The organism is Rhodococcus sp. MTM3W5.2 (assembly GCF_001984015.1).
GTDB classification, from domain to species: Bacteria; Actinomycetota; Actinomycetes; order Mycobacteriales; family Mycobacteriaceae; genus Rhodococcus_G; species Rhodococcus_G oryzae.
On the sequence record NZ_CP019572.1, the window covers coordinates 2,695,272 to 2,925,957 of the forward strand.

Below are 230,686 nucleotides of genomic sequence, written 5' to 3' on the forward strand. Positions count from 1 at the left end.
AGGACTCGGCGACCGGCTACTGCGGCGCGGTGGTCGGCATGGAGAAGACTTACGACGGCGACTACGTGCGCCTCGAGGACTCCCGACGCCAGACGCGACTGTTCGCCATGCGTGAGGCCGCCTTCCTGATCGACGGCAAGCCGGTGACCCTGGTGCGGCCGACCGCTGCGAAGAAGCCGGCCGCGGCGACCCGGTCCGCGTCCGGATCGACCCGGGTGGAGGGGCTGAAGGCCCGCACCGCGCTGCCGAGCCGGATCTGGGTGGAGGGCATCCACGACGCCGCGCTGGTGGAGCGGGTCTGGGGCCATGATCTGCGGGTCGAGGGCGTCGTGGTCGAGCACCTGGAGGGGCTCGACAATCTCGCCGACCGCCTGGCCGAGTTCCGGCCAGGACCGGGACGGCGGGTCGGCGTGCTCGCCGACCATCTGGTCGAGGGCTCGAAGGAGTCCCGGATGACGCAGAACGTCGGGCCGCACGTGCTGGTCACCGGTCATCCGTACATCGACGTCTGGGAGGCGGTGCGGCCCAAGGCGGTCGGCATCGCGGCGTGGCCGAAGATCCCGCGCGGGCAGGACTGGAAGACGGGAATCTGCCGCGAGCTGGGCTGGGGGACCCCACAGGACGGGTGGCGCCGCGTCTACGGCTCCGTGTCCAGCTTCCGCGACCTGGAGTCGCCGCTGATCGGCGCGGTCGAGCGGCTGGTCGACTTCGTCACCGCCACGGACTGATCCCAGTGGTCGTTTCCCGGGCCGCACTCGCGGGGAACTCTGGTTAGATGGTGTTGTGGCAGCACTTGTCTGGCTGATAGCAGGAGTCTTGCTGGCCGCGGCCGAGGCATTGTCGGGGGATTTCTTCCTGCTGATGTTGGCCGGCGGCGCCTTTGCCACGGCCGGGGTCAGCGCGGTGACCGACTGGCCGGTGTGGGTCGACGCCGTGGTGTTCGGCGTGGTGTCGCTCGCACTCGTCCTCGGGGTGCGGCCCGCATTGCTGCGCCGCTTCGCGAAGCCGCCGCTGGTACCCACCAACGTCGAGGCACTGGCCGGTAAGCATGCGCTGGTCCTCGAGGAGGTTGCCGAGCACGCGGGCCAGATCAAGCTCGCGGGCGAGGTGTGGACCGCCCGCCCGCTCGACAGCTCCGAGGTGTATCCGCCAGGAACGACCGTGACCGTGATGGAGATTGACGGCGCGACCGCCGTCGTATGGAGGGGACCGTAAATGGCCGCATTGATCGTTCTGGCCGTGATCGTGCTGCTGGTGGTGATCGTGGTGGCGAAGTCGGTCGCCCTGGTCCCGCAGGCGGAGGCGGCCGTCATCGAGCGGCTCGGCCGCTACGCGAGGACGGTGTCCGGCCAGCTCACCTTCCTGGTGCCGTTCGTGGACAAGATCCGGGCCAAGGTCGACCTGCGTGAGCGGGTGGTGTCCTTCCCGCCGCAGCCGGTGATCACCCAGGACAACCTGACGCTGAACATCGACACCGTCGTCTACTTCCAGGTGACCAACCCGCAGGCAGCGGTGTACGAGATCAACAACTACATCGTCGGCGTGGAACAGCTGACCACCACGACGCTGCGCAACGTGGTCGGCGGCATGACGCTCGAGGAGACGCTGACCTCGCGCGATTCGATCAACGGGCAGCTCCGCGGGGTGCTGGACGAGGCCACCGGCCGCTGGGGCTGCGCGTCGCCCGCGTCGAGCTCAAGAGCATCGACCCGCCGCCGTCGATCCAGGAGTCGATGGAGAAGCAGATGAAGGCGGACCGCGAGAAGCGGGCGATGATCCTCACCGCCGAGGGTCACCGCGAATCCGCCATCAAGACCGCTGAGGGCGACAAGCAGTCGCGGATCCTCGCGGCGGAGGGTGCCAAGCAGGCGTCGATCCTCAGCGCGGAGGGCGAGCGGCAGTCCCGCATCCTGCGTGCGCAGGGTGAGCGGGCCGCGAAGTACCTGCAGGCGCAGGGTCAGGCGAAGGCGATCGAGAAGGTCTTCGCGGCCATCAAGGCAGGCAAGCCGACACCGGAACTGCTTGCGTACCAGTATCTTCAGACCCTGCCGCAGATGGCACAGGGCGACGCGAACAAGGTGTGGCTGGTGCCGAGCGACTTCGGGGATGCGCTGAAGGGTTTCGCGCGGACCCTCGGGGCGCCAGGGGAGGACGGGGTGTTCCGCTACGAGCCGAGCCAGGTCCAGGAGGACCTGCCCAAGCCGGAGGATGACTCGGCGGAGGTCGCCGACTGGTTCGAGATGAAGGCGGACCCGACCGTCGCGCGCGCGGTCGCGGCGGCGGAAGCCGTTGCGCGCCAACCCGTCGACACCTCACTGGTGCCAGAGCATCAGCTCGAGCCCCATCGGCACGAGTCGGGCGAGCTGCCCGCGGGCCCCTCGGATCCGGGTGGGCAGCTGCCGCCGGGATAGCCGGAAGCGGTCGCTCAGGTCGGCGTGTGTGCGGGTCGACCGACGACCGATTCGACGACGCTGAGGACGGCCGCCGCGAGACGCTCGGTCTGGCCGTCGCGGACGTAGTGGAGCACCATGTCGGGGTTGATGGTGGCCAGCAGGACCGGGGCCAGTGCCTCGGCGTCGAGATCCGGTCGAGCCTCCGCGAGCAGACCGGCGATGTGTCCGTACCAGAATCCGTGAATTGCCTCGGTGTGCGGGTCGGCGGTGGCGTTGTCGTAGGCGATCATCAGCTCGACGTTGTCCGCGACCAGTCGGAACATCGCGTCGAAGTACGCGATCAGTCTGTCGGCTGCGGGCGCGCCGGGTCCCAGCGGCGGCTCGCCGCTGACGACCGCGTCACGCAGGTTGTGCGCGCGCTCGAGGACAAGGGCCTTCATCAGCCCGGCGCGGCTGCCGAACCGATGGAAGACGGTTCCCTTACCGACGCCTGCCGCCGCGGCGATCTGCTCGATCGAGACGTTCTCGGCGCCGAACTCGCTCAGGAGCGCGTCGGTCGCGTCGAGGATCGCGCGGCGATTCCGGACGGCGTCGCTGCGCTCCCGCGTTGATCCGCTACCCACCCGTGTACCTCCGTTGACAAGTTGACCGTCGGTCCATAACGTGACCCTCGTCCGGTAACTGGACCGGCAGTCAAATTAGGGAGTGTCGATGCGGGCAATAGTAATGACATCGGTCGGTGGACCCGAGGTCCTCGTCGAGCGGGACGTGCCCGCACCGCAGCCTGGGGTCGGCGAGGTGGTGATCCGAGCCGAGGCGATCGGGGTCCATTTCGCCGAAACGCAGCTCCGCTCAGGGACCTTCCCGTCGCCTGCGGTCCCTCCGTTCGTCTTCGGGGGCGAGGCGGCGGGGACGGTCGTCGAGGTGGGCGCGGGCGTCGACGGGGGCATGATCGGTGCGCGGGTGATCGCGACGACCGATGGCACCGGCGCCTACGCCGAGCGGGTGGTGGCCGCGGCCGCCGCGACCGTCCGCGTCCCCGACGGGCTGTCGTTGCCGGACGCCGTCGCGGTGGCGGTGCCGGGTGCGGTCGCGTTGACCCTGCTGCGTGCCGCTGACCTGCGGGCGGTGAAGTGGTGCTCGTGGAAGCCGCCGCGACGGGAGTCGGCGCGTACCTGACCCAGTTGGCCGGGGAGTTCGGCGCGGCGCGCATCCTCGCCACCGCAGGGGCAGCTGACAAGCGCGACCGGGCGCGCTCGTTCGGCGCCGACGACGTGTTCGATCACGCCGACCCGGATTGGCCGAGCCGCGTGCGCGAAGTCCTTGGCGATGCGACCATCGACGTCGCGTTCGAGTCGATCGGCGGCGAGTCCGCGGCGCAGCTCCTGGATCTGATGACCCCGCTGGAGGGTCGAATGCTGTTCTACGGGTTGCTGAGTGGTCGGCCGGCGGCCATCGGGTCCACAGACCTGTTGCCGCGAGGGCTCACCCTCACCGGCTGCGGCGGGCCGGCCTGGCTGGGGCGGGTCGCGGCGGCCAGGGCCGAGATCCTCGAGCGTGCGGCCGCCGGAACCGTCACGCCCGTGGTCGACTCGATCCTTCTGCTCGGCGACGCCGCGCTGGCACACGAGAAGATCGAGAAGCGGGCCGCCACGGGGAAGATGATCCTGGCGCCGCGGTCAGGTGCGTCATCGTCTAACTGATGAGCGCCTTCGCGACCCCGCACACCGCCACCGACCACAGCACGCTGGTGAAGGTGCCGATGATGAACTGTTCGGACGCATGGGGTTCGCGCAGTTCCGGGTAGCGCGCCAGGCCCTTGACCGCGAGCACGATCGCGAGGCCCTCGGGCCAGCCGGCCAGGATCGCCACCGCGACGGCGCTGCGCTCGAGCACGCCGATGATCCGGCCGCCACGCAGCGGGCCCTCGCCTGCGACGCGAGGGGCGAGCGTGACCGTGTCGGGCGTCGGTCCCGCGTCTTCCTGGCGCTTGGCGATGCGAAATGCCGCGCGTACCAACGGCGCTCCACCGGTGGCCGCGGCCAGCACGGCGAGTACCAGGGTCGCGCCGAGCGCGAATCCCGTGACGGGCCGGGTCGCGGTGGCGGCGAGCGCGGCGCCGCCGAGGGCGAGCGTCGCGATGGTCGGGCTGATCCACAGCCGGATCCGGCCGCTCGCGAGCACCACGGGGGAGACCGCGGCGAGGCCGAGCAGGATCAGAGCGAGCGTGGTCATCGGGCCGCCTTCTGAAGAAGTCGCAGCGCGAGGGTGCGTCCGGCGCACTCCGCCTGCCACCCGGCCACGGCCAATCGTTGCGAGATGGCCTGCTTGCTGATGCCGAGCCGCTCCGCGGCCTCAGCCTGGGTGAGTCCCTCCCGCATCGCGGCCACCGCGTCCCTGCCCGGCTCGGACCGCCTCGAGACGAGCACCGACACCAGCATGAGGGCGGTTTCCGCATCGGCGGCTGAGGTGGCGTCGGGCCCGGTGACGGCGACCGAGCCGGGCAGGTTCTTGGCTCGGTCGACGGCGTCCCTGGCGGCCTCGAAGGCCTGCCCGCGTCCTGCCCTGGTACTGGCGGGCAGGGGGATCTCGACGGGGCCAACGCCGATCCCGACGCTCCAGTGCCCGCGTGCCGCCAATTCGAGTGCGAGGTCGACGACCACCTCGGCCCGCTCCGCCACCGCCTGTACCTCGTCGCCCGCGGTGCGCTCGAAGGGGCGCAGCAGCGGTGCGTCGGCGAATTCGCGCAGGATCGGATCGACGCGGTCGAGGTCGCGGCGGCTGCCACGCTGGTCGACCGTCATGACGAACATTCGTCAAGGCTAGGAACTGGATCCTATGAAGTCAAGGTTCATCGCTTGATTTACGTCGATCTAGCTTACGGCCTTGACCTCGGTGCTGTCGGTCCTGGTCGGCACGCCCATTCGGGCATCCAGGACCAGGCCGATGACGCCGATTACGATGCAGACCGCGGAAAAGGCGAGCAGTGCCGGGTTGGTGTCGCCACCGAGGGCGTTGCCGAGCACCACGACACCGATGGTGCCGGGCAGCACCCCGCCAGGGTGGCGAGCATGTAGGGCAGGAGCCGGACCGACGACACGCCGCTGCAGTAGTTGATGACCGAGAACGGAACCGCGGCGATCAGTCGCAGCGAACCCACGGCCAGCCAGCCCCGCCGTGCGAGCCGGTCGTCGATCGCCTGGATCGCCGGGTGCGTCATCCGCGAGGCGAACGCGTCGCGTCCGACGGCGCGCACGAGCAACAGGGCGAGCACGGCGCTGACGGTGGTCGCGGCGACGGCGATCAGGATTCCGGTCGCCGCCCCGAACAACACCCCGGCACTGAGCGTGAAGACGGTGCGGGGGACCGGGGCAACCGTGACGAGGGCGTGCACGGCGAAGAACACAAGCGGGAAAGCGGGGCCGACGGACCGCGCCCACTCCCGAACCTGCTCGATAGACGGATGCGGCAGGATCAGCGCGGCGACCAGCAGCGCCGCCGCGACCAGCAGCCCGGCGATCAGCTTCGGATCACGAAGGCGCCTGGTCACGTTCGCCAAGAGTACTCGGCGCGGGGCGGCGGCAGGTGACAGTCGCGACCCCGCACTCCCGGCCGTCGGCGTCGGTGCAGGTGACCCGGCTCACCACGACCCGGCGTCCGGCGCGAAGCACCTCGGCCTCGAAGACGACAGGGCGGTCGAGCGGCACGGTCCGGAAGAAGTTGATCCGCAGGGAACTGGTGTCCATGGCGCCCGCCGACCCGGCCGCGGCCGCGTTGCCCGCGAGGTCGTACGCGCAGGCCTGCACGCCGCCGTGCATCACACCGAGCGCGTTGGCGAGCGACCGGTTCGGCGGCACGGTCAGCCGCGCGCCGCGGTCGGTCCGTTCGAGGGTGCCGCCGATCGTCTCCAGCGGCGTCATCGTCGGCCCGGACCCGTCGGCGGGTGCGAGCGGGCGTTCGTCGCGGGATTGCTGGACGCCGTCGACGAAGTTGCCCCAGGCGGTGCCGGTGGCGACCAGTTCGCCTGCGGTGTCGAACACCCGAACCGAACTCATCGCGCCGTCCTCGCCGCGGGTCTCGAGCCTGCCCTCGGCGGTCAGCTGCGGCCCTGTCCATCCGGTCGGCCGGACGAAGTCGACGGACAGGTCGGCGCTGACCAGCCCGGCCCGGTCGCCGCGCCGCTCGTACATGGTGAAACCGAGGCAGTCGTCGAGCAGCACCCCGAGCGCAGCGGTCCTGCCGTGTGGCTCGGGCGCGCCCAGGTCCATCGTCATCCGGTTCACCGCGCCGTCGCGGGTGGCCGGACTGACCCGGAACAGGGCCTGTGGCGTCTTCCGCTCGGCGCCCGTCCGGACATTCGCAATGCTCATTGCGTGGAGGTTACCGAAGGGTAGGTGATCCAGGCGATAGTGGCCGAAAGGGTGCGGCTAGCATCACAGAAACAATGACTGTGTCCGAATATGGAGAGGAAGCAGACACCGTGTCACAAGCTCCTGTGTCACACGCTTCACAGGCCGAGGACGCTGCGCGCGACTACGCGAAGTGGCAGAAGGCTGTGGCCGCGGTGCTGGCGAAGGCCCGCAAGGTCGATGTGGCTGACATGCCCGCCGAACCCGAGCGGCTGCTCGACACCACCACCTACGACGGTGTGACCGTCGCGCCCCTGTACACCCGGCGCGACGAGACCCCCGAAACCACCCTCCCGGGTGTGTTCCCCTTCGTTCGAGGTCGCGACGCTCACCGTGACGTGAACCGCGGCTGGCTCGTCAGCGCCAGTTTCGGTGCGGGCGAAGCGGATCCGAAGGCGGCCAACCAGACGATCCTGGACGGGCTCGAGAACGGCATCAGCGCGATCTGGCTCAGCGCGGGCGGCACCGACCTGCCCGCCGCGACCGTCGCGCAGGCCCTGGACGGGGTGCTGCTCGACCTCGCGCCGCTGACCCTCGACGCGGGCGCCGAGACGGTCACCGCCGCGGAGGCAGTGCTCACCCTGCTGGACGAGCGCGCCGCCGCGGGCGACGGTGTCTCGGATCGCTCCGCGGTCACCGTCAGCTTCGGTGCCGCACCGCTGACCAGTGGCTTCTCCGGTCGCGGCGACATCGACCTGGCCACCGCGGTCGCGCTCGCGCAGACCGCGGCCGGTCGGGCCGAGACGGTCCGCGCCATCACCGTCGACGGCACCGCGTTCCACAACGCGGGCTCGAGCGACGCCGAGGAACTGGGCGCGGCCATCGCGGCCGGGCTGGAGTACCTGCGCGCGCTCACGGGCGCGGGCATCACGATCTCGGCCGCCCTCGGTCAGGTCGAGTTCCGGTTCTCCGCAACCGACGACCAGTTCCAGACCATCGCGAAGTTCCGCGCGGCGCGCCGGCTGTGGGCCCGCATCGCACAGGTCTGCGGCGCCTCCGAGTTCGGCGGTGCTCCGCAGCACGCCGTCACCTCGGCCGCGATGATGTCCCAGCGTGATCCGTGGGTGAACATGCTCCGTACCACTCTCGCCGCGTTCGGTGCCGGTGTCGGCGGTGCCGACGCGGTGACCGTGCTGCCCTTCGACGCGGCGGTGCCCGAGGGCACGCTGGAGACGTCGAAGTCGTTCGGTGCCCGCATCGCCCGCAACACCCAGCTGCTGCTGCTCGAGGAGTCCCACATCGGTCGGGTGCTCGATCCCGGCGCAGGCTCCTGGTATGTCGAGGACCTCACCGTGGCCATCGCGGCGAAGGCGTGGGAGTTCTTCCAGCAGATCGAGGCCGACGGTGGCTACGCGGCGGCGCTCGAGTCGGGCCTGATCGCCGACCGGGTCGCGGCCACCCGCACCGCCCGCGAGTCCGACATCGCCCACCGCAAGACCTCGTTGACCGGTGTCAACGAGTTCCCGAACCTCGACGAGAAGCCGCTGCCGGTCGATTCCGAGTCGCCGTTGGCCGATGTCGCCCGCTATGCGGCGGCCTTCGAGGCCCTGCGGGACCGCTCGGACCGGTACCTGGCGGACAACGGTTCCCGGCCGAAGGTGTTCCTCGCCGCGCTCGGCCCGGTGGCCGAGCACAACGGCCGCACCACCTTCGCCTCGAACCTGCTCGCGTCCGGCGGCATCGAGGCCGTGAACCCGGGCACCCTCGACCTCGCGACCGTGGCGGGCATCGTGCGCGAGGCGGACACCGCCGTGGCGGTGCTCTGCGGCACCGACAAGCGGTACGTCGCCGACGGTGTGCCTGCGGTGGACGCGCTGCGCGCGGCGGGCATCACCACGGTGCTGCTGGCCGGTCCGGAGAAGACCTTTGCCGAGGCGGAAGGCCAGGACCGTCCCGACGGATTCCTCACCGCCCGTATTGATGCGGTGTCGGCGCTGTCCGACCTGCTCGACACCTTGGGAGTGAAATGACCACCCGCGAGGTCAAGCACGTGATCGGCAGCTTTGCCGACGTGCCGCTGACGGACCCCGACTTCCCGGCCCCGCAGGCGCCGACCGCCGACGAGGCGACCGCTCACATCGCGGAGGCCGCGGCGGCGAATCACTACACCGCCGATCAGGTGGTCTGGTCGACCCCGAGGGCATCGACGTCAAGCCGGTCTACACCCAGGCCGATCGAGACGCGGCGCAGGCGCAGGGCTACCCGCTCGACAGCTTCCCCGGTGCGGCCCCGTTCCTGCGCGGGCCCTACCCGACGATGTACGTCAACCAGCCGTGGACCATCCGCCAGTACGCCGGATTCTCCACCGCCGCCGAGTCGAACGCCTTCTACCGGCGCAACCTCGCGTCCGGGCAGAAGGGTCTGTCCGTCGCCTTCGATCTGGCGACCCACCGCGGCTACGACTCCGACCACCCGCGCGTCCAGGGTGACGTCGGAATGGCCGGTGTGGCAATCGATTCCATCCTCGACATGCGTCAGCTCTTCGATGGCATCGACCTGTCCCAGGTGTCGGTGTCGATGACCATGAACGGCGCGGTGCTGCCGATCCTCGCGCTCTACGTCGCCGCGGCGGCCGAGCAGGGCGTCACGCCGGACAAGCTGGCCGGAACCATTCAGAACGACATTCTGAAAGAGTTCATGGTCCGCAACACCTACATCTACCCGCCCAAGCCGTCCATGCGGATCATCTCCGACATCTTCGCGTACACCAGTGCCGAGATGCCGAAGTACAACTCGATCTCCATCTCCGGCTATCACATTCAGGAAGCCGGGGCGACGGCCGACCTGGAGCTGGCCTACACGCTTGCCGACGGTGTCGAGTACATCCGTGCCGGGCTCGACGCGGGCATGGACATCGATGCCTTCGCGCCGCGACTGTCCTTCTTCTGGGCAATCGGCATGAACTTCTTCATGGAGGTCGCGAAGCTGCGGGCCGGCCGACTGCTGTGGGCCGAACTGGTGGCCAAGTTCGATCCCAAGAGCAGCAAGTCGCTCTCGCTCCGCACCCACTCGCAGACCTCGGGCTGGTCGCTCACCGCGCAGGACGTGTTCAACAACGTGCCGCGCACCTGCATCGAGGCGATGGCCGCGACCCAGGGGCACACCCAGTCGCTGCACACCAACGCGCTCGACGAGGCCATCGCGCTGCCGACCGACTTCTCGGCCCGCATCGCCCGCAACACCCAGCTGCTGCTGCAGCAGGAGTCGGGCACGACGCGGCCGATCGACCCGTGGGGCGGCTCGCACTATGTCGAGTGGCTGACCAACGAACTCGCGAACCGCGCCCGCGCGCACATCGCCGAGGTCGAGGCGGCAGGCGGCATGGCGCAGGCCATCGGCGAGGGCATCCCGAAGCTGCGCATCGAGGAGGCCGCCGCCCGCACCCAGGCCCGCATCGACTCCGGCCGGCAGCCGCTGGTCGGCGTCAACAAGTACGTGCCGGACGAGGCCGACAGCATCGAGGTGCTCAAGGTCGAGAACTCGAAGGTGCGCGCCGAGCAGCTCGCCAAGCTCGAGCGCTTGCGGGCGGAGCGGGACGAGGACGCGACGCAGGCCGCGCTCGCCGAGCTCACCAGGGCCGCCGCCTCCACCGAGGGCGGCATGGAGAACAACCTGCTGGCCCTCGCCGTCGTCGCGGCCCGCGCCATGGCGACGGTCGGCGAGATCTCAGACGCGCTGGAGAAGGTGTACGGGCGTCACCAGGCCGAGATCCGGACCATCAGTGGTGTGTACCGGGACGAGGCCGGAAAGGCGGAGAACATCGCCACCGCAACGGAACTCGTTGAGAAGTTCGCCGACTCGGAGGGCCGTCGCCCCCGCATCCTGGTCGCCAAGATGGGCCAGGACGGACACGACCGAGGCCAGAAGGTGATCGCCACGGCGTTCGCGGACCTCGGCTTCGACGTCGACGTGGGACCGCTGTTCCAGACCCCCGACGAGGTGGCCAACCAGGCCGCCGACGCCGACGTGCACGTGGTCGGTGTCTCCTCCCTGGCTGCCGGACACCTGACCCTGGTGCCCGCGCTCCGGGAGGCGCTCGCCGCGGTGGGACGGCCCGACATCATGGTCGTGGTCGGCGGCGTCATCCCGCCAGGCGATTTCGACGAGCTGTACCAGGCAGGCGCGGCCGCGATCTTCCCGCCGGGAACGGTGATCGCGGATGCGGCCACCGGCCTGCTGGAGAAGCTGGCCGCTCAGTTGGGGCACGATCTGAGTGCCAGCTGACAGGCCCGCCCTCGATCTGACGGCCCTCGGCGACGCCGTGCTCGCGAACAAGCGCGCACAGCTCGCGAAGGCCATCACCCTGGTCGAATCGACCAGGGCGGACCACCGGGAGCAGGCGCAGCAGCTGCTGCTGCGCCTGCTCCCGCACGCGGGCGGCGCGATCCGCGTCGGCATCACCGGCGTCCCAGGGGTGGGCAAGTCGACCACCATCGAGGCGCTCGGCATGCACCTGCTCGAGCTCGGTCACAAGGTGGCGGTGCTGGCGGTCGACCCGTCCTCGACCCGCACCGGCGGTTCGATCCTGGGCGACAAGACCCGGATGCAGAACCTGTCGGTGGAGCCGAACGCCTACATCCGGCCGTCCCCGACCTCCGGCACGCTCGGCGGCGTGGCCAAGGCGACCCGCGAGACGATCGTGCTGCTCGAGGCCGCCGGGTACGACGTGATCCTGGTCGAGACCGTCGGCGTCGGCCAGTCCGAGGTGACCGTGGCGAACATGGTCGACACCTTCACCTTCCTCACGCTCGCCAGGACCGGCGACCAGCTCCAGGGCATCAAGAAGGGCGTGCTGGAGCTGGCCGACATCGTCACGGTGAACAAGGCGGACGGCAAGCACGCGATCGAGGCGAAGGCCGCGGCGCGCGAGCTTGCCGGGGCGCTGCGGTTGATCTACCCGCACGACGCGCTCTGGAAGCCGCCGGTGCTGACCATGAGCGCGCTGGAGAACGATGGCGTGGACAAGTTCTGGGACACCGTGCTCCGGCACCGCAAGGTGCTCGGCGACGCGGGGGAGCTCGAGGCCAAGCGGCACCAGCAGCAGGTGGACTGGACCTGGTCGATGGTGCACGACCAGCTGTTGCGCCGGCTCGAGACCGCCCCGGAGGTCAAGGCGATCCGGCACGACGTCGAGCAGCAGGTGCGGGAGGGCTCGCTGACGGCGGCGCTGGCCGCGCACCAGATCCTGGACGCGTTCGACAGGTAGGCGCTTCGCGCCCGTGCGTGGTTAACGAGTCTCTGGACTCGTGAACCGCGCACGGGCGGCGAAGCCGCCCACGCGCTCGATGAGGTGGTCGAAGAACGCGGCCGGGTCGGTGCTGACGGCGATGTCCGCGTTCGGCTCGCGACCCCACATGCCGGCCCAGTCGGCGACGGTGGTGCCGCGGGTGAGGGTGCCCTCGAGTTCGACGTCGACGGTCGCCGGGCGGGTGACGGCCAGGTCGGGATCCAGCGCGAGGGCCGCGGCGAACGGGTCGTGCATGTGCGCGAGGAAGCCCTGGCCGTGGTCGCGGTGGAACTCGAGGTAGAACCGCACCGCATCCGACAGGTGCCGCACGATGGGATTGGACGTGCGCGAGCGGGTTCCGGGCGGGTCCTGTTCGGTGATGAGCTCGGCGGGTTCGCTCCCGGCCACCTGGGCGAGCAGGCGGAGATGCTCCGGTCGCATCTCGATCGTTTCGGTGACGTCGAGGGGGCAGATCAGCGGCCGGCGGTCGGCGGGGACCACCGAGAAGGCCGCGAAGACCTCTTGCGCGGCCTCCGGGTCGACGAAGATGTTCCACTCGCAGGTCGGGGTGGTGTTCCCTGGATGGTTGAACACCCCGCCCATCACGACGAGACGCTTGAGCAGATGGGGGAGCTCGGGCTCGAGCCGCAGCGCAAGGGCGAGGTTGGTGAGCGGCCCGGTGACCAGCCCGGTCACCGTGCCAGGGCGCTCGCGCGCGATCTCGACCCAGGCGCGGGCCGAGCTGCGATCCGACGGCCCGCGGGGCGAGTGCGGCAGCTCCGCGTACCCGATGCCCTGTGGCCCGTGGGTGTCCTCGGTGGTCCGCAGCGGGATTCGCAGCGGTGTGGGTGAGCCGACGGTGACCTCGATGTCGGTCCGACCGCACAGGTCCAGCCATGCCAGGTTGTTCGCGGCGACCTGTGCGACGGGCACGTTGCCGCCGGTGCTGGCGATCGCGAGGATCTCCGCCTCGGGGCTTGCGAGCAGGTAGAGCAGCGCCAGCGAGTCGTCGATGCCGGTGTCGACGTCGACGATCAAGGGAACGGTGGAAGGCACGGTCATCTCAGGCCCCCACGACGGCGGAGGGCCTGTGGTGCACGGGGAAGTTCACCGAGCGCGCGATGAAGCACTTCTCGTGCGCGGCCGAATGCAACTCCGTCAGTTTCGGGAGCATGTCGGCCGCCGTCACCGTGACCTCCGGCCGCAGCACGACCTCCGCGAACTGTCCTGCCCCGCTTGGCTCCTCGGTCATCGTCCCGGTCGGGCGGTCGAGGTAGTCGGTCACCACGACGCCCGCGAGGGCGGCGAGGTTCAGGAACCAGAGCATGTGGCACTGCGACAGGGCGGCGACCAGCAGTTCCTCCGGGTTCCACCGCGTCGGGTCGCCCCGGAACGCGGGATCCGAGCTGCCCGACAGGTCCGGCTTGCCGTCCGCGGTCACCAGATGCTCGCGGCCGTAGGCGCGCGGGTCGGTCGTGCCCGTGCCGTGGTTGCCGGTCCAGGTGACGGTCAGTTCGTAGTGGTGCTCGCGCACGGGGCGGATCCTCTCGGAGCGGTGGTCGGCTGGTCCGGTACTTCGCTGGTCCGGTCAGATCCAGTGCGGCGCATCCACGCCCCAGTCGTGGGCCGGATACGGATACTGGTCGTACTCGGCGAGCGGCGGCCGGGCCGCGGTCGTCGCGCCGTGGGTGACCACGGTCGACGGGCCGGGAAGCCGTGGCGTCGGGGGTGTTTCGATCCGGCCGGGAGCCTCGAGTAGCCAGTGGGCGGTGCGGGCCAGGGCCACCGAGACGGTCCAGCCGATGCCGTCCCCGGTGCGCATCGCGAGCGCATCGATGACCCCGGCCGCGAGCAGGTACCCGCTGCCGTGGTCGAGCGCCTGCACCGGCAGCGCGCCCGGATGGTCGTCGCCCTCGATCAGCGCGATCCCGGTGGCGGCCTGGACTATCGAGTCGAAGCCGCGGCGGTCCGCCCACGGTCCCTCCGATCCCCAGGCGCTGACGCTTCCGCGGATCAGCCCTGGCCGGTCCTCGTCGAGCCCGAACCGGTCGAGGGCGCCGGGGCGGTACCCGGTGAGCAGGACGTCCGCGGTGTCCAGCAGGTCGCGCATGACGGCCGCGCCCTCCGTGCTGCCGAGATCCAGCAGCGCGGACCGTTTCCCCTGCCCGGTGTCCCGGTGTTGCCAGTCGATCTCGTGCAGGTGCGGGGGGTCGACCCGCAGCACCTGGGCGCCGAGCAGCGCCAGCGCGCGGCCGGCGACGGGCCCGGCCAGCACCCTGGTGAGGTCGAGAACCCGGACCCCGGCCAGCGGGCGGTGTGGATCGGTGGGCGGAGCGCCGCGGTCGCCCGCGGTGTCCGCGGCATCGGAGGTCATCCGGACCAGCGGGCCGTCGCCGGCCTGTGGGCCCGCGCGCCATTCCGCCTCGGTGCGCACGGCGGCCGCGATGGCACCCGCCTCGGCCGCGCGGTCCTCGACCTCGTGTTTCGCGAGTTCGCCGATCCGTGCGGAGACCAGGCCCGGGTCGGCGTCGTCCGGAAGGTCAAGGGCGCGCAACAGTCTCGCGTGGTGATGCGGGTAGTTCGCGTGGGTGCGGACCCAACCGTCGGCGGCGGCGAAGAACCCCGACAGCGGGGCGAACCCGGAGACGGGCGCGCCGTCGATCCGCATCGCCTTGTCTCCCGCGAACGAGGCCGCGATCCGCTCGGGGTCCAGCGTGCGGTCCTGCGGGGGCAGGCCGCCCGCGAGGAGCAACCGGTTCACCGCCGAGACGAGGGCGGCGACCGAGCCGAAGGCGAGCGCGGGCACCGGCAACCGGGCGGTGAGGTAACCGGTGTCGGGTGCGCAGTCGATCGTGGCGGTCCCCGCGGGCAGCAGGCGGCACTCGCGTTCGTAGTCGCGCCGAAGGTCGTCCGCAGGCCCCATGGGGCAACGGTACCGAAGACTACGATGGCGCGATGATCCGCGCAGCCGCAGCAACTCTGAGTCGACCGGCCCTCGCTGCGCTCGGCGGTTTCGCCGCGGTGTCCGCCGTGCACCTGATCGCGCAGCTCGCCGGCGCCGACGGGATCGCCAACGTGAGCCAGTGGTTCCTGATGCCGCTGCTGGCGCTCGTCCTGCTGCTGGCGGCGCCTGCTCCGCGGCAGAGGTCGGTCACGCTGACGCTGATCGCCCTCGGATTCTCCTGGCTCGGCGACACGGCGCCCGACCTGACCGGCGGCGACGCGGCGTTCCTGGTGATGATCGGGTTCTTCCTGCTCGCCCAGCTCGCCTACATCGCCGCATTCTGGCCGTACCGCGGCGCGGTGCGCCGATCGGCGGTGCTCGGCTACGCCGTGGCGGTGGCGGGCCTGTTCGCGGCGTGTGCGTCCGGCGCGGGCGCGCTGCTGGTCCCCGCGCTGATCTACGGGGTCTGTCTCGGCGCCATGGCCGCGCTGTCCACCGGTGTGGGGGCCGTCGCGGCGGTCGGCGGCGCGCTGTTCCTCGTCTCGGACTCGATGATCGCCCTCGGCGCCTTCGCGGACTGGTTCGACCCGCCCGCGTCCGGCCTCCTGATCATGTCGACCTACATCGCCGGGCAGCTGCTCCTCACGGCGGGCGTGCTGGCGGCCGCACGCGCGACCGCGAGCACTCCCGTCGTGACTAGTTCCGCCGGGCGCTGATCTCGATGCCCGCGGTGCGCAACCGGTCCACGAGCGCGTCGCCGATCGCCGTCGCGGGCGTCAGCACGCCCGCCGCGTCGGGCAGTGCATCCCTGTCGAGCGCGAGGGCGAGCGCCGATTCGCCGAGCATCACCGCGGTCGCGGCGTAGCCCGGGTCACCCTTCGCCCGCACCCGGGCGACGTAGCGGGCGCCGGTGCTGGTGGTGGTGTACGTGTCGGTCGTGAAATGGCCTGCGGCCCGGGCCTTCTCGCTCGGTCCCTCGCCGGGCTTGGGGAGCACCCGGTCGAGGACGTACCGGGTGGGGCCGAAGGCGAGGCCGGCCATCAGTGCGCCGAGGCCGGCGGACACCCCCGCCGCGAAGACGGGCGAGAGCACCGACTGCCCGACGCTCATCACCTCGCGGTACCGGAACGCGCGGCCGTACTCCCACTTGCGCAGCGCATTGCTCCGGCGCACGACCCTGGTGTTGGTCGAGCCCATCACGAACGGCGCGGTGCGGCCGCCGAGGCCGGGCGCGATGTCCGCTCCCTTCAGCATCTCGACGTCGGACTGGCGGCCGAGGTCGGGCTCGGCGGTGAGGTCCGGGCTCAGCGAGTACGGGTTCACCGCGATGCGGCGCGCGGACTTGTCGGCCTTGACGGTGTCGACGAGGTTGCGCATCGAGTCGATGGTGCCGCCGCTGACGCCGCCACGCAGCGAGCTGACGACCATCGTGGTGTCGGTGAGGTCGCCCTCGCCGTCGGCCGCGACCTGCTTGTGCAGGACGTGCACTCCGATGTCGGAGGGGATGGAGTCGAACCCGCAGGAATGCACGATCCGGGCCCCGGAGGCCACCGCGACATCGTGGTACCTGTCGATGCTCTCGCGGCCGAACAGCACCTCGCCGCTCAGATCGACGTAGTCGGTGCCCGCCTCGGCGCAGGCCCTGACCAGGTCGATGCCGTACTTGGCGTACGGGCCGACGGTGGTGATCACGACGTGGGCGGACTCGGCGAGCGCGGTCAGGGAGGCGGGATCGTCCGCGTTCGCGACGATGATCGGCCACTGCGCCGCGGCGGGGCCGAGTTCGGCCCGCACCGTCTCCAGCTTGGCCGCGGATCGCCCGGCGAGACCGATCCGCGCGCCGCGCGGGGCGCTCCTGGCCAGGTACTGCGCGGTGAGCTTGCCGACGAATCCGGTGGCGCCGTAGACGACGATGTCGAGATCGCGAGTGCGGGTCATGCATCAGAACCCTACGCGGATCACCGCGTTCGCGGCCGCCCCGCTACCAGCTCCACGTGTGCACCGGCTCGCCCGAGTGCATCCGTTCCAGGTACTCGCACAGCATGGACCTCAGGGCGCTGTCGCGCGACTGACCGGCACGTTCCCGCGCGGCCACGCACTCGCGCTGCCACACCGATCCGCTCCTGGCCGCGCGAGCGCGGCCCTCGATCACGCCCAGGTACTTGTCGCGGAGGCCGGCGTCGACCCCCAATTCCTCGAGTCCCGCGTCCGCCATCGGCAGCAGTGTGCGCTGCACCAGGTCTTGCGGACTCACCGCGCCGTTCCCCGGCCACTGCATCACGGAGTCGAATCCGTTCCTCGCGCCGACCCGAAGGTTCTCCTCCGCGGCGGCGAACGGCATCTGGGTCCACAGCGGTCGGTCGGAGCGGGCGAGCGAGCGAAGCGTGCCGTAGTAGAACGCGGCATCGGCGAGGGTGTCGACGATGGTCGGGCCAGCGGGCAGCACGCGGTTCTCCAGGCGCAGCGGCATCCGGGCGTCGGTGGGGTCGTAGACCGGTCGATTCCACCGGTAGATGGTTCCGTTGTGCATCGTGAGCTCGGCGAGTTCGGGGGTGCCGCCGCCCGCGACCACCGCGACGGGGTCCTCGGGCGTGCACGCCGGCAGGAGCGCGGGGAAGTAGCGCGAGTTCTCCTCGAACAGGTCGAAGATCGACGTTATCCAGCGCTCACCGAACCACACCCGCGGGCGGACGCCCTGATTCCTGAGCTCCGGTGGCCGGGAGTCGATGGCCTGCTCGAACAACGGGATCCGGGTTTCGTTCCAGAGCGCGCGCCCGGCGAAGAACGGCGAGTTGGCGGCGAGCACCACCTGGATCCCGACCAGGATCTGGGCGGCGTTCCAGTGCGCGGCATAGGTGGCGGGGGAGACCTGCAGATGCAGTTGGACCGAGGTGCACGCGGCCTCCGGGAGGATGGTGTGGGCGACGGTGGTCAGGCGTTCGGCGCTGGAGCGGCCTGGCAGCGGCACCCCCGCGATGCTCAGCTCGAAGTCCTCGCCCCTCGCGGCGAGGATCTGCTGCTCCAGGACGGTGTACCTGGTGTCGGCCGACATCCACTTTTGCTCGAAATGACCCTCACGCAGGGTGGGCAGGATGCCGATCATCGCGAGCCGGCCGCCGGACTCGCGGGCGCGGGCATCCGCGAGGTCGAGCGAGGCACGCAGGTCGTCCTCGAGTGCGGCGAGATTCGCGCCCGCCAGGGGCCTCGGCTCGACATTGATCTCGATGTTGAACTGTGCGAGCTCGGACTGATACTTCGGGCCCGCGAGGTCGGCGAGCACCGCGGCGTTCACCATGGCGGGGTCGCAGTTCTCGTCGACCAGGTTCAGCTCGATCTCCATGCCCATCTTCGGGCTGGGGATCTCGGCGTCGGCGTTCTCGAGGAGGGTGGCCAGGGCATCGAGACAGGCCTGCACCTTCTCGCGGAAGTCCTGCCGGTCCCGGCGCGAGAACTTCAGCCGTGTCACCTCGTGGCCCATGGGTACTCCTCGGCCGGTGCTGACGTCCCGGACTCAGTATCCCCGCTTTGGGCCCCGCGTCGTAGCGGCGCGCTGGGCGTAGCGACTGCTTGCAGGTCGCTCGAAAGTGGCTGCCGTCACCAGGGGGACGGCTTGTAGTCCTTGAGGAAGCAGCCGTACAGGTCGACGCCCTGTTCGCCCTGCACGATCGGGTCGTACACCCGGGCCGCGCCGTCGACCAGGTCGAGCGGGGCGTGGAAGCCCTCGTCGGCGAGGCGGACCTTGGTGTAGTGCGGGCGTTCGTCGGTGATCCAACCGGTGTCGACGGCGGTCATCAGGATGCCGTCCTCATCGAGCATCTCCTTGGCGCTGGTGCGGGTCAGCATGTTCAGCGCTGCCTTGGCCATGTTGGTGTGCGGATGCCCGGCACCCTTGTACGCGCGGCTGAACTGGCCCTCCATCGCGGAGACGTTGACCACGTACTTGCGGCGTGCGGCCGCGGCGGCCATCGCGGGGCGCAGCCGGGACACCAGGATGAACGGCGCCACCGAGTTGCACAGCTGCACCTCGAGCAGCTCGATCGGATCGACCTCCGCGACGGTCTGGACCCAGCTGTTGGTGTGCGCGAGGTCGGGCACCAGGCCGCCCGCGTCGATCGCGATGCCCTGCTCGATGCGTTCGAGGGAGGCGGAACCGGCAACCAGCGCGAGCTCGCTGACCTGGTGGATCACCGACTCCGGCGTCGGCAGCGAACTGGCAAGCGAGGCCGGGTGCGCGTCGCTGGTCTTGCCGAAGGTCAGCACGTCCGGCAGTTCGCCTGCGGGCAGCGGGCCGGACTCGGCCTCCGCGAGCGCGGAGTAGGCGCCGGGGGAGCGTCGGACGGTCTGAGCCGCGTTGTTGATGAGGATGTCCAACGGACCCTGCTCGGCCACCGAGTCGGCGAGCGAGACGACCTGCGCGGGATCGCGCAGGTCGATGCCGACCACCCGCAGCCGGTGGATCCAGTCGCCGCTGTCCTCCATCGCCTTGAAGCGGCGGATCGCGTCGTTGGGGAAGCGGGTGGTGATGGTGAGGTGGGCGCCGTCGCGCAGCAGCCGCAGCGCGATGTACATGCCGATCTTGGCCCGGCCGCCGGTGAGCAGCGCCCGCCTGCCGGTCAGGTCCGTGCTGGCGTCGCGCTTGGCGTGGCTGCTGGCCGCGCACTCGGGGCAGAGCTGGTGGTAGAACGCGTCGACGACCGTGTAGCGCTGCTTGCAGATGTAGCAGGGCCGCGGGCGGATCAGGGTGCCCGCGCTCGCGCCCGGGGCGTTCGAGGTGAGCAGCACGCCCGCGGTCTCGTCGTCGATGCGCTCGGGCGAACCGGTGGCGGTCGAGGCCACGACCTGGCGGTCGGCCTCGGAGACGGCGTCGCGCGCCTCCACCCGTCGGCGCCGCTTGAGCTGCTTGAACATCTTGCCGCTGGCCCGCTGGAGGACCATCGAATCCGGGTGGTCGGCGTCGAGGCTGCCGGCCTCGGACAGCACGCGCAGGCAGATCTCCAGGTCGGCGGGATCGATGCCCGTCATTGGTTGTGCCATCGGTAGGTCGCTCAGTTCTGATCTCGAAGTGCCGGTCGACGTCGGATTCTACCGAGTCCGGGGATGCGCCGAGACCATCGCAGTTTCCGCCGATACAGGTGGTGACATCGCTCACAAGCCCGAGGAGGATTTCGGTATCGGGGGATTCGTCGGCAGTCGATGCCGATCACCGAAAGGCCGAGATCATGAATGAGATGAATGGTTCCACGGATCCGCCCCGGTTCCCGATGGCAGTGACCGACGACATGGCCAGTCCGAACTCGCTGCTGCACGTCGAGTCGGTGGTACCCGTCGAGGCCCCGGTGCAGAAGGACGGACCGTTCCTGCCGGAACTGACGGAGGTCGATCTCCTCGTCCGCGCGGCGGACGCCCGTCGTGAGTTCAACGTCGGAGGTTCCGGTGTCACCGTCGCGGTGCTGGACACCGGATTACGCACCACACACGTGGATTTCGCCGGCCGGGTGGTGCCGGGGCGCAATTTCACCCGCGACAACGGCGGCGACCCCGCGGATGTCTCGGACGGTCACGGCCATGGCACGAACGTGGCGGGAATCGTGTGCGCGGCGCGGATCCACACCGGCATCGCCCCGAACGCACGCATCGTCCCGGTCAAGGTCCTGGACGACAGCGGAGGCGGGAGCTTCACGGACATTCGAGACGGACTGGACTGGGTGCTCGAGCGGCGGTCGTCGCTGGGCATCTCGGCCGTCTGCATGGCGCTCGGCGCCTCGGACAACAGGACGACCGACACCGACATGCCGGGCGACGGCATCGGCGCCCTGCTCCAGGAACTGACCGACGAGGGCGTCTGCTGTTGTGTGTCGGCGGGTAACGACTACTACGCGCACGGCGGCTTGCAGGGGATGAGCTATCCGGCGATCTTCCGGCAGACGATCAGTGTCGGGTCGGTCTACGACGCCGACGAGGGCAGCTTCCGCTACCGGGATGGGGCGAAGGCGTTCGAGACGGCGGCCGACCGCATGACGCCGTTCTCGCAGCGGCTGCACCGCAAGATCGGCGGGCCGTGCGCGACGGACATCTTCGCGCCGGGGTCGCCGGTGACATCGGCCGGCATCCTCAACGACACCGGCGAGTCGCTCCAGTTCGGGACGAGCCAGGCGACACCGATCGCGACCGGCGTGGTCCTGCTGTTGCAGTCCTTCTACCTGCGGACCAGGGGCGAACTGCCCTCGGTCGCCGACGTGAAGCGGTGGCTGGTTCGCGGCGCCACCGTCATCTACGACGGCGACGACGAGCACGACAACGTCGGGCACACCGGGCTGTCCTTCCCGAGGGTCAGCGCGGTCGGTTCGCTGCTCGCCTGTGCGAAGGACCTGGCGATGCGCGAACTGACGGCCGCCGAGCACGCCAGGGCGGAGGCGGCCACGGGCCGACGATGATGTCGGACAAGATAATTCGGAGAAACGAAAAAGGCCCCGGATCGTGATCCGGGGCCTTGCTCGTCTGTCTCAACTCAGAGTGCGCGAGGGGGACTTGAACCCCCACGTCCATTAGTAGGACACTAGCACCTCAAGCTAGCGCGTCTGCCATTCCGCCACTCGCGCATGCACACCTTGTTGTTTGCCCGCCGTGTTCTGCGTGCTGGGAAAGATTAGCTGATGCAGCGCCCCACACCAAAATCAGCGCGTCTGCGCTGCTAGGAGGGGGTGCTCGGTGGTAGGAAAGTGGGGTGTCAGACATCAAGATCAACTCCGATCGCGGCCGCGCCGAGGCCGAAGTCGTCGAACTGGTCAGCGCGCTGATCCGATTCGACACCTCCAACACCGGTGAGCTCGCCACCACCAAGGGGGAGCGCGAGTGTGCCCAGTGGGTGGCCGCCCGGCTCGAGGAGGTGGGCTACGAGACCGAGTACGTCGAATCCGGCGCGCCCGGCCGCGGGAACGTCTTCGCCAGGCTGCGGGGCGCCGACCCGTCCCGTGGCGCGCTGCTGATCCACGGTCACCTCGACGTCGTGCCCGCCGAGCCCGCGGACTGGAGCGTGCACCCGTTCTCCGGGGCGGTCGAGGACGGCTATGTCTGGGGCCGCGGGGCGATCGACATGAAGGACATGGTCGGGATGACCCTCGCGCTGGCGCGCCAGTTCAAGGCGGAGGGCACCGTGCCGCCGCGGGATCTGGTGTTCGCGTTCCTCGCCGACGAGGAGGCGGGCGGCAAGTATGGGTCGCAGTGGCTGGTCGAACATCGCCCGGACCTGTTCGACGGGGTCACCGAGGCGGTCGGTGAGGTCGGTGGCTTCTCGCTGAGCGTGCCGCGCCCCGATGGCAGTGAGGCCCGGCTGTACCTGGTGGAGACGGCGGAGAAGGGGCTTGGCTGGATGCGGCTGACGGCCAAGGCCCGCGCCGGTCATGGGTCCTTCCTGCACGAGGACAACGCCGTCACGATCCTGGCCGAGGCGGTCGCGCGGCTGGGCAGGCACACCTTCCCGCTGGTGGTGCCCGACTCGGTCGCCGAGTTCCTCGGCGCGGTGAGCGCGGAGACGGGGGTCGAGTTCGACCCGACCTCACCGGACATCGACGGCACGCTCGAGAAGCTCGGGACGATCTCGCGGATCATCGGGGCGACGCTGCGTGACACCGCGAACCCGACCATGCTCAGCGCCGGGTACAAGGCGAACGTGATCCCGCAGACCGCCGAGGCCGTGGTCGACTGCCGCGTGCTCCCCGGCAGGCAGGCCGCCTTCGAGCGGGAGGTGGACGAGCTGATCGGGCCGGACGTCACCCGCGAATGGATCACCAAGCTGGACTCCTACGAGACCACCTTCGACGGGCACCTGGTGGACGCGATGAACGCCGCGATCCTCGCACACGACGAGAACGGCAGGACGGTGCCGTACATGCTGTCCGGTGGCACGGACGCGAAGGCGTTCGCGAAGCTGGGGATCCGCTGCTTCGGGTTCGCGCCGCTGCAGTTGCCGCCGGAGCTCGACTTCACCGCCCTCTTCCACGGCGTCGACGAGCGGGTGCCCGTCGACGCGCTCGAGTTCGGTACCCGAGTTCTCGAGCATTTTCTCCATAATTGCTAGTGCCAGCAATCCTTCGAGTGATCGCTCCGGTTCCGCCCCTCACCCGCTGAAAGGTCTCACCATGGCTTCCTCGCACAATCCCTACGACGCGCTTCCCGAGCTCCCGTCGTTCACGCTGACCTCGACGGACATCGAGGACGGCCAGGTCCTGGCCAACGCCCAGGTGAGCGGGATCTTCGGGGCCGGCGGCCAGGACATCTCCCCGCAGCTGTCGTGGTCTGGGTTCCCCGCGGAGACGAAGAGCTTCGCGGTCACGGTGTTCGATCCGGACGCCCCCACCGCCTCCGGCTTCTGGCACTGGGCCGTCGCGAACATCCCGGTGACGGTGACGTCGCTGGCGTCCGGGGCCGGCACCGCCGACGGGTCCGGACTGCCCGAGGGCGCGGTGCAACTGCTCAACGACGGCGGCCTGTACGGGTACCTCGGTGCCGCGCCGCCGGCCGGGCACGGCCCGCACCGGTACATCGTCGCGGTGCACGCGGTCGGGGCGGAGAAGCTGGATGTGGACGCGACGGTCAGCCCGGCCCGCCTGGGATTCAACCTCTACAGTCACGCGATCGCGCGCGCAACGCTGACCGGGACATACGAGCAGTAGCAAACCGATCGGTGCGCGGGGCCCTCGAAGCGGTCGGTTGGGGCCCAGCGCATCGGTGAGGGAATTGGAGCGGGGAGCGAGCATGGAGATGCGGGTCTACGGGGAGCCGTACGAGACCGCCAAGGGCGCCACGATCATCACCGTCGCCCGGCTCGGCGGCCGCCGCTTCGGCCCGCGCGACGTCGCGGCGGTGCCCATCGGCGTGTTCGTCATCCACGACGGGAAGGCCTCCTGGACGACCGCCGTCGACGAGACCCGATTAGCGCTGATGGCCGTGTCCATCGGCCTGGCGTCGGCGGTCATAGCGACGCTGGCCGTTCTCCGCCGTCCGCCCTGGCCCGATCTTTCGCGACCCTGACGTCTGCCGGTCAGCCGCCGTGGCCGAGGGGTTGAACGCGACGCGGTACCAGTTGCCCGTAGCGGGATCCTGCGTGCACGGGACGATGACGATGGCGCGCGACGTCTGTTCGAGAAGCGCGACCTTGCTGCACAGATATTGGGCCGACTCGCCGGAAAACTCCGACCGGTAGAGCGGTCCGAACTCCGATGGCCGCGCGCTCGCGGTTGCGGTGCCGAGCGTGGCCCCGAGGAAGACGGGTGCCGCCAGCAGTCCGAGAATCGTTGTGCGCGACTGGTCTGCCTCTTCTGCACGGGTGCTCCTCCGTTGACGTGACGAACGGTCCTGCTTGTTCCGTCGCCGGTGGATGCAGGAGTGTAACGGCGATTGCTTACGATCGACCCGAGGAGAAATTCGCGTACCTCGACCCCACGGTGTGCAGTTGATGCCCTCAATGCACGGCGTTTGTTCTGGCGCCGTATGCAGCGCGTTTTCGCGTAGGACCCACCTCGTGGCGTTCGTGATGAACTCACCGGCATGGCTGGTGATGTGATCGTGTAACCGTGTAACCGTGTCACCGCGGCGGACGGTCGGTGGCTGCCCGTGACGAGCCCGATGGTCCGGTCACCCACCCGGACAGGGTGATGGCCACGAGGTCGGGGTGAGGTGTCTCCGCGGCCGGCAGCGGGGCGATGCCGAGCCCGTGTCCTACGAGGACCCGTATCGTCTCGAACCCGCTGATCTCGAACGCAACGTGTGGCGTGAACCCTGCTCGGGCGCACCACGAGTCGAGGCGTTGCCGTAGCTGGTAAGGCGGCGGGCTGGCGATGAAGTGCTCTTTGGCGAGTGCTGCGAGGTCCACCTGGCTGCGTCTGGCCAGCGGGTGGGTACGGGCGACGTGGAGCAGGATGGTCGCCAACCCGGAGGCCGGAGAGAGGTGGACCGTGCGTGCCACCGCGAGCGCGCCGACCAACTGGGATATCGGCCAGAGTTCGAATCAACCCGGCCGCCGAGTCCTGCCATGGTTGTTTCAACCGTGCCATCTGGACTGATAGGTCACGGGGGTTCGCTATCGCGGCCCGTTGGGTATGAAGACCGCTGTAGAACCGCTCGCGGTTCAGTCAGAAACTGAGTAGTGGACCACTCGTGCGCTTTGGACGGGGGGAGCGAACTATTGATGTGTGAACCGTCCTGGGTATCGTGCCGCTCCTACTGCAGCCGAAGCACGGGTAGCGGGATCCGAAACGAAAGGGAGTCATTCAATGATCAAAACCCACACGGTCGTCGCGGGAGATACCCTGTCGGCGATTGCGAAACGATTCTATGGGCAGGCGGCGCTTTTCGATCTTATCGCCGCCGCCAGCGGGGTTCGCGATCCCGATTTGATACAAATCGGGATGGTACTGATCATCCCCGAAGTGAGCCGCAAGCACACGGTGGTGGACGGCGAAACTCTGTCTGGCTTGGCGGGGCATTTCTATCACCCGCAGAATTCTCACCTGTTCCCGTTGATCGCCGCGGCGAACGGAATTAGCGATCCCGACGAAATCCAAACCGGCCAGGTACTGATCATCCCCGGCATTGTGTACAAGGTCGTTTCCGGCGACACCCTATCCAAGCTCGCCAAGCGCTTCTACGGTGACGAGACTCTGTTCCCGCTGATCGCCGACGCGAACGAGATCGCGAACCCCGACGTTATTCGCGTCGGCCAAGAACTGATCATTCCCCGACGAGCTAGGAGATAGGCATGGCAGCCGAATATCATACGGTCGTCGCAGGCGAGACCCTGTCGGGGATCGTCAAGAAAAGTACGGCGATCTGAAATTCCTCCAGAAGATTGTCGACATCAACGACATCGCGGACCCGAACCTAATCTTCGTCGACCAGGAGATCATGCTCCCCCGCGGTCCAACCTCAGCTGACCGCGGGCCACACCGGATGTCAATTCGGGCACTCCTGACGTTCTCGTGGGTCAATTCCGGCGCCCCGGCAGCGTCGGATGGGAACCGATGCGACCTGCGGGTACACGACGAGACACGCCGTGTGACATGAGGGACGGATGTGCCCTGTGGGGCTTGGATGGGAGCGACGCGGGTGGGGTCGTCGGAGAACTCCCGCGGTGCTTTCGGGTGATGGTGCGGGCGTTGCCGGCCGATGTGCGGGCGCGGGTGCCGCGGAGCGGGCCAATCACGAGGGTTCGGCGGCCACAGCGGAATCGGGTGAAGACGACCTGCCGGGTTGACGATGCCGAAGACCGTGGTCGAGCACGCAGGTTTTTGCACGGCGTACGGGGTGGAGTCCACCCGGGCGCCGCGGTGAGGCCACGGCACCCGGGCGCTCCGATGGGTGACCGGGAGGACGAGGTGTTCGTGAAGTCCGTGAATCCGCTGCCGCAGTACGATATCGGCGGCACCGACCTGGGCGTCCCGTTCCGTACGCCCACGGTCGTATCGGATTCGTCCTCGGCGACACGTTCGCCGGGGCCGCGCGACCGGGATCCGAGATGGGTGCTGGTAGGTCCGCACCGGGCGACGACGGCACGGATCAGGCCGGCCGGCCCCGGGCCAGCCCACCACGAACGCCTGCAGACGCGTCACCCCTGGGGACCCTCCGCAGGGAACGTGTGCGGGGACACCGCCGAGTAGGCGAGCCCGGTCGGCGCACGAGGCCACCGGCGCGAGGCGCAGGAAGCGGCAGCGATGGGACACCCCGGCAGACCGAGTCGGGCCACGCACGTTGTCCACCAACCTAGTTCATCCACCACACGAGGCACAGATGTCAAGGTTTCGGCAACCCAACCCGGACGGAGTGACTCCCCGGACGCGGCACACCGATGCCTGGTCCTCGTTGATGATTGTCCTGGCGCTTCTCGTCATCGGGCTGGTGTTGATCGCGGTGTATGCGTTCGCGACCTCGGGAACCCATCTCAGCTATGCATCGGTCGGGATGCTCGTCGCGGCGGCCGCGCTGGCAGCGGGCGCGCTGATCGGGTTCGTCCTCGGGGTGCCCAAGGCGGTGTCCTCCGGAGAAACTCGTCTGCGGGCATCCGATCGCGGCGCGGGAGACGCGGCGGCGGTGCAGGCAGCCGATGGTGGGGCGGGGCTGTTCCCGGCCGGGATGTGAGTTTCCTGCCCAGTTCGAATCTCGCGGAAATCAGTGATTGGTTGACGAAGCTTTTGCTCGGTGCCGGGCTGGTGGGGCTGACCAAGCTTGGTCCCCCCTCGGGTTTTTGGTGCAAACGGTCGCTTCCGGGCTCACGGAGCCCTCCCCGACCGGCACCGTCAGCGGGGCTGCGATGGTGGTGGCGGGTGCCATCCTGTGCTTTTATCTTGTGCTCGGGGTCCTCGTCGGGTATATCGTCACCTCGTTGGGATACACCGGGCGACTCAACCGCGGCAGTCGGTGACAACCACGAGGGGCCCGCTCCCGCAACCCCTGCTAGCGCAGTTGGAACCCGCTGAGTTTTGTTGCTGACATCGCCAGCAACCGCTAATCCGCCTTCGCGCAGCGACGTTGTGAACTCTTGCTGTTTGCGAGTGGCGCGCGCCATGAACTCATCGGCGTTTCACCATCTTTGATTCGACTCGGGTGGACAGTTCGAGGAAGTCCGATCGAATGGCTGCCGCTTGCCAACACCGTGGTTGGCTCGCCCACCACTGTCATCCCGGCTCAGGTCGCGATCCCGCAATCGGATTGGGTGTATATCCGTTCGATTGTTCCCACCTTGTCGGAATCGGGGACGTACTCTGCGACTCGATCCGCGCAATCGACTCTCGGGTCACGCAGGTTGTAGCCGATCTGTTCGGTGATTCGATCGGGGAACCGGTGGCCGGAATGGTCCACGAGAAATAGTCAAGTCCTGTGGATCGAGGGTCGTCAGGCGACGTCGGACGTTGCTGTGTGCCGGGGTCGATACCCTGCCGCGGCGTGTGCAGTGACCGCGATGATCGTTCTGTGCCCGCGTAGTCCCCTACAACGGCTCGAACCCTGCGCTACGCGGGTGCGCGGATCAGAGGAGTCGGGAGGTCAGCACGGGTTGCTCATTCGCTGCGGTGAGGGGGACAAGTTCGGACACGGAGTCGGAGGCGGCGCCGACATAGGCCGTCATCGGCGCGGCAGTGCTCCGGCCGATCCGGCATGCCACTGCCGTCGCCTTGATGGAGATGTAGTCGATCTGCGACCCGTAGGCGACGGGTTTGCCCAGGATGGTCACGTCTCCCACGACGAATCCCTTGTCCGCTGGGATCTCGTAGACGGCCCGCACCGGATGTGTCTCGTCGCCGCGCAGGTAGGTCCAGTACGACTTGGGGTCGGAACCGTCTGGGGTTTTCCATCCGGCGACCGAAAGGTCGTGGAAGTTGAGGCCGACGGGGTTGGCGAGGGCTAGGTCCGCCTTCATCCGGGCCACCGAGTTGATCACGCCGCCGATGTGCGGGTCGCTGTTGCGTTGCGGGGCGCCGTAGGCGCCGCACTCGATCAGCTCCTGCTCCCCGGTCAGGACCCTGCCGTCGATCTGGCGGACGATGCTGGCCGCCGCGCACAGCTCGATCTCCGCGGCCAACGTGTTGGCGGCCTGAACCAGGTGCATGGCGCCGTTGGTGGTGTCGGTGTTCCAGCGGTTGCGCCGGATGTAGCGGCCGGCGGCGTCGAACAGATCTTCCTTCTCGACCTCGCCGCTGACGTGCTCGTGGTAGAGGGCCACCACGGTGGCGGGGTCGTCCTGGGCGAGAACGTCCAAGTACTCGGGTCCTTCGCAGGTGAAGGTCACCCGGGTCACCTTGCCTCCGGTGCGGGTCACGCTCCATTCGCAGTATTCGTCTGCAGGTCACGGGAGCCGTCCGCGGCGATCCATCGCTGGCGATCGGAGGTGGCCCGAATCATCACCTGCCGCGGAAAGCCGATCCAGCTCACGTCCTGGTGGATGGCGTCGGTGTCGGTCTTGGTCAGGTTATAGAACTGTGCCCGGGGCTGTCGTTGGCCTTCTCCTCGGGATTTCCCCCGGATCGCCCGGTCGGTGACATCGGCGAGGAAGTTGCTCCAGTGCTTGCGTCCGGTGGGGCTGAGGTCCGTGACGTTGCCGGGAGGGTTGAAGACGTCGAGGGTCATCGGATTATCCTTCGTCGAGGGTCATTTGGGGCGAACTGTTCCGTCGGGCTGCATTTCGAGCAGCGCGGCGTCGGCGGGGATGCTGGTGTGGGGGAGGGTGAGGGTGACCTCGGCGAGCTTGGTGGCACGGAATTCGCGTCGCCGGGGCTCGGCCAGTCGGACGTAGTCGTCGACCCGGTCGGGTTGGGTGGCCAGCCGGTGCACGACGGTCATGTACATCTCGATCCGGGAGGCGAATTCGTCGCGCCACGCGATCTCGTGCAGCGTCCAGTTGGCGGCGAACTCGTGTTCGGGCGAGTTCGCAGGCAGGTCCCTCGCCGCGGCGACAATGGCGTCGGCGATGACGTCGGACAGGCCGCCGTCGGCAGCGGGGGTGGTGGCTGTGGTGGTGGGGCAGTGCTCGAGGAGGGCGGCGCGGCGCGGGCTGTATAAGGGGTTGGCAAAATCCATCATCAGCACGCAGGCGGCGAATCGTGGGGTGATGAGGTTGCCGGTAGTCAGTTGCACGATGAGGTCGAGGTCCTCGAAGGCGGGCTCGGGGACCGCGAAGGAGAAGAAGCTATCGCCCTCATGCACGAAATCACCCTCCACGAGCGCAAAGTCGTACCTGTCGACGCATCGCAGGTAGTGCTTGCCTGCCATCTCAGGCAGCACGAACTCGGCGGGGATCTCCAGGAGGTCGAGAAGGGCTTCGCTGTTGAGCCAGAACGTCAGCGGCGGTGCGAACAGCTCGGCCGGCCGCAGGCGCCGGTACTCGACCGGGCTGGTGGCCAGGTTCACGGTGGTTGTGGTGCACAGCAGCTGCCGGATCAACCAGTCAGGGTGCTCGATAGTGCCGGACCGGGTCTCGGCCGCCAGCCGGGCCTCGGTCCAGCGGGCCACCGCCGACCGCACCGTCAGTTCGAGATCCTCGGCGCCGGTCAGCGGCGGCGTCCGGTACAGAGGGTGGTTGCGTAGCGGATCGTCCTGCGTCAGCAGCAGGGCGGAGTTCTGCGACATCGACAGAGCCCATGGAACTCGGTCCATCGTAGGCGCGGTGCACGTCGGGGTCATGGGCTTTACCGAACATTTGTCCCCAATTCTCGGCGTGCTTCGGATGTCCGACTCCCGGAGCGGATTCAGCCCAAGCAGTCGGGGTTCTGGGGGCAGGCGTTGGGGGTCTGAAATCGAGTAGTCCGATACTCGTGCCGGGATCGACACCCGAGACGCACCCTTATGGGTGGAACTGCGCGGCGACGTCTCGCCCCACGAGCGCCGGCTGTGCCGCGCAGCGGCTCTCGAGAGGGAGAAGAACTGTGAATGCGGGCCCGATGGAAGGCTGTTCGATGCACAGGGCATCGTCGCCGGTCGTACGGTGCGCCCCCGATTCTCGTCACGCCCGAAAGCCCCGGCCATGACGGACTCTGACCCACGGACACGTCGAATACATCAAGGTGGGATAGGTCGAGCACGTTGGGGTTCATCCCGAACACGGATGTCGTGCTGGCGGGTCCCTACTTCGGCCCGAGCGGGACGAGATCCAGCGCTGTCGGCGCCGGATCGGGACATTCGGACGACACGAAGGCCGTTGGTCGGAGAGATACCGGATCTCCGAATCGACCGGGCCGCGAGGACGACATGACGACGGTTTTGCTCACGAGGCACGAGGACATCAACCTGCCCGCCGTCTCTCCCGACCCGGAGTTGAACGCCGTCGGCATCGAGCGGGCGGAGGCGCTAGCCCACGCCGTCGGGGCCGCACGGGCCGACGCGGTGTTCACGTCGTCGTTCCTTCGCACGAAGCAGATAGCCGCGCCGCTGGCCACCCGTATTCGAGTGCAGCCGCGCCAGGTTCTGCCGCCGGCGAAGTTTGCGCGGCAGGTCCGCGCGGGTGCTCTCGGTGAGGTCGTTCTGGTGGTGGGCCACAGCAACACCGTTCTCGAGATGATCGCAGAATTCGGCGCCGCACCGATTCGCCCAAGGCGGCGTGAAGGCACCGTTCGTATTCGCTGGCCCCGGCGAGGTCCTGCCGAAGAGCTACAGATAGAGCGATACGTAAGTGGACAACGTGACGGAAGGGCAGCGGACGCGGCGTACCAGGCGATGCCGATCAAGCAGCCTGCCGCGTAGACCGTTCACCAATAGGAATCAACCGTTTCGGTCGAGAAGAGGAGACCCATTATGGCTGTTACTCGATGGCCGAATTTGGTCACCGGACCGCTGGGAAGCAGGATGGCGAAATTCCTGGAGTCCTACCCCAAGACGGACGAGATATACATAACTAGCGGAATGGACGGAGACCACGGCTCGGTTCCACACCACTACGGTCTCTCGTACAACGGATCGCCGACAGCAGCACTCGACATCGGCGCCGGCGAGGTCTGTGCCGGCTCGCCGAAGTTGCGGGACTTCGCAAAAATGGCTGTACGACAACTACGCCGGCTCCACCGTCGAGTTGATCCACTCGACACCGTTCGCAGGCGCCCGCACTTACGAGGATTGAAGCAAGCGCATCCCCGGGCGGGCGTCATGTCTGTGCGGTGGTGGACGAATTGGGCCTCGGTCGGGCTGTGTGCCTTGACGCTAGTTGGGTGCGGGGCTGATGGTGGCGGCGAGTCGCTGTATCCGGCCCGCGAGGGGACCTCCGCTTCGGGTGACCGAGTAGCTCCGGGAACCCGCGAAGAAGCCTCCAAGTCGCCCGGTCTGGCGGCGCCACAAGGAGTACAGCCCAGGCCCCGCCCGGGCCGAGTGGTTCTTTCGCCGCTCAAGTTCGGGGCAGGAGCCAACGCACCCTCCATAGATGACATCCGAGCAAAACTCACGGCTCAGCTGGTCCAAGCTTGCGGCGGCGAACTGTGCGTCGATGTCGTGAGCGAGGTCGTTGCCAATGATCTCCCCGGTTTCACGTGTCACGTCGTAGCCATTGTGCCCGAACCAGGGGAGGGCGTGATGATCGATCGCGGATCAACAGTCGTCATTCAGGTCGGCGGAACAGATTGTGAAGGCCCGAGCCTGCCCTCCTCGAAGGCGCAGCCCAGTTCTCATGGCTCTACAGGCTTCTCGACTTCGGGGGGCGCCAGCGCCTCACCTACCCGGCTAAGTCCCCGATGACGGACTCTGGAGGTGAGCCAGCAGAGCGGTCGAGGGAATCCCCGTTCGAGGGTGTGGGGCGCCTGGTCGGGATCGCGACGGAGGTCGTCGCGCCCGCCACACTGATCACCGCGCTATTGTTCTACTTCGGTGATCGACGCATCTACTGGTACTTCGACTATTTCGGTGTGAGTTCGACTGTCCTCGAATTCTCGAATCGCGACTACTTCATGCGCAGCGTGGACGGCCTCTACCTGCCTGCGGGCGTGGTGGGGGTCCTCGGCCTAGCACTGATGTGGGGCTTCGTCGCCCTGCCTCGGTCTGTGCGGGCGGGTGCCGGATCAGCGTGGCTCGCGCTGCTGGCCGCCGGTGCCGGGTTGTTGTTGGTGCTCAACGGGATAAGTGACCTGTTCTGGGACACGTGGCTCAACCGCGGGTTGACGGTGGCGCCAGCGTCCATCATCGTCGGCGTCCTGCTCCTCTGGTATGCGATCTACCAGCGTCGACAGCGCTTGAGCGGTGCTGGATCCGCCCGCCGGTCGGAGGCCGCGGCCGTGGCCGAATGGGCTGTGATCTTTCTCGTCGTCGGCTTGAGCCTGTTCTGGGCCGTCGACAACTATGCGGCAGCGGTGGGACGAGAACGCGCGGCGATCTTCGCGAGCCGGCTGGGATCGGCACCGAGGGTCGTCGTCTACAGCGACAAGCAGATCGATCTGGATCCAAACGGAACGACGGAGATACACTGCCCTGCAGGTGACCTCGCCTATCCGTACCGCTACGTGGGTCTGGTGCTCATCCTTAAGGCCGGGAGCAACTATGCACTGGTGCCCGCGTCCTGGACCGAGGACACAGGCACAGCCGTTGTCCTGTCCGCGGATGCGACTGATGCACTGCGTCTCGAGTTTCTTATGCCGGGCGCCGCGAGCATGGCCGATAGGTGCTGAGATAACGGGCTACGGCTGCTCGCCTCGGTACCAGCAAGCTATGTTCCATTCCTAGCGTGAGTCCGGGTGGGTTTCACCATGATGTTGACTAGAGTCGTCCGTTCAGGCGTTGCGGCAAACTGCCTTACGCCGGTTGTCATGAGGGAAAATACACCACCTGGTTGCAGAAGACCGAGTCCGGCTCGTTGATGAAATTTGCCGCCGCGACCACTAACGTCCTGGTCTTCACATCTGCATCGCCGTACTCGTATCGACATATGGACTCAAGCGTATCGCCGGCAGCGTGGCGGCGACGATTCAGTCTGGGCACGATGAGCACTTGGCCGGGAGTCGGTGTGCTGTTCGGTCGCAGGTGGTTCGCCAGTTCGATTAGTATCGCGAGGTGTTCGTCGCCGTACCATCTGGCGGCGAGTCCAATGAGTGTCTCGTTTGCGACAACGGTGTGGTGTCCGACATTGACGAGATCTGGGATGTGAAGCCAAGCGCCTTGATGTATCTCACGCTGGGCCACGCCATTGACTATTTCCCAGATTAACTGCGTGTTGCTGTCGTCATTTGCGTAGTAGTGCTTGGTGATCCGCTTTCGCACGGCCGCGGAATCGGCTGTGGTCATGAGATGCCTGTATGTGACGTACGGGATCAGCAGCTGTTGTCCGACGCCGATCACGTCCGGATCGTCGAGGTGGTTCTGGCATGCGATCACAGGATACAGGTTGCTGTCGCCATACTCGCGCTGGGCGATCCCGAAGAGGGTGTCGCCAGGTTGAACCTCATACTTCTTCATCTCTTCCGAATTCCTTTCTGGAATAGTTGCTGCCGTATCGATCCGTGAGACTTCACTGGTACGGAGTAGTTAGTAGACATTTGTCTTCGCGATTACCCTTTCCTCCGCAGTCATTTCGCGGTTTCGGATTCTTCCTTTCGCGCTGCCTCGGGAAGGGCCAGCGAACTGTCATTGAGTGACAATTTCTACTCGTCCGAATGACCCGTGGGATTAGGTGCTGTGCCATCAAACTACGATTCCGTTGTCTTCGACATCTAAATGCCGATACATCTTGTGCTGGCAGCATGATTGTGCCGGTGCCGGGCAACAGCGAGTACTACGCGTATGGAGATCGCAGCGTGCCGGTGCGAGCGCGACCACCGGCGGTTCGAGCGGCTTCTCGACCCCGTGCGCGAGCGTCAGTTCGCTGAACGGTGTGATGCTCCAGTTGCGCCCCAGCCACACCGTCTCGAACTGCGCGGCTATTGTCGGAGTCTGGGCCCGGTTCACCATTACGACGAGCTGCCGACCGGATTTCGTGACCGCCATGAACCACCGCAAGTTCACCGATGTCGAATGAACTGGATCTGAGTCACGTCGGTGAGGTGTGGAGCGATCCCCTCCTGCTCCTCGAACGGGTCCAGTTCCGCGAGGGCCCCAAACGAGAGCCCGGCTCGCCGCTCGATCGAGCTGATCGACCGCTGCGCGGTCTCGTGTGCACCGTATACGAACTCTTCCTCGCTGAGAAAGTCGCGCTGAGACATCGTGTAGCCGGTGGCGCACAACTCGCCGGTCTCATCGTGGACGAAGGCGATGATCTTCCAGAACTCGACCGGGACCTGGACTCCGAACATCGTTGGGTCGTCGTCGTGGAGGAAGGGACCGGTGAACACTGAGATCTTCATGTCGTCCCTTCGCGCGTTCTGCAGCGCGTAGTCCTCGAGATCTAGCCAAATCCCGGCGTTGAACGGCTGCATCTGTGGCACGGCGTTCGTGACGTGCATCGAGTCGGCGTTGCCACGTGACGCCGCTGTGTCGGAGCCCCAGACGGGGTCCTCGCGACGTGTCATGTGACCTCGCGCAAACTTGGGCGGGTTTCCGTAACACTCGGCCTTGATCTGGGCGTCCATCGGGATGCGGGGATCGGTGCGCCAACCGACTCGCGCGAACTTCTTGGGACGGTTGCCGTCGATGTTGACGGCGCTGAATCGGCACAGCCGCCGGGTAGCGCTCATGAGCGCCGAGTAGTGCTCGTACTTCAGCACCTGCTCGTGGTGACCGGCGAGCGCGAATGTCAAGACGTCGTCGGCGTCGGTTGTGATCGTGGGCTGTGGTATCGCGAGATCGTCGCCGAGGAACGTCGCCTGGTACCCCTTTCTGTCGACGTACTCCTCTGGGGCTGACTCGACGAATACCTCGCCGTCCGTGCTCGAGCCGTCGTCCACGCCGACGCTGATCGCGCGATCTACGGTGCAGTTGCCATCGTCGACCGTCTGGTGCGGGTTTCCGATGTCGACGGTGATCGACAAGGGCACGTGATAGGTCAGTATTGCCGACGGCCGATCGGTGCGCGGAGTCTGAGGCTCCGCCTGCCGCACGTCCTGTCTCGCGCCTGAAGGTCGACGTCTTGTTGTCCGCCCACTTTGCACGTCGTTGAGCCGCTGCGCGACGACCCTGCTCGAGACCGCGAAGTTGGTCTCGAGGAACCGGCCGGCGAAGTGCAGGCCGACCGCGTCCCCGGTGGCGAGTGAGAGCACGACCGATCCTGAGTTTCCGCCGAGCGTCGAGCAGTCGTGACGGAGTGTGCCGGTGACCGGCTCGAGAATCTGGCCCGGCGCGAGTCGTTTCTTGTTGTAGACGTTGCCGAAGATCCGGTCCATCAGATCGATGTCGGGAATCCGGCTGTCGCGTGCTGGATACCCGATCACGGCCACGAAGTCGTCAGGCTGCGAGGTCTCCGCGAGTGCGAGTGGTGTCGCCGGCGACTGGCGACCGAGCTGTTCGACGCGCAGGAACGCGACATCAGGGCCGTCCGACTCCTCGATGTGCAGGATTTGTCGGAGTTCGAATGTCAGGCTGTCCTCGCGTTCGATCTCCTCGAGGAGATCGATGGAGGCGCGCATCGTGTGTCCGTCCAGGCCCTGCCGGAAGATGAACCTCGTTCCACTCCGGCGACCGAACTCAGCAGCAACGTGCCGGTTGGTCACGATGGTCTCAGGGGCGACAAGCCAACCCGTCCCGACCCACGCGAGGCTGTGGCCCTTCACTTCGATCCTGCCCACGGCCTTGGCCGCATGCACGAGATGCGGGCGTGCCGCCGTGAGCCGTGACTTCCATATGGTGCTGGCGGCGTCGTCGAATGTCAGTTGCGCCTCGTCCCGCTTGATCGCCAGCACTGGACGACCGGTGCGCATGACGATTGTCTCGGCCTGGAGTTCGCCGCCCGGTAGCTCGGGCGTGGGTCCCTCCCCACGGCCGAGCGTGAGCAACTCGCTGTCCAGATCGTGGTCGCGATGTCGCATAGCAGCATTGGCTGCGGTGAGGCGGGTTAGGGTGTCCATCGGTTACCCCCTTGTTGGTTGCCGTTCATCGGATGCTCGGTAGTTCTGCGCGCGGCTTCGCAAACGGGAACAGCAGACCCTCGATCCGTCTGATTCCTAATGCGAGCTGCAACGACAGCCGTGTGGTCGCCCTCGAGGAGGCGGCATCTATCAGGTCGACGATCAACCCGCAGCGGTCTGCTGTCTCGATCAGCGCGGTCAGGTCGCTTGGCGTGAGCGTGGCACGGAGTGTCGGCTCGAGCACACGTGCGGTCAGGTCCACGGGCCAGAACACCGATCGCCGTTCGAGGTCCTCGACAAGGTCGAGCCATGAGGTCCGGTCGAGCGGCGCGACGATCGTTCTGATCGCTCCGTACAGGAAGGAGAGTGTGGTCGGAGCGGCCCGCAATTCGTTCGCGCCGCCGAGGTTGAGGTACTTCCTTGCAAGTGTCGCTCGAAAGTGGTTGATCGTCTTGGTGTCTGGCCTTCGGGTCGCATACTGGTCCGTCGTCTCGGCGACGCGATCGGCCAGCGCGCTGTCGCCGGCAGCGGTGGCGATCGAGGCGATGTGCGACAACCGGAATTGGTCGCACGAGGACGTCTGGAATGTCGTGGCAAAGTGGTCGAGATGATCTCGTGACGCAGCGGCCTGGCATACCACGATGTCGTCCACACGGGCCAAATCGAGTCTGGGCGGGATCTCACCCCGGACCTGGTCGATGATTCTGGTGTGAGCCGGGAAATCTCCGGCGACGGCGGCGAGGGCGGCGCCGTAGCGTCGAACCTCCGCCCAGCTGGACTCGAGCCTATTCAGTGTCGCGTCTGAGAACAGGGGTCGTTCGCCACGCTCGACCATGGAGATCGCCAGCGCGATGTACCAGGGATGCTCGTGGGTCGGATTGCTCGAGGGAGTCGACAGAGCGGCGGAATGGTCGGCAGCGAAGTATCGGTCGAACGCGCTGAGCACTCGTGAAGACTCGGTCATGAACTCGAAGTCGCCGCGGTCGAACAGGAGCGCCCAACGCGAGTCCGGGATCGCCGCACCGGTGTCGTCATCAAGCAGTTCGAGCTGAGCTTCCTCGTATCCAGCCGAGCCGATGTCCGATGAGGCGAGCCGCTTCTCGAGTCGAGCGCCTCGAGTGAGTCGTTGCTGGGAGGCTTCGAGCGATGCCACCTCTTCCTCGGTGAGTTGGTCGTGGCGCCCGGCGAATGACTTGACCGTCGCGCGTGCCTGCACGGGCCAGTACTCGAGGTCCTCACCGAGCCTGCGCGCAACGTCATCCGCCTGTGGTTCGGTCATGTCTTCCGGGATGTTGTTGAGGAATCCCCGGTGGTAGATCTCCTCGATCTCGGCCACGTCGGAGGGCACCGATGCAGGCCGAGTGGCGTAATATTCCGCTGCCTCGTGATGGATCGCCTTGGTGTCGACCTCGGTGCTGTGCTCGAGTCCGGGCACGAGCAGTCGGCGCACGTCTGCGCGATGCACCACCGTGTCGGGTCCGACACGGGTGACGAGCCAGACGTGTTCGGAGAGTTCGGTGAACGCTTCCTGTGCGTCAGCGGGGGTGGTCACGTCGAGGGGACTGGACAGGTGCGGACGAGCACCTTGAGGATGAGCTCGGGCGTGACTCGCCGGAGCACGACTCCAGGGTAGGCCAGGGCCCGCACTCTGGGCGTCTTGATCCGGTTCAGGATTCGCTGGTACACGAACCGCAGTCCCACCTCGCCGGACGGTGCGTTACGGCGAGCCTTCTCGCCGTCTTCGAGGAGCTGCTCGACCTCGGCTGGATCATTGGTCGTCACGAAGCGGTGGATCAGCTTGAGGACGAGTGGGTTACCCCCGAACAACGGCGGAAAGCGCCTCGCCAGCCCAGGCTCGACGCCGAGCACGGTGAGCAGCTCGACTGCCCTGTCAGTGACGAGATCTTCGAGCGGCCACTCGTACTGGACGTTGAACATCGCCGCGACCTCGTCAGGGGGGAGGTGCGGGGCGTCCGGGATCACGGCGCGCCCGCACACAACGAGGTGGATTTGCTGCAGCTGAACCGTGTTTCGCAGCTCGACGACCCACTGGAGCACGTCTCGAACGGGTGTGACGCCCCGAATCGCCACCTCCTCGAAAGTGTCGAGAACGATCGTCACCGCCGCCGTACGCCGCGGCCACCCCGACAGCAGCGAGGCGAGGTCACGAAGCGCGGCGGACGACGTGCCTGCACCGATGTCGATGTTCAGATTCTCCTGCCCGCCGAGCATCGATCGCGATCGTTCTCGGAACTCGGCCAGCATCTGGTCGAGAGCCGACTCGGCCAAGCCGAGTTGACGGGTGAACTCGAACGTCAGATCGAGCGGCGTCGCGTCGATGAGCGTCGCACGATCGAAGTCGAGGTAGATCAGTGGGGGCGCGCCGGGCTTGCGACGCTGATCGGACACGAATTTCGAGACGAGCGCCGACTTTCCCACGCCGCCGGGTCCCACGAGAATGAAACTGGGCACCCAGTCTCGGGCGGTCGCGAGCACGCTCGTGCGGTATTCGAGTAGGGCTGCGTACTCACGTTCGCGACCAACGAGGGGGTTCGGTATCACCGCCTGCAGTGCATTGTGGGCCGCAGTCAGTGCGATCTGACGACGGACCCGTCGTTCCAGGTGGCCCGCTTTCGCTCCGACGCCGGGCAGAGCCTCAAGGAACATGACAACCCTGAACAGGCAGTCGAGGTCGACCGCGACGCTCGGAGCGGTGGGCACACCTGCGGTCGGAGGCCCAGCGGGCGGGAGCAGCGGGCCCAGATCGGCGCCGCGAAGCCCGTCGCGGAGGTATCTGGCGAACAGGTCGTTCGGCTGCACGTCGATCGAATCGAGCAGCGTTGTGACGTCAGGTCGTGTGGCCATCGCTTGCAGCACGTGTTGCCGGGCTTGGGTCCGCATTGACCAGTGACGGTAGCTGCTGCCAGCGACCTCGACTTCGTCGCAGACGGCGGCGAGGCCATCGATCATGTCAACCTGATGGTCGTCGAGGAGTGAGTCGGCTCCGAATACCGCGAGCGGGTCGAAGTCAGTCGATATCGCCGCGGTCAGTGTGATGCGGTCGTCGAGCGCGTCGAGTCTCCGCGCGTCGGCCGGCTTCATTGGAGCGCCTCGATCGCGGTGTTCAGAACTCTGTCGACCTTGTCCGCGACGTAGTCGCTGAGCGACGTGATGTCAGTTCCGCTGGTGAGTTCGATCAGCTTGGCGAAGCGTTCGACTTCGGCCGCGGAGTGCTCGATGCCGCCGTCCGTCAGGCGCAGTCGCACGTAGGACACGATGTCCGCGGTCTGCGGCGGCACGATGTCCTCGTCGTCGACGAGTCCGGTCGGAAATCCGCTGGGGAAGTCGGTCATGCCGAGCAGCACGATGCGAAGATTCTTGAATTTGGGCGATTGCTTGTACATCTCGGAGAGGAAGTCGCGCACGCTCCCGGCCGGGATCGTGTGCTCTCTCTTCTGGAGATCATCGATAACCAGCCAGACGATGCGGTCGCGGTGGGCTTCCTCGACGCGAGTTCCGAAGGCTGCGACCAGTTTTTCGAGCCACGCGCCGCGGCTGGAATTGATGTCAGCCTCCGTGGGCAGGTCGGCGGCGTCCACACCGAGACGGCCGAGGAGCATTTCGGCTGTCTTTGTCGCATCGGCGTGGAGCTCGAGCACCTGCACACACGTGATGACGTGCTCTCGCTCGGGCAGACACGCCCGCATGATCTCAAGCGTGAAGCTGACACCCTTGCTCGCGGTGAACGGTTTCACGCGCACGAGTGACTGCGAGGTGCGGCGGACCCACTCCTGACACTTCGATCGTCCGAGGATCGGCCGGCTGTCGTCCGCCACCCGGAACGCCTGCACGTATCTCGCGTCGAGCAGGTTAGCACCCGCGGCGCGGACGGATTCACGAATCGCGATCGCCGAGATGCCGGTGTTGACGACGGGTTCGCCGTGTGCGCCTTGGTGGAGTCCGACCAAGGCGTAGTTGCCGTCGAGGAGCAATCCCCCGACGATCCGGCCACGGCATTCGCAGTGTGGTCGATACGCTCCTTGTTGGGTGGATCGCGGAAGCCCGTGAACTCGCCGGCCGTTTGCCGTTGCTGAACGCCCATTGGATGCTGGAACAGGTGGATCGTGCCAGCGGCCGGCTCGACGGCGCGCTCGAGGTCGTAGTATCCGCGCTCGGCCCCGGGGAACCGGCAACGACGATGACCGCATAGTCGAGGAACCCGCGCAGGTCGACGTTGCCCGCGGGCAAGACGAGTTCTGCGATCCCCTTCCCAATGGTGATCTCAGCGGGGTGGGGCGGTTTCGATGCCACCAACCAGGATTCGGGGACCTTGTACTCGGGGGTCGCCTTCCGGCCAGTCGTGTAGTCGAAGCGCACACAAAGTTGGCGCTCGGAGCCCGGCTTCGGCGCACTGGCTTGATCGTCAAGGAGACTGGCGACGACGTGGAACGCCGTCAGGACGGTGCTCGGCCCTACGAGGAAACCCGTGCCGGTCACTGCTTCGGGGTTGCCGTTGTTCGAGACCTCGACTCTGCAGAGCCTCGCTCTGGCGCGCATGCCTCCCTTCTCGACCACGGCCGCGTCTGGGAATCCCAGCGCCACGCTGATCAGCGCCTGCAGGTTGGTGACGGCTGCCGACTTGTCGGGAAAGAACCCGTCGTGGATTAGGCGTTCGCCGAGCTGGGTGAACCAACCCCCCTCGTCAGCTAGTCGGAGAGCCCGTTCGAACGCGATCTGATCGCTGGTGGCACCTAGGCTGACGGCGATAAACGGACGCGGCTTGGACTCCGCCGACCTAGGAACCACCGCCCGAACCTCGTCGTAGACGCGCCCGAAGTCGCTCCGCGTATGAGCGATCCGCGACGCGAGGTCCCGGAAGTCGGGACGCGACGGTGCCGGCTTAGTGGGCTGGCTCATGGCACGAACCCCGAGATCTCGGATCTCACTGCATCCATCGCGTGCGCGTAGTTCGCCCGAAGCCAATCACCCGCGAAGTGGAGCCCGGCGATGTCGAGGTTGTGGTCGAACGAAAGCACGCACGACCCGCTGTTCCCGCCGAGCGACGTCGCATCATGGGTGAACACCCAGTGCTTGGGACTGTTGGGCACCGCCGCCGATGATGTCAGGACGAGTCCGGGGCTCAGATATCGCACGCCATACTTCATGTCGTAGATCTCACGCAGCCGGCGGACGACGTCCATCCGGCGTCTACCCTCTCCGTCGCTGGGGAGCAGGGTCGGCAGCGCGGGGTACCCGACCACGAACAGCTTGGCGGCACCTACGGCAATCGCCTGGTCGGACAGCCTGAGAGCAGGCGGCAGTCCTACGCCCTCAGCGTTCGTTTGCTCGACTCGTAGGAGTGCAAGGTCCAGGTGCGCGAGGTCGATCCGGCCGTCGATCGGATCCGGACCGCTGAAAACGACATCGGCAATCCGGAAGCTCCGCGTCGCGTCGGTTCCCGACGGCGAGAAATTGACGACCGGCTCGCCGATCAGGACCCATCCGGATGGGTGCGAACGACTCGGGGTGGGGAAGGCGAGCGCCTCGAGCACGTGCCGGTTGGTCATGATGAGTCCGGCTCCGACGACGAATCCGGTTCCGGCGTGCATCCCTGGTGTCGTGTCGATCCGGCCGACCGAACGTTGCATCTCGGCGAACGTGGGATGAAGCACGACGGCACCCTGCCATTCGCCGAGTTCCGGGTCGCTCGGGTCGACCCCGTCGTCACTCAGACGCAGCGCCGGTCGCCCCTCGAGCTGCACAAGCGCCTCGAGCGCAGTCAGTGCGCCAGGCTCATTCGGGATTGGCGCACCCTCCCGCAGGCGTTCAAGCACGACCTCGCTGTCTCGGAGCAGTTGGTCGTGGAGAGGCGTCAAGGCCTCGCGGTTTGTCCCCTCAGCGTTTGCCCGAACGCGCGCAACCCGCGCTTCGAGCGCCCCCAACCTCACATCGGAGTCGGCACGCAACGACTCGCGGGCGGCCTCGGGAGTGACGTCGACGGCCGCTTCGAGCGCGCTACGGCGGCCGGCGACGAGCACGACCGGATCGAGCGATGGGATGCGGTCAGCGCGGAGCGACGGCTGCACCGACGTGAATGTCGGTCGATTGCCTAGTATCGGCGCCCGCACGCCGAGTTCCGCTTCAAGTTGCGGACTGATCGCCTGCCGGATCATCCCCGATTCGGCGTCGACGTCGTCCGATGGGTCGACACCGACCCGAGCGTCTTCGAACACCAGCGAACTGAGCTCGAGCTGGAACTGAGGCTGCGAGGCCACGACCGCCAATTTGCTCGCCTCGACCGGCCCCCACGCATCGTTGAGTAAGCCCATCATGTTGGACGCGGCACCTCCTGGTGCGACCTCGGGCGCGGGTGCGATCGGGCCCTCGAGCGTCCGATGCAGCAGTGCCTCGGCATCGATTATGCCGGCACCGAAATCGATCTTCTCCCATCCCTCGGGGGCGCGCGCGGATTCGATCAGCACATCACGGAAGAGTGCCTGGACTGACATCTGCCGCCGGGTCGCCGCCTCCATCACCTTCTGCCGGCTGTGGTGCGACAGCCACAGCGCGGCCACGCCGGCGGTGATCGCCACCGCGAACGACGTGCCCTGGCCGCCTCCAACATTTGTGCCGCCCGGCTCGGCGATCGCCTTCCATACTTTCTCGCCGGGCGCGGTGATGTCGACCGCGTAACCGTGACACGACCCGCGCCACGTGCCGTCGTCGACATTGCTCCCGGCAACGGCGATGACCTCGTCGTATCGGGCTGGATAGACGACGAGGTTGACGCAGTTCCCCGCCGCGGCGAGCACGATCATGTCGGATCCGATCGCCTGCTTGATGGCCTTCTTCACGGCGCGGCTCGGGGTCCCGCCAAGGCTCATCGTCACGATGTGACATCCACGCAGGCGAGCGTGGTCGATTGCTTTGGCGACAGCTCCGCCGTTGAAAGTCAGGATCACCGATTCGATGCAGCGGATCGGCACCAGGGTTGCCTCCGGCGCGGGACCGAGCAGGTGACCATTCGGTCCACTCGTCATGACGCTTGCGGTCCCGGTCCCGTGACCAGGATTGCCGCCGCCCGAGAGCGGATCGGTCGGATCCGACGTGCCCGTCAGCACGTTGAAGCCGTCGGTGATTGCGACGTCGGACAACTCCGTGTGCTGGGTCACTCCAGTGTCGGGCTGCGCGATCCGGATGCCAGCGCCCCTGGCCGAGCTGAAATTCCACGCGCGCAACACGCCCGCGCGATCAAGCGCCCACTTGCGGTCAGCGGGAGGGTCACCAGCCACGAAGCACCTGCCGTGGAACAGGTCTTTGAGCACGCCCTCGGACACGGCATCCGGCGGAATCGGCTCCTGATAGAACTCGCTGCCGAGGTCGGGCTCCGTGGTGACCGCTCCCAACCGCGCCTGCAACTCGTGCGCGATCGAGAACAGCGAGCGATTGTCGACCGTGCGTTCGAGCCCGGGGAACTGAAGTATGTAGAACTCACCGAACTCGACGTCGGTGCTCGGTTCGGCGCACAACAGGAAGAACTGGAAATCGTCGATACCGATCACCGATCGGATCTCCGCGACCTTGGTTGCGACGTCGACCTCGGAGGCGTACTCGATCACGAATCGCAGCGTCCTCGAATCGAGCCCAGTGACCTCGGCGTCGCGATCGCGATGATCGGCGAGGGCTCTTAGTAAGTCAATGCCAACCATGGGGCCACCCGGGTGTCGAGTGAACATCGCGTCCACGGAGATGGCGACCTGCAGACAGTGGTTCTCCGTAAGGTCCATGCGGGCGGCAGTCGCGGGGTCGGAGTAGGCATCGCCGGGCGTGACCGCGAGGGTGTAGGCGACGGGTGGGGTCGGCGTGCTGCCCGACCTGGGCGAGGGTCACGCCGAGATCGGGAGAGACCGGGAAGGTGGGCGACGCCGTCGGCTCGGTCGGCGGGAAGGTGGCCAACGGCGGTGCGATCGCCCGGTCGATCCGCGGAAAGTCACCGTACCCGGCCTCGATCAGGTCGGTTCGCGGATTGGGTTCTTGGATTGGCGTTGATCCCATGTCGTCTCCCGACTGCGGTCCCATTCTCGAGTCGTCAACCCTTTCCGCGAGGGGTACGAGCGTTCCGGCCAATGACTGCAAACGGTCCTGGCGTTGCTTTGCCGACCGCTTGCCCGGGCGAAACAAGCTCGCAATGTTTGCCCACTTTGCGTCGCGTTGCCCCCGGAACAATTTGTCGATGTTCTCCTTTCGCACGTACTGGTCGGGGCTCAAATGAATCCAGGACCCGGCTTGATAAGCGTTCTCGAACGGACTAATGGGCCCGCCCAGGTCTTTGGCTGCTTGCCATCTGGGCTGCAGCCGGACCGCCTGTTCAATCGCGCTTCTGCTCAGCCTGCCCATTAGGTGTGCTTGTTGCTCCTGCCATCGCCCGCCTCGAATGACGTCGTTCAGCCATTTCTGGTTACCATCGCACGAGGCGACCAGATTGCGGTAACGGCGATATGCCGTCTCGTGCCCGGTATCCCGGTCTGCTGTCATCCCATCACCCCGGCTGTTCCCCTATGTGAAAGCTCGCTCGAGGACCGGCACCCGGCAGATCATCGTTGCCGACCGGAACGGGAGCGGGCGCTGGTATTGGAACCACGTTCACAGGGCCACGTGTCCACGCCAAGATCGGAAAGGAGGCAGTCCTCGGCTGATATCACGGGTAGCATTTTGGCTGGACATCCTTCTTCTTGGATCAATTCCAATGCTCTCAAATGAGGGGTAAACTCAGGCGCTGAGTGACCATAGAATAATGCGCAGCCACGACACCCCACTCGGAACCGACTTAGAATTTCATCAATCATTTCCCGGCACGCATCCTGCCGATATCTGCCTTCCTTATAAAATTCGTACAAGCCTGTTGCGGATTCGCAGTTTTCCTTGATCCATGCTTCGGAGAATGGGTCGCGCACTGCGTAGAAGACGCGTTCTGCGGAGGTTGCGTGGCCCCGGGCCTCATTCGTCATCTGATGCAGTCCTTGGATGCCAGTTCCGACGACCGTCAAAGGTCCCATCCGTGGCTGCATGGCTTGGGTTGACATGACTTCCGCCTTCCAGGGCGCCCCGTGAAGACCTGCAGAGCTGCATATTGCGCCAGCCAAGTCGAGGCAGTGGCCGGCTGCAGTATTCGGAACAAGAGGTCCGTGCCCAACCTTGTTCACGCGTTCGTCCCCGGCGTTTCGGGCGAGAGCATGGATTCCCCAGGCACTCAATACTCCTTGACCTAACCCGAGGGGGCACGAGTAGTCGACTACCTGAATTTGCGTTGGATGACGATCAAGTCTGAGGCGACTTCGGACTCGCGGCGCTTGTTCCTAGCGGATCCGTGCTGATCGATAATCGTCAAACAGGACTGTCGTGGGAGGTCGACAACGCTCGTCCTGGCCTACCATATCGCGAGCAGCTGATCACTTTTGCTCGCTGGTTCCCGCGGCGGTGGCTATTCGAAGCGACGACACACCAGCTTGCCGCGCCCGGTCGATCTCGTGGCGCGGGTCCACACCGGCCCGCTGCGCGATGGCAATCTCGACGAGCATCCGCTGCTCGAGTGCGCCATGTCCGGCCGCCGACCCGCGCGTTTCCCGCTCCTGATGCCACCGAGGCGACCCTGGATTCGGGGCGACCATCATTGCGTCGGCGGCCCGCTCGAGAAGTACATCGATCTTCTCCGCCACGGCGTCCGCGGCATCGGCGATCGCTGCCGGTGACACCCATATCGCGCGCATGCCCGCAGTGTAGAACCGCCCTCCGACACTGACTGGGTAGCTCCCCGAGTGGTAGACCACAAGATGGAAGCAACCGGGGAGCGAAGTCCACGGCGCGGGGAATCGTGGGGACTCCGCGAGTCTGTCATGCCGCGACGCCACGGTTACTGCCGCGAGGTGGGAGTCGGCAAAAGGCCTGGGGCTCTGCCCCGTTGAGCTGTTCAGCCCGTCCTCTTCGATGATCGTCTAACAGGACGGGCGTCTCAAGCCTGGCGCTTGGTGACGACAGGCAATCAAAGACCTTGTACTGCCTGTGGCTCCTGGCAATCAGGCGAGGCGCTCGGCCATGACGATCAGCCCCGGTCCGCTGTGCTCGTCTACAGGGAGCCCGAAGTTCGGCGACCGTACGCAGTCCAGCCTACTCGATCAGGTCCACGAGTTGCTCCGGTCGACACTTGTGGGTCGTCCAATGAACGGGTACACCGCCGCATGCCTCGGTGCGCACCGCGTCTTCATCGCCGACGCGTGTAGCGGTGATGAGGTGGCCGCCTGGCTGCAGGGTAAATCAACAGTCCGAACCTGGATGAATACATGCGTCGAGAATGGGGTGTAGGTATAGCGCAGGCCGTGGATGACGGGGGCTGTGCATGCCGGAAGCTCTTCCATCACCCGGCGGGGCCATGTTATGGAGCCGCTACCGAGACCCAGAGAGGAGAAGCCGCGTGAAGCGTAACGATTCGGCAACACCAACAAGCTAGCCGAACTGCTCGGCGCATCACCCGGTGCGTCGATCGCCCCTGCGGTGATGGTCGATCTTCACGCCACTGCTTTCCTTCGCGCCACGCGGATTGGGAGCCGATACTGTGGCAGCTCATGCCGGGCATCGTGACCCAAGTGGATGCAGACCAGGACAGCGTCGACACCAACCTCGACATTCGAGCTAGCCGGACACCAGTCGAAGGCGTCGAGACAGGTCGGAGGCGAAGACCCGGTCCGGGTCCACGCCGTCGCGGATCCTCCGCCATTCGTCGAGCCGCGGGTACATCTTGGCGATGCGCTCGGGAGTCGTGCGGGAGTCCTTGGCGAAGTAGAGGCGGCCGCCTGCGGACAGCACCTGTTCGTCGAGCTCATCGCAGAATCGCCCGAGCCCGGCGCGGATCGGGAAGTCGAGGCTCAGCATGAATCCCGGATGCGGCCACGAGAGCGGTGCGGGATTGCTGTCACCCATCCGCTTGAACACGTTGAGAAATGATCGATGCCCGGACTCGGCGATCTTGCGCACGATCTCGGCGAGTTGCTGCTCCGCGCCGAACGGGATGGAGAACTGATACTGCATGAAACCCTGGGGTCCGTAGGCGCGGTTCCACTCCCCGAGCAGGTCGAGCGGGTGGTAGAACTGCGTCAGATTCTGGACGGTGCCCCGGCCGTGCTTCGGGTACATCCGGTGGGCGGCCTCCGCGGCGATCCGCGTCGTGGCGCGGTTCACCAGCCCGCTCGGGAAGATGTCCGGGACCGTCAACAGCTGAGGAGCGTTGAACCGCAAGGGGTCCCGGCGCAGCTTCGGAGGTAGTTGGTCAAGGGTCGCCAGCGATCCACGGGTGAACCCGGCTCGGCCGAGCTTCGGCCCGGTGGAGATGGTGTCGGGCACCGACATCGAGTAGTCGTAGCCCTCGTCGGAGCCGCCGGTCAGTAGCTCCATCGTCTCGTTGAGGTTGGCGGTGCGGTCGTGATCGGCGATGAAATAGGCCGTCTCCGTGTGCTTCATCCGCACGCGCGCCCGGACAACGATGCCGGTCAATCCCATTCCGCCGACGGTGGCCCAGAACAGGGCCTTCTCGTCGCCGGTGGGCGAGATGGTGCGGATGTTCCCGTCGGCGGTCAGCAGGTCGAGAGACTCGACGTGGTTGCCGAAGCTGCCATGTGAGTGGTGGTTCTTGCCGTGGATGTCGGCTCCGATGGCTCCGCCCACCGTGACCTGCCTGGTGCCGGGCAGGACAGGAACCCACAGGCCGTGGGGGAGAACGGCACGCATCAGTGCATCGAGGCTGACCCCGGCGTCGAGGTCGACCACGCCGGAATCGGGGTCGACACTGTGGATCCGGTCGATGGCGGTCATGTCGATGACCAGACCGCCTGCGTTCTGCGCGGGATCGCCATAGCTGCGGCCGAGGCCGCGCGCGATGACGCCCCTCGGTCCGGCGTGGCTCACGGCCTTGGCGATGGCCTCGAGGTCGGGGGTCGACAGCACGTCGGCCGGTGTCGCTGCACGCCTACCCCACCCGCTGAGAGAACGCCGTTCGGTTCTGAACTCGGTCGTCACAGTCACCGGTCCCACCATAGCCACACCGAGCCGCAGGCACCTGCAACGAACGAGCGCCATTGCGCGATAGAGCAGTTCGAGGCCTCCTGACGTGTCATGATCGTTCCCGTTTGGGTCTGGACGCCGGGGGATCGGGGTGGCGGGACCCGCGTGTCGCACGTATGGAATCTGGGCGCTGTGCCGCAATACCGGCGAGCGTCGCGAGGAGGGGAGACTTCACATGTCGAGCGAAACCAGCTGCACCCTGGGTGCGTATGTTCCGTTGCCGGATGGCAGGCACGCGTGGGAGGTTCAGACGTCGTCGGCCCCTGACTTCGGCGCGCTCGTCACGGCGGCGGGCGCACAGGTGCTAGGGGACTCCGTCCTGGGCGCCACCGTCACGCACGGCGAGCTGCCGTCGGACGGGAGCCTCACGCTGACCCTGGTGCCGCATCTCGGCGGGGCTTCGGTGCAGGTCTTTCGCAAAACAGGTGCGCCCGATTTCACGCTCCTGTTCGAGGCGGTCCTCTCGACCGGTGCAGCCCTGCCGGCGCCGGTCACCGCCGTGCCGGTGGAGCGGTCCAGTTCGCCGATGGAGGAGCTGCCCGAGGTCGTCGAATCCTTTGGTGGCAAGTGGGATTCCAGCAGTGGCCAGAGCCTGGAGGAGCGGCTGGGACTGATCGTCGCCGAGTCCATGGGCTATGCGCCCGAGGACCTGCCCGCCGAGATCCCGCTCATCGAGCTGGGACTGGACTCGCTGATGGCGGTGCGGATCAAGAACCGCGTCGAGTACGAGTTCGACATCCCGCAGCTGCAGCTGCAGGCGGTCCGCGACGCGAGCCTGCGCGAGGTGGAGAAGTACCTGCGCTACGCGATCGACAACCGTGAAGAGGTCGCGGCGCTCGCCGAGCAGCAGCGGCGGGAGAAGGAGTCGGTGCGGGTGTCCGCGGCACTCCCCGCCGAGACGGAGATTCCCGCCGAGGCGCAGGAGGCCGCGCCCGCGGCGCCCGCCACGCCGTCCGATGTCGATGTGCCCCCGCGTGATGCCGCAGAGCGGCTGACCTTCGCGAGTTGGGCGGTGGTCACGGGAAATTCGGCCAAGGGCATCTTCAACACCCTGCCCGTGCTCGATGATGACACCGCGGAGAGGCTGGCCGCCCGCCTGTCCGGGCGTGCGGGCGGTGAGGTGAGTTTCGACGACATCCTCGACTCGGAGACCATCGAGCAGCTCGCCGAGAAGGTGCGCGTGCACCTCGAGGACGGCGTGAAGATCGACGGGCTGGTCCGCACCCTGCGCCCCCGTCCCGAGGGATCCACCGCGGTGCCGGTGTTCGTGTTCCACCCGGCAGGCGGCTCGACGGTCGCATACGAGCCGCTGCTCAAGCGACTACCGGCGGGCACCCCGATGTACGGTCTCGAGCGCGCCGCAGGCTCACTCGAGGAGCGGGCAGCCGCGTATCTCCCGTTGGTGCGCGAGATCCAGGGCGACGGCCCGTACGTGCTCTACGGCTGGTCGTTCGGCGGTGCACTGGCCTACGCCGTCGCAAGGCGGCTCCGCGAGGTGGGCGCGGACGTTCGCATCGTCGGTCTCATCGACACGGTCATGCCCGGCGAGAAGATCGAGGACACCCCGGAGGAGACCCGCAGGCGGTGGCAGCGCTACGCGGCGTTCGCGAAGAAGACGTACAACCTCGACTACCCGTTGCCGTACGACAAGCTGGCGGCGGCCGAGAGCGACGAGGCGCAGATCCAGATCCTCATGGATCTGCTCACGATGAGCGGCACCAAGATTCCAGGTGGCATCATCGAACACCAGCGCAACTCCTGGCTCGAATACCGCGCCATCCAGACCGCGGATCTCGCGACGTATGACGGGGACGTCGTGCTGTACCTGACCGACAGCTACCAGGACGACCTGATGGACCTCGAACCGTCGTTCCGGACCCGTCAGCCCGACGGCGGCTGGGGCGAGGCGGTGCAGAACCTCGAGATCCTGCACGTCGGTGGCGATCACATCCAGATCATCGACGAGCCGCGGGTCGCGGCGGTGAGCGCGGACCTGACGAAGAAGCTCGCCCTGATCGAGGTCGACCAGTAGATGTGAATCGCCAACATTGTTGTCATTCCTCGGCGCTCTGACCGCTAGGTCGACGGCCCATCGCTGCTACCGCCGCGCGGACCGGTGCGGACCGGCACGCCGTGAGGACTTGTCGGCGCCCTATCCTGCGTTCTGGGCGGCCAGGTTTCGCGCCACCTCGGCCTGCCACACATCGTTCGCGCGCGTGGTATCGATCTCGTATTCGTAGCGCGCGGTCATCTCGGGGGACACATCGCCGACGTCGACATAGAACTGCCGGTACCACCGCCGCAGCTGGTAGACCGGACCGTCCTCCTCGGTGAGCAGGGGGTTCTCGATCCTCGTCTTCGACCGCCACACCTCGATGTCCTCGAGGAAGCCCCGGCTGAAGTTGCCGGCGAACGCTCGCGCCATCCGGTCGTTCTGCTCGTCGCTGAGCCCCGGCAGCTTCTGCACCGCAATTCCCCACTGCAACATGAAGGACTCGGACGAGATCGGATAGTGCGAATTGATCAGCGCGACCTCGATCACCGAGTCCGGCGCGACGTGATTGTGGATGAGATTCACCATGTAGGCAGGACCGAAATAGGTGGCCTCCGAACGCAGATGCGCATCCTCCGAGAAGTGTTTGCCTGTGCCGAACACATCCGGGCGGGCCTTCGAATGCATGAACTGCGATGCGCAGTGCCCGTCGAGCACATTCTTGAAGTAGGTCGGATAGGCATGGTGGATGTAGAAGAAGTGCGCCATGTCGACGGTGTTGTCGATGATCTCCCGGCAGTGCGAGCCCTCGATCCGTTCCGAGTTCCACACCCAATCAGTCCATGCCCCCGATTCGATGCCGTCGATCGCTGGGGGCAGCAGATCCGTTGATGCGTCGGACCCTTCGGGGTCGTGCCAGATCAGCAACTGACCATTGCGCTCCGCCGTAGGCCACCTGCGGGTTCTGGCCAGCCGGGGCACCCGGCGTGCGTAGGGAACGCCCGTGCAACGACCGGTGGGCCCATCCCAGCGCCAGTCGTGGAACGGACAGGCGATCGCACCGTCTTTGATTGTCCCGCCCGACAGGTCGGCACCCATGTGTCGGCAGTACGCGTCGAGTGCCCGAAGCTCGCCGCCGGCTTCGGCGAAGACCACGAGCCGCGTCCCGAATGCGTCGAGGCCGTGCGGCCGGCCGTCACGAAACGTGTCGGCGAGCCCCACGCAGTGCCAGCCGCGCGCGTAGCGGTCGATCGGCCGGCCGGTGTCTATGTCCCGATAGTCCATATCCGGATTTAAGCGCGCGCGCTTAAATCCGTCAAGGGTAAGTTCTCCATCCATGACCGTCGACGCATTGCTGATCGCCGGCGAACGCATGTTCGCCGATCGCGGTGCCGATGTCCCCCTGCGCGAGATCGCGATCGCAGCGGGCCAGCGAAACAACTCCGCGGTGCAGTACCACTTCGGCGATCGCCAAGGGCTGATCGCGGCGATCGTGCGACGGCGGTTGCAGTCGGTGGAGGCCTCCGGCGCCCGGTTGCTGGTGGGTGTCGACCGCGGGGACACCCACGCGCTCGTCGAAGTGCTGGTGGCTTCCCTCGTCGACACATCTGTCGAGCAGGGCAGCACCCACTACTTCCGGTTCCTCGAGGTCATGCGCACCCAGGTGAAAGGGTGGCCGGCTGGTGACGACACCACGTGGTCGATGATCACGAACACACTGGCCGAACTCCTCCCGAGGGCACGAGGCGGGAGCGGATCAGTCGCATCTCATCGATGGCGACCACGCTGTTCGCGCTCCTGGCCGACTTCGAGCGTGCACAGGAGGGCGACGACCGATTCGGGCCTACGCAGCCGCAGATCGTGGAGATGCTCGTCGGGCTCCTACGCGCACCAATGCACCCACGATGACTGAACTGCTGGTGTGAACGCCTTGGGGGTTTCACGCGCCTAGAATCCGTGCATGGGCCACTACGTCAGCCAGGAACCGGTCGAACCGGAACCGCGATCTGCGCAGCCCGGTGGCCGTCCTCGGTTCTGGTGGGTCCGGGCAGGTCTGGATTTCCTTCGCCCCGGGAACCTGCTCCGCGACCGGGCGGCCAGTAGGTACTCGTCGGTGGCGCCCCGGCATCCGGATGGGTCCCGGACCAAGATCATCCCGTTCAACGGCAATGGGTGGGGCCGATAGGGCCGTTCAGTCTCGGCGTTGCCTTCGGCGAGCGACGAGCAGTGTCGTGACCGAACCGCCGATCGCCACCAGCAGTGCGGCGGCCGCGACGCCGAGATAGCGCCGCTCGGACGCCTCGCTGTACGGAAAGGTGTCCGCCCAGTCCAAACCGAGGCGCACGACGACCGCACCGAGGAGCCAGCTCATCAGCAAACCGGCGATGACGGGAGCGTGACGCATCACGCCATCGTACGAGGTGCGAACCCTCGCTCAGGCCCGGTGCTCGGCGCCGACCGCCTCGGACAGCGAGGAGTAGCCGGCGGCCCGGACCCGCTGTGCCAGGCCCTTGTGGATCCGGCGCATCCAGAACGGGCCCCCGTAGATGAACCCCGTGTAGCCCTGAACAAGGCTGGCGCCGGCCAGGATCCGCTCCCAGGCCTGGTCCGCGGTCTCGATGCCGCCGACGGAGATCAGCGCCAGCCGGTCCCCGACCCGCAGGTACAGGCGACGCAGGACCTCTAGCGACCGGTCCGCGACGGGAGGCCCGGACAGGCCGCCCGCGCCGATCGCGCTGACGTCGGACTCCGGTGTGCGCAGTCCGCTCCGGCTGATCGTCGTGTTGGTGGCCACGATGCCGGCCAGGCCGAGCTCGACCGCGAGGTCCGCGACCGCGTCGACGTCCTCATCGGACAGGTCCGGCGCGATCTTCACTAGTACCGGGACGTCCACGGCGCCCTGCACCGCGCTCAGCAGCGGGCGCAGCGACTCGACGGCCTGCAGGTCGCGCAGGCCCGGAGTGTTGGGGGAGCTGACGTTGACGACGATGAAATCGGCGAGCGGGCCGAGCAACCGCGCGCTGGCCGTGTAGTCGGCGTCGGCCTCGGTCGCGGGCACGACCTTGGTCTTGCCGATGTTCGCGCCGATCGGCACCCCGTTTCGCCGCTGGCGCAGCTGGTTCGCCGCGTGGCCTGCGCCGTGGTTGTTGAAGCCCATCCGGTTGATCAGCGCTCGGTCGGCGGGCAGCCGGAACAGGCGAGGCGCCGGGTTGCCCGGCTGTGCCTGGGCGGTGACGGTGCCGACCTCAGCGAAGCCGAACCCGAGTGGCCCCCAGGCGTTCACGCCGGTCGCGTCCTTGTCGAACCCGGCGGCCAGGCCGAGTGGAGCCGGGAAGTCCACCCCGAACACGCGGGTGCGCAGCACCGGATCGGAGACGGTGAGCACCTTGGCGACCAGCGCGCGCACCAGCCCGACGGCGGTGACCAGCCGCATGGCGCGGAAGGCGATGTGGTGAATTCGTTCCGGCTGGAGGCGGAACATCAGGCGAAGCAGCAGGCTGTACAACGAATCTCCCTAGATTCCGGTCGTGCGAGTGTCGGCGGTGACAACCGTCATGACTGCGCCCTGGTGTCGATCGACTGCAGTCCGTCGCCGACCGCCGAGCCGACGAAGAGCGTGCCGGTGCCGGGGTCGACGGTCACCGCGTTGGGCTGGCGGACGGTGGGGTAGCGGCGCTTCTCGACAGGGATGCCGCTCGAGAGGTCGTAGCCGATCACCTCGTTGCTGCCGGTCAGCGTGACCCAGACCAGGTTGGCGGTGTCGTCGTAGGCGATGCCGTACGGGGAGTTCGGGACCGGGAAGCGCTGACGCATCATCAGCGGATCGGTGGTCAGGGCGATCAGTTCGCCGCCGCGGGTGTCGGTGACGAGGACCCGGCCGAAGCGGTCGGTGGTGAGGTTGGTGGCACCCTCGCCTGCCCGCAGGGCGCGGCCGAGGTGCTTGTCCGGGATGTCGATCTCGGTGACGGAGGTCTGCCTGCGATCGAGGGCGGTCAGTTGCTCGCCGGTGACGCCGAGCGCGTCGACCGACGCGAGTCCCGAGATGCGCTCGGTTTCCTTCCCGGCCGAGTCGAGGACGAGGACCGAGCCGTCGGCGGTGCCGACCGCCGTCGCGCCGGACTCGAGAAGGGCGGCGGAGCTGACGTCGCCGTCGACCTCGACGGTGGTCGTCTGACCCGAGGCCAGGTCCACCCGGGCCACGGCGCGGCCCGCCGGGACCAGCAACACGCCGTCGCGCGCCGCGCCGAGATTCGCAACGCCGCCGGGCAATTGGATCTCACGCGGGGCCGCCGCGGGATCGGCGGCGGGCAGCAGCAGGAGGCGGTCCGCGTCAGGTGTGAGCAAGGCCACGGTCCCGGTCTTCGGGTCGAAGGCCGCCGTCTCGACGGTACCGGGGAGCGGCCGGACGGTGCCCGCGGGCGGTGCGACCGTCGCGGGCGAGACCGCGGCAGTGGCAGGCTCGATGGTCTTGAGGTTCTCTCCCTCGTCCTTCGAGGAACAGCCGGTGACCAGCAATAACAGCGCCCCCGCCAAGACCGTGGTGGTGCGTCCCGCCGGTACCCGCATGTACGTCTCCTCAGTCGCATTTCGGCGTTGCGGGCCGAGGCCGCGGCGTGCCCGCCGCCGACCCGTTTGCCCGGTGTTCACCGTGTCCGTCCCCTAGCATCCCTGATCGCGTCTCGTCCGAATAATCCGACTCGGGCCCGCGGGCCCGATCGGGACTACCGTGAACGGACCTGGACTGGCGTCCGGCAGTTTTCGTGGACCGCGGCAGGGAGGAGGCGGCGTGGACTCAGGCAAGACCACCGGGTTCGCGTTGGAGGACCTGAGCGTAGGTCCCTACGCACACGGGTTCGGCACGAACGCGGACGGCCAGGCCTTCGCGTTCCGCGTCCGCCGCAGCACCCTCTTCGTCGAGGTGTACCGCGCGGACCTCGAGTCCACCGTCCCCGACAAGTCGGACGTGGTCGCGACCGCGGAGCGCTCGATGATCACCGTCGACCTGACCGACGAGCGCAGCATCGCGGCCGCGGTGCGCGATGCCGTCGCCGCGGCGGAACCGGTCAACCCAGGAGTCGCCACCGGCACCACCCTCCGGGCGCTGCTGGGTCGACTCAGCTCGATACTCGACCGCCGCTGAGACCCGCCGAGAGTGCAGCTGCCGTCGCCCGCACTCTGCGGATGCGCCGACAGGTGCACACTCGGCTCAGTCCCGCTGCGGCAAGACCAACTGGGCGCCCGAGCGCGGATGCGCGATCACCTCGACGGGGTGGCCGTACACCCGGCTGAGCAGGTCCTCGGTGAGCACATCGCGCGGGCTGCCGTACGCGGCAAGCGCGCCTGCCTCCAGGACGGCGACGGTGTCCGCATAGGCCGCGGCCAGCGCGAGGTCGTGCAGCACCACCACGACCGCGGTGCCCGCCCGCGCGCGCTCACGCACCAGGGACATCACCGCCTCCTGGTGGCCGAGGTCGAGCGCCGCGGTCGGCTCGTCCAGCAGCAACGTCTCGGTGCGCTGGGCGAACACCCGGGCCAGTGCCACACGCGAGCGTTCGCCGCCCGACAGCGCGGCGAACGGCCGCTCCGCGAACCGGGCGACGTCGCACGCCTCCATGGCCTCGCGCACCGCGTCCGCGTCCTCGTCCCTGCAGGCGGTGCGTACCCACGGCGCCCGGCCCATCCGGACCACCTCGAGGGAGGTGAAGGAGAACCCGACGGTGTGCTGCTGCGGGAGTACCGCGCGCCGCTGGGCCATGTCGGTGCCGGTCCAGCGGTCCAGCGGCCTGCCGTCGAGCTCGACGTGGCCCGCGGCGATGTCCTGATCGCCCGCCATTGCCGCGAGCAGCGTGGACTTGCCTGCGCCGTTCGGTCCGACGAGGGCGAGCACCTCGCCGACGCGCACGTCGAGCGAGACGGATTCCAGTACCCGGCGCTGCCCGCGGTCCACGCTCACGTCCACCGCGCGCATGCTCACCGCGCCCGGCTCTCGTCGTTCCGGGACCTCGAGCTCGCGCGCGAACAGGGTGCGCAGCTGCGCTGCCAGCGTCGCCATCAGGCCCACCCACCCTGCTGACGACGGGTCCGGCGCAGCAGCCAGAAGAAGAACGGGCCGCCGACCAACGAGGTGAGCATGCCGAGCGGCAGGTCGGCGTTGGGCACCAGGGTGCGGGCGCCGAGGTCCGCGGCGAGCAGCAGGATCGCCCCGCCAAGCGCGCTGGCCGGGATCAGCAGGCGATGGCCCGGTCCGACGATCATCCGCATCAGGTGCGGTACCACAAGGCCGACGAACAGGATGATGCCGGTGAACGCCACCGAGGACGCGACCAGCAGCGCGACGACCACGACCGCGAGCTGGCGTACCCGTTCGACGTTCACGCCGAGATGGGCGGCCGCGCTCTCACCGAGGGCCAGCAGATCCAGCTTGGTCGCCATCGTCATGGTCACCGCGATGCCGACGGCCGCCATGGGGGCGACGATGGCCACCGAGTTCCATGTGGCGCCGTTGAGGCTGCCGAGCTGCCAGAACACGATCTGATCGCGGGCGGCGGGGGAGGCGGCGAACGTGAAGTACGCGATCAGGCCGCCGGCGAACGCGTTGATCGCGATGCCGGTCAGGACCAGGGTCACCACCTCGGTGCGACCCTCGGACCGCGCCAACAGGTACACCAGGGCCGTGGTGATGAGCCCCGCGACGAAGGCGGCCGCCGCCACGGGGGGACCGGCGACGAACGCGCCGCCGGTGACGATCACGGCGCTCGCCCCCACCGCGGCGCCGGCCGAGACGCCGATGACGCCTGGCTCGGCGAGCGGGTTCGCGAACACACCCTGTAGGAGCGCGCCCGCACAGGCGAGCCCGGCGCCGACCACGATCGCCAGTGCGACTCGCGGGAACCGGACCTGCCAGAGGGTGACCTCGCCGCTCGGGTGCGCGGGCATGGGGCCGAGGTCGAGACCGATGCGGTGCAGGACGCTGCCGACCACCTCCATCGGCGCGGTCGGCACCTGTCCCACGCACGCGGAGACCAGCGCGAGCACCAGTAGCGCGACGCTCAGGGCGGCCAGGACCGCCCCGCCGCGGAGCCGCCTGCGCGGCGGCGCGGCGGCGGGAGCGGCCGTCGTCGCGGTCACTGGGCGGGCGGGCCGTACACGGCCGTCGCCAGTGCCTTCAGGACGGCGCCGGTGCGCGGCCCGAAGCTGAGCAGGGCGCCGTCCTGCATGTCCACGATCCGCTGGTTACTGCCGGCGGGGGTCTGCGCGATGCCCGGGATCGCGGTCAGACCCTCGACACCGCCGATGGATTCGAGGCCGCCCGTCATCATCAGGAACACGTCCGGCGCCGCCGCGATCATCGCCTCGCTGGTGATCGGCGTGAAGTCCTTGGTGAGCCCGGCCGCGGTCCCCGCGTCGGTGGCTCCTAGGCCCTCGATCAGCGAGTCCGCACCCGATCCGGGGCCGGCGAGCATCGTGATCGCGGGGCCGCGCATGTACAGGAATGCGATGGTCAGCGGGTCGGCGTTCGACGGCACCAGGGCAGAGGCCTCGGCGATCTCGGCGGCAGTCCGCTCGCGCAGCGCGGTGCCCTCGGCGGGAACCCCGAGCGCGTCGGCGACGGCCTGGATCTGATCCGGCACGCTCGCCAGCGAGCGGCTGGGGTCGAAGTACACGACAGGGATGCCCGCCGCGCGCAACTGGTCCTGGACGGCCCTCGGCCCGATGCTGGAATCGGTGAGCACCACGGTGGGGTGCAGGTTCAGGATGGCCTCGGCGGACAGCTGGCGGCCGCTCGGGGTGACGTTCGGGACCGACTCCACGGCGGGGAACTTCGCCGCGATGTCCCGGCCGACGAGACGGTCACCGAAACCGAGCGCGTAGACCGTCTCGGTGAGGGTGCCGTACTGATCCGCGGCGACGATCCGGCTCGTGTCGGTGATCGTCACGTCGACGCCGTCCGCGCTGCGGACGGTCACCGGCAGGCTCGAGACCGGGCGCTCCGCGATCGGCTCGGGGTCCATGCTCTCGAGGGTGGCCGTGGTCCGGCCGGTCTGCGCGCCGGTCGGCGCGTCGCCGCCGGTCGCGCAGGCGGTGGTCATCGCCGCGGCGGCCAGCGCGATGGCCAGCATTCGCACGCCCCGAGCGCCGAGCAGTCGGCTCATTTGACGAGGTAGCTCTCGATCTCGGCCTCGAGGTCCGCGAACAGATCTCCGTTGAGACGGTAGGCCAGGATCACCTCGTCGATCAGGCGCTGCTGCTCGTCCGCGGACAGCGGCGCGGCGTCGAGCTTGCCCCGGTAGGCGTCCTTGTAGAGCTTGGGCTTCTCGATCTGGTCGAAGATGTAGAACCGCAGGCCGTCGGTGGTGTAGCCGTAGGCGCGCTCGAGCATCCGGCGGATGATCTGTCCGCCCGAGAGGTCGCCCATGTAGCGGATGTAGTGGTGCGCGACGAAGCCGGCGGGCCAGTCGAACGCGATCTCGTGGAGTCGGTCGACGTACCGGGTGGTGGCGGGCAACGGGGTGATCTCGTCGCGCCAGTTCGCGCCGAGCAGGAACTCCAGGTCGGCCTCGAGAGCCTCGGTGCGCAGGAGCTCGTCGCCGAGGAACTCCGCCACGATCGGGTTCGATGCCTGGGCACGGCCCGCTTCCTCGAGCGCGAGGTACACCAGATAGGTCTGGCCGAGCAGTGCCGCGTACCCGGCGCTGGTCAGCTTGCCCGCGAGGAGGTCTCCGACGAAGCGTGACTGCTCGGTCTGGCGGTGCGCAGCGTCGGTCTGCGTCCTGATCCGCTCGGCCAATCCGGTCGCATCATCCGCGGCGTCGACACCGGAATCGAGCATTGTCATCGTTACTCCTGTAGCTCTTCGGAAGCGCAATTCGTACAAGGTTAGCCTGCCCTAGTAGATCAGGTGTCCAGGGCGGACCAGGCGGCCCATCGGTCGGGATCGATCGCGACCACGGGCCCCCCGGGCGGAGACGCCGTGTACTGCACGTACTTCCGCACGAGCGCGTCGATCCCGATCCGGCTCTGCGCCGCGTCGTCGAGCACGCGCGCCGCGCCGTCTACCCGGATCCACCAGAGTTGCGACCAGTCCTCGGCGTACTCGTCGACCAGCAGACTGACCCGCCCGGTCGCGGTGATGTTGTCGAGCCGCCGCAGCCGCGGCGTCGACTTGGGCTTGTCGTCGACCGCCGTGTAGATCGCCCCGCCCGCCATCGCGAAGACCACCGGAACCAGATGCGGCAATCCGTCGGCGCCGACCGTGGCCAGCCTCGCGACCCGCGCGCGGGCGAACCGGCTGTGGAGCTCGGCCTGCGGCATCGACGGGGGCGGCACCCCTTCAGCGTAGGTGGCTGGAGCGGAGCCTGCGGAGCGACAAGAGGGCAGGGCCTCGCGGGACGGGGGCGGTCAGGCGCTGACGTCGTCGAGGGCCGCGGCGATCGCCGCAGGCAGCTCCAGGTCCTCGGCCGCCAGCACGCCGGTGTGCTGGGCGTAGTCCCTGGCGCCGACGATGGCGCTCGCCACCCCCGGCCGGTCGCACACCCACGCCAGCGCCACGGCCAGCGGGGAGGCCCCGAGCCCGTCGGCCGCCGTGACGACGGCCTCGACGACCCGGGCGGTGTGGTCGGCGTTCAGGTATCCGACGACCAGGTCCGCACCGGTCTCGGTGGCGCCCCGGGAGTCGGCGGGGATGCCGTCGCGGTACTTGCCGGTGAGCACGCCGCCCGCCAGCGGAACCGCGGCCAGCAGGCCGATGCCGTGGTGGTCCGCGGCCGGGATCAGTTCGTCCTCCACCCCGCGCGCGAGCAGCGAGTACTCGGCCTGGGTGGCGATGAGCTTGGTGCCCGCCGCCGCGGTGGCCAGCTGCCAGCCCAGGTGGCCGCGCGCCCCGACGTACCGGGCGCGTCCGGTCGCGACCGCGAACTCGAGCGCGGAGGCCACCTCCTCGACCGGGGTGAAGGGATCCCAGGTCGCAACCTGCCACAGGTCGAGGTGGTCGGTGCCCAGCTCCTTGAGTGTCGCGTCGAGCTGACCGATCAGCGCGCGGCGCGAGCAGTTCAGGCGTTCTCGGCCCGGGTGGATGCCCGCGCTGCTGCTCAACACCAGCTGGTTGCGCGGCACCACGTCGTCGAGCAGCTCCGCCAGGATTCGCTGCGAAACGCCGTCGCCGTAGAACGGTGCCGAATCGACCAGGGTGCCACCGGATTCCGCGAAACCCATCAGCTGGGCCGCGGCCTCGACGCCATCCGTGTCCCGACCCCAGCCGAGCGTGCCGAGTCCGATGCGGGACACCCGGAGTCCGCTGTCGCCGACCGCACGCTGCCTCATAATTCGATCACCACAAGAAGGGGAGCGTAGTGGTGCCGTGCGGCGCGCGCCCAGGGGCGCGCCGGGTACGGTCGCTCCCGTGAATCTTCTTTGCCCCGTTACCGTGTCCCCGGGAGTCCGCCTGTGATCGTGGAATCGATGACATGGCTGCAGGCCATCGTCCTCGGAGTGGTCCAGGGATTGACCGAGTTCCTGCCGATCTCCTCCTCCGGCCACCTTCGTATCGTGTCGGAACTGTTCTGGGACACCGACGCGGGCGCCTCCTTCACCGCGGTGACCCAGCTCGGCACCGAGGCCGCGGTGCTCGTCTACTTCGCCAGGGACATCTGGCGGATCGCGATGGCCTGGTTCCGTGGCCTGTTCGACCCGGACAAGCGCGGCGATCACGACTACAAGATGGGCTGGTACGTCATCGTCGGCACCATCCCCGTCGGCGTCCTCGGGTTCCTCTTCAAGGACCAGGTCCGCACCGGGGCGCGCAACCTGTGGCTGGTCGCGACCATGCTCATCGTCTTTGCGCTGGTGATCGCCGCGGCCGAGTATTACGGGCGCAAGCGCAGGCCGATCGAACAGCTCACGCTCAAGGACGGTGTGATCATGGGTTCGGCCCAGGCGTTGGCCCTGATCCCCGGGGTGTCGCGGTCCGGCGGCACCATCAGCGCGGGCCTGTTCCTCGGTCTGACCCGTGAGGCCGCCGCCCGCTACTCGTTCCTGTTGGCGATCCCCGCGGTCACCGCGGCCGGATTGTTCAGCCTCCCCGACGCATTCGCTCCCGCGGGCGAGGGACTCAACGCCAGCGGGGCCCAGCTGATCGTCGCGACCCTCATCGCCTTCGTGATCGGGTACGTCACCATCGCGTGGTTGCTGCGGTTCGTGGTCGACCACTCGATGTACTGGTTCGTGGGCTACCGGATCATCCTTGGTCTGCTGGTGTTCGGGTTGCTCGGCACGGGCGTGATCTCGGCGACCTAGGGCATGCGTCCCAGAGCTGGATTCGGGTGACACGCCCTAGGCTGGGGCCATGACAGTGATCCTGCTGCGGCACGGGCGGTCGACGTCCAACACCTCGGGCATGCTCGCCGGCCGGTCACCGGGCGTCGATCTGGACGATCGCGGCCGGGAGCAGTCCCGCGCGGTGGTGGATCGGCTCTCGGGCGTGCCGCTGGCGGCGATCGTGCGCTCCCCGCTGTTGCGCTGCGAACGGACCGTCGAGCCGCTGGCGCGGGACCGGGACCTGGACCCGATCGCCGACGACCGGTTGATCGAGGTGGACTACGGCACGTGGACCGGACAGGCGATCAAGGACCTGTTGGAGGAGCCGCTGTGGAAGGTGGTGCAGCAGCACCCATCCGCCGCGGTGTTCCCCGACGGCGAGGGCCTGGCGCAGGTGCAGGCCAGGGCGGTCGCCGCGATCCGGGCGCACGACGCCAGGCTCGCCGAGGAACACGGCGGGGACGTGCTCTGGCTGGCCTGCACGCACGGCGATGTGATCAAGTCGGTGCTCGCCGATGCACTCGGCACCCATCTGGACGGGTTCCAGCGGATAGTCGCCGATCCGGCCTCGGTCAGCGTGGTGCGCTACACCGCGACCCGACCGTTCGTGCTGCGGATGAACGACACCGGCGACCTGTCGGGACTCAACGGCAGCGCGCCCGCCAAGCCCGCCGGTGTCGGATCGTCCGATGCCGTTCCCGGCGGCGAGGTGGGAAGGTAGGGGTAGGCGGATAATCACAGATAGCGATCACTCGACCAGACGGAGGTGCTGATGTCCCGAGCAATACACGTTTTCCGCACCCCTGATCGATTCATCGCCGGCACCGTCGGCGAGCCAGGTGACCGTGCCTTCTATCTCCAGGCGATCCACGAGTCCCGCGTGATCAGCGTGTTGCTGGAGAAGCAGCAGGTACAGGTGCTGGCCGACCGGATGGGGCTGCTGCTCGACGAGGTCCACCGCCGGTTCGGAACGGCCGTGCCGCCGCAGGACGTCGAACTCGAGGACCTCAGCCCGTTGATGACGCCGATCGACGCCGAGTTCCGGGTGGGCACGATGGGCCTCGGCTGGGACGCGGACGCCGGCTCGGTGGTCGTCGAGTTGCTGGCGGTCAGCGAGTCGGAGTTCGACGAGTCCGTGGTCCTCGACGACGCCGAGGACGGGCCGGACGCCGTCCGGGTCTTCCTGACGCCGGAGCAGGCCAGGGCGTTCGCACTGCGATCCGTGCGGGTGATCGCGGCAGGGCGCGCGCCGTGCCCGCTGTGCGGCGAGCCGCTGGCCCCGGAGGGGCATGTCTGCATCCGCACCAACGGCTACCGCCGCGGCGCGAACTTCGAACGCATCGACGAACTACCCGAAGAGGAATAGCCGTTGACCGCCGACCACGTCGTGGACGAGGAGTCCGAGTTGCTGCACACCGGCGAACTGTCAGTGCTGGGTCGGATCGTCAGTGCCAGCAACGCCACACTGGTCTGTGAGGCGACGACGAACGGGCAGAGCGTCCGCTGCGTCTACAAGCCGATCCGCGGCGAGCGCCCGTTGTGGGACTTTCCCGACGGCACCCTCGCAGGCCGCGAGGTCGCGTCCTACCTGATCTCCGAGGCGCTCGGGTGGGGCGTGATCCCGGAGACGATCCTGCGGGACGGGCCGTACGGCCCCGGCATGGTGCAGCGCTGGGTGGAGACCCCGGAACCGACCGGTGAGTTGGGTGAGCGGATGGCGCTGGTCGACATCTGCCCGCCGGACCAGGTGCCTGCCGGTTGGTTCGAGGTGCTCCTCGCGTACGACGGCGACGGCGAGCAGGTGGCGCTGGTCCACGCCGACGACCCCCGGCTGCAGCGGATGGCCGTGCTCGACGTCCTGCTCAACAACGCGGACCGCAAGGGCGGTCATGCGCTGGAGGGCATCGACGGTTCGGTGTACGGCGTCGACCACGGCATCTGCCTGCACAGCGAGGACAAGCTGCGCACCGTGTTGTGGGGTTGGGCCGGTCAGCCGGTCCTCGGCGCGCTGCTCGTCGACGTCGAGGCCCTCGCGGAGCGCCTGCGGGGCCCGCTGGCCGACCGACTGCGTGAACACATCACCGGCGACGAGGTGGACGCGCTGGTGGCGCGGACCGAGGGCATGCTCGCGGACCCGGTGATGCCGCTGCCAGGAGATCACCGGCCGATCCCGTGGCCCGCGTTCTAGCGGGAACTCGTTCCGGACGACTTCTGGCCCTCCGATAGGCTCGTCCGTATGCAGTCCTGGTCCGACACAGCCGTTCCCTCCGTTCCCGGTCAGGGGCCGCCGCTGCGGCTCTTCGACACCGCGGACCGCCGGGTCCGGCCCGTCACCCCGGGCGAGACCGCCACCATGTACGTGTGCGGGATCACCCCCTACGACGCCACGCACCTCGGGCACGCCGCCACCTACCTGACGTTCGACCTCGTCAATCGCCTCTGGCGCGACGGTGGGCACGACGTGCACTACGTGCAGAACGTGACCGACGTCGACGACCCGCTCTTCGAGCGCGCGGCGCGTGACGGCGAGGACTGGGTGGTGCTCGGCATGCGGGAGACGGCGCTGTTCCGCGAGGACATGGAGGCGCTGCGGGTGCTGCCGCCCCGCGACTACATCGGCGCCGTGGAATCGGTGAACGAGGTCGTCGAAATGGTCGAGAAGCTGCTCGCCGCAGGCGCCGCCTACGTCGTCGACGACGAGGAGTACCCCGACGTCTACTTCCGGGCGAACGCCACCGAGCAGTTCGGCTACGAGTCCGGCTACGACCGCGACACCATGGAGCGGTTCTTCGCCGAGCGCGGGGGAGACCCCGAGCGGGCAGGGAAGCAGGACCGGCTCGATGCGCTGGTCTGGCGCGCCGAGCGACCGGGCGAGCCGTCCTGGCCGTCGCCGTTCGGTCCCGGCAGGCCGGGATGGCACATCGAGTGCTCCGCGATCGCGCTGAACCGGATCGGCTCGGGCTTCGATGTGCAGGGTGGCGGCAGCGATCTGATCTTCCCGCACCACGAGTTCTCGGCCGCGCACGCCGAATCCCTTGTGCTGGACCGTCGATTCGCGCGGCACTACGTGCACACCGGGATGATCGGCCTCGACGGCGAGAAGATGTCGAAGAGCCGCGGCAATCTGGTGTTCGTGTCGAAGCTGCGCGGGGAGGGTGTCGATCCGATGGCGATCCGCCTGGGGTTGCTGTCCGGGCACTACCGCACCGACCGGGCCTGGACGGGCGACGTGCTCGCCGAGGCCGAGAAGCGTCTCGCGCTGTGGCGTCGCGCCGCCGCGCTGGAGTCGGCACAGTCCGCGGAGGACACCATCGCCCGGCTGCGTCAGCATCTGGCGGACGACCTGGACACCCCGAAGGCGATCGACGCCGTGGACGCCTGGGCCCGGTGGGCCGTGGACCACAGCGGCTCGGACGTGTCGGCGCCGGGGACGCTCGCGGACGCCGTCGACGGACTGCTCGGGGTCTCGCTGCGCTGACCGTCCCCATGCCGTCGGTTAGGGTCGGCGTCATGGGGGAACAACGAGATCGAATGCTGCGCGGCGAGCTCTATCGCGACAACGACGCCGACCTTGTCGCGGAGCGGAAGTCCTGCCAGCGCCTGCTCGACCAGTTCAATGCCACTGGGGCCGACGAGGATCCGCTGCGGTTCGATCTGTTGACGCGGCTCCTCGGTTCGATCGGTGAGGGGTCCTGGATCATGCCGCGATTCCAGTGCGACTACGGATCGCTGATCACGATCGGCTCGAACAGCTTCCTGAACTACGACGCGATCCTGATGGACTGCGCGCCGATCACGATCGGGAACGACGTCTCGATCGGTCCCCGCGCGCAGCTGCTCACCGCCCTGCATCCGATGGAGGATCACGAGGCGCGGCGGCAGCGGTGGGAGTCGGCGGCGCCGGTCGTGATCGGCGACAACGTGTGGCTGGGCGGGGGAGTGATCGTCTGTCCCGGCGTGACCATCGGAGACGACTCGGTGATCGGCGCGGGCTCCGTGGTGACCAAGGACGTGCCGCCGCGGGTGTTCGCGGCAGGCAACCCGTGCCGGGTGATCCGGGAACTGTCCTAGCCGTTCGGGATTCGCGGCATTTCTCACGCTGCGCGCGTAACGGGCCAAGGGTGCGGCCGGATGAACAGACCGACCGCTATTTCGGCTGGGGTGGCTGAGGGGGACTGGTGATGAACGCACGCGGCAAGCGCTGCCGGCGGACGGTGGGCGCGTCGGCGCTGATGTTGGGAATCGGGGTGGCGGTCGCGCCTGCCGCGGGGGCGAACCCGCCGCCCGAACCCTTGTCGTCCTCTGGATCGTCGGCACCGGCCGTGCCCGGCATCCTTGCCGGCACAGCTGTTGCGGCGGCGTTTGATTCAGGTCTGCCGGTCGTCGAGGCCACCGGCACGGTGAAGCCGCCGTGGTACTCGAACCCGACGATCCTCTACCGCGTGGTCACCGACCGCAACGTCCTGTCGTCACCGACCACCAAGTTCGTGGTCCTCGGACCGCGGCCCCGGAGACGTTCGGAGTGCTCCCAACGGGGACCGCTGGACCGATCGCCACCTGGGATCCGCGGGGAACCGACCCCAACGTCCGGTGGCGATTCGACACCACGCCGGTCGCGTGCGCGGCGAGCTGCGCCGGGGTCGCGTACTTCAGCTACTGAGGCAGGCCCCGGCTCTCACACCGGCGCGAACTCCAGGCCGCCGTCCGCCGCGGCGAGGACCCGGCGGCGCAGCGGCGAGCCGAGCGCGGTCGCCAGATCGCTGCCGTCGTGCTCGGCCAGCAGTTCCCCATCCGTCCAGACCAGCAGGGCGGCGCTGACGGACTGCTCCGCGGTCGAATGCGCCAGGTCGTAGTGTGCGCACCCCGGCACGCCCGCGTAAGTCACCCACAGGTCGTATCCGGTCATGAACAGGTCCAGGTCGAATTGCACACTCAGGCCGAGCAATTCGCTGCGCCCGTTGTCGTCGACACCGGCGAAGGCCTCGTCGAGGCCGAGCAATCGAGGCGAGTGCGGGTCCGCCGACGACAGCATCACGTGTGCGGCCGCGAACAGCGGCAGGTGCAGCGACACCGACTGCTCGCCGCCCGAGAGGGCGCCGTGCCGGGCCACGGTCAGCCGATCCTCGCTGCCGTCGCCCCCGATCAGGGTGAAGGAGAAGACCCGCCAGCGGCGGTAGTCCAGGGCGGTCGCCAGGATCTCGGGGTACGACCGCTCCGGGTGCGCCGCCCGGGACAACCGGATCTGGGTCGCGAAATGCGCTCGCATGGTGGCCAGTTCGTCGGCTCCGAGCGCGGAGGCGTCGCGGTCGAGCAGTTTCGAGATCGCCCGTGAGCTCTCGTCGAGGTTGTCGGCCAGCACCCAGTGCACGCCGATGGTGTTGCCCGAGGACATCCGACGCTCGCGCATCTCGGTGCCCATCTGTGCGATTAGTATCCTCGCATCGACGGTGCGCTCGTGGATCTGCTGCGCCAGACCGGTCAGCAACGCGTCCTCGAGGATCCGGCGCTCGGACTCGGTGAGCAGCTGTTCCTGATCCTGGCGGGCGACGGCGATGCGGCCCGCGAACTCGCCGATCGAGGAGTGGCCCTGCTCGTCCTGCACCCGCACGGTGGTGAGGCCGTCCGGGGCGTCCCACTGCAGCCGGTAGTCCTGGCCCGCCGCCGCGAGTTGGGCATCGAAGTCCTGCAGCGCGGTGGTCAGCGCGGTCCTGGTGGACTTGCGTGCCCCGTCGCTGACCCGCACGGACTCCGTCGCCTCCGTCAACGCGCGATGGAGTGCTCCCACCTCGTCGGGGAGCACCGACGCGTCTGCGCCTGCCCCGTCCTCGTTCTGGATCCGGTAGACGATCTGATCGGCGGTCAACCATGCCGCCGCGCTGGCGGGCCAGGAGTGGTTCTCGGTGATCCCCAACAGCTCGAGCAGGTCGCGGCGGGCGTACGGCGCCAATCTGTCCGCGTCGGTCCTGACCTCGGTGAGCGCGCTGCGCAGCGCCTCGATCGCGGCGCTGTGGGCGCCCTCCGCCTTGCCGATCTGCTCGACGGCGGACTCGTTGGCCTTGCGGGCCGCCCGTTGCTCCGACTTGAGGTCCTCGATGCGGGCGCGGACCTTCTCCAGGTCCGCGTCGATCTGCTCGGCGCTCGCACCGAGATTGTCGCGCAGCATCGCCAACCGCTGCACCTGCTGTGAATAGTTCTCCTCGGCGATCGCCGATTCCTCGGCGAACTCCTCGGCGATCGCGCGGGCCTCGCTGTGCCGGTCGTCGGATTCGCGGTGGTGCTCGACCTCCTTGTCGTGTTCACGCCTGCAGCGCTGCACCAGATCGCCCTGCTTCTCGAAGTGTCGGATCGCCGCCGCGAGTGAGTCCAATTCACGGCCCGCATTCGGGGTCCGGTGCGCGACCGCCGCCGCGCGCAGTTGCTTCTCCTTCGCGCCCAGGTCGGCGATTGCCTGGTCCAGCTCGCGCTGGGTGGCGGCGGCCGATTCCGAGCGGGTGCGCAGTGCGCCTGCCGCCTCGGTGACCGACTTGAGCGTCGTGAGCACCGGCGTGGTGCGGGGCAAGCTCTTCGACGCGGTCGCGAGCCGTCCGGCCAGCTCGCCCGCCTCGTGTTGCGCGGCAAGGGCTTCGGTGCGCGACCGCTCGGCCTCCTCGATGGCCTGGTCGAGTTCGGCCAGCCGCAGCTCTCGTCGCCGGGCCCGCGCGGTGGTGCCGATGTACTCGGCGTCGGGCTTGCTGTGCGTACCCTGCTGCACGCCCTGCCAGAAGCGTCCGTCGACCCCGACGCCGACCGCGGCGGCAGGCTCGGTGGGCTCGGTGTGCAGTGCGATCGACGACAGGATGGCACGCACCCTCTCCTCGGGCACCCCGGTGTCGGCCTCGACGGTCAGCACGTCGGCGAGCGTCGGGCCTGCGGGCCGGTCCGACTCGGGCAACGCCACCAGGTACTGCTCCGAATCGGCTGCCGGGGCAGGCCCCTCGCCGCCGTACACCCACCCGTCGAGCAGATTCGCGGCCTGCAGCGCGGATTCGACGCCCGCGGCCGTCTCCCGGCTCACCCCGTCGGCGAAGCGAACGAGGCGCCACAGCGGGGCGCCCGCCAGATCCTCGCGAGAGCCGGACCTGGCCGCGAACGGCGGTGGGGCATCATCGGTCTCAGCGGAGATCCGGTCCCGGTCGGCGGACAGTTCGGTGACGTGCGCGGCCGACTGGCCGGCCAGGAGCTCGGCCTGGGCCCGGGTGGCCCGCACAGTGTCGAGCCCGGCCTCGGTGCGCTCGGCGAGCACCGTTGCCAGACTCGGTGATTCGTCGTCGCCCGCGCCTGCCAGGGCGGAGTCGAGCGCGTCGAACAGGGTTTCGTTCACCCCGATGGAGGCGAACAGGGCGGAATGGTCCGTCCACCAGGACCGCAGCGCCGCCGCACATTCGGCGCGGGCGAGTTCCGTGGACGCCTCGGCCTCCGCGACGGCAGCCCTGGCCGTCTCGAGCAACTCGCTCCCGCGGGCGGCGGCCCGGTCGGCGCGGGTCCGCTCGGTCCCGGCCTTCTCGACGGTGGCGAGCGCGGCCCGCACCGCGCGCACATCGCCGTCACGCTCCTCGGCGTGACCGCGCAGCGCGGCCGCGAACTGGTCGGGGCGGGAGGTCGCGGGCAACGGCGTCCAGGCGATCCCGGCGTCCTCGGCCGCCGACTGCAGTTCGTCCTCGGCCCGGGTCAGCGCCGCCACCGCGCGGGCCACCGCGCTCGCGGACCTCGCGGCCTCGTCGGCGCGCTGTTCGAGACCGGCCTGTGCCTTGTGGGCCTTGTCGAGCTGCTGCTCGGTCGAGACCTTGAGCTGCGCGACCACGGCGGCCAGGTCGTCGAGCTGCTGCTTGCCCTCGTACGCGCCGGACCGTTGCAGCGTCTCGAGGTCGGATCGACCCTGCTCGAGCGCGCGCTCGGCGGCATCGAACCGTTCCTCGGCGGCGACCCGCTCCTCCTGGCGGCGGGTCCGCAGTTCGGCGGCCTCGGCCAACGCGACGATGCCCTGGTCGACGGACTCGAGCCGCCGGGACACCTGCTCGACGTCCGCGCGGGCCTGTTGGCGGAGGTACTTGGTGTACACCCCGACGAAGCCCTGCGCGGCCTGATCGGCGGCGGCCAGGCCCTCGAGCGCGCGCCCGACCTCCTCCATGTCGCTGAACGAGCGGGCGGCTTCGAGCACTAGTTGCTCGTCGAGCGGGCGCAGGCCGTCCGTCAGTGCTTGGGAGAGGCCCTTCGGGTCGAGGTTCTTCGCCAACTGCGGTCGGCGCAGGGTGAGGATCAGGTTGATCAGCTGGTCATAGCGTTCGGCGCCGAGGCCGAAGAGCCGGGCATCGATCGCGGCCCGATAGTCGGTTGGCCGGTCGGTGATCGCGTCGGTGCCGATCTGGTCGGCGAGCTGCCGCTTGGTCAGCGGGCGGTCGTCGTCGCCGAGCAGGGAGAAATCGACGCCCACCCGCCCGTCCGCGACGAAATGCCATCGGGTGACCTTGTCGTTCTGCCGGGTGGCGCGCATCCCGATGCCGACGGTGACCGCCTCGGGGTCCGCCTGGGACCCGCGGGCGAACTCCATCCAGACGTAGGAGTGCGCGCTGTCCTGGCCGCGGTAGAGCAGGTTCGACTTCATGGTGCGCTCTTCGCCCGCGAACGGGTTCAGCCGCCGCGGTTCGATGCGGCCGTCGAGCACGAACGGGAAGAGCACCTCGAGGGCCTTGGTCTTGCCGGAGCCGTTGGGCCCGCGCAGTACCAGGCGGCCGTCGGCGAAGGAGAACTCCTGGTCGCGGTAGTCCCAGAGGTTGATGATCCCGGCCCGGGTCGGGCGAAAGCGCGCGCTTGCCATGCGAATTCTGCCTCTACTTCTCTACTGGTTCGGACGGGGCTGCGAGTTCAGGGTTGTCGGTGAACAATTCGGGCTGGCTCGCCCGGTCGCGGACGTTCACGACGACGCCGCGGTAGCGCGCCAGCGCGGGCAGCACGAGCACGCCGCCCTCGGTGCGCCGCACCAGTCGCTGCTTGTCCAGGAGCGCGACGGCCTGCACTCGCAGTCCGTCGTGGTCGGCCTGCCATTGCGCCGCGAAGGTCCGGCCGAACCGTCGAACCAGCTCCGCCACCGCGGCCGCGATCCAGGCGTCGTCGACGAGCGGGAACAGCGCGGGCTCGGGGCCGGACCCGGAATCCGAGGCCGGGTCGTCGGACGGCTTCTCGGCCAGACCCTGGAACACGCCTGCCGCCGGGATGGCACCGTCGAGCGCGTCGATCAGGGCGGCGGTGCGGGACTGCGGGGCGGGCACCCGGACGAGTTCGCTCGCGTCCGGGTCCAGCACCCGGTCCGCTATCTCGCCCGCCAGCAGCAGGGCCACCTGGGCGACGGTGCCGGTGCTCGGGAAGCGCAGATCGGACATCCGGCCGGAGGTGTCGATCAGCGCGATGCCCTCGGCCCGTCGCTCCGCTGCCAGGCCGGTGAGGAGCTCGACGTCCGCCGCCGTCCGCGGCAGCGCCAGCTGCAGGCGTTCGTCGTCGTCGAGCTCGTCCGCGTAGACCACCGGGCGTTCCACCAGCGCCCGGCGTACCCGCCTCGCGGTCTCCCTCGGGTCCGTGGGCCGGTCGGGCACGAGCCCGTCCTCGTCGGCCGCCTGCACCTCCGGCCCCGCCAGCAGGCCCCTGATCGAGGTGAGGTGCTGGAGGGCGCGCGGCGGCCGGAAGAGCGCGACCACGACGGAGCGGTCGATGTCGTACAGTGCCTCGCCCGCGCTGGGGTTGGCCGCCCAACCGCCCGCGTCGCCGTCCGCGAGCGCGATGGCGCCCCTGGCCGCCAGCCAGCCGACCGCGTCGACGAACGCGTCCCTGTCGGCCGCCCGCTCGGTGGACAGTTCCACGCCGTCGATCTGGGTGGCGTCGGCCGCGACGTGATCCGCCAGCTCCGAGAGGGTGATCTGGTTCCCGGCTCGTCCGAGTGCCGCGAGACACAGCGCCAGATAGGCGTAGCGGTGCCGGTCGAAGGTGCGGTCGGTGCCGGTCCTGGCCGCCGCCGTGGGGTCCAGCCGGTCGGTCACGGTGAACAGCCGTGCCGTCGTCTCGGTGACCTCGAGCCGGTAGCCGAACAGTTCGAGGAGGTCCTCGCGCAGCTCGGTGGCCCACCTGCGTAGCAGCGGCAGCGCGATCCGATCCGGATACGTCTGTGTGACAAGGTGATTGGAGAGGATGATCCGTGCGGCGCGCTGGTAGGAGTCCAGGGCCAGCGGCGCGATCTCGCGTGCCCTCACTGAACGCTCACCTGCAGCCGGTCGAGGTGCAGCCTCCCGCGGGCGGTCTGGACCGTCGTCGACTCGTCGTGGGGCGCAGCGTCAACCGGACCCCGTTCTCGGCGCCGGTCGAGCTGCCGACCCTACCGCTCACCGGCACCCGCGCGGTGAGCGCGGCGTTGAGCAGGCTCAGCAGCACCTCGGTCTCCTGCTCGTCGAGGACCCGGTCGTAGACGCCGCCGGTGGCCAGTGACTTGGCCGCTGTGGCGCGGGCGCGCTGCGCGGCGAGCTGCCCCTCTCGCAGCCGGCGGATGCTCGCGTCGTTGCGTTGCACCCGGCCGGGCAGGCCGGGGACGGGGTGCGGCCGGTCTCGGCGAGGGTGCGCGAGATCTCCACCGGCGGGGCCTCCCACCAGGACCGCGACTCGGGGATGATGTCGGCGTCGGGGTGCAGCATCGACAGGTGCCGGGGCCTGCCGAGGTCGAAAACGGCCTGGTACAGCGCGTGCGCGGCGTCCTCCGTCGGGGTCGCCGCAAACCAGCCGGCCAGGTGCCGGAGCTGGCTCTCCCGGCTCACGCCGCCCTTGCGCGTCTCGGTGACGCGGCGCAGCAGCGCGAGGACCGCGGCGATGGCGCTCATGGTGCCCTCTCGCAGCCGGTCCGATTCGCTGACGCCGCCGTCGGCGACGAACCAGTGCTTGAGCCCCGACCACCGGGACCGCCAGTCGTCCTCGCGTTCGTGCAGGGGCAGCAGCACCCGCTCGTCGCTGGCCGCGGCCCTGGCCACCAGGAGGTCGATGCCGGTCTCCTCGACGGCCGCGATGGCCCCTGCGAGCTTGGGTGCGTACCGGGCGAGGTCCGAGCTGAACTCGCGCATGTGGGTCAGCAGCGCGTCCTTGTGGGCGAGGAACGATTCGGGGGTGATCTCGGTGGTGCGCACCAGGTCGCCGAGGGTGAGGTAGAACTGCGCCGCCCTGGTCGCCATGTCCGACAGCGTGGAGTCGAGCCTGCTGAGTTTCCGGTAGATCAGGTCGCCGTCGGCCGCCCGGTTCGCCTCGGCGAGTTCCCGCATGTCCGCCAGCAGGTCGGGCAGCGCGAGCCGGGAGAGCGAGGCATCCTCGAGGCGGGCCCCGAGCACGTCCTCGACCGCGCGAAAGGCCTGGTAGCCGGCCTGGCTGAACTGGTAAACGAAGTGCCGGTTGCGGTACTCGGCGAGGGTGGCCGCCCGGCTGCCGTCGTAGCTGCGTTCGAGCACACCCCACAGGTGTAGCTGCTCGAGCAGCGGCGTGATCTCGACCCCGGCCAGCCGGCCGGCCTGGTCGTCGCCCGCGATCCGGCCGAGGATCTCGGCGATCTCGCCCGCGTGCAGCAACACCACGTAATTCGCCCTGGCGTGATCGAACGCCCGCAGCACCCACAGGTACTCGCCGCGCTTCTCCGCGCTGGTGAAGGCGAACAGCCGCAGCCGGTCATCGCGCGGGCCCGCGGCGGGCGTTCCGGAATCACTCATCGTGAACAGGGTAGGGGAGCGGCCGGACGGCACCTAGCGGGCATTGGGATCGGCGTTTCGCGGCCGACCGCCCGGTGCACGGACGAGGGCCGGGGACGCGAATCCGCGTCCCCCGGCCTTCGTGCCGCATTGTGTCCGGCCTACAGCGGCACCGGCGCGCCGTAGGTCATCGCGATGTCACCGGACGCCGTCTCGACCCGGGCGTACGGGCGGAGCGTGACCTGCCCGAGGGCCCCCGAGATGCTGCCGTGTACACCCGCGAGGCGGATCCTGGCCCCCGGGCCGTCGAATTCCTTCTCGCTGACCAGCGGGACATCGGTGATGCCACCGGGTTCGAGGTCGACGATCAGATTCTGTTGCGGGATGATGTCGCCCGCCAGCATGCCGCGGTTCTCGAATCCCAGTTCGACGTTGGGTTCGTCGAACACGTCACCGAAGATGATGCCGTCGGTGTGCTCGAGTTCGAAGCCGAGGCCGGGGGTGTTCAGCTGCACCGATGCGCCAGTGAGTGCGACCGGGTAGCCGATCTGGTAGCCGAAGGACAGCTTGGTGCCTGTGAAACTCGCTGCCGTTGGCCCGTCGATGGTGACTTGCGCGTAGCCGTTGTGGAAGAACTCCCGGCTCAGCGGTGAGCTGTCGAGCGGCGGAACGGCATTGATGAAGGTGTCGCCCTGTGAGACTTCGACGCGATTACCCGCGCCGTCGATGAGGCTGTTCGCATTGTTGACCACCGCCGCCGAGGTGCCGTTGCCCAGAACCATTCCGACGGCCGCAACCGCGGCGATCGCAGCCGCTCGACGGGGCCCGGTTCCGCGGCGGCGCCGAGGTCCACGAATTCTTGCCATGAATCCACATCCGTTCGGTCGAGTTTCCGATCACGTACTTGCGATTGGCTCAAATCAACACAGATCCCCGATGCTTCTCGAACGCTAGTTGATCTGTGACGATGCCGCGACATTTTCGGCGGTGTGGCGGTGGCTGTTCACACGGTGTTTCGGTTTGCCGTCTCCCAGGCCTTGTCATAGCGGTTGCCGCCGGGGCGTTTGATGTCTTTGCTCCGGTAGACCACGTACGGTCGGCCCAGGTATCCGATCGGCGCGCTGAACACGTGCACCAGACGGGTATACGGCCAGATCGCCAGCAGCGCCAGCACCGTCAACCCGTGCAGCTGGAAGCTGAGCGGGACGCCGACCATCAGGTCCGGCTGCGGGTTCAGCGTGAACAGGCTCCGGAACCAGGGCGAGACCGTCGACCGGTAGTTGTAATCGCCCAGGATCAGGTTCTCGCCGAGGGTGTTGTACATCCCGGTCGCGATGACGGCGATGAACAGCACGTACATGATCTTGTCGCTGGTGCTGCTGGACTGACGCACGGCAGGCACGCTGATCCGCCGGTACACGAGAATGGACAGGCCAACGACGGTGGCGATTCCCGCTGGCACACCCAAGCCCACCGCGAGCAGGTGATAGGTGTGATCGGAGATGCCAAGCGCCTGCGTCCAACTGGCCGGGATCAACACGCCGCCGATATGCCCGCGAGCACGGCAAGGATCCCGAAGTGGAACAGCGGGCTGCCGAGCCGTAGCAACCGGCTCTCGTACATCTGGGAGGACCGTGTGGTCCAGCCGAACTGGTCCTTGCGGTAACGCCAGACATGGCCCACCACGAATGAGGTGAAGGCGATATAGGGCAGGGTCAGCCACATCAGCGTGGTCACCGTCGTTCTCCCATCTCGGGGTGCAATGCGGGGTCGAGCGCGTAGGTGTCGAGGCCGACCGCTTCCTCGGGTGGCCCCTCGGACGCCATCTTCGCCACCTTCTGCCGGTCGTCGGTGTCGAGCTCCGGCAGGGTCGCACAGACCGCGTCCAGGACGGGAGCAAAAGGGGAATCGCTGTCGCGCAGCGACAGTCGGAGCACCTCGACCACGGCGCGGTGCTCGACGAGCAGCCGCCAGCCGCGCGCGGCGTCGGTCGTCGCCGCGAACTCGAGGACCACCGGCAGATAGTCGGGCAGCTCGTGGTCGCCGAGCGTCACGCCGCCGTTGCGGTAGGCGTTCTTGAAGCGCAGCAGCGCCATTCCTCGATTGCGGGTGTCGCCGTACGCGTAGTACGACAGGTGCAGACTGCTGCGCCTACGCAGGTCGAACGTCTCGACGTACAGCGAGGACAACTCGATCCGCGGCGTGCGCTGCATGAAGTCCACGCAGGCAACCAGGTTGGCGCCCGGCTGTCCCGGCACCGTCTCGGCCGCCGCGCGCAGATCGCCGAGCATCCCCAGCGTCTGCTCCGTCGGGTAGTCCAGCAGGAGGGCGGCGATCCGCCACACGACCCGCTGGTCCCGCTCGGACAGTGTCGCCTCCGCCCCGGGCCGGAACTTGTTGGACACCTTGCGGCGCAATCCGAGCGCGACCATCAGACGCCGTCCGATCCCGGCGTTGGCAGGCCCGCGTCCGGCCCGGTTCCTGAACCCGCCGAGGCCGGGATCAGCCCCTTGTGCTCTTGCCGTCCCAGTTGAGCAGGTTGATCCGGCCGGACTTGTTGTCCGGTGCCGCATCGGAATTGGTGTCGGCGACCTGCTCGGTGAGATGGAACTTGTCCGCCATCACGTCGAACGCGGTCATGCCGGGCCCGCCGTCGCCCTCGAGGCTGCATCCGGTGGCGAGCGCGTCGAGCCGGTGAGCGTCAGAGCCCGCCCCGTTCGGGATGACGTACCGGTCCTCGTACTTCGCGATGGCGAGCAGTCGGTACATCGACTCGAGTTCGGTCTCGGTCAACCGGACCGCGTTCGCGACCTCGGGCCGCGTCGGCTCACCCAGGTTGACCCGGCGCATGTGCGCGCGCATCGCCGCCAAACGCTGCAGGGAGGCACGCACGGGCCCGATCTCGCCCGCCGTGAAGAGTTCGGCCAGGTACTCGACCGGGATGCGGAGCGAGTCGATGGCGCCGAACAGGTTGTCGGCCTCCTCGCCGTCGTGGCCGGTGTCCGAGAGGGCCTCGACCATCGGCGAGAGCGGCGGGATGTACCAGACCATCGGCATGGTGCGGTATTCCGGGTGCAGGGGCAGCGCCACCTGATAGTCGACGATCAGCTTGTAGACCGGGGAGTTCTGCGCGGCCTCGATGAACTCGGCGGAGATGCCCGCCCGCTCGGCCTCGGCGACCACCCTCGGGTCGTGCGGGTTGAGGAACACACCCAGCTGCGACGGGTAGAGATCCTTGTCATCGGTGACCGAGGCGGCCTCCAGCACCGCGTCGGCGTCGTAGAGCATCACGCCGATGTACCGCAGCCGGCCGACGCACGTCTCCGAACAGATGGTCGGGATTCCGACCTCGATCCGGGGGTAGCAGAACGTGCACTTCTCGGCCTTGCCGGTCTTGTGGTTGAAGTAGATCTTCTTGTAGGGGCAGCCTGTGACGCACTGCCGCCAGCCGCGGCACTTGTCCTGGTCGACGAGCACGATGCCGTCCTCGGAGCGCTTGTAGATCGCTCCGGACGGGCACGACGCCGCGCAGGCCGGGTTCAGGCAGTGCTCGCAGATACGGGGCAGGTAGAACATGAAGGTCTGCTCGAACTCGAGCTTGACCTTGGTGGAGACCTTGGCCAGCAACGGGTCCTTGCCGACCTGCTCGGGTCCGCTGCCGAGGTCGTCGTCCCAGTTGGCACCCCAGGTGACCTTGGTGTCCTCGCCTGTCAGCAGCGACTTCGGGCGTGCGACCGGGACCGTGTCCATCGCGGGCGAGGCCAGCAGGTTCTCGTAGTCGTAGGTCCAGGGCTCGTAGTAGTCCGAGACCGTCGGCAGGTCGGGATTGGCGAAGATGTTGAGCAGGCGCTTGAGCCGGGAGCCGGTGCGCAGCGTCAGCTTGCCGCGCTTGTTGAGCGTCCAGCCGCCCTTCCACTTCTCCTGGTCCTGGTACTGCCTCGGGTAGCCCTGGCCTGGGCGGGTTTCCACATTGTTGAACCAGGCGTACTCGACGCCGCCGCGGTTGGTCCAGGCCTGCTTGCACGTGACGCTGCAGGTGTGGCAGCCGATGCACTTGTCCAGGTTCATCACCATGGCCATCTGCGCCATAACTCTCATCAGTACGTCACTTCCTGGTCGCGGCGGCGGATCGTGGTGACCTCGTCGCGCTGATTGCCGGTCGGGCCGTGGTAGTTCATCGCGAAGGACTGCTGGGCGTAGCCGCCGATCAGGTGCGAGGGCTTGATCATCAGCCGGGTCAACGCGTTGTGGATGCCGCCGCGCTTTCCGGTGCGCTCGGTACGCGGCACGTCCACCGCGCGGTCCTGGGCGTGGTACATGAAGACGGTGCCCTCGGGCATCCGGTGGCTGACGATGGCGCGGGCGACGACGATGCCGTTCCGGTTGCTCGCCTCGATCCAGTCGTTGTCCGCCACACCGATCTTGGCGGCGTCCACGTCGGACATCCAGATGGACTGTCCGCCGCGCGAGAGCGTGAGCATGTGCAGGTTGTCCTGGTACGCCGAGTGGATCGACCACTTCGAGTGCGGGGTGAGGTACCGGACGGTGACGGTGCCGCCGACCCCGTTTCCGTGGGTCTCGCCCACTGCGGGCTCGCTGAACAGTGCCGTCATGTCGAGCGGCGGACGGAAGATCGGCAGCTGTTCACCGAGCTCGGCCATCCAGTCGTGGTCGAGGTAGAAGTGCTGTCTGCCGGTGAGGGTGTGCCAGGGCTTGAGCCGCTCGGTGTTGATGGTGAACGGCGAGTACCGCCTGCCGCCGGTCTCAGACCCCGACCATTCCGGCGAGGTGATCACCGGCACCGGCCGGGCCTGGGTGTCCGCGAAACGGATTCGGGTGCCCTCGTTCTCGGCGGCCAGGTCCACCAGCTCGGTCCCGGTGCGTTCCTGCAGGTGCTCGAAGCCCTGGGTGGCCAACCGTCCGTTGGTGGTGCCCGACAGCGCGAGGATCGCCTCGCAGGCGTGCTTGTCCTTGGCCAGCGAGGGACGCCCGGCCGCGACGCCGGTCTGCACCGTTCCGTTCACACCGCGCAGGTACTCGACCTCCTCGGTGGGATGGGTTGTGACTCCCTTGGTCGTGAGTCCGAGCTCCTCGACCAGCGGGCCGAGCGCGCCGAGCTTCTCCGCGATCGCCGAGTAGTCCCGCTCGACGACGACGATCTTCGGCATCGTCTTGCCCGGGATCGGCTCGCATTCACCACGTTTCCAGTCCAGCACCAGGCCGCCGGGCTGAGCGGTGGCGTCGTTGGTGTCGTGGATCAGCGGCATCGCGACGATGTCGCGCCGGGTGCCGAGGTGCTTTTCCGCAAGCCAGCTGAAGCCGCGGGCGATGCGATGGAACGCCTCGAAGTCGGTCTTGGTCTCCCATGGCGGGGAGATGGCGGGGGAGAAGGCGTGCACGAACGGGTGCATGTCCGTGCTGGACAGGTCGTGCTTCTCGTACCAGGTGGCCGCGGGCAGCACGACGTCGGAGAACAGCGTGGTGCTCGTCATCCGGAAGTCCAGCGTGGTGAGCAGGTCGAGCTTGCCTGCCGGGGCCTCGTCTCGCCAGATCAGTTCTTCGGGCCGAATGCCCTCGGAGTCGCGGGCATTGAGGTTCGAATCGGCGCCGAGCAGGTGCTTGAGGAAGTACTCGTTGCCCTTCGCGGACGAGCCGAGCAGGTTCGAGCGCCACACCGTGAGGCAGCGCGGGAAGTTCTCGGGCGCGTCCGGGTCCTCGACGGCGAACTGCAGGTGACCGGTCTTGAGGCCGTCCACCACGTGCTCGGCCGCGCTCTTGCCCAGCCGGTCCGCCTCGTCCGCCAGGTCGAGGGGATTTCGGTTGAAGGTCGGGTAGCTCGGCATCCAACCGAGGCGGGTGGCGAGGGCGATGTTGTCCGCCGCCGTGCGGCCCGCGAACGTGCCGTTCGCCAGCGGCGAGGACATCACCTCGGCGGTGAAGGGGTCGTAGCGCCACTGGTCGGTGGCCAGGTACCAGAAGATCGTGCCCTGCATCTGACGGGCGGGACGGGACCAGTCCGAGCCGAATGCGAGTGTCGCCCAACCAGTGACCGGTCGGCACTTCTCCTGTCCGACGTAGTGTGCCCAGCCGCCGCCGTTGACGCCCTGGCAGCCCGTGAGCATGGTCAGGGTGAGGAAGGACCGGTAGATCTGGTCGGAGTGGAACCAGTGGTTGGTGCCCGCGCCCATCAGGATCATCGACCGGCCGCCGGACCGGTCGGCGTTGTCGGCGAATTCACGGGCGACGCGCGCCGCGGCGGCCGCCGAGACGCCGGTGATGCCCTCCTGCCACGCCGGGGTGTATGGCTCCTCGGTGTCGTCGTAGCCGGTCGGCCAGTTGCCGGGCAGATCCGGGCGTCCGACGCCGTACTGGGCGAGCATGAGATCGAACACGGTGGTCACGCGCCTGCCGGCCACCATCCGGGTGGGCACCCCGCGGCGCAGCACCCCCGGAGTGGAGGTGTCGTAGCGCGGGAAGTCCACGGCGACCGCGTTTGTCGCCATGTCCGGGTCCTCGTGCATCGTCATCAGCGGGTCGACACCGTGCAGGTCGAGGTTCCAGTGGCCCTTGCCCGATTCGGTGAACCGGTGGCCAAGGGAACCGCCGGGGACGACCGTCTCGCCGGTCTCCGCGTTCAGCAGCACCGTCTTGTGCTCGGCGCCCTCCGCGGAGTCACCGAGATCGGCTGCGGTGAGGAACTTTCCTGGCACGTAGCCGTCGCCACGCTCGTCCAGCGTGATCAGGTACGGCAGGTCGGTGTACTTCTTGACGTAGTCGGTGAACCGTTCGGTGTTCTTCTCGACGAAGAACTCCTTGAGGATCACGTGGCCCATCGCCATCGCGAGGGCGCCGTCGGTGCCCGGGCGTGCGGGCAGCCACTGGTCCGCGAACTTCGTGTTGTCGGCGTAATCGGGCGAGACCACGACGACCTTCTGGCCGCGGTAGCGGGCCTCGGTCATGTAGTGCGCGTCCGGGGTTCGGGTGACCGGGACGTTCGAGCCCCACATGATCAGGTAGCCGGCGTCGAACCAGTCGGCCGATTCGGGCACGTCGGTCTGGTCGCCGAACACCTGCGGCGAGGCCTCGGGAAGGTCGGCGTACCAGTCGTAGAAGGACAGCATCGCGCCGCCGATCAGCGAGATGAACCGGGTGCCGACCGCGTGGCTGACCATCGACATGGCCGGGATCGGCGAGAACCCGGCGACGCGGTCGGGACCGTACTTCTTGATCGTGTGCACGTGCGCGGCCGCAACGATCTCGGCGGCCTCCCACCACTCGGCGCGGACGAATCCGCCCTTGCCGCGGGCGGACTTGTAGCGCTTGGACTTCTCGGGGTCGGACGCGATGTCCTCCCACGCGAGCACGGGGTCCTTGAGGCGTTCCTTGGCATCGCGGTACATCTCGAGCAGCACACCGCGCACGTACGGGTAGCGGACCCGCGCGGGCGAGTAGGTGTACCAGGAGAACGAGGCGCCGCGGGGGCAGCCGCGCGGCTCGTACTCGGGCTTGTCCGGGCCGATCGAGGGGTAGTCGGTCTGCTGGGCCTCCCAGGTGATGATCCCGTCCTTGACGTAGATCTTCCATGAGCAGGAACCGGTGCAGTTCACGCCGTGCGTCGACCGGACGACCTTGTCGTAGGACATCCGATCGCGATAGAACTCGTCCGACGAGCGGCCGCCGATCTGGTACAGCGTGCGCAGGTCCTCGGAGGCCTCGCCGCGCTGGAAGTGCTTGCCGAACTTGAGCAGGGAATCGGCGAGATCTGTTCCCACCACTCCGGTTGTGCTGCCGGGCTTGGTTGAGCTTGGCATCGGTACCTCTCCGAGGATCTTCGGGCCCGGCCGCCGGCTGGGCCCCACTTGTTGAGCTGCGTCTTGTGTGCCAGGTGCCTAGATGTCGACCATCACCATTCCGTCGACGACCCGGGCCGGGTAGATCTGCGCCGCACCGACACCCTCCGAGGTGCACGCGCCGGTGTCGAAGGAGAACGCGTACTGGTGCAGCGGACACATCACGACGCCGCCGTCGATCTGCCCGTCGGCGAGCGGGCCGCCCTTGTGCGGGCACACCGCGTCCATCGCGCGGATCGTGCCGTCCGACAACAGGAACACCGCCAGCTGGAGCCCACGGACGGCGTACGCCCTGCCCTCGCCCGGGGTCAGGTCGGTGACCGCGCCGAGCGTCGTCGGCGTCGCGCCCTCGGGGCACTTCGGCGAACGCAGCGCGGTCATCGGACCGGCACCTGAGGGAGCGGAAGCAGCGGAAGCGACGGCACGAACTGCGCGGGCGACTTCGGTTCGGTGCGTTCCTGCCACGGGTCGCGGTACCCCGCGACCGCGATCGCCATGCGCTCGTCCAACCCGGCCACGGCCCCTCCTCGTCGCGGATCAGTATGGCCTGCAAGTGTTCCAGTCCCACCCGTGGAACCCAGGCATATGTGCGTTCCAGCCACTTCGCGTCCTCGCGGTAGTACTGGATGAAGCGGCCGGCCACGTCGAGTACCGCGTCCGACGATTCGACGGTCGCGAGCAGATCACCCTTACGGATGTGGGCCCCCGCCGCGCCGCCGACATAGATCTCCCACCGGTCCTCGCCCACCGACACCACGCCGAAGTCCTTGCACAGCGCCTCGGAGCAGTTCCTCGGGCACCCCGCGACCGCCAGCTTGAGCTTGGCGGGCGTCTCGAGCCCCTGGAACCGGTCCTCGAGCGCGATGCCCAACGCGGTCGAATCGCCGAGACCGTACCGACAGAAGTCGCTGCCGACACAGGTTTTCACCGTGCGCATGCTCTTGCCGTAGGCGTAGCCCGAGGGCATGTCCAGATCACCCCACACCTTGGGCAGGTCTTCCTTGCGGATCCCGAGCAGGTCTATGCGCTGGCCGCCGGTGACCTTCACCAGCGGCACCTGGTACTTGTCGGCGACATCGGCGATGCGGCGCAGTTGGTCCGGGGTGGTCACCCCGCCCTTCATCTGCGGCACCACCGAGAAGGTGCCGTCCCGCTGGATGTTCGCGTGCACCCGGTCGTTGATGAAGAGGGCGCCGCGCTCGTCGACCCAGTCCGGTCCCCAGATGGTGCGCAGCAGTGAGGCCAGCGGCATCTTGGACCCCGCGTCCTCGGCGCCGTCGGCCGCGAGCGCCGTGAACACCTGGGAGACCGCGCGCAGGTCCTGCTCCCGGATCGCGGAGATCAGCTCGGCCTTGGTCATCGGGATGCACGGGACGTACCAGTCGGCGGACGGATCCGGCACCAGTGCGCCACCCGCCGCGCAGGCGACGATGTCGGCCACGAGCCCCTTGCAGGAGCCACACCCCTTTCCCGCCCTGGTCTTCGCGATGACCTCGCCGAGCGAGGACGCGCCGCCGTGCACACAGGACACGATGTCGCCCTTGCTGACCCCGTTGCAGTTGCAGACCTGGGTGTCGTCCGGCAGGTCGGCCGCGCTGGTCGCAGCGCCGCCGTCGGCGAGGTCGAACAGCAGGCTGAGGCGGTCCTCGGGGAGCTCGATCTTGCCGTCGAAGGCCTGGGTCAGCATGCCGGCCTTGCCGACCTCGCCCATCAGGGTCGCCCCGATCAGCTTGCCGTCGCGCACCACGACGTTCTTGTAGGTGCCGTTACGCGAATCGTAGAACTGGAGGAACTCGTCGCCGTCGAGTTCGGGGCCCTTCACACCCATCGCCGCGACATCGACGCCGGCGACCTTCAGCTTGGTGGTCGACCGCGAACCCTCGTAGGCGGCTTCGGGATTCGAGCCGGTGAGGTGCTCGGCCAGCACCACGGCCTGCTTCCACACCGGCGCGACGAGCCCGTACAGCTCGCCGCGGTGCTGTGCGCACTCGCCGACCGCGTACACCGAACCCTCGTCCTCGCAGCGCATCTGGTCATCGACGACGATGCCGCGTTCGATCACCAGTCCACCCGCGCGGGCCAGCTCGGTGTTCGGACGGATTCCGGCGGTGACGACGACCATGTCGGCGGCGAGGGAGCTGCCGTCCGTGAAGGCGACACCGGTCACGCGCCCCTGCTCGTCCCGGAGCACCGCGTCGGTCCGGACCGAGGTGTGCACACCCACGCCCAGCGCCTCGATCTTCGCGCGCAGTACCGATCCGCCGCGCTCGTCGAGCTGCTGGTTCATCAGGTGGCCGGGGGAGTGCACGACGTTCACCGTCAGCCCCTGGGTGCGCAGCCCGTAGGCAGCCTCGAGCCCGAGCAGACCGCCGCCGATGACCACCGCGGAGACGTCGTCCTCGGCCTGCGCCATCTGCAGCATGCCGTTCGTGTCGGCGATGGTGCGGAATCCGAACACGCCCCGCGCGAGCCGTCCGTCGGCCTCTCGCAGGCCGTCCATGTTCGGGAAGAAGGTGTTGCTCCCGGTCGCGACGATCAGAACGTCATAGTCGACCTCGCGGCCGCTCTCGCAGGTCACGGTCTTCGCGAAGCGGTCGAGCCGGATGGCGCGGTCGCCGGCGTACAGCGTCACGCCGTTCTCCCGGTACCAGCTCATCGGGTTGAGGATCAGGTCCTCGTCGTCGGTGCTCGACTCGCCCGCCAGCACGTGCGAGAGCATGATCCGGTTGTAGTTGCCGTACGGCTCGTCGCCGATCATCGTGATGTCGAACTGGTCGCGGCCGCCTCTGGCGAGGATCTCCTCCACCGTGCGGGCACCGGCCATTCCGTTGCCGATCACAACCAGTCGTCGCATCAGAGCACCACCTGTCCCGAGGTCCGTGACGGCCTCGCCGGTGTACCTGTCCACGCTGCGCAGGAACCGCCGTGTGCTCGTCATGGACTCGAGGGTGCTGCGCTCCGGTGACGAAGTGGCTGCGGAGAGGTTACGTGGGAATCAGGAAGAACTCACCGGCTTGATCGGCTACATGTCAGGACATGAATCACAGGCCTGTGATCTGGAGGGACCGGCCCGCGGGCCGGGGCCGATCCCGCCGAAAAGGCTCCCGCCGACCGGGAGAGACGAATCTCACAGACCGCCGAAGCTGCCCGGTCCACGCCTGCGCAGATAGCGCTCGAACTCCGCCGCGATGGCGTCGCCGTCGATCTTGGAGATGACCTCCGAGATGTCGACCTCCGCGTCGCCGCGCTCCTCCAGCGAGCGCACGTACTCGGTGATCTCCTCGTCGTCCTTGGTCATCTCGGTGACCGACTGCTCCCATTCCTCGGCCTGGGCGGGCAACTCGCCGAGCGGCACCTCCACGTCGAGCACCTCCTCCACCCGCTGCAGGAGCGCGACGGTGGCCTTCGGGTTCGGGGGCTGCGACACGTAGTGGGGGACAGCGGCCCAGAACGAGATCGCGGGCACCCCGGCCTTGACGCATTCGTCCTGGAGCACCCCGGTGATCCCGGTCGGCCCCTCGTACCGGGTCTGTTCCAGGTTGAACCGCTCGGCCGACTCCGTGCTGTACGCCGTGCCGGTGACGGGCACCGGCCGGGTGTGCGGGGTGTCCGCGAGCAGGGCGCCGAGGATGACCACCGTGGTGACGCCGAGGTCCTCGATGATCTCGAGCAGGTCGTCGCAGAAGCTGCGCCAGCGCATGTTCGGCTCGATGCCGCGCAGGATGAGCACGTCCCGTTCGCTGCCGGGGGCGAGCACACCGAGACCCGGGTGGCGGGCCACTCGATCTCGCGGGTGACCCCGTCGACCTGGCGAACCGTCGGACGATTGACCTGGTAGTCGTAGTAGTCCTCGGAGTCGAGCTCGGCCAGCGGTCGTGCGTCCCAGATGAGTTCCAGGTGCTCGACGGCGCCGCTGGCGGCATCGCCCGCGTCGTTCCAGCCCTCGAAGGCGGCGACGAGAATGGGGTCACGCAGCGCGGGCGCGTCGTGCTCGGACGTGACTTCGGGTTCGCTTGGACTCACCCGACCAGCCTACGACCAGGGTCCTTCAGGGGGCCCACTACTCTGGACGGCATGTCTGCCCCATTTCACTCCGCCCTGTTGGATGCGCTGTCGCAGCGCGTTGTCATCGGCGACGGTGCGATGGGAACCATGCTGCAGGCCGCGGACCTCACCCTCGACGATTTCCTCGGCCTCGAGGGCTGCAACGAGATCCTGAACGAAACCCGCCCTGACGTGCTCGCGGACATCCACCGGGCGTACTTCGAGTCCGGCGCCGACGCCGTCGAGACCAACACCTTCGGATGCAACCTGCCCAACCTCGCCGACTACGACATCTCGCACCGGATCCGCGATCTCTCCGAGCGCGGCACCCGGATCGCCCGCGAGGTCGCCGACGAGATGGGCCCCGGCCGGGACGGCATGGCGCGGTTCGTGCTCGGTTCGATGGGGCCGGGCACCAAGCTCCCCACCCTCGGGCACGCGCCGTTCGCGGTGCTCCGCGACGCGTACACCGAATCCGCGCTCGGCATGATCGAGGCGGGCGCCGACGCCATCCTGGTCGAGACCTGCCAGGACCTGCTGCAGGTCAAGGCCGCGATCATCGGCAGTCAGCACGCCATGGAAAAGCTCGGACGCCGGATTCCGATCATCACCCATGTCACCGTCGAGACCACAGGAACCATGTTGCTCGGCAGCGAGATCGGCGCCGCGCTGACCGCGCTCGAGCCGCTCGGCATCGACATGATCGGCCTCAACTGCGCGACCGGTCCCGCGGAGATGAGCGAGCACCTGCGGCACCTGTCCAAGCACTCGACGCTGCCGGTGTCAGTGATGCCGAACGCCGGACTCCCGGTGCTGGGCGCGAACGGCGCCGAATACCCGCTCACCGCACCGGAACTCGCGGAGGCCCTGAGCGGCTTCGTCTCCGAATTCGGGTTGGGCATGGTCGGCGGTTGCTGCGGCACCACGCCAGACCACATCCGTCAGGTCGCCGATGCGGTGCGCCTGGTCGAGAAGGCCACGCGCACGCCGGTTCCCGAGCCGGGCACGTCCTCGCTGTACGCCGCGGTCCCGTTCGAGCAGGACGCCAGCATCCTGGTCATCGGCGAGCGCACGAACTCCAACGGTTCCAAGGCATTCCGCGATGCGATGATCTCCGGTGACTTCGACCGGTGCATCGACATCGCGAAGGACCAGACCCGCGACGGCGCGCACATGCTCGACCTCAACGTCGACTACGTCGGGCGCGACGGCGCCGCCGACATGACCGAACTCGCGAGCAGGCTCGCCACAGCCTCGACGTTGCCGATCATGATCGACTCGACGGAACCGGACGTGATCCGGGCGGGCCTCGAGCACCTCGGCGGACGGTCCGCGGTCAACTCCGTGAACTACGAGGACGGCGACGGGCCGGATTCGCGATTCCAGAAGATCATGCGGCTGGTCAAGGAGCACGGTGCCGCCGTCGTCGCGTTGACCATCGACGAGGAGGGCCAGGCGCGCACCGCCGAGCACAAGGTGCGGATCGCGGAGCGGCTGATCGAGGACATCACCGCCAACTGGGGCCTCGACGAGTCCGACATCATCATCGACGCGCTCACCTTCCCGATCTCCACCGGACAGGAGGAGGTGCGGAAGGACGGCATCGAGACGATCGAGGCGATCCGACAGCTGAAGGCGTCTCACCCCCGCATCCACTTCACCCTCGGCATCTCGAACATCTCGTTCGGGCTGAACGCCGCCGCCAGGCAGGTCCTCAACTCGGTCTTCCTGCACGAGTGCACGGAGGCGGGCCTGGACACCGCGATCGTGCACGCGTCCAAGATCCTGCCGATGGCACGGATCCCCGAGGAGCAGCGCACGGTGGCGCTCGACCTGGTCTACGACCGTCGGAGCGAGGGCTACGACCCGCTGCAGAAGCTGATGGAGCTGTTCGAGGGCGTGTCCGCGGCCTCGGCACGCGAGACCCGCGCGCAGGAGCTCGCCGGTCTGCCCCTGTTCGAGCGGCTCGAGCGGCGCATCGTCGACGGCGAGCGCAACGGACTCGAGGCCGACCTCGACGAGGCGATGACCGAGAAGCCTCCGCTGGTGATCATCAACGAGACACTGCTCAACGGTATGAAGATCGTCGGCGAGCTGTTCGGTTCCGGGCAGATGCAGCTGCCCTTCGTGCTGCAGTCCGCCGAGGTGATGAAGGCGGCCGTCGCGTACCTCGAGCCGCACATGGAGGCCACCGACGAGGACGGCAAGGGCCGGATCGTGCTCGCCACCGTCAAGGGCGACGTGCACGACATCGGTAAGAACCTGGTCGACATCATCCTCAGCAACAACGGCTACGAGGTGGTCAACCTCGGCATCAAGCAGCCGATCGCGACCATTCTCGACGCGGCGATCGACAAGAAGGCCGACGTGATCGGCATGTCCGGGCTGCTGGTGAAGTCGACCGTGGTGATGAAGGAGAACCTGCAGGAGCTCAACGCCAAGGGCGTCTCCGAGCAGTTCCCGGTCCTGCTCGGCGGCGCGGCGCTGACACGGACCTACGTCGAGAACGACCTCGCCGACATCTACGAGGGCGAGGTGTCCTACGCGCGCGACGCCTTCGAGGGCCTGCGGCTGATGGACACGATCATGACCACCAAGCGCGGCGGGGGACCGGACCCGGACAGCCCCGAGGCGCTGGCCGCGAAGGAGAAGGCCGCCGAACGCAAGGCGCGGCACGAGCGGTCGAAGCGAATCGCCGAGGCGCGCAAGGCAGCCGAGGTCCCGGTCGAGGTGCCCGAACGTTCCGATGTCGCCACCGACATCGGTATCCCGACGCCGCCGTTCTGGGGCAGCCGCATCGTCAAGGGCATCTCGCTGGCGGACTATTCCGGCCTGCTCGACGAGCGGGCACTGTTCCTGGGGCAGTGGGGTCTGCGCGGGCAGCGGGCCGGTGACGGTCCCACCTACGAGGAGCTGGTGGAGACCGAGGGCAGGCCGCGGCTGCGCTACTGGCTGGACCGGCTCAGCACCGACGGCATCCTCGCGCACGCCGCGGTGGTGTACGGCTACTTCCCTGCGGTCTCCGAGGGTGACGACGTTGTCGTGCTCACCGAGCCGACTCCCGATGCGCCGGAACGGTTCCGGTTCACCTTCCCCCGTCAGCACCGGGACCGGTTCCTGTGCATCGCGGACTTCGTGCGCTCGCGCGAGGAGGCTCGCCGCACCGGCCAGGTCGACGTGCTGCCGCTGAACCTGGTGACGATGGGCCAGCCGATCGCGGATTTCGCGAACGAACTGTTCGCCGCGAACTCGTACCGGGACTACCTGGAGGTGCACGGCATCGGCGTGCAGCTCACCGAGGCACTCGCCGAGTACTGGCACCGCCGCGTCCGCGAGGAGCTGGTGCTGGCGGGAGGGCACAACCTCGCCGAGCAGGATCCCGACGACGTCGAGGACTTCTTCAAGCTCGGTTACCGGGGCGCCCGTTACTCGTTCGGTTACGGCGCCTGCCCCGACCTCGAGGACCGCGCCAAGATGGTGGCCCTGCTGGAGCCGGAACGGATCGGTGTGGTGCTGTCCGAGGAGTTGCAGCTGCATCCCGAGCAGTCGACCGATGCGTTCGTGCTGCACCACCCCGAGGCCAAGTACTTCAATGTCTGAGGCCTCGATGTTCGAGGCGGCGATGGCGGTGTCGGGTCCCGATCTCAAGGCTGTGCTCTGGGACATGGACGGCACGCTGCTCGACTCGGAGAAGCTCTGGGACGTCGCCATGCACGAGCTCGCCGCCGAACTGGGCGGGGTGATGACGCCGAGCACACGGCACTCGATCATCGGCGCCTCCGGGCCCGATGCGCTGGCGACGATTTTCGGGGCCCTCGAGCTCGATCCGACGGCCGCCGCCCTCGCGGACGCCGCGGCGTGGGTGAACGGCCGTGTCACCGAGCTGTTCTCGCTCGGCATCCCCTGGCGGCCGGGTGCACGGGAGGCGCTGCGCACGGTGCGCGAGAGCGGGTTGCGCACCGCGCTGGTGACCAACACCGAGCGGGTGCTGGCCGAGCAGGCGCTGGACACGTTGGGGCGCGAGCACTTCGACATCACCGTCTGTGGTGACGAGGTCCCGCGTGGCAAGCCGGAGCCGGATCCATACCTGCGCGCGGCGGAACTGCTCGGCATCGCTCCGGAACACTGCCTGGCTGTCGAGGATTCGCCGACGGGCTCGGCGGCCGCGGAGGCGGCAGGCTGCGCGGTCCTGGTGGTGCCGTGCGAGGTCGCGGTGCCGACCGGACCCCGGCGGGTGCACCGGGAGAGTCTCGAGGGGATCGGGGAATCGGGGTTCGCCGCGGCGTGGCGGACCGTCCACGCCTGAGCCGAGCCATGGCAGGATTCCTGGCATGACGCCTCGGTGGACCGGTCGGCTCCTGCGTGGAGTGGCCGCATCGACCGTGGCCATCGCCGTGCTGACGTCCTGCTCGGCCGGCGCCGGTCTGTCGAGTGCGGGCGGACCGGACACGTTCACCGTCGCCCTCACCGCGAAACCGGACAACCTCGACTTCACCCGCACCGCGGGCGCGGCGATCCCGCAGGCGTTGCTGGACAACGTGTACGAGGGGCTGGTCCGGCTCGACGAGCACGGTGCGATCGTTCCGATGCTGGCCTCCTCGTGGACGATCAGCCCGGACCGGACCGTCTACGAGTTCGTGCTTCGCGAGGACGCGTCCTTCTCCAACGGTGAGGCCTTCACCTCCGAGGACGTCAAGTTCAGCCTCGACCGGGTCAAGACCGAGTGGACCGCGAACTCGCCTGCGCTGATGGCCGTGGTGGATCGGGTGGAGACACCGTCGCCGCACCTGGCCCGGGTGATCCTGCGGGCGCCGAGCAATGCGTGGCTGTTCGCGATGACCGGTCCCGTCGGCGCCATGTTCACCCCACGCGGTGTCACCCAGCTGGCCACCACCGCGATCGGAACCGGCCCGTTCACCGTGGCGCGCTGGAACCCGGGCTCGGAGCTGGTGCTCGCGGCCAACCCCCGCTACTGGGGCGCGCAACCGGCCATGAAGACGGTGCGGCTGAAGTACTTTGCCGATGCCACCGCGCAGGCGAACGCGATGCTCAGTGGCGGGGTGGACGCGATCTACAGCCTCGGGGCTCCGCAACTGCTCGGTCAGTTCAGCGCGGATCCCCGGTTCCGGGTCGTCGAGGGCGGCACCAACGGCGAGGTCACGCTGTCGATGAACGGAGCCGTCGCGCCCTTCGACGACATCAGGGTCCGCCGGGCGGTGATGTACGCCGTGGATCGGAAGGCCGTGCGGGACACCGCGTATGCGGGCTACGGCGAGCTCATCGGATCGATGGTGCCGCCCACCGACCCCTGGTACGAGGACCTCAGCGCCGTGTACCCGTTCGATCCGCAGCGAGCCCGCGAGTTGCTGGCCGAGGCGGGCATCCCGAATCCCGTGGTGCGGTTCGACGTGCCGAACCTGCCCTATGCCACGGCCGCCGCGCAGGTGGTGAGTTCCCAACTGCAGCAGGTCGGTTTCACCGTGAAGACCAACCCGGTCGAGTTCCCAGCGGTCTGGCTCGATTCCGTGTTCGGCCGACATGCCTACCAGATGTCGGTGATCCAGCACGCCGAGCCGCGCGACATCACCACCTTCGGCAATCCCGACTACTACTGGGGCTTCCGCAATCCCGAGGTCACGCGCTTGCTCGCGGAGGCAGACGCGGCGGACGAGGCCGGCTACATCGAGAAGATGCGAACGGTGGCGCGAACGATCACCGACGAGGCGGCGGCGAACTGGCTCTTCCTCTTTCCGCTGCTGGCGGTGACCGACGCCGACATCTCCGGGCTCCCGGCGAACGCGACATCGCTGGCGCTCGACCTGTCCCGGGTGCGGCGCGGGTAGGGCGGCGTGATGGCGATGCAGTTGGTCCGGCGGCTGGGCATCTTCGCGCTCACCGCGGCGTTCGCATCGGTGCTCGTGTTCGCGTTGCTGTCGGTGCTCCCCGGCGATCCGGCACGGATCGCACTGGGGGTGCAGGCCACGGCAGAGGAGGTGGCCAGGGAGCGGACCGCGATGGGCCTCGACGCACCGGCCCATGTGCGCTACGGCAATTGGGTGTGGGGCATGCTGCACGGCGACATGGGCGAGTCCTACCTGACCAGGCAGCCGGTCGGGCCGGAGATCTTCGATCGACTGCAGGTCACGCTCTGGGTCGTCGGCGCGGCCATGGTGGTTGCGCTGGTCGTCGCGATCCCGCTCGGGGTCCTGGCCGCGGTCCGGCGCAACCGCGCAGACGGGGTGCTGATCGGCGGGATCAGCCAGGTGGGCATCGCGATCCCGGCTTTCCTCGCCGGCGTGCTGTTGGTCACCGTGTTCGCGGTCGAGCTGGGCTGGTTGCCGTCGAGCGGGTGGCAGGCGCCGATCGAGGGGATCGGCGGGTTCCTCAGCTACCTGACGCTGCCAGCGTTGGCACTGGGACTCGTGCAGGGCTCGGTGCTGACGCGGTATGTCCGGTCCGCGGTGCTCGACGAGCTGGGCGCGGACTACCTGCGGACCGCGCGGGCCAAGGGCCTGACCCGGACGGGAGCGCTGCTGCGCCACGGGTTGCGCAATGCCGCCGTGCCGGTGGTCACCGTCGCAGGCCTCCAGCTGGCCACGCTGCTGATCGGGGCGGTCGTCGTCGAGCGGGTCTTCGTGGTGCCGGGGCTCGGCAGTCTGTTGCTGGACAAGGTGGGTCAGCGGGACATGGCGGAGGTGCAGTCCATCGTGATGGTGCTGGTGTTGATGGTGCTGCTGCTCAATCTGGTGGTGGACCTGCTCTACACCGCGATCGATCCCCGCATGCGGAGCGCGGCATGACACAGCATGCGGAGCGCGGCATGAAACGGGTTCGGTGGTCGGGCACGCTGACCCTTGGCGTCGGACTGGTCGCCTCGGTGGTGCTGGCCGCGCTGCTCTCCTTCGTCTGGACACCCTACGACCCGACCGTGGTCGACGCCGGTGCGCGGCTGGTGCAGCCGAGCGCCCAACACTGGCTGGGCACCGATGATTTCGGCCGGGACATCCTCAGCTCGCTCCTCGTCGGTGCCAGGACGACGCTGCTGGTCGGCGTCGTGGCCGTGGCCATCGCGGCGTCGATCGGCATCCCGATCGGGGTGGCCGCCGGGATGCGCCCCGGTGTGCCGGACGAGATCCTGATGCGCGGCAACGACGTGCTGCTGGCGTTCCCCGCGTTGCTGCTGGCCATCGTCTTCGCCGCGGTCTGGGGCGGGTCGACGGTGACGGCGATGACCGCGCTCGGCGTCGGGACAGCGCCCGCATTCGCTCGCGTCGCCCGCGGCGGCACCAGACAGGTGATGGCCAAGGACTACGTGCTGGCGGCGCGGGCGGCGGGCAAGAGCCCGCTGCGGATCGCGCTGAGGCACGTGCTGCCCAACATCTCCAGCGCGCTGATCGTGCAGGCGTCTGTGACCTTCGCGATCGCCGTGCTTGCCGAGGCGGCCCTGTCCTATCTGGGCTTCGGGACCCCGCCGCCGACCCCCTCGTGGGGCCGGATGCTGCAGGAGTCGCAGCCGTACCTGTACCTGCAGCCGGCGGTGATGCTGTGGCCCGGCCTGGCGATCGCGCTGACCGTGCTCGGGTTCAACCTGCTCGGCGACGGGCTTCGCGACCGATTCGACCCGAAGACGGTGCGGCAGTGACGGGCTCGTTGGTCGAGGTCTCGGACCTCACCGTCCGCGCTGGCGGTCGCACCCTGCTGGACGGCATCGGGTTCAGCATGAACCGGGGCGAGCGGCTGGGGCTGATCGGCGAATCCGGTTCGGGCAAGTCGCTGACCGCGCTGAGCCTGATGGGGCTGTTGCCGGACCAGCTGTCGGCGACCGGTTCGATCGCCCTCGACGGAGTCGACGTGAATCTCGTCGGTGCTCCGGAGCGGCTGCTGACCGCCCTGCGGGGAGACGACCTGGGGATGGTCTTCCAGGAGCCGATGACCGCGCTGAACCCGCTGATGAAGGTGGGCAGGCAGGTCGCCGAGGTGATCGAGCTGCACGACTCCGCGCTGAGCCGCGCAGGACGCCGGGAGGCCGTGCTGGCGCAGCTCGCGGCCGTCGATCTTCCCGACCCGGCGCGCATCGCCCGGTCATATCCGCACGAACTGTCCGGTGGACAGCGGCAGCGGGTCCTGATCGCCATCGCGATGGCGAACCGCCCGCGGGTGTTGATCTGCGACGAGCCGTCCACCGCCCTCGACGTGACGGTGCAGGCGCAGATCCTCGACCTGATCGACACCACGGTCCGCGAGCACGACACCGCGTTGCTGTTCATCACCCACGACCTGGCCGTGGTGTCCGCGCTGTGCGACCGGGTGCTGGTGATGCGGGACGGGTCGATCCTCGAGTCCGGACCGATCGAGCGGGTGTTCGGTGCACCGCAGCACCCCTACACCCGGGCCCTGCTCGAGGCGTCGGACCTGAGCGGATCGACGCTGGGGGATCGGTGGCGGCCGGATCGGTGCAGGGGGAGCGCACGGTCGCCGCGCCGGTGTCGAACGAACACGTCGAGCCGCTCGTGTCCGTACGGGGGCTCAGCCGCACCTACAGGGGATCGCGGTCCTCGCTGTGGCGTCGGGCGGATCCCGTGCACGCACTGGCCGGCGCGTCGTTCGACATCGGTCGCGGCCAGCGGTTCGGCGTGGTCGGCGAATCCGGCTCCGGCAAGTCCACGTTGATCCGGCTGTTGTGTGCCCTCGACACACCGACGGCGGGTTCGATCGTGGTGGACGGGCAGCAGGTCGCCGGGGCGCGGGAACGGGAGCTGCGGCAGTTCCGGCGGGATGTCTCCATCGTCTTCCAGGATCCGATGGGTTCGCTGGACCCGCGGATGAAGGTCGGCGACGTGGTGTCCGAGCCGCTCGACACGCGCACGGGCTCGGCCGAGGCCGTCGCCCAGATCCTCATCGCCGTCGGGCTCGAACCGGAGATGGCGCACCGGTATCCACATCAGTTCTCCGGCGGTCAGCGTCAGCGCATCTCGATCGCCCGCGCCCTGATCACCAAGCCGAAGATCCTGGTGGCGGACGAGCCGGTCAGCGCGCTCGACGTCTCGGTACGCGCTCAGGTCCTCGACCTGCTGGCCGAGCTGGTCGACGAGTACCGGCTGACGTTGCTGTTCGTCTCGCACGATCTGGCCGTGGTCCGGCACGTGTGCGACGTGGTCGCGGTGATGCATCGGGGCCGGATCGTGGAGTGCGGACCAACCGAGGACGTGTACGAGCGGCCACGGGAGGAGTACACCCGAACGCTCATCGCGAGCGCCCCGAAACTGGTCCTGCCGGACCTCTGACCGTCCGTGGTGACTGCGTGCAGGTCGCTCGAAACAACACCACGGGCGGGTTGTGGCGGGGCGGTGGGGAGTCCCGGCTCGTCCGTGAAAGAATCGTGACCCGTGAAGACCTTCGATTCGCTGTTCGCCGAGCTGACCGACCGTGCCGCCACCCGTCCCGAGGGCTCCGGCACCGTGGCCGCGTTGGACGCGGGCGTCCATGCGCAGGGCAAGAAGGTGCTCGAGGAGGCGGGTGAGGTGTGGATCGCCGCCGAGCACGAGAGTGACGAGTCGCTGTCCGAGGAGATCTCGCAGCTGCTCTATTGGGTGCAGGTGCTGATGGTCGGTCGTGGACTCAAGCTCGAGGACGTCTACCGACATCTGTGAGTCGCGCTCCGCACCGACTCCGCACGTCCTCAGGCCACATTCTTGCCACTTCCGGAAGGAACACCCCATGCTGCGCGTCGCAGTACCGAACAAGGGCTCGCTGTCCGAGTCAGCCGCCGAGATCCTCGACGAGGCCGGCTACCGCCGCCGTACCGACTCCCGCGACCTGACCGTCCTCGATCCGGCCAACCAGGTCGAGTTCTTCTTCCTCCGCCCCAAGGACATCGCGATCTACGTCGGGTCCGGCGAACTCGACCTCGGCATCACCGGTCGTGACCTCGCCCTCGACTCCGGCGCCCCGGTTTCCGAGCGGCTGTCCCTCGGGTTCGGTCGTTCGAGCTTCCGCTATGCGGCCCCCGCGGGCAAGGACTGGTCGCCCGCCGACCTGGCAGGGCTGCGGATCGCCACCTCGTACCCGAATCTGGTCCGCAGGGACCTCGCCGCCCGCGGCATCGAGGCGACCGTCATCCGTCTGGACGGCGCCGTGGAGATCTCGATCCAGCTCGGCGTCGCGGACGCCATCGCCGATGTCGTCGGTTCCGGCCGCACGCTTCGCCAGCACAACCTGGTGGCCTTCGGCGAATCCCTGTGCGACTCCGAGGGCGTGCTCATCCAGCGCGAGGGCTCGGACGGCACCGACAAGGCCCGTAACCAGCTGATCGCCCGTGTGCAGGGCGTGGTGTTCGCGCAGCAGTACCTGATGCTCGACTATGACTGCCCGCGGGGGCTGCTCGACGAGGCGCTGCGGATCACGCCTGGCCTGGAGTCGCCGACGATCTCGCCGCTGGCCGATGAGGCGTGGGTCGCGATCCGCGCGCTTGTGCCGCGCAAGGTCAGCAACGATGTGATGGATCAGCTCGCCGAGATCGGCGCCAAGGCGATCCTGGCGTCCGACATCCGGTCCTGCCGGGCCTTCTGACGCGGCAGCTTCCGCGTAGAGCAACGTCGACGGCCCCGGTCACACCTCAGGTGTGACCGGGGCCGTCGACGTTCCGTGGTCAGTACAGCCGGCGCTCGTGAATCCTGCGGTCGAACGCCGGGACGGGCCCGCCGTCGCGGAGGATCGTCGCGAGGGCCGGATCGGCCAGGTGTAGTCGTCCGATGGCGACCAGGTCGAACTCCTCGTCCTCCAGTCGGCGGAGGAGCCCATCGAGATCGGCTGGACCCGGCGTGCCTGCATCGCGGAGCGACTTGTCGAGCCCGACGCTGCCCACCGCCATGCTGACCGCGCCGGTCAGCTTCTTCGCCCAACCGGCCAGGGTCAGCTCGCTGCCCTCGAACGCGGGGGCGTCGAACCGGCGGATGCTCGCGTCGAGCACGTCCACGCCGGCCTCGACCAACGCGTTGAGGACGACGGCGAGCTCGTCGGGGGTGTTCGCGATCCGCGCCTCGTAGTCCTGCTGCTTGTGCTGGGAGAACCGGTAGAAGATCGGCAGGTCGGGACCGATCTCACGCCGGATCGCCCGCACCACCTCGACCGGGAACCGAGTGCGTCGTTCCAGGTCACCTCCCCAGTGATCGTTTCGCCGGTTCGTCGACTCCCACAGGAAGGCGTCCAGCAGGTAGCCGTGCCCGGCGTGGATCGCGATCCCGTCGAACCCGGCGTCCACCGCATTGCGCGCCGACCGCACATACGCCGCGATGACCTCCGCGATGTCGTGCTCGGTCATCGCCGGGGTGGGAACGCTCGCCCGCGCGAGATAGTCCTCCGGATAGACGGTCTTGCCGACCCGGCCCCACAGCCCGGACGGGCGCATCGGGGTCAGTGCCGGATCCACCGCGCTCATCGCGCCCCACAGCGGACCGACGTGCCACAACTGGGGAATGATCCGGCCGCCGGCCGCGTGCACCTCGTCGACTACGGTGCGCCATCCCGCCAGCGCCGACTCACCGTGCAGGCGGGGCACTCTGGGGCTGTCGACTGCCGTCGGGTGGTCGATCGCCACGCCCTCGGTGATCAGCAGGCCGGTACCGCCCTCGGCGCGCCGCCGGTAGTAGGCGGCCACATCGGGGCTGGGCACCCCGGCAGGGGAGTGCTCTCGTGTCATGGGGGACATGACGATCCGGTTCGGCAGCGCCAGCGACCGGACCTGCAGCGGGGCGAAGAGCGGGTTCACAGCGCCTGCAGGTAGTCGAAGAAGCCCTCGGTCACGTCCTCGCGCAGCCGGGTGAGCTTCCGATAGCTGATCAGCCAGCGCCCGTTCACCTTTCGGTACTCCTCGTGGTAGTGCCCGTAACCGTGGAGATGCTCCTCGTGGTCGCCGTTGGTCCACCACAGCTTGTCCTCCATCGCCCAGATCCCGCGGGCGGTGTCGTCAGAGGTCAGCTCGATCTCCGGGGCGTGGCCGTGGTGCACGGTGGTCACCGCGGTCGGTCCGCCGAGCAGGGTGCTGATCGCTCGGGTCAGTCTGTCCTTGCCCACGACGCGGTTCGAGGTGCCCTCGGTCTGCGGCTGCTTGTCTCCTGGCAGGCCGCCCCACGTCTCGGAGACCACGTCGTCGGTGTGCAGCGTGGGGTAGACGTCCCACTGCTTGTTGTCCATGCATCGCAGCCGCGCCGCGAAGGTGTGCTTGATCTGTTCGATCGCCAGGAGTTGTTCGGGGACGGTCAGTGTGAGCTCGGATTTCATGGCAACACGCTGTCAGCGGTCCGCCGTGTGGGCAATTCCACTTTCCGATCAGCGGACTAAGGCGAGGTCACGGCCGGGAGGACCGGTCACGTCCGCGGCCCCGCCGCTCCGGTGAGGTCGAAGTAGTGCGCGATCGCCGCTGCCGCCATCCGCACGGGTGCCGCATGCCGTTGGTCGAACTTCAACCGGTCCATCGGTCCACTGACCGACAGGCCCACCTCCGCACCGCCGAGGGAGCCGACCCGCGCTCCGATGCAACCGAACCCGGTGACACAGGTACCGAACGAGACACCGGGCCGTGGTGCCGCCGTGAGCAGCGCCTTGCCTATCGTCGACGATCGCGCGGGTATGCGCGTCCCGACCCGTGTCCGCAGATGGGGCGCCGCGGCGCCACCCACCTTCTCGAGGTAGAGCACGTCCTTGCCGTCGAGAATGCCCAGATGCACGACGTGGCCCGTCACCAGGTGCAATTCGCGAAGCAGCGGTGCCACCACTCGGTCGGCACTGTCCCGGTACAGCGACAAGGCCCCGAGTTCGTACTCGACACCGTTGCGGCGGAGGAACTTCGGATATGTCTCTACACGCGCCGACTTTGCATATTTCGGTGTCGATACTGAATCTCTCGACTATTCCACGGCGGACTACGTGCTGCGCAGCGTGAGCGTCCTGTATCCCGCTCTCGTGGTCCTGCTGGCACTGGGCTGTGCGATGTTCTGGATCCGCGAGTTCGGTCGGCGAGCGCTCAGTCACGGCCAGGAATCTGTTTTCGTTCACCGCGCCGGATGAGTCGTGGTATTTGCCGGCGCGCTGCTGGCCGCCCTAGCGGTGTTGGGGCCCGTGCCGCCTCGGATTTCGGTGCGCGGTACTGATTCCGATGGCGCCGGCCGTAGGGGCGGTGCTGGTCGTGGCGGGATTCGGGGTTGTGGCGGTACTCCGGTTCGGCGATTCGGTGCGTTCCACCACTCCCGCGGAGCGGTTCACATACCGCTATGAGTGCCTTCCGCCCCTTGTTGTCCGAGCCGACCGTTAGGTGCTGGTGCCTGCCCGGTGGACGGTCGGATACAGATGCACATTGACCGTGCCAATCGATGACACGGCGCGAATCAGCCTGACGAAGGCTGGAAGGGCTCGCCGCCAACAAGGAGGCGACCAATTGGGATGCGAAATGGCAATGCTCCGAGGTCGCCCCCCTTCTGAGAGAACGTGCATCCGGTGGTGCAACCGGGCGAAGGATGGTCGGCCCTACTGTGGTGTGTCCACCGGGCAAGTGTTCGAGCATGGGGTAGTCCATTCGATGAGGGCGACGATCGCCGAACCTGGTAGACCGCTGCCGGATCAATCCCCCAATAGGTCCCGTACAACGGCGGTCGCGTAGCCCAGATGTTGTAGTGCTTCTAGATCGGCTGCACTGGAGATGATTTCGACGTAGCGTTGGTTGGAGTCCCATTCGAGATCGAATCCCTGGTCGAGCAGTGCCTGCACTTGTTTGCCCGGGGTTGTTCCCGATAGGGGTTCGATATGCACGAGCAGACGCGGCCACCGGCGTTCAGGCAATGGCTCGACGTACCAGGGCCCGTCGGTTGCTGGGATGAGTGAGAGCGGCGGAACCTCGTTGTCGGCGGCTGCGGTGCGGTCGCGCAGCAGCTTTGGGATGTCGAGCCCGGTTTCACCGGTGGCGCACCAGCAAAGGCTCCGTAGCGCCGCTGCGACCTCGAGGGCTGCGGTGATCGCCTGTTCGATCGGCGGCTGGAAATCCTGCCCGCATTCGAGGTCGAAACCGAAAATGTGGTGGTCGAAGAACAGGCATTCGTCGGTGGTGCCGCGTGGTTGCTGGTGGTACCAGTGCTGTAAGACATGCCCTGCACTTGCCGGATGGCTTCGACCATGCGGTTTTGGAGGTGCTTGTAGACGATCTCGTCTGCCGGAGACACCGGAAGTGATGGGATGTAGGTTCCCCCACCGGGGTTGGGCCGGAAGATGGCCTGGCCGTGGGAGTGGCTGTCTATCGCGAACAGCAGCGAATGCTCGACTGTCGCAACGTGCGCAATGTTGGCGGACTCGGGCTCAGACAGCGGTGCGGGCCCGTGGTAGACGTCTGCGCAGGATGTCGCCGAGGAGCCGGCGTCACCGAAGTAGCGCGGGAAGTTTCGGTTGCAGTCGACCCCTGGGCAGGCCGGCGGAGGGGCCGGGCGCAGATTCTTGCGCCACATCCGTCGGCCCTGGTCGAAGAAGCTGAGTCTCGCACCATCTGGGTTGGATTCGGGAACGATCAGTACTTCGACGCGGTTCAGAGTCTGCACAACTTGGTGCACCGTCGGGTTCGGGTCGCTGGGCCGATAGTTCTCGACCAACTGACTTGCAGTCTCGACGATGGCGAGGGCGTTGATCCATTCCCGCGCATGTTGGGACCGCATGAGCAGCACTGCCGGTTTCCGGCGTGGGCCGCCTGGGGCCGTGATCCGCAGCACGTGCATCGGGTGCATACCTCGCGCATCAACTCGAGTGCCGAAGTATCCGTGTGTCCGATGGGGCAGTGTGTCGATCCGGCACAGCTCGGGATGGGCACTGGCAATCGTGCGGATCTCAACATCGGCGGCAATCGGATCCAGGTACTTCGATACGAACCCACTGCGGAAGCTCATCACCACCACCCGTTGCCGCGGCCATATCTGTAGGCGGCATAGACGTCGACACGGCCGGCGCCGAAGTGATTCTCCTTGTCGCGAGTCTGTCCGGCGACACGGACGGCAGTACTTTCCAGCGCTTCCTGGACGCGGTGGGGAATGATGGGCTGTCCTGCTTGCATGCATGCTTGCGCCAGCAGCACGAGGCAGCCGCCGACGTGTGGAGTTGCTGCTGAGGTTCCACCGAAACCGCTGTACGGCGTAGCCGAAGGCGCACCCTCCTGGTACAGCCAATTGCACGAGGTCGTCCCCGGCCCGGGCGCACACAAGTCGGGTTTCATCAGCCCAGGCCGGGCACCGCCTTGATACGGATAATCGGTGAACGGAACCGAGTTCCATTCCGCGGGTCCCCGGCCCGAGTACCCGGCGAGTTTGTCGGCGTTGTCAGTCGCACCGCACCCGATCGCGGACGTCCTTCCCCGACCGGGGTCTGCAGGGGATGCAACCGGGGGGCGGGCAGTTGCCGGGGGTGGCTATGTTGTAAGGCACCGGGTAGATCGAAGGCTGGTCGCCCTGATTTCCGATGCTGTTGGCGTGCAGGATTCGGGCCGCGGCCAACGCCTCACAGGCGCGTCTCCACCCGGTGTAGTTCGGGTTGTTCGGATACTTCCACGACATCGACATACTGATCACCCGCACGCCATGGTCGATGGCGAATTCGAACGCCTTCCAGTAGTTCCGTTCTTGTCCGCCCACGCGCAGCGCCATCACCGTCGCCTCGGGCGCGACACCAGTGCCCTGGCCTTTCGCACCGTTTCCCGCGACGATTCCCGCACACGAGGTACCGTGCCCGGCCTCGTCGATCGGATCCGTGTCCTCGGAGGCGAAGTCGTATCCGTGTTTGGGGTAACTCGCGCCCCCGTTCCACATCTGGGATTTCAAGTCGGGGTGGTGATAGTTCACGCCGGTGTCGATGACCGCGGCCAATACACCCCGACCGGTGATACCCAGCTGCCACAGCATCGGGGCATTGATTCGTTGAACGCTCCAGGTCGGAGTCGGCGGCGAGTCGGCCGCATCGTCCGCTGGTGCCGAGGTGGCGCGTGTCTTGCGCGTGGTGCGCGTTGCGGATCGGTCATCAAGCAGCTCTTCGATGTCGACGGTGCGTGACACGTCCACGGTGAGTACGTCGTCGCGCTCGAGCAGCTGGCGCAGGATGTCGGGGGTGACCCGCGCCGAGATCGAGTTCGTCACCCAGGACGTGTCGACGGCCTGCACCTTCGGCACCGCGACGGCGTCATCAACGGTGAGCTCGGACGCGGAGGCCGCGCTGAGGTAGTCGAGTAGTCCCTGCTGCTCGGCGGCGGCTTGTGCTTTGATGCCTTCGACGGCGGGTGCCGCAGTGTCCTCGTCGGAGCGCTCGAGGGCGTCCGCTGCGGGTTCGCCGCGTAGGAAGATGGTCACCTCGAGTGTGTCGTAGTCGCGGGCGTTCTCCAGCATGATCTGAAGGTCGCCGCTGGCTTTGCTGTTCATGTCGGGATGCCTTCTGGTCGGACTGAGTTGGCTGGGCTAGGGATGTAGTTGCGACTGCAGGAATTCGTAGATGTCGGGTTCGAGGTGTGCACGGGCTATTTCGACGAGTGCCTGTTCTAGTCGCGCGTGTGCATCGGTCGCTGTCCCGCCGCCATCTGCGGATCGGATCTCGACGGTCGTCCCGTGGACGGTGAGGGTCCAGCCCTTCTCCGGGGCGATGATCCGGAATCCTCGGTAGCCCAGCGGTTCGTGGGCGGGCTGAGACGTGGGGACGGGCTCGGGCAGGCCGGCGAGCACTGCGTCGATGGTTTCCACCTCGCTGGTACCGAGTTCCCATGCCGGATTGGGTCGCCCGCTGAAGATGTCGAGTTCGATCCGCATGCGTGTTACCGGATTCGATTCGCTTGTGTCTTGCAGGTGTAGAAGTAGCCGCAGAACTGCGTGTATGGTCCACGATCACAGGTTTCGGGATTGATGATGACCCGGTTGCTGTTGTCGGTATTCCGTGCTGCGGTCTGCCCCGGCTTGTGTCCCCAGAAACCTTCGGCCGCGGTGTGGATCCGATACCAGTGGTAGTCGAAGCCGGGTGCGACGACGAGGGCGACGAGCCGGCGCGGCTTCTCCGCGTCGGGGAAGCAGTTGTAGCGCGCGCGGGATCCGTCGGCTAGCGACGCGCGGGTCAATTCGGCACACGTGAGCGCGGTGTACATCGCGCCGGCCCCGCGACCGGGCTGAGCAAAGGTATCGGTGCGCCGATTCGATGCGTAGTTGTAGCAGTTGTTGTTCCGCTTGATATTCGCGTCGTCATTCCAGAAACCCGGGTTGAACTTCGACCGCTCGTAGTAGCAGGTGACGTCTTCCGGGGTGGGTTCGGCGGCGACGGAACTGTCGAGGTCGGTTTGCTGCCGTTCGCTGGTTTGCTGGAGGAGGTCCAGTAGGTAGCCGACGAGGTCCTCGTCGGTGGTCACCGGCGCGTCGCCGGCGGGCGGGTAGAGCTCATGCCGGGGCAGCGCCCGGATCAGCCGTTCGGCCACATCGAAACCGTTGCCGCCATCCGTCGCGCCGCCGCCGACCTTGAAGCGACGGGGCAGGTCGTGGCTCTGGTCGCCGTCATCGTCGGACAGCATCTCGACCGTCGCGCCGCGGAAGCCGAGTCCGTCGAACCCAGCCTGTGGGTCGGTGAGCATTTCGGGCCGGCGACTCACATCACGCAGCAACTCGCGCGCTTCGTCGTCGTCGATGAGATACGAGGGATCCTCCCGGCCAGAGAAGGCCTCGAGCGTGATACGCAACATCTGCTTGACTCCTTTGGTTCAAAGTGTCCGCCAACTGGTGGAGTGGATGGAAGCGCGGTCTGAACGTCGTACCGAGGTTCCGTCGCGCATCCGACCGGTAGGTGGTTGGTGCGCGCTGTCTCTTGTGCCGTCGTCGACATCGTGTGTCCGGTAGGGATCCCCACCCTGCACTAGCCGCCCGGCGGATTCGCGATCGCGATGCTCTCGGCTGTGCTGTATTCGGAACGAACTCAAGTCTGCCCGCATCGACTGCCACAGAAACGAGTAGCGGCCTACTCGTTTCGAATGACGTTGCAATGCAGGAGCCGTCGAGTGGCCACCCCGGCTTCGAACATTCGCAGCGAGTCGTGGCGGTCACGTCCCTCGAGGTTCACGGTCAGCGACAGAGGCCAAGGTGTCGGCATCGTGGCTTCCAGACCTTTCGGAAAACGAGTAGTCGACCACTCGTGTCTGGCGCCGGGTGGACGGAGATACTGGAAGCGCGGGTAGTTCGGCGTGTACACCCGACAGGCGGGCAGATCAAAATTCTGGTCGTAGGCAACGTCGATGCGAGGTCGGATTTCCGGGCGGTGGGTCGACATGAATCGAAGCGATATCGCAGTTCCGTTGCTGATCCCAGTAGTCACCGCACTACTCGGTGCATTGGGCATTGTCGCAAGAGATCTGTACGAGCGCCGAACCGAGAGGGGCCGGCGCAAGCGCGCCTATGATGACGCCACACGGAGGGTCGCGTTTGCGACCGAGTGGTGGAAGGCGAAGCAGGAACTCGGCGTGGAAGCTGATTCGCTGCAATCTGCACGTGAAACCGCTCAGAAGTGGCTCAGGGAAGCGACCACCCTCATCGATCAGTCCGTGCAACCGCCCCGCAGGCCAGAGAGTCAATACTCCGTAACGCGTCGCGTGCTGCTGGCCTACCCGTTCAAGAGTGCATCGGCGCGCCTTCTTCGAGTTGTCTACTACTTCATGCTGCTCCTGATGGTGTTTGCAGTCTCGATTGCGATCGTGCCGATTGAGGGTGTCTCGGGTCTAGAGCAGTTCGCCGGAATGCTATGGGTGCTTGTTCTCTACGGGCTCCCGGTATTGGGGACTCGGGCGTGGGCGGTCTCAATCGAACAGCGTGCTGCGAGGCGGCCAGCGAGAGTTTCCACGCCAACCTGGAATGTGGCCAATGATCTGCCGAGTGCTCCTCAGAGCTTTCCCCCAGGGCGCACTCCGAAAGGGCGGGTATGGCCCACCGGGGATGCCGCCTGGGCCACAGGAGCAATTCGGTCCACCGCCATCTGGTGGATTCGGGTGGCGACCGCTTGGCTAAACCCCGGCGCCAGGGGTCCTTGGTCCGGATGAAGTCCAGCGGATGCGGTGATTGGTCACGTCAGGATTGTCGATCTGCCGCGTGCGGCTGCAGCCCCTGGGGCTGTGTGCCGGGCACCGTCCGGGGCCTCGCGAAACCGTCAGTCGATGGCTTGCGGCGCCGAAATCGAGTAGTCAACCACTCGTTACACGACCGACTGCACAGGTCGAAGATTGAACGCGTACACCGCCGAGCCAACCAATCCAGTGGGAGGAAGATCAATGATGGCGAAGAATCCCGGAGGAAGTTCGAGTGATGGTGTCAGCAGCACCATCGATGAACTGCTCCTCTCAGCGCTAGAACGCGGTGATGAAAGCCTCGAGACAGGCCGCTACATCATCACCTTCAAAGAAGGCGCCGTGGAGGAAGGTATCCAAGCGCTAGGCACGCAAGGATTCAATTCCGCCGACGCTCGGGACTTCGAAAACCAGGCACTGAGCCTGGAAGACATCGCAGATGCTGATGCCGCGGTCTTCCCGGAGATAGGGTCGGCTCTCGTGGGTGCTGCCGCGTTGGAAGAGCACGGGATGAGCGTTCAGGCCGAGGTGGCAACCGACAGTCCGTTCGAGACAATCGAACCGGAGTACTTCGCATTCGCGGAGCAGGATGTGGATTACCTCCGCGGATTCACCAGGGCGACCGAGGCCATAGCCAATGATCTAAACGGGGGCAAGGACCTCGACCTTATCGAGGATTCCGATCTGGAGACCCAGGTCCAGGTCCTTGGCGCCACATGGGGTCTGGTCGGCTGTAAGGTACCACCGAGCCTTCGCAGCGGCGTGGGCATCAAGGTGGCTGTTCTAGATACTGGCATGGATCTGGGCCACCCAGACTTCATGGGACGGGCCATGGTCGGCCGGTCATTTGTCGGCCAGCCCGTGCAGGATCTGCACGGGCACGGAACCCACTGCATCGGTACCGCCTGTGGTCCCAAGGCGCCGCCCGGCACCACCCCCGGTACGGCATTGGTTACAGGGCTTCGATCTTCGTGGGCAAGGTCTTGAGCAACGCTGGATCGGGTGCGACCGGCGGCATACTCAACGGCATGAACTGGGCAATCGCAAACCGGTGCCAGGTCATTTCCATGTCCCTAGGGTCACAGGCGCCGGTACAGGCCGCATATACCGCGGCAGGCACCGCGGCCCTGAATAGTGGATGTTTGATCATCGCTGCCGCAGGGAATGCGGGAGCGGCGACGGGCGCGCCAGCGAACTCACCAACAATAATGTCGGTGGCCTCGCTTGACCGTAACCTTGCCCCGTCCTCATTCTCGAATAGCGGAAAGATCGAGATCGCGGCTCCTGGCCGGGACATCGATTCCTCTGTTCCACGGCCCTCCCGTTACGGCACTAAGAGTGGTACCAGCATGGCAACGCCACACGTGGCGGGGTGCGCCGCTCTGTGGGCCGAGACCGGCGCGAGCTTGCGTGGTAGGTCCCTGTGGACCACACTGCAGACAACGGCTAGACCCCTACCGTTCCCGCCCTCGCGGGTAGGGCGTGGGCTAGTGCAGGCGCCCTAGACGCGGCTGGATCTGAGCGGTGGGGTGGACTGCGAAGAGGTAACTGAGACGATGAAGAATCGATGGATCGTCACCACCTCCCGGGATCGCCCCATGGCGCAGACCGCGAAGGATCTGTCCGATGCAGGATTCGACATTGACGACAGACTTGAGGCGATCGGCGTCATCGTTGGGAGTGCTGACGTCAGCCTCGCTCAGAGTTTGCGGGCGATCGCCGGCGTGATCGATGTATCCCCGGAGTCATCCATCGACATCGGTCCTCCCGATTCCCCGATACATGGTAGGTGCGCTGCCGGTTCCTGACAGTGGACTGTATTTCCCGGTCGCCCGAGCCGTTCGGCAGATCAGGTTCTCGATGGCGGTGGATGGAGGTCGAATCCGATGTTGAAGCGGCCCGCTCAGTTTCGCCGCACGACAGGTCGACCACCCGCCCTCGCTCTGTTGGCTCCGTGACCTGCGTTCTCCGCAGCACACCAACCGTTTCTGAGAGGTCGACATGCCGTTGAAGAATTACGGGGTCCTCAAGGGACGCCCAATCAACCGGACGCTGGGGTCGGGTGCGAACCCGCACTTTCAGGTGCATGTGATCGACGAGACCGCCGACTATCGCATCGCAGTCAACGTGGCCTCGGCGCTGCGCCCGTCGGAGGTCGAGTACCTGATCGATTCGCGCTTCGCGCATCCGTTCCTGCCGCAGTGCGAGGCCCTGCCGGCGGGCTGGCACCCGCTCGCGTCGACGCCGGGCGGGCCGTCGCTGGATTTCATCCGCTCGAATCTGTTCGACCCACGGAAGATGGTGCCGCTGCCGTTCAACGTGCCCGGCCCGGACAACGACCTGAACGAGAAGATCAACCACTACATCCAGCGGGCGATAGCCGACGAGGAAGCGACGCTCTACGCCTTCGGCGAACGCTGGGGACCCGAAAGGGGTAAGAAGGACAAGATCTTCGGGTTCCTGCCAGGCAACGGGGTCCACGACATCCACATGAACCAGGCCAACGTCGGCCGGTTCGTCGACGACGACGGCGTGTATCAGGACGGTGCGCTGCTGCTGCACTTCCCCAGCCAGGACCAGTGGGTGGGGGTGTTCCTGAAATTCCAGTCGCAGACTTGGCACACCGACGACCGGACCGGCCACCAGATCCGCCCGCCGGTCAGCGGTCCACCCTCGGATCGCGGCGTCACGGTCCGCCCGTTTACACCGGGCGTGCCTCCGACGCCCGAGGCCCCGGACGGGGCGGTGAGGATCGTCGCGGCGCTGGCGAACGCGGTCGTCTCGCCCGAGGTGGAAACGGTGACACTGCTCAACACGACTGGCGCGACGATCAAACTGGGTGGCTGGCGGCTGCTGGACCGGGACAAGCACGCGATGGCCCTGTCGGGCGCAATCGGGGCGGGGGACACACTCCGGATCATGCTCGCCGCACCGGTGACGCTGCCCAACTCAGGAGGCCAGATCACCCTGCTCAATTCGGACGGATTGCGGGTGGACGGGGTCACCTACACCCAGAACCAAGCCTCCCAACCGGGATACACCATCACCTTCTGACCACAACTGACAACCACCGAGGTCACCTTGGCCATGAATGCCCCGACACGCGGCGCCATCTGCTCCACCGCGGTCGGTGAGCGCCAACCGTTCGGCCCCCTCCAACAGGAGGGCGACGATGACGGACTCGGATCAGGCGCGTTGTGATCCCAGAGATCTCTACGAGTCGGTGATAGTGGTAAGCCCTCGACACCAAGGACAATCCCCCGTTCATCGGACACTCCTGCTCTGTGGGGCGAGCGTGGCTGGGTCGTCATGGGTCGACGCTCGCGTCAGGATGATGGTGGTTGGGCAGTCTCGGGGCATGGCCAGTTCCCGTTCTTGTTCATCGCGGGTGCGCGGGGAGGTCCGCTCGCCGGGTGACGATGATCCGTGAGGATTCGTCGATCGGAACGATCAACGCGTACCCGTAGCGTTCGGTCCATCGTGCAGGAACCAGCACCCAGCTGTCGGGGCGGACCACAAGAGTCCGTAGGCACTGGTATCGGTATCGGAACCGCTGAGCAGCTTGCGGATTGAGTTCGGTTTCGTGCACCAGGTCGGGTGGGGCGAATAGGGGTTCGGTGGTGTCCAGCACCACAACGGACTGTCGAAACCAAAGGTGCTTCGCGGTGTCCTGGGCACGAGTGCGCCCCTGGTCGTTGGCGTAGATGTTGGTCAGCCAGAACAGTGCCAGCACGAGTGCGGCGGCCGTGAGTAGCCAGGTGAGTCGCTCTGCGGTGGTGGCCAGTCGGGGTGCACTTCTCGACCGTAGTGCTGCGAGAACTTCGGTACCCGCTGCGATCGCCAGCGCTTTCGCCTGCCGTACAGGAGGATCCACAGTCCTCCGCAGATTGCGGCCAGCAGGACTATGAGGACAGGCACGCTGTCTCGCACGTACTCCGCGGTGGAGAAGTCGAAGGCTCGTCGTCGAGACTGAAGTAGGCGAAAAACGCGTTCTTGTAGATGACACCGAAGTAGTAGCACAGGCCGGTGATCAGGGTGGTGGGTGCGACGACGCCCGCGACCGCGCCGATCCACTTGTCGACCGCCGGCGGACGCGTCGGTGCCGGTGGAGGTGGCGGCGGTTCACTCATGGCGTCGATGTGTTTCCTGTTCCGATCTCCGCGCCCGCGGGTGAAGGTAGCGGTGCTTCCGTTGGACCAGGAATGGGCCTAGGTGCAGGCCTCCCTGGCACCTGGGCTTCCGTTGGAGCAGGCGCGATCTCAGACCCGCTGGATCCGCCGTCGAAGGCGGTCGGTGACGGTCTGGATTCTGAGACGGCAGGGGTGTTGGGTGCTGGAGTTCGCGAGACTCGGTCGCACCCGGACACGACTGCCACGGTTGTCGTCAGGACCAGCGCCATTGCCCCCGGCAAGACAGATGCGCATGCATGTGGCCAGGTCCTGCTGTCGACAGTGGATCTCATGGGGGCCTCCCAGTTCGATCCCACCCATTCTCGCCCCGACCGCACCGGATTCCACGAGTAGTTAGCTACCCGATTCGCACTGTTCAGCTCACCTCAGCGTGTGCGCTCGAGGTGGAGATGTCGGATCTTCGGGATCGGCGCGCGCGAGGAGGCGGCCTTGAGAAGGACGAGGCTGTAGGTGATTGTGCCGCCATGTCGCAGCACCGCTTCCAAGCGGCGGATGCTCGCCGCGAGCTGGAGCTCCGTGAGGTCAGGAAATCGATGCAGCCGCGGCCTTAGTGGTAGCGCGGCAATCCGTGGGCGGCCCCTTGCACCTTCGGGGGGGGGGGGGGGGGGACTTCAGAACCACGCAAGGACTGATCAATTGGAACATCAGCGACAGCATCACCGCTATTGCTCAGGCGAATCCGGCTGTGGCGCTCACCGCCTTCGCCGTCATCGCCGTCATCGCCGTGGTTCTTCACTGGATGATCGCCACCCTGGTCCGCACCTTGGTGACGGCGCTCTTTGACAGGGACCCGACCACCTATGAGCGCATCTACGGTCTGATCTGGGTCACTCGGCATCCCAGACCCTCCAACGACGAGAGAACCGGAGCTGATGGTCACGCCGGTGATCTGAGAGGTGATGGGGACCGGCCCGTAAGAGACGGGCCGGTCCCTGTCGCCAGTCTTGCGCATGACGGGCGTTCGCGTCCATGAGGCCCTTCGCATTTGCTGCTCAGCGAGCGCGGCCGCGACGTCAAGCTCGGTGGTGGCGACGGTGTGGTCCGGCGCGGCGGCGGAGGTAGGGGCTTCGCGTGTTCTGGAGGCTCGGGCGCCTCGACGCGCCATGCGAAGCCAGATGGGAAGTTCCCGGCAGAATGCGGCAATGCGCATCTTCCGCGAGCTGCACCAGGCCGGCGACGATGCGATCCGCTGAAACCAGAGGCGGGAGCTCTCGCCCACCAAGGACGCGGGCGTCCTATTCAGTCATCGTCCAAGCCCGCACAAGATCCGAGTTCTCATGGACTCCGAAAGTTTGCCTGTCGACACGTCGATGCCAGTCCAGCTGTTCGAGGCACTCATCAAGCACCAGTGGGTGTTCCCGCTCGCTGTCGAGGCCAGCACGATCACCTCGACAGACAGGTCGAGCCCGGTCCGTGCCGGACTGCTGAAGGTTCGCGACACCACCGCTGACAAGGGATGGTCCAGTTACCCCGGACCGCAGTACAGCTTGTCGATCAACGACGAGAACGCGCACCCGGGCGGATCGGCCACCCTGGCCGCTCGAGGCGCGACCAGCCCGAGCGGCAGATCCTCGAGACGATGCAGTCCTTCGAGCAGGGGCACCCCCGATTTCAGCGTGGAGGACGCGGTAACTCACGCGATCCTGGCCGAAGTGGCACGCCACTCCGGATTCGACATCCTGGTCTCCGAGGCACCGGTCGCCGCGTGCCGAATCCTGCCGATGCACGCCGGGTGGTGGTGCTCTCCCGCGCCGAGGTACTATGGATCCCAGCCCATCCGGACCAGGTGCTCGAGCATCCGGAGCGTGGTCGTCCGGGGAATGCCGGTTCGGCGGGACAACTCCGTCAGGCTGAGCCGCGGTGCGCTGCGAAAGCCGTTCAGGAACAGGGCGAGTCGATCGAGCGCGGACGTGGGACACCGTTCTTCTTGCGCTCTCCGACTGATATGCCTTCTCCTACTGGGCCCGGACCTGCACCGTCTGGTTGATCCGTCCGACAGGGCCGGACTCGTCGTGCAGTACGCCCGCGCACATGCCGACGCCGTCCGGGCCGTAGGAGGTCTCTGCGGAGATACCGACCCATTCGCCCTCCGGCACCCGGAACAGGTGCACGGTCAGGTCGGTGTTGAGGTAGGTCCACTCGTCGAAGTGCAGCTTCGCTCCGACGCCGTTCGCGACGTCCGCGACCGTGAACAGTCGCTGGATCGGGGAGAGCGACTCGCCTTCGACCAGAACGGGATTGGGTCGTGCCCACACCTGGCCTGGCCCCTCGCAGCCGATCTCGGCCAGCCACTTCCAGTCCAGGGTCGCCACGAACCCGGTGTCCCAGAAGCGGCCCTCCATCGCGACCTCACGGCCCGCGGACACCGGCTCGAGTGCCGGATCGCCCGCGTGCGTGACGGTGCTGGTGTCCGCGACCTGCATCCGCCATCCGGTGGCGCGGGCGGCGGCGCGGGCGGTGCCGTCCGGGCCGGTGGCCCAGAGCTCGGCGACCACCAGCTCCACCCGCTTGCCGGGACGCTCGACCCAGGACCGGACCTCGATCTCGGAAATCGGTACCGGGCCGAGGATCTCGACGACCACCCGGGTGAGCCGGGCGTCCTCGCGCGGGGCGCACCGTTCCAGCGCGCGCACCAGCAGAGCCGACGGGGGAGCACCGTGCTGCATGGTGTCGCCCCAGGTGCTCATCGTCAGCTCCGTTGCGGCGAACCTCTCGGTTCCGTCCGCGCCGGACTCGAGTGGGATGTAGTAGGCCTGGTCGCTCACTTAGCTGATCTCCTCGAAACTGTCTTCCTCAGCCGGTGTCTCCGGCCAGCCCGGGTAGGGCGGAGGCGTGCCACCGAACTCGGGGCAGCGCACCTTATGATCGCACCAGCTGCACAGGCGCCCCGGCTTCGGTCGGAAGTCCCCGGTCTGACCAGCGGCGAGGATCGCCTTCCAGATCGCGGACAGGGTCCGCTCGAACCGGAGCAGTTCCGCCTCGTCCGGCGCGTAGGTGAGGATCTCGCCATCGGTGAGGTAGATCAGGCGTAGCTGTGCGGGCACGATCCCCCTGGTGCGCAACAGCACCAGCGCGTAGAACTTCATCTGGAACAACGCCTTGGATTCGGTCATCTCGCGCGGCGCACGGCCGGTCTTGTAGTCGACGACGCGGACCTCACCGGTGGGCGCGACGTCGATCCGGTCGACGAAGCCGCGCAGTAGCACCCCGTTGTCGAGCTCGGTCTCGACTCGCAGCTCGCAGGACTCCGGCTCGAAGCGGGTGGGGTCCTCGAGCTTGTAGTAACCCTCGATCAGCGTGCGGGCCTCGGCGAGGAACGCGGCCCGATCTTCGGCGGGGACGGTGTCGGCGATCTCGGGGGATTCGGCGAGCAGTTGTTCCCACGCCGGGTCGACCAGGGACACCGCGCGGTCGGGGACCCGCTCCTGGGCGGGCAGGCCGTACAGCGACTCCAGCGCCGCGTGCACCACCGTCCCCTTCAGCTGCGCCTTGGACGGCACCTCCGGGATCCGGTCGACGGCGCGGAAGCGGTACAGCAGCGGGCACTGCTTGAAGTCGCCGGCGCGGGAGGGGGACAGGGCGGGCCGTGAGCGTGGGCGCGCCGTCCCCGTGTCGGCGGCGTCGGAGGACTCGGCAGGGGGCGTCGACACGGGAGAGCTCACACCTGGCAGGGTATGCGGCGGGTCCGACACCGCTGTCGGGGCCGGCGCGTGGGTCGCCGGGAATGCTGAATACGAGGAGATCTGAGTCGTGGCTGGGCAAGACGTGAGCGCACGCGAGAAGCGACCGACCGGACCGTTTCGGGAGGGCGACCGCGTTCAGCTCACCGACGCGAAGGCGCGCAAGTACACGGTGGTCCTCGAGGCGGGCAAGGAGTTCCACACCCATCGCGGCGGGATCGTGCACAACGACCTGATCGGTGCCCCGAGGGCAGCGTCGTCACCTCGACGAACGGGACGCCGTACCTGGCGCTGCGGCCGCTGCTCGTCGACTACGTGCTGTCCATGCCCCGAGGCGCGCAGGTGATCTACCCGAAGGACGCCGCGCAGATCGTGCACGAGGGCGACGTGTTCCCCGGGGCACGGGTGCTCGAGGCAGGAGCCGGCTCTGGCGCGCTGACCTGTTCGCTGCTGCGGGCGGTCGGGCCCGAGGGCAAGGTCATCTCGTACGAGGTGCGCGACGATCACGCCGAGCACGCGGTCCGCAACGTCGAGACCTTCTTCGGCGGCCGCCCCGACAACTGGGAGCTCACGGTCGCGGACCTGGCGGACTTCGACGCCGAGGCGAACGGCGGTCCGGTGGACCGGGTGATCCTCGACATGCTCGCGCCATGGGAGACGCTGCCCGCGGTGTCGAAGGCGCTGGTACCCGGCGGCGTGCTCATCGTCTACGTCGCGACGGTGACCCAGCTGTCGCGGGTGGTCGAGGCGCTGCGTGAGCAGGAATGCTGGACCGAGCCGCGGTCCTGGGAGTCGATCGTCCGCGGGTGGCACGTCGTCGGCCTCGCCGTGCGCCCGGAACACCGGATGCAGGGCCACACCGCATTCCTTGTCAGTGCGCGCAAGCTGGCCGAGGGAACCGTCACCCCGAAGCCGCAGCGCCGCGCGGGCAAGGACAAGAAGGTCTAGAGCAGGCGCTTCGCGCCCGTGCGTGATTTGTACCCCGACTGGGGTACAAATCACCCACGGGCGGCGGAGCCGCGGATCACTTCACGCAGGTGAGCTTGCCCATCGAGAAGATGGTGCAGACGGCGTCCTCGGAGATGACCCACTTGCCGTCGACCTGATCGAAGACGACCTCGGTCGGGGCGCCGCCGTGCGGGCCCGCGATGGTCGTGGTTGCCGAGACCGTGTCCTCGTCGACCGCGGTCACCTTGGTCACCTCGGCGGTGAGCGGGTAGCCCTTGAGCACCCCGTTGAACTGTTCGAGCACGGCCGCCTGGGCGTTTCCGTCCTCGACGAGTGCGATCTTCTCGTTGGCGCCGACCGCCGGATCGAAGAAGGTGACGATGGTCGCCTGCAGCTCGGCGGTGGTCGGGGTCGCGGCGGCAGCGGCACTGGCGCTCGTGCTGGTGGACGCGGCGGAGGTGGTGGCGTCCGAGTCGCTGGTCGAGTCGTCAGAGCCGCAGGAGGCGACTCCGACTGTCAGTGCGATGGTTCCGACGGCGATGAGGGACTTGCGAATGATCACGAGTGGGGCCTTTCTCGTTGGCTACGGTGCCAATTAGTCAGGTAAGGCTAACATCAGAGATGGTGCGGGTGAGGCGGCTCGCCGTCCCACACTGTGCGACGCCTGCGGTCCGTGTCCGCCTGTCGGTCCGCAGTTTTGGTACGGCGGCTGTAGCGTTGATAGATCGTCACTGGGAGGAGTCGCACATGAGCGCAACAGAGAATCCGGACTCGTTCGCCGCCCGGGCCGAGCTCGAGGCGCTACGCCTGGAAGCCGCTGGTCTTCGCCGCCAGCTCGCCCAGTCGCCCGAGCAGGTGCGAGAGCTCGAGTCCCGTGTCGACTCACTGTCGATCCGAAACTCCAAACTGATGGACACGCTCAAGGAGGCCCGTCAGCAGTTGATCGCGCTCCGCGAGGAGGTCGACCGTCTCGGTCAGCCGCCCAGTGGTTACGGCGTGCTCATCTCCACCCACGAGGATCAGACGGTCGACGTGTTCACCTCCGGTCGCAAGATGCGGCTGACGTGCTCGCCGAACATCGACACCGAGACGCTCCGGCCCGGTCAGACGGTTCGCCTCAACGAGGCGCTGACCATCGTCGAGGCGGGGGCCTTCGAACGGGTCGGGGAGATCTGCAGCTTGCGCGAGGTCCTCGACGACGGCGAACGGGCCCTTGTGGTCGGTCACGCCGACGAGGAGCGCGTGGTCTGGCTCGCGCATCCGCTCGCGTTGGCCGCGTCCGACGCGACGATCCATCCCGACGACGAGGACATCGATTCGCCGTCGCGCAAGCTGCGGCCGGGGGACTCCCTGCTGGTCGATTCGAAGGCGGGTTATGCCTTCGAGCGGATCCCCAAGGCGGAGGTCGAGGACCTCGTGCTCGAGGAGGTGCCCGACGTCGACTACGGCGACATCGGCGGCCTCGGGCGGCAGATCGAGCAGATCCGCGACGCCGTCGAGTTGCCGTTCCTGCACAAGGACCTGTTCCACGAGTACGCGCTGCGGCCGCCGAAGGGTGTGTTGCTGTACGGCCCTCCCGGCTGCGGCAAGACGCTCATCGCCAAGGCCGTCGCCAACTCGCTGGCGAAGAAGATCGCCGAGGCCAGGGGCCAGGATGCCAAGGATGCCAAGTCCTACTTCCTGAACATCAAGGGCCCTGAGCTGTTGAACAAGTTCGTCGGTGAGACCGAGCGGCACATCCGGATGATCTTCCAGCGGGCCCGTGAGAAGGCCTCCGAGGGCACCCCGGTGATCGTGTTCTTCGACGAGATGGACTCGATCTTCCGCACCCGTGGGTCGGGCGTGTCGTCCGACGTCGAGACCACCGTCGTCCCGCAGCTGCTCAGCGAGATCGACGGCGTCGAGGGACTCGAGAACGTCATCGTCATCGGTGCGTCGAACCGCGAGGACATGATCGACCCCGCGATCCTGCGGCCCGGCCGGCTCGACGTGAAGATCAAGATCGAGCGTCCGGACGCGGAATCGGCGCAGGACATCTTCTCGAAGTACCTGACCGAGCACCTGCCGGTCAACGCCGACGATCTGGCCGAGTTCGGCGGGGACCGGGCGGCCTGCATCAAGACCATGATCGAGCGGGTCGTGGACCGGATGTACGCGGAGAGCGACGACAACCGATTCCTCGAGGTGACGTACGCGAACGGCGACAAGGAGGTCCTGTACTTCAAGGACTTCAACTCGGGCGCGATGATCCAGAACATCGTCGACCGGTCGAAGAAGTACGCCATCAAGTCGGTGCTCGATACGGGGGCGCCCGGACTTCGGGTGCAGCACCTCTTCGATTCGATCGTCGACGAGTTCTCCGAGAACGAGGACCTGCCCAACACCACCAATCCCGATGACTGGGCACGCATCTCGGGCAAGAAGGGCGAGCGGATCGTGTACATCCGCACGCTGGTCACGGGCAAGAACGCCAGTGCCAGCCGCGCCATCGACACCGAGTCCAACACCGGCCAGTACCTGTAGCGCGACGACGACAGGGCCGGGCACTCGTTCCACGGGTGCCCGGCCCTGTCTCGTCGCGGCAGCGCCTTGCGGGGTTTGCTCAGGCGAAGTAGCCGGCGAGCAGTGCCCTGGTGTCGGGGACGAATGCCCACGCCGGATCGGCGAGGTGGGCGCGCAGCTCCGCGTCGGTCCACCACCAACCGTCGACGATCTCGCTCGCCTGGTGACTGATGGGCCCGTCGTAGCGCCCCTCGAAGGCAAACAGGTGGCATCGCAACGGTTTACCGTCCCATCGGCCGTCCCACCTGACCTGGGCGATGGGCGACAGCTCGACCCCGGTGACGCCGAGCTCCTCGGCGAGCTCGCGGACCGCGGTCTCGCCCGGACTCTCACCGGGATCCACCACCCCGCCCGCGAGGCAATCGTGCATGCCTGCGAAGACCGCCTTGTCGGGGAGCGGCGGTGCACGTAGACCCGGCTGCCGTCCATCGAGCGCAGCAGTACCCCCGCACTGGCGTGCCACAGGCCCTCCGCGTACACCCGCGATCGTGGGGCCGTGCCGATGACCGCTCCTGCGGCGTCGTAGACCGTCACCACCTCATCCGGCGCGGCGGGGTCGCCCGGCGGCGACGATGGGCGCTGATCCATGCGTCCATCGTTCCACGCGGCGATAGGCTGACCACGTGCCCCTTCCGCGCAGGCTCGCCGAGTTCAACAAGGTGGTCACCAATCGCGTCAGCAGGCTCGTCGCCGGCTGGTTGCCCGGCTGGGCCATCGTGCTGCACCGCGGACGGCGGTCCGGCCGCCTGTACAGGACCCCGGTCAATGTGTTCCGGCGCGGCGACGGATACCGGTTCGCACTGACCTACGGCCCGGACAGCGACTGGGTGCGGAACGTGCTGGCGGCCGGGCATGTCGACATCACGACCCGCGGTCGGCTGGTCTCCCTGACCGATCCCCGTCTGGTCACCGATCCGTCAGCGAACTGGGCGCCCCACGGAGTCCGCCTTGTCCTCCGCCGAGTCGGCGCCGACACCTACCTGCAATGCCGGATCGACCGCTGACACCGGCGCTGCTTCGAGGCCGGATCGCCTGACGCGGACCTCGCCGGCCAGCCGGAGATAGCTTCGGTGCCACAGCCATTCGACAGGGCCACGTTCGAACCGGCGGAGCCACAGGTGCGCGGCGGCGATCACCGCCGCGCCGACGCCGAGGTAGATCGCGACGGTCGCGGGTACCCGGGCGTCGGGGGAGAGGCGGGCCGCGAGGCCGAGGCCCCAGCCGTAGCAGAGTGCCGACGCGAGCAGGTTCTGGAGGACGTAGGAGCTCAGCGCCATCCGCCCGACATCGGCGAGCCTGACCCCGACCGTGCCGACGCGAGGGCGGCGGCAATAGAACTCGGCGACCAGCGCGAGCAATCCCAGCGAGACGATCGGCGCGGTCCCGTACCGGGCAACCAGCAGGCCGGCGTCGCCGCCGAGGATCCCCGCCGCGAGGTCGATGGGCAACGCGATCCCGAGCCCGAGGATCATCAGGCGGCGACGGATTCCGGACCCGGCGGGTGCCAATACCCCCGCCCGAAACAGCCTGGCGCCGAGCAGGAACAACGCGATCGACAGCGCGAAGATGAACACCGGCTCGATCCGGAACGCCACCAGGTTGTCGATCCGGAAGAGCACGAGGTCCCACCACGACCCGTCCGCGTACGGGTTCGGGTCGAGCGGTGGGGGATCGGGGCGCGGCGGCGGCGCAGCGAACGCGAGGGTGCCGAGGGTGAGCAGCACCAGATGGATCACCGCGGCCCAGATCATCCAACGGCGCTGCGCGCGTTCGCTGCTCGCCAGCACGAACGCGACCACCACGCCGGTGACGGCGTACCCCATCAGCACGTCGAACTCGACGACGAGCAGGTAGTGCACGACGCCGTCCACGAACAGCAGTGCCGCCCGCCACGGGTACTTCCCGGGCCAGGGCCTGCCCGCGCGGAGGGCGGAGTGCTGCTGGATGGCGAGCCCGATCCCGAACATCAGCGTGAGCAGCCCGAGGAACTTGCCCTGCGCGAGCTGCTGGAGCACCTTCTCGACCCACTCCCAGCCGCCTGCAGCGGCCGCGGTGCCGTTCAGGTAGCCGACCAGTCCCTCCGGGTTGGTGAAGATCCAGATGTTGGTCGCCAGCGTTCCGAGGATCGCGATGCCACGCAGTACGTCGAGGCTGGGGTAGCGGGGAGTGGGCTCGGTCATGGAGTCAAGGTGCCGGGAATCTGCGGTGAGGGGATCCGCCAAAGGGATGATCCGAAGGATGATTTCGAGCTTTTCAAGCCTGATTCTCAGGTCTTCTTTCCAGGGATAATGTCATAACGCAGCTTATCGGCGTTTAAGCCGAAGGCGACAAAGTCGGTCCACGCACCTTCTAGGACGGGCCCAGAAGGGAAGGGGTGGGGCGCCTGCCGGGTCATGCGCGGTGCGGCACGGCGTAGCGAGAGGGGAACGGTCGAAAGGTTGAGCGCGCCGACGATCTAGGCTCGTGGGCATGCAGCGCATCATCGGTATCGAGGTCGAGTACGGGATTTCCTCCCGACGGAACCGACCGCGAACCCCATCCTGACCTCGACCCAGGCGGTACTGGCCTACGCGGCGGCCGCCGGTGTGCCGCGCGCCAAGCGCACCCGCTGGGACTACGAGGTGGAATCGCCGCTGCGCGACGCCCGCGGATTCGATCTGGGCCGCTTCAGCGGGCCGGCGCCGGTGATCGATGCCGACGAGGTCGGCGCGGCGAACATGATCCTCACCAACGGCGCCCGGCTGTACGTCGATCACGCGCACCCCGAGTACTCGGCACCCGAGTGCACCGATCCGCTGGACGCCGTCATCTGGGACAAGGCGGGGGAGCGGGTCATGGAGGCCGCCGCACGGCACGCGTCCAGCGTTCCAGGTGCCCCGCGGCTCCAGCTGTACAAGAACAACGTCGACGGCAAGGGCGCGTCCTACGGGACCCACGAGAACTACCTCTGCTCCAGGGAGACCCCGTTCTCGGCGATCATCGCCGGGCTGACGCCGTTCTTCGCCTCCCGGCAGGTGATCTGCGGATCCGGGCGGGTCGGCGTCGGCCAGTCCGGCGACGAGTCCGGGTTCCAGCTGTCCCAGCGCGCGGACTACATAGAGGTCGAGGTCGGTCTCGAGACCACGCTCAAGCGCGGCATCATCAACACCCGCGACGAGCCGCACGCCGACGCCGACAAGTACCGGCGACTGCACGTGATCATCGGCGACGCGAACCTCGCGGAGTGGTCCACCTACCTCAAGGTCGGCACCACCGCCCTTGTCCTCGACCTTATCGAGGCGGGGGTGGACCTGTCCGACCTGCAGCTCGCGCGCCCCGTCACTGCCGTGCACCTGATCAGTCACGATCCGACGCTGCGACAGACCGTCGCGCTGGCGGACGGGCGTGAGCTGACAGGTCTTGCGCTGCAGCGGATCTACCACGAGAGGTGCGCGGCGTTCGCCGAACGCCAGGGCAACGACGATCCGCGGGTGGCGGACCTGCTCGACAAGTGGGCCACCGTCCTCGACATGCTCGAGCGGGACCCGATGGAGTGCGCGCATCTGTTGGACTGGGTCGCGAAGCTCCGGCTGTTCGAGGGCTTCCGACAGCGGGAGGGCCTGTCCTGGTCCGCACCCAAGCTGCACATGCTGGACCTGCAGTACTCGGACGTGCGCCTCGACAAGGGGCTGTACAACCGCCTGGTCGCGCGTGGCTCGATGGAACGGCTCGTCACCGAGCAGCAGGTGCTGGACGCGATCAGCAATCCGCCAACGGACACGAGGGCGTACTTCCGCGGCGAGTGCCTACGCAGGTTCGGGGCCGACATCGCCGCGGCCAGTTGGGACTCCGTCATCTTCGACCTGGGCGGCGACTCACTCGTTCGCATTCCCACCCTCGAGCCGTTGCGCGGCAGCAAGGCGCACGTCGGCAAACTGCTCGAGTCGGTGGATTCCGCCGCTGACCTGGTCGATCAGCTCACCAGCTGAGACGCGCGCACGCGACACGCTGTTCCACCACCTCAGGGTGCGTCGCACTCGGTAGGGTAGGGGTCCGTGCACGAGCGCACACTGGTTGTGCCGGTAATTGTGCAAGAGCTAAGAGGAGGTCGGCGGCTATGGCGCAGGAGCAGACCAAGCGCAGTGGCGGTGGCGACGACGACGATGCCCCTATCGGCGACGGTGCCGCGGGACAGGAACGTCGGGAGAAGCTCGCCGAGGACACCGACGACCTCCTCGACGAGATCGACGACGTTCTCGAGGAGAACGCCGAGGACTTCGTGCGCGCGTACGTGCAAAAGGGCGGCCAGTGACGGCGGATCACCAGCGGTCCGTGGCGGGGGGCGAGCGGCTGCACTTCGGTTCGCAGCTGTCGTCGTTCTCCGATCACCTCCGCAAGCATGCGCCGGAACTGTTGCCGGAGAACCGGATCGACCTCGGTCGTCAGCGCGCCGGAAGGGGTGACTCGATGGACGCGGCGGACTTCGCTCCGCACGGCACCACGATCGTCGCGTTGACCTTTGCTGGTGGCGTGCTGATCGCCGGTGATCGAAGGGCGACCATGGGGAACCTGATCGCCAGCCGGGACGTGGAGAAGGTGTACGTCACCGACGATTACTCGGCGGCCGGGATCGCGGGCACCGCGGGCGTGGCGATCGAGTTGGTGCGGCTCTTCGCCGTCGAACTCGAGCACTACGAGAAGATCGAGGGCGTTCCGCTCACGTTCGACGGTAAGGCCAACCGGCTCTCGTCGATGGTGCGCGGCAACCTCCCCGCGGCGATGCAGGGACTCGCCGTGGTGCCGCTGCTCATCGGCTTCGACCTGGACTCGGCCACGCCCGAGAAGGCCGGCCGGATCGTGTCCTACGACGTGGTGGGCGGACGCTACGAGGAGCGGGCCGGGTACCACGCGGTCGGTTCCGGATCTCTGTTCGCGAAGTCCGCCCTCAAGAAGTTGTTCGATCCGAAGGCGGACGAGGAGCACGCCCTGCGGGCCGCCATCGAATCCCTCTACGACGCCGCGGACGACGACTCGGCCACCGGCGGGCCCGACGTCAGCCGGGGCATCTATCCGACCGCCGTCGTGATCACCTCGGCGGGCGCCGTCACCGTTCCCCAGGAACGGACGTCCGCACTCGCAAAGGCGGTCATCGCCGAGCGCACCGAGGAAGCGGGGGAGAACGCATGACGTTGCCGTATTACGCGTCCGCCGAGCAGATCATGCGGGATCGCTCGGAGCTGGCTCGCAAGGGAATCGCCAGGGGCCGCAGCGTCATCGTGCTGACCTACGCACAGGGCGTGCTGTTCGTCGCGGAGAACCCGTCGACCGCGCTGCACAAGGTGAGCGAGCTGTACGACCGGCTCGGGTTCGCCGCCGTCGGCAAGTACAACGAGTTCGAGAACCTGCGACGGGCAGGCATCGTGCACGCCGACATGCGCGGCTACTCGTACGATCGCCGCGACGTCACCGGCCGCTCGCTGGCCAACGCCTATGCGCAGACGCTCGGCACCATCTTCACCGAGCAGCCCAAGCCGTACGAGGTGGAGATCTGCGTCGCCGAAGTGGGCCGCGTCGAGCAGGCGAAGCACGCGCAGCTCTACCGGATCACCTATGACGGATCGATCGTCGACGAGCAGCATTTCGTGGTGATGGGTGGCGCGACCGAACCGATCACCACCGCCCTCAAGGCGTCCTATGAGCCGGACCTCGAGCTCGGTCCCGCGGTCGAGGTCGCGGTGAACGCGCTGCGGGTCGGTACGGCGTTACCGGGGAACGGCGAGGTCGAACCCCGCGCCATCGGCGTCGAGGCGCTCGAGGTCGCGGTCCTCGACCAGACCCGCCCGCGCCGGGCGTTCAAGCGCATCACCGGAGCGGCGCTGGCCGGGTTCCTGCCCGCCAACATGGTCGGTGGGCAGGATGCGGCGAAGGAATCCGAGGCCACTCCCGAGAGCGGCGAGGACACCGGTTCCGCCGAGAACGGGCCCGACAAGGCCTGACCCGGTTACAGGTAGATCACCGGTAGAGCCGCAACGCCAGCGGCCTACTGGTGAACCGGAATCGGTTGCCCCTCCCGACCACCTCGCCGTCGGTGGCGAGCGAAACGGCCTCACCGTGCACCTGCACCTCCAGGTCGGCGACCATGGTGCGCTCGTACCCGGCCGAGCCACCGAGGGTGCCGGTCGCGGCGGCCCACAGCAGCCGAGTCCGTGACCAGCGCCGGTCGGCCCGGAGGCAACGGACGTCGAGGAGACCGTTGTGCAGCTCCGGCCGCGACATCGGGACCTGATCGGCAGGCGAGTAGCGGCCGTTGCCGACGAAGAGCATCCACACCGCGATCCGGCGGCCGTCCACGGACACCTCGAGGGGCTGAGCCTGCGCGAGGACCCGGACCATCGCCGCGGCGGCCGCAGGCCACTTGCCCACCCGGTGCTCCCAGCGTTCACGCAACCGGACCGCATCCGGGTAGCCACCGAGGCTCGCGGTGTTGACGAAGATCATCGGGTCCTGCCCGTCCGCACTGACCTCCGCGACGTCCAGCCGTGTCGCCCGGCCTTCTGCAACGGCCTCCCTGGTGGCCTCGATGTCCTCGACCCCGGTGTCCCTGGCGAAGTGGTTGAGGGTGCCTCCTGGGAACACCGCAAACGCGAGATCGTTGCGTATCGCGGCCGCCGCCGCTGCTACCACGGTGCCGTCGCCGCCGCACACGCCGAGCGCCCGCGGCCGCACCCGCGCGATCGCGTCGTCGAGCTGGGCTTCGAGATCGGTGTCCGGATCCGACTCGATGAGCGTCGCCTCCGGCAGTAGCTCGGACAGCGCTGCGGCCGGATCATCGTCGGCCGTCCCCGATCCGGGGTTGACGAGGACGAGCAAGCCGGCGCCGTTCGGTGCCTCGGGCGCATCCGACGTCGGCCCAAGGGTGGCCGGTTCCTCGGTCCGCACGGCCCACCAGCGACGGGTCGCGAGGGCGATGCCCCCGCCGACGGCGGCACCCACGACCACATCGGACGGCCAGTGCACGCCGATGTGGACCCGTGAGTAGGCAACCGCGGCGGCCACCGGTGCGAGCAGCGCGGCGGTGGCCGGCGATTCGAGTGCAACGCCGGTCACGTAGGCGGCGGCGGACGCCGAATGGCCGGACGGGAAAGACGATGAGGTCGGGACCCGCCGCGCCTGACGGTGCGCCGCCACCCACCCCACGGGCGGGCGCCTGCGGGGGAGTACCGGTTTGAGCACGGCGTTCGTGAGCGCGCTCGCGCCGCCGAGCGAGAGGAGACCGCGCACCGCCGCACGCCTTGGCCTGCCGCCGATCGCGAACAATCCGGCGCTGATCCCGAACCACAGCACGCCGTGATCGGCCGCTCGACTGAGCGCCCTGAGGCCGCGGTCAGACGCGAGCGGCGCCGTTGGCAGGACCCGCTCCGACGTGGTCATCCGTTCAGAGTAGACGCCGCGAAACGCCGCGGAGGTATGTATGCGGTGAGCCGGTCCAGGGGGCTCCCGGCGCTGTACTGTCAAAGTGTGGAGCGACGAATCATGGGCATTGAGACCGAGTTCGGTGTTACGTGCACCTTTCACGGCCACAGGAGGCTGAGCCCCGACGAGGTGGCCCGCTACCTGTTCCGTCGCGTGGTGTCCTGGGGCCGCAGCTCCAACGTCTTCCTCCGCAACGGCGCGCGCCTCTATCTCGACGTGGGATCGCACCCCGAGTACGCCACCGCCGAGTGCGACAGCCTGGCCCAGCTGGTCACCCACGACCGGGCGGGCGAGCGGGTGCTCGAGGATCTGCTGATCGACGCGGAGGAGCGGCTCGCCGAGGAGGGCATCGGCGGGGACATCTACCTGTTCAAGAACAACACCGACTCGGCGGGCAACTCGTACGGCTGCCACGAGAACTTCCTCGTGGTGCGGGCAGGCGAGTTCTCGCGGATCTCCGACGTGCTGCTGCCGTTCCTGGTCACCCGTCAGCTGATCTGCGGCGCGGGCAAGGTTCTGCAGACGCCCAAGGCGGCGACGTTCTGCCTCTCGCAGCGGGCGGAACACATCTGGGAGGGCGTCTCGTCGGCCACCACCCGCTCCCGGCCGATCATCAACACCCGCGACGAGCCGCACGCTGACGCGGAGAAGTACCGGCGCCTGCACGTGATCGTCGGCGACTCGAACATGTCGGAGACCACCACCATGCTCAAGGTGGGCACGGCGGCGCTGGTGCTGGAGATGATCGAGGCGGGGGTCTCGTTCCGCGACTTCGCGCTCGACAATCCGATCCGGGCGATCCGCGAGGTCAGCCACGACATGACCGGCAAGCGCCCCGTCCGGCTGGCCGGGGGCCGTCAGGCAAGCGCGCTCGACATCCAGCGGGAGTACTACGCCCGCGCGGTCGAGCATCTCAAGACCAGGGCGCACGACCCGCAGGTCGACCAGGTGGTCGAGCTGTGGGGCCGCACCCTCGATGCCGTCGAGTCCCAGGACTTCGCGAAGGTGGACACCGAGATCGACTGGGTGATCAAGCGCAAGCTGTTCCAGCGCTACCAGGACAAGCACAACCTCGAACTGTCCGACCCGAAGATCGCCCAGCTCGACCTGGCGTACCACGACATCAAGCGCGGACGCGGCGTCTTCGACCTGCTGCAGCGCAAGGGGCTGGCCAAGCGTGTCACCGAGGACGAGCAGATCGACGAGGCGGTCAACACGCCGCCGCAGACGACAAGGGCCAAGCTGCGCGGTGAGTTCATCTCGGCCGCCCAGGATGCCGGCCGGGACTTCACCGTGGACTGGGTGCACCTCAAGCTCAACGACCAGGCGCAGCGGACGGTGCTGTGCAAGGACCCGTTCCGGTCGGTCGATGAGCGCGTCGAACGCCTCATCGCATCGATGTGAGTGCCGGGCGGTCACCGTTCTGGCACTAGGCTGCTGAGCCGTGGCGATCACCAAAGTCGAGCGGTTGATGAACCTGGTCATCTGTCTGCTCTCAACCCGGCAGTTCCTGACCGCCGAGAAGATCCGGCACAGCGTGGCGGGCTACGACGAATCGGCCAGCTACGAGGCCTTCAGCCGGATGTTCGAGCGGGACAAGAACGAACTGCGCGATCTCGGCGTTCCGCTCGAGACCGGCCAGGCCTCCCGCTTCGGCACGGTTGAGGGATACCGGATCAACCGGGACGCCTACGAGCTGCCGGACATCGATCTGAGCAGCGAGGAGGCCGCGGCCGTCGCGATCGCCGTGCAGCTGTGGGAGTCGCCGGAACTGAGCTCCGCCGCCCAGGGCGCGCTGCTGAAGCTGCGCGCGGCCGGTGTGGTGGTCGACCAGGATTCCGCGTCGGCGATCATCACCGCCCTGCCCGCCCGGTCGAGGGGTTCCGAGCCCGCGCTCGAGAAGCTGCTGGCCGCGGTCGACGCCGGACAGAGCGTCCGCTTCGAGCACAGATCGGCCCGCAACGAGCCGCTGCGCACCCGGACCGTGCAGCCGTGGGGCGTGGTGACCCACGCCGGCCGCTGGTACCTCGTCGGGCACGACACCGACCGGGACGCCACCCGCACGTTCCGGCTGTCCCGGATCGGCGACGACGTCACCGCGTTCGGGCCGGTGAACTCGGTGCACAAACCGGATGGCGTCGACCTGCGCCAGATCGTGGACCGGATCGTCGGATCGGGCGGGGTCACCGGCATCGCCACCGTGTGGGTCGCCGACGGTCGCGCTCAGGAACTGCGGCGGCTCGGACGCGCGGCCTCGGACCGGACCGTCCGGGGACGACAGGGCACGATGCTCGAGGTCCCGGTGCGGTCCTGGGACTGGGTGGCCAGGCTGATCGCAGGCTATGGGGAGGACGCGCTGGTGTTCGAGCCCGCGGAACTGAAGGAGGACGTCCTGGACAAGCTCCGATCGGCGCTGTCGACATCCGGTAGCGAGGGGCGGGCAGGCCGATGAGCCAGAAGCTCTCCTCCCGGCTCGCCCGGCTGCTCAACATGGTCCCGTATTTCATCGCCAACCCCGGGATGAGCGCCGCGGAGGCGGCCACCGAACTGGGAGTCAGCACCGCCCAGCTGATGGACGACCTGAACCAGCTGTGGATGTGCGGGCTGCCCGGGTACGGACCCGGCGACCTCATCGACCTCTCGTTCTCCGAAGAGAGCATCGAGGTGACCTTCTCAGCAGGCATCGACCGGCCGCTGCGGCTGACCTCGACGGAGGCGACCGCACTCCTGGTGGCCCTCCGCTCGCTGGTGGAGATGCCAGGCACCGCTGACCCCTCGGCCGTGCAGGGTGCGATCGCCAAGATCGAATCGGCGGCGGGTGTCGCCGCGGGCGGGTCTGTCACCGGCGTGGCGGATCAGCGCGAACAGGCGGAGGACCCGGTCGCCGCGACCGTGCGCTCCGCCGTGCGCAGGGGCATGGCACTGGAGCTGACCTACTTCTCCGCGTCGCGGGACGCGGTGTCGCAACGGGTCGTGGACCCGGTGCGCATCGTCCTCGTCGACAACCAGAGCTACCTGCAGGCCTGGTGCAGGCAGGCCGGGGGAGTCCGGCTGTTCCGGTTCGACCGGATCGACGCGGCAACCGAGCTCGACGAGCCCGCCGCCGCGCCCGAGGCGGCACTCGAGGACGGCCATTCGATGGACCTGTTCCACGACGACCCGACGTTGCCGCAGGCCCGGCTGCTGATCGCGCCGGAGCACGCTTGGGTCATGGACTACTACCCGATGACAGACGTCATCGTGGCGCCGGACGGCTCGATCGAGGCGTCGATGCGATACGGCTCGCAGGACTGGATGACCCGGCTGATGGTGGGGTTCGGTCCTGGGGTGCGCGTGCTCGGCCCCGACGATCTGGCGGCGTCCGTGCGAAACCGTGCAGAGGCAGCCCTTGCCGCCTATGGTGAGGCCTCGACCGCTGACTGACCCGCACTCTCCGCGGGGGCCTGGCCGTTCTGGTCCGGTAGCATCGAATCATCTGATACCTGGAGGTAAAAATGGGAGCCATGAGCCCCTGGCACTGGGCCATTGTGGCGCTTGTCGTCGTCATCCTGTTCGGTTCGAAGAAGCTTCCCGACGCCGCGCGCGGCCTGGGTCGCTCGCTGCGGATCTTCAAGAGCGAGGTCAAGGAGATGCAGAACGACGGTGCCACCACCGCCGCGCCGGCACCCGCCGCCCCGCCCGCCGAGCTGCCCTCCGTGGCACCGGTCGCCGATCCGACGCAGTCCGCGGTCACTCACACCGAGCCCCGGACTTCCTAGTCCCGATTCCGACGGTCCCGGGGCTGCGTCTCGCGCCCCGGGCCGACTGCTGACCAGAACCAGGGCCCACTGTGCGCATCCCATTCGACCCGCGGCGGAGCAAACGCAGGGTCAATCCAGACGGCAGCATGTCGCTGACCGATCACCTGTACGAGCTGCGGACCAGGTTGCTCCTGTCGATTCTCGCCGTGCTGATCACCACCGCGTTCGGCTTCTACTGGTACTCGCACGAGATCTTCGGCATCCAGAGCCTCGGCGACCTGATGCTGGGGCCGTACTGTTCGTTGCCCCAGGCGAACCGCGCCGAGCTCACCAGCGACGGCGCCTGCCGACTGCTGGCCACCGGCCCGTTCGAACAGTTCATGCTCCGGTTCAAGGTGGCGTTCACAGCGGGCATCGTGCTCGCCTGCCCGGTCTGGCTGTACCAGCTCTGGGCGTTCATCACGCCCGGGCTCTACTCCAAGGAACGCCGCTACGCGATCGGTTTCGTCGCGGGTGGCGCCGCGCTGTTCGTCTCGGGCGCGGTCCTCGCCTACGTGGTGGTCTCGAAGGCGTTGCACTTCCTGCTCACCATCGGCGGCGACGTCCAGGTGACCGCGCTCAGCGGGTCCGAGTACTTCGGCTTCGTGATCAATCTGATCATCATCTTCGGTGTCAGCTTCGAGATCCCGCTGCTGATCGTGGCGCTCAACGCCGTCGGCGTGCTCACCTACGACAAGCTCAAGGCCTGGCGGCGCGGCATCATCATGGGACTGTTCGTGTTCGCCGCGATCGCGACGCCCGGTCAGGACCCGTTCTCGATGCTCGCGCTGGCGGCCGCGCTGACCGTGCTCGTCGAGTTCTCCATCCAGATCGCGCGACTGAACGACAAGCGCAAGGCCCGCAAGCAGGAGGAGGGCTGGGGCGCTCTCGACGACGACGAGGCCTCGTCCATCTCCGGTGCGACGCCGCTCGACGACGCGTCGACGATCTCCGGTGCGACACCGCTCAAGGACCTGTCCGACACGCTCTGACACGACCAGACCCGACGAACGGGCTGCCCTCGAACCGATCGCCGAACGGCGGTCGCGAGGGCAGCCCGTTCGTCGTTGGCCGGGCCGGCCGTGTCGTTGGCTAACCTGGCTGTGTGGAACTCGAGACCTTCGCGGCGCAGCTGAGCTTTCCGCTCGATCCCTTCCAGAAAGAGGCGTGCCGGGCGCTGGAAGCGGGGCACGGAGTGCTGGTGTGCGCGCCGACCGGCGCCGGCAAGACGGTGATCGGCGAGTTCGCGGTGCACCTCGCCCTCACCTCGGGCCGAAAGTGCTTCTACACCACCCCCATCAAGGCCCTGAGCAACCAGAAGTACGCCGACCTTGTCGACCGGTACGGCAAGTCCTCCGTCGGCCTGCTCACCGGTGACCTGAGCATCAACCCGGAGGCGCCGGTGGTCGTGATGACCACCGAGGTGCTGCGCAACATGCTGTACGCGGACTCGCCGGTGCTGCGCGGGCTCTCGCACGTGGTGATGGACGAGGTGCACTACCTGGCGGACCGGTTCCGCGGCGCCGTGTGGGAGGAGGTCATCCTGCACCTGCCCGAGGAGGTCCGTCTCGTGAGCCTCTCCGCGACCGTCAGCAACGCGGAGGAGTTCGGCGCCTGGATGGAGACCGTGCGCGGGGACACCGAGATCATCGTCGACGAGGTCCGGCCGGTGCCGCTGTGGCAGCACATCATGGTGGGACGGCGGCTCTTCGACCTGTTCGACAACGCTGCGCAGAAGGCGGACAGCGGCGCCCAGCTGATCGTCGACCGCGAGCTGGTGCGGCACCTCAAGCAACGCCAGGCGCTGGACCGGGCCGACTCGTGGCAGCCGCGCGGGCGCGGACGCGGGGACAGGGGCGGCTCGAACGGCAACTTCCGGCCGCTGGCCCGTCCCGAGGTGATCGCGCGTCTCGACGAGGAGGGCCTGCTGCCCGCGATCACCTTCATCTTCAGCCGGGCGGGCTGCGACGCGGCGGTCGCCCAGTGCCTGCGGTCGCGGCTGCGGCTGACCACCGAGGAGCAGGTCGAGGCGATCACCGCGATCATCGACAAGCACACAGGGGAGTTGCCGCGCGCCGACCTCGAGGTGCTGGGCTACTGGGAATGGCGGGAGGCCCTCGAACGGGGCATCGCGGCACACCATGCCGGGATGCTGCCCGCGTTCCGCCACACCGTCGAGGAACTGTTCGTCAACGGGTTGGTCCGGGCCGTGTTCGCGACGGAGACGCTGGCGCTCGGCATCAACATGCCGGCCAGGACGGTCGTGCTCGAGCGTCTGGTCAAGTACAACGGCGAGACCCATGCCGAGCTCACCCCCGGCGAGTACACCCAACTCACCGGCCGGGCGGGCAGGCGCGGAATCGACATCGAGGGCCATGCCGTCGTGCTCTGGCAGCCCGGGATCGAGACAACCGAGGTGGCAGGCCTGGCCTCCACCCGCACCTTCCCGCTGCGGAGTTCGTTCCGGCCTGCGTACAACATGTCGATCAACCTCATCGACCGGATGGGGGCGGCCGAGTCACGCTCGCTGTTGGAGCGGTCCTTCGCACAGTTCCAGGCGGATCGGTCGGTGGTCGGGATCGTCCGCACGATCGAACGCAACAGGGTCGTCCTGGCGGAGCTCAGTGATCAGCTCGGCGGCGCCGACGGCGAGTTCTTCGAGTACGCCCAGCTGCGGGAGCGAGTGCGCGCACGCGAACGGCAGCTGGAGAAGCAGGGCCGCACGGATCGCAGGCAGGACGCGGTGAGCTCCCTGACGGCACTCCGGCGGGGCGACGTCATCGCCATCCCGGTGGGACGGCGATCCGGCCTTGCGGTTGTGCTCGAGACCGATTCCGACCCGAACGACCCGCGTCCGCTGGTGCTCACCGAGGACAAGTGGGCGGGGCGGATCTCCGCGGCCGACTTCCCGGCACCCGCCAAGTCGCTGGGCAGCATGCGGTTGCCCCGGCACGTCGACCACCGAACCGCGCGCAGCCGACGGGATCTCGCCTCGGCGTTGCGGAGTACCGGGATCGTGCCGCCGGGCCGGTACAGCAAGCGGAAGTCACCCGCGGCAAGTGACCGCGAGCTGGCGACGCTCCGGCGAGCGCTGCGTTCGCACCCGTGCCACACCGCGCCGGATCGAGAGCAGCTCAGCCGGATCGGGGAGCGGTACAACTCGCTGGCCCGCGAGACGGAGACGCTGCGGCAGAAGGTCGCGGCGACGACGAACTCGTTGGCCAGGACCTTCGACCGCATCGTCGCGCTGCTCGCCGAACGCGAGTACATCGAGCAGGAGGGACACGGGATCACCGAGAACGGGCAGCGGCTGAGCCGGATCTACTCCGAGAGCGACCTGCTCGTCGCGGAATGCTTGCGGGGCGGCCTGTGGAAGGGACTCGGACCGGCCGAGCTGGCGGGGGTGGTGTCGACGATGGTCTACGAGTCGCGGATGGACGGCGACACCGGTGACCGCGGACCGACCGGACCGTCACGGCACGCGCTCACCCGGACGTTGCAGGTGTGGAGCGAGATTCGCGCGGACGAGGTTCGGCACAAGCTGCCGCTCACCAGGGAACCGGACTTCGGCTTCGTCTCGGCGATCTACAAGTGGGCACGAGGGGAGCCGTTGGTGGACGCGCTCCTCGCCGCGGGCGATCGCGGACAGGCCCTGTCGGCAGGCGATTTCGTCCGGTGGTGCAGGCAGGTGATCGATCTCCTCGACCAAGTGCAGTCGACCGCGCCGGACCGGGAGGTGCGCGCCGCCGCGACCAAGGCGGTGCACGCCATCCGGCGGGGCGTGGTGGCCATCGACGCGGCCTGAGCGCGTCGACGGTGATCGCGTTCGACGGCTTCGCGGACCGCCACGCCGTTTGACCTCGGGGTGATGAGCCGCGGGGGACTACGGTGTACCTCAACACAACCTTCAGGGGAGGCAACGATGAGTGGCCCGGTCGGACCCAGCCAGCCAGACGAGCGCGGGGCATCAAGCGAGGACCAGCCCGGTGTCGGTGAGCAGTCGCCCGCCGAAACCGAGGCGCCCGGAGCCAACCCGCAGGAGGCAGGCGGCGAACCGTCACAGCCGGGGGCGAGCACACGCCACAGCACGGCGGCGACCAGACACAGCAGTTCCAGTGGCCGCAACAGGCCGGTGCGGAACCGACCCAGGCGTATCCGTCTGGGCAGCAGCCGTATCCGGGCGTCGAGCACCCGCAGGCGCCGCAGCAATACCCGGGACAGCAGTACCAGCCGCAGCAGTACCCGGGCCAGCAGCAGTACCCAGCGCAGCCCGCGACCGACCAGCAGCAGTGGAGCCAGCAGGCATGGGGCGCACAGCAGCCCGGACAATCGCAGACCGGCGCACAACCGCAATACCCCGCGTACTCAGCACCACAGCAGCCGTATCCCGGTCAGCCGCAATACCAGCCGCAGCAGTACCCGGGCCAGCAGCAGTACCCGGCGCAGCCCGCGACCGACCAGCAGCAGTGGAGCCAGCAGGCATGGGGCGCACAGCAGCCCGGACAGCCGCAGACCGGCGCACAACCGCAGTTCCAGGCGTACAACGCGCAGCAGCAGCAACAGCAGTACCCGGGCCAGCCCGGTCAGTATCCGCAGGGTGGATACCAGCCCGGACAGCCGCAGTGGGGCGCACCGGTCGCAGGGCAGCCGGGAGCCGGTTCCTCGAAGGCCCCGCTGTGGATCGCCCTCGGCGTCGTCGCCGTGGTGGTGCTCGGCGCCATCGCCGTGATCGCCGTGATCGCCGGGATGGCGTTCGTCGGCGGTGACACGCTGGACCGGGCGGCGGCGGAGCGGGGCGTCGAGCAGGTGCTCACGGGCTCCTACGGCATCAAGGACGTCGACAACGTGACCTGCCCCGCCGACCAGAAGGTAGAGAAGGATGAGAGTTTCACCTGCGAGCTGACCGTCGACGGCGAGCCCCAGCAGGTGACCGTGACCTTCACCGACGACTCCGGCACCTACGAGGTCAGCCGGCCGACCAGCAAGTAGACCTCCCCAGACGACCGTCCACCGACCGTCCACCCGTCCGCCCGACCAGGGCATCGGGTGGACGGTCGGTTTCGTTTTCCGCCAGGGTGTCTCGCTTCTGCCGCCCGAGTCGACGCCGATCAGCGGCGTGTTGACGGATTCGGGTGCGGCGCAGTCAATTCTTTGAGAAGGTTCATTGAGAATTACTTTCCAGTGGCCGACGGTTGGCGCCGTCGTGGTCGCGCATGACATCTGGAGGAAAAGTGACGAACGCTCAGCCACCTGACATGAAGTTGCAGCGCACGAGCCGCGACATGGCCGTCGTGCCTGCCGCCCTGGCCAGGTGGCTCGCCACCAAGCTCCCCGAGGGCGCGGAGCCCACCGTCACCCTTCATTCCGGGATCGACGCCAACGGGATGTCCTCCGAGACCCTTGTTTTCGACGCGTCGTGGCGGGAGGACGGCGAGGAGCGCACCGCAGAATATGTGGCCCGCGTTGTGCCGTCGGCCGAGGACTTCCCGGTCCTCGAGACCTACGCATTGCAGCACCAGTTCGACACGATGCGGATCATCGGCGAGCTCAGCGACGTCCCGGTACCCCGCGTGGGTTTCATGGAGCCGTCGGGTGAGGTGCTGGGGATGCCGTTCTTCCTCATGGACCGTCTCGCCGGAGTCGTCCCACCCGACGTGATGCCGTACAACTTCGGCGGCAACTGGCTTTTCGACGCGTCGCCTGCGGACCGGCGGCGCCTGCAGGACAGCACCGTCAAGGCGCTCGCGGGATTGCACGCGATCCCGGCGGCGGACGAGGCCTTTGCCTTCCTCGACCCGAAGCAGGCAGGCGCAACCGCGTTGCAGCGCAACCTCGCCCGCACACGCGCCTGGTACGAGTTCGCGGTCCGCGACCTCGAGCGCTCCCCGCTGATCGAGCGCGCCCTGGCATGGCTCGAGTCCACCCTGCCGGACACCACCGAGTCCGTACTGGTCTGGGGCGACGCCCGCCTCGGCAACGTGATGTACGCCGACTTCGAGCCGGTAGGAGTCCTCGACTGGGAGATGGCGAGCATCGGCCCCGCGAGCTGGACCTGTCCTGGCTGATCTTCGCGCACCGGGTCTTCGAGTCGATGACGACCACCTTCGGCCTCCCGGGCATGCCGGACTTCATGCGCGAGGAGGACGTCGTGGCCGAGTACGCCGAACTGGCCGGCGTGGAGATCGGCGACCTGCTCTGGTACCACGTCCACAGCGCGGTCAACTGGGGCATCCTGTTCATGCGTACCGGGGCGCGGTCCATCCACTTCGGGGAGATCGAGCGCCCCGAGGACATCGAGTCGCTGATGCATCACCGATCTCTGTTCGAGAGTCTCCTCGACAGTCTGGACGAGGTGGCCCCGTGAGCGAGCAACTGAACGAACTCGGCTACTACGCGGTGACCCGGCACCCGGCAGACGCACGGGTGATCTTCTCGGAGGCCCGCGCGGCGGAGGAACTGGGTCTGGGCTCCTGCCATGTCGGCGAGCGCTTCACTGTGAAGGACGCCGGAGTCCTCTCCGGCGCGCTGGCGGGTTGTACGACGACCCTGGGTATCGGCCCGTCGACCAACCCTCACACCCGACACCCCACCGTCACCGCAACCATGGGATCGACGATGCACGCGCTGACCGAGGGGCGCTTCTCCATGGCTTTCGGTCGAGGCATGGCCGCCTACTGGCAGGCCGTCGGGCTTCCCGTGGTCACCGAGGCCCGGCTGCGCGACTACTTCGGCATCCTGCGTCGACTGTGGGACGGCGAGACAATCCTGGACCACGACGGGCCTGCAGGGAAATGGCCGATGCTGCGGCACGCGAACGGGCTGGCGGACGCGCCGCCCCTCGGCCTGGTGGCGGTGGGTCCGAAGACGATGGAGCTCGCGGGTGAGATCGGCGACTTCGTCGTGCTCCACACGTTCTTCTCCGACGAGGCGACGGTGACGTCCGTCGAAGCCGTGCGTCGCGGCGCCGAGCGCGCGGGCAAGGACCCCGACAGCGTCCGTATCTGGGCCTGTCTGGCGACGGTGGGCGACAACCTGCCGGAGGAGGACCGCCTGCGCCGCAGGGCCGGGCGGCTGGTGACCTACCTGCAGGCCTACGCGGACGTGCTGATCCGCGCAAACGGCTGGGACCCCGCCGTGTGGGAGCGGATCCGCCAGACCGAGCTCTATACCAACGCTGCCGCAGCGGGACCCATCGACGCCAGCGCATCGGTCGAGACGCTGGAGCAGCTCGCCGCGATGATGCCCGACGAATGGCTGGACTCGGCCGCCTCGGGTTCGCCCGAGGCCTGCGCGAAGACCATCGCCCGGCAGTACGACCTGGGCGTGCACTCGGTCATCATGCACGGGGCGACCCCGCAGGAGCTCGCGCCGGTCGTGGCGGCCTACCGCGCCGATCGACCGACGCTGCGCCGTGCCGTCGCGGCGAATCCGGGAAGGTTCTCCTGATGCGCCGCCGGTAAACTGTGCGCGAGACCGAGGGCGTCGTCCCCGGTCTCGCGCACACCCCACACGTAGGACGGACGGAGATGTCAACAAGGTCGACTCCTGTTGGCGCGGCGCAGGTGCCCCGGACCTGCCGGTCATGACGAGCGAGTCCCCGCAGGCAGCCAGGGCGCTGGAACAGTGGCTGGTGGCCGTCCCGACACCGGTCACGACATCGGCCGCCGGAACGCGACTGAACAAGCGCGGCCTCGAGACCAGGGCACGGCTGCTCGAGGTGGCCATCGGCTGCCTGGCCGAGGGTGGCAGCGAACCGGTCTCGGCGAACCGCGTCGCCAAGGAGGCGGGCGTGACCTGGGGCACGGTGCAGCACCAATTCGGCGACCTCGACGGTCTGTGGGTCGCGGTGATCACCGAGATCCACGCCCGCAGTTGGGGCGAGATCCCGGGTCCGTGGCCCGCCATGAGCGGTTCGCTGCGCGAGCGGGTCGAGGGCGCCATCGACTCCGTGTGGATCTACCTCGACACGCCTGAGGGACGGGCGCTCACCGCGCTGCGGACATGGCTGCCGCCGCGACGCTCGGACATCGTCGCCGAATACCCGAGAACGGCAGCGGCATTCGCCGCCCGCGAGCACGACTGGATCCAGGGCTTCGACTACCTGATGGACGGCCTCGACCTCGACCCGGTCAAGCTGGACCAGGTGCGGTGCCTGCTGCCCGCGGCGGTGCGGGGCCTCAGCAACGAACGCCAACTCGGCTTCACCTCAGACCTCGATGTCGCCCGTCGGACGCTCGCCGAAGCCCTCGTGGCCTTCCTGACCTGAGCCACAACCGACCTAGCCGCCGTACCCGTTCCGCGGCGCAGCCATCGCCTTGGTCAGCCGGCCGACCGACGCACCGATCGACAGTTCGTCCGCGAGCGCCGCGAGCCGCTCCTGGTCCACAGGGGCGACGGGCAACGGGTCCGGCCGCGACATCTCGACCGCCGCGTCGGTGGCCACCCGCACCACCGGCAGCGCGGCGTCGAGATAGTCGGAGGCCGCCGTGAGCTTGGCCCGGATCCCCTTGGCCAGACCGGACTTCGGATCGTCGACCGCCGCGCGAAGCGCCTCGACCGACCCGTACTCGAGCAGCAGCGACGAGGCGGTCTTCTCACCGACTCCCTTGACACCCGGCAACCCGTCGGAGGGGTCGCCGCGCAGCAGGGCCAACTCCGCGTAGCCGATGCCCGGTCGATCCGCGGGCACACCGTACTTCTCGGCCACCTCGACGGGACCGAAGAGTTCGGCCTTCGACAGTCCGCGCCCGACGTACAGCACCCGCACCGGCACCGGCTCGTCGGCGACGACCTGCAGCAGATCCCGATCGCCGCTCACCACGACGACCGTGTCGGCGCGTTCGCGGGCGGCAAGGGTGCCAAGCACGTCGTCAGCCTCGAACCCCTCGGCACCGGCGGTGGCGATACCGGCCGCGGCCAGCACGTCGAGGATCATGTCGACCTGCGGTGTCAGCGTGTCCGGCACCTCCTCGACGTCGGGGCCCACCTCGGTCAGGGCCGCGACGCGATGGGTCTTGTACGAGGGCACGGCGTCGACTCGGAACTGCGGGCGCCAGTCCAGATCCAGGCACACCGCCAGCCGCTCGGGCTGATGCCTGGTGATGAGCGAGGCGACCATGTCGGTGAACCCGCGGACCGCGTTGACCGGTCGCCCGTCGCGGGAGGTGAACGATTCGGGCAGCGCGTAGTACGCGCGAAACCACAGGCTCGCGCCATCGAGCAGGAGCAGGGGGCCAGTCATGGCCCTCATCCTGCCAAACCGAACTAACCTGAGTGGCATGAGTTCCCACGGCGGTTCCGCGAGCACCTCATCCGACAGCCCAGAAACGCAGGCGCCCGCGCGCTTCCCGACCGCGATCTATGCGGAACGCCTACGCCGGGCCGCCGAACTCACCGCGGCGGCGGGGCTCGACGCCCTGCTCATCACCCCTGGCCCGGATCTTCGGTACCTGCTCGGTTCGCGGGCGGATTCGTTCGAGCGGCTCACCTGCCTCGTCATCCCCGCGGACGGATCCACTGCCTCCGTGGTGGTTCCGCGGCTGGAGTTGGCGGCGCTCGGCGATTCCGCGACCGAGGAGCTGGGTCTGACGGTGCGGGACTGGGTGGACGGTGTCGACCCGTACGCCTTGGTCGCGTCTGGGTTGCCCTCGCCGGCACGGACGGCGGTCGCCGACGCGATGCCCGCGCTGCACGTCATCCCGCTGACCTCGGCGTTCGGCGCACCGCCGGTCCTGGCCACGGACGTGCTCCGCGAACTCCGGATGATCAAGGACCCGGCCGAGATCGACGCGCTGCGGCGCGCGGGTGCGGCAATCGACCGTGTGCATGCCCGGATGGCGGAGTGGCTGCGTCCCGGTCGCACCGAGGCGGAGGTGGCTGCGGACATCGACGCCGCGATCATCGAGGAGGGTCACACCGCGGCGGAGTTCATCATCGTCGGGTCCGGTCCGCACGGGGCGGACCCGCACCACGAGGTCTCGGATCGGACGATCCAGGCGGGGGACGTGGTCGTCGTCGACATCGGCGGTCCCGTCGAGCCCGGCTACAACTCCGATTCGACCCGCACCTACTGCCTCGGTGAGCCCAGTGCTGAGGTGGCCGCCCAGTTCGCGGTGCTCGAGCGGGCGCAGCGGGCCGCCGTCGACGCCGTTCGACCCGGCGTCACGGCCGAGTCCGTGGATGCCGCCGCCCGCGACGTGCTGGCCGCGGAGGGCCTCGCGGACGTGTTCGTGCACCGCACCGGCCATGGCATCGGCCTGTCGGTGCACGAGGAGCCGTACATCGTGGCCGGCAACCGCATCGTGCTCGCCGAGGGCATGGCCTTCAGCATCGAACCGGGCATCTACTTCCGCGGAGCATGGGGCGCCCGGATCGAGGACATCGTGGTCGTCACGGCGGACGGCTGCGAGCCGATGAACTCCCGTCCGCACGGACTGACGGTGCTCGAGGGCTGACGCCGCAGGGTCAGAGGCCGAGCGCGGTGACGGCGTTGCCGTGCAGGCCCGCGTGCTGGCGGGAGTAGATCGCGATCATCCGCTGGTCGGTGTGTCCGCTCTGGGTCATGATCTGTTCGGCGCTCGCGTCGTTGCGGACTGCCTGGGTCACGAATCCGGCCCGGAGGCTGTGCCCGCCGAGCAGGGCAACGAACTCCTCGGCGTACCCGGCGCCGACGGCGCGGCGCTTGATCATCGACGCGATCGCCTGTCCGGACAGGGATTTGGCACCAACGCCACCGGTACGGTGCACGGGCCGGAACAACGGCCGGACCTCGGACTCACGGCGCCCGAGTGCGCCACGGCAACGATGCGCGAGGGGTTCGGTGTCGGCCTCTGCGAGCAACGCGCTGACCGCGGGTTTGCCGTCCCGGTCCCACGCGTCCAGCACCTCTCGCCACCGCCAGTATGCGCACACCGGGCAGGTGATCTCGGCGGAGCCGTAGGGCAGTGTGACCGTGCGTCCAGCCGCCGCTTGGTCGGTCTTCGACCGGCGGATCGTCACGTACAGTCCGTCCGCCCTGTGCGGGATGACGTCGCCGACCGCCAGCCCCGACAGTTCCGATCGCCGCATCGCGCCGGTCATTCCGAGTAGCAGCAGCGCGGTGTCCCGCCGCTCGGCCGCTCGGTCGGCCCACGAGCCATCCGCCGACAGGGCACGCATGGACTCGACGATGCTGCGGATGTCGGCGGTGAGCAGCGGCTCGCGCCGAACCGGCGGCGTGGCCCTTGTCCGAGCGATACCTCGCAGGATCTCGCGCACGGCGGAGGACTGCCCCGGCTTGGGATGGCCGGCGAGCGAATGGATCTTGTTGATCGAGGCGACCCAGCGCGTCATCGTCGACGACGCGTAGGCGGGTCGGCCGTCCGGCCGCACCTCCGAGGACTTCTCGGTCAGGAACCAGCCGACGAGGTCGGGAGAGGCGGGCAGCGGATCCCGGCCGACGCGGTTGCACCAGCGGATGAAGCTGTTCCAGTCACTCAGTTGCGCGGCGCGCGTGTTGGGGGAGACGGACTCCACGCGCAGGCGATGCATGGCCGCGGCGGCATCGACCGGGACCGCGAGTGCTCCGGCCGACGCGTCGCCAGCGGTGAGGGATTCGAGTTCGGCCGCCACGACACAGGACGATACGTGGCCGAACCGACAGCTCCCGGCCGCCGGGACCATTCAGGCGGCGAACCTGTCACGTGACGGAAGGGGACCGGCGTTGTCGGACGCCCGGACCGGGCTCCGGACGCCGACACTCGCGGGCCGTTCTCGTCATCACTGCGGCGGCGCGGCACTCCGCCGGTGAGTCCTCACTCGTCCCGTCACATCGTCGGCAACCCACTTTCTCTGAGTCCGTTTCACGGACGGTTCGGCGCGCAATTCCTACCCGATACCCCTAAGGCAGTAACTCACGATAAGTGGGGATTATGACGATCAAGAATCATTATTTCATTACATACCCTGTTACGTAACATGCTACGTTACGTAACTATAAGGGCGGACCGGCAACGAGCAGGGGAGCAGACGTGAATACCGAGGACGCAAAAGGCGCGGATACCGCCGAGGAGCCGAAGGTGCGCCCAGGCCGGCCCCGGCAGTACGCCAGCGACGCAGACCGTGTCCGGGCCTTCCGCTCGCGCAGGAAGGCCCGCGAGCAGCAGGGCGAACTCGACGCGCTCGCGACCGCGACGCCGAGCGAGGTGGTCGGGGTCCTCGAACGAACACTCGAGGACCTCCGAACCGTCACCGCCAATTCGATCGAGCAGTTCAACGTGTTCGCCCGGCAGATCACCGCCGCCGTGGACAAGCTCAGCGACCCGGGCGAGCTCGACGTTGCACTGCACCGCGCCACCGTCGAGCTCGCCCAGACGAAGGCGAAGTACGAGACGGACCTGGCCGAGCTGCGGACACGGCACGAGGCAGCGGTGGAGGATCGGGCGAACGCGGAGGCCACCGTCGACGCGGTCGACGCCGAGCTCTCCGCCGCGGTCTCAGATCACCGGCTCGAACTCGAACGACTGTCCGCCGACCACCAGGCCGAGCTCCGGAATCTGGAGCAGACGCATGCGGGGGCACTGCAAGCCTCGACCGAGCGGGTGGCGGCCGTTGAGGCGGATCGCGACACGCGCCTGGCTGCCGCCGTGTCCGACCTCGACGATCTGCGCGGCAGGTTCCGCGAGGCGCAGTCCCTTGCGGAGGCGGCCGAACGAAGGGCCGCGGCCGCCGAACTGAGCGCGGCCGCATCCGAGCAGCGCGCCGAGCAGGCGAGCGTGGCGGCCGAACAACGCCTCGCACAGGTCGTCGCCTCGGCCGAGCAACGCATCGCCGACATGCGCGCCGCGGCCGAACTCGCTGCGAACACTGCGGCGGCGACCATCGCACGGCTCGAGAAGTCCGTCGACCACGAGCGGGCGGCGGCCTCCGCCGCCCGTGAACGGGCCGACACCCTCAGGGACGACCTCGAGCGGGCCCGCCTCGACACCGGCGAGGCGCGCACCGCCGAGGCCGTACTGCGCGAGAAGTTGGACGAGCTACGCCCCCGCACCGGCGAAGGCGAGCTGACGGAGACCGCGACCACGTGACGTTGGTCGAGGAACTGCCCGACCCTGGCGATTCCTTGACAGGTCCTCGCCGCGTGGAACCATGGTGAATGGGTATTCGCGACACGCACCGCGACCACAGGAGCGCCGTCATGACTGTTTCCTCACCGACCAGGCAGGGATTCGGATCGATCCGCGCGGGCGGATTGAACTGGGATTCCTTCCCGCTGCGGCTTTTCGCCAAGGGCAACTCACTGTTCTGGGATCCGGCGAACATCGACTTCCGGCGCGACGCCCAGGACTGGCGCGAGCTCAACAGTGAACAGCAGCGCAGCGCGACCTACCTGTGCACCCAGTTCATCGCGGGTGAGGAAGCCGTCACCGAGGACATCCAGCCGTTCATGAAGGCGATGTCCGCGGAGGGGCGGCTCGGCGACGAGATGTACCTGACACAGTTCTGCTTCGAGGAGGCCAAGCACACCGCCGTCTTTCGGCTGTGGATGGACGCGGTGGGACTGACCGGCGATCTCCATCCCTTTGTCGCGGAGAACCCGTACTACCGGACCCTCTTCTACGAGGAACTCCCCAGTGCTCTGGGTGTCCTCGAGACCGACCCGAGTCCGGCCAACCAGGTGCGCGCCAGCGTCACCTACAACCACGTGATCGAGGGCAGCCTCGCTTTGACGGGCTATTTCGCCTGGCAGAAGGTGTGCACCAAGGAGGGGATCCTGCCGGGGATGCAGGAGCTGATCCGCCGGATCGGTGTCGACGAGCGCAGGCACATGGCGTGGGGCACCTTCACCTGCCGCCGTCACGTCGCGGCAGACGACTCGAACTGGGGCGTGGTTCAGCAGCGGATGACTGAGCTGATGCCTCTCGCGCTCGGCATGATCGACTGGGTCAACAAGCAGTTCGAGGTCCAGCCGTTCGGGCTCGACGAGCAGGAGTTCATCGACTATGCGGCCGACCGGGCGCAGCGCAGGCTCGTCGCCATCGAGTCGGCCCGCGGCCGCCCGATCGAGGAGATCGATGTCGACTACTCGCCCGAGGCTCTCGAGGACCAGTTCGGCAGGGAGGACGCGGCCGTCTTCGTCGAGGCCAGCGAATGACCTCGGCTACACGATGAAAGTCCCGACCGTCGGATTGTTCTGACAGATCACCGCGGGGCCAAGGGAGATCGAGGCGAACGCGGTGGCGATCACCTCGCCATGCCCGGTGAACACGGTCTTGGACTGGTACGGGTACGCGCCCTCGAGGTTCACGACGCCGTTCCGGCCGGTGGTGGTGTTCAGCCACGCGACGGTCACCTGTCCCGCCGCGGGAATCGGCGGCGCCGCGGGGAAGGACTGGAACCTGATCTCCCCTGGCGCGATCCCCGGTTCGGGCCCCGACTGGCCGGTCGCGGCCGTCAGCGACATCGGGCTGGCCTGGTTGGGACACCCGATGGTCAGCGCGGGCAGACCGAACGGGTGGGGCGGCAGGGCGGTGGCAGGCCCGGCCACCAGGACCGCGGCGGCCGCGGGGGCGGCCAGGGTGAGGATCATCCGAGTGGTGCGTAGAGCGCTCATTGCTGCTCCCTGGATCCGAGTGTCATTGCCGGACCGGTCGCGGCGGGGCACACGGCCGAGTCCCCCGACGAGCAATGTATGACCTAGATCACACTAGTCGTCGGCGATGCGATGCGTCGATCCTCAGCGGCCCAGCAGGGTGGCAAGGCCCATGACCCGCTGCACCGCGATCTCGACGACGACCCGGGTCGGGTTCTCCCGCGGCTGGCGGTACCGGGCGGCGTAGCGGGCGACGGCGTCCGCTACCGCGTCGGGGTCCGAGCGCACCGTCGCCGGCCCCTCGAGGGTCAGCCACCGGGGGCCCTCGATCTGGGTGACGGCTGCGTACCCGCGGCGCTCGGCGTTGATCGCCTTCTGCGATCCGCCGTTCGTGATCACCCGGGCGAGGCACTTCTCCGGATCCCAGGTGAACCCGACCGCCACCACGTGCGGGGTGCCGTCCAGGCGCAGTGTCGAGAGGGTGGCCAGGTGCCGATCGGTGAGGAACGCGAGCGCCTCCGCGGTTAGATCTGCTGGGTTGAAGGGGGTGCGAGCCATGCGCCGACCGTAGTCCAGCACACTTGACGGCATGAGTGTTGGATCAGTCGTCATCCTCGGCGGCCGCAGCGAGATCGGCCTCGAAGTGGCCACCCGACTCGCCCCCGGCCGGACCGTCGTCCTGGCCGCGCGGCGCAGCGGGGACCTCGACGACGAGCGGAAGAGGCTACTTGCCGCCGGAGCCACCTCGGTCGAGGCCGTCGAGTTCGACGCCGACCACCTCGCCGACCACGGACGGGTGCTGTCGGAGATCGTCGAACTCGGCCCGATCGACGTGGTGGTCCTCGCCTTCGGCGTCCTCGGCGACCAGGCCCGCGCCGAGACGGATGCCCAGCACGCGATCAACGTCATCCACACCGACTACGTCGCGCAGGTCGGCGTGCTCACGCACCTCGCGCAGCTGCTGCGCGCCCAGGGAGCGGGGCGGATCGTGGTGTTCTCCTCGATCGCGGGCGCCCGGGTTCGGCGCGCGAACTACGTGTACGGCTCCGCCAAAGCCGGGCTCGACGGCTTCGCAAGCGGCCTCGGTGACGCCCTCGCCGGCAGTGGCGTGAGTCTGCTGCTGGTCCGCCCCGGCTTCGTCATCGGACAGATGACCGAGGGGATGACCCCGGCGCCGATGTCGAGCACCCCGGGGCAGGTCGCGGATGCGGTGGTCAAGGCGCTGCGCCGGGGCCGCGAGCGCGTGTGGGTCCCCGGCATGCTGCGCCCGGCCATCTTCGTGATGCGGCTGCTGCCACAACGCATCTGGCGGCGGATGCCGCGATGACCGAGCTGCTGACCGTTGTCGGCATCGGTGCGGACGGATGGTCCGGGCTGTCCTCGAACGCGCAGCGCGCGATCACCGACGCCGAGGTGCTGATGGGTTCGACCCGTCAGTTGGACATGGTCCCGGACGGCGACGACGGATCGGACGCCGTGCGGGTGCCCTGGCCGTCGCCCCTCGTGCCCGCGCTGCCCGGACTGCTCGCCGAGCACGAGGGCAGGCGGGTGTGCGTGCTCGCCAGCGGAGACCCGATGTTCCACGGCATCGGGGTCACCCTGACGAACCTCGTCGGTCCCGAACGGGTCCGGGTGATCGCCCATCCCTCCTCGGCGTCGCTGGCCTGCGCCCGGCTCGGCTGGGCGCTGCACGAGACCCCTGTCGTGAGCGTGGTGAACCGGCCCGTCGAGGTCATCACCCCTGAGCTGGCCGACCATCGGCGGTTCCTGGTGCTCAGCCGCGACGCGGGCACTCCGGCTGCGTTGGCCGTGCTGCTCCAGGAGAACGGCTACGGCGCCAGTGAACTCGCCGTGCTCGAGCAGCTCGGCGGCGATCGTGAGCGGATCGTGCGGGGCAGGGCGGATGGCTGGGATCATCCGACCGGCGACCCCCTCAACGTCGTCGCGGTCCGCTGCGCGCGGGGCGTCGCGACACTACGACTGACCCGCATGCCCGGCCTCCCCGACGAGGCCTACGAGTCGGACGGCCAGCTCACCAAGCAGGAGATCCGGGCCCTGACCCTGTCCGCCCTCGCCCCGGCCCCCGGCGAGCTGTTGTGGGACGTCGGCGGGGGAGCGGGCAGCATCGGAATCGAGTGGATGCGTGCCGCCGCCGACTGCCGTGCCATCGGTTTCGAGCGCGATCCCGATCGCGCGGCCCGGATCGAGACCAACGCGCGACGGCTCGGCGTGCCCGGGCTCGAGATCCGCGGCTCCGCACCGGACGCCCTCGCGGGTGCGCCGAGGCCTGACGCGATCTTCCTCGGCGGCGGCGTCACCGCGCCCGGGGTGTTCGAGACCTGTTGGGACCGACTGCGGCCCGGCGGCCGGATGGTGGTGAACGCGGTGACCGCGGAATCCGAGACCCTCGTACTGCGGTGGCACGGGCTGCACGGCGGCACGCTGCGAAAGTTCCAGGTCTATCGAGGCGGTCCGCTCGGTGGGTTCACCGCGTGGCGGCCGCAGCTGCCCGTTGCCCAGTGGATCGCGACAAAGAAGGAATCAACCCTGTGACCGTCCATTTCATCGGAGCGGGCCCCGGCGCCGCCGACCTCATCACGGTGCGCGGCCAGCGGATCATCGGCCGGAGCCCCGTGTGCCTGTACGCGGGCAGCCTGGTCCCCGCCGAGCTCCTCGCGATGTGCCCCGAGGGCGCGGAGATCGTCGACACCGCCCGCCTGAGCCTCGACGAGATCACCGACCGCCTCATCGCCGCCGACCGGGCCGGGCTGGACGTGGCGCGGTTGCACTCGGGCGACCCGTCCATCTACAGCGCGGTCGCCGAACAGGCGCGCCGCCTCGACGCGGCGGGCGTCGGCTACGAGATCGTCCCCGGCGTGCCGGCATTCACCGCGGCCGCGGCGGCGCTGGGACGCGAACTGACCGTCCCCGGGGTGTCCCAGTCGATCGTCCTCACCCGGGTCTCGACGCTGTCCACCGCCATGCCACCGGGCGAGGACCTGGCGACCCTCGGGGCGAGCGGGGCCACGCTGGTCATCCACCTGGCCGCGCACCGCATCGATCAGGTCGCCGAGGAGTTGCGCGCCCCCTATGGCGGCGACTGCCCGGTCGCGGTGGTCGCATTCGCCAGCCGACCGGACGAGATCATCCTGCGGGGCACCGTCGACTCGATCGCCGCCCAGGTACACGCGGCCGGGGTGACCAAGACCGCCGTGATCATCGTCGGCCGGGTGCTGAGCGCCGAGGGATTCCCGGACAGCTACCTGTACTCGGCCTCGCGGCGTCGAACCGACCACTGATGGCGCCGACGGTGCGCGTGCTGATCCTCGGCGGTACCTCCGAGGCCCGATCCCTGGCGGCCCGGCTGTCGGAGGCGCCCGACGTCGAGGTCGTCTCGTCGCTCGCCGGGCGGGTCCGCGATCCGAGGCTCCCCGAGGGCGAGGTGCGGATCGGCGGTTTCGGGGGAGTGACGGGCCTGCGGGACTGGCTTCGCGACAACGCCATCCGTGCCGTGCTCGACGCCACCCACCCGTTTGCGGCCCGCATCTCGAGCAACGCCGCCGCGGCCACGACCGAGGCCGGACTCCCGTTCGCCGTGGTGCAACGGCCGCCGTGGTCGCCGCGCCAGGGGGACAGCTGGCTGGAAGTCGACTCGCTCGAGGCTGCCGCGGCAGCGCTTCCGGAGCTCGGCTACCGGGTCTTCCTCACCATCGGCAGGCAGGGCGTGGACCGATTCGCCGCGGTGGACGCGGACTTCCTGGTCCGAGCGATCGATCCGCCCGACGGCCCGACCCCGGCCCGGATGACGCTCCTGCTCGACCGCGGTCCTTTCGACGTCGGCAGTGAGTCTGCGCTGATGCGAGAGCACCGCATCGACGTGCTGGTCTCCAAGAACAGCGGGGGTGAGCTCACGATCGCGAAACTCACGGCGGCACGCGAGCTCGGCATACCGGTTCTGATGGTGCGTCGGCCGCCGAATCCGCTCGGCGTCACGGTGTTCGACGGCGTCGACGAGGCGGAGCGCTGGCTACTCGCCGTCGCCGGCTGACTCGTCATCGGCGGGAACCTCGACCGCCTTGTCCGCCACCGCCCGCGCCAACGCGTCCAGGTGCCGTTTGGTCCCCTCGGTGTCGCGATCGACCAGCCACCGCAGCACCAATCCGTCCAGGGTCGCGAGCCCGAAACGAGCGATCGCGGAAACGGGCTCCGACCACGCGGTTCCGGTTGCCCGCGCACATTCGTCCATGAAGGCCGCGACCTCTGCCGTCATGTGTTCCCGTTGGGCAACGGCGATCGCGCCCGCCCGGGGGAAACCGGCCTCGCGGTGGCGGAGCGATTGGGTCATGATCTCGTACGTCAGCAGTCGCCGCTCCGGGTTGGCCTCGATCACCGGCCAGCCCCACTCGAGCCCGGTTCGGATCAGCGCGTACAGGCCTTCTCGGCCACGTAGCTCCCAGTCGGCGAGGGTGTCGAACGTGATGCGGGCCGAGCCACTGAGTTCCAGGACGAGTTGTTCGGCCATCGCGACCACGAGCTCTTCCTTGTTCTCGAAGCAGTACTGGACCATGCCGATCGACACGCCCGTGTGCGCGGCGACCGCCCTGATGGTGACGGCGTCCATCCCGCCACGTTTGGCCAGTTCCAGCGCGCTCATCACCAAGGTGGCGCGCCGCTCATCCCCAGTGAGCCTACTTCCCATTCAGCGATCCTAGCGCTTGACGGGCGCTCTGTTGGACAATCGTCCAACAGAGCCGCGCGTGTCGTCCGTTCGTCTGGGATCTCCACCGCGTCAAGCGGGTTCAGCGCATGAACATCACGCCGGATAGCGGCGAGGCGTGAACACCATCGTGCCCTCGGCGCCGTCGACCACGGTGGTCAGCGAGGAGCCGATGATCAGCAGGCAGCGCATGTCGATCTCTGCGGGGTCGAGCTCACCGAGGGTGACGATCCGAACGCTCTCCTGCGGACCCGCGACGTCACGGCCGATGATGACCGGGGTCGCGGGATCGCGATGCTCGAGCAGCAGGTCCCGCATCGCGCCCACCTGCCAGGTGCGCGAGCGCGACGCCGGGTTGTAGACGGCGATCGCCATGTCCGCAGCGGCAACCGCGGAGATCCGCTTGGCGACGATGTCCCACGGCTTGAGCCGATCGGAGAGCGAGATCACCGCGTAGTCGTGACCGAGCGGGGCACCGGCTCGGCTCGCGACGGCGTTGGCCGCGGTCATGCCGGGCAGCACCCGGACCGGGACGCCGGACCACTGGTCGTCGGCGGCCATCTCGATCACCGCGGCGGCCATCGCGAACACGCCTGGGTCACCCGAGGACACCACTACCACCCGCGCGCCGCGCTTGGCCAGGTCCAACGCCATCGCCGCGCGCTCGGATTCGACCTTGTTGTCGCTCGCGTGCCGGTTCTGGCCGTCGATCACGGGCACCCGGTTGATGTAGGTGGTGTACCCGACGATGTCGGTCGCGCGAGCCAGCTCCGCGCGCACCTCGGGGGTGGTCCAGGCCTCGTCGCCTGGCCCGAGCCCGACGACGGTGACGTATCCCGTCGACGGCGCAATCGACGCCGTCCGGTCCGCGGAGGCAAGGTTGTTGGACGGACTCGGCACCAGCGCGATCGAGAAGTACGGCACCTGTGACTCGTCCACCTCGGCGGCCGCGATCACCCGCTGTTTGGGGGTGCTGGCCCGCTCGACGTAGCTCGCCTCGGCGAGTCGGCCGGAATCGGTGAGCGCCTGCCGCACGGCAGGAAAGGTGCGGCCGAGCTTGAGGATCGCGGCCGAATCGGTCTCCCGCAACCTCCTGGTCAGCTCCTCGACGGGAAGGGTTCCAGGCAGCACGGTGAGGATCTCGTCGCGCTCGACGAGGGGAGTACCGAGCGCCGCGGAGGCCGCGCTGATCGAGGTGACGCCCGGGATCACCTCCGCCTCGAACCGATCCTGCAACCGCTTGTGCATGTGCATGTACGAGCTGTAGAAGAGCGGGTCGCCCGCCGCAAGCAGCGCCACCGTCCGGCCCGACTCGAGATGCTTCGCCAGCCGGTCCGCGGCCGCCGCATAGAACTCGTCGATCGCGCCCTGGTAGCCACCCGGGTGATCGACCGTCTCGGTGGTCACCGGGTAGACCAGGTGTTCCTCGATCTGCCCGTCTCGCATGTAGGGCTGCGCGACGGCGCGCGAGATGCTGCGGCCGTGCCTGGCGCTGTGGAACGCGATGACGTCAGCCTCGGCGATGATCCGGGCCGCCTTCACCGTCACCAGCTCCGGATCGCCAGGGCCGAGCCCGATGCCCCAGAGCTTGCCGGGGGTGACGTGATCCATCATCACTCCACCTCGCTGGCGATGGCGTTGAGCGCGGCCGCGGTGATCGCGCTGCCGCCGCGGCGGCCGCGGACGACCAGGTACTCGGAGCCGCCGCGGGCGATCAGCTCGTCCTTGGACTCGGCGGCGCCGATGAACCCCACCGGTCCGCCCACGATCGCGGCCGGGCGCGGTGCGCCCTGATCGATCATGTCGAGCAGGTGGAACAGCGCGGTCGGGGCGTTGCCGATCGCGACAACCGCGCCGTCCAGCTTGTCGCCCCACAGCTCGAGCGCAGCGGCGGATCGGGTGTTGCCCAGCTGCTCGGCGATCACGGGGACACGGGGATCGGCCAGGGCGCACAGCACCTCGTTGTCGGCGGGCAGCCGCTTGCGGGTCACCCCCGCGGCAACCATGGTCGCGTCGCACAGGATCGGTGCGCCTGCCCGCAGCGCGGCACGGGCGGATTCGACGACGCCGGGGGTGAACGCGATGTCGTCGACCAGGTCGACCTGTCCCGACGCGTGGATCATCCGCACCACCACCTGCGATACGTCCGCCGGGAACCGGCCCAGGTCAGCCTCGGCCCTGATGGTGGCGAAGGACTGACGGTAGATCTCGGCGCCGTCGCGGATGTAGTCGGTCATGCGCCACACGATATGGGGTCAGCGCGGCCGTCGGTCCACCCGGTAGCCGTCGCCGGTGGCCACCACGTCGGCTACCTCCCCGCGGGGCCTGCCGCATTTGCGGTCGCAGCCCACCCAGTGCTGCCTGCCCTCCACCGGCAGCTCCCCTGCCGCCACCGCCGCACCGAGGTCGCCGCGGACGTCGGCAAGGGACTTGGCGCATCCGGGGCTTCCCGTGCAGGCACTGACCTGCAGCCAGGGCGAGGCGGCGTCGAAGATCAGACCCATCGGCGCGAGCACCCGCACGACCTGCTCCGCGGTCCATTCGTCGAGGTCGCACAGCAGCACCGATCGCCAGGGCGTCACGACAAGGGGCTTACCGACGGCGGCCAGGAACTCCGCGGTGCGCGCGGGGATCGCGCCGAGCGCGAGACCGGCGGCCAGGGTGACGCCGCCGTCGCCGTGATCGAGCCAGCCGATCGGTCCTGCCCCGTCGCCTGCCAGGTCGACGGGCTCCGCCGTGGCCCGCATGCCGAGGCCGGCGAGGATCCGCTCGGGACCGCCGTCGATCTCGTGCAGCCGCCACTGCTCCCCTCGGATCTCCAGCAGGTGCCGGGCGGCCTCGAGCAACGCCGCCACCCCGTCGACCGCGGGGATCCGGGCGCCGGAGTCGCGGCCGGCCAGGACCAGGGTCACCTCGTCGGCGCCGACGGCGTGCAGACCGAGGTCCGCGGACAGCGCCGAGACGTCGCCACGGCCGTCGTCGAGGGAGAACATCACCCGACCCGGCAGCTGCGCCAGCGCCGGGTCGGCGCACAGGCCGCGATCGAGATCGCGCACCCAGTCGCGCACGTCGACCAGTCCACCGATCCGCCCGGACAGGGGACTGGCGAGGATGTTGCGCACCCGTTCGTGGGTGGCCGAGGGCAGCAGGCCGATCTCGGCCAGCCGCTCGGCGAAGCGGTCGGGGTCGGTGACCGCGCGCAGCTGCACATTGCCGCGCGAGGTGAGCTCCAGCTCGCCGGCCGCGAGTTCGCGGGACGCCTCGGCCAGCGCCTGGAGCTGACCGGGTTCGAGGAACCCGCCGGGCAGCCGCACCCTGGCCAGCGCGCCGTCCGCCGCCTGGTGCACCTGGAGGGCTCCTGGGCAGGCGTCGGGGCGGGAACGGTCGGGGGTGTTCGGTTCAGCGGACATCGTCTCCAAGGCTACGTCCCGGCACCGGTAGCATCAGCGGCGCTTGCGGCAGCTCGAGAGGAAACCGGTGGGAATCCGGTGCGGTCGCGCCACTGTCACCCGACCGCCCGCTGCCCGCGGGCATCGGGGAGCCAGACCCTCCGCCGCTGCCGTTCCGAACCGATGGGGCGCGAAAACCCCGAGGAGGCCTCACCGTGATCCTGCTGCTGTCGACGTCCGACACCGACCTGCTCAGCGCCCGCGCCAGCGGCGCGGAGTACCGCTGGGCGAACCCGTCCCGGCTCCTGGTGGACGACCTGCCCGGTCTGCTCGAGGGGGTCGAGCTGGTGGTCGTGCGCATCCTCGGTGGCCGCCGCGCCTGGGAGGACGGGCTCGACGCCGTCCTCGCCGCAGGCCTGCCGACGGTGGTGCTGGGCGGCGAGCTCGCCCCCGATGCCGAGCTGATGGAGCACTCGACGGTGCCGGGCGGCGTGTCCGCCGAGGCGCATTCGTACCTGGCCGAGGGCGGCCCCGAGAACCTGCTCCAGTTGCACCACTTCCTCACCGACACCGTGCTGCTCACCGGGTACGGATTCGAGCCGCCGGTGCACACCCCCACCTGGGGTCACCTGGAGCGGGGCGCGGTCACGGAGATCGACGGCCCCACCATCGCGGTGCTCTACTACCGGGCCCAGCACCTGGCAGGCAACACCGAGTACGTCGAGGCGCTGTGCCGCGCGATCGAGGCCACCGGCGCCAACGCGCTGCCCATCTTCTGCGCCTCGCTGCGCACGGCCGAGCCGGAGCTGCTGAAGACGCTCGGCACGGTCGACGCGATGGTCGTGACCGTCCTCGCGGCGGGCGGCACGAAGCCCGCGGGCGCATCGGCGGGTGAGGACGACGAGGCATGGGATGTCACCGAACTGGCCGCGCTCGATGTGCCCATCCTGCAGGGCCTGTGCCTGACCAGCAGCCGCGAGGCCTGGGAGTCCAATGACGACGGCCTATCGCCGATGGACGTGGCGACCCAGGTCGCGGTGCCCGAGTTCGACGGCCGGCTGATCACGGTTCCGTTCTCGTTCAAGGAGATCGACGCCGACGGACTCACCGCGTACGTGCCCGACCCCGAGCGGGCGGCCCGGGTCGCGGGCATCGCGGTGCGGCACGCCCGGCTGCGGCACATCCCCCTCGCGGAGAAGCGGATCGCGCTGATGCTCTCCGCCTATCCCACCAAGCACGCCCGCATCGGCAACGCCGTCGGCCTGGACACCCCGGCCAGCGCGATCGCGCTGCTCACCGAGATGCGTGCTGCCGGATACGACCTCGGGCCGCTCGACGGAGACGACGCGCTGCCCGGTCTGGCGGCAGGCGACGGCGATGCCCTGATCCATGCGCTCATCGCGGCGGGTGGTCAAGACCCGGACTGGCTGACGGCGGAGCAGCTCGAGGGCAACCCGATCCGCATCTCCGCGGCGCGGTATCGGCAGTGGTTCGCCACACTGCCGCAGGACCTGCGCGAGGGCGTCGAAAAGCACTGGGGCGCCGCGCCCGGCGAGCTGTACGTGGACCGGTCCGCGGACCCCGACGGCGAGATCGTCATCGCCGCGATGCCGGTCGGCAACGTGGTCCTGATGGTGCAGCCGCCCCGCGGCTTCGGCGAGAACCCCGTTGCCATCTATCACGATCCGGATCTGCCGCCGAGCCACCACTACCTCGCCGCCTACCGTTGGCTGGCCGCCCGTCAGGACGAGGGCGGCTTCGGCGCGGACGCGGTGGTGCACCTGGGCAAGCACGGGAACCTGGAGTGGCTGCCCGGCAAGACGCTCGGCATGTCCGCGTCCTGCGGCACCGACGCCGCACTCGGCGAGCTGCCGCTGATCTACCCGTTCCTGGTGAACGATCCGGGCGAGGGCACCCAGGCCAAGCGCCGCGCCCACGCGACCCTTGTCGACCACCTGATCCCACCGATGGCCCGCGCCGAGAGCTACGGCGACATCTCGCGCCTCGAGCAGCTGCTCGACGAGCACTCCAACATCTCGGCGCTCGACCCGGCGAAGCTGCCCGCGATCCGCCAGCAGATCTGGACGCTGATGCGCGCGGCGAAGATGGACCACGACCTGGGCCTCGCGGAGCGCCCGGATGAGGACGTCTTCGACGACATGCTGCTGCACGTCGACGGCTGGTTGTGCGAGATCAAGGACGTGCAGATCCGCGACGGGTTGCACATCCTCGGCAAGGCACCCGAGGGCGACGCGGAGGTCGAGCTGGTGCTCGCGATCCTGCGGGCCCGGCAGATGTGGGGCGGCGAACGGACCGTCCCCGGCCTGCGCGAGGCACTGGGGCTCAGCGAGGACGGCGACGAGGTCCGTACTCGGGTCGACGCGATCGAGGAGATCGCGCACCGGCTTGTCGCGGACCTGCAGGCCGCGGACTGGGACCCGGCCGCCGCGGCACGGATCGGCGCCGACCACGGCGAACAGGTGGTGGCCGTACTGGAGTTCGCGGCGGCGGAGGTGGTGCCTCGGCTGCGGCAGACCGCAGGCGAAATCGCCCAGGTGCTGCGCGCGCTCGACGGCCGGTTCATCGCCGCCGGGCCCAGCGGGTCGCCGCTGCGCGGTCTGGTCAACGTGCTGCCCACCGGCCGCAACTTCTACTCGGTGGACCCGAAGGCAGTGCCGTCGCGGCTGGCCTGGGAGACCGGTCAGGCGATGGCCGAGTCGCTGCTGGCCCGCTACCTGGCCGATCACGGCGAGTACCCGCGCTCCGTCGGGCTGTCCGTCTGGGGCACCTCCGCGATGCGCACCTCCGGCGACGACATCGCGGAAGTCTTTGCCCTGCTGGGTGTCCGGCCGGTGTGGGACGAGGCGTCGCGCCGCGTCACCAGCCTGGAGGTCATCTCGCTGGAGGAGCTGGGCAGGCCCCGCGTTGACGTGACCGTCCGGATCAGCGGATTCTTCCGGGACGCCTTCCCGCACGTGCTGGCGCTGCTCGACGACGCGGTCCGGATGGTCGCGGCCGTGGACGAACCCGCCGAGAGCAACTACATCCGCGCCCATGCGCAGGCGGACCTGGCCGAGCACGGTGACGACCGCCGGGCCACCACCCGCATCTTCGGATCCAAGCCGGGCACCTACGGCGCGGGACTGCTGCAGCTGATCGACTCGAAGAGCTGGCGCAACGACGCCGACCTCGCCGAGGTGTACACGACCTGGGGCGGCTACGCCTACGGCCGAGGCCTCGACGGCGCGCCCGCCTCCGAGGACATGCGCACCGCCTACCGGCGAATCGCGGTGGCAGCCAAGAACACCGACACCCGCGAGCACGACATCGCCGACTCCGACGACTACTTCCAGTACCACGGCGGCATGGTCGCCACCGTCCGCGCGCTGACCGGGAAGTCGCCGGAGGCCTACATCGGCGACAGCACCCGCCCCGAGGCGGTCCGTACCCGCACGCTGTCGGAAGAGACCGCCCGGGTGTTCCGCGCGCGGGTGGTCAACCCGCGCTGGCTCGAGGCGATGCGCAGGCACGGCTACAAGGGCGCTTTCGAGATGGCCGCGACCGTCGACTACCTGTTCGGGTACGACGCCACGACCAACGTCGTCGCGGACTGGATGTACGAGAAGCTCGCCGAGACCTACGTGCTGGACGAGCAGAATCGCAAGTTCATGACCGAGTCCAATCCCTGGGCCCTGCACGGGATCGCGGAGCGGCTGCTCGAGGCCGCCGAGCGCGACATGTGGGAGCAGCCGGAGCAGCAGACGCTGGACGGGCTGCGACAGGTCTACCTCGAGACCGAAGGTGAGCTCGAGGGGGAGTAGTCGGGCCGGTTGCCCCTAGGCTGATGCGCATGAGCCCCACGCTGAGCGAGATCGGTGCCGCCAAATACGTCCTGCTGACCACCTTCCGCAAGGACGGCTCGGCGGTCCCGACCCCGCTGTGGGCGGCGCTCGACGGCGACCGCCTGCTGCTGTGGACGGTCACCGACTCCTGGAAGGTCAAGCGGATCCGTCGCAACCCTCGGGTGACGGTCGCGGCCTGCGACGTGCGCGGCAATCAGAAGGGTGACGCGATCGAGGCGACCGCGGTTGTGCTCGACGATGCCGGGACGGTGCACGCCCGCGAGGTCATCACCCGCAAGTACGGGATCCTCGGCTGGATCACGGTCAAGGGCAGTCTGCTGCGCCGCGGTAAGACCGGCACGATCGGCCTGGCCGTCACCACACCCTGACAGCTGGTCGATGCAGAACGAGGCCCGCACCGGCGGATTCGCCGGTGCGGGCCTCGTCGACTACTTGGTGACCTGTCAGCTGCCGAAGGACGAGCTCAGCTGGCTGAGATCGGGGAGACCCGGGATCGGGATGATCGGGTTCAGCGAGTTGAACTGGATGAGCACCTTGGCCTTGTCGCCGGACGCCGCGAGCCGCTTCGTGCCGTCCTTGGGGACCAGGTACGAACCGCCGCCGCCTGCACCGAAGGCCGCGCCGCCGCCGCCGCCGTAGTAGCCGGAGCCGCCGTCGCCGCCGCCGTTGACACCCGCGCCGCCGTCACCGAGCACGCCGGAGGCGCCGGACGGAGACCCGCTGCCGCCCGCACCGCCCGCGTTCGCGGTGCCGGCCTTGCCGCCCGCGGCGCCCGACCCGGACTCGCCCGCGTTGGCGCCGGGGACCCCGAGGCTGCCCGCTCCGCCGCCGGGCGCGACGAGGGTCCGCGACTTGAGGCCCTTCTCCCGGTCCTGCTTCAGCGATTCGGTGGCCGTTCCGGAGAAGCCGCCGCCGTTGCCGCCGCCCTCGCCGACCAGGACGTACAGGTTCGTGCCACCGGTGACGGGGACGTCCGCGGTCACGACGCCGCCCAGTCCGCCGGTGCCGACTCCGTTCTGCCCCGCCTCGCCGATGGCGGTCACCTTCACCGAGGTCACCCCCGCAGGGATGGGGAGGACGTGCTCGCCGTCGACCTTGAATGCACAGTTGACGATGATGCCTGCCTGCGTGCATCCCACGACCACGTCAGCGGCGGCCACACTTGCCCCGCCGGTCACCCCGGCCACGACGGCAGCCGTCATGCCCACTGTTGCGGCCAGTCCCACGGTGCGCCGCATCCGTGTCGAGCCCGCCTCCCACACACGCGCTTGCATCAAACAACCTCGCAGAGTTCTCTATTTGTCCGGGGCGATTGCGACCGGCGCTGGAAGCATGCCACGTTCCTGACGTCGATACAGGCGCATTGGCACACTGAACTGGACGATGGTTCCACTCGGCGCCTCCGAACCGGCCGATCCGGGTGGATCGGCCGATCCGGTGTCGAGCTAGGACGCGGGCCCGGAGCTACCCGCGCTCCCGGATCCGTCCGAACTTCCCGCGCTGCCGGAACCCCCGGAGCTCCCCGCGCTCCCGGATCCCTCGGAACTGCCCGCGCTCCCGGAACCGCTGCCGGTACCCAGTACGTACGAAGAGTCGAAATCGATGACGACCGTCGGAACGGATCCGGCAGGAGCGAGTCCGGTGCTGCCGCCTGCCGGGACCAGGAACGAGCCACCACCACCGCCAACGCCGCCACCACCGCCGAAGTACCCGCCGCCGCCACCCGAACCCAGGAGCCCTCCCGAACCCCCGGCACCGAGCGTGCCGGCGGCACCGCCGAGGCCGGCCGCGCCGCCCGCGGTGTCAGATCCGGCCTGGCCGCCGCCTGCGCCCGGCGCGGACGCCCCGGCGTTACCGCCTGCGCCTGCCCCGCCGCCACCGCCGCCAGGCGCGACGAGCAGGCGCGAGTTCATCCCGGCGTTCCAGTTGCCCTCTGCCGATTGCGTTGCCACTGCGGCGAATCCGCCACCCGAGTTCAGGCCGGACCCGCCGCCGGCGCCCACCATGATGATCAGCCGCTGTCCCGGCGTCACCGGGAGGTCGGAGGTGACGGTTCCGCCACGTCCACCCTGCACACCGCGACCGCTCCCGCCCGTTGCGGTGACCGAGACCGAGGTGATGCCGGCGGGGACGTCGAGGTAGTACTCGGCGGAGCCGAAGCTGTAGTAGGAGCAAGTGGTGTGCCCCGGCTCCGTCGAGCACCCGAGCGTCAGGCCCGGTTGCGCCGAAGCGCCGCCTGCACCGATCAGGCCCGTCGACGCGCACGCCGCGGAAAGCCCCACTGCTGCGGCAACCTTCGCCACACGGTGCCCCCACACCGAACCCTGCCGAACCCGACCCATCATCGATTGCTCCTCCGAGATCACGCCGATTCGGTGGCGGTCGCCACCGGCGGGGGAAGCATGGCACGAGATTTCGCGCCGCATACCGAGAATGGGTGAGATGATTCCGCGGGCGCCTGAAAGTCAGTCGTCGTTGAAGCCGCGCAGCCTATTCAGCTCGCGCCGTTCATGTTTCGTGGGTCGCCCGGATCCGCGATCCCGACGGGGCAGGGCGATCAGTTCCTCGCGCGGCGGAGGAGGAGGTGTCCTGTCGATCACGCACAGCCCGGCCTCTGCGGCCCCGACCCGCTTGCGGATGAGCCTGGCCACCACGACTATCCGTTCGGTGCCCGCGACGCGCACCCGCACCTCGTCGTCCATCTGGACCGGCTGCGCGGGTTTGGCAGACACCCCGTTCACACGCACGTGGCCTGCCCGGCACGCGGCAGCCGCCGCGGCGCGGGTCTTGAACAGGCGCACCGACCACGCCCAGCTGTCCACCCGTACGCTGGTGGTCTCCCCGCTCGACATGCCGTCCAGGGTACCGAGGGCCGTTCAGCCCCGGTTCGCTCCGTCGCCCGCCAGCCGGATGGCCGGCAGATAATCCGACACCGGGGTCCGGTGCCACCACACACCGCTCTCGCGGCGCTCCTGCCGGGTGCTGAACCGGTAGCGAAACAGGCGCGCTCGCACGAAGGTGGGCGGCGACTGCGCAAACGGATTGCGCCGGAGCAGCGCCAGGGTCGCCGCGTCGTTCTGGAGCAGCTTCTCGGCGAACGCGACGAACCACCCCTTGCGTAACCCGGCGAGATCGCGGCGAACCACATCAGCCAGTCGAGGCGCAGGTGGTAGGGAGCGAACTGGCGGGGCCGCCGCCTGATGTCGCCCGGCTTGCCCTTGAACTCGTACTCCTGCCACACCGCGTCGGGGGTGACGTGCGGCGCCTCGGTGCCCTCCATGATCACCTCGTACCGGATCCTGGTGACGTGGCCGAACGCGCCGTAGGTGTTGACCAGGTGCCAGGGATCGAACGAGGCATTCATCAGCTGGCTGTGCGAGGCCAGGTTGCGCGCCGGCCGGTAGCTGAGCACCAGGACCAGCGCGGCCGCCGCGATCACCACGACCACGAACGCAGGCGGGGTGGTCCCGGACTCGGTGGGCGGGCCGATCGGCAGGACCGGGCCGAGCACGCTGTCCGGCAGCACCGACACCGCCAGTACCAGCGCTAGCCAGTTCAGCCACGCGAAGTTTCCGCTGACCACCAGCCACAGCTGCGTCACGATCATCACCCCCGCCGCGATCGCGGCGACCGGTTGCGGAGCGAACAGGCCGAAGGGCATCACCAGCTGCGCCAGGTGATTGCCCGCGACCTCCGCCCGGTGGAGCGGCCGGGGGAGTCGGTGGAAATACCAGCTCAGCGGTCCCGGCATCGGCTGCGTCTCGTGGTGGTAGTACAGGCAGGTCAGATCCCGCCAGCAGGAGTCCCCGCGGATCTTGATCATCCCGGCACCGAATTCGAGCCGGAACAGCAACCACCGCAGCAACAGCAGGATGACCAACGGTGGCGCGGTGTCGGCGTTGCCGAGGAAAACGGCCAGGAAACCGACCTCGAGCAGCAGCGACTCCCAGCCGAATCCGTACCAGACCTGGCCGACGTTGACGATCGACAGGTACAGCAGCCACATCGCGAACCACACCAACATGTGCGTGGCCAGCGGAAGCCGGGCGGTGACACCCAGGACGGTGAGGGCCGCCAGACCGGCCCCGGTCCACGCCACGGCGGCGAAGAACCGATCGGAGTAGTACAGGTGGAACAGGCTAGGTGACCGCCGGAACGACGCCGTCGCCAGGTAGTCGGGGACAGGGAGCATCCCGTTGCTGCCGATCAGGGCCCGGAACTGGTTGGCTGCCACGAGAAACGCGGTCAGGTAGATGGCGGCGAGGCCTTCCGTGAAGAGCAGCCGCCCGAGCCAGTATCCGTCCGAGTTGAACCAGTCCACCGTCGCCGCCTGAGGCGATCGCGGGGGATTCCCGCCTGTGCCGGACGTTACTCCTCGACGGACCCGATGGCGCGGGTGCGAATCCCGCGGCGAGGAGTCAGTCGAGGGCGTCCAGGTACAGCCAGCGCCCGTCCTCGCGCACGAACCGACTGTGCTCTCGTAGCGAGTCCCGCTGCCCGGAGTGCACGAAGTGTGCCTCGAACTCGACCGTGCCCTCGTTTTCCAGCAGCCCGCCGCCCGTGTGACCGAGGATGTCGAGCCGGGTCCAGCGCTGATCGGGGTCGAGGGTCAGCCGCGCAGGACGGGTACTCGGGTGCCAGGTCCGCAGAAGGTAGTCGGCGTCGCCGACCGCGAACGCGCTGTACCTGGACCGCATCAGCTGCTCGGCGGTCGGTGCCTCCGCGGCACCGGAATGGAACCGCCCGCAGCATCGCTCGTAGGTCTCACCACTCAGGCAGGGACAGCGGGTCATCACTGTGCCTGGCTCACGGACGACATGTGGAAGTCGGGGATCCGCAGCGGCGGCATCGCGGTGCGCGTGAACCAGTCCTTCCACTCGCGCGGGAGGGTGCTCTCGGTGGCCCCGACCTCTGAGACCCGCCGCAGCAGGTCGAGCGGGCTCTCGTTGAAGCGGAAATTGTTGACGGCGCCGGTGACCGCCCCGTCCTCGACCAGGTACACCCCATCCCTGGTGAGGCCCGTGAGCAGCAGCGTGGCCGGGTCCACCTCGCGGATGTACCAGAGCGTGGTCAGCAGCAGCCCGCGCTCGGTCCTGGCGACCATCTCGTCGATGGTCGCCGCACCCCCGCCGGTGAGCAGCAGGTTGTCGCCGGGCACGGCCACGGCAGTCCCGAACTCCTGTGCCGCATGGCGGGGGTAGGCGAGCGCGTTGACGGTACCGTCACGAACCCAGTCGACCCGATCGACATCCATGCCGTTGTCGAAGAGGGAGAGGGAGTCGCTTGACGTCGTCGTCGCCACGAAAGGTGCGTACTCGAGGCCGGGCGCACGGGGGTCCGAGCGCAGGGTGAGGGGGAAGTCGCTGAGCCGCTCACCGACCCGGGTTCCGCCCGCCTTCGACAGCGCGGTGTGTCCCTCCTCCGCGCCGCGGCCCTCCATCGTCCACATCAGGTAGATCATCAGGTCGGCCACCGCGGAGGGAGGCAGCAAGGTCTCGTAGCGACCCGCGGGCAGCTCGACCGTGCGCTTGGCCCAGTCCAGCCTGGTGGTCAGCTGGGCCAGCAGGCTCGGCACCGACACGTCCGCGAAGTCGGCGGTGCCCGCGCCGACCCACGCGCTGGCGTCACCGCGCTTGCCGTTGATCTCCACCGAGCCGGTCGGCTGGGTGAAACGCCTGCGCACCCCACTGGAGGTGCCCAGCCAGGTGGTGTGGAGTTGATGGTGCGCGAACCCGTACAGCACGTCGGCCCCGTCGAACCCGTCGGCGAGATCACCCGCCAGTCGGCCGAACACGTCGATTCCTGTCGACGCCGCGGCCACGGACCAGTCCTGGTCGGGAACGCCTGCATCCGGCACGAGGTCCATCGCGTCCTCGGCGGGCGGGGCGGTCCGCGCCGCCTCCTCGCTCGCCCGCACGACGTCCGGGATCTGCTGCGGGTCAACCGTGCTGGAGCTCACCGTCCCCACGTGCGTACCGTCGGCGTCGCGGACGATCGAGATGACGGTCCAGTTCCGAGAGGTCGACACGCCGTTCGTGGTCATCGAATTGCCTGCCCAGCGCAGCGATGCCTCGCTGGCATCGGTGACCAACACCATCGATTCGTCCACCGTGCGGAGCGCGAGGGCCCGCTCGATCACGTCCTGCGCCTGGATCATCATCGACCACCCTCCGCCTGCGTGTTGAGCACGTTCACACCGCGGAACAGCGCGGAGGGACAACCGTGGCTGACCGCAGCCACCTGGCCCGGCTGGGCCTTCCCGCAGTTGAACGCGCCACCCAGCTGCCAGGTGGAGGTACCGCCGACAGCCTCCATCGAACCCCAGAAGTCGGTCGTGGTGGCCTGGTACGCCACATCCCGGAGCTGCCCGTCGAGAACGCCGTTCCTGATCCGGAAGAACCGCTGACCGGTGAACTGGAAGTTGTACCGCTGCATGTCTATCGACCAGCTTTTGTCGCCGACCACATAGATCCCGTCCTCGACCCGGCTGATGAGATCCTCGGTGGAGGTGTCGCGCTCGGGATCCGGCTGCAATGACACGTTCGCCATCCGCTGGATCGGGACGTGGTGGGGCGAGTCCGCATAGGAGCATCCGTTGGAACGGTCCAGGCCGAGGCGCGGGGCGAACACCCGGTCGAGCTGATAGCCGACGAGGGTGCCGCCGCGCACCAGATCCCAGCGCTGCGAACCCACGCCGTCGTCGTCGTACCCGATGCTGGCCAGCCCGTGCTCCTCGGTGCGGTCGGCGGTCACGTGCATGATCTCGGTCCCGTATCGCAGCGTGCCGAGCTGGTCCGGGGTCGCGAACGAGGTACCCGCGTAGGCCGCCTCATAGCCGATCGCGCGGTCGTACTCGGTTGCGTGGCCGATGGATTCGTGAATGGTCAGCCACAGGTTGGTCGGGTCGATGACCAGGTCCGTCGGGCCCGCCGTCACCGACGGCGCCTTGGCCTTCTCGGCAAGCCATTCCGGGATTCGTGCGAGTTCCGTTGCCCAGTCCCAGGAACCCCGGCCGACCCCGGCGCCCAGATACTCCCACCCACGCCCGACCGGGGGCGCGAGGGTCCGCATGGTCTCGAAGCTGCCCGCCGACTGATCGACGGCGGTCGCCTCCAACTGCGGATGCAGACGGACCCGCTGCTGGGTGATGGTCGACCCGGCCAGGTCCGCGTAGAAGGTCTGTTCCTTGACCTGCATCACGCTCGCCGTGACGTGGTCCACGCCGTCGGCGGAGGACAGCCGCGCCGAGTAGTCGCCGAGCAGCTCGATCTTCTCGGCCGTCGGGACCTCGAACGGGTCGACCTCGTAGCCGGAAACCCAGACCGCATCCGGGTATACGGGCTCCGGGGCCAACTCCACCCGTTCCCGGTTCAACGCCCGCAGCGCCCTTGCCACCTCGACCGCCTGCGCCGCGGTGCGGGCCGCGGCATCGGGGGTCAGCTCCGCGTGCGAGGCGAATCCCCAGGTCCCGTCGACCACCACTCGCACCGCAACGCCGAGTTCCGCGCCGTCGACCGCGGACTGCACGGCGCCGTCCCGTAGTCGTATCGATTGGGTCAGCAACCGGTGCACCCGCAGATCCGCGTGGGTGGCGCCCGCGGCCCGGGCGGCGGACAGCGCGGCGTCCGCAAGGGCGCGCAGCGGCAGGGCGAGGAAGTCGGGGTCGACGTCGCGGGTGGCGGTCACGGGTCACACGCTACCTAGTGGGCGAACTGCTGCCAGCCCAGCCGGATGACCATCACCACGACCACCACCAGGAGCACGATCCGAATGAAGCCCGCACCCTTGGCAAGTGCCATCCTGGCGCCGAGCACCGCGCCGAGCACGTTGCACGCCGCCATGGCGAGTCCCAGGGTCCACCACACGTTCCCGGTGGCCGCGAAGAAGATGAGGGCGCCGAGGTTGGAGCCGAGGTTGATCACCTTGGCCATCGCGGCGCTGCGCACGAACTCCGTTCCCAGCATCACGGCGAAGGTGACGATCAGGAAGGTGCCGGTGCCAGGGCCGAGGAGTCCGTCGTAGAACCCGATCACGCCGCCCGCGACCAGCACCGTCGTCCACACCCGCACCGGACTGGGCTGGTGATGGACGAGCGTCGTGCCCAATGTCGGTCGCATCGTGACGAACACCGCGATCGCAACCAGCAACACCATGACGATCGGGATGAACAGCGCCTTGTCGATCAGCGAGACGGCAGCCGCCCCGAGCCCGGCGAACACCGCGGCCAGCACGGCGGCCGGGATCATCAGTCGCCACTGCATGGCGACCTTTCGACTGAAGGTGAACACCGCGGCGGCGGTGCCGTTGATGGCCGTCAGCTTGTTCGTCGCCAATGCCATCTGCGGGCTCAGCTGCGGCATGGTGATCAGGATCGCCGGGAGCAGGATCAGGCCGCCCCCGCCGACCACCGCATCGACCCAGCCGGCCGCGGTGGCCGCCACCATCAACACACCCCAGTCGAACCACGCCATGCGTCAGACCCAATCACAGGACCGGCCGCGGCCCGCAACTCCTAGGCTGTGATCATGCGGAGGTTCAGCCTGTGGCTGCGGGGCAAGCCGTTCGTCGCCGACTCGATGCTCGCGACGATCCTGTTCGTGCTCGAGGGCCTGTCGGCACCGAACAGCCAGGCCCCATGGCTGTTCGTGCTGCTCGGCCTGGCGCTGTGCATACCGATCGCCTTCCGGCGTCGCCATCCCGTGCTTGCCGCGGCCGCCCTCCTCGGTTTCTCGATCCTGACCACCGTCATCAGCAGCTGGATCGGCGACGAGGCGGTCTCGCATGTGGCCCAGCTCGGATTGGCCGTGATGCTCTACACGCTCGTCGCCTACGTCGGCAGGAGGCCCGCGGCTCTCTATCTCGTCGGGCTCGCCGTCGACTCGGCACTGGCGATCCGGCTCCTGCACCTGGACTTCTGGACGACCGCGGCATTCGTCTCGCTGTTCTATGCGCTGTCCTGGATCACGGCGGAGTTCCTCGGTGCGCGACGGCTGTACGACGAGGAGGTCGCGGCGCGACTGGCCGTCGCCGAGTACGACCGCGACCGGCGGGCCGAGGAGGCGGTCGCGGGGGAGCGCACTCGCATCGCGCGCGAACTGCACGACGTGGTCGCACACGCGGTGAGCGTCATGGTGGTGCAGGCGGACGGCGCCTCGTATGCCATGCGGCGCAACCCGGACGGCGCCGAGCGAGCACTGGGCAACATCGCGAGCACCGGCAGGCAGGCGCTCGCCGAGCTGCGTCGCACTGTCGCACTGCTGCGCACCGAACAAACCCCCGCCGAGATGCCACAGCACGGGACGGCGGGAGTGGCGAAGGTCGTCGACATGATGCGCGACGCGGGGCTGCGCGTCGAGCTCGAGATGACGGGGGAACTCGACGACATCAGGCCCGCGCTCAGCCTCGGCATCCACCGCGTCGTGCAGGAGTCACTGACGAATGTGCTCCGGCACGCGGGTAGTTCGCCGCGGGCACGGGTCCGGGTGCGCAGGCGCGAGGAGGACGTGCTGGTGGAGATCACGGACAACGGCAGGGGGTCGAGTCAGTTCACCCAGGGCTCGGGGAACGGACTGGTGGGGATGCGGGAACGGGTGGCCGTCCTCCAGGGCAACCTCGAGACCGGACGGGAGCCGGACGGGAGTTGGCGGGTGCGGGCGGAATTGCCTCTGCACCCGGAGGATTAGGCGCTCGGGCTGCGTGGACCGCGCGGCGAGCGGGGGGTTGCCATTCACCTGAACGTGCGTCTACGTTACTCAGCGGTACCGAGACCTGGATCACTTCCGTCGCCAAGAGTGGGGTGGCCCTACCGAGACGACTGAGGGGATCCGACATGTCCGTGACAACCGGAGCTAGGCGTTGGCTGCTGGCGGCGAGCGCTCTCGCCGTCGCTGTGGGTTTCGCATCGCCCGCGGCCGCGGCCCCGTCGCAGCCACTCGAGTACGTGAACCTCGGCGACAGCTTCAGCGCCGGATCCGGGGTGTCCCCGATGGCTCCGACTCAGATCTCACAGTGCTGGCAGTCCGAGCAGAACTTCTCCCACCTCGTCGCGCAGCAGCTGGGCTACCGGCTCACCGACGTCAGCTGCGGCGGGGCGAAGACGGAGGACTTCTACGCGCCGCAGTACGCCGGGACCCGCGCCCAGTTCGATGCGCTGACACCGACGACCGAGCTGGTCACGTTGATGATCGGCGGCAACAACAACAGCACCTTCGCGGGGGCGATGGCGTCATGCATCGGCGCCATGGTCTCCACTCCGGGTGCGCAGGCGCCCTGCCGAGCGCAGTACGGGACGAGCCTCGCAGACCCGATCGAGGCCAAGACGTACCCCGCATTGGTCAAGGCCCTCAGGGACATCCACGAGAGGTCCCCGCGCGCCCAGGTCATCATCGCCGGGTACCCGTGGCTGGTGCCCGCCACCGGTAGCTGCTTCCCGCAGCTGCCCCTCGCGCCCGGCGACGTGCAGTACCTTCGCGAGCTCCAGGCCTCGCTCAACGATGCGGTGCGGCGGGCGGCACAGGAGACGGACACCACCTTCGTGGACATGTCGCAGGTGTCGGAGGGGCGCGACGGCTGCCAACCCGTCGGCCAGCGCTGGATCGAGCCGATGCTGAACGCAACGCAGCCGGTCCCGGTGCACCCGAATGCCGACGGCGAACGGGCGCTCGCGACCGAGATGATGAAGGCGATCGGCGGGCAGACCGGCTAGAGGCGACCGGCGGCGAACTGTGCGGCCTCGATGGTCGTCCCGTTCACGGGATACAACGCATGCAAGACGTTGGGGCGACCAAGAGGGGAACCGTCGCAGATGTTGTCGCCGGGAGCACACAGATCGATTGTCTTGGGAGCGAATAGCGGCCCGACAACGATCGGCGGATTGCCCGCGTCGCGCATGAATCGATCCGAGGGCTTTCCGAAAAGGGCGACGGCGGCGACGTGGCCGGCAACATCTGGCGACAACGGGCTGGGTAGGGCGGGCTCAGCAGAAGATCCGGCGGGATCTCCGGTTGCGGTGACAAAACCGGCAACGGCCGCGCCCTGTGAATAGCCCCCGACCACAATCCGGGTGTTGGGGCAGCTTGCCGCCATGAACTGAATCCGAGAATGCATGTCCCACATCCCTGCGACGAAGGTGCGGAAGAACGCTTGTCGGTCCTCAAAATTGCCGCTGGCGCGATAATTGACGGCGTACACCCCGATCGATCGCGCACCCGCGAACAAGCGTAGCGATTCGACGAATGAGAGCCCCGTGGTGCCGACGCCATCCTCTTGGCCGGTACCCCGGGCGAACACCACCTCGACGTCAGGGCATGGCTGGGCGGACGCGGGCTGAGGTTCGAAGGATACGCAGAGCAGCACCGCAGACATCGCCATCGCGGCGCCGAGGAATCGAGCGATCGTGCGCGTTCCCATCGGTCAACATTACATTCAGGGACGCCACAACGACATGCTTCATCAAGGCACTCGGCGACCTCGACCGCCCCGTTCGTACTGGGAGCTTGTCGGACCCCCGCGATAGCATTAGAACATGAGTTCGAATGATGGCATCGGGGTCTCGGGACAGGTGCAGGGCCACCTGTCCGCACTGACCGCCGCCATCGACGGGCTCACCGAATGCGATCTGACGCGACTACAGGACGGCGAGCTGACCTCGGTCATGCAGCGGGTCGAAAAGTCCCTTCGCCGGGCGGACGCGGTGGGGCACCGGCTGATCGTGGAGACGGCCGAACGCTCACTCCCGAGCGAACTGGGCCACAAGTCCGTCAACAAGCTGCTCATCGCCGTGCTGCGAATCTCCGCGGCCGACGCCTCCGCGCGGGTCACCGCGGCAAAATCGCTGGGCACCTGGCATGCGCTGTCCGGTCAACCGCTACCCGCGGACCTGCCCGAAACCGCTGCCGCGCAACGCGACGGCGACATCGGCGCGGACCACGCCCGCGCGATACGCGAGGTCATCCGCAAGATCCCCCACGCCGTCAGCAGTTCCGACGTCGCGACGGCGGAGGAGATCCTGGCGGAACTGGCGCGCTCGGCAACACCAGAGGACGTCGAGAAGGCCGGACACAACCTGCTCGCGCACCTGAACCCCGACGGCAACCTCACAGACGAGAAGGACCGCACACGCCTGCGCGGGATCCGGTTGGGTCGCCAAGACCAGAATTTGATGACCCCGATCTCCGGACACCTCGACCCCGAAACCCGCGCGCTACTCGACCCGATCCTCGCTAAATGGGCGCGACCGGGCATGAACAACCCCGACGACCCCGAATCACCCACCGGCGCCGCCGAACACCCAAACGTCGACCACGACGCCCTCGCCGCGGCCGCGGGCCGCGACACCCGCACCGCCGCACAACGCAACCACGACGCATTCAAGGAAGCACTACGCGCCCTCCTCGGTTCCGGCATCCCCGGGTCGCACCGCGGCCTTCCCGTGACGGCGATCATCACCATGACCCTCGACCAACTCGAACACGCCACCGGCGTCGCCACGACCGCGTCCGGCGGGACCCTCCCCATTCGAGACGCTTTGAAAATGGCCGAACGCTCGCACCCGGTACTCGTGCTCTTCGACCACAACGGCAGACCGCTACATCTCGGACGATCGAAACGCCTCGCCACCGCCGACCAACGTCTCGCGTTGATTGCCGCCGACGGCGGCTGCACCCGGCCGGGCTGCGACGCCCCCGCCACGATGACCGCCGTTCACCACATCCACGACTGGTCCAAGAGCGGCTCCACCGACATCGGCGTCCTGACGCTCGGATGCGACGGCTGCCACGCACTGATCCACGACGGACCCGGCGGCTGGCAAACCCGCACCGCGCCAGAGGGCACCGAATACGCCGGGCGCACCCAATGGATCCCTCCGCCGCACATCGATCCCGAGCAGAAACCCCGCATCAACCACCGCCACCACCCGAAAGAGCTCCTCGACCGAGCCCGACGAAAAGCCAACGCTCGCAAAGATGCCGGCGCGCTCACAAGGCGTCAGCAACCGCAGCCGCCGGCAGGACGCGACGGAGCGGACGAGATCCCGTAGGCGCCGTCCGCATGACTGATCTCGGACCACGGCGACACCGGACACACAGGCCGGACCCCGGCCGAACGATTTACCGTGCAACCCGTCGCGGCCGCTCAAGGATAGGGTGGCGCCATGCCCATCACCGTGCTGCTCGTCGACGATCAAGAGCTGATGCGCATGGGGCTCAAGATGGTGCTCGAGGCACACGAGGACATCGTGGTGCTGGGGGAGGCGGGGGACGGTGCCGCCGCGGTCAACGCCACGCGGGACCTCGAACCCGACGTGGTGCTCATGGACGTGCGGATGCCGATCGTCGACGGCGTGGCGGCCACCACGCAGATCGTCGAATCCGGCTGCTCCAGCAAGGTATTGGTGATGACGACCTTCGACCTCGACGAGCACGCCCTCGGCGCGCTGCGGGCGGGGGCGAGCGGATTCCTGCTCAAGGACACCCCGCCCGAGGACCTGGTCTCGGCGATCAGGAGCGTCGCGGCGGGCGACGCGGTGGTCTCACCCAAGGTGACCCGGCGACTGCTGTCGCGGTTCATCGGCGACGACCCGGCCCCGACACGGACGCCCGAGATCCTCGACGACCTGACCGAACGCGAACTCGAGGTGCTCCGTCATCTGGCGACCGGGCTGTCGAACGCGGAGATCGCGCAGCAGCTCTACCTCTCCGAGGCGACCATCAAGACCCACGTTGGCAAGATCCTCACCAAGCTCGGCCTCCGCGACCGCGTGCAGGCGGTCGTGCTGGCCTACGAGACCGGGCTGGTCACGCCCGGCTCGTAGGGCGACACCGGACTAGGCGGTGAAGCTGCCCACCGTCGGTAGCGCGAAGCAGGTCTTGCCCGACTGGTAGGTGACGTCGCCGTAGAGCGCCGCGAACACGGTCCCGGCGCCAGTCGCCACGGTCTTCGACATCGTCGGCACCCCGAGCAGGACGTCGTTGAGCGGCTCGATGCCGCCCTTGAAGGTGTCGGCATTGAACCAGACCACGTTGAGTCCGGACTGCTTCGGGAAGTCGACATGGGCGGGCAACGCCTGGAATCGCAACTGACCGCGCTCGATGAAGGGCGGCAGGGGGAAGTTGGGTCCGGCCTGCGCGGAAGCGACCGTGACGGTCACCGGACTCTCGCCGACCCCGCAGCCGAGAGTCGGTGCGGGATACATGAAGTCCTGCGGCGTGGTCACGCCGAACTCGGGGAGACCGAGGGGGCCGAGCGCCACCGCGCCCAGAATGTTCTGGAGCACCGCCAGCGCCTCGGGCGACTGCATGCCCGACTGGGCAAGGAGGGCTGCGGGCGCCGAGCCGGGCGGCTCCGCGGCCGTGGGGGACGCACCCGCTTGCCCGGTCACGGCGAGGGCAAGGGCCGCGGCGGAGACCACGGCGACGGACATCGTGCGAAGGATCAGGGGGAGACGCATGTTGCTCCTCGACTGGTGCTCGAACAGGGCGATCATGAACCCGACCGATGTGAACTGCATCACGCCCAATGTCTAAATGTCAACTAGAGGGTTTGGGTTGACCTCAACTAGAGGTTTGCGTCCAGGTCAGCTGGAGGGTTCTGGTTTACGGCGGAAACCCGGGAGAATTTCGGGGCCTCCGCACGTTGTCCGGACAGAGGACCCGACAGGGGACCGAGGAAAGGCAGGCCGATGATCCCGGCGTTGTTCGTGCTCTACGTCGTCATCGAGGTGGCTGCGGTGATCTGGGTGGGCAGCACCATCGGTGTGCTGTGGACGATTGCGCTGTTCCTGCTCGGCTGGGCGATCGGCCTCGTCCTGGTCCGTTCGCAGGGCCGCAAGGTGATCGAGGGATTCCGTCGTGCCGGCCGCGGCACCGGTTCCGCGGGCGGAGCCGTCGCCGACGGGGCAGTGGTCGCTGCGGGCACCGTCCTGCTGGTGATCCCTGGCCTCGTCACCACCGCGCTCGGGCTGCTCCTGCTAATCCCACCGACTCGCCGGGTGCTCCGGCCGCTCGTGTTGATCCTCGGGGGTCGTCGACTCGGCATGGTGACCGCGGCGGGCGGGGTCGGCGCCGACGTGTACGCGCGCACCCGTCGCCGCACGGTGGTGGACGGCGTCATCGTCGAGGACACCATCGTGGAGGACGTCACATACGGGGCCGAGACCGCCGGTTCGCCCGCGGGCACCGCCGAACCGCTCGCGATCGAGGGAGAGATCATCCTTCCGGATCCCGGTGACACGGCGGCGGGTCCACGGCGGGCAGACTGAACCCCGTGGGTACCCAATTGTTGGTCGGCGGTCGCATCTACAGCCCCGCCGCACCTGATGCGACATCGATGGCCGTGACCGATGGCACCGTGGTGTGGGTCGGCGAGGACCGTCCAGGACGCGCGCTCCATCCCGACGCCGAGATCATCGAGCTCGACGGCGCCTTCGTGACGCCTGCGTTCGTGGACACCCACGTCCACGTGACGGCCCTCGGACTGATGTTGACCGGCCTCGACCTGACCGGCGCCCGATCACGGCGCGAGTGCCTCGACCTGGTTCGCCGCTATGCCGAGGAACAGGACGATGCGGTGATCTGGGGGCACGGCTGGGACGAGACCACCTGGACCGAGGACCCCGGCGCCCCGACGACCACCGAACTCGACGCCGCCGCGCCGGGCCGGATGGTCTACCTGGCCCGGATCGATGTTCATTCCGCCGCCGCCTCGTCGCTGCTACGGCGGGCGGGCGGCGTCGACGAGGCCGAGGCCCCGGTCACCGCCGACGATCACCACCGGGTCCGCGGGGCCGCCAGGGAGCTTCTCACCGCGGCACAGCGCGCGCGGGCCAGGACCGCGGCGCTCGACAGCGCCGCCGCCAACGGGATCGTCGCGGTCCACGAATGTGCGGGCCCCGACATCTCCGGTCGCGAAGACCTGCGCGAACTGCTCGCACACCCGCACGGGGTCGAGGTGCGCGCCTACTGGGGACAGCCGGTCCAGACCGCGGCGGAAGCGAAGGCGCTCCTCGCCGAGACGGGGGCGGCCGGCCTCGGCGGTGACCTCTTCGTCGACGGCGCGATCGGTTCCCGTACGGCCTGGTTGCACGAGCCGTACGCCGACCGCCCCCAGACGGGCAATGCCTACCTCGACGTGGACACGATCGCGGCGCACCTGCGGGCCTGCACCGAGGCCCGCATCCAGGCCGGCTTCCACGTCATCGGCGATGCCTCCGTCGCGGCCGTGGTCGAGGCATTCGAGCGGGTGGCAGGCGAACTCGGCGGGCCCGCTGTCGCGGCGTGTGGTCACCGTCTCGAGCACGTCGAGATGATCACGGCCGCGCAGGCGGCGACCCTCGGCGGACTCGGTGTGGTCGCCAGCGTCCAGCCGGTCTTCGACGCACTCTGGGGCGGCGACAACGGTCTCTATGCCCAGGCCCTCGGGCGGGACCGCGCGGCGACCCTCAACCCGTTCGCCCCGATGGCGGCGGCTGGGGTGTCGCTGGCCTTCGGATCCGACGCACCGGTCACCCCCGTCGACCCGTGGGCGATGCTCAGGGCCGCGGTCAACCACCGCACCGAGGGCAGCGGGGTCTCGCCCCGCGCGGCCTTCTCCGCCGCCACCCGCGGGGCATGGAGGGCCGGTGGCGTCCGCGACGGGCTCGCCGGCACGCTGGTCCCCGGTGCGCCTGCCTCCTACGCCGTCTGGGAGGCCGGTGAGCTGGTGGTCACCGCGGCCAAGGATTCCGTCCAGCGGTGGTCGACCGATCCACGGTCCCGCGTGCCCGCGTTGCCGCACCTCGATCCCGAGTCCCCGAACCCGGTGTGCCTGCGGACCGTTCACCGCGGGGAGACCATCTATGAGCGTTGAGGTGACCGCCTCGACCCAGACCCGCTCTCGCAAGCCCCGATCGTCGACCCTTCGCGACTGCGTCCTGGCGTTCGGATCCGGTGCGCTGCTGTTCGCGAGCTTCCCGCCACGACCGCTGTGGTTCCTCGCCCCGTTCGCCGTGGCGCTGCTCGTCCTGGTGCTGACTCGATTCGGTGCGGGAGATCGGGCAGGGACGGCCCAGGACCGGCCGCCACTGCGCCTGCGAGGCGCATTCGGGTACGGATTCCTCGCCGGCCTCGGATTCCTGCTGCCACTGCTGCCCTGGGTGGGGGAGTACGTGGGTCCGGCGCCCTGGCTGGCCCTCGCCGCCGCGGAGGCCGTGTTCTTCGGGCTGTTCGGCGTCCTCGCCGTCATCCTCGCCAGACTGCCGCTGGCGCCGCTGTGGATCGCGTGCGCGTGGACGCTGACGGAATGGCTGCGCTCGAGCGTCCCGTTCGGGGCTTCCCGTGGGGACGGCTGGCGTTCGGACAATCCGACGGGTGGCTGCTGTCGCTCGCCGCGATCGGTGGCGCCCCGTTGCTCGGGTTCGCGGTCGCGCTGACCGGCACCGGGATCGCCGCGCTCTCGGTGGCGATCGCCCGCCGTCGCCCGACCAGCGACCTCCTCGCCGCCGGGGCGTTCGCGCTCGCCATGCCGGTCCTCGCCGCCGCGCTGTGGCCCGCCGTTCCCGGCATGGAGTCGGTGGACGGCGCGGCGGGGGATCGGAAGATCGTCGTGGCCGCGATCCAGGGCAGCGTGCCCCGACTCGGGCTCGAGTTCAACGCCCAGCGCCGCGCGGTCCTCGACAATCACGTCCGGGAGACCCTCGCACTGGCCGAGGACGTGCGGGCGGGCACTCAGCCGCAGCCCGACCTGGTGATCTGGCCGGAGAACGCCTCGGACATCGATCCGTTCCGCAACGCCGACGCGGCCGCCGCGATCGAGGCGGCCTCGCGTGCCGTCGACGCTCCGATCCTCGTCGGCGCCGTCCTGGTGAACGGCGACCGGACCACGACGAACTCGGTGATCGTCTGGGACGGCGACAACGGGCCACAGGACCGCCACGACAAGAAGATCATCCAGCCGTTCGGCGAGTACCTGCCCTACCGCGACTTCTTCCGCCACTTCTCCTCGTATGCCGACCAGGCGGGCAACTTCGTTCCCGGCAACGGCGACGGGGTCGTGACGGCCGCCGGGATCCCGGTCGGCGTGGCGACCTGCTACGAGGTGGCGTTCGACCGAGCGCTCAGCCAGTCGGTCCGGGCAGGCGCCCAGTTGATCGCGGTACCCACCAACAACGCGACCTTCGGGGATACCGAGATGACCTACCAGCAGCTCGCGATGTCTCGGGTGAGGGCGGTCGAACATGGTCGGGTCGTTGTGGTGGCGGCCACGTCGGGCGTCAGCGCGATCGTCGCCCCCGACGGGTCCGTACAGGAATCTTCGTCACTTTTCGTGCCTGCGACGCTTGTCGCGGAGGTTCCACTTCGCGCCTCCACTACGCTGGCTACTCGACTCGGCCCGATTCCGGAGATCGTTCTCTGTGTCGGCGCCACATTGGCCCTCGCCGTCGCACTCGTGCGGCGGCGTCGGTCGGCCGCACCGATCAACTGACGGCGGCGGACGCATCACGAAGGAAACCAGCCTCGGCTGGCAGGGAGGATCAAGATGGCAGCGGGTACGCCAGGCGGGGACACACCGAGCGCGCACACCTTGGTGATCATTCCGACGTACAACGAGCGGGAGAACATCGGCCTGATCATCGGCCGCCTGCACGCCGCTCTCCCGAACACGCACGTGCTCGTGGCCGACGACGGCAGCCCGGACGGAACCGGCGACCTGGCCGACAAGCTGGCGGAGCAGGACACCGCAGGCCGGATCCACGTCATGCACCGGACCGAGAAGAACGGCCTCGGCGCGGCCTACATCGCCGGTTTCAAGTGGGGCCTCGAGCGCGACTACCGCGTCATCGTCGAGATGGATGCGGACGGCAGCCACGCCCCCGAGCAGTTGCACCGACTGCTCGACAAGATCGATGCGGGCGCCGACGTGGTCGCGGGCTCGCGCTACGTGCCCGGCGGCTCCGTGGTGAACTGGCCCAAGCGGCGCGAGTTCCTCTCCCGTGGCGGAAACATCTACTCCCGGCTCGCGCTGGGCGTGAAGATCAAGGACATCACGGGCGGTTTCCGCGCCTACCGGCGCGAGGTGCTCGTTGCGCTCGACCTCGACTCCATCGAGTCGCACGGCTACTGCTTCCAGGTCGACCTGGCGTGGCGCGCGATCCAGCACGGCTTCACCATGGTGGAGGTGCCGATCACGTTCACCGAGCGCGAGTTCGGCGAGTCCAAGATGGACGGCAACATCGTGCAGGAGGCGTTGCTCAAGGTCACCGTCTGGGGCATGCGCAACCGGTGGAACAAGGCGAAGGCGCTGTTCGGTAGGTAGGCAAGGCATCGGATACGACAACGCCGCCCCCGGGGGATTCCCCGGGGGCGGCGTTGATTCGTTCACGCGGGAGCTACGCTCCGCGTCGCGGCGTCTCAGGCGCCGGCTCCGCTACGCTCCGCGTCGCTTGGTCTTCAGCAGGTCCAGACGCTCCTTGAGCAGCTCCTCGAGCTCCTCGACGGAACGACGCTCGAGCAGCATGTCCCAGTGGGTACGCGGGGGCTTGACCTTCTTGGCCTCCGGCGCGGTGCCCTCGAGGAGGCTGCCCTCCAGACCGTTCTTGCACAGCCAGGTGCCGGGGATCTCGGCATCGTCGGAGAAGGGGACATCGAACTCTTCGCCGTTGTCGCAGCGGTACCGGGCCATGCGGCGGGGCGCCAGGTCGTGGTCGCGATCGGTCTCATAGCTCACCGCTCCGAGTCGACTTCCTCGAAGTACGCGATCTGCCATGGTGGTGTCCTCTCCCTAGGTCGGCACGCGAGCGCACTGGATCGGCAGTACCTCACCGATCAGCAGGCATTCACTCATCTTCAACGCCACGGACGCTGGAATGGTTCCCTGGCGTCGCACAGACGCAACCGCACCATCTTACCGGTTTGTGAATGCCGAACAGCACAGCGTCGTCGCCCGGCACGGCGTCGTCGCCGGGCACAGTAAGGTGACTGTCCGTGGCAGGCCCCTCTCGCAGACTCGATTCGTGCGTGTGGTGTGGACGCGAGGTCGCCGACGTCGGCATCGGGCGACGCCGCCGCTACTGCCGCCAGTCCTGCCGACAGCGCGCATACGAACAGCGCAGCGCGGTCAAGGGCACGTCGATTCCCGCCGACGCCGTGGTCCTGACCGCAGACGAGGCGGCGGCGCTCGTGGATCGGATGTTCGAGGTCCGCTGCGCCGCGGAGGACGTCGAGACCGCCGTGTCGGAGGGCGCGGAGCAGTCCGAACTGGCGTCGCTGTGCGCTCGTCTGGTCGAACTCGCGCGAGAGGCCGAGCGCTTCCGCTGATCCGGGCGAGGGGCCGCCGCACGCGAACGTGCAGGCCATGTAACCAAAGGCCGAAACGGACGACAATAGCAGTCCGCGGCCGATACCCTGTGTAACGCGGCCGACACAAATCTGGACATACAAAATAGTGCGCAACCTGCGCCGAATACACCTTCGAGTTTGTCTACTCGCTTGGGGAGTGCGATGACGACTACACCTTCGCAGGGGCCAGCCCAAGACCCTTACGGGCAGTACACGGCTTTTCCGCTGTCGGCAGTCCAACGGAGTATGTGGTTCGCACAGCAACTCAGCCCAACCGTCCCGGAGTTCATCGCGCACTACATCGAACTGCACGGCGACCTGGACCTCGAACTGCTCCGCCGGTCGGTCGATGCCACCGCGCTCGAGTTCGAATCCCCGATGCTGAAGATGGTGGACGTCGACGGCGAGCCGTATCAGGTGATCGACCCGAACTGCGACACCTCCACCGGATATATCGACTTCCGTGGGGAACCCGACCCGACCGCCGCCGCCCACGCATGGATCGAGGGGGAGTACACGACGCCGGTCGACCTGGCCCGTGACCGACTGATCGATACCTCTGTCCTCCAGGTCGGCGACCGAGATTACTTGTGGTACGCGCGAATTCACCATGTGGTCCTCGACGGTTACGGCGGTGCGACGCTGATCAACAGGATCGCGGCGCACTACACAGCGGCGGCCAACGGCACCGAGCCGGCACCGAATCGCGCCCTGCCCGTGCGCGACCTCTACGACCTGGATCAGAAGTACCGGAATTCCGACCGATTCACCGCGGACCGGAACTACTGGGCGGAACACATCGTCGGCATCGAGTCGGGTTCCACCCTTGCGCACCGGGAGGCAGCCGCCACCGCACGTGTTTCGCTGGTGAGTGCTCGCCTGTCGGATGCGGGTCTGTCCGCTCTGGAGGACTCGGACCACCGGGTCGGAGCGACCTCGGCCGCGATGATCATCGCGGCCTTCGGCGTCTACCTCGGGCGGATGACGGGCGAGCGCGACCTCCTGATCAACCTGCCCGTGTCCGGCCGGACGACGGCACAGTTGCAGCGATCAGGGGGCATGCTCGCCACCGTCGCGCCGCTGCACATCACGGTGGACGAAACCGATACCGTGGCCGAGATCGTCGGGCGGGTCCAGCTCGAGCTCATGGGGGCGCTCCGGCATCAGCGGTGCAGTGTCGAGGACATCCGCCGCGATGCCGGGCTGACCGGCTCCTCGCGTGGGCTCGCGGGCCCGATGGTCAACGTCATGCTCTTCAACCAGGTGGTCACCCTCGGCCCCATCGTCGGCGGCTACCACATCGTCACCTCCGGACCCGTCGAAGACCTGCTGGTCAACATCTACAAGAGCGGAGCCGACGAGCGGACCCTCGTCGACTTCCGCGGCAACCCGAACCGATACGACGACGACGAGCTCCGGACGCACCACGGCCAGTTCGTCGAGCTGCTCGAGGAGTTCCTGGCCGCCACGCCGAGCACCCGGCTCGGCGACATCCACGCGACCAGCGCGGAGGCGGGCGTCCGCCAACGCAGGATCAACGAGGACCGCGGCTATTGGACCCGCGCACTCGCCCACCTGCCAACTGCCGCCTCGGTTCCCCTCGATAGGCCTCGGCCCGTACGGCAGTCGGGACCGACCGGGCACGTCGACATCGAGATCGACCGACGCATCCACCGACGGATGGCCGACCTGGCCTGGCGGTCGGACTCGAGCGTCTTCGCGGTGATGCACACCGCGCTCGCCGTATTACTCGGCCGGCTCGGGGACACCGACGACGTCGCCCTCGGCACCGTGGTCAACCGCAGGCAGGCGACCGAGCCACCCGACACCGCCGACCCGGGCAACCCGGTGGTGTTGCGGAACACGGTCTCGGGGGCCTCCACCTTCACCGACCAGCTCGCCACCATCCGCGATTCGGACCGGATGGCGCTGCGACACTCCGATCTTCCGTACGAGAAGGTCGTCGAGGGACTGGTCGCCGCGGCGAGTGGACCGATGGAACCGCCCTTCCGGGTCCTGTTCGAATTCGGGAACAAGGGCGACCCCGAATCCGGTCAGGACAGCCTGAGGATCGGGACGGGAGAGGTCGACGTCCGCATCGTCTTCACCGAACTGACCACCCACGCCGGGGAACCCGCGGGGATCGCGGGCCGCATCCTCTTCCAGACAGACCTGTACGACCGCACCACCATCACCGAGTTCGCGGACCGGATCGACCGGATCCTGCAGAGCGCCACCGCCGACCCCGATCTGCCGGTCGGCGACATCAGACTCCTCGGACCCGCCGAGTTCGACTCGCTCACACCCGTACTGGGCGCGCCAGGAGTCCCGCCGCGGCCACTGCCCGACCTCCTCTCCGCGGCCGCCGCGATCGCACCCGACAACGACGCCATGAGGTTCGAGGGCGCCGGCCTGACCTATCGCGAACTCGACGATCGGTCCACCCAGCTCGCACGTGTGCTGATCGGTCGCGGGGTCGGCCCGGAATCCGTTGTCGCGCTGTCGATCGCCAGGTCGATCGACTCGGTACTCGCGCTGTGGGCGGTCGCCAAGACCGGCGCGGCCTTCGTGCCGGTCGACCCCAACTATCCGCCGGACCGCATCGCGCACATGCTCACCGATTCCGGCGCGGTCCTCGGACTCGCCGCAGGCGACGGCGAGCGGTCCGACACCACGCCGTGGCTGGATCTACACGACCCCGAACTGGGTCGCCTGTGGTCCGAGCAGTCGACGGCCCCGATCGCCGATGCGGACCGCACCGGCCCACTGCGGATCGACCATGCGGCCTACCTGATCTACACCTCCGGGTCGACCGGTCTGCCCAAGGGTGTCGTGGTCACCCACCGAGCCCTGGCGAACCTGGCCGCCGATACTCGCGAGCGTTTCGACGTCACGCCCGACTCGCGAACCCTGCACTTCAGCTCGCCCAGCTTCGACGCGTCGATCATGGAGCTGTTCATGACCGTCTGCGCCGGTGCGACGATGGTCATCGCCCCGTCCACTCTGTACGGCGGTGCCGAACTGGCCGAGTTGCTCAGCCGCGAGCGGGTCACGCACGCGTTCGTCATCCCGGCCGTACTCGCCTCGGTCGATCCGGCAGGACTCGACCACATCGAGTGCATCCTCACCGGCGGAGACGTCTGTCCACCGGCACTCGTCGAACAGTGGGGCCGGGGCCGGACGTTGTTGAACGGGTACGGCCCGACCGAGGCCACCGTCATCGCGAGCGCCAGCGGACCGCTGTCACCCGGAGAGCGGGTCGGCATCGGCCGTCCCTTCGTCGGCTTCGGGTTGATGGTGCTCGACTCCCGCCTCAACCCCGTCCCGGTCGGCGTTCCCGGCGAGCTGTACATCTGTGGCCCCGGGGTCGCCAGGGGCTACCACCGGCGACCGACGACCACCGCCGAACGATTCGTCGCGAACCCGCACTCACGCTCCGGGGCACCGATGTACCGCACCGGTGACCTGGTGCGGTGGGCGGACTCCGGAGGCAACGGCGAGATCTCCCTCGAGTACCTGGGGCGCACCGACTTCCAGATCAAGATCAGGGGCTACCGGATCGAGCTCGGGGAGATCGACGCGGTTCTGCGCTCGCACCCGAGCGTCGGTTTCGCATTGACCACCGGCCACCCAGGCCCCTCGGGTGACACCGTGCTGGTGAGCTACCTCGCGCCCGAACCCGGACGCGAGGTCGACGAACCCGGAGTCCTCGCCCAGGCAGCGGCCGCGCTGCCTGCACACATGGTGCCCGCCAGTATCACCGTCCTCGACGAGGTGCCCTTGACCCCGGCGGGCAAGGTGGACCGAAACGCGCTGCCCGCGCCTCGCTTCGACGGGAGCATCGCCGGATACCGGCCGCCGCTGGGCGAGACCGAGGAGGCGATCGCGGCGGTCCTCGCGGGCGTGCTGCAGCGCGAGCGAATCGGCGTCGACGACAGCTTCTTCGATCTCGGTGGCAACTCACTGGTCGCCACCAAGGTGGTGACCAGGATCAACGCCGCCCTCGGCACCGAGATCGGGGTGCTCGACCTGTTCGAGGCACCGACCGTCGCGAGCCTTGCGGAGCGAATCGGAGCCGGTGGCGTGCGCACGGGGCGCGGCCCCGTCCTGCGGGCGGTACCGCGAACTGGTCCGGTGCCGGTTTCGCTGGCACAGCAACGGATGTGGATCGTCAATCAACTCGACACCTCCTCGGCCGCGTACAACATCCCGATCGCGGTGTCCCTGTCGGGCGAGCTCGACGTGATCGCGCTCCGGATGGGGCTCGTCGATGTCCTCACCCGGCACGAATCGCTGCGCACCGTCTTCCCGAACAGCGACAACGGCCCGGTCCAGGTGGTGCTCGCCGCCGAGAGGGCAATCCCCGATCTCGAGGTGACCTCCACCGACGAGGCCGAGCTCGACGAGCACCTGAAGCTGATCGCGACCGCGGGATTCGACGTCGCCGAGGACCTGCCGGTCCGGATCAGGCTGCTCCGCACCGGTCCCACCGAGCACGTCCTTGTCATCGTGGCCCACCACATCGCAGCGGACGGACTGTCGATGCCGCCGCTCGCGCGCGACGTCATGACCGCATACGTCGCCCGTACGGCGGGCCGGGCACCGGATTGGACGCCGCTCGAGGTCCAGTATTCGGATTTCGCGGTGTGGCAGCGCGAGATCCTCGGCTCCGAACACGATCCGGACAGCCGGCTCTCTCGGCAGCTCGACTTCTGGACACACGCACTCGACGGCGCACCGGAGCTGCTCGAACTGCCCACCGATCGACCTCGGCCCGCGCAGCCGACCGTTCGCGGTGGCGTCGTCGACTTCACCATTCCTGCTCACCTGCATCGCGGGCTGCTCGAGATCGCGGGAGCACGGAACGCCAGCCTGTTCATGGTCTTGCACGCGGCGCTCGCGGTGCTGCTGGCGAGGGCGAGCGATTCGACCGACATCTCGATCGGCACCCCGGTCGGCGGGCGCGGCGAGGCGGCGCTCGACGACGTGGTCGGCATGTTCGTCAACACCCTCGTGCTTCGCACGCAGGTGGACGGCGGCGGCACCTTCTCGGACCTGCTCACCCAGACTCGCACGACCGACCTCGAGGCCTTCGGACACACCGACCTCCCCTACGAACTACTGGTGGAGGCGCTGCACCCCAATCGCTCCGCCGCGCATTCGCCGCTGTTCCAGGTGATGCTCGTCCTGCAGGGGCTCGAGGGAACCGAACTCGAACTGCCGGGCCTCGACGTGCGGGTCAGCGATGTGGACACCCAGACCGCCAAGTTCGACCTCCAGGTGATCCTCACCGAGAACTGGGAGGACGCCGACTCACCCGGTCGCGAGGGACAGCGCGAGCCAGGGCCGATCACCGCCCAGTTCTCCTATGCCCGTGACCTGTTCGACCCCGCCTCGATGTCTGGGCTGGCCGAGCGGTTCGTCCGCATCCTCGAGGCGGTGACCTCCGACGCCGACGCGACGGTCGGCGACATCGCCCTGCTCGGCGCCGACGAGCGGGAGCGGGTGCTCGAGGGATGGAACAACACCGCCGCCCTGGTGCCCGACACCACGCTCGTCGGGCTCCTCGACGACCAGGTGGCGCGTACGCCGGACGCGGTGGCCCTCGTCGTCGACTCCGAACAACTCACCTACGCAGCGTTCGACGCACGGGTCAATCAGCTGGCCAGGGAGCTGATCTCCCGGGGTGTCGGGCCCGAATCGAGGGTGGCCGTGGCCATCCGGCGCTCCACCGAGCTCGTGATCGGCATCCACGCGATCGTCAAGGCAGGCGGCGCGTACGTTCCGCTCGACCCCGACCACCCCGCGGCCCGAACCGAGTACGTGCTCGACAGCTCCGCCCCCGTGTGCGTGCTCAGCACCGCGGCCGACCAGGCCGGACTGCGCAGCACCGTCGAGATACTGCAGATCGATTCGATGGACCTGTCCCGGCATTCGACTGCTCCGATCACCGACGCCGACCGGACAGCACCGCTGCGACCCGACAACACCGCCTACGTCATCTACACCTCCGGCTCCACCGGCAGGCCGAAGGGTGTCGCGGTCACCCACCGGGCCATCGTCAACCGCCTGATCTGGATGCAGGAGACGTACGGTCTCGATCCGACCGATGCGGTCCTGCAGAAGACCCCGGCGACCTTCGACGTGTCCGTGTGGGAGTTCTTCTGGCCGTTGCAGACCGGCGCCAGGCTGGTCGTCGCGGCACCCGACGGACATCGTGACCCCGGCTATCTCTCTCGCATCATCGAGGCCGAGCAGGTCACCACCATGCACTTCGTGCCCTCGATGCTGGCCGCGTTCACCTCGGAGGCCGACCCCGCGCGGTGCACCTCGCTGCGCCGGGTGTTCTGCAGCGGCGAGGCGCTGCCGCCCGCCACCGCCGATGCCTTCCGCCGGTTCAACGGCGCGGAACTGCACAATCTCTACGGCCCAACCGAGGCCGCGGTCGACGTGACCTCGTGGGAGTGCAGCGAATACGACCGTGTCACCGTTCCGATCGGCGCACCGGTGTGGAACACCGGCGTGTACGTCCTCGACTCGCGTCTGCACCCGGTTCCGCTCGGGATCCCCGGCGAGCTCTACCTCGTCGGTAGCCAGCTGGCGCGCGGCTATGTGGGCCGCAGTGGGCTCACGGCGGACCGATTCGTGGCCAGCCCCTTCGGCACACCCGGCGAACGGATGTACCGGACCGGCGACGTGGTCCGGTGGCGGCGCAACTGGGAGGCCGTCGGATCGCTGGAGTACATCGGTCGATCCGATTTCCAGGTCAAGCTCCGCGGGCTGCGGATCGAACTCGGCGAGGTCGAGTCGGCCATGTTCGTCGACCCCGCGATCGCACAGGCCGTGGTGGTCGTGCACGAGAGCCCCATCACCGGGGAGAGCCTGATCGGCTACGTGATCGCGGAAACCGGCGCCGAGGTGGACACGGCCGAACTGCGGGAGTCCCTTGGGAAGCTACTGCCGGGCTACATGGTGCCCGCGCAGATCATGGTGCTCGACGAGTTCCCGCTCGGCGCGACCGGCAAGCTCGATCGAAAGGCCCTGCCCGCACCCGATTTCCTGGTCTCCGGCGCGGAGTACCTGGCACCGCGCAACCCGATCGAGGAGATCCTCGCGACGATCACCGCGGATCTGCTGGGCAGACCGCGGATCGGGGTGCTCGACAACTTCTTCGATCTGGGTGGGAATTCGCTGATCGCCACCAGGCTCGTCGCGCGCGCCAACTCGGCGCTGGGGTCGCAGCTCGGGGTGCGTGAGGTCTTCGACTCCCTGACGGTGGCGGGCATGGCGGCCCGCATCGAATCCCAGGCCTCCCACGAGAGTGGCAGTCCCGAACTGGTCGCGGGTGTACGTCCCACCCCGGTGCCGGTATCGCTGGCCCAGAAGCGAATGTGGTTCATCAACCAGTTCGACACCGATTCGCCTGCCTACAACGTGGCGATGGCGGTGCGGCTGACCGGACGGCTCGACGAGGACGCGTTGCGGGCGTCCGTGACGGACGTACTCGAGCGGCACGAATCGCTGCGAACGCTCTTCCCGTCCGTTGACGGCGAACCGACCCAGGTCATCGTGTCGACCTCCGAGGCATTGCCCGACCTTCCCACCGAGGAGGTTCTCGCGGCCGACCTCGACACCCGGATCGGCGCGCTGGCAGGCTCCGGTTTCGATGTGACGGCCGCGGTTCCGTTGCGCGCAGGGTTGTTCCGAACCGGCCCCGATGAGCACGTGCTGGCCCTCGTCGTGCACCACATCTGCGCGGACGGATTCTCGCTGGCCCCACTCGCGCGGGACCTGATGGTCGCGTACACCGCCCGCTCCGATGGGCATGGCCCGCAATGGGCGCCGCTTCCCGTCCAGTACGCCGACTTCACGCTGTGGCAGCACCGGGTACTCGGTGACTTCACGGATCCGGGCAGCCTGCTCTCGATTCAGCTCGACCACTGGCGACAGGAGCTCGACGGCATGCCGGAACTGCTGGCGCTGCCGACCGATCGCCCGCGGCCACAGGTCCCGTCGATGCGCGGCGCCGTGCAGGAGTTCGCCGTCGACCAGCAGGTTCACCAGCAGTTGGTGCGGCTGGCCCGCGAACACAGTTCCAGCGTGTTCATGGCCGTGCATGCCGCACTCGCGGTGTTGCTCGCGCGCTCGTGCGACACCGACGACGTGCCCATCGGCACCCCCATCGCGGGCCGCGGCGAGGCCGCCCTCGACGACATGGTCGGCATGTTCGTCAACACCCTGGTGCTGCGGAGCAGGGTGGGGAGCGACACCAGCTTCACCGACCTGCTGGCACGGACCCGCGAGACGGACCTGCGCGCCTTCCATCACGCGGACCTCCCGTTCGAGCGCCTGGTCGACGCCATGTCACTGGAGCGTTCGACCTCCTACACACCGCTTTTCCAGGTGGTGTTCGAGTTCCGCAACAACGACAGGGCGCGACTGGAGCTGCCGGGTCTGACGGTCGAGGGCATCGACCTGGGCACCGAGATCTCCAACTTCGACCTCCAGCTCACCTGCACCGAGGAGTTCGACGACACGGGGGCACCCGCGGGCATCTCCGCCGGGTTCACCTACGCGACCGACCTTTTCGACCCTGCCACCGTCGCCGGGTTCGGTCGACGGCTGGTGGCGATCCTCGCGGCGGTCACCGCCGATCCCACCGTCGCGGTCGGGGACATCGATCTGCTCGATGCCGCCGAACTCACCGCGCTCGCCCCCGCACGCGGTCCTGCGTCCGTGCCCGCGCGCACCCTTCCCGAGATCCTCGCCGCCCCGCTCGCGCTCGCGCCCGACTCGCTCGCGCTGATCACCGAGGATCACGAGCTGACCTACCGCGAGGTCGACGACCGGGCGAATCGGCTGGCCCGCATCCTGATCGAGGAGGGCGTCGGTCCGGGTTCCGTGGTCGCGATCGCGGTGCCCAGGTCGGTCGAGTCGGTGCTGTCGGTGTGGGCCGTGGCGAAGACGGGTGCCGCCTTTGTGCCCGTCGACCCGGACTATCCGCGGGAACGGATCGAGCACATGCTCACCGACTCCGGCGCGACCGTGGGTCTCACGGTCACCGAGTACGGCAGGCGGCTGCCCACCCTCGCCCGATACCTCGAACTCGACGCGCCGGACATGAAGGCGGGACTGGCCGCCGCAGCGGCCACAGCGGTGACCGATACCGACCGGATCACACCGCTGTCGCTCGATCACCCGGCGTACGTGATCTACACGTCGGGGTCAACGGGGACGCCGAAGGGCGTCGTCGTCCCGCACCGAGGGCTGGCCAACCTCGCGGCCTCGATGCGAGACCGGTTCGCCATCACCCCGTCGTCGCGCACGCTGCATCTCGCATCGCCCAGTTTCGACGCATCGGTCCTCGAGCTGGTGATGGCGTTCGGCGCTGGCGCGACCATGGTCGTCGCCCGACCGGGCGTCTACGGCGGAACCGAACTCGCCGACCTGCTCCGCCGCGATCGGGTCTCGCACGCCTTCGTCACCCCCGCCGCACTGGAATCGGTGGATCCGCACCAGCTGGACGACCTGGACTGCGTGGTGACCGGCGCCGACACCTGCCCACCGGACCTCGTCGGTAAGTGGGTCACGGCCAGGCGGCGGATGTTCAACGGCTACGGCCCGACCGAGGCGACGGTCGTGGCGACTGTGAGCCCGCCGATGAGCCCCGGCGACCCCGTGGTCATCGGGCGGCCGATCCGGGGCTGCGGCCTGCTGGTTCTCGATTCGAGGCTGCGAGCGGTGCCGCTCGGGGTCCCGGGCGAGCTGTACATCAGCGGGCCCTCGCTCGCGCACGGCTACCGCAATCGCGCAGGCACCACCTCAGACAGGTTCGTGGCCAACCCGTTCGGCGAACCGGGGGAGCGGATGTACCGGACCGGGGACCTGGTCCGGTGGGTTCGCGCCGTCGGCGACACGACGGGGGTCGACGGGACCGTGCCGGTGGGCGACCTCGAATACCTGGGCCGCACCGACTTCCAGGTCAAGATCCGCGGGTTCCGGATCGAGCTCGGCGAGATCGAGGCGGCGCTCGCCAGCTATGAGGGCGTCTCCAGCGCGGTCGCGACCGCGCACTCGAACGGCTCCGGCCCCGGCCGGCTGGTCGGCTACGTGGTCCCCGAGCCCGGGGTGGAGCTCGACGAGGCCTCGATCCTCTCGTTCGTCAGCGGCATCCTGGCGCCCTACATGGTGCCCGCCGCGCTGATCGTGCTCGACGGCCTGCCGCTCACCCCGGTCGGCAAGCTCGATCGGAAGGCGTTGCCGAAGCCCGACTTCGGTGCCCTTGCCACGCCCGGCCGGGCGCCGGATTCCGAACTCGAGGCCGTCCTGGCGACGTTGTTCGCCGACGTGCTCGGCCTGGATGCGGTGGGCGTGGACGACTCGTTCTTCGCGCTCGGCGGCGACAGCATCATGTCGATCCAGCTCGTGTCGCGGGCCAAGGCGGCCGGTGTGGTGCTGACCCCGCGAGACGTGTTCGAAGCCAAGACCGTCTCGAAGCTGGCGCTGGTCGCCGGGCTCGGCGAGACCTCGGAGGCCGTCACCCTCGAGGAACTGGCAGGCGGCGGCGTCGGCGAGATGCCCCTGACACCGATCGTGGCCTGGCTGCTCGAACGCGGCGGCAACTTCGACCGGCTCACCCAGTCCGCTCTGCTCATCGCTCCCGAGGACCTCACCGACACCGGGGAACTCGGCCGCGTGCTCCAGACCGTGCTCGATCGGCACGACATGTTGCGGGCCAGGTTGCATACGAACCCGGCAGCCGGTCCGGACACGCGTGCGGACGCGAGGATGGAGGTGGCCGAGCCGGGGTCGGTCGACGCCGCCGACCTCATCCGCCGGATCGAGGTGGCCGCGACGCCCGAGGATCCCGAATTCGACGCCGAGGTGATCGCGCAGTTCGAGGCGGCCGAGCAGCGGCTGGACCCGGCCGCGGGCGTCATGATGCAGGTCGTGTGGCTCGATTCCGGCGCGGGCGTCGGCCGAATCCTGATGGTGGTCCACCACGCCGTGATCGACGGGGTGTCGTGGCGCGTGTTGGTACCGGACCTGGCGTCGGCATGGGCGCAGATCCGCGCGGGTCAGGATCCGGAGCTGGACCCGGTGGGGACCTCGATGCGGCGCTGGGCGCACGCCCTCGTGCAGGAGAGCGAGAACAGAACCGACGAGCTGGTCCGCTGGCGCGAGATGCTCTCCGGGAACGACCCTGTCATCGGTTCGCGTGCACTGGATCCCGCGGTCGACACGAACGAGACCGTGCAGAAGATCAACGTCGAGCTGTCGACCGAGGTCACGGACGCGGTACTCACACGGATTCCCGAGGCGTTCCACGGCAGCGTCAACGACGGACTGCTCACCGCGCTGGCGTTGGCCGTGTCCCGGTGGCGTCGCGACCGCGGAGTTCATGCGACCGCGACGGTGGTCAACCTCGAAGGACACGGCCGCGAGGATCAGGTGGTCCCCGGCGCGGACCTGTCGCGCACGGTGGGCTGGTTCACCACGGTCTTCCCCATGCGGCTCGAGCTGTCCGACATCGATCTCGACGACGCCTTCGCGGGCGGCCGCGATGCAGGCGCCGCGGTGAAGGCGGTCAAGGAACAACTGCTCGCGGTACCCGACCACGGCATCGGCTTCGGCATACTGCGGTACCTGAGCGAGCACGCAGGCGAACTGGGGGAGCTGCCGACGCCGCAGATCAGCTTCAACTACCTCGGACGCCTGACCGCGGGCGGCACCGACGACGGGCCGAGCGTCGGGTGGAGCCCGGTCGCAGACACCGATCTGGATCTGGTCGGCACCGTCGACATGCCACCGTCGGCGGTCCTGGACATCAACGCGGTCACCACCGAGACACCCGACGGCCCGCGGCTGCGGTCCACATGGACCTTCCCCGGCGAGGTCCTCACCGCCGCGGAGGCGATCGATCTCGCGGACCTGTGGGCCGCGGCGCTGACCGCGCTGGCGCGACATGCCGCCACCCCCACCGCGGGCGGGCTCACCCCGTCGGACCTCGACCTGGTGGACCTCGAGCAGGGCACCATCGAACGACTCGAGAACCGCTACCCGGACCTCGCCGACATCTGGTCGCTGTCGCCGCTGCAGACCGGACTGCTCTTCCACGCGCTGCTGGCCGAGAAGTCGGTCGATCAGTACACGGTGCAACTCGCGCTCGATGTTCGGGGCGCAGACCCCGAGCGCATCTGGCGGGCGGGCCAGGCCCTGATCGACCGGCACCCGAACTTGCGCACGTCCTTCATCGCCGACATCGACGGTGTGACCGTGCAGGTGCAGCACCGGCACGTGCAGCTGCCGTGGACCGAGCTCGACCTGACTGCGCTCGACGACGGGGATCGTGAGGCCGAGGTCGCGCGCGTCCTGGACGAGGACCGGCACCACGGATTCGACATGGAATCGCCGCCGCTGCTTCGATTCCTGCTCATCCGGACCGGCCCCGACACCCACCGACTGGTGATGACGAACCACCACATCCTGCTCGACGGCTGGTCGGCGCCGCTGATGCTGCGGGAACTGCTGGCCCTGTACGCGACCGACGGCGACGCGACGACACTGCCTCGGGCCAATGCCTACCGGGACTACCTGAAGTGGTTGTCCCAGCGCGATTCCGAGAAGTCGATGGACGTGTGGATGCAGGCCCTCGCCGGAGTCGACGAACCCACGCTCGTCGCGCCGTTGGACCGCGCCAGGCTGCAGTGGGACAGCGCGCTCTCGGTTCTCGTCGAGATGGGGGTCGAACGGACGCAGCGCCTGCGGGCCGTTGCCCGCGAGCGCGGGCTCACCCTGAACACGCTCATCCGTGCCGCCTGGGGCATCATCGTCGCCGAGCTGACGGGCCGCGACGACGTGGTCTTCGGCAGCACAGTCTCCGGGCGACCCCCGCAGATCCCCGGCATCGAGTCGATGATCGGCCTGTTCATCAACACGCTGCCCGTCCGGATCACCCTCGACCCGTTCGAGAGCCTCGGCGAGCTGCTGAGCCGAATCCAAGACGAGCAGACCGCCCTGCTCGATCACCACTATCTCGGACTCAGCGACATCCAGGACGCGGCGGGGCCCGCGGCCACCTTCGACACGTTGACCGTCTTCGAGTCGTACCCGTTCGACCGGGCGGCGCTGACCGCCGACGTCGATATCGCCGGGCTGCGGGTGCTCGGGATCCCCGAGATCAACGATGCGGCCCACTATCCGCTGGCCCTGGTCGCCTCCGCGGAGGAGCAGTTGCGGCTCAAGGTCGAGTACTTCCCGGATCTGTTCGAGCGCGCGGACGCGGAGACCATCGCCGCGCGCACCGCGCGGGTGTTGGACGCCTTCGCCGACAGCCCGGACCTGCCGCTGTCCCGGCTGCGACTGCTCTCGCCCGAGGAGGAAGCCGAACTGCTCCCGGTCGACGGCGGTGCGTCCGAGAGCGCGCGGACGCTGCCCGAGCTGTTCACGGACGGAGCGCGGATCGACCCCACCGCGGTGGCGCTGACGATGGCAGGCCGCGAGATGTCCTATCGCGAGCTCGACGAGCGGTCGAATCAGATCGCCAGGAGTCTCCTCGAGCGGGGCCTCGGGCCGGGTTCGGTTGTCGCCCTCGCGATCAGGCGTTCCATCGAATCAGTCATGTCGGTCTGGGCGATCACCAAGACGGGAGCGACCTTCGTCCCGGTGGACCCGAACTACCCGCCCGACCGGATCGAGCACATGCTCTCCGACTCCGGCGCGACCTTCGGACTGACCATCGCCGAGTACCGCGACCGCCTACCTGGGACGGCAGCATGGTCGGTGATCGACGATCCGGAGGCTTCTGCCGAGTTCGACGGCAGGTCGACCGCCGCGGTCACCGACGCCGACCGCCCGCGCCCCCTGCGGGTCGACGACATCGCGTACGTGATCTACACGTCCGGGTCGACGGGGCTCCCGAAGGGAGTGGTGGTCTCGCACCGGTCGTTCGAGAAGCTCGTCGCCGTGCAGCACGACCTGTTCGCCCCGACCTCGGCATCGCGCACCCTGCATTTCGCCAGTCCCAGCTTCGACGCGTCGGTCTTCGAGTACCTGCTCGCCGCAGGCGCGGGAGCGACGCTGGTGATCGTGCCGCCCACGGTGTACGGCGGGATCGAACTGGCCCGGCTGCTCAAGCAGGAACGGGTCACCCACGGCTTCATCATCAGCTCGGCGCTGTCGGGGATGGACCCGGCCGGTCTCGACGACTTCCAGGACGTGCTGTTCGGCGGCGAGGCCGCCCCGCCGGAGCTGGTGCCGCGCTGGGCTCCCGGGCGCCGGCTGTGGAACGCCTACGGCCCCACCGAGGGCACGATCGTGACGAACTTCAGCGATCCGGTGTCGGTGGACGCGCCGGTCACCATCGGCGGACCGCTGCGCGGGATCCAGGAGATCCTGCTGGACGGCTTCCTGCGTCCCGTCCCGATCGGGGTGCCAGGCGAGCTGTACATCGCGGGACACAACGTGGCGCTCGGCTATCACCGTCGCACCGGCCTCACCGCCGGTCGATTCGTGGCGAATCCGTTCGGCGGCCCCGGCGAACGGATGTACCGGACCGGCGACGTCGTGCGGTGGCGGCGCTCCCCGGACTCCGGCCGACTCGTGATCGAGTACATCGGGCGCAGCGACTTCCAGGTCAAGGTCCGCGGGTTCCGCATCGAGCTCGGCGACATCGACAGCGCCCTCGGCGAGCACGAGGGCATCGACTTCTCCGTGACCATCGGGCACGGATCGGCGAGCAACGCCGTTCTGGCCTCGTACGTGCTGCCGGCCGCAGGCAACCGGATCGAGCCGGCCGAGGTCCGCGAGTTCCTGTCGACCCGGCTGCCCTCGCACATGGTGCCCTCGAGCGTGATGATCCTCGACGACATCCCGCTGACCCCCGTCGGCAAGCTGGACCGCGCCGCGCTGCCCGCGCCGGAGTTCGCCGCCACCACCGAGTTCCGGGCGCCGACCACGGCGCTTGAACGCACCATCGCCGATGTCTTCGCCGCCGTCCTCGGCCTCGACCGTGTCGGCCTCGACGACAGCTTCTTCGACCTCGGCGGCAACTCGCTGAGCGCGACCCGCGTCACCGCGCGGCTGTCGTCCGCGCTCGAGATCGACCTCAGCGTCCGCGCCCTGTTCGAGGCGCCCACCGCAGGCACCCTCGCACAGCGGGTCGCGCTGTCCGACGGTGAGCACCGGCGTCCACCGCTCGAGGTGACCGACCGGCCCGACCGACTCCCGCTGTCGTTGGCGCAGCAACGGATGTGGTTCCTCAACCAGTTCGACACCGAGTCCGCCGCGTACAACATCCCGCTGGCCGTACGCCTCACCGGGCACCTCGACACGACAGCGCTGCGCGACGCCGTTGCCGACGTCGTCGACAGGCACGAATCACTGCGCACCCTGTTCCCCATGGTCGACGGTCAGCCCACCCAGGTGATCGTGCCCGCGGCAGCCGCGGTGCCGGACCTCACCGCAATCGACACCACCGAGTCCGAACTGCCGCAGCGCATCTCCGACCTGATCTCGGGCGGATTCGACGTCACCGACGCGGTGCCCGTGCGCGCCGCCCTGCTGCGCATCGGCCCCGACGAGCACGTGCTGGTGCTCGTCGTCCACCACATCAGCGCCGACGGATTCTCGATGTCCCCGCTGGTCCGGGACGTGATGGCCGCCTACACCGCGCGGGTGTCGGGTGCCCTGGCACCGTGGTCCCCGCTGCCGGTCCAGTACGCCGACTACGCGCTCTGGCAACACCGCGTCCTCGGCTCCGAGGACGACCCCGAGTCCCTGCTCGCGCGCCAGCTCGACCACTGGACGGAAGCCCTCTCGGGGTTGCCCGAGGTGATCGCGCTGCCCACCGATCGACCGCGGCCGGTCTACCAGAGCTTCCACGGCGAACGATTCGAGTTCACCGTGCCCCCGGAGGTGCACCGCGCCCTCGTCGACCTGGCACGGCAACACAACTCGACGATGTTCATGGCCGGCCACGCCGCGCTGTCGCTGCTGCTCGCGAAGCTCTCCGGAACCACCGACGTCGCCGTCGGCACCCCGATCGCGGGACGCGGCGAGGCTGCGCTCGACGATCTGGTCGGCATGTTCGTCAACACCCTCGTGCTGCGCAACGAGGTGGATCCACGGGCATCGTTCGGGGAGCTCCTCGACAACGTGCGCGAGGTGGACGTCGCCGCGTTCGCGCACGCGGACCTGCCGTTCGAGCGGCTCGTCGAGGCACTCGCCCCCGAACGGTCCACCGCACACTCGCCGTTGTTCCAGGTGCTGCTCGAGTTCCAGAACAACGACCTGCCCCACCTGGAGTTGCCCGGACTGACAGCGGACGGAATCGATCTCGACCTGGCCGTCGCCAAGTTCGACCTGCAGCTGACACTCGCCGAGCGGTATGGGGAGGACGGGAGCCCGGCCGGGATCGCGGCGGTGTTCACCTACGCCGACGATCTGTTCGACCCCGGTACCGTGCGCGGCTTCTCGGGGCGACTGTGTGCCCTCCTCGACACGGTGACCACGCATCCCGACCGCGCTGTCGGGGACATCGAGATCACCGTCCCTGCCGAGCGCGACGCGATGGCCTCGCTCTGGAACGTCGCGGGCGTGCCCGCACCGACGGGCACCCTGGTGGATCGATTCGCGAGCACGGTCGCCCGGCGGCCGGAAGCGGTCGCCGTGTCCTGCGACGGTGAAACCCTGACCTACGCGGAACTCGACGACCGGGCCAACCGGCTCGCCCGGGTCCTGATCGGCAGGGGCGCCGGACCCGAATCCCTCGTCGCGGTCGCGCTTCCGCGCACCAACGACCTGATCGTGGCGCTGTTGGCAGTGGTCAAGTCCGGCGCCGGCTATCTGCCCGTCGACGTGACGTACCCGGCCGACCGGCTGACGTTCATGCTCGAGGACGCGGAGCCGATCTGCGTGATCTCCACCGGTGCCGACCTCGAACGCCTGCCCGGCACCGAAGTGCCCGTCGTGGTGCTGGATTCGGATGAGTTGGCGACCCGACTCGCCACGGCATCGGGCGCGCCCGTCACCGACACCGATCGGCTGGCCCCGCTCGACCCAGCGGACACCGCCTACGTGATCTACACCTCCGGGTCGACCGGGCGACCGAAGGGCGTCGTCGTCTCGCACCGCAACGTGCTCACACTCTTCGCGAACACCGAAGAGAAGTTCGGGTTCGACGAGTCCGACGTGTGGACGATGTTCCACTCCTACGCATTCGACTTCTCGGTCTGGGAGCTGTGGGGCCCGCTCCTGTACGGCGGCACCCTGGTGGTCGTCGACTACTACACCGCCCGCTCACCGGAGATGTTCCTGGAGCTGTTGCGGCGCGAGCGGGTGACGGTGCTCAATCAGACGCCGACCGCGTTCTACCAGCTGGCCGAGGCCGACCGGCTGGCCTCGGGAGACACACCGGCTTTGGCCTTGCGCTACGTGATCTTCGGTGGTGAAGCGCTCGATCTCGGTCAGCTGAGCCGCTGGTACGGCAGGCATGGCGACAGCGCTCCCACGCTGGTCAACATGTACGGCATCACCGAGACCACCGTGCACGTCAGTCACCTCCCACTCGACAGCGCCTACGCCGCAGAGGCTTCCGCGAGCGTCATCGGCCGGGCGATCCCCGGTCTACGGGTGTCGGTGCTCGATCAACGACTGCACCCGGTCCCGCCAGGGGTGACGGGAGAGATGTACGTCGCAGGGGATCAGGTCTCGCGTGGCTACCTCGGCCGGGCGGCGCTGACCTCCGCGCGATTCGTCGCAGATCCCATGGGTGCCCCCGGTGCACGGATGTACCGAACCGGTGATGTGGCCCGCTGGAATCGGGATGGCCAACTGGAGTACCTGGGCCGCAGCGACTTCCAGGTCAAGGTCCGCGGGTTCCGGATCGAGCTCGGCGAGATCGAGGCGGTCCTGCTGCGGTTCCCTGGCGTCGCGCAGGCCGTGTCCCTCGTGCGCGAGGACCCGCGGGGCAACCGGTTGATCGCCTATGTGGTCCCGGAGCCGGGGGTACGCCCGGACGAGAACGAGGTGCTCGAGTTCGCGGGCACCCAACTCGCCTCGCACATGGTGCCCGCGGCGGTGCTGGTCATCGACGAGCTTCCGCTGACCGCAAACGGCAAACTGGACCGGAAGGCACTGCCGGAACCGGATTTCGCGACCCGGGTCCATACCGGCCGCGCGCCGAGCACCGAGACCGAGACCGTATTGGCGACCCTGTACGCCGAAGTTCTCGGTCTGGACTCGGTGGGCGTGGAGGATTCGTTCTTCGCGCTCGGCGGCGACAGCATCATGTCGATCCAGCTCGTGTCCCGGGCCAAGGCTGCCGGTGTCGCGATCTCGCCGCGGGAGGTCTTCGAACACAAGACGGTCGCCGCGCTCGCCGTCGTGGCCGAATCGGCCGAGGTCGGGGACGCGATCGTGCTCGACGAGCTCGCGGGCGGGGGAGTCGGCGAGCTGCCGTTGACCCCGGTCATGCACTGGCTGACCGACCGCGCCGGAGCCGCAGGGGACATCCGCCGCTACACCCAGACGGCCATGCTGACGCTGCCGCCCGGGGCGGACGGGGACACCGTCGAGCGCACACTGCAGGCGGTTCTCGACCACCACGACATGTTGCGGTCCAGGCTGATCCAGCGCGATCCCGACCGCGAACCGGCGATGACGGTCGCCGAACCGGGGTCGGTGCCCGCCGCGTCGGTACTGCGCCGGGTCGCGGTCGCAGGCGTGGAAGGCCCCGAGTTCTCCGCGATCGCGGCGGCCGAACTCGACGCGGCGGCGGACCGACTCGACCCGCGGGCCGGCACGATGCTGCAGGTGGTCTGGTTCGACCCCTCGGACTGCGGCGAACCCGATGCTCCTGGCCGACTGCTGATGGTCGTGCACCACGCGGTGATCGACGGGGTGTCGTGGCGGGTGCTGGTGCCGGACCTGGCGTCGGCGTGGGCACAGATTCGCGCGGGTCAAGATCCCGTACTGGCACCGGTGGGGACCTCGATGCGCCGCTGGACGCACGCCCTGGCCGAGGCGAGCGCGACCAGGTCCGGGGAGATGGACCTGTGGCGGCGGATGCTGGCCGGTCCGGATCCGGTGATCGGTTCGCGTGCACTGGATCCGGCGGTCGACACCAACGAGACCGTGCAGAAGATCACCGTCGAGCTCCCGAGCGAGGTCACGGAGTCGCTGCTGACGCGGCTTCCGGAGGCATTCCACGGCAGCGTCAACGACAGCCTGCTCACCGCGCTGGCGATGGCCGTGTCCCGGTGGCGCTCCGCCCGCGGCGAAGAGGTGTCGGCGACGGTGGTCAATCTGGAGGGCCACGGCCGCGAGGATCACGTGATCGCGGGCGCCGACCTGTCGCGGACGGTGGGCTGGTTCACCACGATCTTCCCGGTCCGCCTCGACCTGTCCGACATCGATCTCGACGACGCCTTCGCAGGCGGGCCGGATGCGGGCGCTGCGGTCAAGGTCGTGAAGGAACGGTTGCTCTCGATACCCGATCACGGCATCGGATTCGGGATGCTCCGGTACCTGAGCGAACACCAGAACGAATTGCGTGAACTGCCCGCGCCGCAGATCAGCTTCAACTACCTCGGCCGGATGACGGAGGGAGCCGGGACGCTGGACCCCGGCACCGGCTGGACCCCGGTCACCGACACCGACCTCGACGACGCCCCGAGCAAGCAGATGCCGGTTGCGTCGGTACTGGACATCAACGCGCTGACCCTCGGTTCCCCGGACGGTCCGCGGCTGCGCGCGACCTGGTCGTTCCCGACGCGGGTCCTGCGAGCCCTCGAGGTCCGCGAGCTGGCGGACCTGTGGGCCGAGGCCTTGACCGCGCTGGCCCGGCACGCCGCGGCGCCCACCGCGGGCGGGCTCACGCCGTCGGACCTCGCCCTGGTGGACCTCGAGCAGGACACCATCGAGCGGCTCGAGGGCCGGTTCCCTGGCCTCGCCGACGTCTGGTCCCTGTCCCCGTTGCAGTCCGGCCTGCTCTTCCATGCGCAGATGTCGGACGCGTCGGTCGATCCGTATCTCGTTCAACTCACCATGACGCTGCGGGGCACGGTCGACCCGGCCCGCATCCGCAGGGCCGGTCAGGCGCTGCTCGACCGGCACCCGAACCTGCGGGCGGCGTTCGTCGCCGAACAGGGCGGCGTCGCCGTCCAGGTCATCGCGGATCACGTCGAGCTGCCGTGGCGCGAAATCGATCTCACCGAGACGGCGTCCGAGGACCGCGAGGACGCCCATGCCGCGGTCGTGGCGGCCGACCGGGCGACGAGGTTCGCCATGTCGTCCGCGCCTCTCCTTCGCCTGATGCTCGTGAAGTTCGACGAGGACGAGTACCGGTTGACGCTGACCAACCACCACATCCTGATCGACGGCTGGTCGACACCGATCGTCATCCGGGACCTGCTGACCCTGTACGCGACCGACGGGGATGCCTCGGCACTTCCGCCTGTGCATCCCTACCGCGATTACCTGGTCTGGATGTCCCGGCGTGACGTCGAACAGTCGACAGAGGCGTGGCGGCAGGCACTCTCGGACGTCGAGGAACCGACCGTGCTGGCGCCCGCGAACGACGGTCGTCCGCATTCGGGCAGCCAGGAGATCGGGCTGACGCTGTCCGAAGCCGAGACCAGCCTGCTGCGACTGGTGGCGGGCGAGCGCGGCCTCACCCTCAACACGATGCTCCAGGCGGCATGGGGAATCGTGCTCGGCGCGCTGATCAGTCGCGACGACGTGGTGTTCGGCAGCACGGTCTCGGGCAGACCGCCGGGGATCGCCGGCATCGAGTCGATGGTCGGCCTGTTCATCAACACCCTGCCGGTCCGGGTCATCCTCGATCCGTACGAGAGCCTCGGCGGGTTGCTCGACCGGGTCCAGCACGAGCAGGTCGCGCTGCTCGACCACCACTACCTCGGGCTGGCGGACATCCAGAAGGTGGCCGCACCCGCCGCCGCCTTCGACACCCTCACCGTGTTCGAGTCCTACCCGATCGATCGCGCAGGCCTGACCGAGCAGACCGATATCGCGGGCATGCGCATCGCGGGCTTCGACGGGCGGGATTCGGCGCATTACCCGCTGGCCATCGTCGCCTCCGGTGAGGAGAACCTGCACCTGAAGCTCGAATACCTCGCCACTGCCTTCGACGTTGCCGCCGTGGAGTCCATCGCGGCCCGGGTACGCCGGGTACTGGTCGCGATGGCCACCCATCCCGACCTGCAGCTCGCCCGGATGGACCTGCTGTCGGCGGACGAGCGCGCCGCCCTGGTCCCCGTGCACGGCAGGCCGGGTGTCTCGGCCAGGACGCTCCCGGAGCTGTTCGAGGACGCGGCGGCCGCGAGCCCGGAGGCCACCGCGCTGGTCCACGAGGGACGCCACGTCAGCTATCTCGAGCTCGACATGCGTTCGACGCAGTTGGCGCGCCTGCTCATCGCGAGGGGAGCGGGACCGGAAACCTATGTTGCTCTTGGCATCCCGCGATCCATCGAATCGGTGCTCGCCGTGTGGGCGGTGGCCAAGACCGGTGCGGCCTTCGTGCCCGTCGACCCCAACTACCCGCAGGACCGGATCGAGCACATGCTGACCGACTCCGGCGCCACCCTCGGACTCGCCATGACCGCGGATCGCGCGCGGCTGCCCGACTCCGTGCCGTGGCTGCTCCTCGACGGGCCCGACTGCACCGCCGAACTGGCGGCCCAGTCCACCCGTCGAGTGGTCGACGCGGACCGGATCTCGCCGATCAGCATGAACAACGCCGTCTATGTCGTCTACACCTCGGGTTCGACAGGAACGCCGAAGGGCGTGGTGATCACTCACGTCGGCCTTGAGAACTTCGCCACCGACCAGCGCGAACGGTTCGCCGCGACGCCGATGTCGCGGACCCTGCACTTCTCGACGCCGAGCTTCGACGGTGCCGTCTTCGAATACCTGCAGGCTTTCGGACTCGGTTCGACGATGGTGATCGCGCCGCAGTCCGTGTACGGCGGAGCCGAACTCGCGCACCTGATCAAGGTCGAGGGAGTCACCCATGCGTTCGTGACGACGGCCGCGCTGGCGACGGTGGACCCGGGTGGCCTCGTCGAGTTCCAGCACGTGGCCTTCGGTGGGGAGGCCTGCCCGCCGGAGCTGGTCACCAGGTGGGCGCCGGGACGCAAACTGACGAACGCGTACGGCCCGACCGAGACCACGATCATGGCCAACATCAGCGACCCGATGACGGTGGGTGAGCCAATCACGCTCGGCGGACCGATCCGCGGGGTGTCCGAGGTCGTGCTGGACGGGTACCTGCGGCCGGTTCCCGTCGGCGTCCCCGGCGAGTTGTACATCGCGGGTGTCGGACTGGCCCGCGGATATCACCGGAGGGGCGCCCTGACCGCGGACCGGTTCGTGGCGAATCCGTACGGGCAACCGGGAGATCGGATGTACCGCACCGGGGACATCGTCCGCTGGCGGCTGGAACCCGGGTCCGGCGAACGCACGGTCGAGTACATCGGGCGCAGCGATTTCCAGCTGAAGGTGCGCGGCTTCCGGATCGAGCTCGGCGAGATCGACTCCGAGATCATGGCGTACCCCGGCGTGAGCTTCGCGGTGACCGTCGGCGTGCCGGGTCCGTCCGGCGACACCGTGCTGGCCAGCTACGTGGTACCGATGGCGGACGTACCGGTGCGGGTACCGGCGTTGACCGATCACCTGGCGGGCCGGCTGCCGTCTCACATGGTGCCGTCGAGCATCATCCTGATCGACGAGATCCCGCTGACCCATGTCGGCAAGCTCGACCGGTCGGCGCTGCCGGAGCCCGAATTCGTCGGCACCACCACCGAATACCGCGCACCGAGCACGCCGCTCGAACGCACCATCGCCGAGGTGTTCGCCGCGGTCCTCGGTGTCGATCGGATCGGCGTCGACGACAGCTTCTTCGATCTCGGCGGGAACTCGCTGATCGCCACCCGGGTCACGGCACGGCTCGGGACCGCGCTCGGGGCGAAGATCGGCGTCCGCACGCTCTTCGAGTCGCCGACCATCACCGCTCTTGCCGAACTGCTCTCGCCCGAGCGCACCGGCACCGATGCCCGGCCTCCGCTCATCGCGATCGAGCGACCGCCGGTGATCCCCGTGTCGCTGGCCCAGAAGCGGATGTGGTTCCTGAACCAGTTCGACACCGCCTCGCCCGCGTACAACATCCCGCTGGCGGTATCGCTGTCCGGTCGCCTCGACACCGAGGCGCTCGGCGCCGCGATCCGGGACGTGCTCGACCGACACGAGTCGCTGCGCACGATGTTCCCCGTCCACGACGGCGAACCCACACAGCTCGTGGTGCCCACCGACCAGGTCCTGCCCGCCCTGACGACGATCTCCGTCACCGACGCCGAACTGAACTCGCGCATCATCGAACTCGCGGGCACGGGCTTCGACGTCACCGCGGCGGTACCGGTGCGGGCCGCGTTGCTCCGGCTGGGCGAGCTCGAACACGTCCTGACCATCGTGGTGCACCACATCTGCGCCGACGGTTCCTCCCTCGGACCGCTCGCCAGGGACGTGATGGTCGCCTACAACGCCAGGGTCAACGGCTCGGCACCGGGATGGGACCCGCTGCCGGTCCAATATGCCGACTACACCCTCTGGCAGCACCGCATGCTCGGCGCCGAGGACGATCCGGCGTCGTTGATCTCCGCGCAGCTCGAATACTGGAACCAGAACCTCGCGGACCTGCCGGACGTGATCGCGCTGCCGACCGACCGCCCACGTCCGATGCAGCAGACCTTCCGCGGCGACCGCATCGAGTTCGCGATCGACGCAGGGCTGCACGCCCGCATCGGCGACCTGGCGCGGGCAAACAATTCGACCGTCTTCATGGTGATGCACGCGGCGCTCGCGGTCCTGCTGGCCCGGCTCGGCGACACCGACGACGTCGCCATTGGTACCCCGATCGCCGGTAGGGGCGAGGCCGAACTCGATGAGATGATCGGCATGTTCGTCAACACCCTCGTCCTGCGCACCCACGTCGACCCCGATGCCGACTTCCTCGAGCTCCTCGAATCGGCCCGGGAGACAGATCTCGCGGCGTTCGCGCACGCCGACCTCCCGTTCGAGCGGATCGTCGAGGCGCTGAACCCGGCCCGATCCACGTCCTACCAGCCGCTCTTCCAGGTCGCGCTGGAGTTCCAGAACACGGAGCGGCCGCACCTGGCGCTCCCCGGCCTCGACGTCGACGGCGTCGACCTCGACATCCGGGTTGCGAAGGAGGACCTTGAGCTGATCCTCGCCGAGGACCTCGCGGCGGACGGCACGCCCGCGGGTGTGCGTGGCGGCATCGACTACGCCACCGACCTGTTCGACCCCGAGACCGTGCGCGCCTTCGCGGATCGCTTCGTCCGCGTGCTCGACTCGGTGACCGCCGACCCGCGCCGGGCGATCGGCAACATCGGCATCCTCGGCGAGGTCGAGATATCCGACATGGCACCGGCGCTCGGACCCGAGGGTGGCGCACCGCAACTGTGGCCGGACATCCTGTCCGCCGCCGCGGCCGCAGCACCCGAGTCGCTCGCGTTGTCCTTCGAGGACGAGCACCTGACCTATCGCGAACTCGACGAGCGGTCGAACCGGTTGGCCCGGGTGCTGCGAGGGTCCGGGGTCGGCCCGGAGACCTTCGTCGCGCTCGGCCTGCCCCGCTCGATCGAGGAGATCGTGTCGATCTGGGCGGTGGCGAAGGCAGGCGCCGCGTTCGTGCCCGTCGATCCGACCTATCCGCCGGAACGAATCGAGTACATGCTCGTGGATTCCCGTGCCGTCGTCGGGCTGACCGTCGCATCGCGGCGCGGGCAGCTCCCCGACACGATTCCGTGGCTCGTGATGGACGCCCCCGACTTCCTCGCTGCCATGTCCGCGGTGTCGGCGGCGCCCGTCACCGACGCGGACCGGACCGCCCCCCTGCACCTCGCCCACCCGGCTTATCTGATCTACACCTCCGGATCCACCGGTCTGCCCAAGGGCGTCATCGTCACGCATCAGGGCATCGCGAACCTCACCGCGGAGGAACACAGCCGGTTCGGTGTCACCGAGCGGTCGCGGGTCTCGCACCTGGCGTCCCCGAGCTTCGACGCCTCCGTGTTCGAGCTGATGATGGCCTTCGGCACCTCCGCAGGCGTGGTGATCGTGCCGCCCACCGTGTACGGCGGCCCCGATCTCGAGGACCTGCTCCGGCGCGAGCACGTCACCCACGCCTTCATCACCCCGACCGCCCTGGCGTCGATGGAGGACCGGGATCTGTCGGAGCTGGAGGTCCTCGCGGTCGCCGGTGAGGCATGCCCGCCGGACCTGGTGGACGTCTGGGCGCGGGGGCGCCGGATGTTCAACGGCTACGGGCCGACCGAGACCACGATCCAGGCAAGCGTCAGCGACCCGATGGAGAGTGGCGTACCCGTCAACATCGGCAATCCGGCCATCGGATTCGGCGAGGTCGTGCTCGACGCCCACCTGCAGCCGGTCCCGGTCGGGGTTCCTGGCGAGATGTACATCCTCGGTCTCGGGCTGGCCCGCGGCTACCACAATCGCATCGGGTTGACCTCCGAACGTTTCGTGGCGAGCCCGTTCGGCGATCCGGGGCAGCGGATGTACCGCACGGGGGACATCGTCCGCTGGCAGCGTGATCCCCGGACCGGAGATCACACCATCGAGTACATCGGCCGCAGCGACTTCCAGGTGAAGGTCCACGGCTTCCGCATCGAGCTCGGCGAGATCGACACCGTGCTGACGCACCACCCCGACATCGCGTTCTCGGCCACCATCGGTCGCACCGGGCCGTCCGGGGACACCCTGCTCGCGTCCTACGTACACCCGGTGGAGGGCCGCACCCTGGTACCCGCCCAGGTCAGGTCCTTCGCCTCGGGCCGCCTGCCCGCCCACATGGTGCCGTCGGCCGTCGTGGTCCTCGACACGATCCCGATGACGCCCGTCGGCAAGCTCGACCGAAAGGCACTGCCCACGCCCGAGTTCGGTGCACACGCCGACGAGTACCGCGCGCCGGCCACACCGACCGAGCTGGCGATCACACAGGCCTACGCCGAGGTGCTCGGCGTCGAACGCGTCGGCGTCGACGACAGCTTCTTCGACCTCGGAGGCACCTCGATCGTGGCCACCCGGGTCGTCACCGAGCTCCGCGCGCGGTTCGGGGATCGGATCCAGCTGCAGTCGATCTTCCTCGATCCGACTCCGGCCGGGCTCGCACATCGCCTCGACGAGGAGTCGACGCAGTCGGCCGCCGATGAGGCTCTGCAGGTGGTGATCCCGCTGCGGCCAAGCGGTACCAAGCCGGCCCTGTTCTGCGTGCACCCCGGAATCGGCCTGAGTTGGGGATACGCCGGGCTGGTTCAGCACCTCGCCCAGGACCGCCCCGCCTTCGGCCTGCAGCTGCCGCTCATCAGCGGGGGGCCGCGCTTCGAGTCGATCGAGCAACTGGCGCACCGGTACGTACAGGAGATGCGCGCGGTCCAGGGCCACGGCCCGTACCACCTGCTCGGCTGGTCCCTCGGCGGCGTGATCGCGCACGCCATGGCCGTGGAGCTGCGACGCGACGGCGACGAGGTGGCGACGCTGGCGATCATGGACAGCTATGTCACCGCCGACGGGATCCCGCAGGTGCTGACCGTCGAGGAGCTGTTGCAGGGCCTCGGGCTCGACCTCCGCACCCCGGAGGGCGAGGAGCTGACCTACGCGCGGGCGGTCGAACTGCTCGACGAGTCCCTCGGACAGCAGACCGGCCTCACCGCCGCTCACCTCGAGCGGATCAGCGCCGGCTTCACCAATTCGGCGGAGATCATGGATCGATTCCATCCCGCGGTCTTCGACGGCGACCTGCTCTTCTTCAGCGCGGCAGGCGCTTCCGGGAACGGCGAGCATTCACCCGAGGAGTGGCGTCCTGCGGTCACCGGCGGAATCCGCGAGGTCCAAGTGGACTGCGGTCACAACCAGATGATCGAACCCGAATCGTTGGCCGTGGTCGGTCCCGCGCTCGAGGAGTACCTCTCCTCGCACTGACGAAAACTTCGGCGGTGCGCGGAAACTCCTGCGGGTAGCGTGAATTAGATGACGTTCGAAGGATGCCTTCCGTGAGGGACAACGTCGGCAACCTACCGGTGGAGTTGACCAGTTTCATCGGCAGGCGCCGGGAGATAGCCGGGGCGAGGCGGCTGCTGTCCACTTCACGGTTGGTGACATTGACCGGGGTCGGTGGGGTCGGCAAGACCAGGCTGGCTGTGCGGGTTGCCGAAGATCTGCGGCGGTCATTCGCGGACGGGGCCTGGTTGGTCGAACTCGGCGAGCTGCATGATTCCGAGTTGTTGGCGGAGACCGTCGCCGCCGCGCTCGGGCTACCGGATCAGCGGGGACGGTCTTTGTCTGGACTGCTGGTCGATCATCTCGCCACCAGGCAGACGTTGGTGGTGCTGGACAATTGCGAGCACCTGCTGAGTACTGTCGCGGCGTTGGCGGAGACATTGCTGCGGGGGTGTCCGGAGCTGCGGCTCGTGGCCACGAGCCGTGAGGTCCTCGGGGTGGACGGGGAGCAGGAGTTGCGGGTACCGCCGTTGACGGTTCCGGACGCCGACCACCTCCCGCCGCTCGAGGCGCTACCCCGGTACGAGGCGGTTGTACTGTTCGTCGCGCGAGCCGGCGCCGCAGTGCCGGACTTCGCGCTCACCGAAGCCAATTACGGAGCGGTGGCGGCAATCTGCGGCAGGCTGGACGGACTTCCGTTGGCGATCGAGTTGGCGGCGGCGCGGATGCGTGCGATGTCTGCCGAGCAGATCGTGCAGCGTCTGGCCGATCGCTACCAACTGCTGACCGTCGGGTTCCGGGGCGCACCGACACGGCAACAGACGCTGCGGGCGTGCGTGGACTGGAGTTACGAGCTGTGCGGGGCGCGGGAGCAGAGGCTGTGGGCCTGGCTGTCGGTGTTTGCAGGCAGTTTCGAGTTGGATGCGGCCGAGGAAATCTGCCCCGAGGAATTGGTCGCGGGCGATCTACTCGACGGGGTGACCTCCCTCGTGGACAAGTCGGTCCTGATCCGTGAGCAGCTCGAGGGAGTCGTGCGCTTCACCATGCCCGAGACCATCCGCGAGTACGGAAGTGACAAGCTGCGGGAATCCGGCAACTATCCGACGGCCCAGCGACGGCATCTCGCCTGGTATGAGCGGTTGGTGCTGAGGGCGGAGTCCGAGTGGATCAGTGACCACCAGGTGGACTGGATCATCCGACTCAAACGGGAGCAGCCGAACCTGCGGGACGCGCTGACACTCAGCCTGACCGATTCGGTCGCCGATACCGATCCCGGTGTCAGCGCACGGATGGTCAGCGCCTTGTACCTGTTCTGGACGTGCCAAGGCCTGTGGGCGGAAGCCAGGCATTGGTTGGACCGCTCCCTGGCACGCTCCGATACCGAGCAGGCGGCGGAACGGCCGGTCATGCTCTATGACGACAGTGTGCTGGCGGGGATGCAGGGCCAGCTCGACGAGGCGGCGGCCCGCGTGGCGCAATGTCAGACGCTCGCGGAGCAGCGGGGAGATGCGGAGTCAGTCGAAGTCGTCGACTATGTGACCGGATTTCTCTCATTGTTCGGAGGAAACCTGACCGGAGCTGTCGTGTCGCTCCAGTCCGCGGTCACGAGCACCGGTGTGCTGCCAGAAAACGAGACCGGCATGAAAGCGGCGCGGCTGATAAGTGGCCTCCTCGGGCTCGCGGCCGCGAGTGGACTGCTCGGCGACGGGAAGACGGCGGTCGCCTGTTACGAACAGGTGCTCGACATCACCACACCTCGGGGCGAGTCCTACTACCGCGGGTACTCGTTGTGGGCCGTCGGATTGACGGCGCTGCGGTCGGGAGACACCGATCGTGCATCCGCATTGTTGGAGCGGGCGTTGCGTCTGACCCGGCTGGTCAACGACCCGTTCGTGACAGGCTGGAGTATCGAGTCGTTGGCCTGGATCGCGATACGAGAGCGGAGGCCGACGAGTGCCGCCGTTCTGATGGGTGCCGCCAAGACGCTGTCGCGAACGGTGGGCGGCGCCTCGGCAACTCTCCCGCACCTGATCAGCAAGCACGACGAGTGCGAGCAACTCGCCCGGGACGCACTCGGGAAACGGGCCTACGAGAAGGCTTTTCAAGTCGGTGCCGCCATGGGTCTTGACGAATCGGTCGCGTATGCGCTCGGGGACCAGGCCGCCCAAGCCCCGACGAAGCCAGCGGCTTCCGTATTGACCCGGCGCGAAACCGAGGTCGCGAATCTGGTCGCGGCAGGGCTGACGAACAGGGAGATCGCCGCCCGGTTGGTGATCTCACCCCGTACCGCCCAGGGCCACGTCGAACGCACCCTGTCCAAGCTGGGGTTCACCTCGCGAACGCAGATTGCGGCCTGGGTCGCCGAGAACCATCAGGCTCCGCACCTCTGATCGACCCGTAGGTATTCACCATTCGTCGCGAACGTCCTCCGCGACGCCCAAGTGCTCACACAGCCGCCGAATCGCGCTGCAGTCCTGCACCATCGGCTTCCTGTCGCTGTCCGCCGTGACGTCCGCGATGATCGTCCCCGCGCCGGTGACCTGTTCCTGGTCGAGGATGGCCCGCCAGGTGGTGAGGTCGCTCGCGGTGAACGCGTCCACCCCCTCGCGCAGACCCTCGAGCAGGGTGTGCCGGTCATCCGCGTCGAGCGTGTCGTACACCAGCGTCACCAGGTCGCCGGTGATGGAGGAGTGACACTGCTCGTCGCGACGGTGCAGCGCCACGGTCGCCCGGTTCAACGGCTGCACCGCCTCGTCCTCGGTCATCAGGCCCAGGTAGGCGCTGATCGATGTTTCGGCGACCGTGGTGTAGGCGAGGGTCGTCAGCGCCGCGGCCCGCGGATCGGTGTGCATGGCCACGGCCGCGTGGTGGCGGCGGACCGTCTGGGCCGCGGGCAGCGCGTCATCGCGCAACGGCCACCCGCGGTGGCGGCGCGTCGCGGCGCTGGCGTTGAGATGCATCAGGGTGTGGTACTCCTCGTCGACCATCGACTGCAGCGCCGCCGCGCGGTGGCCGTCGCCGAGCCCGGTGCCGAACGCGTCGCGGGAGAGCAACTGGAATCCCGGGTTCACCACGAACTGCTCGATGTCCATCACGTTCTTGTTGTAGGCGATCCACCCCCACGCGCGCAGCCGGTCCTTCTTCGACTCGTCCAGGCAGCGGTAGAGCTCGTGCTCGAGGAACGGGAGCAGTGTCTCGGGGAAGTCGGCCTTGGCCGGGTCGAAGAAGTCGTCCAGCTCGGGTTCGACCCTCCGCACCGTGGCTCGGCGCGGCCAGCTCCTGACCAGGCCGCGGATCACCGCGCTCTCGACCGGATCCGACTCATCGCACCCGGGCAGGGAGGGCGGCGACAGCAGGCCCTCGAACGTCCCGCCGTGCAGCTCGAACGGACCGGTCACGTCTCGATCACCTCCGATCGCACCGAGACATCCTCGGCTGCCAGGTCATGGAAGATCTCCGCACACAGATCCCCGTACCGGCGGGCGCGGTCGCCGAGGGGCCGACACGACGCGGCCACGAGTGCGTCGAAATCGGCCTCGGTGCCGTGCTCGACCACCGACGACAACCGGGTCACCGCCGCAGCCAGCGCGTCACGTGCCCTGCCCGCCAACGGATTCCCGGCCTGGACATCGCGGTACACCGCCGGGTTCCCGAGCCCGATCCGGGCCAGCAACGCCAGCGCCACCGTGTGCGGCGGGGTCGCGGTGGCGGACAGCTCCTCACCCGTCACATCGAGTTCGGTCAGCGCGAGGCCGAAGGCAAGCACCGCGGCATGCGTGAGCGCCTGCGTCGCCGCCACGATCCGGTCGTGCTGATCAGGTGCGAGCCGGACGATCTCGGCCCCCATCCGGACAGGGACCCGAGGAACCGGTCGACCTGGTGGCCTCCGCGATAGGTGACCGCGGCCACCGGCCGGCCGGCCATGCCCAGGTCGGGGGCGAACATCGGGTTGACCCCGACGGCAGGAATGCCCGGCGCGGAGTCCGTGAGCGCACGCGCGAACCGTGTCTTGACCGACAGCGTGTCGACGAGCAGGGTGCCGGGGGAGAGGAGCCCGGGGAGAGCCGGGGCAGCGGCCAGTGCGACCGACTCCGGCACAGCCAGCACCACCAGGTCGGCGGAGCGCAGGGACGCGACGAGCTCCCCGGTCGGGGCCGTCAGGTCCGCGGCCATGGCATCCGCGTCGGTGATGGTGTCCGTGCGCGCCGCGCAGCGGGGATCGACCACCAGTACCCGGACCCCGTCGCCGCGCAGCAACGCAACCAGCATCGCGCCGACCGATCCCGCACCGCCGACGACGGCGGCGGTGCGGAACTGCGACGACGCTCGCGCAGATCCCGTGCCGGTCACGGTCCGGCCTGGTCCTGATGGTCGGTGTTCATGGACAGGCAACGTTTCATGGTGACGGCCTTGACCATCGTCTCCTCGTACTCCTCGTCCGGGTCGGACATCGCCATGATCGCGCCGCCCGCACCGAACGTCACCTCGTCGGCGGTGGCGACCAGCGTCCGGATCACGATGGAGAAGTCGGCGGTGCCGGTGAGCGAGAAGTACCCGATCGCCCCCGAGTAGACCCCGCGCGGGCCGTCCTCGAGCTTGTCGAGGATCTCGAGGGTGCGCACCTTCGGCGCCCCGGTCATCGATCCGCCGGGGAAGGTGGCCCGGATGCAGTCCACCACCGAGACACCCGGCCGCAGGGTGCCGCGGATGGTCGAGACCAGTTGGTGCACGGGCGCGTAGGTCTCGACGTCGAACAGCTTCGGGACGTGCACCGAGCCCGGCACGCAGACACGGGACAGGTCATTGCGGACCAGGTCGACGATCATCAGGTTCTCTGCGCGGTCCTTCTCGGCCTCACCCAGGTCGCGGCGCAGGGCCTCGTCGGTGTCCGGCGAGAACGACCGCCGCCGGGTGCCCTTGATCGGCTTGGACTCGATCACCCGGTCCGCGCCGATCCGGAGAAAGCGTTCGGGCGAGGCACTCAGGACCGAGATCCCCGAGAACTGCAGGAGTGCGTTGTACGGGGTCGGGCTGATCTCGCGCAGGCACGCGTAGCGGTCCAGCGGGTCGATCGGCCCGTCGACGGTTCCGGTGTTGGTCAGGCACACCTCGTACGACTCTCCCGACCGGATCTCGCTGAGGCACTGCTCGATCAGCGCGAGATAGGCATCCCGGCTGTGCCGGAACCGTGGCTCGGGGTCGGCATCGAGATGAACCAGCGGGGGTGGGGTCGGTGACTCGTGGGGGACCACGTCGAACTCCGACAGCAGTGCGGCCGTCTCGGTCAACCAGCGGGCGCCCTCCTGGTCGCCGGAACCGTCGTCGAGCGAGAGTAGATAGCAGCAGTTGGCCTCGTGGTCGAGCACAAGGGCCCTGTCCGCGAAGACGACGGCTGCGTCCGGGTTCGGCGAGGTGTGGACGAGCTGCCCACATGTGTCTGCCTTGAGCTCGTAGCCGAGGTACCCGACGTAGCCGAGGCAGAAACCGAACGGGAGGTCGGGGCGGGGGGCCACCGCGCGAGCGCGCAGCTGCTTGTCCATGTAGTCGAAGAAGGTGGTGTGGACCTCGCGTTCGAGTTTCCCCTGCCGGTGCACCCGCACCGCGGTCTCGGTGACGCTGTAGGTGACGTACTCGGCCAGGGGACCGGAGCAGTCGCCCATGACGGAGAACCGCGAGTCCGGCTCAAGTGCCGCGCTGCCGTCCAGCCAGAAGCTGTTCGGGCCGCGGGCGAACAGCGCCTCGTATACCTCTTTGGGATCGAGGGGCCGGTCGATGCGCACGCTGTCGACGCGGTAGCGGGGTTCGGCAAGCGGCAGCGGCATCGGGCGCGCCGTCGCACGGCGGGTGTGCGCCCGCGGGGTCAGGTCCCGGAAATTGGTCAGCAGCGCGCGGCCGTGGTCGGTGCAGATGGACTCCGGGTGGAACTGGACGCCCCAGAGCGGCCGCTCCTTGTGGCGCACCGCCATCAAGAGGCCGTCGCGCGTGTGGGCCAGCGCCTCGAGCTGATCGTCGAGATCCTGGACGATCAGGGAGTGGTACCGGACCGCACGGAAGGGCGAGGGGATTCCCGCGAACAGTCCTTCCCCCGTGTGATGGACCTCGGAGACGCGCCCGTGCATGGGGATCGGCGCTGGCAGGACCGGGCTGCCGAACAGGTGGCACAGCCCCTGGTGCCCAAGGCACACGCCGAGAACGGGCAGATCGCCCTCGGTGATCGCGGCGGCGCTGATGCCGAAATCCCGATCCCGGTCCGGCCTTCCCGGCCCCGGCGAGATGACGATGTTGTCGTGGTCGGCCAGATCCACCGACGCCCAGTCGACGTCGTTCGACACCACGGTCGGCGGTACGCCGTTCACCTCAGCCAGCAGACTGTAGAGGTTGTAGGTGAAGGAGTCGTAGTTGTCGATGAGGAGCGTTCGCGTCGGCGTCATGGGCGTCAGCCCCCACGTCCAGACGGCCCGCTCGCACCCTCGGGCTCCGATCCGTCCGCGTCGATGATCAGGTCCTCGACCCGGCAGGTCTCACGGATCAGCAGCTCGTAGAGCGAACGAAAGAAGTCCGGGGACAACTCGTGCTCGACCGCATAGGTCTGCGCGCGGTCCTGGACCACTCCGATGCGCTGCGGCTGCATCATCGGTATGGAGTTCCGCCTCTTGAGTCGGGCGATCCGGGTACACACCTCGATGCGTGCGCGGACGTCCTCGAGCAGGTGCCGGTCCACGTCGTCGAGCTCGGTTCGCAACACCTCGAGCTCGCGCTGCGCCGCCGAGAATCCGTTTCCGGCCCCGTGGGAACCATTCGACGTGTCCATCCGCCGCCGCCTTAGCAATCTGGGCTGACCTGCACCGACACCGGTCGATACACACCAGCCGAGGTCCGTCAGCCTCGAGCAGAACTCCGGGTAGAGAATCTTCCAATCTTCTCACGGGGGAATGCGCCCTAGCCACCCTTTTCATCGAATCCTCGACCCCGACGTTACCCAGTTCCGGTCTGCGCCGCGGCCGATGCGATCTCTCTTGGGTTGCTTTTGCCGTCGCCTCAGCTCGACTCGCCAGGACGCAGTTCGGTGGCGGTGAGACCCGCCTCCGACATCCGGCGGACGAACTCGGCGCCGGGCCCGTAGAAGCGATCGGGGCGCACGGAATCGAACCCCATCGGCCAGAGCGTGCCGAAGTGCACAGGGATCGCGGTGCGGGCGCCGACAGCGGCCGCCGCGCGGACGGCCGCCGCCGGGTCGAGGTGCCCAGGTCCGAGACTCGGCCCCCACCCGCCGACCGGGATGAGCGCCACATCGCACTCGGGGATCCAGTCCGACATCGACCCGTACAGCGCGGTGTCCCCGGCGAAATACGTACGCCCTTCGCCCTCGATCACGTAACCGAGCGCCCGCACCCGGTGCGGCCCGCGGGGCCAGCGTCGACCGTCGTGTTCGGCAGGGACGGCGCGAACCAGCACCCCGCCGATCCGAACCTCGTCGCCGGGACTCACCTCGATCAACCGATCGCCGAACGCCCGGAGCCCCGAAACCTGGCCGACCGCACCGGTGGGAACGAGGATCGGGACGTCGCCGCCGATCAGCCTCAGCGAGGGCAGATGCGTGTGGTCCGCGTGCAGGTGGGACAGCACCACCGCGTCCGGGCGCAGCGGAGTGTCGAGAGGGTTGGGCCCGCGCCTGCGCCGCAGGTGTGCGACCCGGTCGGTGAGGATCGGATCGGTGAGGATGGTGGTCCCGCGGTCCGTGATCGAGACGGTGGCGTGCCCGTGCCATCGGGCCCGCGGTGTTCGATCAGACATGGCACCCACGATCCCAGACGAGCCGACCCGCCGCCCGGCGAGTGATCAGCCCACGACGTCCGCGCGACGGGCCCCCGCCGCGTCGGTCCGGACGAATTCCATCGCGTCGTCGACGGATCCGAACTTCAGCATCGCGATGTCGAGGGCATAGTTCTGGTAGAGCCGCCACGGCTTCTTCGATCCCTGTTTCGGGAACTCGTGGATCGAGCGCTGCACGTACCCGGACGAGAAGTCGATGATCGGCATCGTGGTGATGGACGGATCGACGTTGCGGGGCGTGCACTGCCGGTAACCGTTGGCAGCCATGTGATTGAGTAGCCGGCACACGTATTCGCATGTCAGGTCGCACTTGAGGGTCCACGACGCATTGGTGTAGCCGATGCAGCTGGCGAAATTGGGAACGTCGCTCAGCATCATCCCCTTGTAGCTCAGTGCCTTTGCGGCATCGACGGGGGCGCCGTCCACGCTCAGTTCGACGCCGCCGCCGACGATCAGCTTCAGCCCGGTGGCCGTCACGATGATGTCGGCCGCGAGCTCCGTCCCCGACGCGAGGCTGATTCCCCGCTCGGTGAACGTCTCGATCCGATCGGTGACGATGTCCGCCCGGCCGTGCCGGATCGCCCTGAACAGATCGCCGTGCGGCACGAAGCACATGCGCTGATCCCACGGGTCGTAGCGAGGCGTGAAGTGGGCGTCCACGTCGAACCCGGCGGGCAGTTGCGCCTGGACCTGCCTGCGGAGCAGCCGCTTGACGACCCCGGGCGCCCGTCGGCTCATCGTGAAGAAGAGCATGAAGCGCAGCACGTTCTTCCAGCGGACGATGCCGTAGGCGAGCTTCGACGGCAGGACCGCGCGCAACCGGTTCGCCATCACGTCCTCGTCCGGAACGGACAGGACATAGCTGGGCGAACGCTGCAGCATCGTGACGTGGGCGGCGGACTCCGCGATCGCCGGGACCAGCGTCACCGCGGTCGCGCCACTGCCGATCACGACCACGCGTTTACCCGCCCAGTCGATGTCGTCGGGCCAGTGCTGCGGGTGCACGACCCGGCCCGCGAACCGGTCGACCCCCGCGAACTCGGGGGTGTAGCCCTCCCGGTAGTCGTAGTAGCCGCTGCACATGAACAAGAAGTTGCACGTGAAGCGCACGATCTCGGCGGTGGGGCCGCGCTGCGCCTCGACCGTCCACCTCGCGTCCTCGCTGGACCATTCCGCGCGGGTCACCCGATGGTCGAACCGGATCTTCCTGTCGATGCCCTGCTCCCGCGCGGTGGCGCGGACATAGCTTAGGATCGACGGGCCGTCGGCGATGGACTTCGCGTCCGTCCACGGCCGGAACGAGTACCCGAGGGTGTACATGTCGGAGTCCGAGCGAACACCGGGATACCGGAACAGGTCCCAGGTCCCGCCGATCGCGCCGCGCGCCTCGAGGATCGCGTACGTCTTGTCCGGGCATCTCGCCTGCAGGTGATACCCGGCCCCGATCCCGGACAGGCCGGCACCGACTATCAGGACGTCGAAATGGTCGATCGCCATGGTTGCCACCGCCGTCGTGGGGAGAGTTCCACCTCGAACCTAGCACCGCGCCACACTGCATTCCGGGCCGTTGGCCACCTACGATCCAGGTGGATGGAGGTGTGCATGCGCACTCTGGGATCGGCGGCCCGTACCGTCACCGAGTTCCTCGTGCTGTGGCTGATATCGGCCGCTGCGCTGATGGTGATCGACGCGGTGCTACCCGGCGTCGAGCTGGCCAGTACCGGTGCCCCCGGTCCGCTCGGATCGGCTCCGAGCGCGCTCGCATTGGCCCTGGTGTTCGGCCTGCTCAGCACGGTGCTCTGGCCGCTGCTGCTGAGGGCCATGCTGTGGGTCGGACCGGCGCTGCTGTTCCTGTTCGCCTTCGTCGGCAGCGGCCTGATCATGCTGCTGTCCGTGCGCATCCTGCCGCTCGCAACGGCGGAGAGCGCGACCGACATCATCATTCTCGCGTTGCTGTTGTCGCTGGTGAGCTCGGCCGTGTCCGGCGCGATAGCCTCGCGGCGCGACGACACCTACCGCATGATGCTGGTGCGTCGACAGCGGTTTCGATTGCGCCGCAAGAAGTCACCCGACGGCGGCTCGGATCGTCCGGGGCTGCTGTGCATCCAGATCGACGGGCTGGGATACAAGGTGTTGCAGCGTGCGATGCGATCGGGGGTGGTCCCCACCCTGGCCGCGATGGTCCACGACGAGTCCCACCGCCTGATGCCATGGCACACCGACTGGAGCAGCCAGACCGGTGCCAGCCAGCTGGGGATCCTGCACGGCAGCAACCACAACGTGCCTGCCTTCCGGTGGTACGACAAGGCCACGAAGAGGATTGCGGTGTTCAGCAATCCGAGCGACAACGCCGAACGCGAGCGTGAACGCGACTCGATACCGGGACTGCTCGCCGACGGGGGAGCGAGCCGCGGCAATCTGTTCTCCGGCGGCGCCGAGGACAACGTCCTGGTGGTCAGCAGGATGAAGGGCGCCCGGATGGGAGGCGGCGGCACCGGATATGCGGACTACTTCATCGATCCGGCGAGCGCGGTCCGTACCTTCATCAGACTTGTCGCCGAGGTGTTGCGCGAGATCCGCCAGGCTTGGCACCAGCGCAGACGGGACATCCGGCCCCGGGTGCGCCGCGGCGGGATCTACCCGCTGGTGCGGGCCTTCACGACCGTCGTCGAGACCGACGTCGTGGTGGCCGCGGTCATCGGCGACATCATCAAAGGCCGCAACGTGATCTACGTCGACCTCGTCGGCTACGACGAGGTCTCACACCATTCCGGGGTCGAGCGGCCGGAGACCCTCGCGGTGCTGCGCAAGCTCGACGCGGAGATCGGCATGATCGCCTCCGTCGCGGCACAGGCCGACCGCCCGTACAACATCGTCGTCCTCTCCGATCACGGCCAGAGCCAGGGCGAGACGTTCACCGGCCGCTTCGGCGAGACCCTCGAGGCCCTTGTCCTGCGCGAGTGCGAGGCGGGTCGGCCGCAACCCCAGCACGGTCGGTGGCTGCACCACGACAAGGACGTCCCGGACGTCGGCGCGCAGGGCCGAGGCGCCGAGGGCCTCGGGTACGCGGCCGCGAGCTTGCGGGCCACTCCGCCGCCGGACCGGGTCACCGCGCCGCCCGAGCGGCCGGTGGTGCTCGCGTCGGGGAACGTCGGACTGGTGAGTTTCCCGCTCGCCGCCGGTCGCGCGACGATGCGCTGGATCACCGAGCACCATCCGTCCCTCTTGCCCGCCCTCACCACTCATCCCGGGGTGGGGTTCGTCCTCGTGGCCCGCGAGGGCAAGGGATCGATCGTGCTGGGCGCGCACGGCAGCGTGGAGGTGGACACCGGATTCGTCGCGGGCCAGGATCCGTTGGCGGACTTCGGCCCCGGCACCCTCGAACGGATCCGCAGGACCGACGGCTTCGACAACGTCGCCGACATCATGATCAACGGCCGGTACTGGCCGGACACCGGCGAGATCGCGGCGTTCGAGGAACAGGTCGGCTCGCACGGGGGCCTCGGTGGTCCGCAGACCCGTCCGTTCCTGCTCTATCCCGCACACCTGCCCGAGCCACCCGACGAGCTGCACGGTGCGGAGCAGGTGCACCAGGTGTTGAGCGGCTGGCGCGACCTCGCGGCGGCCGAGGCGCGCGCCGGCCTCGGCTAATCCTCGGCCGGACCCATCGAGGCGCCGTCCATCGACTGGCGGAGCGCGTGCATGACACTGGCCAGTGCGGGCGAGTCCGCGCCGCCGGTACGCACCACCCCGCACACCGGTATCCGGAGCCGGTTGTTGGCCTCGCGCATGAAGCAGAGCCCGGTTCGGGGTGTCTCGGCCGCCGTGCTCGCGTACAGCACGGTCCACGCCCGCGGGTTGGTGATGACCTCGAGGGTCGCCGCGTGGTCGCTGGCGATCGACGGCCCGAGCGAGACGCGGCGCCCGATCTCACGGAAGGCATCCTCGACCACGGTGTGCAGCAGCACCTGGCTGCTGCGCGGCGGGAGGAGCAACTGATACGGGGCGAGCTCGCCCAACTCGACCGTCGAGAACGCGGACAGCGGGTGTCGGCGCGAGGTCACGATCACCAGGTCGTCGACACCGAGCCGCACCGTCTCCAGGCCCGGCCGATCCGCCCGCCCGCGGATCAACGCGATGTCGGCGTCGCCCGACGCGACCGCGTCGATACGCTCGGTGAAGCTCTTGATCACGAACTCGATGTCCACGTCCGGATGCGACTCCCGCACCCGGGCGATCGCGTCGAGGCTCTGCGCCGCGAAGCTCATGTTCGCGGTGATCCGGATCCGGTTCCTCGGTTCGCGCACGACGGAGTACGCCTTGGTCTCCAGGCTCAGTACCTGCTGGGCGATGGGGATCAGGCGGGACCCGGCCGGGGTCAGCCGCACCACCCGCGTCGACCGCTCGAACAACGGTGCGCCGAGCTCCTGCTCGAGCCGGGTGACCTGGTGGCTGACGGCAGATTGCGAGATGAAGCACCGTTTCGCGGCCCGGCTGAAGCTCAGCTCCTCGCTGACGGCCAGGAAGTAGCGCAGCTGCCGAAAGTCCATGCTCACATTCTATTCATTAGCAATCCAGATAAGAGAATTCTGGATACCCGGAGCTAGCTGGCGAAACACCGGAATGCATCCCTACGGTGTAACTCATACATCAGATCGAGCTGGAGGTTGTCGTGGTCGACGCAGGGATGGACCGGACCGAGGTCGTCATCGTGGGCTCGGGGTTCGGCGCGCTCGCGGCGGCGAAGAAGCTGGCGAAGGCCGGTACGCCGTTCGTCCTCATTTCCGAGACCACCGAGCACCTATTCCAGCCGCTGCTCTACCAGGTGGCGACCGGCGTGCTCTCGGCAGGCGAGATCGCACCCTCGATCCGCGCGATCCTCGCGAAGTACCCGAACGCCGACGTCCGGCTCGGCCGGGTCGTGGACGTGCACGCCGACGCGAAGGAACTCGTCTACGAGGCCGCGGGCGAGCGGCACACCCTCGGCTACAACTTCCTCATCGCCGCCACCGGTGCGCGCCAGTCGTACTTCGGCCGCGACGAGTTCGCCAAGGTCACCTACGCGCTCAAGACCGTCAACGACGCGAAGCGGCTGCGCGACCAGATCGTGCGCTGCTTCGAAGAGGCGCACACCACCACCGACCCGGAGCGCGCCAAGAACCTGCTCAGCTTCATCGTGATCGGCGCGGGCGCGACCGGCGTCGAACTCGCCGGTCAGATCAAGGAGCTCGCCGGCCGCTACTTCGAGCAGTCGATCCGCGGCATCACCGCCGACGACGTCACCGTCACCCTTGTCGAGGGCGCCGGTGTCGCGATGCCCGCGTACGGCGGCAAGCTCAGCGAGTACACGAAGGCCTCGCTGGAGAAGTCGGGCGTCGAGGTGGTGCTGAACACGCTGGTCACCGACATCGACGAGCACGGCGCCACCTTCAAGGCGCACGGCAGCGAGGCCGGGGTGCGGCGCACCGCCGAGACCATCGTCTGGTCGGCGGGCGTGCAGGCCAACGACTTCGCGAGCGTGCTCGCCGAGCGCACCGGCTGCGACACGGACCGGGCGGGCCGGCTGCTGGTGAACCCGGACCTGACGGTCGGCGGCCGCGCGGACATCTTCGCCGTCGGCGACATGACCTCGCTGAACAACCTGCCGGGTCAGTCCCCGGTGGCGATGCAGGGTGGACGCCACGTCGCCAAGACCGTGCTCGGCAAGACCCCGCGCGGCACCGCCTTCAAGTTCCGCGACAAGGGCTCGATGGCGATCATCAACCGCTTCCGTGCGGTGACGAAGGTGAAGAGCATCGAGCTCACCGGGTTCATCGCCTGGGTGCTGTGGTTGGCCGTGCACATGGTCTACCTGGTCGGGTTCCGCAACCGCTACATCGCGGTGATGTCGTGGTTCGGCTCGTTCCTCGGCCACCGTCGCCCGCACTTCCACTATGCACAGGAGCCGTCTCCGGTGGGAACAGTCGACGCCGACACCGACGACGAGGTGCCGGTCGCCGCCTAACAGGGGTGTGACCGTCGGGGTCGGACGCGCGGCGCAATAGGCTGAGTACGCCCGCGCGTCCCGACCCCCGAAAGACACTGATGGACACCACCTCTCCCGCCCTCGTCGGCGATCTCCGGGCGAGCACACAGCGCCGCACGCTGATCGTGGTGGTGACCTCGCAGATCCTCGGCGGCGCCGGACTGGCAGCGGGCGTCACCGTCGGCGCGCTGCTCACCAAGGAGATGCTCGGGTCGAGCCGATACGCCGGGCTGTCCTCGGCCCTGTTCACCCTCGGGTCCGCGGCCGCGGCGCTCCTCGTCGGGCGGGTCTCGCACCGCCTCGGCCGCCGGACCGGGCTCAGCATCGGATACCTCGCAGGCGCGGCAGGCGGTGCCGGGGTGGTGCTCGCCGCGGTCATGGACAGCCTCCCACTGCTGTTCCTGTCCATGTTCGTCTACGGATCCGGGACCGCGACCAACCTCCAGGCCCGGTACGCGGGAACCGACCTGGCCGAGGCCTCGCATCGGGGCCGGGCGGTCAGCACGATCATGGTCGCGACGACCTTCGGCGCGGTGGCGGGGCCGAACCTGGTGGAGGTCATGGGCGACCTCGCGGACGGATGGGGCATCCCGGTGCTTGCGGGCCCGTTCATCCTGTCCTCGGCCGCATTCGCCGCCGCCGGCATGTTCCTCTGGGCGTTCCTGCGGCCCGATCCGCTGCGCGTCGCGCGACAGCTGCAGTCCGAACCGGTCGTCGCGGGCGGGGAAGTACCGCCTGAGCCCGACAGGGAGGCGCAGCGCCGGGGCATCCTCGTCGGTGCCACCGTGATGGTGGTGACGCAGATCGTCATGGTCGCGATCATGACCATGACCCCGATCCACATGATGGATCACGGACACGGCCTCGGACAGACCGGGATGGTCATCGCAATCCACGTCGCGGCCATGTTCCTGCCGTCGCCGCTGACCGGCTTGCTCGCCGACCGGTACGGACGGATCCCGGTCGTGGTCGCGGCCGGTGTCACACTGCTCGCGGCGGGCATCCTCGCGGCCCTCGCACCAGCCGATTCCGTGGTGCTGCTCTCCGTCGCGCTGGGTCTGCTCGGGCTCGGCTGGAACTTCGGGCTGATCAGCGGCACCGCCATTCTCACCGACTCGACCCCGCTCGCGACGCGGGCACGCACCCAGGGGTCGGTCGACCTGTGCATCGCGCTCGCCGGCGCAGGCGGCGGCATCGTCAGCGGGATGGTGGTTGCATCGAGCAGCTTCGCGGCCCTCTCGCTCGGCGGCGGGCTGATCGCGCTGGCGCTGATCCCCGTCCTCGCACTGAATCGCAGCAAGGCGCAGGCGACACCCGAACCCGCTCGGGCCGGCACCACGTCGTGACCCCGGACTGACCGCAGACGCTCTCAGGGCATCCGCAGGCGGGGCACCGGCGGGACCCAGTCGGGGTCGCGGGTCGTGTCCGCGAGCTCGTCGATCAGATGGGTGGACCAGGCCAGGAGCCCCGTGATGTCGAGCGCGTGCGGTGGCCGGTCCTCATACGCCCCGACCAGGTCTCGCCCCCGCCGCAGCCGGGCCGCCGCCACAAGGGATTCACCCCGCAGCGCCCGCTCCAGGCCGTCCGCCAGCTGCCACAGGCCCTGCCAGAGTTCCAACTCCCCGGGGGCGCGAGCGCCGATTCGGCCTCCAGCAGGTCCCGCGCCCGCGCGGGATCGCCGTGATCCATCAGTCGCTGCGATTCGGTGATCGCGGCGCCGAGGTCGAGCTGCGGCCCCCAGGAAACGTCGGCCATGTACCGAATCTAACCCCTCCGGCACGCGGCGACCAGGGTCCACGGCGGTCCTCACATACGTGACCGAGAGTGTCACGAATGGGTGTGACGCAACCCGACAGGCGGGACAATGCGAGTGACCTTCGTCACATTCAGGTAACGAAATGGATACGTTTCGAGATGTTTAGATCTCGGTCGTGACCTGCGGGGGAGGCGCCAACTGCCCTCGGATCTGGACGGGCGTCCGTGCGTCGGGCCTGTCAAGCGAGGGGTGCGAGGCCCCCGAACTGCGGCTACCGTCGCTTCCGGTTCACAAACGAGAACCACCACCGGCTCGCCTACCTTCGCGAACTGCCCAGCGGGATCCGGTCCAACGCAACACATCAGGGCAGTGACGAGGCCAACATCGCCGCGGGGCAAGACCCCGCCGCCCGCCTCGGATGCAGGAGAGGACCCACCACATGTCGATCAACCATGCACGCCGCACTGCCACCAAGACCCTCGGCTGGATCGCCGCGACCGGCGCCCTCGTCGCCATCCCGCTGGGACTGGCCGGCGGCACCGCCAACGCGGCAGGTCACAATTGGGACGCGGTCGCCGAGTGCGAGAGCAGCGGCAACTGGGGCATCGATTCGGGCAACGGATTCTCCGGCGGCCTGCAGTTCACCCCGAGCACCTGGGCCGCCTACGGTGGCCAGGGCCATGCCGCGGATGCCTCCCGCGAGGAGCAGATCCGCGTCGGCGAGAACGTGCTCGCGGGCCAGGGCCCGGGCGCATGGCCCGTGTGCGGCCAGTACCTCTGATCCAACCGTGGTTGCCGCTCGGGATCTCCGGGCGGTAACCGCAGCGGGCGGCCCCTGCGCCCTGGGCGTGTGAGTCCTACACGCTCAGGCTCGGGGCTCCCGGTCCGGCGGCGCGATCCGCTGCGTGGCATCGGGGTCGATGTCGTCGGCCTTTTCGAATTGCCCGTCGAGTTCCTCGCGCGACTTCGCTGCGTCTGCCGCCCGGGCTCGAGCGCGTTCCTGCAATCGCTCGGCTTCGGCCCTCTTCGCGTCGGCTTCCGCCTCGGCCATGCGTGCACGTGCGGCAGTCTCGTCCGCGAGCGCCTCCTCTTGACCGACCTCGTGAGACTGTTCGGTGGCCCGCTCACGAATGTCCTGCGCCTCGGCGCGCTGATGCCGTGCCCGCGCATTCCTCGCGAACCAGACCGCCACGGCCACGAGCAACACGATCGCCGCGATCACGACGATCACGACGATCCAGATTACGACGTCCCTGTCCATGTCGACGTGCCTCCTCGTACCGGGTCCGCCCTCGATCCCAGGATTGCCCGCCGCGGCCCCGCTCAAACACTTCGGACGGCAACGCGGCGGTCCGGATCCGGATCGGTTTCGGGATCCGCCTGGAGGGGAACACCCGTTCCATGAGCAGGCGGAGACTACGAGCGCATGACAGCGCGGATTTCGACGTGAGCACCGAACCCGGGTTCCGGCGCTACGTCGAGGCGATCTCCGCCGCGGTCGGGGCGGATCACGAGCATGTCCACTTCGCGTTCTGCACGGAAGGACCGGAGTCGGAGGCCTACATACCGTTGCCTCGTCAGCGGGACGTCTTCCCTGTGCGGGAGGCCGCGCTGCTCTGGGTGCCATCCGGCGGATGGCAGCTCGCAGTCGAGACCTCCTCGACCGAGGACATGATCATCCTCGGGAGCACGACAGGAACCCCGGTTCCCCAGCCGAGTGCGGTGCGGGCGCTGTGCGAGGACTATCTGCACCCGAGCCCTCGGTAACCGACGAGGAGCCGCTCACTCGACGGTGAGCATGTCACCTGCGCTGGTGACCACGTAGCCGGCGAGGGCCTCCCGGGCCGGAGTGCGGACCACCGAGCCGTCGGTGATCGAGAAGCGGCTGCCGTGGCAGGCGCAGTTGATGGTGCCGTCGCTCACCTCGGACACGAGGCAGCCCTGGTGCGTGCACACCGCCGCGAACGCCCGGAAGACGCCCGGCTCGGGCTGGGTCAGGACCAACTGGTGCTCGGCCAGGACGATCCCGCCACCGACCGGGACCTCCGACGCCGCGATCCGCGCGGGTTCGGTACTCCGGTCCTTTCCGACGGCCGCCACGCCGGTGCTGCAGCCCGCGACGGCCAGGCAGCCTGTCGCGCAGGTGGCGGCCAGGAAGGCTCGGCGGGGCATCGCCCCCGTCTGGTTGACGTCGGTCATGCGGGAACCACCAATCCGGTCAGGTACATCAGCATGATTCCAACCCCGATCCCGGCCAGGACCACCGGGTCCACGGACGTGCGATCGCGGCCGCGCAGGGACGGCGCGATCTGGACGATCACCTGGATGATCGCGCCGACACCGACACCGAGCAGCAACGCGGAGACCTCGGCGTTGCTCACGCTCGCGCCGAGGACGGCGCCGAGGATGGCGGACGCCCCGGCAAGTAACCCGAGTCCCAGCAGAATGAACAGGGGAGTGCGCCGTCCGGTCAGCGGGGCGACGATTGCCAGGCCCTCGGTGGTGTTGTGCAGGGTGAACCCGATCACCAGGAAGGCCCCGAGGGCGAGCTCACCGACGGCGTAGGCGGATCCGATGGCCAGGCCCTCGCCGAGATTGTGCAGCCCGATACCTGCCGCGATCATGGCGGACAGTCGCAGCCCGGACGCTTCCGATCCCGTCTGCCGGGCGCGCAGGTACCGGTCGATGCCCATCAGTGCGAGGAAGGCGACCGCCGCGCCGAGGACGACGAGGGTGACGCCACCGAATGCCCCGCCGGAAGCCGCCGCCAGCTCGAACCCCTCGCCCGCTCCGTCGAAGGCGAGGAAGGCGAGCAGGCCGACAGTGAGAGCGAGCACGAACCGGACCGCGCGGGCTCCGGCCCGACGCAGCACCGGCAGCAACAGCATGCCCAGCAATACCGGGATGACGCCCACATAGATGCCCAGCAGCGCCATCGTGCCGAAGAACGCCGCCCCGGGTTCCGGGGTGGGTACCGCGGCGGGGATCTCGTGCTCGATGACAAGCCCGGTGTTGGTCAGCATCGAGACCAGATAGGGCTGACCGGTGATCCACGGGTAGTCGAAGGTGACCGTCTCGGACTGCAGCCGTCCGATCGGCTCCTCGGCCCCCTCGAGATTGACGTAGGCATCGTTGACGAACGCCTGCGCGATGGTCACCGGGTCGGGCCCGACATTGCGCAGCGTCAGGACGATCTGCCCGGGTTCGAGGACGGTTCTTTCGATCGCGATGTCCTCGATCGGGGGTCCGGCGCGGTCCGGCAGGCTCTGCCCGGCGAGCAGGGCCAGCGCCGCAAGGGCCACCGCGATGATCGCGACGACGCCCGCGCCGCGGATCCACGCACCCGACCGGGTCAGCTCCGTACGGTCGGCGCCGGTCTCATCCGGCCCCGGGCGTGGTGATGTATTCGTCACTCGGTCACCTCGAAGAATCCCATCCAGCCCAGATCGGCGAACTCGGTCTTGTGGGCGTGGAACATGTACTGACCCGGATGCGGGAAGCGCATCTCGCAGATCCCGCGCTGGCCCTGCCCCTGGATGATCGTGTCCGTGAACTCGGCCGGCTCGAGCCGCGTCCCGGTGGGGAAGTAGTCGAAGAAGTTGCCGTGCACGTGGAAGCTGTTGATCGGGTCGTACTCGAGGATGTTGACCAGGTAGATGCGCACCAGTTCACCGCGCTTCACCTGCACCGGCTCGTGCATGTAGTGGAACGGGATGCCGTTGACGGCGTAGAGCTGGTTGCCCTCGCCGTCGAAGGTGGTGTTGTAGCCGTGCATGACCATCACCATCTCGTCGGCGGGCGGACGTCCCTGCGCGGGATCGATGATGAAGGTGCCGTACATGCCGCGGGCGATGTGTTCGGCCAGCGGGCTGACGTGGCAGTGGTAGAGGTGCACCCCGAACGGCGTGGCGTCGAACTCGTAGGTGAAGGACGACCCGGGCTCGATGATTCCCCGGCCGACCCCGGGGATCCCGTCCATCTCAGCAGGGTGGATGCCGTGGAAGTGCATCGTGTGCGGGTGCTCGGACCCGTTGGTGAAGCGGACCCGGAGCCGCTCACCCTCCCGGCACCTCAGCGCCGGGCCCGGCACCCGGGAGTTGAAGGTCCACGCCGGGAAGTGCACACCCGGCGCGATCTCGATCTCCTCGTCGCTGGCGAAGATCTCCCACTCGCGCAGCGTGCGCCCGTCCGGCAACACCGAGGTCGTGCCGTAGTCGAAATCGCGCAGCATCGCGGTCGGGTTGAACCCGTTCGCTTCGTGGTCTACCTGTTGGCCGAGACGGAACGTGGCCCCACTCTCCCCGCCGCCGTGGCCTGCGGCCGCCGTGCCGTGTGCCTGCCCCTCGGCGGCCCCGGATCCGTGGCCACCGGGGTGCGGCGACGCCGACGCCTCCGACTGCTTGCCCGCGCCAAGCAGCAGCCCCGCCGAACCCGCCAGCGCCCCTCCGATCAGCAGCTGACGCCGCGACGGCGCACTCGCCGAGCCGCCCTCGATCGGGGCGACGGGCGTTGCGCGCGCAAAATTTCGCTTGATCACATTACAAAGTTTGACATACCGAACTTAAGTGTTCACCCCCTCCTCATCGCACACGGTCGGCGCATTCGATACAGACTGCCATGAATACAGATTGAGCTGTATTATCGCCGTATGGACACCCTGGTCAACAGCGACGCGCTATCGCGGTTCGGATACGCGCTGTCGGACTCGACGCGGTCGCAGATCCTCTTGAGCCTGCGCAACGGGCCCGGATACCCGTCCGATCTCGCCGACAAGATCGGTGTCTCGCGACAGATCCTGTCCAACCATCTCGCGTGCCTGCGCGGGTGCGGCCTCGTGATCGCGGTGCCGGAGGGCCGCCGTAGCCGGTACGAACTGGCGGATCCGCGGATCGCCAGGGCGCTCGAGGACCTGATCGGCCTCGTCCTCGCGGTCGATCCGTCGTACTGCCCCGATGCCGCGACCGAGGAGTGCTGCTGAATGGCGCCGAACCTCGGATTGCCCGCAGCGCGTCCGCGGCCAGGGGCGGCCGCACCCGACGAGGCGCGTAAGCAGGTCCTCTCACGCCGGATCCGGCTGTTCGTCGGCGCCACGATCAGCTACAACGTCATCGAGGCGGCGATCGCACTGGCCGAGGGAACCCGGGTCTCGTCGGCGGCGTTGATCGGGTTCGGCCTCGACTCGGTGATCGAGGTGTCCTCCGCGGCGGCGGTGGCATGGCAGTTCGCCGGCCGCGATCCCGCGGCCCGCGAGAAGGTCGCGCTCCGGATCATCGCCTTCTCCTTCTTCGCCCTGGCCCTCTACGTCAGCATCGACGCGCTCCGGTCCCTGTTCGGTCTCGGCGAGGCCCGCCACTCGACCGTGGGCATCGCGCTCGCCGCCGTCAGCCTGGCCGTCATGCCGGTCCTGTCCTGGGCGCAGCGGCGAGCCGGACGCGAGCTCGGGTCGCTCTCCGCGGTGGCGGACTCGAAGCAGACCCTGTTGTGCACCTATCTGTCGGCGGTGCTGTTGGTCGGACTCGCCCTCAACAGCCTGTTCGGGTGGTCCTGGGCCGACCCGATCGCGGCCCTCGCCATCGCCGTCATCGCGGTGAGGGAGGGAATCAACGCCTGGCGGGGCGATCCCTGCTGCCCGACCCCGACGGCCGGACGTCCGAGCGACGACCCGGGCGATCCCGACTGCGACTGCTGCGACTGACCACCGAGAGACCAGGAGACCCCGATGCGCGCCATCACCCCGCCCGCCCGAGCGCTGTACGACCACGAGATGACCGCGGGCCGGACCGCGCCGACCGTGCAGGAACGGTGGCGGCACCTCGAGCGCGCACACATCATTTCGCAGCCCTACCCCTGGTTGCACACCCGCAACCATGTCGCGATGCTCGCACTCGCGCTGACCCAGCGGGACAGGGGAGAGGCGCTCGGCCAGGTCATCCGGATCATCGTGGCCGCCCCTGGCTCACTGGCCGGGCGCTACCCGGAGGGGAACACCGGGCGCGCATCCGCGGGACTCACGACACCCATGCCCATCCCTGACGACCTGGCCGAGGTCATCTCGCGCACGTGAGCGACCTGCCGGCCCGGTTCCCCGAGCTGCCGACAGGGAATCCCCAGGTCGAGTACGCGGAGACCGTTACCTCGTTCGTCGCCTGACACCTCGACCCACACGGCCCTCGGGTGCCCTGCGTGGCACACCCGGACCGGCACCTGTGATGCGCATCACAGGCAATGCAGGCATGTACCCAGGTAGTCCGACCGTTGTCGGGTACCCGCGCCTGCGGGCACTGTGTCGTACACGGGGCGAAGATTTACGAAGGTGAGGTTTCCGCGATGTACCAACACCAACTGCTGCACCCGCGCGTGACGTGTCGGGTCGACGAGATCGGCCGGCGAGACGCCCGTGCCGGGAGTGGTGAGGTATCCGAGGAAGCCGCGCCCACCCGAGCTCCGTCGTCGGGATCGGGTTCGATCGTGTCGTGGATGGTGATCGAACCAGCGCAGGACGAGACGTACGCGGAACCGATGCCGACCACGATCGCAATCGTCGATCTCGACACCGGCGGGCGGATCTACGCCTCGATCGAGGGCGAGGTCCTGGTTCGGACGGGCCAACGGGTGCGCGTGCTGCTGCACCCGGCGATCCGGGGCGCAAGATTCCCCCTCCGCGGCGTGGTCGGCTCGATCGCCTGCGATTGCCGTCCGAAGAAGGCACCGACACACGAACCACCACCCCGACACCACCACACGCACAACGACCTCCTGGAGTGGCTCCTGCGGCACCGAGGCTGGACCACCTGGACGCGTACGACCGAGGTAGGGAGGTCGCGATGATGTGGAGCCCATGCGCATACGCGCGGCGTTGGCCCGAGTTGTGGGAGCCGTTGAGCGAAGCGGACCGGTGGGTGCTGTCGCAAACGCTGGCAGACGATCACGCCGAGAACGTGAGCCGCGAGGAGGTCGCGGATCTGGCTCGGTACCTGGCCGGAGACATCACGGCCGACGAGTACGAGCTGCGGGCAGCCTGGCGACAGGTCGGCGCGGACACTGTCACTGTGCAGCTCGATCACGGTGCGGTCGGCCCGCTCCGCCTCGACACCGTCGCCTGAGCCACCTTCCTCCCGGGTGCCGGACGCGAGTGGGGTGGGACGCCTGCGGTGCTAGGCAACTCCGACGCGACGTGCCACCATCGTGAGGTGACCAGCAGACCCGCCGAGCCACAGCGTCTTCGTGACCTCGCCCGACTACGCGGGGTCCGCGACCGGATGGACCGGGAGTACGCGCAGCCTCTGAACGTCGAGGCGCTCGCCCGCGACGCGCACATGTCGGCCGGGCATCTCAGCCGCCAGTTTCGGCTCGCGTACGGCGAGTCGCCGTATTCCTATCTGATGACGCGGCGCATCGAGCGCGCGATGGCGATGCTGCGTGTCGGCGACCTCAGCGTCACCGAGGTCTGCTTCGCGGTGGGCTGCTCGTCGCTGGGGACCTTCAGCACACGATTCACCGAATTGGTCGGTATGCCGCCGAGCGCCTACCGGGACCAGACGCGCCCCGAGGGGGAGATGCCGTCCTGTGTCGCGAAGCAGGTGACAAGACCGATCAGGAATCGAGAAGCGCAGGCGGTGTCACCCCAATTAGCGTGACTGCCATGGACATCAGAATTCACTCGGCCTTCCTCCCACACAACGACCGCGATGCCGCCCTGACCTTCTACCGCGACACCCTCGGCTTCGAGGTCCGCAAGGAGGTCGGCTACAACGGGATGTACTGGATCACCGTCGGCCACCCGGACCAGCCCGACACCTCCCTCGTCCTGCACCCGCCTGCCGCCGACCCCGGCGTGACCGACGACGAGCGTCGCATGATCACCGAGATGATGGCCAAGGGGACCTACGCGATCCTCACCCTGGCCACCCCCGACCTGGACGACACCTTCGCCAAGCTGGTGAGCAGCGGCGCGGACATCGTCCAGGAGCCGATCGATCAGCCGTACGGGATCCGCGACTGCGCCGTGCGGGACCCCGCAGGGAACCTTCTCCGAATCAACGAGGTGAACTGAGATGACAACCACGCAACAGGTCACCGTCTCGTCGGTGACCCTCGACGTCCCCGACACCGCGGCCGCGGAGGCGTTCTACACCGCTCTCGGGTCGGTTCCCGGATCGGTGTTCGCGCCTCGCAGACTCCGTCCACCGGGTTTCGCGGTTACACACTCTCCCTCGTGGTCTCCCAGCCGAACAACGTCGACGCGTACGTCGCCGCCGCGCTCGGCGGGGGCGCGACGCAACTGAAGCCGCCCAGCAAGAGCCTGTGGGGGTACGGCGCTGCGGTGCAGGCACCGGACGGCGCGATCTGGACGATCGCCAGCTCGTCGAAGAAGAACACCGGGCCGGCGACCCGCGAGTTCGACGAACTCGTGCTGCTGCTCGGAGTGGAGGACGTCAAGGCAACCAAGCAGTTCTACGTCGATCGCGGACTGGCGGTGGAGAAGAGCTTCGGTCGCAAGTACGTTCAGTTCGCGGGCTCGTCCAGCGGTGTCACGTTGGCGCTGAACGGGCGCCGGGCGTTGGCGAAGAACGCGGGCGTGTCCGCGGAGGGCACGGGGTCGCACGGGATCACGATCCGCTCGAACGCCGGACAGTTCACCGACCCGGACGGATTCGTGTGGGAGGCAGCTGCCGGATGACGGTGGTGTCGGGTAGACAGGAAAGCCGAACGCGACAGAGCCGGACGCGACAGAGGGAGACACGATGAGCATGGCCACGAGGACGGACGAGCAGTCGGATCTGCACCGGGCCGACAGCCACGATCTGATCCGCGTGACCGGCGCGCGGGAGAACAACCTCAAGGACATCAGCGTGGAGCTCCCGAAGCGGCGGCTGACGGTGTTCACCGGTGTCTCCGGCTCGGGCAAGAGTTCGCTGGTGTTCAGCACGATCGCCGCGGAGTCGCAGCGGATGATCAACGAGACCTACAGCTCCTTCGTGCAGGGCTTCATGCCGACCCTGGCGCGACCGGAGGTCGACGTCCTGGAAGGGCTCACGACCGCGATCATCGTCGACCAGGAACGGATGGGGTCGAACCCCCGGTCCACGGTCGGCACCGCCACCGATGCCAACGCGATGCTTCGCATCCTCTTCAGCCGACTCGGGCAGCCGCACATCGGCTCACCCCAGGCGTTCTCCTTCAACGTCGCCTCCGTCAGCGGCGCGGGCGCGGTCACCATGGAGAAGGGCGGACGGGAGGTGAAGGAGCGTCGCAGCTTCAGCATCACCGGCGGCATGTGTCTGCGCTGCGAGGGCCGGGGCAATGTCTCCGATTTCGACCTGACCGCGCTGTACGACGACAGCAAGTCGCTGAACGAGGGTGCGCTGACGATCCCCGGCTACAGCATGGACGGCTGGTACGGCCGCATCTACCGTGGCTGCGGCTTCTTCGACCCTGACAAGCCGATCTCGAAGTTCACGAAGAAGCAGGTGAACGACCTGCTGTACAAGGAGCCGACCAAGATCAAGGTCGACGGCGTCAATGTGACCTTCGAGGGCCTGATCCCGAAGATCCAGAAATCGTTCCTGTCCAAGGACCGCGAGGCGATGCAGCCGCACATCCGGGCGTTCGTCGACCGCGCGATCACCTTTCAGACCTGCCCCGACTGCGACGGCACCCGGCTCAGCGAGGGGGCGCGGTCCTCGAAGATCGAGGGCATCAACATCGCCGACGCCTGCTCGATGCAGATCAGCGACCTGGCCGACTGGGTCCGTGGTCTCGACGAACCGTCGGTGGCGCCGCTGCTGACGGCGCTGCGGCACCTGCTCGACTCGTTCGCGGATATCGGGCTCGGGTATCTCTCGCTGGACCGACCGGCAGGCACGCTGTCGGGCGGCGAGGCACAGCGCACCAAGATGATCCGCCACCTCGGCTCGTCACTCACCGACGTCACCTACGTGTTCGACGAGCCGACCATCGGCCTGCACCCGCACGACATCCAGCGGATGAACGCCCTGCTGCTGCAGCTGCGCGACAAGGGCAACACGGTGCTCGTCGTGGAGCACAAGCCGGAGACCATCGTGATCGCCGATCACGTCGTCGACCTCGGCCCCGGCGCAGGCACGGCAGGCGGCACCGTCTGCTTCGAGGGCTCCGTGGAGGGGCTACGGGGGAGTGACACCACGACCGGTCGCCACCTCGACGACCGGGCGGCGGTCAAGGAATCGGTACGTTCCTCGTCCGGTGCGCTCGAGATCCGCGGCGCGACGTCACACAACCTGCAGGGTGTGGACGTCGACATCCCGCTCGGGCTGCTCTGCGTGGTCACCGGCGTCGCGGGTTCCGGCAAGAGCTCACTGATCAACGGCTCCGTCTCCGGACGGGACGGCGTGGTCTCGATCGACCAGGGCGCGATCAAGGGCTCCCGGCGGAGCAACCCGGCGACCTACACCGGGCTGCTCGATCCGATCCGCAAGGCGTTCGCGAAGGCCAACGGCGTGAAGCCGGCGCTCTTCAGCTCCAATTCCGAGGGCGCCTGCCCCACCTGCAATGGCGCGGGCGTCATCTACACCGACCTGGGGGTCATGGCCACCGTCGAGTCGCCCTGCGAGGAGTGCGAGGGGAAGCGGTTCCAGGCGTCGGTGCTCGAGTACACGCTTGGCGGCCGGAACATCGCCGAAGTGCTCGCGATGCCGGTGGCCGAGGCGGAGGAGTTCTTCGGCGGCGGCGAGGCCAAGATTGCGGCCGCGCACAAGATCCTGCAACGGCTCGCCGACGTCGGGCTCGGTTACCTCAGCCTCGGCCAGCCGCTCACCACGCTGTCCGGCGGCGAGCGGCAGCGGCTCAAGCTGGCCACCGCCATGGCCGAGAAGGGTGACGTCTACATCCTCGACGAGCCGACGACCGGTCTGCATCTCGCCGACGTCGAGAACCTGCTCGGGCTGCTGGACCGCCTCGTCGACTCCGGCAAGTCGGTGATCGTGATCGAGCACCACCAGGCGGTGATGGCGCACGCCGACTGGATCATCGACCTCGGCCCCGGTGCGGGCCACGACGGCGGCCGGATCGTCTTCGAGGGCACCCCCGCCGACCTCGTCGCCGCGCACTCCACCCTCACCGGAGAGCACCTCGCGGCCTACGTCGGCGCCTGACCGGCAACCCTCGCCGACACCGCGCGCGACCGCTGGGACGCGCGCGGTGTCGGTTCGATTTCTGGGGCGGGACGTCCGGCTCGGTGCCCATGGTGAGGGCGATCCCGGCGATGTTCGCGGTCTTGGTAACCATGATCCGGTTGTGCAGGTAGTCCTTGACCGGTGCGCGGACGAGACGGCCGCGACGCCTCAGCGACGTTGTTGACGAATGTCAACAACGCACGGTGCCAGCGGTTACGCTCGCCGGGTGGACCACGAGGAGAACAGCTATCGATACTCGTTCATCACGCCCCTGTTGCCGGCCTCCGTGGAGAATCGGATCCGCGATGACCTCGGGGCCACGGTGACCGTTCACGGCCACCTCAATGTCGTCACCGTGATCGGCGCCGCATACCGGCGCGCCGTCGCCGGCATGAATCTCGCCGAAGCCCTTGCCGAGCGCGGTGTCGCCGCGGAACGAACGCAGCCCGACCTCGTCAATCGCCGGATGATCGCCGAGCGCGCCCGCTGCACCAGGCAGGCCGTCGCGCTCTGGGTGACAAGGCAACGGCACCAACACGATCCGTTCCCGCTGCCCGTCACCCTGGTACCGGGGGAGACCTGGGCGTGGGCGGAGGTCAATTCCTGGCTCGCCCGAAACGGGTACCCCCACGAGAGCGGGTGCACCATCCCGGGACTCGAGGACTACGCGCGGCTCGACTCGCACCTGCTGTCCCATCGCGACGAATACCGCGAGATCGCCGCGGCTGCGCGTCGGAATCGCGAGTAGGAGAGACCAGCCTTTTGTCACAGTGACGCAATACGGTGGCGTAGCCGGAGGTGAGGGCGCCGCCGCAGACTGTCACGACGGATTGCCGCAACGAGCGAGACCGGACGCCACACGGGGACGGGATCCGGGCCCGCCAAGGCCGAGATCGCTACCGGCGCCGTCGAATTCGCCCTCAGGGGTGAACTCACCTGGCCTCGCGACGAAGGAGCTACGCGCCTGCGTTGGAAGGAATCTGCGCCCGAGCGCTTCGTAGTACCCAGCGTGTCCGCATGGCGGGCTGGCTCCTGTTACCGATCACCGCGAGGAGATCGCCGAACTGCTGCTGGCCGGACGGGAGGCACCGACCGGCCCGAGCGCTGCAGACGACAACCGTCACATGCCGTTAGTCTGAACAGAAAGTTGGCGACACGCCGATCGCGAAGCGATGCTGCCCTCTACATGAGGTTGATAATGAAAGATTCATCATCGGATCTAGATCAAGGCGTCGAGTGGCCGCAGACCGCCGATCGCAGACCGGACGGTTCGTCTGATGCGTTCCCGCTGTCAGCGGTCCAGCGGAGTGTGTGGTTCGGTCAGCAACTGAACCCGACGGCGCCGATCTTCATTGCGCAGTACGTGGAACTGCACGGCGACATCGATCTCGAACTGTTGCGTTCGGCGGCGGTGACCGCGGCCCGTGAGTTCCAGTCGCCGTTCCTTCGCCTGGTGGACACCGGCGGGGAACCGCGCCAGATGGTCGACCACTCGATCGACACCTCGATCGCGTCGTTCGACTTCCGGCAGGAGAAGGACCCGCTCGGCGCGGCGCATGCGTGGATCGACGATGACTACGTCACCCCGATCCAACTGACCCGGGACCGGCTGGTGGAGATGACCATTCTCCAGGTCGCCGACAGGGACTACCTGTGGTACGCGCGAATCCATCACGTCGCGCTCGACGGCTACAGCGGCATGACCATGGTGAACCGCATCGCGGCCCTCTACACCGCCGCGTCCAAAGGCGTCGATCCGGATCCGAGCCGGGCTCTCGACCTGCGCACGCTCTATGAGCTGGATCAGAAGTACCGCTCGTCGAGCCGGTTCGAGGCCGACCGCGATTACTGGGCCGAGCACGTGCGGGGGATCGAGGCCGGCTCCACGCTCGCGCACCGGGACGGGCCGGCCGCGGCCCGTTGCCGGCTGGAGAGCGCCCAGTTGACCGACGCTGCGCTCGACCGGCTGAACTCGTCCGACACCCGGATCGGCGCGACGCCCGCGGCGCAGCTCATCGCGGCGTTCGCCTGCTACCTGTCGAGGATGACGGGGAGCCGCGACGTCCTGGTGAACGTGCCGGTGTCCGCACGCACAACCGCACCGCTGCAGCATTCCGGTGGCATGCTCGTCAACGTCGCGCCGCTCCGGATCACGGTCGACCCCGACGACACCGTCGCCGACCTCGTCCGGCGGGTACAGCTGGAACTCATGGGCGCTCTGCGCCACCAGCGGTGCAGTCTCGAGGACATCCGGCGCGACGCCGGGCTGACCGGTGTGCGGCAGGAACTGTCAGGGCCGATGGTCAACGTGATGCTCTTCCGCCAGGAGATCACCCTCGGGCCGATCGTCGGCGAATACCACATCGTGACCTCCGGACCCGTGCAGGACCTGCTGGTCAACATCTACCAGAGCGGCACGCCTGCCCGGGCGCTCGTCGACTTCCGGGGCAATCCCAACCGATATGGCGAGGAGGAGTTGCGCACCCACCACCGGCGCTTCATCGGACTCGTGGAGGCCCTGCTCGCCGCCGAGCCGACCACCGTGCTGGCGGACCTCCATGCCGAGTCGGCCCGGATCGGGGCGCGCATGCTGCGCGAGAGTTCCGAGCTGGCATTCTGGAAGCAGGAGCTGGCCGGGCAGCCGGAGTCCGCGGTGTTGCCGCGCGCCGGCCCGGCGCCGCCAGTCGGGACCGGACGGGGCTCGGTCACGCGCACGCTCGACCGCGACCTGCACGCCGCGGCCGCAGAGCTCGCCCACGGCCTCGGCATCGGGCCGTTGACGATGCTGCACACCGCACTGGCCGCGGTCCTGAGCAGGCTCACCG

The 230,686-nt window shown here is 68.5% G+C and carries 172 protein-coding genes, 1 tRNA gene, 17 pseudogenes and 1 riboswitch (2 of these 191 only partly in view); of the genes and pseudogenes, 94 read left to right on the forward strand and 96 right to left on the reverse strand.

Going from position 1 to position 230,686, the window contains the following annotated elements; genetic code table 11:
• The 3 genes and pseudogenes from BTZ20_RS12450 to BTZ20_RS12460 all read left to right on the forward strand — a co-directional run.
• Positions 1-728, forward strand: partial view of a DUF3097 domain-containing protein gene (locus BTZ20_RS12450; protein ID WP_223263741.1) — the 3' portion only. It extends 103 nt beyond the left edge of the window; the window shows 728 of its 831 coding nt (coding positions 104-831); the start codon falls outside the window, past its left edge; its stop codon occupies positions 726-728.
• Positions 729-783: 55 nt separating this feature from the next.
• Positions 784-1,215, forward strand: coding sequence for an NfeD family protein (locus tag BTZ20_RS12455; RefSeq protein WP_077041572.1), 432 nt, complete (start codon positions 784-786; stop codon positions 1,213-1,215).
• Positions 1,216-2,411 (forward strand): annotated as a pseudogene (locus BTZ20_RS12460) (SPFH domain-containing protein). It abuts the gene before it with no gap.
• A 14-nt stretch (positions 2,412-2,425) separates the two neighbouring features.
• Here BTZ20_RS12460 and BTZ20_RS12465 read toward each other — a convergent pair.
• Positions 2,426-3,016: a TetR/AcrR family transcriptional regulator gene (locus BTZ20_RS12465; RefSeq protein WP_077041573.1), complete on the reverse strand. Its 591-nt coding sequence runs from the start codon at positions 3,014-3,016 to the stop codon at positions 2,426-2,428.
• 88 nt (positions 3,017-3,104) lie between these two features.
• Here BTZ20_RS12465 and BTZ20_RS28050 point away from each other — a divergent pair, with 88 nt between their 5' ends.
• Entirely contained in the window at positions 3,105-3,572 is a 468-nt protein-coding gene (locus tag BTZ20_RS28050; protein ID WP_223263742.1) for an alcohol dehydrogenase catalytic domain-containing protein, read from the forward strand.
• Positions 3,530-4,096 carry a zinc-binding alcohol dehydrogenase family protein gene (locus BTZ20_RS28055; protein ID WP_223263743.1) on the forward strand — a complete coding sequence of 189 codons (567 nt, stop codon included), beginning with the start codon at positions 3,530-3,532 and terminating at the stop codon, positions 4,094-4,096. Before BTZ20_RS28050 ends, BTZ20_RS28055 begins: the two co-directional genes overlap by 43 nt.
• Here the strand turns inward: BTZ20_RS28055 and BTZ20_RS12475 are convergent.
• The 4 genes and pseudogenes from BTZ20_RS12475 to BTZ20_RS12490 form a co-directional block, all read right to left on the reverse strand.
• Positions 4,089-4,628, reverse strand: a complete 540-nt coding sequence (locus BTZ20_RS12475; protein WP_077041574.1) for a hypothetical protein — start codon at positions 4,626-4,628, stop codon at positions 4,089-4,091. The genes BTZ20_RS28055 and BTZ20_RS12475 overlap by 8 nt on opposite strands.
• On the reverse strand, positions 4,625-5,206 hold the full coding sequence (locus tag BTZ20_RS12480) for a helix-turn-helix domain-containing protein (protein WP_077041575.1): 582 nt from the start codon (positions 5,204-5,206) through the stop codon (positions 4,625-4,627). Before BTZ20_RS12480 ends, BTZ20_RS12475 begins: the two co-directional genes overlap by 4 nt.
• Before the next feature lie 60 nt (positions 5,207-5,266).
• Positions 5,267-5,943 (reverse strand): annotated as a pseudogene (locus tag BTZ20_RS12485) (TVP38/TMEM64 family protein).
• Positions 5,924-6,763, reverse strand: a complete 840-nt coding sequence (locus BTZ20_RS12490; protein ID WP_077041576.1) for a PaaI family thioesterase — start codon at positions 6,761-6,763, stop codon at positions 5,924-5,926. The pseudogene BTZ20_RS12485 and the gene BTZ20_RS12490 overlap by 20 nt, the downstream one beginning before the upstream one ends.
• 125 nt (positions 6,764-6,888) lie before the next feature.
• On the opposite strand from BTZ20_RS12490, the gene BTZ20_RS12495 reads away from it, so the two are divergent.
• The 3 genes and pseudogenes from BTZ20_RS12495 (at position 6,889) to meaB (ending at position 12,008) form a co-directional block, all read left to right on the forward strand.
• Entirely contained in the window at positions 6,889-8,772 is a 1,884-nt protein-coding gene (locus tag BTZ20_RS12495) for a methylmalonyl-CoA mutase family protein (protein WP_077041577.1), read from the forward strand.
• Positions 8,769-11,026, forward strand: a pseudogene (gene scpA, locus BTZ20_RS12500) (methylmalonyl-CoA mutase). The gene BTZ20_RS12495 and the pseudogene scpA overlap by 4 nt, the downstream one beginning before the upstream one ends.
• Positions 11,016-12,008: a methylmalonyl Co-A mutase-associated GTPase MeaB gene (gene meaB / locus BTZ20_RS12505; protein ID WP_083742646.1), complete on the forward strand. Its 993-nt coding sequence runs from the start codon at positions 11,016-11,018 to the stop codon at positions 12,006-12,008. Before scpA ends, meaB begins: the two are co-directional and overlap by 11 nt.
• A gap of 21 nt (positions 12,009-12,029) precedes the next feature.
• Here the strand turns inward: meaB and BTZ20_RS12510 are convergent, their stop codons facing one another.
• The 3 genes from BTZ20_RS12510 to BTZ20_RS12520 are packed head-to-tail and all read right to left on the reverse strand — an operon-like array spanning position 12,030 to position 14,952.
• A complete protein-coding gene (locus tag BTZ20_RS12510; protein WP_077041578.1) occupies positions 12,030-13,091 on the reverse strand; it encodes a nucleoside hydrolase in 1,062 nt (353 codons plus the stop codon).
• Between the two features lies 1 nt (position 13,092).
• Complete coding sequence (locus BTZ20_RS12515) at positions 13,093-13,563, reverse strand: OsmC family protein (RefSeq protein WP_077041579.1); 471 nt, start codon at positions 13,561-13,563, stop codon at positions 13,093-13,095.
• A gap of 54 nt (positions 13,564-13,617) precedes the next feature.
• Positions 13,618-14,952 carry a CoA transferase gene (locus BTZ20_RS12520; protein ID WP_083742647.1) on the reverse strand — a complete coding sequence of 445 codons (1,335 nt, stop codon included), beginning with the start codon at positions 14,950-14,952 and terminating at the stop codon, positions 13,618-13,620.
• A gap of 32 nt (positions 14,953-14,984) precedes the next feature.
• Between BTZ20_RS12520 and BTZ20_RS12525 the strand changes: the two genes are divergently transcribed.
• Entirely contained in the window at positions 14,985-15,689 is a 705-nt protein-coding gene (locus BTZ20_RS12525; RefSeq protein ID WP_077041580.1) for a lysoplasmalogenase, read from the forward strand.
• Here the strand turns inward: BTZ20_RS12525 and BTZ20_RS12530 are convergent.
• The 3 genes from BTZ20_RS12530 to BTZ20_RS12540 all read right to left on the reverse strand — a co-directional run bounded on the left by BTZ20_RS12530 (position 15,670) and on the right by BTZ20_RS12540 (position 20,007).
• Positions 15,670-16,911, reverse strand: a complete 1,242-nt coding sequence (locus BTZ20_RS12530; RefSeq protein WP_077041581.1) for a saccharopine dehydrogenase family protein — start codon at positions 16,909-16,911, stop codon at positions 15,670-15,672. The two genes, BTZ20_RS12525 and BTZ20_RS12530, sit on opposite strands and share 20 nt — an antisense overlap.
• Before the next feature lie 43 nt (positions 16,912-16,954).
• Positions 16,955-18,451: a glutamate--cysteine ligase gene (locus tag BTZ20_RS12535; protein WP_077041582.1), complete on the reverse strand. Its 1,497-nt coding sequence runs from the start codon at positions 18,449-18,451 to the stop codon at positions 16,955-16,957.
• A 116-nt stretch (positions 18,452-18,567) separates the two neighbouring features.
• Entirely contained in the window at positions 18,568-20,007 is a 1,440-nt protein-coding gene (locus BTZ20_RS12540; protein WP_077041583.1) for an SDR family NAD(P)-dependent oxidoreductase, read from the reverse strand.
• Positions 20,008-20,201: 194 nt separating this feature from the next.
• Between BTZ20_RS12540 and BTZ20_RS12545 the strand changes: the two genes are divergently transcribed.
• Positions 20,202-21,407, forward strand: coding sequence for a S8 family peptidase (locus BTZ20_RS12545; RefSeq protein WP_223263744.1), 1,206 nt, complete (start codon positions 20,202-20,204; stop codon positions 21,405-21,407).
• 79 nt (positions 21,408-21,486) lie between these two features.
• On the opposite strand, the gene BTZ20_RS12550 is transcribed toward BTZ20_RS12545, so the two are convergent.
• A tRNA-Leu gene (locus tag BTZ20_RS12550) sits at positions 21,487-21,573 on the reverse strand.
• Between the two features lie 124 nt (positions 21,574-21,697).
• Between BTZ20_RS12550 and BTZ20_RS12555 the strand changes: the two genes are divergently transcribed.
• The 3 genes from BTZ20_RS12555 to BTZ20_RS12565 all read left to right on the forward strand — a co-directional run bounded on the left by BTZ20_RS12555 (position 21,698) and on the right by BTZ20_RS12565 (position 24,003).
• Positions 21,698-23,050, forward strand: coding sequence for a M20/M25/M40 family metallo-hydrolase (locus BTZ20_RS12555; protein WP_077041585.1), 1,353 nt, complete (start codon positions 21,698-21,700; stop codon positions 23,048-23,050).
• Between the two features lie 61 nt (positions 23,051-23,111).
• Positions 23,112-23,645 (forward strand): YbhB/YbcL family Raf kinase inhibitor-like protein, encoded by a 534-nt coding sequence (locus BTZ20_RS12560; RefSeq protein WP_077041586.1) that lies wholly within the window; start codon positions 23,112-23,114, stop codon positions 23,643-23,645.
• 82 nt (positions 23,646-23,727) lie between these two features.
• Entirely contained in the window at positions 23,728-24,003 is a 276-nt protein-coding gene (locus tag BTZ20_RS12565; protein ID WP_077041587.1) for a hypothetical protein, read from the forward strand.
• A gap of 553 nt (positions 24,004-24,556) precedes the next feature.
• On the opposite strand, the gene BTZ20_RS12570 is transcribed toward BTZ20_RS12565, so the two are convergent.
• A complete protein-coding gene (locus tag BTZ20_RS12570) occupies positions 24,557-24,937 on the reverse strand; it encodes a LysR family transcriptional regulator substrate-binding protein (protein WP_189636644.1) in 381 nt (126 codons plus the stop codon).
• 307 nt (positions 24,938-25,244) lie between these two features.
• Here BTZ20_RS12570 and BTZ20_RS12575 point away from each other — a divergent pair, with 307 nt between their 5' ends.
• Both BTZ20_RS12575 and BTZ20_RS12585 read left to right on the forward strand, forming a co-directional pair.
• Positions 25,245-25,727 carry a LysM peptidoglycan-binding domain-containing protein gene (locus BTZ20_RS12575; RefSeq protein ID WP_077041589.1) on the forward strand — a complete coding sequence of 161 codons (483 nt, stop codon included), beginning with the start codon at positions 25,245-25,247 and terminating at the stop codon, positions 25,725-25,727.
• A 1,063-nt stretch (positions 25,728-26,790) separates the two neighbouring features.
• The gene (locus BTZ20_RS12585) at positions 26,791-27,105 is read left to right on the forward strand and encodes a hypothetical protein (protein WP_145982281.1); all 315 of its coding nucleotides are present in this window, start codon (positions 26,791-26,793) and stop codon (positions 27,103-27,105) included.
• Positions 27,106-27,991: 886 nt separating this feature from the next.
• On the opposite strand, the gene BTZ20_RS12590 is transcribed toward BTZ20_RS12585, so the two are convergent.
• The 3 genes from BTZ20_RS12590 to BTZ20_RS12600 are packed head-to-tail and all read right to left on the reverse strand — an operon-like array spanning position 27,992 to position 30,087.
• A complete protein-coding gene (locus BTZ20_RS12590) occupies positions 27,992-28,780 on the reverse strand; it encodes a hypothetical protein (RefSeq protein ID WP_077041592.1) in 789 nt (262 codons plus the stop codon).
• Positions 28,777-29,088: a hypothetical protein gene (locus BTZ20_RS12595; protein ID WP_077041593.1), complete on the reverse strand. Its 312-nt coding sequence runs from the start codon at positions 29,086-29,088 to the stop codon at positions 28,777-28,779. The genes BTZ20_RS12590 and BTZ20_RS12595 overlap by 4 nt, the downstream gene beginning before the upstream one ends.
• 21 nt (positions 29,089-29,109) lie before the next feature.
• Entirely contained in the window at positions 29,110-30,087 is a 978-nt protein-coding gene (locus tag BTZ20_RS12600; RefSeq protein WP_077041594.1) for a hypothetical protein, read from the reverse strand.
• 618 nt (positions 30,088-30,705) lie between these two features.
• Here BTZ20_RS12600 and BTZ20_RS12605 point away from each other — a divergent pair.
• Both BTZ20_RS12605 and BTZ20_RS12610 read left to right on the forward strand, forming a co-directional pair.
• Positions 30,706-31,197 carry a phosphoglycerate mutase family protein gene (locus BTZ20_RS12605; protein ID WP_077041595.1) on the forward strand — a complete coding sequence of 164 codons (492 nt, stop codon included), beginning with the start codon at positions 30,706-30,708 and terminating at the stop codon, positions 31,195-31,197.
• 977 nt (positions 31,198-32,174) lie between these two features.
• A complete protein-coding gene (locus BTZ20_RS12610) occupies positions 32,175-33,101 on the forward strand; it encodes a hypothetical protein (RefSeq protein ID WP_145982282.1) in 927 nt (308 codons plus the stop codon).
• Positions 33,102-33,237: 136 nt separating this feature from the next.
• Here the strand turns inward: BTZ20_RS12610 and BTZ20_RS12615 are convergent, their stop codons facing one another.
• From BTZ20_RS12615 to BTZ20_RS12635, 6 genes and pseudogenes are all read right to left on the reverse strand, one after another.
• Complete coding sequence (locus BTZ20_RS12615) at positions 33,238-33,885, reverse strand: LysM peptidoglycan-binding domain-containing protein (RefSeq protein ID WP_077041596.1); 648 nt, start codon at positions 33,883-33,885, stop codon at positions 33,238-33,240.
• A gap of 542 nt (positions 33,886-34,427) precedes the next feature.
• Positions 34,428-35,393: a DNA/RNA non-specific endonuclease gene (locus tag BTZ20_RS28060; protein WP_223263787.1), complete on the reverse strand. Its 966-nt coding sequence runs from the start codon at positions 35,391-35,393 to the stop codon at positions 34,428-34,430.
• 252 nt (positions 35,394-35,645) lie between these two features.
• Positions 35,646-36,425 (reverse strand): annotated as a pseudogene (locus tag BTZ20_RS29810) (trypsin-like serine peptidase); the annotation flags it as partial.
• Between the two features lie 25 nt (positions 36,426-36,450).
• A complete protein-coding gene (locus BTZ20_RS12625) occupies positions 36,451-37,977 on the reverse strand; it encodes a hypothetical protein (protein WP_077041598.1) in 1,527 nt (508 codons plus the stop codon).
• Positions 37,974-39,290, reverse strand: coding sequence for an ATP-binding protein (locus tag BTZ20_RS12630; protein WP_189636645.1), 1,317 nt, complete (start codon positions 39,288-39,290; stop codon positions 37,974-37,976). Before BTZ20_RS12630 ends, BTZ20_RS12625 begins: the two co-directional genes overlap by 4 nt.
• Before the next feature lie 233 nt (positions 39,291-39,523).
• Positions 39,524-40,417 carry a hypothetical protein gene (locus BTZ20_RS12635; RefSeq protein WP_077041600.1) on the reverse strand — a complete coding sequence of 298 codons (894 nt, stop codon included), beginning with the start codon at positions 40,415-40,417 and terminating at the stop codon, positions 39,524-39,526.
• Positions 40,418-40,449: 32 nt separating this feature from the next.
• Between BTZ20_RS12635 and BTZ20_RS27240 the strand changes: the two genes are divergently transcribed.
• A complete protein-coding gene (locus BTZ20_RS27240; protein ID WP_077041601.1) occupies positions 40,450-40,635 on the forward strand; it encodes a hypothetical protein in 186 nt (61 codons plus the stop codon).
• Positions 40,636-41,338: 703 nt separating this feature from the next.
• On the opposite strand, the gene BTZ20_RS12645 is transcribed toward BTZ20_RS27240, so the two are convergent.
• The 3 genes from BTZ20_RS12645 to BTZ20_RS12670 form a co-directional block, all read right to left on the reverse strand.
• Entirely contained in the window at positions 41,339-44,134 is a 2,796-nt protein-coding gene (locus BTZ20_RS12645) for a S8 family serine peptidase (RefSeq protein WP_189636646.1), read from the reverse strand.
• A gap of 1,740 nt (positions 44,135-45,874) precedes the next feature.
• A complete protein-coding gene (locus BTZ20_RS26725) occupies positions 45,875-46,192 on the reverse strand; it encodes a hypothetical protein (RefSeq protein ID WP_145982285.1) in 318 nt (105 codons plus the stop codon).
• A 919-nt stretch (positions 46,193-47,111) separates the two neighbouring features.
• Complete coding sequence (locus BTZ20_RS12670; protein ID WP_077041605.1) at positions 47,112-48,509, reverse strand: FAD-binding oxidoreductase; 1,398 nt, start codon at positions 48,507-48,509, stop codon at positions 47,112-47,114.
• Between the two features lie 187 nt (positions 48,510-48,696).
• Here BTZ20_RS12670 and BTZ20_RS12675 point away from each other — a divergent pair.
• Positions 48,697-50,568, forward strand: a pseudogene (locus BTZ20_RS12675) (thioesterase domain-containing protein); the annotation flags it as partial.
• Positions 50,569-50,688: 120 nt separating this feature from the next.
• Here the strand turns inward: BTZ20_RS12675 and BTZ20_RS12680 are convergent.
• Both BTZ20_RS12680 and BTZ20_RS26735 read right to left on the reverse strand, forming a co-directional pair.
• The gene (locus BTZ20_RS12680; RefSeq protein WP_077041606.1) at positions 50,689-51,813 is read right to left on the reverse strand and encodes a Rieske 2Fe-2S domain-containing protein; all 1,125 of its coding nucleotides are present in this window, start codon (positions 51,811-51,813) and stop codon (positions 50,689-50,691) included.
• Between the two features lie 31 nt (positions 51,814-51,844).
• Positions 51,845-52,159: a hypothetical protein gene (locus BTZ20_RS26735; protein ID WP_145982286.1), complete on the reverse strand. Its 315-nt coding sequence runs from the start codon at positions 52,157-52,159 to the stop codon at positions 51,845-51,847.
• Positions 52,160-52,302: 143 nt separating this feature from the next.
• Here BTZ20_RS26735 and BTZ20_RS29045 point away from each other — a divergent pair, with 143 nt between their 5' ends.
• Positions 52,303-52,437: a hypothetical protein gene (locus tag BTZ20_RS29045; RefSeq protein WP_262982575.1), complete on the forward strand. Its 135-nt coding sequence runs from the start codon at positions 52,303-52,305 to the stop codon at positions 52,435-52,437.
• A gap of 283 nt (positions 52,438-52,720) precedes the next feature.
• Here the strand turns inward: BTZ20_RS29045 and BTZ20_RS12690 are convergent, their stop codons facing one another.
• Genes BTZ20_RS12690 through BTZ20_RS12700 form a run of 3 tightly spaced genes read right to left on the reverse strand, consistent with a single transcriptional unit; the run spans position 52,721 to position 55,095 of the window.
• Positions 52,721-52,933, reverse strand: coding sequence for a hypothetical protein (locus BTZ20_RS12690; protein WP_145982287.1), 213 nt, complete (start codon positions 52,931-52,933; stop codon positions 52,721-52,723).
• Positions 52,934-52,963: 30 nt separating this feature from the next.
• Positions 52,964-54,034 carry a quinone-dependent dihydroorotate dehydrogenase gene (locus tag BTZ20_RS12695; RefSeq protein WP_077041609.1) on the reverse strand — a complete coding sequence of 357 codons (1,071 nt, stop codon included), beginning with the start codon at positions 54,032-54,034 and terminating at the stop codon, positions 52,964-52,966.
• 47 nt (positions 54,035-54,081) lie between these two features.
• Positions 54,082-55,095 (reverse strand): YncE family protein, encoded by a 1,014-nt coding sequence (locus tag BTZ20_RS12700; RefSeq protein ID WP_077041610.1) that lies wholly within the window; start codon positions 55,093-55,095, stop codon positions 54,082-54,084.
• Positions 55,096-55,315: 220 nt separating this feature from the next.
• On the opposite strand from BTZ20_RS12700, the gene BTZ20_RS12705 reads away from it, so the two are divergent.
• Positions 55,316-55,669 carry a hypothetical protein gene (locus BTZ20_RS12705; protein WP_077041611.1) on the forward strand — a complete coding sequence of 118 codons (354 nt, stop codon included), beginning with the start codon at positions 55,316-55,318 and terminating at the stop codon, positions 55,667-55,669.
• A 66-nt stretch (positions 55,670-55,735) separates the two neighbouring features.
• On the opposite strand, the gene BTZ20_RS12710 is transcribed toward BTZ20_RS12705, so the two are convergent.
• From BTZ20_RS12710 to BTZ20_RS12735, 6 genes are all read right to left on the reverse strand, one after another.
• Positions 55,736-56,581, reverse strand: coding sequence for a heme ABC transporter ATP-binding protein (locus BTZ20_RS12710; RefSeq protein ID WP_077043671.1), 846 nt, complete (start codon positions 56,579-56,581; stop codon positions 55,736-55,738).
• Positions 56,581-57,657 carry a FecCD family ABC transporter permease gene (locus BTZ20_RS12715; RefSeq protein WP_077041612.1) on the reverse strand — a complete coding sequence of 359 codons (1,077 nt, stop codon included), beginning with the start codon at positions 57,655-57,657 and terminating at the stop codon, positions 56,581-56,583. Before BTZ20_RS12715 ends, BTZ20_RS12710 begins: the two co-directional genes overlap by 1 nt.
• Positions 57,654-58,682: a hemin ABC transporter substrate-binding protein gene (locus tag BTZ20_RS12720; protein WP_411269131.1), complete on the reverse strand. Its 1,029-nt coding sequence runs from the start codon at positions 58,680-58,682 to the stop codon at positions 57,654-57,656. The genes BTZ20_RS12715 and BTZ20_RS12720 overlap by 4 nt, the downstream gene beginning before the upstream one ends.
• Positions 58,679-59,365 (reverse strand): heme oxygenase (biliverdin-producing), encoded by a 687-nt coding sequence (locus BTZ20_RS12725; RefSeq protein ID WP_077041613.1) that lies wholly within the window; start codon positions 59,363-59,365, stop codon positions 58,679-58,681. The genes BTZ20_RS12720 and BTZ20_RS12725 overlap by 4 nt, the downstream gene beginning before the upstream one ends.
• A 59-nt stretch (positions 59,366-59,424) precedes the next feature.
• Positions 59,425-59,841: a TIGR03668 family PPOX class F420-dependent oxidoreductase gene (locus tag BTZ20_RS12730; RefSeq protein ID WP_077041614.1), complete on the reverse strand. Its 417-nt coding sequence runs from the start codon at positions 59,839-59,841 to the stop codon at positions 59,425-59,427.
• Between the two features lie 87 nt (positions 59,842-59,928).
• Positions 59,929-60,849, reverse strand: coding sequence for an aldo/keto reductase (locus BTZ20_RS12735; protein ID WP_077041615.1), 921 nt, complete (start codon positions 60,847-60,849; stop codon positions 59,929-59,931).
• Positions 60,850-60,975: 126 nt separating this feature from the next.
• Between BTZ20_RS12735 and BTZ20_RS12740 the strand changes: the two genes are divergently transcribed.
• From BTZ20_RS12740 to BTZ20_RS12765, 6 genes are read left to right on the forward strand one after another with little or no spacing between them, the layout of a single operon-like run.
• Positions 60,976-61,821 carry an undecaprenyl-diphosphate phosphatase gene (locus BTZ20_RS12740; RefSeq protein ID WP_189636675.1) on the forward strand — a complete coding sequence of 282 codons (846 nt, stop codon included), beginning with the start codon at positions 60,976-60,978 and terminating at the stop codon, positions 61,819-61,821.
• A gap of 49 nt (positions 61,822-61,870) precedes the next feature.
• Complete coding sequence (locus BTZ20_RS12745) at positions 61,871-62,563, forward strand: histidine phosphatase family protein (RefSeq protein WP_077041617.1); 693 nt, start codon at positions 61,871-61,873, stop codon at positions 62,561-62,563.
• Positions 62,564-62,614: 51 nt separating this feature from the next.
• Entirely contained in the window at positions 62,615-63,208 is a 594-nt protein-coding gene (locus BTZ20_RS12750) for a DUF3090 domain-containing protein (RefSeq protein WP_077043673.1), read from the forward strand.
• A gap of 3 nt (positions 63,209-63,211) precedes the next feature.
• Complete coding sequence (locus tag BTZ20_RS12755) at positions 63,212-64,030, forward strand: SCO1664 family protein (protein WP_077041618.1); 819 nt, start codon at positions 63,212-63,214, stop codon at positions 64,028-64,030.
• A gap of 48 nt (positions 64,031-64,078) precedes the next feature.
• Positions 64,079-65,320: a cysteine--1-D-myo-inosityl 2-amino-2-deoxy-alpha-D-glucopyranoside ligase gene (gene mshC / locus BTZ20_RS12760; RefSeq protein WP_077041619.1), complete on the forward strand. Its 1,242-nt coding sequence runs from the start codon at positions 64,079-64,081 to the stop codon at positions 65,318-65,320.
• A gap of 32 nt (positions 65,321-65,352) precedes the next feature.
• Entirely contained in the window at positions 65,353-65,913 is a 561-nt protein-coding gene (locus BTZ20_RS12765; RefSeq protein ID WP_077041620.1) for a sugar O-acetyltransferase, read from the forward strand.
• Between the two features lie 604 nt (positions 65,914-66,517).
• On the opposite strand, the gene BTZ20_RS12775 is transcribed toward BTZ20_RS12765, so the two are convergent.
• From BTZ20_RS12775 to BTZ20_RS12825, 11 genes and pseudogenes are all read right to left on the reverse strand, one after another.
• Positions 66,518-70,696, reverse strand: a complete 4,179-nt coding sequence (locus tag BTZ20_RS12775; protein ID WP_077041622.1) for a TIGR02680 family protein — start codon at positions 70,694-70,696, stop codon at positions 66,518-66,520.
• 13 nt (positions 70,697-70,709) lie between these two features.
• Positions 70,710-72,119, reverse strand: coding sequence for a DUF2398 family protein (locus BTZ20_RS12780; RefSeq protein ID WP_077041623.1), 1,410 nt, complete (start codon positions 72,117-72,119; stop codon positions 70,710-70,712).
• A pseudogene (locus tag BTZ20_RS12785) lies at positions 72,116-73,607 on the reverse strand (TIGR02677 family protein). Before BTZ20_RS12785 ends, BTZ20_RS12780 begins: the two are co-directional and overlap by 4 nt.
• Before the next feature lie 140 nt (positions 73,608-73,747).
• Positions 73,748-74,452 carry an MspA family porin gene (locus BTZ20_RS12790; protein WP_077041624.1) on the reverse strand — a complete coding sequence of 235 codons (705 nt, stop codon included), beginning with the start codon at positions 74,450-74,452 and terminating at the stop codon, positions 73,748-73,750.
• A gap of 137 nt (positions 74,453-74,589) precedes the next feature.
• A pseudogene (narI, locus tag BTZ20_RS12795) lies at positions 74,590-75,323 on the reverse strand (respiratory nitrate reductase subunit gamma).
• Positions 75,320-76,018: a nitrate reductase molybdenum cofactor assembly chaperone gene (gene narJ / locus BTZ20_RS12800; RefSeq protein ID WP_077041625.1), complete on the reverse strand. Its 699-nt coding sequence runs from the start codon at positions 76,016-76,018 to the stop codon at positions 75,320-75,322. The pseudogene narI and the gene narJ overlap by 4 nt, the downstream one beginning before the upstream one ends.
• 70 nt (positions 76,019-76,088) lie before the next feature.
• A complete protein-coding gene (narH, locus tag BTZ20_RS12805; RefSeq protein ID WP_083742653.1) occupies positions 76,089-77,675 on the reverse strand; it encodes a nitrate reductase subunit beta in 1,587 nt (528 codons plus the stop codon).
• Positions 77,676-77,683: 8 nt separating this feature from the next.
• The gene (locus BTZ20_RS12810) at positions 77,684-81,397 is read right to left on the reverse strand and encodes a nitrate reductase subunit alpha (RefSeq protein WP_077041627.1); all 3,714 of its coding nucleotides are present in this window, start codon (positions 81,395-81,397) and stop codon (positions 77,684-77,686) included.
• A 78-nt stretch (positions 81,398-81,475) separates the two neighbouring features.
• Entirely contained in the window at positions 81,476-81,817 is a 342-nt protein-coding gene (locus BTZ20_RS12815; protein WP_077041628.1) for a Rieske (2Fe-2S) protein, read from the reverse strand.
• Positions 81,814-84,290, reverse strand: a pseudogene (gene nirB, locus BTZ20_RS12820) (nitrite reductase large subunit NirB). The gene BTZ20_RS12815 and the pseudogene nirB overlap by 4 nt, the downstream one beginning before the upstream one ends.
• A 273-nt stretch (positions 84,291-84,563) precedes the next feature.
• Positions 84,564-85,459 (reverse strand): annotated as a pseudogene (locus BTZ20_RS12825) (PAC2 family protein).
• A gap of 51 nt (positions 85,460-85,510) precedes the next feature.
• Between BTZ20_RS12825 and metH the strand changes: the two are divergent.
• The 9 genes from metH (at position 85,511) to hisG (ending at position 96,049) form a co-directional block, all read left to right on the forward strand.
• Positions 85,511-89,080, forward strand: a complete 3,570-nt coding sequence (metH, locus tag BTZ20_RS12830; protein ID WP_077041629.1) for a methionine synthase — start codon at positions 85,511-85,513, stop codon at positions 89,078-89,080.
• Between the two features lie 7 nt (positions 89,081-89,087).
• A complete protein-coding gene (locus tag BTZ20_RS12835) occupies positions 89,088-89,786 on the forward strand; it encodes an HAD family hydrolase (RefSeq protein ID WP_411269147.1) in 699 nt (232 codons plus the stop codon).
• A 25-nt stretch (positions 89,787-89,811) separates the two neighbouring features.
• Positions 89,812-91,323: an ABC transporter substrate-binding protein gene (locus BTZ20_RS12840; RefSeq protein WP_077041630.1), complete on the forward strand. Its 1,512-nt coding sequence runs from the start codon at positions 89,812-89,814 to the stop codon at positions 91,321-91,323.
• Positions 91,324-91,332: 9 nt separating this feature from the next.
• A complete protein-coding gene (locus tag BTZ20_RS12845; protein ID WP_077041631.1) occupies positions 91,333-92,280 on the forward strand; it encodes an ABC transporter permease in 948 nt (315 codons plus the stop codon).
• A 20-nt stretch (positions 92,281-92,300) separates the two neighbouring features.
• The gene (locus BTZ20_RS12850; RefSeq protein ID WP_077043675.1) at positions 92,301-93,122 is read left to right on the forward strand and encodes an ABC transporter permease; all 822 of its coding nucleotides are present in this window, start codon (positions 92,301-92,303) and stop codon (positions 93,120-93,122) included.
• Complete coding sequence (locus tag BTZ20_RS12855) at positions 93,119-94,150, forward strand: ABC transporter ATP-binding protein (RefSeq protein WP_077041632.1); 1,032 nt, start codon at positions 93,119-93,121, stop codon at positions 94,148-94,150. The genes BTZ20_RS12850 and BTZ20_RS12855 overlap by 4 nt, the downstream gene beginning before the upstream one ends.
• Positions 94,114-94,764 carry an ATP-binding cassette domain-containing protein gene (locus tag BTZ20_RS12860; RefSeq protein ID WP_189636715.1) on the forward strand — a complete coding sequence of 217 codons (651 nt, stop codon included), beginning with the start codon at positions 94,114-94,116 and terminating at the stop codon, positions 94,762-94,764. Before BTZ20_RS12855 ends, BTZ20_RS12860 begins: the two co-directional genes overlap by 37 nt.
• A 102-nt stretch (positions 94,765-94,866) precedes the next feature.
• Entirely contained in the window at positions 94,867-95,130 is a 264-nt protein-coding gene (locus BTZ20_RS12865; RefSeq protein ID WP_027501839.1) for a phosphoribosyl-ATP diphosphatase, read from the forward strand.
• A 67-nt stretch (positions 95,131-95,197) separates the two neighbouring features.
• Positions 95,198-96,049, forward strand: coding sequence for an ATP phosphoribosyltransferase (hisG, locus tag BTZ20_RS12870; protein WP_077041634.1), 852 nt, complete (start codon positions 95,198-95,200; stop codon positions 96,047-96,049).
• 79 nt (positions 96,050-96,128) lie between these two features.
• Here the strand turns inward: hisG and BTZ20_RS12875 are convergent, their stop codons facing one another.
• From BTZ20_RS12875 to BTZ20_RS12910, 8 genes are all read right to left on the reverse strand, one after another.
• On the reverse strand, positions 96,129-97,247 hold the full coding sequence (locus BTZ20_RS12875) for an NADH:flavin oxidoreductase (RefSeq protein WP_077041635.1): 1,119 nt from the start codon (positions 97,245-97,247) through the stop codon (positions 96,129-96,131).
• A complete protein-coding gene (locus BTZ20_RS12880) occupies positions 97,244-97,759 on the reverse strand; it encodes a nuclear transport factor 2 family protein (protein WP_077041636.1) in 516 nt (171 codons plus the stop codon). The genes BTZ20_RS12875 and BTZ20_RS12880 overlap by 4 nt, the downstream gene beginning before the upstream one ends.
• Positions 97,760-97,845: 86 nt before the next feature.
• Positions 97,846-98,250 carry a hypothetical protein gene (locus BTZ20_RS12885; protein WP_145982288.1) on the reverse strand — a complete coding sequence of 135 codons (405 nt, stop codon included), beginning with the start codon at positions 98,248-98,250 and terminating at the stop codon, positions 97,846-97,848.
• A gap of 903 nt (positions 98,251-99,153) precedes the next feature.
• Positions 99,154-100,401 (reverse strand): M14 family zinc carboxypeptidase, encoded by a 1,248-nt coding sequence (locus tag BTZ20_RS12890; protein WP_189636647.1) that lies wholly within the window; start codon positions 100,399-100,401, stop codon positions 99,154-99,156.
• Positions 100,401-100,847, reverse strand: coding sequence for a S8 family serine peptidase (locus BTZ20_RS29815; RefSeq protein WP_083742655.1), 447 nt, complete (start codon positions 100,845-100,847; stop codon positions 100,401-100,403). The genes BTZ20_RS12890 and BTZ20_RS29815 overlap by 1 nt, the downstream gene beginning before the upstream one ends.
• On the reverse strand, positions 100,828-101,916 hold the full coding sequence (locus BTZ20_RS29050) for a S8 family peptidase (RefSeq protein ID WP_077041640.1): 1,089 nt from the start codon (positions 101,914-101,916) through the stop codon (positions 100,828-100,830). Before BTZ20_RS29050 ends, BTZ20_RS29815 begins: the two co-directional genes overlap by 20 nt.
• A gap of 36 nt (positions 101,917-101,952) precedes the next feature.
• On the reverse strand, positions 101,953-102,297 hold the full coding sequence (locus tag BTZ20_RS12905; RefSeq protein ID WP_077041641.1) for a hypothetical protein: 345 nt from the start codon (positions 102,295-102,297) through the stop codon (positions 101,953-101,955).
• Positions 102,298-102,302: 5 nt separating this feature from the next.
• Positions 102,303-103,211 carry a hypothetical protein gene (locus BTZ20_RS12910; RefSeq protein ID WP_077041642.1) on the reverse strand — a complete coding sequence of 303 codons (909 nt, stop codon included), beginning with the start codon at positions 103,209-103,211 and terminating at the stop codon, positions 102,303-102,305.
• 1,572 nt (positions 103,212-104,783) lie between these two features.
• On the opposite strand from BTZ20_RS12910, the gene BTZ20_RS29055 reads away from it, so the two are divergent.
• The 4 genes from BTZ20_RS29055 (at position 104,784) to BTZ20_RS12925 (ending at position 107,633) form a co-directional block, all read left to right on the forward strand.
• Positions 104,784-105,566 (forward strand): S8 family serine peptidase, encoded by a 783-nt coding sequence (locus BTZ20_RS29055; RefSeq protein ID WP_262982576.1) that lies wholly within the window; start codon positions 104,784-104,786, stop codon positions 105,564-105,566.
• Positions 105,551-106,084, forward strand: coding sequence for a S8 family serine peptidase (locus tag BTZ20_RS29820; RefSeq protein ID WP_411269132.1), 534 nt, complete (start codon positions 105,551-105,553; stop codon positions 106,082-106,084). Before BTZ20_RS29055 ends, BTZ20_RS29820 begins: the two co-directional genes overlap by 16 nt.
• 93 nt (positions 106,085-106,177) lie before the next feature.
• Entirely contained in the window at positions 106,178-106,387 is a 210-nt protein-coding gene (locus tag BTZ20_RS12920; protein ID WP_083742656.1) for a hypothetical protein, read from the forward strand.
• Between the two features lie 193 nt (positions 106,388-106,580).
• Positions 106,581-107,633 carry a DUF2278 family protein gene (locus BTZ20_RS12925; RefSeq protein WP_077041644.1) on the forward strand — a complete coding sequence of 351 codons (1,053 nt, stop codon included), beginning with the start codon at positions 106,581-106,583 and terminating at the stop codon, positions 107,631-107,633.
• Between the two features lie 325 nt (positions 107,634-107,958).
• Here the strand turns inward: BTZ20_RS12925 and BTZ20_RS12930 are convergent, their stop codons facing one another.
• Positions 107,959-108,453: a hypothetical protein gene (locus tag BTZ20_RS12930; RefSeq protein ID WP_145982290.1), complete on the reverse strand. Its 495-nt coding sequence runs from the start codon at positions 108,451-108,453 to the stop codon at positions 107,959-107,961.
• 28 nt (positions 108,454-108,481) lie between these two features.
• Complete coding sequence (locus BTZ20_RS12935; RefSeq protein WP_077041646.1) at positions 108,482-108,709, reverse strand: hypothetical protein; 228 nt, start codon at positions 108,707-108,709, stop codon at positions 108,482-108,484.
• Positions 108,710-109,454: 745 nt separating this feature from the next.
• Between BTZ20_RS12935 and BTZ20_RS28080 the strand changes: the two genes are divergently transcribed.
• A complete protein-coding gene (locus tag BTZ20_RS28080; RefSeq protein ID WP_145982291.1) occupies positions 109,455-109,742 on the forward strand; it encodes a hypothetical protein in 288 nt (95 codons plus the stop codon).
• Positions 109,743-110,528: 786 nt separating this feature from the next.
• Here the strand turns inward: BTZ20_RS28080 and BTZ20_RS29825 are convergent.
• The 3 genes from BTZ20_RS29825 to BTZ20_RS12955 are packed head-to-tail and all read right to left on the reverse strand — an operon-like array spanning position 110,529 to position 112,419.
• Positions 110,529-110,768, reverse strand: coding sequence for a helix-turn-helix domain-containing protein (locus BTZ20_RS29825; protein WP_083742657.1), 240 nt, complete (start codon positions 110,766-110,768; stop codon positions 110,529-110,531).
• Positions 110,725-111,534: a thioesterase family protein gene (locus BTZ20_RS12950; RefSeq protein WP_077041649.1), complete on the reverse strand. Its 810-nt coding sequence runs from the start codon at positions 111,532-111,534 to the stop codon at positions 110,725-110,727. The genes BTZ20_RS29825 and BTZ20_RS12950 overlap by 44 nt, the downstream gene beginning before the upstream one ends.
• Entirely contained in the window at positions 111,535-112,419 is an 885-nt protein-coding gene (locus BTZ20_RS12955; protein ID WP_411269148.1) for a RecB family exonuclease, read from the reverse strand.
• 115 nt (positions 112,420-112,534) lie between these two features.
• Between BTZ20_RS12955 and BTZ20_RS12960 the strand changes: the two are divergent.
• Positions 112,535-113,397: pseudogene (locus BTZ20_RS12960) on the forward strand (tRNA (adenine-N1)-methyltransferase).
• A 76-nt stretch (positions 113,398-113,473) separates the two neighbouring features.
• Here the strand turns inward: BTZ20_RS12960 and BTZ20_RS12965 are convergent.
• A complete protein-coding gene (locus BTZ20_RS12965; protein WP_077041651.1) occupies positions 113,474-113,959 on the reverse strand; it encodes a hypothetical protein in 486 nt (161 codons plus the stop codon).
• Between the two features lie 185 nt (positions 113,960-114,144).
• Between BTZ20_RS12965 and arc the strand changes: the two genes are divergently transcribed.
• Entirely contained in the window at positions 114,145-115,920 is a 1,776-nt protein-coding gene (gene arc / locus BTZ20_RS12970) for a proteasome ATPase (RefSeq protein WP_077041652.1), read from the forward strand.
• Between the two features lie 79 nt (positions 115,921-115,999).
• Here arc and BTZ20_RS12975 read toward each other — a convergent pair.
• Positions 116,000-116,547, reverse strand: a pseudogene (locus BTZ20_RS12975) (NUDIX hydrolase).
• Positions 116,548-116,582: 35 nt separating this feature from the next.
• Between BTZ20_RS12975 and BTZ20_RS12980 the strand changes: the two are divergent.
• On the forward strand, positions 116,583-116,963 hold the full coding sequence (locus tag BTZ20_RS12980) for a nitroreductase family deazaflavin-dependent oxidoreductase (RefSeq protein ID WP_077041653.1): 381 nt from the start codon (positions 116,583-116,585) through the stop codon (positions 116,961-116,963).
• Here the strand turns inward: BTZ20_RS12980 and BTZ20_RS12985 are convergent.
• Positions 116,877-118,139 carry a DUF418 domain-containing protein gene (locus BTZ20_RS12985; RefSeq protein WP_083742658.1) on the reverse strand — a complete coding sequence of 421 codons (1,263 nt, stop codon included), beginning with the start codon at positions 118,137-118,139 and terminating at the stop codon, positions 116,877-116,879. The two genes, BTZ20_RS12980 and BTZ20_RS12985, sit on opposite strands and share 87 nt — an antisense overlap.
• A gap of 289 nt (positions 118,140-118,428) precedes the next feature.
• Here BTZ20_RS12985 and dop point away from each other — a divergent pair.
• The 4 genes and pseudogenes from dop to prcA all read left to right on the forward strand — a co-directional run bounded on the left by dop (position 118,429) and on the right by prcA (position 121,934).
• Positions 118,429-119,927, forward strand: a pseudogene (gene dop / locus BTZ20_RS12990) (depupylase/deamidase Dop).
• 128 nt (positions 119,928-120,055) lie between these two features.
• Positions 120,056-120,250, forward strand: a complete 195-nt coding sequence (locus BTZ20_RS12995) for a ubiquitin-like protein Pup (protein ID WP_077041654.1) — start codon at positions 120,056-120,058, stop codon at positions 120,248-120,250.
• Positions 120,247-121,125 (forward strand): proteasome subunit beta, encoded by an 879-nt coding sequence (gene prcB, locus BTZ20_RS13000; RefSeq protein ID WP_077041655.1) that lies wholly within the window; start codon positions 120,247-120,249, stop codon positions 121,123-121,125. The genes BTZ20_RS12995 and prcB overlap by 4 nt, the downstream gene beginning before the upstream one ends.
• On the forward strand, positions 121,122-121,934 hold the full coding sequence (gene prcA, locus BTZ20_RS13005; RefSeq protein WP_077041656.1) for a proteasome subunit alpha: 813 nt from the start codon (positions 121,122-121,124) through the stop codon (positions 121,932-121,934). Before prcB ends, prcA begins: the two co-directional genes overlap by 4 nt.
• Positions 121,935-121,950: 16 nt before the next feature.
• Here prcA and BTZ20_RS13010 read toward each other — a convergent pair whose 3' ends face one another.
• Positions 121,951-123,369, reverse strand: coding sequence for a bifunctional phosphatase PAP2/diacylglycerol kinase family protein (locus BTZ20_RS13010; protein WP_077041657.1), 1,419 nt, complete (start codon positions 123,367-123,369; stop codon positions 121,951-121,953).
• 87 nt (positions 123,370-123,456) lie between these two features.
• Between BTZ20_RS13010 and pafA the strand changes: the two genes are divergently transcribed.
• The 6 genes from pafA (at position 123,457) to BTZ20_RS13040 (ending at position 130,995) form a co-directional block, all read left to right on the forward strand.
• A complete protein-coding gene (gene pafA / locus BTZ20_RS13015; RefSeq protein WP_189636649.1) occupies positions 123,457-124,815 on the forward strand; it encodes a Pup--protein ligase in 1,359 nt (452 codons plus the stop codon).
• A gap of 40 nt (positions 124,816-124,855) precedes the next feature.
• Entirely contained in the window at positions 124,856-125,863 is a 1,008-nt protein-coding gene (locus tag BTZ20_RS13020; protein ID WP_189636650.1) for a helix-turn-helix transcriptional regulator, read from the forward strand.
• The gene (locus BTZ20_RS13025) at positions 125,860-126,834 is read left to right on the forward strand and encodes a helix-turn-helix transcriptional regulator (protein ID WP_077041659.1); all 975 of its coding nucleotides are present in this window, start codon (positions 125,860-125,862) and stop codon (positions 126,832-126,834) included. The genes BTZ20_RS13020 and BTZ20_RS13025 overlap by 4 nt, the downstream gene beginning before the upstream one ends.
• Before the next feature lie 71 nt (positions 126,835-126,905).
• Entirely contained in the window at positions 126,906-127,169 is a 264-nt protein-coding gene (gene tatA / locus BTZ20_RS13030; protein WP_077041660.1) for a Sec-independent protein translocase subunit TatA, read from the forward strand.
• Between the two features lie 71 nt (positions 127,170-127,240).
• Positions 127,241-128,182: a twin-arginine translocase subunit TatC gene (tatC, locus tag BTZ20_RS13035; protein WP_077041661.1), complete on the forward strand. Its 942-nt coding sequence runs from the start codon at positions 127,241-127,243 to the stop codon at positions 128,180-128,182.
• Positions 128,183-128,295: 113 nt separating this feature from the next.
• Positions 128,296-130,995 carry a DEAD/DEAH box helicase gene (locus BTZ20_RS13040; protein WP_077041662.1) on the forward strand — a complete coding sequence of 900 codons (2,700 nt, stop codon included), beginning with the start codon at positions 128,296-128,298 and terminating at the stop codon, positions 130,993-130,995.
• A gap of 560 nt (positions 130,996-131,555) precedes the next feature.
• Here BTZ20_RS13040 and BTZ20_RS28085 read toward each other — a convergent pair.
• The gene (locus BTZ20_RS28085; protein ID WP_223263746.1) at positions 131,556-131,714 is read right to left on the reverse strand and encodes a hypothetical protein; all 159 of its coding nucleotides are present in this window, start codon (positions 131,712-131,714) and stop codon (positions 131,556-131,558) included.
• Between the two features lie 177 nt (positions 131,715-131,891).
• Between BTZ20_RS28085 and BTZ20_RS28090 the strand changes: the two genes are divergently transcribed.
• From BTZ20_RS28090 to BTZ20_RS13060, 4 genes and pseudogenes are all read left to right on the forward strand, one after another.
• Complete coding sequence (locus tag BTZ20_RS28090) at positions 131,892-132,179, forward strand: DUF4333 domain-containing protein (protein ID WP_223263747.1); 288 nt, start codon at positions 131,892-131,894, stop codon at positions 132,177-132,179.
• A 224-nt stretch (positions 132,180-132,403) separates the two neighbouring features.
• A pseudogene (locus tag BTZ20_RS13050) lies at positions 132,404-133,554 on the forward strand (phosphotransferase family protein).
• Positions 133,551-134,636: a TIGR03857 family LLM class F420-dependent oxidoreductase gene (locus BTZ20_RS13055; protein ID WP_077041663.1), complete on the forward strand. Its 1,086-nt coding sequence runs from the start codon at positions 133,551-133,553 to the stop codon at positions 134,634-134,636. Before BTZ20_RS13050 ends, BTZ20_RS13055 begins: the two are co-directional and overlap by 4 nt.
• Positions 134,637-134,772: 136 nt before the next feature.
• Positions 134,773-135,456, forward strand: a complete 684-nt coding sequence (locus BTZ20_RS13060) for a TetR/AcrR family transcriptional regulator (protein ID WP_083742659.1) — start codon at positions 134,773-134,775, stop codon at positions 135,454-135,456.
• A 12-nt stretch (positions 135,457-135,468) separates the two neighbouring features.
• Here the strand turns inward: BTZ20_RS13060 and BTZ20_RS13065 are convergent, their stop codons facing one another.
• A complete protein-coding gene (locus tag BTZ20_RS13065) occupies positions 135,469-136,431 on the reverse strand; it encodes a 5'-3' exonuclease (protein ID WP_077041664.1) in 963 nt (320 codons plus the stop codon).
• Between the two features lie 37 nt (positions 136,432-136,468).
• Between BTZ20_RS13065 and BTZ20_RS13070 the strand changes: the two genes are divergently transcribed.
• A complete protein-coding gene (locus tag BTZ20_RS13070; protein ID WP_077041665.1) occupies positions 136,469-137,644 on the forward strand; it encodes a M24 family metallopeptidase in 1,176 nt (391 codons plus the stop codon).
• 10 nt (positions 137,645-137,654) lie between these two features.
• Here the strand turns inward: BTZ20_RS13070 and BTZ20_RS13075 are convergent, their stop codons facing one another.
• Positions 137,655-138,800, reverse strand: a complete 1,146-nt coding sequence (locus BTZ20_RS13075) for a tyrosine-type recombinase/integrase (protein ID WP_223263327.1) — start codon at positions 138,798-138,800, stop codon at positions 137,655-137,657.
• A 398-nt stretch (positions 138,801-139,198) separates the two neighbouring features.
• On the opposite strand from BTZ20_RS13075, the gene BTZ20_RS13080 reads away from it, so the two are divergent.
• Positions 139,199-140,254 (forward strand): hypothetical protein, encoded by a 1,056-nt coding sequence (locus tag BTZ20_RS13080; protein ID WP_077041666.1) that lies wholly within the window; start codon positions 139,199-139,201, stop codon positions 140,252-140,254.
• Between the two features lie 110 nt (positions 140,255-140,364).
• Positions 140,365-141,321: a R2-like ligand-binding oxidase gene (locus BTZ20_RS13085; RefSeq protein ID WP_077043679.1), complete on the forward strand. Its 957-nt coding sequence runs from the start codon at positions 140,365-140,367 to the stop codon at positions 141,319-141,321.
• A gap of 6 nt (positions 141,322-141,327) precedes the next feature.
• Here the strand turns inward: BTZ20_RS13085 and BTZ20_RS13090 are convergent, their stop codons facing one another.
• Together BTZ20_RS13090 and BTZ20_RS13095 are read right to left on the reverse strand one after the other, a co-directional pair.
• Positions 141,328-141,780, reverse strand: coding sequence for a hypothetical protein (locus BTZ20_RS13090; RefSeq protein WP_077041667.1), 453 nt, complete (start codon positions 141,778-141,780; stop codon positions 141,328-141,330).
• Positions 141,781-141,903: 123 nt separating this feature from the next.
• Entirely contained in the window at positions 141,904-142,317 is a 414-nt protein-coding gene (locus BTZ20_RS13095) for a PPOX class F420-dependent oxidoreductase (RefSeq protein ID WP_077043680.1), read from the reverse strand.
• A 31-nt stretch (positions 142,318-142,348) separates the two neighbouring features.
• Between BTZ20_RS13095 and BTZ20_RS13100 the strand changes: the two genes are divergently transcribed.
• The 4 genes from BTZ20_RS13100 to BTZ20_RS13115 are packed head-to-tail and all read left to right on the forward strand — an operon-like array spanning position 142,349 to position 145,807.
• A complete protein-coding gene (locus BTZ20_RS13100; protein WP_077041668.1) occupies positions 142,349-143,086 on the forward strand; it encodes an SDR family NAD(P)-dependent oxidoreductase in 738 nt (245 codons plus the stop codon).
• Positions 143,083-144,312 (forward strand): precorrin-6y C5,15-methyltransferase (decarboxylating) subunit CbiE, encoded by a 1,230-nt coding sequence (gene cbiE, locus BTZ20_RS13105; protein ID WP_077041669.1) that lies wholly within the window; start codon positions 143,083-143,085, stop codon positions 144,310-144,312. The genes BTZ20_RS13100 and cbiE overlap by 4 nt, the downstream gene beginning before the upstream one ends.
• Positions 144,309-145,058: a precorrin-4 C(11)-methyltransferase gene (gene cobM, locus BTZ20_RS13110; protein ID WP_077041670.1), complete on the forward strand. Its 750-nt coding sequence runs from the start codon at positions 144,309-144,311 to the stop codon at positions 145,056-145,058. Before cbiE ends, cobM begins: the two co-directional genes overlap by 4 nt.
• Positions 145,058-145,807 (forward strand): cobalt-precorrin-6A reductase, encoded by a 750-nt coding sequence (locus BTZ20_RS13115; RefSeq protein WP_083742660.1) that lies wholly within the window; start codon positions 145,058-145,060, stop codon positions 145,805-145,807. The genes cobM and BTZ20_RS13115 overlap by 1 nt, the downstream gene beginning before the upstream one ends.
• Here the strand turns inward: BTZ20_RS13115 and BTZ20_RS13120 are convergent.
• The 4 genes from BTZ20_RS13120 to cobG form a co-directional block, all read right to left on the reverse strand.
• On the reverse strand, positions 145,787-146,458 hold the full coding sequence (locus BTZ20_RS13120) for a TetR/AcrR family transcriptional regulator (protein ID WP_077041671.1): 672 nt from the start codon (positions 146,456-146,458) through the stop codon (positions 145,787-145,789). The genes BTZ20_RS13115 and BTZ20_RS13120 overlap by 21 nt on opposite strands.
• Before the next feature lie 114 nt (positions 146,459-146,572).
• On the reverse strand, positions 146,573-148,090 hold the full coding sequence (cobJ, locus tag BTZ20_RS13125) for a precorrin-3B C(17)-methyltransferase (RefSeq protein ID WP_411269071.1): 1,518 nt from the start codon (positions 148,088-148,090) through the stop codon (positions 146,573-146,575).
• Positions 148,090-148,713 carry a precorrin-8X methylmutase gene (locus BTZ20_RS13130; protein ID WP_077041673.1) on the reverse strand — a complete coding sequence of 208 codons (624 nt, stop codon included), beginning with the start codon at positions 148,711-148,713 and terminating at the stop codon, positions 148,090-148,092. The genes cobJ and BTZ20_RS13130 overlap by 1 nt, the downstream gene beginning before the upstream one ends.
• Positions 148,714-148,731: 18 nt before the next feature.
• Positions 148,732-149,886 (reverse strand): precorrin-3B synthase, encoded by a 1,155-nt coding sequence (gene cobG / locus BTZ20_RS13135; RefSeq protein WP_077041674.1) that lies wholly within the window; start codon positions 149,884-149,886, stop codon positions 148,732-148,734.
• Positions 149,887-149,945: 59 nt separating this feature from the next.
• Positions 149,946-150,023, forward strand: a riboswitch (cobalamin riboswitch).
• A gap of 57 nt (positions 150,024-150,080) precedes the next feature.
• On the opposite strand from cobG, the gene cobN reads away from it, so the two are divergent.
• Complete coding sequence (gene cobN / locus BTZ20_RS13140; RefSeq protein WP_077041675.1) at positions 150,081-153,686, forward strand: cobaltochelatase subunit CobN; 3,606 nt, start codon at positions 150,081-150,083, stop codon at positions 153,684-153,686.
• A gap of 29 nt (positions 153,687-153,715) precedes the next feature.
• Entirely contained in the window at positions 153,716-154,096 is a 381-nt protein-coding gene (locus BTZ20_RS13145; RefSeq protein ID WP_077043682.1) for a PPOX class F420-dependent oxidoreductase, read from the forward strand.
• 75 nt (positions 154,097-154,171) lie between these two features.
• Here BTZ20_RS13145 and BTZ20_RS13150 read toward each other — a convergent pair whose 3' ends face one another.
• The 8 genes and pseudogenes from BTZ20_RS13150 to BTZ20_RS13185 all read right to left on the reverse strand — a co-directional run bounded on the left by BTZ20_RS13150 (position 154,172) and on the right by BTZ20_RS13185 (position 162,199).
• Positions 154,172-155,002, reverse strand: coding sequence for a hypothetical protein (locus BTZ20_RS13150; RefSeq protein ID WP_145982292.1), 831 nt, complete (start codon positions 155,000-155,002; stop codon positions 154,172-154,174).
• 171 nt (positions 155,003-155,173) lie between these two features.
• Positions 155,174-156,073 carry a hypothetical protein gene (locus tag BTZ20_RS27250; protein ID WP_189636466.1) on the reverse strand — a complete coding sequence of 300 codons (900 nt, stop codon included), beginning with the start codon at positions 156,071-156,073 and terminating at the stop codon, positions 155,174-155,176.
• Between the two features lie 120 nt (positions 156,074-156,193).
• Entirely contained in the window at positions 156,194-156,580 is a 387-nt protein-coding gene (locus tag BTZ20_RS13160) for an RNA-binding S4 domain-containing protein (protein WP_077041678.1), read from the reverse strand.
• A gap of 24 nt (positions 156,581-156,604) precedes the next feature.
• Positions 156,605-158,049, reverse strand: a pseudogene (locus BTZ20_RS13165) (lipase maturation factor family protein).
• Between the two features lie 97 nt (positions 158,050-158,146).
• Positions 158,147-158,521 (reverse strand): YchJ family protein, encoded by a 375-nt coding sequence (locus BTZ20_RS13170; RefSeq protein WP_077041679.1) that lies wholly within the window; start codon positions 158,519-158,521, stop codon positions 158,147-158,149.
• A complete protein-coding gene (locus tag BTZ20_RS13175) occupies positions 158,521-159,885 on the reverse strand; it encodes a metallopeptidase TldD-related protein (RefSeq protein ID WP_077041680.1) in 1,365 nt (454 codons plus the stop codon). Before BTZ20_RS13175 ends, BTZ20_RS13170 begins: the two co-directional genes overlap by 1 nt.
• Positions 159,885-161,414, reverse strand: coding sequence for a TldD/PmbA family protein (locus BTZ20_RS13180; protein ID WP_077041681.1), 1,530 nt, complete (start codon positions 161,412-161,414; stop codon positions 159,885-159,887). Before BTZ20_RS13180 ends, BTZ20_RS13175 begins: the two co-directional genes overlap by 1 nt.
• A 14-nt stretch (positions 161,415-161,428) precedes the next feature.
• Positions 161,429-162,199: a TSUP family transporter gene (locus tag BTZ20_RS13185; RefSeq protein WP_077041682.1), complete on the reverse strand. Its 771-nt coding sequence runs from the start codon at positions 162,197-162,199 to the stop codon at positions 161,429-161,431.
• A gap of 54 nt (positions 162,200-162,253) precedes the next feature.
• Here BTZ20_RS13185 and BTZ20_RS13190 point away from each other — a divergent pair, with 54 nt between their 5' ends.
• Both BTZ20_RS13190 and BTZ20_RS13195 read left to right on the forward strand, forming a co-directional pair.
• Positions 162,254-163,411 carry a sensor histidine kinase gene (locus BTZ20_RS13190; RefSeq protein ID WP_077043683.1) on the forward strand — a complete coding sequence of 386 codons (1,158 nt, stop codon included), beginning with the start codon at positions 162,254-162,256 and terminating at the stop codon, positions 163,409-163,411.
• Between the two features lie 146 nt (positions 163,412-163,557).
• Positions 163,558-164,433 (forward strand): SGNH/GDSL hydrolase family protein, encoded by an 876-nt coding sequence (locus BTZ20_RS13195; RefSeq protein WP_077041683.1) that lies wholly within the window; start codon positions 163,558-163,560, stop codon positions 164,431-164,433.
• Here the strand turns inward: BTZ20_RS13195 and BTZ20_RS13200 are convergent.
• Positions 164,430-165,137, reverse strand: coding sequence for a cutinase family protein (locus BTZ20_RS13200; protein ID WP_077041684.1), 708 nt, complete (start codon positions 165,135-165,137; stop codon positions 164,430-164,432). The genes BTZ20_RS13195 and BTZ20_RS13200 overlap by 4 nt on opposite strands.
• A gap of 115 nt (positions 165,138-165,252) precedes the next feature.
• Between BTZ20_RS13200 and BTZ20_RS13205 the strand changes: the two genes are divergently transcribed.
• Positions 165,253-166,767: an HNH endonuclease signature motif containing protein gene (locus tag BTZ20_RS13205; RefSeq protein ID WP_077041685.1), complete on the forward strand. Its 1,515-nt coding sequence runs from the start codon at positions 165,253-165,255 to the stop codon at positions 166,765-166,767.
• A 114-nt stretch (positions 166,768-166,881) separates the two neighbouring features.
• Entirely contained in the window at positions 166,882-167,541 is a 660-nt protein-coding gene (locus tag BTZ20_RS13210) for a response regulator (protein ID WP_077041686.1), read from the forward strand.
• A gap of 12 nt (positions 167,542-167,553) precedes the next feature.
• Here BTZ20_RS13210 and BTZ20_RS13215 read toward each other — a convergent pair whose 3' ends face one another.
• On the reverse strand, positions 167,554-168,237 hold the full coding sequence (locus BTZ20_RS13215) for a hypothetical protein (RefSeq protein WP_223263328.1): 684 nt from the start codon (positions 168,235-168,237) through the stop codon (positions 167,554-167,556).
• A 171-nt stretch (positions 168,238-168,408) separates the two neighbouring features.
• On the opposite strand from BTZ20_RS13215, the gene BTZ20_RS13220 reads away from it, so the two are divergent.
• The 4 genes and pseudogenes from BTZ20_RS13220 (at position 168,409) to BTZ20_RS13235 (ending at position 173,018) form a co-directional block, all read left to right on the forward strand.
• Positions 168,409-168,987: an FxsA family protein gene (locus tag BTZ20_RS13220; protein ID WP_077041687.1), complete on the forward strand. Its 579-nt coding sequence runs from the start codon at positions 168,409-168,411 to the stop codon at positions 168,985-168,987.
• A 5-nt stretch (positions 168,988-168,992) separates the two neighbouring features.
• The gene (locus tag BTZ20_RS13225) at positions 168,993-170,573 is read left to right on the forward strand and encodes an amidohydrolase (RefSeq protein ID WP_077041688.1); all 1,581 of its coding nucleotides are present in this window, start codon (positions 168,993-168,995) and stop codon (positions 170,571-170,573) included.
• Position 170,574: 1 nt separating this feature from the next.
• Positions 170,575-172,163, forward strand: a pseudogene (lnt, locus tag BTZ20_RS13230) (apolipoprotein N-acyltransferase); the annotation flags it as partial.
• A gap of 78 nt (positions 172,164-172,241) precedes the next feature.
• Complete coding sequence (locus BTZ20_RS13235) at positions 172,242-173,018, forward strand: polyprenol monophosphomannose synthase (protein WP_077041689.1); 777 nt, start codon at positions 172,242-172,244, stop codon at positions 173,016-173,018.
• Positions 173,019-173,129: 111 nt separating this feature from the next.
• On the opposite strand, the gene BTZ20_RS13240 is transcribed toward BTZ20_RS13235, so the two are convergent.
• Positions 173,130-173,468 carry an RNA polymerase-binding protein RbpA gene (locus BTZ20_RS13240; RefSeq protein WP_027501343.1) on the reverse strand — a complete coding sequence of 113 codons (339 nt, stop codon included), beginning with the start codon at positions 173,466-173,468 and terminating at the stop codon, positions 173,130-173,132.
• A gap of 218 nt (positions 173,469-173,686) precedes the next feature.
• On the opposite strand from BTZ20_RS13240, the gene BTZ20_RS13245 reads away from it, so the two are divergent.
• The 3 genes from BTZ20_RS13245 to BTZ20_RS13255 all read left to right on the forward strand — a co-directional run bounded on the left by BTZ20_RS13245 (position 173,687) and on the right by BTZ20_RS13255 (position 203,484).
• Positions 173,687-174,019, forward strand: coding sequence for a hypothetical protein (locus BTZ20_RS13245; protein ID WP_077041690.1), 333 nt, complete (start codon positions 173,687-173,689; stop codon positions 174,017-174,019).
• Positions 174,020-174,202: 183 nt separating this feature from the next.
• Positions 174,203-201,076 carry a non-ribosomal peptide synthetase gene (locus BTZ20_RS13250; RefSeq protein WP_077041691.1) on the forward strand — a complete coding sequence of 8,958 codons (26,874 nt, stop codon included), beginning with the start codon at positions 174,203-174,205 and terminating at the stop codon, positions 201,074-201,076.
• A gap of 62 nt (positions 201,077-201,138) precedes the next feature.
• Entirely contained in the window at positions 201,139-203,484 is a 2,346-nt protein-coding gene (locus BTZ20_RS13255) for an ATP-binding protein (RefSeq protein WP_077041692.1), read from the forward strand.
• A 15-nt stretch (positions 203,485-203,499) separates the two neighbouring features.
• On the opposite strand, the gene BTZ20_RS13260 is transcribed toward BTZ20_RS13255, so the two are convergent.
• The 6 genes and pseudogenes from BTZ20_RS13260 to BTZ20_RS13285 all read right to left on the reverse strand — a co-directional run bounded on the left by BTZ20_RS13260 (position 203,500) and on the right by BTZ20_RS13285 (position 210,424).
• Positions 203,500-204,492, reverse strand: a complete 993-nt coding sequence (locus BTZ20_RS13260; RefSeq protein WP_223263329.1) for an AurF N-oxygenase family protein — start codon at positions 204,490-204,492, stop codon at positions 203,500-203,502.
• Positions 204,489-205,363: pseudogene (locus tag BTZ20_RS13265) on the reverse strand (prephenate dehydrogenase/arogenate dehydrogenase family protein). The gene BTZ20_RS13260 and the pseudogene BTZ20_RS13265 overlap by 4 nt, the downstream one beginning before the upstream one ends.
• A 77-nt stretch (positions 205,364-205,440) precedes the next feature.
• Positions 205,441-207,525, reverse strand: a complete 2,085-nt coding sequence (gene pabB / locus BTZ20_RS13270; RefSeq protein WP_077041693.1) for an aminodeoxychorismate synthase component I — start codon at positions 207,523-207,525, stop codon at positions 205,441-205,443.
• Between the two features lie 5 nt (positions 207,526-207,530).
• Positions 207,531-207,905: a chorismate mutase family protein gene (locus tag BTZ20_RS13275; RefSeq protein ID WP_077041694.1), complete on the reverse strand. Its 375-nt coding sequence runs from the start codon at positions 207,903-207,905 to the stop codon at positions 207,531-207,533.
• Positions 207,906-208,132: 227 nt separating this feature from the next.
• A complete protein-coding gene (locus BTZ20_RS13280) occupies positions 208,133-208,888 on the reverse strand; it encodes an MBL fold metallo-hydrolase (protein WP_077041695.1) in 756 nt (251 codons plus the stop codon).
• Positions 208,889-208,933: 45 nt separating this feature from the next.
• Positions 208,934-210,424 carry a flavin-containing monooxygenase gene (locus tag BTZ20_RS13285; protein WP_077041696.1) on the reverse strand — a complete coding sequence of 497 codons (1,491 nt, stop codon included), beginning with the start codon at positions 210,422-210,424 and terminating at the stop codon, positions 208,934-208,936.
• 105 nt (positions 210,425-210,529) lie between these two features.
• On the opposite strand from BTZ20_RS13285, the gene BTZ20_RS13290 reads away from it, so the two are divergent.
• Positions 210,530-212,578: a phage holin family protein gene (locus BTZ20_RS13290; RefSeq protein ID WP_077043686.1), complete on the forward strand. Its 2,049-nt coding sequence runs from the start codon at positions 210,530-210,532 to the stop codon at positions 212,576-212,578.
• Here BTZ20_RS13290 and BTZ20_RS13295 read toward each other — a convergent pair.
• Positions 212,575-213,477 (reverse strand): LysR family transcriptional regulator, encoded by a 903-nt coding sequence (locus BTZ20_RS13295; protein ID WP_077041697.1) that lies wholly within the window; start codon positions 213,475-213,477, stop codon positions 212,575-212,577. The genes BTZ20_RS13290 and BTZ20_RS13295 overlap by 4 nt on opposite strands.
• A gap of 137 nt (positions 213,478-213,614) precedes the next feature.
• On the opposite strand from BTZ20_RS13295, the gene BTZ20_RS13300 reads away from it, so the two are divergent.
• Both BTZ20_RS13300 and BTZ20_RS13305 read left to right on the forward strand, forming a co-directional pair.
• Positions 213,615-214,931, forward strand: a complete 1,317-nt coding sequence (locus tag BTZ20_RS13300; protein WP_077043687.1) for an NAD(P)/FAD-dependent oxidoreductase — start codon at positions 213,615-213,617, stop codon at positions 214,929-214,931.
• Between the two features lie 41 nt (positions 214,932-214,972).
• Positions 214,973-216,298, forward strand: a complete 1,326-nt coding sequence (locus BTZ20_RS13305) for an MFS transporter (RefSeq protein ID WP_223263792.1) — start codon at positions 214,973-214,975, stop codon at positions 216,296-216,298.
• A gap of 23 nt (positions 216,299-216,321) precedes the next feature.
• Here BTZ20_RS13305 and BTZ20_RS13310 read toward each other — a convergent pair whose 3' ends face one another.
• The gene (locus BTZ20_RS13310) at positions 216,322-216,570 is read right to left on the reverse strand and encodes a hypothetical protein (protein WP_077041699.1); all 249 of its coding nucleotides are present in this window, start codon (positions 216,568-216,570) and stop codon (positions 216,322-216,324) included.
• 577 nt (positions 216,571-217,147) lie between these two features.
• Here BTZ20_RS13310 and BTZ20_RS29445 point away from each other — a divergent pair.
• Complete coding sequence (locus BTZ20_RS29445; RefSeq protein WP_077043688.1) at positions 217,148-217,489, forward strand: transglycosylase family protein; 342 nt, start codon at positions 217,148-217,150, stop codon at positions 217,487-217,489.
• A gap of 84 nt (positions 217,490-217,573) precedes the next feature.
• Here BTZ20_RS29445 and BTZ20_RS13320 read toward each other — a convergent pair whose 3' ends face one another.
• A complete protein-coding gene (locus BTZ20_RS13320) occupies positions 217,574-217,969 on the reverse strand; it encodes a hypothetical protein (protein ID WP_077041700.1) in 396 nt (131 codons plus the stop codon).
• 185 nt (positions 217,970-218,154) lie between these two features.
• Here BTZ20_RS13320 and BTZ20_RS13325 point away from each other — a divergent pair, with 185 nt between their 5' ends.
• On the forward strand, positions 218,155-218,475 hold the full coding sequence (locus tag BTZ20_RS13325; RefSeq protein WP_077041701.1) for a DUF6292 family protein: 321 nt from the start codon (positions 218,155-218,157) through the stop codon (positions 218,473-218,475).
• Positions 218,476-218,490: 15 nt separating this feature from the next.
• Here BTZ20_RS13325 and BTZ20_RS13330 read toward each other — a convergent pair whose 3' ends face one another.
• The 3 genes from BTZ20_RS13330 to BTZ20_RS13340 are packed head-to-tail and all read right to left on the reverse strand — an operon-like array spanning position 218,491 to position 221,242.
• Positions 218,491-218,907, reverse strand: a complete 417-nt coding sequence (locus BTZ20_RS13330; RefSeq protein ID WP_077041702.1) for a Rieske (2Fe-2S) protein — start codon at positions 218,905-218,907, stop codon at positions 218,491-218,493.
• Positions 218,904-220,121: a ZIP family metal transporter gene (locus tag BTZ20_RS13335; protein WP_083742661.1), complete on the reverse strand. Its 1,218-nt coding sequence runs from the start codon at positions 220,119-220,121 to the stop codon at positions 218,904-218,906. The genes BTZ20_RS13330 and BTZ20_RS13335 overlap by 4 nt, the downstream gene beginning before the upstream one ends.
• Positions 220,118-221,242, reverse strand: a complete 1,125-nt coding sequence (locus BTZ20_RS13340; RefSeq protein WP_223263793.1) for a multicopper oxidase domain-containing protein — start codon at positions 221,240-221,242, stop codon at positions 220,118-220,120. Before BTZ20_RS13340 ends, BTZ20_RS13335 begins: the two co-directional genes overlap by 4 nt.
• Before the next feature lie 114 nt (positions 221,243-221,356).
• Between BTZ20_RS13340 and BTZ20_RS13345 the strand changes: the two genes are divergently transcribed.
• The 11 genes and pseudogenes from BTZ20_RS13345 to BTZ20_RS29450 form a co-directional block, all read left to right on the forward strand.
• Positions 221,357-221,686 (forward strand): ArsR/SmtB family transcription factor, encoded by a 330-nt coding sequence (locus tag BTZ20_RS13345; protein ID WP_077041703.1) that lies wholly within the window; start codon positions 221,357-221,359, stop codon positions 221,684-221,686.
• The gene (locus tag BTZ20_RS13350; RefSeq protein WP_077041704.1) at positions 221,687-222,403 is read left to right on the forward strand and encodes a cation transporter; all 717 of its coding nucleotides are present in this window, start codon (positions 221,687-221,689) and stop codon (positions 222,401-222,403) included. It begins immediately after the preceding gene.
• Positions 222,404-222,427: 24 nt separating this feature from the next.
• Positions 222,428-222,772, forward strand: coding sequence for a DUF3703 domain-containing protein (locus tag BTZ20_RS13355; protein ID WP_077041705.1), 345 nt, complete (start codon positions 222,428-222,430; stop codon positions 222,770-222,772).
• Between the two features lie 263 nt (positions 222,773-223,035).
• The gene (locus BTZ20_RS13360; protein WP_077041706.1) at positions 223,036-223,536 is read left to right on the forward strand and encodes an OB-fold domain-containing protein; all 501 of its coding nucleotides are present in this window, start codon (positions 223,036-223,038) and stop codon (positions 223,534-223,536) included.
• A gap of 50 nt (positions 223,537-223,586) precedes the next feature.
• The gene (locus BTZ20_RS13365; RefSeq protein WP_077041707.1) at positions 223,587-223,811 is read left to right on the forward strand and encodes a hypothetical protein; all 225 of its coding nucleotides are present in this window, start codon (positions 223,587-223,589) and stop codon (positions 223,809-223,811) included.
• 87 nt (positions 223,812-223,898) lie between these two features.
• Positions 223,899-224,345, forward strand: coding sequence for a helix-turn-helix transcriptional regulator (locus tag BTZ20_RS13370; RefSeq protein WP_077041708.1), 447 nt, complete (start codon positions 223,899-223,901; stop codon positions 224,343-224,345).
• Between the two features lie 5 nt (positions 224,346-224,350).
• Positions 224,351-224,761, forward strand: coding sequence for a VOC family protein (locus BTZ20_RS13375; RefSeq protein ID WP_077043691.1), 411 nt, complete (start codon positions 224,351-224,353; stop codon positions 224,759-224,761).
• Between the two features lies 1 nt (position 224,762).
• A pseudogene (locus BTZ20_RS13380) lies at positions 224,763-225,388 on the forward strand (glyoxalase).
• Positions 225,389-225,452: 64 nt separating this feature from the next.
• On the forward strand, positions 225,453-227,840 hold the full coding sequence (locus tag BTZ20_RS13385; protein ID WP_077041709.1) for an ATP-binding cassette domain-containing protein: 2,388 nt from the start codon (positions 225,453-225,455) through the stop codon (positions 227,838-227,840).
• A gap of 247 nt (positions 227,841-228,087) precedes the next feature.
• Positions 228,088-228,609: a hypothetical protein gene (locus BTZ20_RS13390; protein ID WP_077041710.1), complete on the forward strand. Its 522-nt coding sequence runs from the start codon at positions 228,088-228,090 to the stop codon at positions 228,607-228,609.
• A gap of 450 nt (positions 228,610-229,059) precedes the next feature.
• Positions 229,060-230,686, forward strand: the 5' end (the start) of a protein-coding gene (locus tag BTZ20_RS29450; protein WP_189636467.1) for a non-ribosomal peptide synthetase. It continues 2,597 nt past the right edge of the window; the window shows 1,627 of its 4,224 coding nt (coding positions 1-1,627); its start codon is at positions 229,060-229,062; its stop codon lies off the right edge, out of view.

Coding starts and splice junctions, on each gene's coding strand:
- BTZ20_RS28050 (WP_223263742.1), top strand. CDS start 3,105: ATGCGGGCAATAGTAATGACATCGGTCGGTGGACCCGAGGTCCTCGTC.
- BTZ20_RS12475 (WP_077041574.1), bottom strand. CDS start 4,628: ATGACCACGCTCGCTCTGATCCTGCTCGGCCTCGCCGCGGTCTCCCCC.
- BTZ20_RS12480 (WP_077041575.1), bottom strand. CDS start 5,206: ATGTTCGTCATGACGGTCGACCAGCGTGGCAGCCGCCGCGACCTCGAC.
- BTZ20_RS12490 (WP_077041576.1), bottom strand. CDS start 6,763: ATGAGCATTGCGAATGTCCGGACGGGCGCCGAGCGGAAGACGCCACAG.
- BTZ20_RS12510 (WP_077041578.1), bottom strand. CDS start 13,091: ATGACCGTGCCTTCCACCGTTCCCTTGATCGTCGACGTCGACACCGGC.
- BTZ20_RS12520 (WP_083742647.1), bottom strand. CDS start 14,952: ATGGGGCCTGCGGACGACCTTCGGCGCGACTACGAACGCGAGTGCCGC.
- BTZ20_RS12525 (WP_077041580.1), top strand. CDS start 14,985: ATGATCCGCGCAGCCGCAGCAACTCTGAGTCGACCGGCCCTCGCTGCG.
- BTZ20_RS12530 (WP_077041581.1), bottom strand. CDS start 16,911: ATGACCCGCACTCGCGATCTCGACATCGTCGTCTACGGCGCCACCGGA.
- BTZ20_RS12535 (WP_077041582.1), bottom strand. CDS start 18,451: ATGGGCCACGAGGTGACACGGCTGAAGTTCTCGCGCCGGGACCGGCAG.
- BTZ20_RS12540 (WP_077041583.1), bottom strand. CDS start 20,007: ATGGCACAACCAATGACGGGCATCGATCCCGCCGACCTGGAGATCTGC.
- BTZ20_RS12545 (WP_223263744.1), top strand. CDS start 20,202: ATGAATGGTTCCACGGATCCGCCCCGGTTCCCGATGGCAGTGACCGAC.
- BTZ20_RS12560 (WP_077041586.1), top strand. CDS start 23,112: ATGGCTTCCTCGCACAATCCCTACGACGCGCTTCCCGAGCTCCCGTCG.
- BTZ20_RS12565 (WP_077041587.1), top strand. CDS start 23,728: ATGGAGATGCGGGTCTACGGGGAGCCGTACGAGACCGCCAAGGGCGCC.
- BTZ20_RS12575 (WP_077041589.1), top strand. CDS start 25,245: ATGATCAAAACCCACACGGTCGTCGCGGGAGATACCCTGTCGGCGATT.
- BTZ20_RS12595 (WP_077041593.1), bottom strand. CDS start 29,088: ATGACCCTCGACGTCTTCAACCCTCCCGGCAACGTCACGGACCTCAGC.
- BTZ20_RS12600 (WP_077041594.1), bottom strand. CDS start 30,087: ATGTCGCAGAACTCCGCCCTGCTGCTGACGCAGGACGATCCGCTACGC.
- BTZ20_RS12605 (WP_077041595.1), top strand. CDS start 30,706: ATGACGACGGTTTTGCTCACGAGGCACGAGGACATCAACCTGCCCGCC.
- BTZ20_RS12610 (WP_145982282.1), top strand. CDS start 32,175: ATGACGGACTCTGGAGGTGAGCCAGCAGAGCGGTCGAGGGAATCCCCG.
- BTZ20_RS12615 (WP_077041596.1), bottom strand. CDS start 33,885: ATGAAGAAGTATGAGGTTCAACCTGGCGACACCCTCTTCGGGATCGCC.
- BTZ20_RS12630 (WP_189636645.1), bottom strand. CDS start 39,290: ATGGCCACACGACCTGACGTCACAACGCTGCTCGATTCGATCGACGTG.
- BTZ20_RS12645 (WP_189636646.1), bottom strand. CDS start 44,134: ATGGTTGGCATTGACTTACTAAGAGCCCTCGCCGATCATCGCGATCGC.
- BTZ20_RS26725 (WP_145982285.1), bottom strand. CDS start 46,192: ATGCGCGCGATATGGGTGTCACCGGCAGCGATCGCCGATGCCGCGGAC.
- BTZ20_RS12670 (WP_077041605.1), bottom strand. CDS start 48,509: ATGGTGGGACCGGTGACTGTGACGACCGAGTTCAGAACCGAACGGCGT.
- BTZ20_RS12680 (WP_077041606.1), bottom strand. CDS start 51,813: ATGGACTATCGGGACATAGACACCGGCCGGCCGATCGACCGCTACGCG.
- BTZ20_RS29045 (WP_262982575.1), top strand. CDS start 52,303: ATGGCGACCACGCTGTTCGCGCTCCTGGCCGACTTCGAGCGTGCACAG.
- BTZ20_RS12690 (WP_145982287.1), bottom strand. CDS start 52,933: ATGCGTCACGCTCCCGTCATCGCCGGTTTGCTGATGAGCTGGCTCCTC.
- BTZ20_RS12700 (WP_077041610.1), bottom strand. CDS start 55,095: ATGCGGGTACCGGCGGGACGCACCACCACGGTCTTGGCGGGGGCGCTG.
- BTZ20_RS12710 (WP_077043671.1), bottom strand. CDS start 56,581: ATGGCGACGCTGGCAGCGCAGCTGCGCACCCTGTTCGCGCGCGAGCTC.
- BTZ20_RS12720 (WP_411269131.1), bottom strand. CDS start 58,682: ATGAGCCGACTGCTCGGCGCTCGGGGCGTGCGAATGCTGGCCATCGCG.
- BTZ20_RS12725 (WP_077041613.1), bottom strand. CDS start 59,365: ATGACAATGCTCGATTCCGGTGTCGACGCCGCGGATGATGCGACCGGA.
- BTZ20_RS12730 (WP_077041614.1), bottom strand. CDS start 59,841: ATGCCGCAGGCCGAGCTCCACAGCCGGTTCGCCCGCGCGCGGGTCGCG.
- BTZ20_RS12735 (WP_077041615.1), bottom strand. CDS start 60,849: ATGAGGCAGCGTGCGGTCGGCGACAGCGGACTCCGGGTGTCCCGCATC.
- BTZ20_RS12745 (WP_077041617.1), top strand. CDS start 61,871: ATGACAGTGATCCTGCTGCGGCACGGGCGGTCGACGTCCAACACCTCG.
- BTZ20_RS12750 (WP_077043673.1), top strand. CDS start 62,615: ATGTCCCGAGCAATACACGTTTTCCGCACCCCTGATCGATTCATCGCC.
- mshC (WP_077041619.1), top strand. CDS start 64,079: ATGCAGTCCTGGTCCGACACAGCCGTTCCCTCCGTTCCCGGTCAGGGG.
- BTZ20_RS12765 (WP_077041620.1), top strand. CDS start 65,353: ATGGGGGAACAACGAGATCGAATGCTGCGCGGCGAGCTCTATCGCGAC.
- BTZ20_RS12775 (WP_077041622.1), bottom strand. CDS start 70,696: ATGGCAAGCGCGCGCTTTCGCCCGACCCGGGCCGGGATCATCAACCTC.
- BTZ20_RS12790 (WP_077041624.1), bottom strand. CDS start 74,452: ATGGCAAGAATTCGTGGACCTCGGCGCCGCCGCGGAACCGGGCCCCGT.
- narJ (WP_077041625.1), bottom strand. CDS start 76,018: ATGGTCGCGCTCGGATTGCGCCGCAAGGTGTCCAACAAGTTCCGGCCC.
- narH (WP_083742653.1), bottom strand. CDS start 77,675: ATGGCGCAGATGGCCATGGTGATGAACCTGGACAAGTGCATCGGCTGC.
- BTZ20_RS12810 (WP_077041627.1), bottom strand. CDS start 81,397: ATGCCAAGCTCAACCAAGCCCGGCAGCACAACCGGAGTGGTGGGAACA.
- BTZ20_RS12815 (WP_077041628.1), bottom strand. CDS start 81,817: ATGACCGCGCTGCGTTCGCCGAAGTGCCCCGAGGGCGCGACGCCGACG.
- metH (WP_077041629.1), top strand. CDS start 85,511: ATGTCTGCCCCATTTCACTCCGCCCTGTTGGATGCGCTGTCGCAGCGC.
- BTZ20_RS12835 (WP_411269147.1), top strand. CDS start 89,088: ATGTTCGAGGCGGCGATGGCGGTGTCGGGTCCCGATCTCAAGGCTGTG.
- BTZ20_RS12840 (WP_077041630.1), top strand. CDS start 89,812: ATGACGCCTCGGTGGACCGGTCGGCTCCTGCGTGGAGTGGCCGCATCG.
- BTZ20_RS12845 (WP_077041631.1), top strand. CDS start 91,333: ATGGCGATGCAGTTGGTCCGGCGGCTGGGCATCTTCGCGCTCACCGCG.
- BTZ20_RS12850 (WP_077043675.1), top strand. CDS start 92,301: ATGAAACGGGTTCGGTGGTCGGGCACGCTGACCCTTGGCGTCGGACTG.
- hisG (WP_077041634.1), top strand. CDS start 95,198: ATGCTGCGCGTCGCAGTACCGAACAAGGGCTCGCTGTCCGAGTCAGCC.
- BTZ20_RS12880 (WP_077041636.1), bottom strand. CDS start 97,759: ATGAAATCCGAGCTCACACTGACCGTCCCCGAACAACTCCTGGCGATC.
- BTZ20_RS12890 (WP_189636647.1), bottom strand. CDS start 100,401: ATGAGCTTCCGCAGTGGGTTCGTATCGAAGTACCTGGATCCGATTGCC.
- BTZ20_RS29050 (WP_077041640.1), bottom strand. CDS start 101,916: ATGAACAGCAAAGCCAGCGGCGACCTTCAGATCATGCTGGAGAACGCC.
- BTZ20_RS12905 (WP_077041641.1), bottom strand. CDS start 102,297: ATGCGGATCGAACTCGACATCTTCAGCGGGCGACCCAATCCGGCATGG.
- BTZ20_RS12910 (WP_077041642.1), bottom strand. CDS start 103,211: ATGTTGCGTATCACGCTCGAGGCCTTCTCTGGCCGGGAGGATCCCTCG.
- BTZ20_RS29055 (WP_262982576.1), top strand. CDS start 104,784: ATGATGGCGAAGAATCCCGGAGGAAGTTCGAGTGATGGTGTCAGCAGC.
- BTZ20_RS12920 (WP_083742656.1), top strand. CDS start 106,178: ATGGCGCAGACCGCGAAGGATCTGTCCGATGCAGGATTCGACATTGAC.
- BTZ20_RS12925 (WP_077041644.1), top strand. CDS start 106,581: ATGCCGTTGAAGAATTACGGGGTCCTCAAGGGACGCCCAATCAACCGG.
- BTZ20_RS12935 (WP_077041646.1), bottom strand. CDS start 108,709: ATGAGTGAACCGCCGCCACCTCCACCGGCACCGACGCGTCCGCCGGCG.
- arc (WP_077041652.1), top strand. CDS start 114,145: ATGAGCGCAACAGAGAATCCGGACTCGTTCGCCGCCCGGGCCGAGCTC.
- BTZ20_RS12985 (WP_083742658.1), bottom strand. CDS start 118,139: ATGACCGAGCCCACTCCCCGCTACCCCAGCCTCGACGTACTGCGTGGC.
- BTZ20_RS12995 (WP_077041654.1), top strand. CDS start 120,056: ATGGCGCAGGAGCAGACCAAGCGCAGTGGCGGTGGCGACGACGACGAT.
- prcA (WP_077041656.1), top strand. CDS start 121,122: ATGACGTTGCCGTATTACGCGTCCGCCGAGCAGATCATGCGGGATCGC.
- BTZ20_RS13010 (WP_077041657.1), bottom strand. CDS start 123,369: ATGACCACGTCGGAGCGGGTCCTGCCAACGGCGCCGCTCGCGTCTGAC.
- BTZ20_RS13025 (WP_077041659.1), top strand. CDS start 125,860: ATGAGCCAGAAGCTCTCCTCCCGGCTCGCCCGGCTGCTCAACATGGTC.
- tatA (WP_077041660.1), top strand. CDS start 126,906: ATGGGAGCCATGAGCCCCTGGCACTGGGCCATTGTGGCGCTTGTCGTC.
- BTZ20_RS13060 (WP_083742659.1), top strand. CDS start 134,773: ATGACGAGCGAGTCCCCGCAGGCAGCCAGGGCGCTGGAACAGTGGCTG.
- BTZ20_RS13065 (WP_077041664.1), bottom strand. CDS start 136,431: ATGACTGGCCCCCTGCTCCTGCTCGATGGCGCGAGCCTGTGGTTTCGC.
- BTZ20_RS13070 (WP_077041665.1), top strand. CDS start 136,469: ATGAGTTCCCACGGCGGTTCCGCGAGCACCTCATCCGACAGCCCAGAA.
- BTZ20_RS13085 (WP_077043679.1), top strand. CDS start 140,365: ATGACTGTTTCCTCACCGACCAGGCAGGGATTCGGATCGATCCGCGCG.
- BTZ20_RS13090 (WP_077041667.1), bottom strand. CDS start 141,780: ATGAGCGCTCTACGCACCACTCGGATGATCCTCACCCTGGCCGCCCCC.
- BTZ20_RS13095 (WP_077043680.1), bottom strand. CDS start 142,317: ATGGCTCGCACCCCCTTCAACCCAGCAGATCTAACCGCGGAGGCGCTC.
- BTZ20_RS13100 (WP_077041668.1), top strand. CDS start 142,349: ATGAGTGTTGGATCAGTCGTCATCCTCGGCGGCCGCAGCGAGATCGGC.
- cbiE (WP_077041669.1), top strand. CDS start 143,083: ATGACCGAGCTGCTGACCGTTGTCGGCATCGGTGCGGACGGATGGTCC.
- BTZ20_RS13115 (WP_083742660.1), top strand. CDS start 145,058: ATGGCGCCGACGGTGCGCGTGCTGATCCTCGGCGGTACCTCCGAGGCC.
- BTZ20_RS13120 (WP_077041671.1), bottom strand. CDS start 146,458: ATGGGAAGTAGGCTCACTGGGGATGAGCGGCGCGCCACCTTGGTGATG.
- cobJ (WP_411269071.1), bottom strand. CDS start 148,090: ATGATGGATCACGTCACCCCCGGCAAGCTCTGGGGCATCGGGCTCGGC.
- BTZ20_RS13130 (WP_077041673.1), bottom strand. CDS start 148,713: ATGACCGACTACATCCGCGACGGCGCCGAGATCTACCGTCAGTCCTTC.
- cobG (WP_077041674.1), bottom strand. CDS start 149,886: ATGTCCGCTGAACCGAACACCCCCGACCGTTCCCGCCCCGACGCCTGC.
- BTZ20_RS13145 (WP_077043682.1), top strand. CDS start 153,716: ATGAGCCCCACGCTGAGCGAGATCGGTGCCGCCAAATACGTCCTGCTG.
- BTZ20_RS13150 (WP_145982292.1), bottom strand. CDS start 155,002: ATGCAAGCGCGTGTGTGGGAGGCGGGCTCGACACGGATGCGGCGCACC.
- BTZ20_RS27250 (WP_189636466.1), bottom strand. CDS start 156,073: ATGATGGGTCGGGTTCGGCAGGGTTCGGTGTGGGGGCACCGTGTGGCG.
- BTZ20_RS13160 (WP_077041678.1), bottom strand. CDS start 156,580: ATGTCGAGCGGGGAGACCACCAGCGTACGGGTGGACAGCTGGGCGTGG.
- BTZ20_RS13170 (WP_077041679.1), bottom strand. CDS start 158,521: ATGACCCGCTGTCCCTGCCTGAGTGGTGAGACCTACGAGCGATGCTGC.
- BTZ20_RS13175 (WP_077041680.1), bottom strand. CDS start 159,885: ATGATCCAGGCGCAGGACGTGATCGAGCGGGCCCTCGCGCTCCGCACG.
- BTZ20_RS13185 (WP_077041682.1), bottom strand. CDS start 162,199: ATGGCGTGGTTCGACTGGGGTGTGTTGATGGTGGCGGCCACCGCGGCC.
- BTZ20_RS13190 (WP_077043683.1), top strand. CDS start 162,254: ATGCGGAGGTTCAGCCTGTGGCTGCGGGGCAAGCCGTTCGTCGCCGAC.
- BTZ20_RS13195 (WP_077041683.1), top strand. CDS start 163,558: ATGTCCGTGACAACCGGAGCTAGGCGTTGGCTGCTGGCGGCGAGCGCT.
- BTZ20_RS13200 (WP_077041684.1), bottom strand. CDS start 165,137: ATGGGAACGCGCACGATCGCTCGATTCCTCGGCGCCGCGATGGCGATG.
- BTZ20_RS13205 (WP_077041685.1), top strand. CDS start 165,253: ATGAGTTCGAATGATGGCATCGGGGTCTCGGGACAGGTGCAGGGCCAC.
- BTZ20_RS13210 (WP_077041686.1), top strand. CDS start 166,882: ATGCCCATCACCGTGCTGCTCGTCGACGATCAAGAGCTGATGCGCATG.
- BTZ20_RS13215 (WP_223263328.1), bottom strand. CDS start 168,237: ATGCAGTTCACATCGGTCGGGTTCATGATCGCCCTGTTCGAGCACCAG.
- BTZ20_RS13220 (WP_077041687.1), top strand. CDS start 168,409: ATGATCCCGGCGTTGTTCGTGCTCTACGTCGTCATCGAGGTGGCTGCG.
- BTZ20_RS13235 (WP_077041689.1), top strand. CDS start 172,242: ATGGCAGCGGGTACGCCAGGCGGGGACACACCGAGCGCGCACACCTTG.
- BTZ20_RS13240 (WP_027501343.1), bottom strand. CDS start 173,468: ATGGCAGATCGCGTACTTCGAGGAAGTCGACTCGGAGCGGTGAGCTAT.
- BTZ20_RS13250 (WP_077041691.1), top strand. CDS start 174,203: ATGACGACTACACCTTCGCAGGGGCCAGCCCAAGACCCTTACGGGCAG.
- BTZ20_RS13255 (WP_077041692.1), top strand. CDS start 201,139: ATGCCTTCCGTGAGGGACAACGTCGGCAACCTACCGGTGGAGTTGACC.
- pabB (WP_077041693.1), bottom strand. CDS start 207,525: ATGACGCCGACGCGAACGCTCCTCATCGACAACTACGACTCCTTCACC.
- BTZ20_RS13275 (WP_077041694.1), bottom strand. CDS start 207,905: ATGGACACGTCGAATGGTTCCCACGGGGCCGGAAACGGATTCTCGGCG.
- BTZ20_RS13280 (WP_077041695.1), bottom strand. CDS start 208,888: ATGTCTGATCGAACACCGCGGGCCCGATGGCACGGGCACGCCACCGTC.
- BTZ20_RS13285 (WP_077041696.1), bottom strand. CDS start 210,424: ATGGCGATCGACCATTTCGACGTCCTGATAGTCGGTGCCGGCCTGTCC.
- BTZ20_RS13290 (WP_077043686.1), top strand. CDS start 210,530: ATGCGCACTCTGGGATCGGCGGCCCGTACCGTCACCGAGTTCCTCGTG.
- BTZ20_RS13295 (WP_077041697.1), bottom strand. CDS start 213,477: ATGGACTTTCGGCAGCTGCGCTACTTCCTGGCCGTCAGCGAGGAGCTG.
- BTZ20_RS13300 (WP_077043687.1), top strand. CDS start 213,615: ATGGACCGGACCGAGGTCGTCATCGTGGGCTCGGGGTTCGGCGCGCTC.
- BTZ20_RS29445 (WP_077043688.1), top strand. CDS start 217,148: ATGTCGATCAACCATGCACGCCGCACTGCCACCAAGACCCTCGGCTGG.
- BTZ20_RS13320 (WP_077041700.1), bottom strand. CDS start 217,969: ATGGACAGGGACGTCGTAATCTGGATCGTCGTGATCGTCGTGATCGCG.
- BTZ20_RS13330 (WP_077041702.1), bottom strand. CDS start 218,907: ATGACCGACGTCAACCAGACGGGGGCGATGCCCCGCCGAGCCTTCCTG.
- BTZ20_RS13345 (WP_077041703.1), top strand. CDS start 221,357: ATGGACACCCTGGTCAACAGCGACGCGCTATCGCGGTTCGGATACGCG.
- BTZ20_RS13350 (WP_077041704.1), top strand. CDS start 221,687: ATGGCGCCGAACCTCGGATTGCCCGCAGCGCGTCCGCGGCCAGGGGCG.
- BTZ20_RS13355 (WP_077041705.1), top strand. CDS start 222,428: ATGCGCGCCATCACCCCGCCCGCCCGAGCGCTGTACGACCACGAGATG.
- BTZ20_RS13360 (WP_077041706.1), top strand. CDS start 223,036: ATGTACCAACACCAACTGCTGCACCCGCGCGTGACGTGTCGGGTCGAC.
- BTZ20_RS13375 (WP_077043691.1), top strand. CDS start 224,351: ATGGACATCAGAATTCACTCGGCCTTCCTCCCACACAACGACCGCGAT.
- BTZ20_RS13385 (WP_077041709.1), top strand. CDS start 225,453: ATGAGCATGGCCACGAGGACGGACGAGCAGTCGGATCTGCACCGGGCC.